Source organism: Candidatus Corynebacterium faecigallinarum (genome assembly GCF_052264515.1).
In the GTDB taxonomy this organism is placed as follows: Bacteria; Actinomycetota; Actinomycetes; order Mycobacteriales; family Mycobacteriaceae; genus Corynebacterium; species Corynebacterium faecigallinarum.
Window position 1 is genome coordinate 1 of record NZ_JBQQOC010000003.1, and the last position, 167119, is coordinate 167119.

Annotated in this window: 149 protein-coding genes, 9 tRNA genes and 2 pseudogenes; 54 read left to right on the forward strand and 106 right to left on the reverse strand. The window is 67.2% G+C overall.

Annotation, left to right across the window (positions count from 1 at the left end; translation table 11 throughout):
* Positions 1–332: 332 nt before the first annotated feature.
* The 4 genes from murA to ACTXPP_RS02020 form a co-directional block, all read right to left on the reverse strand.
* Positions 333–1589: a UDP-N-acetylglucosamine 1-carboxyvinyltransferase gene (murA, locus tag ACTXPP_RS02005; protein WP_301498873.1), complete on the reverse strand. Its 1257-nt coding sequence runs from the start codon at positions 1587–1589 to the stop codon at positions 333–335.
* A 20-nt stretch (positions 1590–1609) separates the two neighbouring features.
* On the reverse strand, positions 1610–2455 hold the full coding sequence (gene ramA / locus ACTXPP_RS02010; protein ID WP_301498871.1) for an acetate metabolism transcriptional regulator RamA: 846 nt from the start codon (positions 2453–2455) through the stop codon (positions 1610–1612).
* 416 nt (positions 2456–2871) lie between these two features.
* Positions 2872–3441: a DUF2505 family protein gene (locus ACTXPP_RS02015; RefSeq protein WP_443340634.1), complete on the reverse strand. Its 570-nt coding sequence runs from the start codon at positions 3439–3441 to the stop codon at positions 2872–2874.
* Between the two features lies 1 nt (position 3442).
* Positions 3443–4234, reverse strand: a complete 792-nt coding sequence (locus ACTXPP_RS02020; protein WP_301497489.1) for an enoyl-CoA hydratase-related protein — start codon at positions 4232–4234, stop codon at positions 3443–3445.
* Between the two features lie 178 nt (positions 4235–4412).
* Here ACTXPP_RS02020 and cysK point away from each other — a divergent pair, with 178 nt between their 5' ends.
* A complete protein-coding gene (gene cysK / locus ACTXPP_RS02025) occupies positions 4413–5348 on the forward strand; it encodes a cysteine synthase A (RefSeq protein WP_301497491.1) in 936 nt (311 codons plus the stop codon).
* Positions 5349–5536: 188 nt separating this feature from the next.
* Positions 5537–6121, forward strand: a complete 585-nt coding sequence (gene epsC, locus ACTXPP_RS02030; RefSeq protein ID WP_301497493.1) for a serine O-acetyltransferase EpsC — start codon at positions 5537–5539, stop codon at positions 6119–6121.
* 32 nt (positions 6122–6153) lie between these two features.
* Here epsC and ACTXPP_RS02035 read toward each other — a convergent pair whose 3' ends face one another.
* From ACTXPP_RS02035 to ACTXPP_RS02090, 12 genes are all read right to left on the reverse strand, one after another.
* A complete protein-coding gene (locus tag ACTXPP_RS02035) occupies positions 6154–6486 on the reverse strand; it encodes a GNAT family N-acetyltransferase (protein ID WP_301497495.1) in 333 nt (110 codons plus the stop codon).
* 134 nt (positions 6487–6620) lie between these two features.
* Positions 6621–6693: transfer RNA gene (locus ACTXPP_RS02040), tRNA-Phe, on the reverse strand.
* Between the two features lie 27 nt (positions 6694–6720).
* Positions 6721–6794, reverse strand: a tRNA-Asp gene (locus tag ACTXPP_RS02045).
* Positions 6795–6891: 97 nt separating this feature from the next.
* On the reverse strand, positions 6892–7878 hold the full coding sequence (locus ACTXPP_RS02050; RefSeq protein WP_443340635.1) for an MsnO8 family LLM class oxidoreductase: 987 nt from the start codon (positions 7876–7878) through the stop codon (positions 6892–6894).
* 72 nt (positions 7879–7950) lie between these two features.
* A tRNA-Asp gene (locus ACTXPP_RS02055) sits at positions 7951–8024 on the reverse strand.
* Positions 8025–8054: 30 nt separating this feature from the next.
* Positions 8055–8127: transfer RNA gene (locus ACTXPP_RS02060), tRNA-Glu, on the reverse strand.
* 136 nt (positions 8128–8263) lie between these two features.
* Positions 8264–8971, reverse strand: a complete 708-nt coding sequence (locus ACTXPP_RS02065) for a YggS family pyridoxal phosphate-dependent enzyme (RefSeq protein ID WP_443340636.1) — start codon at positions 8969–8971, stop codon at positions 8264–8266.
* 17 nt (positions 8972–8988) lie between these two features.
* A complete protein-coding gene (gene pabB, locus ACTXPP_RS02070; protein ID WP_443340639.1) occupies positions 8989–11262 on the reverse strand; it encodes an aminodeoxychorismate synthase component I in 2274 nt (757 codons plus the stop codon).
* Positions 11263–11343: 81 nt separating this feature from the next.
* Positions 11344–11610 (reverse strand): metal-sensitive transcriptional regulator, encoded by a 267-nt coding sequence (locus ACTXPP_RS02075; protein WP_301497752.1) that lies wholly within the window; start codon positions 11608–11610, stop codon positions 11344–11346.
* A 132-nt stretch (positions 11611–11742) separates the two neighbouring features.
* Positions 11743–14169 carry a phosphoenolpyruvate synthase gene (gene ppsA, locus ACTXPP_RS02080; protein WP_443340641.1) on the reverse strand — a complete coding sequence of 809 codons (2427 nt, stop codon included), beginning with the start codon at positions 14167–14169 and terminating at the stop codon, positions 11743–11745.
* 45 nt (positions 14170–14214) lie between these two features.
* Positions 14215–15027: a pyruvate, water dikinase regulatory protein gene (locus ACTXPP_RS02085; protein WP_443340643.1), complete on the reverse strand. Its 813-nt coding sequence runs from the start codon at positions 15025–15027 to the stop codon at positions 14215–14217.
* Between the two features lie 42 nt (positions 15028–15069).
* Positions 15070–16119, reverse strand: a complete 1050-nt coding sequence (locus ACTXPP_RS02090; RefSeq protein ID WP_443340645.1) for a bile acid:sodium symporter family protein — start codon at positions 16117–16119, stop codon at positions 15070–15072.
* A 364-nt stretch (positions 16120–16483) separates the two neighbouring features.
* On the opposite strand from ACTXPP_RS02090, the gene ACTXPP_RS02095 reads away from it, so the two are divergent.
* Entirely contained in the window at positions 16484–17047 is a 564-nt protein-coding gene (locus ACTXPP_RS02095; protein ID WP_443340646.1) for an LppP/LprE family lipoprotein, read from the forward strand.
* Between the two features lie 503 nt (positions 17048–17550).
* Here the strand turns inward: ACTXPP_RS02095 and ACTXPP_RS02100 are convergent.
* Positions 17551–17623 (reverse strand) — tRNA-Lys (locus ACTXPP_RS02100).
* 259 nt (positions 17624–17882) lie between these two features.
* Positions 17883–19385 carry a succinyl-CoA:acetate CoA-transferase ScpC gene (scpC, locus tag ACTXPP_RS02105; RefSeq protein WP_443340648.1) on the reverse strand — a complete coding sequence of 501 codons (1503 nt, stop codon included), beginning with the start codon at positions 19383–19385 and terminating at the stop codon, positions 17883–17885.
* A 262-nt stretch (positions 19386–19647) separates the two neighbouring features.
* Between scpC and dusB the strand changes: the two genes are divergently transcribed.
* Together dusB and phoU are read left to right on the forward strand one after the other, a co-directional pair.
* Positions 19648–20871 (forward strand): tRNA dihydrouridine synthase DusB, encoded by a 1224-nt coding sequence (gene dusB, locus ACTXPP_RS02110; protein ID WP_443340780.1) that lies wholly within the window; start codon positions 19648–19650, stop codon positions 20869–20871.
* A gap of 56 nt (positions 20872–20927) precedes the next feature.
* The gene (gene phoU, locus ACTXPP_RS02115) at positions 20928–21665 is read left to right on the forward strand and encodes a phosphate signaling complex protein PhoU (RefSeq protein ID WP_301496898.1); all 738 of its coding nucleotides are present in this window, start codon (positions 20928–20930) and stop codon (positions 21663–21665) included.
* A gap of 16 nt (positions 21666–21681) precedes the next feature.
* On the opposite strand, the gene ACTXPP_RS02120 is transcribed toward phoU, so the two are convergent.
* From ACTXPP_RS02120 to ACTXPP_RS02150, 7 genes are all read right to left on the reverse strand, one after another.
* A complete protein-coding gene (locus ACTXPP_RS02120; protein ID WP_301496896.1) occupies positions 21682–22218 on the reverse strand; it encodes a gluconokinase in 537 nt (178 codons plus the stop codon).
* 64 nt (positions 22219–22282) lie between these two features.
* Positions 22283–23059, reverse strand: coding sequence for a phosphate ABC transporter ATP-binding protein PstB (gene pstB, locus ACTXPP_RS02125; protein WP_301496894.1), 777 nt, complete (start codon positions 23057–23059; stop codon positions 22283–22285).
* Between the two features lie 43 nt (positions 23060–23102).
* Positions 23103–24032 carry a phosphate ABC transporter permease PstA gene (pstA, locus tag ACTXPP_RS02130; protein WP_443340652.1) on the reverse strand — a complete coding sequence of 310 codons (930 nt, stop codon included), beginning with the start codon at positions 24030–24032 and terminating at the stop codon, positions 23103–23105.
* A gap of 16 nt (positions 24033–24048) precedes the next feature.
* On the reverse strand, positions 24049–25170 hold the full coding sequence (gene pstC, locus ACTXPP_RS02135; protein WP_301496890.1) for a phosphate ABC transporter permease subunit PstC: 1122 nt from the start codon (positions 25168–25170) through the stop codon (positions 24049–24051).
* 73 nt (positions 25171–25243) lie between these two features.
* Positions 25244–26362 (reverse strand): phosphate ABC transporter substrate-binding protein PstS, encoded by a 1119-nt coding sequence (gene pstS, locus ACTXPP_RS02140; protein ID WP_443340654.1) that lies wholly within the window; start codon positions 26360–26362, stop codon positions 25244–25246.
* 146 nt (positions 26363–26508) lie between these two features.
* Positions 26509–27525, reverse strand: coding sequence for a mycothiol synthase (gene mshD, locus ACTXPP_RS02145; protein WP_443340656.1), 1017 nt, complete (start codon positions 27523–27525; stop codon positions 26509–26511).
* A 40-nt stretch (positions 27526–27565) separates the two neighbouring features.
* A complete protein-coding gene (locus ACTXPP_RS02150; protein ID WP_441583412.1) occupies positions 27566–28285 on the reverse strand; it encodes a winged helix-turn-helix transcriptional regulator in 720 nt (239 codons plus the stop codon).
* A 152-nt stretch (positions 28286–28437) separates the two neighbouring features.
* Here ACTXPP_RS02150 and ACTXPP_RS02155 point away from each other — a divergent pair, with 152 nt between their 5' ends.
* A complete protein-coding gene (locus ACTXPP_RS02155; protein WP_441583413.1) occupies positions 28438–29364 on the forward strand; it encodes an LmeA family phospholipid-binding protein in 927 nt (308 codons plus the stop codon).
* 19 nt (positions 29365–29383) lie between these two features.
* A complete protein-coding gene (locus ACTXPP_RS02160; protein WP_441583414.1) occupies positions 29384–30058 on the forward strand; it encodes a heme-binding beta-barrel domain-containing protein in 675 nt (224 codons plus the stop codon).
* Positions 30059–30106: 48 nt separating this feature from the next.
* On the opposite strand, the gene ACTXPP_RS02165 is transcribed toward ACTXPP_RS02160, so the two are convergent.
* Positions 30107–31003 (reverse strand): aminodeoxychorismate lyase, encoded by an 897-nt coding sequence (locus ACTXPP_RS02165; RefSeq protein ID WP_441583415.1) that lies wholly within the window; start codon positions 31001–31003, stop codon positions 30107–30109.
* A 64-nt stretch (positions 31004–31067) separates the two neighbouring features.
* On the opposite strand from ACTXPP_RS02165, the gene ygfZ reads away from it, so the two are divergent.
* Positions 31068–32300 (forward strand): CAF17-like 4Fe-4S cluster assembly/insertion protein YgfZ, encoded by a 1233-nt coding sequence (gene ygfZ / locus ACTXPP_RS02170; protein ID WP_441583416.1) that lies wholly within the window; start codon positions 31068–31070, stop codon positions 32298–32300.
* A gap of 176 nt (positions 32301–32476) precedes the next feature.
* Positions 32477–32656: a DUF3073 domain-containing protein gene (locus tag ACTXPP_RS02175; protein WP_301497015.1), complete on the forward strand. Its 180-nt coding sequence runs from the start codon at positions 32477–32479 to the stop codon at positions 32654–32656.
* Between the two features lie 175 nt (positions 32657–32831).
* On the opposite strand, the gene purM is transcribed toward ACTXPP_RS02175, so the two are convergent.
* The gene (purM, locus tag ACTXPP_RS02180) at positions 32832–33923 is read right to left on the reverse strand and encodes a phosphoribosylformylglycinamidine cyclo-ligase (RefSeq protein ID WP_443340782.1); all 1092 of its coding nucleotides are present in this window, start codon (positions 33921–33923) and stop codon (positions 32832–32834) included.
* A gap of 79 nt (positions 33924–34002) precedes the next feature.
* On the reverse strand, positions 34003–34404 hold the full coding sequence (locus ACTXPP_RS02185; protein WP_443340659.1) for a sterol carrier family protein: 402 nt from the start codon (positions 34402–34404) through the stop codon (positions 34003–34005).
* A 127-nt stretch (positions 34405–34531) separates the two neighbouring features.
* Between ACTXPP_RS02185 and ACTXPP_RS02190 the strand changes: the two genes are divergently transcribed.
* Positions 34532–35497, forward strand: coding sequence for an acyl-CoA thioesterase (locus ACTXPP_RS02190; RefSeq protein WP_443340661.1), 966 nt, complete (start codon positions 34532–34534; stop codon positions 35495–35497).
* Between the two features lies 1 nt (position 35498).
* Here the strand turns inward: ACTXPP_RS02190 and ACTXPP_RS02195 are convergent, their stop codons facing one another.
* From ACTXPP_RS02195 to ACTXPP_RS02225, 7 genes are all read right to left on the reverse strand, one after another.
* Positions 35499–36389 (reverse strand): hypothetical protein, encoded by an 891-nt coding sequence (locus ACTXPP_RS02195; RefSeq protein WP_443340663.1) that lies wholly within the window; start codon positions 36387–36389, stop codon positions 35499–35501.
* 15 nt (positions 36390–36404) lie between these two features.
* The gene (locus ACTXPP_RS02200) at positions 36405–37361 is read right to left on the reverse strand and encodes a hypothetical protein (RefSeq protein ID WP_443340665.1); all 957 of its coding nucleotides are present in this window, start codon (positions 37359–37361) and stop codon (positions 36405–36407) included.
* Between the two features lie 436 nt (positions 37362–37797).
* Positions 37798–40161 carry a phosphoribosylformylglycinamidine synthase subunit PurL gene (purL, locus tag ACTXPP_RS02205; protein ID WP_443340667.1) on the reverse strand — a complete coding sequence of 788 codons (2364 nt, stop codon included), beginning with the start codon at positions 40159–40161 and terminating at the stop codon, positions 37798–37800.
* A gap of 53 nt (positions 40162–40214) precedes the next feature.
* Positions 40215–40895 (reverse strand): phosphoribosylformylglycinamidine synthase subunit PurQ, encoded by a 681-nt coding sequence (gene purQ / locus ACTXPP_RS02210; RefSeq protein WP_301520537.1) that lies wholly within the window; start codon positions 40893–40895, stop codon positions 40215–40217.
* Positions 40895–41149 (reverse strand): phosphoribosylformylglycinamidine synthase subunit PurS, encoded by a 255-nt coding sequence (gene purS / locus ACTXPP_RS02215; RefSeq protein WP_301496806.1) that lies wholly within the window; start codon positions 41147–41149, stop codon positions 40895–40897. The genes purQ and purS overlap by 1 nt, the downstream gene beginning before the upstream one ends.
* Positions 41150–41377: 228 nt before the next feature.
* Positions 41378–43639: a S9 family peptidase gene (locus ACTXPP_RS02220; RefSeq protein WP_443340670.1), complete on the reverse strand. Its 2262-nt coding sequence runs from the start codon at positions 43637–43639 to the stop codon at positions 41378–41380.
* A gap of 82 nt (positions 43640–43721) precedes the next feature.
* Positions 43722–44630, reverse strand: coding sequence for a phosphoribosylaminoimidazolesuccinocarboxamide synthase (locus ACTXPP_RS02225; protein ID WP_441583419.1), 909 nt, complete (start codon positions 44628–44630; stop codon positions 43722–43724).
* A gap of 466 nt (positions 44631–45096) precedes the next feature.
* Here ACTXPP_RS02225 and prpD point away from each other — a divergent pair, with 466 nt between their 5' ends.
* From prpD to ACTXPP_RS02245, 4 genes are all read left to right on the forward strand, one after another.
* Positions 45097–46599, forward strand: a complete 1503-nt coding sequence (gene prpD, locus ACTXPP_RS02230; RefSeq protein WP_301496800.1) for a 2-methylcitrate dehydratase PrpD — start codon at positions 45097–45099, stop codon at positions 46597–46599.
* A 1-nt stretch (position 46600) separates the two neighbouring features.
* Positions 46601–47524, forward strand: a complete 924-nt coding sequence (gene prpB, locus ACTXPP_RS02235) for a methylisocitrate lyase (protein WP_301496798.1) — start codon at positions 46601–46603, stop codon at positions 47522–47524.
* A gap of 42 nt (positions 47525–47566) precedes the next feature.
* Entirely contained in the window at positions 47567–48724 is a 1158-nt protein-coding gene (locus ACTXPP_RS02240; protein ID WP_301496793.1) for a bifunctional 2-methylcitrate synthase/citrate synthase, read from the forward strand.
* 225 nt (positions 48725–48949) lie between these two features.
* The gene (locus tag ACTXPP_RS02245) at positions 48950–52390 is read left to right on the forward strand and encodes a pyruvate carboxylase (protein WP_301520540.1); all 3441 of its coding nucleotides are present in this window, start codon (positions 48950–48952) and stop codon (positions 52388–52390) included.
* A gap of 177 nt (positions 52391–52567) precedes the next feature.
* Here ACTXPP_RS02245 and ACTXPP_RS02250 read toward each other — a convergent pair whose 3' ends face one another.
* Positions 52568–52996 (reverse strand): Lrp/AsnC family transcriptional regulator, encoded by a 429-nt coding sequence (locus ACTXPP_RS02250; RefSeq protein WP_301496651.1) that lies wholly within the window; start codon positions 52994–52996, stop codon positions 52568–52570.
* Positions 52997–53079: 83 nt separating this feature from the next.
* Between ACTXPP_RS02250 and ACTXPP_RS02255 the strand changes: the two genes are divergently transcribed.
* Entirely contained in the window at positions 53080–53751 is a 672-nt protein-coding gene (locus tag ACTXPP_RS02255) for a LysE family translocator (protein ID WP_301496649.1), read from the forward strand.
* 99 nt (positions 53752–53850) lie between these two features.
* Here ACTXPP_RS02255 and ACTXPP_RS02260 read toward each other — a convergent pair whose 3' ends face one another.
* The 3 genes and pseudogenes from ACTXPP_RS02260 to purB all read right to left on the reverse strand — a co-directional run bounded on the left by ACTXPP_RS02260 (position 53851) and on the right by purB (position 56796).
* The gene (locus ACTXPP_RS02260) at positions 53851–54579 is read right to left on the reverse strand and encodes a VIT1/CCC1 transporter family protein (protein WP_443340673.1); all 729 of its coding nucleotides are present in this window, start codon (positions 54577–54579) and stop codon (positions 53851–53853) included.
* Positions 54580–54646: 67 nt separating this feature from the next.
* Positions 54647–55315: pseudogene (locus ACTXPP_RS02265) on the reverse strand (VIT1/CCC1 transporter family protein).
* A gap of 41 nt (positions 55316–55356) precedes the next feature.
* Positions 55357–56796 carry an adenylosuccinate lyase gene (gene purB / locus ACTXPP_RS02270; protein WP_443340784.1) on the reverse strand — a complete coding sequence of 480 codons (1440 nt, stop codon included), beginning with the start codon at positions 56794–56796 and terminating at the stop codon, positions 55357–55359.
* A 130-nt stretch (positions 56797–56926) separates the two neighbouring features.
* On the opposite strand from purB, the gene ACTXPP_RS02275 reads away from it, so the two are divergent.
* Positions 56927–58183, forward strand: coding sequence for a DUF418 domain-containing protein (locus tag ACTXPP_RS02275; protein ID WP_443340675.1), 1257 nt, complete (start codon positions 56927–56929; stop codon positions 58181–58183).
* A gap of 38 nt (positions 58184–58221) precedes the next feature.
* Complete coding sequence (locus ACTXPP_RS02280; protein ID WP_301496644.1) at positions 58222–58593, forward strand: hypothetical protein; 372 nt, start codon at positions 58222–58224, stop codon at positions 58591–58593.
* A 111-nt stretch (positions 58594–58704) separates the two neighbouring features.
* Here the strand turns inward: ACTXPP_RS02280 and ACTXPP_RS02285 are convergent, their stop codons facing one another.
* Genes ACTXPP_RS02285 through purD form a run of 6 tightly spaced genes read right to left on the reverse strand, consistent with a single transcriptional unit; the run spans position 58705 to position 63588 of the window.
* Complete coding sequence (locus ACTXPP_RS02285) at positions 58705–58965, reverse strand: Txe/YoeB family addiction module toxin (RefSeq protein ID WP_301520688.1); 261 nt, start codon at positions 58963–58965, stop codon at positions 58705–58707.
* Between the two features lie 2 nt (positions 58966–58967).
* Positions 58968–59309 carry a type II toxin-antitoxin system Phd/YefM family antitoxin gene (locus tag ACTXPP_RS02290; protein WP_443340677.1) on the reverse strand — a complete coding sequence of 114 codons (342 nt, stop codon included), beginning with the start codon at positions 59307–59309 and terminating at the stop codon, positions 58968–58970.
* A gap of 54 nt (positions 59310–59363) precedes the next feature.
* A complete protein-coding gene (locus tag ACTXPP_RS02295) occupies positions 59364–60170 on the reverse strand; it encodes an Fpg/Nei family DNA glycosylase (protein WP_443340679.1) in 807 nt (268 codons plus the stop codon).
* Positions 60163–61398 (reverse strand): YbjN domain-containing protein, encoded by a 1236-nt coding sequence (locus ACTXPP_RS02300; RefSeq protein WP_443340682.1) that lies wholly within the window; start codon positions 61396–61398, stop codon positions 60163–60165. Before ACTXPP_RS02300 ends, ACTXPP_RS02295 begins: the two co-directional genes overlap by 8 nt.
* Before the next feature lie 27 nt (positions 61399–61425).
* A complete protein-coding gene (locus ACTXPP_RS02305; RefSeq protein WP_443340684.1) occupies positions 61426–62277 on the reverse strand; it encodes a hypothetical protein in 852 nt (283 codons plus the stop codon).
* Positions 62278–62298: 21 nt separating this feature from the next.
* The gene (gene purD, locus ACTXPP_RS02310; RefSeq protein ID WP_443340685.1) at positions 62299–63588 is read right to left on the reverse strand and encodes a phosphoribosylamine--glycine ligase; all 1290 of its coding nucleotides are present in this window, start codon (positions 63586–63588) and stop codon (positions 62299–62301) included.
* Between the two features lie 32 nt (positions 63589–63620).
* Between purD and ACTXPP_RS02315 the strand changes: the two genes are divergently transcribed.
* The 6 genes from ACTXPP_RS02315 (at position 63621) to ACTXPP_RS02340 (ending at position 70700) form a co-directional block, all read left to right on the forward strand.
* On the forward strand, positions 63621–64118 hold the full coding sequence (locus ACTXPP_RS02315) for an HIT family protein (RefSeq protein WP_301498960.1): 498 nt from the start codon (positions 63621–63623) through the stop codon (positions 64116–64118).
* Complete coding sequence (locus ACTXPP_RS02320; protein WP_301498962.1) at positions 64045–65235, forward strand: esterase/lipase family protein; 1191 nt, start codon at positions 64045–64047, stop codon at positions 65233–65235. The genes ACTXPP_RS02315 and ACTXPP_RS02320 overlap by 74 nt, the downstream gene beginning before the upstream one ends.
* Positions 65236–65659: 424 nt before the next feature.
* The gene (locus tag ACTXPP_RS02325) at positions 65660–66304 is read left to right on the forward strand and encodes a PadR family transcriptional regulator (RefSeq protein ID WP_443340688.1); all 645 of its coding nucleotides are present in this window, start codon (positions 65660–65662) and stop codon (positions 66302–66304) included.
* Entirely contained in the window at positions 66301–67038 is a 738-nt protein-coding gene (locus tag ACTXPP_RS02330) for an ABC transporter ATP-binding protein (protein WP_301499017.1), read from the forward strand. The genes ACTXPP_RS02325 and ACTXPP_RS02330 overlap by 4 nt, the downstream gene beginning before the upstream one ends.
* Before the next feature lie 5 nt (positions 67039–67043).
* The gene (locus ACTXPP_RS02335; protein ID WP_443340690.1) at positions 67044–69752 is read left to right on the forward strand and encodes an ABC transporter permease; all 2709 of its coding nucleotides are present in this window, start codon (positions 67044–67046) and stop codon (positions 69750–69752) included.
* A 69-nt stretch (positions 69753–69821) separates the two neighbouring features.
* The gene (locus ACTXPP_RS02340; protein WP_301497449.1) at positions 69822–70700 is read left to right on the forward strand and encodes an alpha/beta hydrolase; all 879 of its coding nucleotides are present in this window, start codon (positions 69822–69824) and stop codon (positions 70698–70700) included.
* Between the two features lie 199 nt (positions 70701–70899).
* Here ACTXPP_RS02340 and ACTXPP_RS02345 read toward each other — a convergent pair whose 3' ends face one another.
* Positions 70900–72828 carry a sensor histidine kinase gene (locus ACTXPP_RS02345; protein ID WP_443340692.1) on the reverse strand — a complete coding sequence of 643 codons (1929 nt, stop codon included), beginning with the start codon at positions 72826–72828 and terminating at the stop codon, positions 70900–70902.
* Positions 72828–73556: a response regulator transcription factor gene (locus ACTXPP_RS02350; protein ID WP_443340694.1), complete on the reverse strand. Its 729-nt coding sequence runs from the start codon at positions 73554–73556 to the stop codon at positions 72828–72830. Before ACTXPP_RS02350 ends, ACTXPP_RS02345 begins: the two co-directional genes overlap by 1 nt.
* A gap of 185 nt (positions 73557–73741) precedes the next feature.
* Here ACTXPP_RS02350 and ACTXPP_RS02355 point away from each other — a divergent pair, with 185 nt between their 5' ends.
* Together ACTXPP_RS02355 and ACTXPP_RS02360 are read left to right on the forward strand one after the other, a co-directional pair.
* The gene (locus ACTXPP_RS02355; protein WP_301497456.1) at positions 73742–74521 is read left to right on the forward strand and encodes a L,D-transpeptidase; all 780 of its coding nucleotides are present in this window, start codon (positions 73742–73744) and stop codon (positions 74519–74521) included.
* 14 nt (positions 74522–74535) lie between these two features.
* Positions 74536–75111 (forward strand): GNAT family N-acetyltransferase, encoded by a 576-nt coding sequence (locus ACTXPP_RS02360; protein ID WP_443340696.1) that lies wholly within the window; start codon positions 74536–74538, stop codon positions 75109–75111.
* Here the strand turns inward: ACTXPP_RS02360 and crtI are convergent.
* The 10 genes from crtI to ACTXPP_RS02410 form a co-directional block, all read right to left on the reverse strand.
* A complete protein-coding gene (gene crtI / locus ACTXPP_RS02365; protein ID WP_443340698.1) occupies positions 75096–76700 on the reverse strand; it encodes a phytoene desaturase family protein in 1605 nt (534 codons plus the stop codon). The two genes, ACTXPP_RS02360 and crtI, sit on opposite strands and share 16 nt — an antisense overlap.
* Complete coding sequence (locus ACTXPP_RS02370) at positions 76697–77647, reverse strand: phytoene/squalene synthase family protein (protein WP_443340785.1); 951 nt, start codon at positions 77645–77647, stop codon at positions 76697–76699. Before ACTXPP_RS02370 ends, crtI begins: the two co-directional genes overlap by 4 nt.
* Positions 77634–78668: a hypothetical protein gene (locus tag ACTXPP_RS02375; RefSeq protein WP_443340700.1), complete on the reverse strand. Its 1035-nt coding sequence runs from the start codon at positions 78666–78668 to the stop codon at positions 77634–77636. Before ACTXPP_RS02375 ends, ACTXPP_RS02370 begins: the two co-directional genes overlap by 14 nt.
* 178 nt (positions 78669–78846) lie before the next feature.
* On the reverse strand, positions 78847–79515 hold the full coding sequence (locus ACTXPP_RS02380; protein ID WP_443340702.1) for a pyridoxamine 5'-phosphate oxidase family protein: 669 nt from the start codon (positions 79513–79515) through the stop codon (positions 78847–78849).
* 309 nt (positions 79516–79824) lie between these two features.
* Positions 79825–81024 carry a ThiF family adenylyltransferase gene (locus ACTXPP_RS02385; RefSeq protein WP_301521039.1) on the reverse strand — a complete coding sequence of 400 codons (1200 nt, stop codon included), beginning with the start codon at positions 81022–81024 and terminating at the stop codon, positions 79825–79827.
* On the reverse strand, positions 81021–81479 hold the full coding sequence (locus ACTXPP_RS02390) for a molybdenum cofactor biosynthesis protein MoaE (RefSeq protein ID WP_443340786.1): 459 nt from the start codon (positions 81477–81479) through the stop codon (positions 81021–81023). The genes ACTXPP_RS02385 and ACTXPP_RS02390 overlap by 4 nt, the downstream gene beginning before the upstream one ends.
* Positions 81480–81486: 7 nt before the next feature.
* Positions 81487–81984, reverse strand: a complete 498-nt coding sequence (locus tag ACTXPP_RS02395) for a MogA/MoaB family molybdenum cofactor biosynthesis protein (RefSeq protein WP_301521041.1) — start codon at positions 81982–81984, stop codon at positions 81487–81489.
* Entirely contained in the window at positions 81984–82568 is a 585-nt protein-coding gene (moaC, locus tag ACTXPP_RS02400; protein WP_301521042.1) for a cyclic pyranopterin monophosphate synthase MoaC, read from the reverse strand. Before moaC ends, ACTXPP_RS02395 begins: the two co-directional genes overlap by 1 nt.
* 11 nt (positions 82569–82579) lie before the next feature.
* Positions 82580–82867, reverse strand: a complete 288-nt coding sequence (locus tag ACTXPP_RS02405) for a HigA family addiction module antitoxin (protein WP_301524788.1) — start codon at positions 82865–82867, stop codon at positions 82580–82582.
* 91 nt (positions 82868–82958) lie between these two features.
* Positions 82959–83285 carry a GNAT family N-acetyltransferase gene (locus ACTXPP_RS02410; RefSeq protein ID WP_367618743.1) on the reverse strand — a complete coding sequence of 109 codons (327 nt, stop codon included), beginning with the start codon at positions 83283–83285 and terminating at the stop codon, positions 82959–82961.
* 235 nt (positions 83286–83520) lie between these two features.
* Between ACTXPP_RS02410 and ACTXPP_RS02415 the strand changes: the two genes are divergently transcribed.
* Together ACTXPP_RS02415 and ACTXPP_RS02420 are read left to right on the forward strand one after the other, a co-directional pair.
* The gene (locus ACTXPP_RS02415; RefSeq protein WP_301524787.1) at positions 83521–83793 is read left to right on the forward strand and encodes a MoaD/ThiS family protein; all 273 of its coding nucleotides are present in this window, start codon (positions 83521–83523) and stop codon (positions 83791–83793) included.
* 2 nt (positions 83794–83795) lie between these two features.
* Complete coding sequence (locus ACTXPP_RS02420; protein WP_443340707.1) at positions 83796–85649, forward strand: molybdopterin-binding protein; 1854 nt, start codon at positions 83796–83798, stop codon at positions 85647–85649.
* A 165-nt stretch (positions 85650–85814) separates the two neighbouring features.
* Here the strand turns inward: ACTXPP_RS02420 and ACTXPP_RS02425 are convergent, their stop codons facing one another.
* The 6 genes from ACTXPP_RS02425 to modA all read right to left on the reverse strand — a co-directional run bounded on the left by ACTXPP_RS02425 (position 85815) and on the right by modA (position 90906).
* On the reverse strand, positions 85815–86357 hold the full coding sequence (locus ACTXPP_RS02425; protein WP_301524786.1) for an HPP family protein: 543 nt from the start codon (positions 86355–86357) through the stop codon (positions 85815–85817).
* Complete coding sequence (locus ACTXPP_RS02430) at positions 86357–86599, reverse strand: hypothetical protein (RefSeq protein ID WP_443340709.1); 243 nt, start codon at positions 86597–86599, stop codon at positions 86357–86359. The genes ACTXPP_RS02425 and ACTXPP_RS02430 overlap by 1 nt, the downstream gene beginning before the upstream one ends.
* The gene (locus tag ACTXPP_RS02435; protein WP_443340711.1) at positions 86600–87382 is read right to left on the reverse strand and encodes a LysR family transcriptional regulator; all 783 of its coding nucleotides are present in this window, start codon (positions 87380–87382) and stop codon (positions 86600–86602) included.
* Between the two features lie 411 nt (positions 87383–87793).
* The gene (locus ACTXPP_RS02440) at positions 87794–89182 is read right to left on the reverse strand and encodes a molybdopterin molybdotransferase MoeA (protein WP_301520986.1); all 1389 of its coding nucleotides are present in this window, start codon (positions 89180–89182) and stop codon (positions 87794–87796) included.
* Complete coding sequence (locus tag ACTXPP_RS02445; protein ID WP_301520987.1) at positions 89130–90014, reverse strand: molybdate ABC transporter permease subunit; 885 nt, start codon at positions 90012–90014, stop codon at positions 89130–89132. Before ACTXPP_RS02445 ends, ACTXPP_RS02440 begins: the two co-directional genes overlap by 53 nt.
* 4 nt (positions 90015–90018) lie before the next feature.
* Positions 90019–90906: a molybdate ABC transporter substrate-binding protein gene (gene modA / locus ACTXPP_RS02450; RefSeq protein ID WP_301498186.1), complete on the reverse strand. Its 888-nt coding sequence runs from the start codon at positions 90904–90906 to the stop codon at positions 90019–90021.
* 305 nt (positions 90907–91211) lie between these two features.
* Here modA and moaA point away from each other — a divergent pair, with 305 nt between their 5' ends.
* Positions 91212–92378, forward strand: coding sequence for a GTP 3',8-cyclase MoaA (gene moaA, locus ACTXPP_RS02455; RefSeq protein ID WP_301498185.1), 1167 nt, complete (start codon positions 91212–91214; stop codon positions 92376–92378).
* A 30-nt stretch (positions 92379–92408) separates the two neighbouring features.
* Positions 92409–92693, forward strand: coding sequence for a hypothetical protein (locus tag ACTXPP_RS02460; RefSeq protein WP_301520989.1), 285 nt, complete (start codon positions 92409–92411; stop codon positions 92691–92693).
* 220 nt (positions 92694–92913) lie between these two features.
* Here ACTXPP_RS02460 and ACTXPP_RS02465 read toward each other — a convergent pair whose 3' ends face one another.
* Positions 92914–94368 carry an MFS transporter gene (locus ACTXPP_RS02465; RefSeq protein ID WP_301525390.1) on the reverse strand — a complete coding sequence of 485 codons (1455 nt, stop codon included), beginning with the start codon at positions 94366–94368 and terminating at the stop codon, positions 92914–92916.
* Positions 94369–94756: 388 nt separating this feature from the next.
* Here ACTXPP_RS02465 and ACTXPP_RS02470 point away from each other — a divergent pair.
* From ACTXPP_RS02470 to ACTXPP_RS02500, 7 genes and pseudogenes are all read left to right on the forward strand, one after another.
* Positions 94757–98621, forward strand: a pseudogene (locus ACTXPP_RS02470) (bifunctional nitrate reductase/sulfite reductase flavoprotein subunit alpha).
* 143 nt (positions 98622–98764) lie between these two features.
* Complete coding sequence (nirB, locus tag ACTXPP_RS02475) at positions 98765–101368, forward strand: nitrite reductase large subunit NirB (RefSeq protein ID WP_443340715.1); 2604 nt, start codon at positions 98765–98767, stop codon at positions 101366–101368.
* 64 nt (positions 101369–101432) lie between these two features.
* Positions 101433–101834, forward strand: coding sequence for a nitrite reductase (NAD(P)H) small subunit (locus ACTXPP_RS02480; RefSeq protein ID WP_301497246.1), 402 nt, complete (start codon positions 101433–101435; stop codon positions 101832–101834).
* 51 nt (positions 101835–101885) lie between these two features.
* Positions 101886–102848, forward strand: coding sequence for a formate/nitrite transporter family protein (locus tag ACTXPP_RS02485; RefSeq protein WP_301520854.1), 963 nt, complete (start codon positions 101886–101888; stop codon positions 102846–102848).
* A gap of 27 nt (positions 102849–102875) precedes the next feature.
* Positions 102876–103325: a cyanase gene (cynS, locus tag ACTXPP_RS02490; RefSeq protein WP_301497260.1), complete on the forward strand. Its 450-nt coding sequence runs from the start codon at positions 102876–102878 to the stop codon at positions 103323–103325.
* A gap of 205 nt (positions 103326–103530) precedes the next feature.
* A complete protein-coding gene (cobA, locus tag ACTXPP_RS02495) occupies positions 103531–104910 on the forward strand; it encodes a uroporphyrinogen-III C-methyltransferase (protein ID WP_443340718.1) in 1380 nt (459 codons plus the stop codon).
* Entirely contained in the window at positions 104907–106055 is a 1149-nt protein-coding gene (locus tag ACTXPP_RS02500) for a uroporphyrinogen-III synthase (RefSeq protein ID WP_301520852.1), read from the forward strand. The genes cobA and ACTXPP_RS02500 overlap by 4 nt, the downstream gene beginning before the upstream one ends.
* Positions 106056–106158: 103 nt before the next feature.
* On the opposite strand, the gene rplE is transcribed toward ACTXPP_RS02500, so the two are convergent.
* From rplE to rplN, 3 genes are read right to left on the reverse strand one after another with little or no spacing between them, the layout of a single operon-like run.
* Positions 106159–106731, reverse strand: coding sequence for a 50S ribosomal protein L5 (gene rplE / locus ACTXPP_RS02505; RefSeq protein ID WP_301520851.1), 573 nt, complete (start codon positions 106729–106731; stop codon positions 106159–106161).
* Positions 106732–107046, reverse strand: a complete 315-nt coding sequence (gene rplX, locus ACTXPP_RS02510; RefSeq protein ID WP_301497256.1) for a 50S ribosomal protein L24 — start codon at positions 107044–107046, stop codon at positions 106732–106734.
* Between the two features lie 3 nt (positions 107047–107049).
* The gene (rplN, locus tag ACTXPP_RS02515) at positions 107050–107424 is read right to left on the reverse strand and encodes a 50S ribosomal protein L14 (protein WP_301520850.1); all 375 of its coding nucleotides are present in this window, start codon (positions 107422–107424) and stop codon (positions 107050–107052) included.
* A 1082-nt stretch (positions 107425–108506) separates the two neighbouring features.
* On the opposite strand from rplN, the gene ACTXPP_RS02520 reads away from it, so the two are divergent.
* The 7 genes from ACTXPP_RS02520 (at position 108507) to ACTXPP_RS02550 (ending at position 114653) form a co-directional block, all read left to right on the forward strand.
* A complete protein-coding gene (locus ACTXPP_RS02520) occupies positions 108507–108950 on the forward strand; it encodes a hypothetical protein (protein ID WP_443340721.1) in 444 nt (147 codons plus the stop codon).
* A gap of 269 nt (positions 108951–109219) precedes the next feature.
* Positions 109220–109654 (forward strand): hypothetical protein, encoded by a 435-nt coding sequence (locus ACTXPP_RS02525; protein ID WP_443340723.1) that lies wholly within the window; start codon positions 109220–109222, stop codon positions 109652–109654.
* Between the two features lie 494 nt (positions 109655–110148).
* Positions 110149–110442, forward strand: a complete 294-nt coding sequence (locus ACTXPP_RS02530; RefSeq protein WP_301521066.1) for a hypothetical protein — start codon at positions 110149–110151, stop codon at positions 110440–110442.
* A gap of 152 nt (positions 110443–110594) precedes the next feature.
* On the forward strand, positions 110595–111710 hold the full coding sequence (locus tag ACTXPP_RS02535; protein ID WP_301521065.1) for a FecCD family ABC transporter permease: 1116 nt from the start codon (positions 110595–110597) through the stop codon (positions 111708–111710).
* A gap of 86 nt (positions 111711–111796) precedes the next feature.
* Positions 111797–112888: a FecCD family ABC transporter permease gene (locus ACTXPP_RS02540; RefSeq protein WP_443340788.1), complete on the forward strand. Its 1092-nt coding sequence runs from the start codon at positions 111797–111799 to the stop codon at positions 112886–112888.
* Positions 112885–113754: an ABC transporter ATP-binding protein gene (locus ACTXPP_RS02545; protein ID WP_443340726.1), complete on the forward strand. Its 870-nt coding sequence runs from the start codon at positions 112885–112887 to the stop codon at positions 113752–113754. The genes ACTXPP_RS02540 and ACTXPP_RS02545 overlap by 4 nt, the downstream gene beginning before the upstream one ends.
* 11 nt (positions 113755–113765) lie before the next feature.
* Positions 113766–114653, forward strand: coding sequence for a siderophore-interacting protein (locus ACTXPP_RS02550; RefSeq protein ID WP_443340728.1), 888 nt, complete (start codon positions 113766–113768; stop codon positions 114651–114653).
* Between the two features lie 69 nt (positions 114654–114722).
* Here ACTXPP_RS02550 and ACTXPP_RS02555 read toward each other — a convergent pair whose 3' ends face one another.
* The 3 genes from ACTXPP_RS02555 to ACTXPP_RS02565 all read right to left on the reverse strand — a co-directional run bounded on the left by ACTXPP_RS02555 (position 114723) and on the right by ACTXPP_RS02565 (position 119776).
* Positions 114723–116918: a YhgE/Pip domain-containing protein gene (locus ACTXPP_RS02555; protein WP_301497926.1), complete on the reverse strand. Its 2196-nt coding sequence runs from the start codon at positions 116916–116918 to the stop codon at positions 114723–114725.
* On the reverse strand, positions 116915–119542 hold the full coding sequence (locus ACTXPP_RS02560) for a YhgE/Pip domain-containing protein (protein WP_301520959.1): 2628 nt from the start codon (positions 119540–119542) through the stop codon (positions 116915–116917). The genes ACTXPP_RS02555 and ACTXPP_RS02560 overlap by 4 nt, the downstream gene beginning before the upstream one ends.
* 81 nt (positions 119543–119623) lie before the next feature.
* A complete protein-coding gene (locus ACTXPP_RS02565; protein ID WP_301497929.1) occupies positions 119624–119776 on the reverse strand; it encodes a hypothetical protein in 153 nt (50 codons plus the stop codon).
* Between the two features lie 162 nt (positions 119777–119938).
* Here ACTXPP_RS02565 and ACTXPP_RS02570 point away from each other — a divergent pair, with 162 nt between their 5' ends.
* Positions 119939–120748 carry an alpha/beta hydrolase gene (locus ACTXPP_RS02570; protein WP_301525870.1) on the forward strand — a complete coding sequence of 270 codons (810 nt, stop codon included), beginning with the start codon at positions 119939–119941 and terminating at the stop codon, positions 120746–120748.
* Here ACTXPP_RS02570 and ACTXPP_RS02575 read toward each other — a convergent pair.
* Complete coding sequence (locus tag ACTXPP_RS02575; protein ID WP_301498642.1) at positions 120742–122055, reverse strand: MFS transporter; 1314 nt, start codon at positions 122053–122055, stop codon at positions 120742–120744. The genes ACTXPP_RS02570 and ACTXPP_RS02575 overlap by 7 nt on opposite strands.
* Positions 122056–122233: 178 nt before the next feature.
* On the opposite strand from ACTXPP_RS02575, the gene ACTXPP_RS02580 reads away from it, so the two are divergent.
* Positions 122234–123622: a hypothetical protein gene (locus ACTXPP_RS02580; RefSeq protein ID WP_443340732.1), complete on the forward strand. Its 1389-nt coding sequence runs from the start codon at positions 122234–122236 to the stop codon at positions 123620–123622.
* 212 nt (positions 123623–123834) lie between these two features.
* A complete protein-coding gene (locus ACTXPP_RS02585; RefSeq protein WP_443340733.1) occupies positions 123835–124944 on the forward strand; it encodes an acyl-CoA dehydrogenase family protein in 1110 nt (369 codons plus the stop codon).
* Between the two features lie 243 nt (positions 124945–125187).
* Here ACTXPP_RS02585 and rpsQ read toward each other — a convergent pair whose 3' ends face one another.
* Genes rpsQ through rpsJ form a run of 11 tightly spaced genes read right to left on the reverse strand, consistent with a single transcriptional unit; the run spans position 125188 to position 130400 of the window.
* A complete protein-coding gene (gene rpsQ / locus ACTXPP_RS02590) occupies positions 125188–125469 on the reverse strand; it encodes a 30S ribosomal protein S17 (RefSeq protein WP_301520884.1) in 282 nt (93 codons plus the stop codon).
* Positions 125469–125702: a 50S ribosomal protein L29 gene (gene rpmC / locus ACTXPP_RS02595; RefSeq protein WP_443340734.1), complete on the reverse strand. Its 234-nt coding sequence runs from the start codon at positions 125700–125702 to the stop codon at positions 125469–125471. The genes rpsQ and rpmC overlap by 1 nt, the downstream gene beginning before the upstream one ends.
* Complete coding sequence (gene rplP, locus ACTXPP_RS02600) at positions 125702–126118, reverse strand: 50S ribosomal protein L16 (protein WP_301520882.1); 417 nt, start codon at positions 126116–126118, stop codon at positions 125702–125704. The genes rpmC and rplP overlap by 1 nt, the downstream gene beginning before the upstream one ends.
* A 3-nt stretch (positions 126119–126121) precedes the next feature.
* Positions 126122–126871, reverse strand: coding sequence for a 30S ribosomal protein S3 (gene rpsC, locus ACTXPP_RS02605; protein ID WP_443340736.1), 750 nt, complete (start codon positions 126869–126871; stop codon positions 126122–126124).
* Positions 126871–127236 carry a 50S ribosomal protein L22 gene (gene rplV, locus ACTXPP_RS02610; protein WP_301520880.1) on the reverse strand — a complete coding sequence of 122 codons (366 nt, stop codon included), beginning with the start codon at positions 127234–127236 and terminating at the stop codon, positions 126871–126873. The genes rpsC and rplV overlap by 1 nt, the downstream gene beginning before the upstream one ends.
* A 2-nt stretch (positions 127237–127238) precedes the next feature.
* Positions 127239–127517, reverse strand: coding sequence for a 30S ribosomal protein S19 (gene rpsS / locus ACTXPP_RS02615; protein WP_301520879.1), 279 nt, complete (start codon positions 127515–127517; stop codon positions 127239–127241).
* Positions 127518–127532: 15 nt separating this feature from the next.
* Positions 127533–128375 carry a 50S ribosomal protein L2 gene (gene rplB / locus ACTXPP_RS02620; RefSeq protein WP_301520878.1) on the reverse strand — a complete coding sequence of 281 codons (843 nt, stop codon included), beginning with the start codon at positions 128373–128375 and terminating at the stop codon, positions 127533–127535.
* A 37-nt stretch (positions 128376–128412) separates the two neighbouring features.
* The gene (rplW, locus tag ACTXPP_RS02625; RefSeq protein WP_301525435.1) at positions 128413–128715 is read right to left on the reverse strand and encodes a 50S ribosomal protein L23; all 303 of its coding nucleotides are present in this window, start codon (positions 128713–128715) and stop codon (positions 128413–128415) included.
* Entirely contained in the window at positions 128712–129383 is a 672-nt protein-coding gene (rplD, locus tag ACTXPP_RS02630) for a 50S ribosomal protein L4 (RefSeq protein ID WP_441596894.1), read from the reverse strand. The genes rplW and rplD overlap by 4 nt, the downstream gene beginning before the upstream one ends.
* Positions 129380–130036 (reverse strand): 50S ribosomal protein L3, encoded by a 657-nt coding sequence (gene rplC / locus ACTXPP_RS02635; RefSeq protein WP_301520876.1) that lies wholly within the window; start codon positions 130034–130036, stop codon positions 129380–129382. The genes rplD and rplC overlap by 4 nt, the downstream gene beginning before the upstream one ends.
* A gap of 58 nt (positions 130037–130094) precedes the next feature.
* Positions 130095–130400, reverse strand: coding sequence for a 30S ribosomal protein S10 (rpsJ, locus tag ACTXPP_RS02640; protein ID WP_010120790.1), 306 nt, complete (start codon positions 130398–130400; stop codon positions 130095–130097).
* A gap of 728 nt (positions 130401–131128) precedes the next feature.
* Here rpsJ and ACTXPP_RS02645 point away from each other — a divergent pair.
* The 6 genes from ACTXPP_RS02645 to ACTXPP_RS02670 all read left to right on the forward strand — a co-directional run bounded on the left by ACTXPP_RS02645 (position 131129) and on the right by ACTXPP_RS02670 (position 134715).
* Positions 131129–131656 carry an Asp23/Gls24 family envelope stress response protein gene (locus tag ACTXPP_RS02645; RefSeq protein ID WP_443340742.1) on the forward strand — a complete coding sequence of 176 codons (528 nt, stop codon included), beginning with the start codon at positions 131129–131131 and terminating at the stop codon, positions 131654–131656.
* 86 nt (positions 131657–131742) lie between these two features.
* Positions 131743–132192 carry a hypothetical protein gene (locus ACTXPP_RS02650; RefSeq protein WP_443340744.1) on the forward strand — a complete coding sequence of 150 codons (450 nt, stop codon included), beginning with the start codon at positions 131743–131745 and terminating at the stop codon, positions 132190–132192.
* 39 nt (positions 132193–132231) lie between these two features.
* Entirely contained in the window at positions 132232–132420 is a 189-nt protein-coding gene (locus ACTXPP_RS02655) for a hypothetical protein (protein WP_443340746.1), read from the forward strand.
* Positions 132417–133499 (forward strand): Asp23/Gls24 family envelope stress response protein, encoded by a 1083-nt coding sequence (locus ACTXPP_RS02660; protein ID WP_443340749.1) that lies wholly within the window; start codon positions 132417–132419, stop codon positions 133497–133499. Before ACTXPP_RS02655 ends, ACTXPP_RS02660 begins: the two co-directional genes overlap by 4 nt.
* On the forward strand, positions 133496–134152 hold the full coding sequence (locus ACTXPP_RS02665) for a DUF6286 domain-containing protein (protein ID WP_443340750.1): 657 nt from the start codon (positions 133496–133498) through the stop codon (positions 134150–134152). Before ACTXPP_RS02660 ends, ACTXPP_RS02665 begins: the two co-directional genes overlap by 4 nt.
* A complete protein-coding gene (locus tag ACTXPP_RS02670; RefSeq protein WP_301498831.1) occupies positions 134149–134715 on the forward strand; it encodes a hypothetical protein in 567 nt (188 codons plus the stop codon). The genes ACTXPP_RS02665 and ACTXPP_RS02670 overlap by 4 nt, the downstream gene beginning before the upstream one ends.
* Before the next feature lie 308 nt (positions 134716–135023).
* Here the strand turns inward: ACTXPP_RS02670 and tuf are convergent, their stop codons facing one another.
* The 9 genes from tuf to rplJ form a co-directional block, all read right to left on the reverse strand.
* Positions 135024–136214, reverse strand: a complete 1191-nt coding sequence (tuf, locus tag ACTXPP_RS02675; RefSeq protein WP_301520913.1) for an elongation factor Tu — start codon at positions 136212–136214, stop codon at positions 135024–135026.
* Positions 136215–136655: 441 nt separating this feature from the next.
* Positions 136656–138785 carry an elongation factor G gene (gene fusA / locus ACTXPP_RS02680; RefSeq protein WP_301498441.1) on the reverse strand — a complete coding sequence of 710 codons (2130 nt, stop codon included), beginning with the start codon at positions 138783–138785 and terminating at the stop codon, positions 136656–136658.
* 148 nt (positions 138786–138933) lie between these two features.
* Positions 138934–139404 carry a 30S ribosomal protein S7 gene (gene rpsG / locus ACTXPP_RS02685; protein WP_301498439.1) on the reverse strand — a complete coding sequence of 157 codons (471 nt, stop codon included), beginning with the start codon at positions 139402–139404 and terminating at the stop codon, positions 138934–138936.
* Positions 139405–139407: 3 nt separating this feature from the next.
* Entirely contained in the window at positions 139408–139779 is a 372-nt protein-coding gene (gene rpsL / locus ACTXPP_RS02690) for a 30S ribosomal protein S12 (RefSeq protein WP_301498437.1), read from the reverse strand.
* A 729-nt stretch (positions 139780–140508) separates the two neighbouring features.
* Positions 140509–144480 (reverse strand): DNA-directed RNA polymerase subunit beta', encoded by a 3972-nt coding sequence (locus ACTXPP_RS02695; RefSeq protein WP_443340753.1) that lies wholly within the window; start codon positions 144478–144480, stop codon positions 140509–140511.
* 82 nt (positions 144481–144562) lie between these two features.
* On the reverse strand, positions 144563–148099 hold the full coding sequence (rpoB, locus tag ACTXPP_RS02700; RefSeq protein ID WP_443340755.1) for a DNA-directed RNA polymerase subunit beta: 3537 nt from the start codon (positions 148097–148099) through the stop codon (positions 144563–144565).
* A 512-nt stretch (positions 148100–148611) separates the two neighbouring features.
* Positions 148612–149697: a PorA family protein gene (locus ACTXPP_RS02705; RefSeq protein ID WP_443340758.1), complete on the reverse strand. Its 1086-nt coding sequence runs from the start codon at positions 149695–149697 to the stop codon at positions 148612–148614.
* A 156-nt stretch (positions 149698–149853) separates the two neighbouring features.
* Entirely contained in the window at positions 149854–150237 is a 384-nt protein-coding gene (gene rplL, locus ACTXPP_RS02710; RefSeq protein ID WP_443340759.1) for a 50S ribosomal protein L7/L12, read from the reverse strand.
* A 116-nt stretch (positions 150238–150353) separates the two neighbouring features.
* Complete coding sequence (gene rplJ, locus ACTXPP_RS02715) at positions 150354–150869, reverse strand: 50S ribosomal protein L10 (RefSeq protein ID WP_301520489.1); 516 nt, start codon at positions 150867–150869, stop codon at positions 150354–150356.
* Between the two features lie 502 nt (positions 150870–151371).
* On the opposite strand from rplJ, the gene ACTXPP_RS02720 reads away from it, so the two are divergent.
* Positions 151372–152259 (forward strand): lipase family alpha/beta hydrolase, encoded by an 888-nt coding sequence (locus ACTXPP_RS02720; RefSeq protein ID WP_443340762.1) that lies wholly within the window; start codon positions 151372–151374, stop codon positions 152257–152259.
* A 231-nt stretch (positions 152260–152490) separates the two neighbouring features.
* On the opposite strand, the gene rplA is transcribed toward ACTXPP_RS02720, so the two are convergent.
* The 9 genes from rplA to ACTXPP_RS02765 all read right to left on the reverse strand — a co-directional run bounded on the left by rplA (position 152491) and on the right by ACTXPP_RS02765 (position 158072).
* Positions 152491–153204 carry a 50S ribosomal protein L1 gene (gene rplA / locus ACTXPP_RS02725; RefSeq protein ID WP_443340764.1) on the reverse strand — a complete coding sequence of 238 codons (714 nt, stop codon included), beginning with the start codon at positions 153202–153204 and terminating at the stop codon, positions 152491–152493.
* Between the two features lie 150 nt (positions 153205–153354).
* Positions 153355–153798: a 50S ribosomal protein L11 gene (gene rplK, locus ACTXPP_RS02730; protein WP_301498760.1), complete on the reverse strand. Its 444-nt coding sequence runs from the start codon at positions 153796–153798 to the stop codon at positions 153355–153357.
* 167 nt (positions 153799–153965) lie between these two features.
* On the reverse strand, positions 153966–154856 hold the full coding sequence (nusG, locus tag ACTXPP_RS02735; RefSeq protein ID WP_443340766.1) for a transcription termination/antitermination protein NusG: 891 nt from the start codon (positions 154854–154856) through the stop codon (positions 153966–153968).
* Positions 154857–155013: 157 nt separating this feature from the next.
* Positions 155014–155370, reverse strand: coding sequence for a preprotein translocase subunit SecE (secE, locus tag ACTXPP_RS02740; protein ID WP_301498764.1), 357 nt, complete (start codon positions 155368–155370; stop codon positions 155014–155016).
* An 85-nt stretch (positions 155371–155455) separates the two neighbouring features.
* Positions 155456–155528 (reverse strand) — tRNA-Trp (locus ACTXPP_RS02745).
* Positions 155529–155882: 354 nt separating this feature from the next.
* Positions 155883–155956: transfer RNA gene (locus tag ACTXPP_RS02750), tRNA-Met, on the reverse strand.
* A gap of 57 nt (positions 155957–156013) precedes the next feature.
* Positions 156014–156086 (reverse strand) — tRNA-Thr (locus tag ACTXPP_RS02755).
* Between the two features lie 501 nt (positions 156087–156587).
* Positions 156588–156669: transfer RNA gene (locus tag ACTXPP_RS02760), tRNA-Tyr, on the reverse strand.
* A 365-nt stretch (positions 156670–157034) separates the two neighbouring features.
* Positions 157035–158072, reverse strand: a complete 1038-nt coding sequence (locus ACTXPP_RS02765; RefSeq protein WP_443340769.1) for a polyprenyl synthetase family protein — start codon at positions 158070–158072, stop codon at positions 157035–157037.
* A gap of 189 nt (positions 158073–158261) precedes the next feature.
* Between ACTXPP_RS02765 and ACTXPP_RS02770 the strand changes: the two genes are divergently transcribed.
* Positions 158262–159731: an FAD-dependent monooxygenase gene (locus ACTXPP_RS02770; RefSeq protein ID WP_443340771.1), complete on the forward strand. Its 1470-nt coding sequence runs from the start codon at positions 158262–158264 to the stop codon at positions 159729–159731.
* 20 nt (positions 159732–159751) lie between these two features.
* Here ACTXPP_RS02770 and ACTXPP_RS02775 read toward each other — a convergent pair whose 3' ends face one another.
* The 6 genes from ACTXPP_RS02775 to ACTXPP_RS02800 all read right to left on the reverse strand — a co-directional run bounded on the left by ACTXPP_RS02775 (position 159752) and on the right by ACTXPP_RS02800 (position 166981).
* Positions 159752–160441 carry a demethylmenaquinone methyltransferase gene (locus ACTXPP_RS02775; protein WP_301497369.1) on the reverse strand — a complete coding sequence of 230 codons (690 nt, stop codon included), beginning with the start codon at positions 160439–160441 and terminating at the stop codon, positions 159752–159754.
* Positions 160442–160499: 58 nt separating this feature from the next.
* On the reverse strand, positions 160500–161669 hold the full coding sequence (locus ACTXPP_RS02780) for a glycosyltransferase family 4 protein (protein ID WP_443340773.1): 1170 nt from the start codon (positions 161667–161669) through the stop codon (positions 160500–160502).
* 4 nt (positions 161670–161673) lie between these two features.
* Positions 161674–162195, reverse strand: coding sequence for a DUF3592 domain-containing protein (locus tag ACTXPP_RS02785; protein WP_301497373.1), 522 nt, complete (start codon positions 162193–162195; stop codon positions 161674–161676).
* On the reverse strand, positions 162192–164090 hold the full coding sequence (gene menD / locus ACTXPP_RS02790; protein ID WP_443340775.1) for a 2-succinyl-5-enolpyruvyl-6-hydroxy-3-cyclohexene-1-carboxylic-acid synthase: 1899 nt from the start codon (positions 164088–164090) through the stop codon (positions 162192–162194). Before menD ends, ACTXPP_RS02785 begins: the two co-directional genes overlap by 4 nt.
* Positions 164091–164206: 116 nt before the next feature.
* Positions 164207–166663 (reverse strand): excinuclease ABC subunit UvrA, encoded by a 2457-nt coding sequence (locus ACTXPP_RS02795; protein WP_443340790.1) that lies wholly within the window; start codon positions 166661–166663, stop codon positions 164207–164209.
* A 180-nt stretch (positions 166664–166843) separates the two neighbouring features.
* On the reverse strand, positions 166844–166981 hold the full coding sequence (locus ACTXPP_RS02800) for a hypothetical protein (protein ID WP_443340777.1): 138 nt from the start codon (positions 166979–166981) through the stop codon (positions 166844–166846).
* Positions 166982–167119 lie beyond the last annotated feature (138 nt).

The window sequence follows — 167119 nt, forward strand, 5'->3', positions numbered from 1 at the left end:
AGCCAGACTTCGCACACCTCCCAACATGGAGGTGCGTCATCTCGGCAGAACATGAACCCTACGCACATCCCGGCTGATTAGCAAACCAGCTGGTCACGCTCACGATCGACGTAGTCGACCCGTCAAAGGATCATGCAGAATGTCACACAACGTCCGCCCCAGTAAGAACCTGAGTCCCGGCTGGCCGGTCGCTCTGACTCGGACTAATCTACACAGGGCCCCGATAAGCCACAACTCCCCATGTCACGAGGTTGATCGGGATCCCCGAGCCGTGCTCATCGCCGACCCAGCTCCACCGTCACTATTCGTTGCCGAAGGTGCCCGAACCCGGACTATTCGCTGACCCGCTCCACCGTCGCCCCGAGCTCCACGAGCTGCTCGACGAACCCCGGGTAACCCCGGTCGATGTGGTAGACGTCGTTGACCTGCGTCACTCCGTCAGCACACAGGCCGGCGAAGACCAGGCCCGCGCCGGCCCGGATGTCCGAGGACCACACCGGTGCAGAGCTCAACTGCTCCACGCCCCGCAGGCTGACATGGTGCCCGTCGATGTGGGTGTCCGCACCCAGGCGCGTCATCTCGTCGACGAAGCGGAACCGGGACTCGAAGATGTTCTCGGTGATCACACTCAGCCCCTCGCTCACCGCGCACAAAGCGATGGCCAGCGGCTGAAGGTCCGTGGGGAAGCCGGGGAAAGGCAGCGTCTGGTAATCCACCGCCGTGGCACGCTGCTCCTGGATCACCCGGAACCCGGTCGGATAGGTCTCCACCGATGCACCGGTCAGCTTCAACTTCTCCAGCACCAGGTGCAGGTGCTCCGGGTTGATACCACCGACGGTGATGTCACCCTGCGTCATCGCCGCAGCGTAGGCCCATGTGCCGGCGACGATCCGGTCACCGACGACCTCATGCTCCACCGGGTTGAGCTTCGGAACCCCGGTCACGGTGATGGTGTTGCTCCCCTCCCCCTCGAGGTTCGCCCCCATCACGCGGAGCATATTGCACAGGTCGACGATCTCGGGCTCCCGTGCCGCATTGTCCAGTACCGTCGTCCCCTCGGCGAGCACCGCGGCCATGAGGATGTTCTCCGTGGCGCCGACGGACGGGAAGTCCAGCATGATCGAGGCCCCGGTCAGTTCGTCCGCTTCGGCGACGACACAACCGTGCTCGATACGCGTCCGGGCGCCGAGCTTCTCCAGCCCTGACTGGTGCATGTCCAGCGGACGGCTGCCGATGGCGTCCCCACCCGGCAGAGCGACCACCGCATGGTGACAGCGTGCGGTGAGCGGACCGAGCACACAGACCGAGGCGCGGAACTGACGCACCGCGTCGATGTCGGCGTTCGAGGAGATCTCCGCCGGGGTGTGGATGGTCGCCGTGCCGTTGTCGAGTTCGACCTCGCAGCCGAGTCCGCGGAGCACGTCGGCCATATAGGGGACGTCGGCGATGTCGGGGCAGTTCCGCAGAACGGTGGTCCCCTCAGCGAGCAATGCCGCGGACATCAGTTTCAGGACACTGTTTTTTGCACCGTCGACCTTGACTGAGCCAACAAGCCGGGCTCCGCCGGTCACCAGGAAATGATCTTTCACGGGGGCCAGCCTACCGGCGATCAGGGCAGTGCGCCGATGCGACGGGCGGCATTGACCGCCTCGTAACGAGTGTGGGCCCCCAACTTGCGCATCACCGAACGGAGGTAGCTCTTCACGGTCTCCGCACCGATCCCCATCTCCTCGGCCGCCTCGACATTGGTGTGCCCCAGGGCCACGCACGCCAGCACGTCCAGTTCACGGGCGGAGAGCTTCGTCGTCTGCTTGACCCGCACCGGGCTGACCATCTGGTCGCAGAGGACCTCGAGATCACGGCGGATCTCCTCGTCAGCCACCCGGTTGGCCAACATCCGCAGCCGGGAGTGTGTTGCCCGGACCTGCTCCCATTCGGCACCGGACATGGAACGCACCGGCTTGGCCGCAGCGTCCCGGCTCGGCCCGTCCCCCCGACGGGTTGCCGCGTTCACCGCCAGATCCTGCTCGAGCACGCGGGCGGTCATGGTGACTTCCTCGAGTACCTTGTCCCCCATCCGCACCGGGGAGTGCACGCCGGCGTACAGGACGCCGCGCATGTCGCGGCCCACGATCACCGGAACGGCGACGATGGAGTGCAGGCCCTCATCCCGGATCGGACGGTCGTACTCGTGCGAGATCGACTTGGCACGGGCATAGTCCGAGACACCGACAGGGCGGCGGGTGGCCATGACTCGTCCACCGACACCCTGGCCGGATTCGACCACCAGGTTGTTCAGTGCCGGTGTGCGCAGCCCCACCCACTGGTTGATCACCATTCGGCCGTCTTGCTGACAGGTTCCGAACATCGTGACCGGGATTCCGGTCGCGTTCTTCAGGGCTGAAAGTGCTGATCGGATGGCATCTTCGTCATCGCGGTGACGTTGCTGCTCCACGGTGCACCTTTCTCTTGGCGATCTGTTCTCACCCCCGAAAAGGGAACACCCGAGTTCGGGGGAGGTGGGCTCTCTGGTGACGAGTATAGGGAACGGTCTCACTACCCCCAAAATCTGGTGGCCGGCGTCACAGCCCCAGCCCCGACGACTCCCCCGGGTGACCTATGCTGACCTGCGCTGACCTGCGGATCAATCTGATCAGCCGATATCGACCGGACGGACCGGACATCACCGGCGGAAAAACGGACCAGTCACCCTACCCCCCGCGCCCCGTCCTATTCCCCCCACGTCCCCCCTGCAGGTCAGGGGCGGCCGCAGACAACCTCCACACAACCGGACATTCATCTGCCCCGGTCCCACCCCTGACACCGCCCATACAGGGGCGGTGCCGACCCCACCGCATCACGGCATGGGACTCACAGCTCCCCGCTGAGCCGGTTCACCCGCCTGATCGCCTTGTCGACACTGTCCTCGGACTTCTCCAGCAGCTTGGCGGCGAGCTTCCCACCGAGCAGCGGGATCTTGACCTCGGCGGTGACGGTCGCATCGACGGCGGTGACTGCCGCAGCGTCGGACGCAGCGTCGGACGCAACGTCGGACACAGCGTCCTGACCGTCCGTGGAGTCCTGCCCGCCGCGGTACTCCAGGAGCAGTGTCATGGACCCCATCCCCTTCGGCAACGCCGTCACAGAGCTCACCGTGAACCGGCCGCCGACCAGCGGGGTGACCACAGTGGTCTGCTCCACGCTCATCGCCGGGATTGACGCGCCATCGTCAGAGGTGCTGGCCGGCTGGCTGGCCACGACGGCGGCATTGACCGTGCCGTCGGGCTCCACGGTGCGTTCCCCCGACTCGACCACCAGGTTCGACGACGACCCGTCCGACGTCTCGTCCACCGTCAGCAGGTAGGCCTCGGAGGTGACCACGGCGTGGGCGCGCGCTACCGGCAGGCCCACCGACTTGGTGTAGTTGACTGATTTCGCCATGTCAGCGGTGCTTCCACTCGGGCGTGCGCTTCTCGACGAAGGCGCTCATGCCCTCTTTCTGGTCCTCGGTGGCGAACAGGCCCCAGAACGCCTCGCGTTCCTGGCGCAGCCCCTCGTTCAGTGGGGTGTTCAGCGCCGCATCCACCGTCTCGGTCGCCGCGGCGAGCGCCACCGCCGAGTGGGACGCCACGGTCGACGCAACCTCGGCGACAGCGTCCAGGAACCCCTCGGCGGGCAGCACGCGCGACACCAGGCCGGCACGCTCGGCCTCCTCGGCACCCATGGTGCGTCCGGTGAGGATGAGGTCCATCGCCTTGTACTTGCCCACGGCGCGGGTCAGCCGCTGGGTGCCGCCCATGCCCGGGATCACGCCGAGGGTGATCTCCGGCTGACCGAACTTCGCCTTCTCGCTGGCCAGAATGATGTCACCCATCATCGCCACCTCGCAGCCGCCGCCGAGAGCGTAGCCGGACACCGCGGTGATGATCGGGGTCTGCACCAGGGCGACACGCTCCCACAGGGCGTAGAACCGCTTGAGTTTGATGTCGGGCCAGGTCTGGTCCTTCATCTGGGTGATGTCGGCACCGGCGGCGAAAGCCTTCTCACTACCGGTGATCACGATCGCCCGGACCGAGGTGTCGGCGTCGAACTCCTCCAGTGCGGCGACGACCTCCTCCATCACGGTCTGGTTCAGTGCGTTGAGCGCCTTTGGACGGTTGAGCGTGATGGTGGCGACCGCCGCGGTCGCGGACCCGGCCTCCCCTGTCTCGGTGATGATGGTCTCGTAAGCCATGGGTTGCTGGTGCCCTTTCAATTGAGGATCGTGTGTACCGTTCTGTATCCGCCTGTGGGGGCCATTGTCCCATAAGACCGTGGCGTCCGGGGGTGGCCTGATGTACACTGGGCACGGTATCCAGACAGACCGCTCGGTCTGTCCTAGCGAGGGACACGAAAGGACCACCGCAAGAGTCATGGCAAAGATCTACGACAACATCACAGACCTCATCGGCAACACCCCGCTGGTGAAGCTCAACAAGCTCACCGAGGGACTGCCCGGCAACGTGGTCGTCAAGCTTGAGTCCGCCAACCCGGCGAACTCCGTGAAGGACCGCATCGGTGTCGCCATCATCGACGCCGCCGAGAAGGACGGTTCCCTGAAGCCCGGCGGCACCATCGTCGAGGCCACCTCCGGCAACACCGGTATCGCCCTGGCCACCGTCGGTGCGGCCCGCGGCTACAAGGTCATCCTGACCATGCCCGAGTCGATGTCCCTCGAGCGTCGCATCCTGCTGCGCGCCCTCGGCGCCGAGCTCGTCCTGACCCCGCCGCCGGCCGGCATGCAGGGCGCGGTCGACAAGGCCAACGAGATCGTCGAGTCCACCGACAACGCCGTCCTGGCCCGCCAGTTCGCCAACCCGGCGAACCCCGAGGTCCACTACAAGACCACCGGCCCGGAGATCTGGGCCGACACCGACGGCGAGGTCGACGTCTTCATCGCCGGCATCGGCACCGGCGGCACCGTCTCCGGCGCCGGCAAGTACCTCAAGGAGCAGAGCTCCGACGTCAAGATCGTCGGCGTGGAGCCCAAGGACTCCCCGCTGCTGACCGAGGGACGCTTCGGCCCGCACAAGATCCAGGGCATCGGCACCAACTTCTTCCCGGACAACCTGGACAAGGACATCATCGACGAGGTGTACGACGCCACCATCGAGGATTCCGTGAAGTTCGCTCGCGAGATCGCCGCCAAGGAGGGCATCCTGGTCGGTATCTCCACCGGTGCCAACATCTGGGCCGCCGTCGAGGAGGCCAAGAAGCCGGAGAACGAGGGCAAGCTGATCGTCGCCGTCGTCGCCGACTTCGGTGAGCGTTACGTCTCCACCCTGCTGTTCGACGACCTGCGCGACTAGTCGTCCGGCACCCCACCGTCTACCCCGGCCGGCGTGAGCATCCGTAGACTCGACAGGTGAAGACCTGATCTGAGCTGATCTGCGGTCGTCACGGCGAGCCGGGGTTTTCGCATCCCGAACACCCCCCCCCCACAATCACCACATCCACCACTATCCCGACCCATTCCCTACCGAGGAGGACCGCCGCGGTGAGTCTGCTGCGCACCATCAAGGAAGACCTGGACAACGCCCGGACCCACGACCCTGCCGCCCGCGGTGACCTGGAGAACGCCGTCGTCTACTCCGGCCTGCACGCGATCTGGGCCCACCGGGTCTCGCACAAGTTGTGGACGTCCGGCGCGAAGGGCCCGGCCCGCATCCTCAGCCAGTTCAGCCGTTTCCTCACCGGCATCGAGATCCACCCCGGTGCCACGATCGGACGCCGGTTCTTCATCGACCACGGCATGGGCGTGGTCATCGGTGAGACCGCCGAGATCGGCGATGACGTGATGCTGTACCACGGGGTTACCCTGGGCGGCTCCGAGCTCGTGCAGCGCAAGCGCCACCCCACCATCGGCGACGGTGTCATGGTCGGCGCCGGGGCGAAGGTCCTGGGCCCGATCACCATCGGTGCCCGCTCGGCGATCGGCGCGAACTCCGTGGTCACCAAGGACGCCCCGGAGGACTCGATCCTCATCGGCGCCCCGGCGAAGGTCCGCCACCGCAAGGACACCGAGCGCACCCCGTTGGTCGACCCGGCCGGCTACGTCAACGACATGCAGAACAACATCTGATGTCCTGACATCGCAGCGTCCTGAAGGGAACCTCAGCGCACCAGATCGGTGTAGCTGGGGTTCTTTGCCATGAAGCCCTCCACCGCCGAGCAGGACGGCACAACGCCGTAGCCCTCGGCGCGGGTGGCGTCCAGCGCGGTGGCGATCAGTGGCGCCGATAGGCCACGTCCGCGGTAGGACGGGTCGATCACCGTGTGGTTGAAATCGCGGATGTCGCCGAGCTGGACGTAGTCCGCGTGCCCCGCCACCTCACCGTCCACCTCGAGGACGAAACTGCCGCGGTCGGTGTCGTGGATGACGGTGAGGTCCTCGTCGCGTCCTGTGGCCTCTGGACGGCGCGTGTCGCCTGTGTCGCCGGTACTCATGGCCCCCAGTCTAGGCGCGCTTCGCGGTGCATGGCGCGGCGTGTGCGGCCGGGCACGTCGCGGCATGGAACAACCACTCCCGGAATGCAGGAAACCCCCGGAGAGGTGAACTCTCCGGGGGATCGTGCTCACTGTGCCCAGACCAGGGATCGAACCAGGGACCTTACACTTTTCAGGCGTACGCTCTACCAACTGAGCTATCTGGGCATGAAAGCCAGGAATGAAGCTTTCCAGCGACCCTGACGAGACTTGAACTCGCGACCTCCGCCGTGACAGGGCGGCGCGCTAACCAACTGCGCCACAGGGCCAAACTCGTGTAGCCACCCGGGCCGACCCGGGCGCTGTGCACGAACGCATACTGTACACAGTGCTCTCGCGAAACGGCAAACCAACAGGTCACAGCACTTAACTGGCTCCGGTACCGACCAGCTCGGAAAGCAGCTCGTCGCTGTTGCATTGTCCCGCCACATCAGACATCCCACCGGTCACCAGGATCTCGGGGAAGCCCTGCGACTCGAGGCCGCCCAACACCGCCGCGACCTCCTCCTGCGTGCCGTAGATGGCGCGTTCCACCCCCTGCTGGATCCGCCGTCGCTGCTGGCCGGTCAACCGCCCCTCGTCAAGCTCCCCCACCGGCGACAGCGGCTCGAAGACACCGGTACTCCTGGACATCACCTGGGCCCACACCTCCGGCAGGACGAGGTCGCGGGCCGCCTCGCGGGACGCCGCGACCGCCACCGTCGCAGAGACGATCGGCGCCTCCGTGGTGGCGTCCGTCCCTGCGTCCTGCGTCCCCGGCCCGCCGAGGATCAACCCGAGGCCGCGCTCAGCGGCCGCCTGGACGGTTGAGGGCGACCCGCCACTGAGCAGGAACACGCCAGGCTTCTCCTGCGCCGCAGACACGTCAGGGCGCAATGTCACCTCTGCTGCCCCACGCAGGTACCCCAGGACCTCGTCGAGCGCCTCCAGGTAGCCCTCACGCGCCTGCGCGGCGTCCTCGTCCTGGCGCAGGGCCTTACGCACTGCGGGAGTGAACCCGACCGACGACCCGAATCCGATGTCCACCCTGCCGGGAAACAAGGCGGCGAGCACCGCCACCTGCTCGGCAACCACGAAAGGAACATGGTCCGGCAGCATGATGCCGGCGGTACCGATCCGGATCGTGGACGTCGCCTGGCCGACCGCCGCCGTCAGGACACTCGGCGCACTGCCGGCGATACCAGGCACGCCATGGTGCTCAGCGACGAGAAACCGGTGGTAACCGAGATCTTCGGCACGACGGGCCCGGTCGACGACTGCTCGCAGGGATGCGGCGTCGGAATGCTCAGCTCGCCGGGGGGCGCCGGTGCGTCCCGCGAGAGTGTTCGCCCGGTCCAGCAATGAGATACGCATATGCGCCATCGTATGCACAGACGACGACAGCGGGCGCACACCGTGATGGTGTGCGCCCGCTGTACGAATATGCGACCCTGACGAGACTTGAACTCGCGACCTCCGCCGTGACAGGGCGGCGCGCTAACCAACTGCGCCACAGGGCCATATTGAGTTGTGCGGGATTGCTCTCGCAGTACTCCCAACGGGATTCGAACCCGTGTTGCCGCCGTGAAAGGGCGGAGTCCTAGGCCACTAGACGATGGGAGCCCTACCTCTACCGGAACGACACGTGTTCGTTTCCGTTCGGCAGCGGTGTTAACAATAAAGCACGCAACCCCAAATCGCCAACACGGGGATAAAATTCCAGGTCACACTATGTATACCTCTGGCCTCAAGAGGGCTCTCAGGCGTAGTCCCGGGCTCCGAAAATTGCCGTCCCGACGCGCACGCAGGTCGCACCTTCGGCCACGGCGATCGCATAGTCCCCGGACATACCCATCGACAGCTCGGTGAGCAGTTCCGGGTCGACCACCGCGTCCTCCCGCGCAGCGTCCAGGATCCCTCGCAGCTGGGCGAAACAGCGTCGCACCTCCGCCTCATCGTCGGTATTGGTCGCCACGGTCATGAACCCGCGCACCCGCAGACGGTCGCAGGACGCCGCAACCTCCAGGATCTGCCCGACGTCGCCCGGCGAGGCACCGGTCTTCGCCTCCTCGCCGGAGGTGTTGACCTGGATCAGGACGTCCAGGTGCCGGTCGGCGGTCTCCAACCGGCGCTGCAGGGCCTGAGTCAGACGCACCGAGTCCAACGCCTGGAACTCATCGGCGTGCTCGGCGATGATCTTCGCCTTGTTCGTCTGTAGGTGGCCGATCGCCACCCACCGCACCGGGAGGTCAGCCATCTCGCCGGCCTTGCGTCCGACCTCCTGCGGCTTGTTCTCGGCCAGTTCGGTCAGGCCAGCCTCGACCGCCGGTCTCAGCCGGTCCACCGGCACAGTCTTGCTCACCGGCAACAGGCGGACCTCGGACGGGTCGCGCCCTGCTGCCCGGGCGGCCGCGTCCACCTCCGCGCGGACGGAGTCGTAGGCGGCACGGATGTCATCACCATTCATGCCTTCTGAGCCTAGCGTCACCGCAGCCGCAGCAGTGGGGTGGCCTTCACCACGGTCTCGTCGTACTCGGCGTCCGGGTCCGACTGGGTCACCACCGCCCCGCCGACGCCGTAGGTGAAGCGCGGTGAGTCACCTGTGCCATCGGTACCGCCTGTCTCAGCCACCCCGCCTGTCTCAGCCACAAGCGTGCGGATCACCACGGACAGGTCCACCGCACCGTCCAACGAGAAGTAGCCGACCGCCCCGCTGTAGACACCGCGCGGTCCGTCCTCCAACTCCTCCAGCAGGCGCATGGTGCGTTCCTTCGGCGCCCCGGTCATCGAGCCGGGCGGGAAGGCGGCGCGCACGGCGTCCACCCCGGTGGATTCCGCGTCGAGGGTGGCGGTGACGGTGCTGACCAGTTGGTGGACCGTCGCATAACTCTCCACACTGAACAGCTCCGGAACCGCGACACTGCCCGGCGCGGCGACCCGACCCAGGTCGTGCCGGACCAGGTCGACGATCATCAGGTTCTCGGCGCGGTCCTTTTCGCTGTTCTGCAGCTCGGCGCGGATGAGCTGGTCGGCGGCGGCGTCATCCCCGACCGGCCGGGTGCCCTTGATCGGTGAGGACGTCACCGTGCCGGCGGTGTCGACGCTCAGGAATCGTTCCGGTGAGGTCGACATCACCGTCGCCCCAGGCAGCCGGAGGTAGGACGCGAAGGGTGCGGGGTTGTCGCGGCGCAGCCGGCGGTACAGACCGAGAGTGTCGGGGCCGTCGGCAGCCGCAGGTGGGACAGCCTCCAGCGTGGTGGTCAGGCAGGCCTCGTAGGTCTCGCCCTCGCGGATCCACTGCTGGATCTGCCGGACTTTCGCGGTGTACTCCGCCCGGTCGTGCAGGGCGACCTGCAACCCGGTGCCGGACTCGCCGAACATTCCGGACGTAACAGGTTCGTCGGGTGTACCAGGAGCGTCGTCGCGCCCTTCGGCAGTGAGCAACCGCCGGATCAGCGCCGCAGTGCGTTCCCGCCAGGCGTCCTCCCCCGCCGCCGCCCATCGGGCAGTCTCCGGGTCTCGTGGATGATCGAGGGTCAGCAGATGTGCCTCACCGCGCTCGTGGTCGATCACCACCGCCCGGTCGAGGAAGACGAACCCGGCGTCCGGCGTCGTCGACGGATGCGTATTCGCCGCACCCTCACCACGGGAACACTGCGCCTTCACCCCGTAGCCCAGGTAACCCACCCACCCCAGTCGGAAGCCGCAGGACGTCGGCCGGTCCCCCTTCCCAGCCAGGTCCGCCAGGTCTGCCAGGTCTGCCAGGTCTGCCAGGTCTGCCAGGTCTTCCAGGTCGTCCGAGAGTCCTCCACCGCGGATGTTCCACCGCGCCAGATCGTCCTTCAACCAGGTCAGGACGTCCTGCTCGATCACCTCGGCGCCCTCGCGGCGGGTGACCGTCACCGTACCTGCGGCGACGTCGGCGGTCGCCACCGCCGCCGATGGTCCGGCATTGCGGCCGTCCGCCGCGCCCATCACGGTGAACCGGGCACGCGGATCCCCGGTGCGGTTGCCGTCGAGCCAGACGGCGTGGCGGGCGGCAGCGGAGGTGCCGTCTGCTTCGAAAAGACTGCGGAAGAGGTCCTCGGAGAACTCCCGGGTGTCAATCTCCTGCCGGTCCCCCAGGTCGAGGACGTGGTCGCGGACGTGACGCACCCGTCCGGAGTCGCGGGTGAGCTGGGCGAAGTTGGCCAGCAGTTCCCTGCCGTGGTTCGTCTTCACCGATTCGGGGTGGAACTGCACCCCCCACAGCAGTGCCCCGGGCACGCTGATACCCATGACCGTGCCGTCGGCGGTGGTCGCGTCGACGTGGACGGTCGCCGGGAGGTCACTGACGGCCAGGGAGTGGTAGCGGACCACCTCGAAAGGTGAGGGGATGCCGGCGAAGACCCCGGAGCCGTCGTGGGTGACCGGGAAGATCCGGCCGTGAACCGGTTCGGTGGCCGGGCCCACTGTGGCGCCGTACAGATGGGCGATGAGCTGGTGTCCGAGACAGATGCCCAGCACCGGGATGTGCTTCTCGACCGCGGCGGCGATGACCGCCGGGGCGATACCGACGTCGACGGGGTTGACCGGGGTGCCGGGGCCGGGAGAGATCACCACATTGTCGATGTGGTCGAGCAGGTCCGCGCCCTGTTCCCCCCACTGGTCCCAGTCGTTGGGGAGGACCACCGGGGCGACCCCGTTCACCCTGGTCAGGTCGTGGACGAGGTTCCAGGTGAAGGAGTCGTGGTTGTCGATGAGCAGCGTGCGGATCACAGGGTCCGATAGTAGCGGGCGGTGGAGACCCCACTGCAGGAGCCGTGGCTTGGGGGCTTCCACGACTCCACGACGCTGCTGTCAGGACAGGGAGAGGAAGAGCTTCTCCATCTGTTCCTGCCAGTCCTCCGGGACTTCCTCCGGCTCGGCGTGGGCGCAGTCGAGCATCCCACCGGAGATCGCCTTCACCCCGGCGCGGCCCACGGCACGGGACACGGCGGCGAGCTGGGTGACGATCTCATCGCACTCCCGGCCGTTCTCGATCATGGCGATGACGCCTTCGAGCTGCCCGCGGGCGCGTCGGAGTCGGACGGCTACTGCGTCTGAGGTTTCGTCGTTGAGCTTCATGGAAAGGTCCTCCTGGAGAGAGATCAATGTGAGGAGCTACCTGTGGCGACCGCCACAGGACCGTCCCATTCAGTATACGCATGGGCGTACCCGTGCGCGCGCCGGACCTCCCGGTTCGCCCCGTTGGGTTGCCTACTCCTCCCCTGCCAGCGACAGCCAGGTCTTCACCACGGTGTCCGGGGTCAGCGACATCGACTCGATGCCCTGCTCCACCAGCCACTGCGCCAGGTCCGGATGGTCCGACGGCCCCTGACCACAGATGCCGACGTACTTACCCAGTTCCACACAGGTCCGCACCACCGAGCCGATGACCTTCAGCACCGCGGGGTCGCGCTCGTCGAAGTCGTGGGCGACCAGGTCGGAGTCGCGGTCCACGCCCAGCACCAGCTGGGTCATGTCGTTGGAGCCGATGGAGAAGCCGTCCACGTGCTCGAGGAACTCCTCGGCCAGCAGATAATTCGACGGCACCTCGCACATCATCACCACCTGCAGGCCGTTCTTCCCCCGCTCCAGTCCGTGGGACGCCATGACCTCCAGGACGTCCTGCAGCTCCGGGATGGTGCGCACGAACGGCACCATGACCCGCACATTGGTCAGACCCATGTCGTCACGCACCCGGCGCAGAGCCTCACACTCCAGGGCGAAGCAGTCGCGGAACTCATCGGAGACGTACCGGGCGGCACCCCGGTAGCCGAGCATCGGGTTCTCCTCGTTCGGCTCGTATCGTTCACCGGCGATGAGGTTGGCGTATTCGTTGGTCTTGAAGTCCGACAGCCGCACGATCACCGGCTTGGGGTCGAACGCCGCCGCGATCGTCGACACGCCCTCGACCACGCGCTGGATGAAGAACTCTTCGGGACTCGGGTATGCCGCCCGGGCTGCGTCCACCTCGGCCTGCAGCTCCGGATCCAGTGAGTCGCGTTCCAGCAGCGCCTTGGGGTGCACACCGATCTGCCGGTTGATGATGAACTCCATGCGCGCCAGCCCCACACCACTGTTCGGCAGGTGGGAGAAGGCGAATGCCTGGTCCGGGGTGGCGACGTTCATCATCAGCTTCACCGGGATCTCCGGCATGGCGTCCAGCCGGGTCTCCTTCTCCTCGAAGTCGACCGCACCGCGGTAGACCCGTCCGGTGTCACCCTCGGCACAGGAGACGGTGACCTGCTCACTGTCGGGCAGCACCGAGGTGGCGTTGCCGGTGCCGACGATCGCCGGGACACCCAGTTCGCGGGCGATGATGGCGGCGTGGCAGGTACGTCCACCACGTTCGGTGATGATCGCCGAGGCACGCTTCATGATCGGTTCCCAGTCCGGGTCGGTGATCTCGGCGACCAGCACATCTCCGGTCTGCATGCGGTCCATGTCCTTGATCGAGCGCAGCACGCGCACCGGGCCGGCACCGATGCGCTGGCCGATGGAGCGGCCTTCGGCGAGCACCTCGGCGGCGTCGGCACCGGCCCGGTCGATCTCGAACCGGGTCAGCACCTGGCCCCCGTCCTCCCCGGCGCCGCGACGGAAGACCACGGTCTCCGGGCGGGCCTGCAGGATGTAGAGCTGGCCGTCGAGTCCGTCGCGTCCCCACTCGATATCCATCGGCCGGCCGTAGTGCTCCTCGATGGCCACGGCGTGGCGGGCCAGTTCGGTGACCTCCTCGTCGGTGATGGAGAACTTCGCACGGTCGTCCTCCCTGATGTCCTCCCACCGGGTGGCGGAGTCGACACCGGAGCCCTCGGCGTAGCGCATGGCGACGGCCTTGCCGCCGACGGTGCGCGACAGGATGGCGTCCCGACCTGTCCTGCCGTCTGCGATGGCGGGTTTGGAGACGTAGAACTCGTCCGGGTTCACAGCACCCTGCACCACGGCCTCGCCGAGGCCGTAGGCGGAGGTGATGAACACCGCCCGGTCGAAACCGGACTCGGTGTCCACGGTAAACATCACGCCGGACGCACCGATGTCGCTGCGCACCATGCGCTGCACGCCGGCGGACAGGGCGACCTCGTCGTGGGCGAAGCCGTGGTGGTCGCGGTAGGAGATCGCCCGGTCGTTGTAGAGGGAGGCGAAGACGTGGCGGACGGCCTCGAGCACATTGTCGATGCCGCCGATGTTGAGGTAGGTCTCCTGCTGGCCGGCGAAGGAGGCTTCCGGCAGGTCCTCGGCGGTCGCGGATGACCGGACCGCCCAGGTCACCTCCTCGGGGTGACTGTCGCCGGCGACGAGTGCGTCATAGGCGTCGCGGATGTCGCGCTCCAGAGACTGCGGGAAGGGCTGGTCCAGGATCCACTGACGGATCTGCGTACCGCGGACTGCGAGCTCCCGGACGTCCTGGAGGTCGAGGTCGGACAGGGTGTCCTTGATCTTCTCGTCGAGTCCGTTGACGGCGAGGAACTCCCGGTAGGCATCCGCGGTGGTGGCGAAACCGCCGGGGACGCGGACGCCGGCGTCAGCGAGGTTGACGACCATCTCACCCAGGGAGGCGTTCTTGCCGCCGACCTGGGGGACGTCGTCCATGCCGAGCTCGGTGAAGGGAATGACGGTGCGTTGGGAGTCAGGGGTGGACATGGGTGTGGTCCTTTCGCGCGGGGCGGTTTCTCTGGGGCGGTGGTTTCAGGTGTTTCGCAGGTTCATGGTGGCCAAAATGGTGCTGGCCATCTCCTCCACGCTCATGGCATGGGAGTCGACGTAGGGGATGCGGTGACGCCGGTAGAGGTTCTCGGCGTCCCGCAGTTCGTTCCGACAGCGAGCCAGGCTGGCGTAGCTGCTGCCTGGTCTTCGCTCGCTGCGGATCTGACTGAGCCGCTGGGCGCTGGTGGTGAGCCCGAAGAGACGCCCCTCGAGCCCGGTCAGCGCGCCCGGCAGCTGCCCGGGGGTGTCGTCCTCGGTGAGTGGGTAGTTGGCCACGCGCAGACCGTACTGCAGGGCCAGGTACATCGCGGTGGGGGTTTTACCGCAGCGCGACGGGGCGATGATGACCAGGTCGGCGATGTCGATGCGGCGCAGCGAGGCGGCGTCGTCATGCTCGATGGTGTATTCCACGGCGTTGATACGGTCGTGGTAGCGGTCCGGGTCCCCCACCCGGTGGTAGGCGGTGGAGTCGGCGGTGCGGCGGGTCCCGAGGACCTGCTCCAGCCGGGAGAGGTGGCCGACGAGCAGGTCGATGACCTCGCCGGGGGCGGCACCCATCTCGGCGGCGACATTGACGTCACCGACGGTGAGGAAGACGATCGGTTCGCGGTCTGCGACGGAGGCGATCTCCTCCACCGCCCGGCGGGCGAGGTCGACGCTGTCCACGAACGGCAGGACGCGCCGGCTGAACCGGGTGGCGGGGAACTGCGCCAGCAGGGCGTTCCCCAGGGTCTCCGCGGTGATTCCGGTGCTGTCGGAGACGAAGAACACCGGTCGTTCGGGTGTGGCCGTCATTGTCCCCACGCTAGCAGCGCGTCCGGACACGAGACGGCCGTTCTACACCTTAACGGGGGAGTCTTCCGCAGCGTCCCCGGAGGCGTCCGCGGCGGACTTGTCCTCCGGCAGCGCCCGGTTTCGGACGATCGCGGAGTACACCGCACCGGTGATGTTGTGGATCACCGCAGCAACCGCACCTGGCAGAGCGGCCTCGGGGCTGAAGAAGCGTCCGGCCATACCGGAGGCGAGACCGGCCGACTGGGTGCCGATCTCCACGGCCATGGTGCGGTTGGCCTTCTCCGGCAGGCGGAAGAGACGCCCGGCAAAGTAGCCCAGGACGTAGCCCAGGACGTTGTGCATCAGCACGGCAACGAAGACGATGAGGCCCACGCTGGCCAGCAGGTCGGCACTGTTGGCGACGGCAGGGAACACCACGCCGCCGATGCCCAGGATCGACAGCCACGGCAGGACAGGCATGATCGGGTCGAGGTACTTGTTGGCGACGACCGTCCTGATCACCAGGCCACCGATGACCGGCAGCAGCACGGTCTGGACCAGAGACACCGCCATCCCCCAGCCGTCGACGTCGGTGCGGGTGTCGGCGAGCAGCAGCATCAGGGCGGGAGCCATGATCGGCGAGATCAGGGTGGACACGCTGGTCATCGCCACCGACAGGGCGACATCGCCCTTCGACAGGAAGGTGATCACGTTGGAGGAGGTTCCGCCGGGGACCGAGCCGAGCATCAGCAGGCCGACCGCCAGCGCCGGGTTCAGACCCAGCACCCAGGCGACGAAGATCGCGAGGAGCGGCATGATCACGAACTGGGCGACCACGCCGATGATGACCGGGACGGGTCGCTTCGCGATCATCCTGAAGTCCGGGATGGTCAGCGTGAGCCCCATCGCGAACATGATGATCATCAGGAAGATGTTGATGTAGTCGGTCAGCGGCTGGAACGGCGCGGGGAAGAAGAAGGCGAGGACCGTGCCGGCCAGGATGAATACCGGGAAGGCGGTGACGGCGATGGCCGCCGAGCGGTCAGCCTCTTTCGCGGTCGGATGCTTCTTTTTCGTGGACTGTGCCGGCGTCTGCTCCGGGGAGTCGGTCATGTCTGCGTTCCTCTCATGAATAAGGCGTCCTCCTAGTTCTAGTGGTTCGACCACAGAAATCCCAATCGGCGGACGTTTGATTCTCACCAGACGGGACAATCCACACCCCCGTGGCCGCGTCCTGGGCGCACCGCATGACCCGACCGGGGGCCGACGCCACCCTCCGGGCCATCGCACAGCGGGTACTCCGCGTACCGCACTGCGGGAACGTCCCACCGAATCAGGCGACCACCGCAGAACCCTGCACAACCTGCATCCGACGTGTGAGATGTAACACTCTCCCGGGCGCACTCGGTCGCTAAGGGTGCAAGGCTCAACATCACAGACACCACTCGTCGACCTGTCGACGGAAAGGAGTCTCACCATGAACCCCCGCACCACCACACCACGGACGAAGAGCCACCGCTCGCGTGCCCTTGCACTGACCACCGCCACCCTGCTCGCCTTCGGCGGGGCAGGTGTCGCCGCCTCCACCAGTGCCGCAGACGTGGCCAGCCCGCCGAAGCAGGACACCTCCGAACCGGTCCGCTCCCCCGAGCAGGCCGCCTGGTACGCCGCCGCAGTGACCCCGGACCTCCCGGACCACAGTCCGTGGACCCACCTCGGCGCCGAGACCCGGGACTATGATTCTTCGAAGCCACTGTCGGCCATCACGCTGGACGTGACCGCCGCCACCGGTTCCTCACCGCGCCAGGTCGCGCTGTTCGCCGGTTCGAAGTACATCGGCACGACGACCCCGGAGGCCTACCCGTACCAGACCACGGAGCGGGTCGCGGATAACATGATCAAGGTCAACTACCGCTACCTGCTGCCCGGTGACTCGAATGCCGCCCCGAGTGGCGAGTCATCGTCGTACTACATCCTGATGCCACAGGGCATCGAGCGGGTCGGCTCGCTGCCGCCCCATGGCGGGGTTCCCCCGGCCTGATTCTCGAGCTCCGCATCGTCTCGTGAACACTCGCCGATCGAGAGGTGACGGGCGCCCCGGCCTGTTCCGACCGGGGCGTCCTTGTGCACCGTGGCGCCGAGTTCACTTTTCCGTCCTTCCGCGTCACGGATCGGGCAATGTGTGGACTCGGCGTAACAACCTGGGGTTAATGGTCAGAATGTGTGTCCGGGTTCCGCACTGCGCAGCAGATCACCCCGGCGAAAAGACAGGATAATAGCTCCCGGACGGCTATTCGCCCAGGGTACGTGACAAAACACCACCCGCATGCGTGCCCGACAGCCCTCCCGCCGCAGATGAGCGGGCGAGTATCACCGTGCCATCACCGACGATCCAGTGAAGTCCGCCGGGGTCCAGAGAGTGGGGGGTCGGCCGGTGACACGCCCGCAGTAGACACACATTCTGACCATTAACCCATAACCTGCGGCAGCGCAGCGAGATAGAGGCAACCCCCGGCACCGTGGACAGGTACCGGGGGTGACTTGTGGGCCCTGTGGGGCTCGAACCCACGACCTGCGGATTAAAAGTCCGTAGCTCTACCAACTGAGCTAAAGGCCCACATACTCACAGAAGGCGGGAAGCCATCCGGCGAGCACGGGGAGAATTCTATCCCACGCCCCCCAGACAACGGCAATACACCCTCCCATATCGGTCCCCAACCCGTCTCCGCCCGGGCTTTCGCACCTCCGCGAACCGCCCGCCACGGAGGAGCCTGAGTTTGCGCAGTTCAGAGAGTTTCCCCAAAAAAGATCAGCCCCGCCCAGGTGCGATAGACCGGGGCGGGGCCGCGTGTTGCTGGTTTAGGCCGACCAGCGACCTACTTGTGCATCGAGCCGGTCTCGAGGAACCGGGTGTGGAACTCGAAGGCCTTGGCCAGGTCGTGCGGGGTCTGGTGGAACTTACCCTTCGACGCGGCCTCGACGTACTCCTCCAGCAGCGGCTGGTAGGACGGGTGGGCGATGGAGATCATCTTCTTCACGCGGTCACGCGGCGCCAGGCCACGCAGGTCGGCGTAGCCGTTCTCGGTGATGACGACCATGGCGTCGTGCTCGTGGTGGTCGATGTGCGAGGCAAAGGGGACGACCGCGGAGATGTCGCCGCCCTTGGCCACCGAGGGGCTGATGAAGGAGGAGATGAAGGCGTTACGGGTGAAGTCACCCGAGCCACCGATACCGTTCATCACACGGGAGCCGGAGACGTTGGTGGAGTTGATGTTGCCGTAGATGTCGGCCTCGATCATGCCGTTGGTGGCGATCAGGCCGAGTCGACGGATGACCTCCGGGTGGTTGGAGACCTGCTGCGGACGCAGGATGATGCTATCGCGGTACTTGGCGGCCTCCGCGTTCATCTTCTCGGCGTACTCCGGGGACAGCGAGAAGGAGGTCGCCGAGGCGACGGTCATCTTGCCGGCGTCGATCAGGTCGACCATGCCGTCCTGGATGACCTCTGTGTAGGCCTGGATGTTCTCGAACTTGGAGTCCAGCAGGCCGGCCATCACGGCGTTCGGGACGTTACCGACACCGGACTGCATGATGTAGCCGTCGTAGGCCAGGCGACCGGCGGCGACCTCACCCTCGAGGAAGTCGAGGAAGTAGCCGGCGATCTTCTTGGAGGTCTCGTCGGCCGGGGTGAAGGGGGCGTTGCGGTCGGCGGCGTCGGTCTCGACGATCGCGACGATCTTCTCCGGGTCGATCTCCATCGCGGTGGAACCGATGCGGTCGCCGGGCTTGGTGATCTGGATCGGGGTGCGCTGTCCGATCGGCTCGATGTTGTAGAGGTCGTGCATGCCCTCGAGGTCGCGGGACTGCCACTCGTTGACCTCGATGATCACCTTGTCTGCGGCCTCGACGAACTCGAGGTTGCAGCCGACGGCGGAGGACGGGACGACGGATCCGTCCTCACGGATGCAGATGGCCTCGATGATGGCGACGTTGAACTTACCGAAGAAGCCCTCCTGGACCTGCTTGCCCAGGTGGGACAGGTGGATGTCCCAGTAACGCACCTCGCCGGCGTTGATCTTGTTACGCAGCACCGGATCGGAGTTGTACGGGGCGCGGAAGCTGATGGCGTCGGCCTCTGCCAGCACGCCGTCCTCGTCGACGGCGGTGGAGGCACCGGTGAACAGCTCGATCTGGAACTCGTCACCGCGGTCGTGGGCGGCCTTCGCCCGGTTCGCGATGGCAGTGGGAAGCGCCTTGGGGTAACCGGCGCCGGTGAAGCCGGAGGTACCGACCTTGTCGCCGTTGTTGACGAACTCGGCGGCCTCCTCGGCAGTCATGACCTTGGACTTCAGACCGCTGTGGGCGATGCGCTCAGACACTCTATCTCCTCTGTGATTCCCGGTGGTTCGGTGTTATGTCTGTAAATATCACAATTTGTTTCTTGTCCAAACGTGATCCCTGCCACCATTGATAGCACAGTGACCCTGCTACTGACATAGCCGGCGGCCCTTCGGGTGTGACCGCCCACACCCGAGTGTAGAGAGTCCGCTACAGATCACCTCCGTCTGGGTGTGCCATGTCTCTGACGCCCACGTTGTACTGCACCGTCCCGCAGTGTGAGAATCAGACACCGTGAGTACCATTTCCGCACCGGCCGCCATCCAGGGCAGCGCCCAGAACAGCGCCCAGAACAGCGCGCTGTCCATCGGGCGTTTCCACCTGGACTCCCCCGTCGTCCTCGCCCCGATGGCCGGGGTCACCAACGTCGCCTTCCGCACCCTGTGCCGGGAGCAGGAGCGCGAGCGCATGGGCAGCGTCGCCGGACTGTACGTCTGCGAGATGGTCACCGCCCGCGCCCTGGTCGAGCGCAACCCCAAGACGCTGCACATGACCACCTTCGCCGCCGACGAGGATCCGCGCAGCCTACAGCTTTACACCACCGACCCGGAGTACACCTACCGGGCGGCCCGGATGATCGCCGAGGAGGACCTCGCCGACCACATCGACATGAACTTCGGTTGCCCGGTGCCCAAGGTCACCCGCCGTGGGGGTGGTTCCGCCCTGCCGTTCAAGCGTCGGCTCTACTCCTCGATCGTCGCCGCGGCGGTCAAGGGTGTGGAGGATGCCGGACGCTCCGGCGGCGAGCGCGCCATCCCGGTCACCGTGAAGTTCCGCGTCGGCATCGACGACGAGCACCACACCCACCTCGATGCCGGACGCATCGCCGCTGCCGAGGGCGCGGCCGCCGTCGCCTGCCACGGGCGTACCGCCGCCCAGCGCTACTCCGGCACCGCCGACTGGGACCAGATCGCCCGCCTGGTGGAGCACATGGACGGCACCGGGGTGCCGGTACTGGGCAACGGTGACATCTTCAAGGCCTCGGACGCCGCGGCGATGATGGAGCACACCGGTTGCGACGGCGTGGTCGTCGGACGTGGCTGCCTGGGCCGCCCCTGGCTGTTCGCCGAGCTCTCCGCCCACCTGCGCGGCCTACCGGTCCCCGAGGAACCGACCCTGGCCGAGGTCTGCCGGATCATCATGCGCCACGCTGAACTGCTGTCCGCCCACGAGGGTGAGGAGTACGGCGTGCGGGAGATGCGCAAGCACATGGCGTGGTACATGCGTGGCTTCCCGGCCGGTGGGGAGATCCGCCGTCAGCTCAGCCAGATCACCGACCTCACCTCACTGCGCGCGGTCCTCGACCCGATGTGGGGGTCGGACGCCCGCGCCGTCGACGCCGACGGTGCCCGCGGCCGGCAGGGTTCCCCCGGCAAGGTGGCACTGCCGGACGGCTGGTTGGACGATCCCGAGGCCGACCTCGCCCACGTCCCGGAGACCGAGGACGCCGCCAACAACGGCGGCTGAGGAACTTCACGGAACTTATCGGGCGAAACCTTCGTGGGGGCCGTACACTTGCCCGCATGCGCACTGTGTACCAGGAACAGATGCGGATCTTCGCCCATGAACTGGCGCTCATGGCCGACACGGTCCGTCAGATGATGTCATCGGCCTGCGTTGCCCTGTTCGAGCAGGACATCGAAGTGGCCGAGAAAGTCCTCAGCTCCATCGACGAAGTCGAGGAGCTCCGTAAGCGGGCCGAGGCCCGCTCCTTCGAACTGCTGGCCCTCGAGGGCCCGGTGGCCCGTGATCTGCGCCAGGTCGTGTCCGGTACATACATCGTCGAGGACCTGGCCCGCATGGCCACCCTCGCGGTGCACATCGCGCGCACCTCACGCCGTCGCCACCCGGACTCGGCCGTCCCCGAGACCACCGAGCCCTACTTCCGTGAGATGGCCCGCCTGGTCGACGACATCGGCGAGAAACTGCACGACGTCCTGGTGACCTACGACCCGGAGAAGGCCATGGAGCTCGCCCTCGACGACGATGCCGTCGACGACCTCCACGAGCACATGTTCCACCTCACCGGGAAGAAGGAATGGCCTTACCCGGTCTCCGCCGCGGTGGATGTCACCCTGCTGTCCCGCTACTTCGAGCGCTACTCCGACCACGCCGTCAACATCGGTACCCGGGTGGTGTACCTGGCCACAGGTATGCAGCCTGCCGAGTACGAGGTCTCCCGCCGCAGCGAAGAGCAGCAGGAGACCATGCGCGAGCAGTTCGACGAGATTCGTCGCCGTTACGGGTCAGACTCGTTCTGATCCCCCGTCCGCGGCGCTAGTTGTCCGCGTCCGCGGCACCCCGCCGGGTGACCTCGAGCGACACCAGCGCCGCGTCCGCCAACACCTCGGGTGGCTGGGTGGCGTCGAGTCGGACGCCGTACTCATCGGCCCGCAGGCGTTCCAACTCAGCGTACTGGGCGCGCAGCACCTCCGGATCCGGTTCCTCACCGGTCCGTCGTAGGACACGTTCCCGGATGACGTCTTCGGTGCCGTGCACGTGCACGAAGAACACGAACCCTTCGGCCTCGCGGAAGATGTCCCGCGCCCGGCGCCCCAGCCCCAGGCTGACCACCACGGTCGACTCCCCCTTGGTCGCCGCGGCGTCCATCCAGTCCCGGATCGCCCAGGCCCACGGCAGGCGGTCCTCCGGTGTCAGGAAGCCCCCCTGCGCGATCTTATCGCGCACCTCCTCCGGCTGCAGGTCGGCGGCTGTTGCCGCGGTGTACCCGGTGCGCCGCTGCAGTTCCTCGGCGAGCGGCCCCTTGCCGCTGCCGCTCACCCCCATCAACACGATGTGTACGGGACTACCCATGTGGGACTCCTTTCTCCTGCCACCAGTGTGGCACGAAAACTGAGCGGGGGTGGGTGGTGGAACGTCAGCCGAAGCGTCCTGAAATGTAGTCCTCGGTCTCCTTGAGGGACGGCCTCTCGAAGATCTTCCTCGTGGGCCCGACCTCGACCAGCTGTCCGGGCCTGCCGGTGGCCTCCAGCGAGTAGAAGGCGGTCTGGTCGGAGACGCGCGCGGCCTGCTGCATGTTGTGGGTCACGATCACGATCGTGAACTCCTCCTTCAGCTCGTGGATCAGGTCCTCCACGGCCAGGGTCGAGATGGGGTCCAGCGCCGAACACGGCTCATCCATCAGCAACACCTCCGGTTCGACGGCGATCGCCCGGGCGATGCACAGACGCTGCTGCTGACCGCCGGACAGTCCACCACCGGGCTTGTCGAGACGGTCCTTGACCTCTTCCCAGAGGTTCGCCGAGCGCAGTGACTTTTCGGCCACCTCACGCAGCTTCTTCTTGTTCCTCTCCCCGGAGAGCTTCAGGCCGGCGATGACGTTCTCCTCGATCGACATCGTGGGGAACGGGTTGGCCTTCTGGAACACCATGCCGATGGTGTTGCGCACGGCGACGGGATCGACGTGGTGTCCGTAGATGTCCTCACCGTCCAGGAGGACCTGTCCCTTGACGTACGCACCAGGGATGACCTCGTGCATGCGGTTCAAGGTGCGCAGGACGGTGGACTTGCCGCAACCGGACGGACCGATGAAAGCAGTCACGGACCGGGGCGGGACCGCCAGGTTCACGTTCTGGACGGCGTGGAAGTCCCCGTAGAAGATGTCGACGTCTTTGAGGTCGAGTCGTTTGGCCATGGTTGTGATTCCTTATTCTGGCTCTAGTCAGCCCTAGACGGCCCTAGTCAGCCTTGACGGAGAACTTGGCGGAGATGAGTCGGGCACCGATGTTCAGCGCAGCGATGATGAGCACCAGGGTCAGCGCCGCACCCCACAGGCGGGCGAGCACCTCCGGGTTGGCCTGCAGCTTGTACATCTCCAGCATGAACAGAGGCAGTGAATTCTGGCTGCCGGAGAAGACATTCCAGTTGATCACCGGCGAGGCACCGACCAGGACGAGCACCGGGGCGGACTCACCCATGATGCGGGCCACGGCCAGCATCACACCGGTGACGATGCCGGACAGGGCGGTCGGCAGGACGATCCGCACGATCGTCTTCCATTTCGGTACGCCGAGGGCGTAGGCGGCCTCACGCAGATCCATGGGGACGATGCGCAACATCTCCTCGGTGTTGCGGACGATCACCGGGATCATCAGCAGCACCAGTGCCAGGGACACCGCGAGGCCGGAACGCTGGAACCCGAACATGCTGATCCACAGGGCGTAGACGAACAGTGCGGCGACGATCGAGGGGATACCGGTGAGGATGTCCACCATGAAGGTGGTGATGCGCCCCAGGAATCCACCGCGGGAGTACTCCACCAGGTAGATCGCGACGAGCACACCGATCGGCACCGAGATCAGGGTGGTGACCAACGCCTGGACCAGGGTTCCGATGATGGCGTGGCTGATGCCGCCGCCGGGGATGTTGGACAGCTGCCCGGCCATGTCGTACACCCACCAGTCGGCGGAGAGCATGACGGGCAGCCCCTTCTGGATGAGCACCCACAGCACCCACACCAGCGGTAGGACGGCGATGCCCATGGTCAGGTAGACCACCACGGTGGCGAGGCCGTTGCGCGCCTTGCGGGAGGTGGAGATGTCGCTGAAGCCGCTCTCGGCGAGTGCGGAGTGGGGACGATTCTCGAGATCGTGGGAGGTTGTCGTCATGATCCTGTCCGATCTCCTACTTCTTGTTTTTGACGACTGCGCGGGCTGCTGCGTTGACCAGGAAGGTCAGCAGGAACAGCACCAGGCCGGCGGCGATGTAGGCACCGGCCTTCGTGTCGTCGTTGAACTCGGGGGCGGCGTTGGCGATGGCGGTGGCGAAGGTGGTGCCACCGTCCATCAGGGATCCCCGGAACCCGGGTGAGGACGCGATGACCATGTAGAGCGCCATCGTCTCACCCAGTGCACGGCCGAGGCCGAGCATTGCACCGGAGATGTAGCCGGAGCGTCCGAAAGGAAGCACCGTCATCCGCACGACCTCCCAGCGGGTCGCGCCGAGGGCCAGCGCGGCCTCGATGTGGCCACGCGGGGTCTGGACGAAGACCTCACGGGTGGTCGCCGCGATGATCGGCAGGATCATGATCGCCAGGACGACGCCACCGGTGAAGATGTTGCGGCTGGTCGAGAACGCCGGTGAGGAACCCTGCTGCCAGTCGAAGAGGATGAAGCCTCCGCCCCAGCCCACCAGCCATTCGTAGAATCCGCCGAGGGCTGGGCCCAGGACCTGCATGCCCCAGATGCCGAAGACGATCGACGGGACGGCGGCGAGCAGGTCGACGATGAAGCCGAGCGGGCGCACCGCCCGCTTCGGGCAGTAGTTCGACAGGAAGATCGCGACACCCAGGGCGATGGGCATGGCGATGATCAGTGCCAGCAGCGACACCATGACGGTGGTGAAGAAGAGGTTCGGGATGCCGAACTGCATCCACCCACCGTCGTTGGAGGTGTAGTTGAGGTCCCAACGGCCGTCGTAGGTGAAGAAGCTCAGCAGACCGTCGCGCTGTCGGGACAGGGCCGGCACGGCGCGGATGACCAGGAAGAGGCCGATCGCGCCGATCAGCACCGTGATCAGGACGGCGGCACCGGTGGACAGGTACTCGAAGATCCGGTCCCCCGGGCGCTTCTTGACCCGGGTCTCGACCTGACTGTTTCCACCGGGGTCGGTGGCGGCAGGCGCACCGGGCCCGGGGGTACCGGTGCCACCGGTGTCATCGGTGCCGTTGATGCCACCACCCCCCGGGAGTCCGGCACGTGAGGCACCGGACTCCCCGGGGAGGTGACTGGCCGTGGAATGGGACATGTATGTGGGTTCCCTCTAACTGTGACGGTGAAAGGAAGGCTGCTGGGCAGGTGCGTGCAGGAGTGGGGAGGTTCTACTCCAGCTCGCCGATCGCGGTCTCGAGCTTCTCCTTGAACTCGCCGCTCAGCGGGATGTAACCGGACTCCTCGTAGTCCTCGTCCTGGCTGTCCAGGACGGTGTACATGAAGTCCTTGACGCGGGCGGCGGTCTCCTCGTCGTAGCCGGCCGAGCAGACGATCTCGTAGGTGGTCAACACCAGCGGGTAGGCGTCTTCCTCGTTCGTGGCGAACAGTGCCTCGGAGTCGACGACGAGGTCGTTGCCCTCACCGGAGAAGCTGACGTCGCCGAGGGCGTTGTTGACGGTCTCTGCGTTCAGCTCGGTCGGGCCGGAGCCGAAGTCGATGTTGGCGATGCCCAGGTCGTTGGCGGTGGCGAAACCGGACTCGACGTAGGTGATGGAGCCGTTGGTGGCCTTGACCTGGTCGGAGACTCCGGAGGAGCCCTGGGCACCGGAACCGACTTCGGTCGGGAAGGACTTGCCCTCGTTCTCCCACAGGCCGTCGGTGGCGGTGTTCAGGAACTTCTGGAAGTTGTCGGAGGTACCGGACTCCTCGGAGCGGTACAGCACGTCGATCGGCTGGTCCGGCAGGTCGACACCCTCGTTGTCGGCGGCGATGGCCTCGTCGTTCCAGTTGCGGATGTCCCCGTTGAAGATCTTCGCGATTGTGTCGACCGACAGGTTCAGGTCGTCCACACCGTCGAGGTTGAAGGCGACGGCGACCGGGCCGATGACCAGCGGCAGATGCCAGGCGTCGTTGCCCTCGCAACGGTTGGTGGCCTCGGCGGCCTGCTCCTCGTCCAACGGCGAGTCGGAGCCGGCGAAATCGACCTGGTTCGCGAGGAACTGGGTCTGACCGGAGCCGGAACCGCTGGCGTTGTAGGACAGCGTGGCACCGGGCACGGCGGAGGAGTAGGCGACACCGAACTGCTCGATGGCCTTCTGCTGGGAGCTGGCGCCTTCGCCGGTTAGCGTGCCCTCGGTGCCGCTGAGTTCGTAGTTGCCGCTGCCGCCTTCGGCCGAACCGTCGTTGGAGTTCGAGCAACCGGCGAGGATGAGGGAGCTCACCGCGACGGTCACTGCTGCGGTGGTGGCCGCGGTACGTCGCTGCGGTCGCTGGGTCTGGGTCTTCACTTGAGGCGTCCTTCGATGCTGGGTGTACAGAACATTCACGTGTCGTTGTGGATCCACCACATTCAACGGCCACGTACGTTATGCAGGCATGGTGGACACCAGGCACCGACCAGGTGAACGGAAAATGAACTCTGCGAAATGCCTGGTCAGAGAATGCCGCGGAAGACGACGTCGCGGTGCGCGACGGTGAATCCGAGCTTCTCGTAGGTGGCCACCGCCGGAACGTTGTCGCCCTCGACGTAGAGATCGATCGCCCGTGCCCCGTTGTCCAGGAGGTACCCCATCCCCAGCAGCGTCATCGGCGTACCCAACCCCTTGCCTCGGGCGGCGTCGGCGAGACAGACCACGTACACCTCGCCGTGCGGGTCACCGTCGGGACGCTTGGTCCAGTGGAAACCGACACACTCCTCGTCCTGCCACAACAGCAGCACACCGTTGGGGTCGAACCAGTCGACGTCCCGGGCGTCGAGGAGCTTCTCCATGTCCCAGCCGCCCTGCTCCGGATGCCAGGCGAAGGCCTCGTTGTTGACCCGCAGCCACTCTGCGTCGGTGACCCGACCGCCGAACTTCGCCGAGGATTCGACGTAGTCCAGGACGCGGTACCCGGCGTCCTGGATCTTGGCCAGCGACTTGTCGCGACTGTGCAGCAGGTCCGCCCGGCGCGCGGCGCTCTCCTCACGAGTGGGGTCGCAGTCCACCGTCATCTTCAGCAGTTCGCGGACCAAGCGGGACTGCCGGTGGTCGGCGAACTCCATCGCGCCCGGCAGAGCACCGTGGGACCAGACGCTGAGCTGCTGGTCACCGTCGAGACTGCGGCCGAGGATGCGCAGCAGTTCGGAACCGATCCCGCGACGCCGGTGGTCGGGGTGGACCGCGATCTCGCAGAGGTAGGAGGAGTTCATGGAGACCACGCCGAGCAGCTCATCGCCCTCCACGGCGACCATGTGGACGTAGCCGACACTGTCGGCGGACTCGGAGTCGAGGGCGCGGAGGAAGGCCTCCCCGTAGGCGGGGACACCGTCTGCCTTGCTGACCTCGTCGAGCAGGTGTCGTACCGCGGCCAACTCCTCACTCGACGACGCGTCAAGATCGCGGTAGACCACTGAGCGTGCGGAGGATACAGAGGCTGTGGTGGCTTTCTGGGGGTCAGTGTCGGTGTGCATGTCCGTCTCCAAGTCCGTAACTTCTCACGGTCGGCGTATGTCAGTGGCCTGACCGAGCGGCGGGCAGGGTGGGTTCGTTGTCGAAATCCACTGCCTTGTACCCCACGTTACGCACTGTGGCGATGACCTTGTCGTAGTCCTGGCCGAGTTTCGCCCGGAGTCGTCGAACGTGGACGTCCACCGTGCGGGTTCCTCCGAAGTAGTCGTAACCCCACACGTCCTTGAGCAGCTGTTCCCTGCTGAATACCCGGCCCGGGTGTCGCACCAGGAAGTACAGCAGCTCAAACTCCTTGTACGTCAGGTCGAGGGGGCGTCCCTCCACCCGGGCGACGTAGGTGACCTCGTCGACGACCAGGGCACCGATCGAGGCGACCTGGGTGTCCTCGGCCTCTTCCACCGGCACCGGACGTCGGGTCATCAGCATGCGCAGCCGGGCGTCCACCTCGGTGGGGCTCGCGGTGGGCAACAGGAAGTCGTCCACCGCCCAGGATCCGTCGAGGGCGATGACACTGCTCTCGGCCATGACCACGGCGACCGGGCGGGTCGGGTGGGCGGCGGCGACCGAACGACACAGGTCGCGGGCGGCGAGCAGGTTGGTTCCGGTGACGTCGACGATGACGATGTCCGCGGCGTCCACAACTCCGATGTCCTTGATCGACGACGCTGTCGGTGGCCACATGTCCACCTCGTGGGTCAGCAGCTCAAGAGACGGAAGCACCTCCTGGAGGTGCTGGTTGTCGGAGAGCAGGGTAAGTCGCACGGTGGGAATCCTTTCCGGTCGCGGTATCGTCTAGCTTACACCGCGCCGACCTGCACATTAGCCCGCCCGGGTCGGTGAAACACGACCGAAACATGACCGGTCCCGGGCCTCGCCGTTGTCACGCACCGACAGGCGCTTTGTATGCTGGGGCGGTGCACGACACCCCAGAGACGACCGAACCGGCCACCGCCCCGACACCTGAGACCCGGGGCGCCGACCGCACGCGCGGTCGGAACGGGAAGGATCGTGGGAAAGGACGCACGGGGGGACGCCGTGGCCTGCGCGTGCTGGTCATCATCCTGATCACCCTGTTTTCACTGGTTGCCGTCGGGATCGTCGTCGACAGCCTCGTGGCCGCCCGGGTGGAGAAGCAGATCTCCGACCGGATCTACCGGGACTCCCACCTCGCCGCCCCGCCGGAGGTTCTGGTCACCGGTATGCCCTACACCGCCGCGGTGCTGACCAACGAGGTTCCGTCGATCCACGTCGAGTCCCGGGACGTCGAGATCCCCGATTTCGGACGGGTGACCGTGGCGTCCTCTGCGAGGAAGATCACACTCGACCGGTCGGCGGTACTCACCGGTGACTTCCGCGACGCCCCTGCCGAAGAGGTGTTCACCCGGATCCAGATGGACACCGTGGAGCTCGGGGAGCATATGGGCATCAGCGACCTCACGCTGCGCAGCCAGGACAACTCCTCCCCGCAGGGCGGCTGGGAGACCGAGGCCTACCTCTCCGGCACCCCGGACGGTGAGGACGGGGCGTACGAGGTGAACCTGGACCTGCGGGTCTGGCAGGGCGATGTCATCCTCACACCGGTGGAGATCACCGACACCCCGGACGGCAGCTCCGCCGACGACATCAATGCCCTCGACGAGGCCACCCGGGACAAGGTGATGGACGCCTTCACCTTCGAGTTCACCAGGTCCTCCCTGCCGCTGAACAGCGCACCCCGTCGGGTCTACACCTCCGGCGGCAGCCTGTTCATCGAGGCCTCGGAGTACTTCACCAAGATCAGTGTCTCCGACCTCGCACCGCGGTCCGCCCCACTCGGGGAGGACGAACGCCCCGGACTGTAGGACCGGTAGGCTGTCCCCCATGACAACCGAGAACACTGGTACCAACGGCAACAGCGGCAGCGGTCTCAGCGGCAACGAGGCCGTCGCCCGGGCCGAGGAGCAGGCCAAGCAGACGTCAGGACGCAACCTCCCCACCCTGGGTGACCTCCCCGTCGCCGAGGACACCGCCAACCTCCGCGAGGGCCCGAACCTGCACGACGGCCTGCTGGCCCTGCTGCCGCTGGTCGGCGTGTGGCGCGGCGAGGGCCACGCCTCCCCCGTCGACGGCGGTGACGAGTACGCCTTCGGGCAGCAGCTGGTCTTCGCCCACGACGGCGAGAACTACCTGTCCTACAGCTCGCGGATCTGGCGACTGGACGACAACGGCGAGGCCACCGGCCAGGATCTCCGGGAGACCGGTTTCGTGCGGATCAGCGAGAAGGACGACATCGAGTTCCTCACGGTGCACAGCACCGGCGTGGTCGAGGTCATGTACGGCCGCCCCCGCACCGAGCGCGCCTGGGAGCTGGAGAGCGCCTCGACGCTGGCCACCGAGACCGGCCCGGCCGACTTCGGCCCCGGCAAGCGGCTCTACGGCCTGATGCCGAACAACAACCTTGGTTGGGTCGACGAGCGCCTCGCCGGCGGGGCCGGTGGGGCCGGCGGCGAGCTCACCCCCTGGATGTCCGCCGAGCTCACCCGGGTGATCGGCTAGCTTCTCGTCACCCCGGTGGGCCGTTCACAACCTCCCCGGGAAGTACAGCTAGCGGGTCGCGGCCTCCACGATGAGTGCCTCGACCTCGTCGGCCTGATCCGGGAGGGACTGGGGGGTCCCGTCGATCTCGGTGACCCGGGCGTGGATACGCACCGAGGACACCAACCACACCCCGTCGGCGGCCTTGAGGTCGTCCACGGTCAGCACCTCTTCCCCGGTCCCCCAGCCCTGTTCGGCGGCGAGCCGGAACAGGGTGGCCTGGGTGGTGCCGGGCAGCACGCCGACCTCCTGCACCGGGGTGACCATCCGGCGTCCGGTGACCGCCACCACCGTCGAGGTCGGCCCTTCCAGCACGCGGTCGCCGTCAGCGACGAAGATCACGTCGTCCAACCCCTGCGCCTTGGCGTGGCGCAGGGCCGCCATGTTCATCGCGTACGACAGGGTCTTGGCACCCACCAGCGCCCACGGCGAGTCGCTCTCGATGTTCAGCGAGAAGCCACGGTGGGCGGTCATCACGCGCACCCCGTTACTGCGCTGGTCGACCACCGAGGCGGACTCCGGGGAGATCGTCACCCAGCCGGTGACCTCGCCGGTAGACTCGCGGCCCCGCGAATACAGCCACCGTAACGAGGCCTCCTCTCCGCCTGCCTCGCACCAGGCGTCCAGCGCCGTGTCGACCGCGGCGAGCCAGCGTCCGGTGTCCGGGGTGGGCAGGTCGAGCAGGTCGGCGCCGCGCACGAAGCGGTCCAGGTGCCGCTCCAGGTTGCGGACCCGGCCGTCGCGGACCATGAGCGTCTCGAAGATTCCGTCGCCGCGGCGTGCGGCAAGGTCGTCGATGTGGATCACCGGCACCGTGCCGTCGACCAGGTGCGGGGCCGGTCCGCCGGCCGGGTGGACGTCGACGACAATCTCTGCAGGGCCTGCGGGCGGGGTGCTGGTGCTCATGGTCGACCAGTCTAAGCCGGTGTGTGCCTGACACGGGGTGCCGGGTGGTACTAGGGTGGGTGGGGTGAGCGTCACAGAGCACACGCCAGAGATCGTCAGTCCCCTCGTCGACCACGTCGCCGGGGCCAGTACCGAGGATGGTTCGGGCACCGACTTCCGCACCGCCCGGCACTACGGTGCCCCCTTGGTCGAGCAGACCCGGATCGACGAAGGCGACACCGGTGTCGTCGACGGGTGGGACGGTTCCGCCATCCTCGTCACCGGGCCGGAGGCCGCGAGCTGGCTCAACGGGTTCATCTCGCAGAAGATCGACGCGATTCCGGAGGGCTCCGCCACCCACGGCCTGCTGTTGGATGCCCAGGGGCGGGTGGAGCATCTCTTCGGTGTCGCCGCGGTCGCGCCCGACACGCTGCTGTTGGACGTCGGGAGTGGTACAGGTGCCGATGACACTGCCCTGCTGGACTTCCTGCGGAAAATGATCTTCTGGGCCCAGGTGAAGGTAGAGCCCGCCGACCTGGTCCGGGTCAGTGTGGTGAACCCCGGCCCTGACGTGGGTGCCGTGATTGACCCTGCCACCGGGCTTGCCCGTGCCGGGGCAGCCAGCCCCCTTCCCGCCGTCGCCGATGACCTGGTGGCCTACTGGTCCACCCGCACCTGTGGCGGGCGGCCGGTCGTCGACCTGTGGGTGGCACCCGACAACCAGATCCCGGTGTGGGACGCACTCGTCGCCGAGGGGGCCCGCCCCACCGGTGGCTGGGCACTCGATGCCCTGCGCGTGCGGGACCGGTGGCCGGAGCTCGGCGTGGACACCGATGAGCGGCTGATCCCCCACGAGGTCACCGCCTTCCTCGGTGCTGACGTCCTGGCCGCCGGCGAGGCCACCCGACTGGCCGAGGACACCGCCCTGCCCACTGACACCGCCGTGCACCTGAACAAGGGGTGTTACCGCGGCCAGGAGACGGTGTCGCGGGTGCACAACCTTGGTCGCCCGCCGCGTCAGTTGGTGGTGCTGCAGCTGGACGGCTCGGCGCAGCGCGCCCCGGAGACCGGTGCGCCGGTCACCGCCGGTGGCAGGACGGTCGGCCGGATAGGACGCACCGTCCAGGATGCCGATTTCGGCCCGGTGGCGTTGGCGCTGCTCAAGCGTCAGGTGATCGAGAAACTGGCGGCCGGTGCGGACGTGCCGCCGTTGAGCGTGGACGGCATCGATGCCTCGGTGGACCCCGATGATGTCCGGGTCGATACGTCCGCCCGGCCCGGCAAGGCGGCGGTCGACCGGCTGAAGGGAAGGGCGTGACCACCTCCACCTGCAACTGACCTGCGGGAACAGGCGGCACCTCAGCCCGACGGAGGGGTGTGTCTGACAACTGCGCCCACAACCGCTATTGTGGTGGCAGAAGAGATACACAGACACAGAGCGCGAATGGCCACAATTCCCCGGCCATTCGCCTGGACACCCGAGGGGGTCAGGCCATGGGTCGCGGCCGCGCGAAGGCAAAGCAAACCAAGGTTGCACGTCAGCTGAAGTACAGCTCTCCCGACATGGATTTGGAGAGCCTCCAGCGTGAGCTCTCCTCTGAGAATGAAGGCTCTCATGAGAGTGACTACGAGGAGTGGGACGACTGGGGTGCCGAGGAGTCCAACGACCGGTAGTGGTCGGGAACACGGCCGGTAACGGGACCGTACCCTCCCCCGGGAACACTCCCCGAGAGAACCGGTGCCGGTGCAGATGATCTGCGCCGGCACCGGTTCTCTGCATGCTGCCCCCCTCGACATATGACTCACCCCCGGGGATCACTGGTCCACCGGGGATGGGCGTCGTGCGGGGCTAGCTGTGGGAGTGTTCCCCGACCATCACGGCGTCGCCGGAGGCGTCCTCGCCGTCCTCTGCGAGACGCAGCTGACCGAGCTTCCAGCAGTCAACGTGGCGGGCGGTGAGCATCGCCAGGGCGCGCTCTGCATCGTCCTCGCCGACGACGGCGACCATGCCGACGCCCATGTTGAAGGTCTTCTCCATCTCCTCGCGGGAGACCTTGCCGAGACGCTCGATGAGCCGGAAGATCGGCAGCGGCTCCCAGGAGCCACGGTTCAGCTCGGCGACCAGGCCGTCCGGAATGACGCGGGCCAGGTTCGCGGCCAGACCGCCACCGGTGACGTGGGAGAAGGTGTGAACATCGCATTCGGCGGCCAGTGCAAGGCAGTCCAGCGCGTAGATACGGGTGGGTTCGAGCATCTCCTCGCCGAGGGTGCGTCCCAACTCCTCGCTGTATCCGTCGAGGTCGAGACCGGCGCGATCCAGGAGCACGTGGCGGGCCAGGCTGTAGCCGTTGGAGTGCAGGCCCGAGGCCGCCATGGCGATGACCACGTCACCGTTACGGACCCGGTCGGGGCCGAGCAGCTTGGCCTCCTCGACCACACCGACGGCGGTGGCGGAGACGTCGTAGTCGTCGACCTCCATCACACCGGGGTGCTCGGCGGTCTCGCCGCCCAGCAGGGCACAACCGGCGTCGACGCAGCCGGCGGCGATGCCGGACACGATCTCGGCGACCTTCTCGGGCACGACCTTACCGACGGCGATGTAGTCCTGCAGGAACAGCGGCTCAGCGCCGCAGACCACGAGGTCATCGACGACCATGGCGACCAGGTCACGTCCGATGGTGTCGTGCCTGTCCATCGCCTGGGCGACGGCGAGCTTGGTGCCCACCCCGTCCGATCCGGCGGCGAGAAGCGGCTTCTCGTACTCCCCCAGTGCAAAAAGTCCGGCGAAGCCGCCGAGACCTCCCCTGACCTCCGGTCGGGTGGCCTGCTTCGCCAGCGGGGCGAAGAGCTCCACCGCACGGTCGCCAGCTTCGATGTCGACACCGGCAGCGGCGTAACTCGCGCCGTCGGCGTTGTCGGACGTATCGGGGGTGTCGGTCAGGTCAGTCACAATCCCATGCTTTCATTTGCTCTCGTGCGCCCCGTTCCGCTCGATTCATGCGGAGCAGGCTGTCACAAGACTACCTTCCCGACCCGTCCTGCACTGCAACGACCGGCAACCAGTGGGCGATGTCGGTGGCGTGGGCCCCGGACACCTCTGCACCGGCGGCGATCGCCGCGTCCACGTCGAGCAGTCCCCCGGCCAGTCCCAGCCAGGTCAGCGCATCGCATTCGACGACATTCGGTGGGGTGCCACGCCGGTGCACCGAGCCGGCGACGCACTGCACCGCAGCAAAGGGAGGCACCCTGACCTCGACGCTGTGACCTGGGGCGTCCTGACCCAGTTGGGCGACGGTGAGGCGCACCGCGGCGGCGACTTTCGCCCGCGGTGGCCGCGGAGTACCCTCAGGTGCCGACACCCACGGCCAGACGTCAAGGAGGGCCGCGCGCACGGCGGCAGGATCTACTCTGCTGACTGTCATGCAGCCATCTTAGGGTCTGTACCATGGACTGCATCACCGATCTACCGAAAGGGAATCCGTGCCGGATACAGGAGCACAGGCAGCCGCCCAGGGACGAGAACTGCACTCCCAGACGACGCTCCGATTCATGGCTGCGCCCACCGACATCCTGATGCAAGGTGCTCTCGGCGTACACGGCGGCCGCGTACTGGAATGGATCGATAAGGGAGCCTACGCCTGTGCGGTCGGCTGGTCCGGCGCATACTGCGTGACTGCCTATGTGGGCCACATCCACTTCACACGCCCCATTCCCTCCGGCCACATCGTGGAGGTCCGCTCGCGCATCGTGGCCACCGGCCGCTCGTCGATGCACATCGTCAACGAGGTGCTGTCCGCCGACCCACGCGAGGGCGTATTCACCCGCGCCTGCGACTGCCTGGTGATCTTCGTGGCGATGACCGAGGACCGCAAGTCCATGCCGGTGCCGCCGTACGAGCCGAAGACCGAGGAGGAGATCCGGGTCCGGGACGCCGCGATGTCGCGCGTGCAGCTGCGCAAGGCGATCGAGGAGGAGATGCTCAAGCAGTCCTACTCCGATGATCCGGACGCCTCCACCGCACCCCGGATGACCCACCGCTTCATGGCCAAGCCCACCGACGTCAACTGGGGCGGCAACGTCCACGGTGGTACTGCCATGGAGTGGATCGACGAGGCTGCCTCGGCGTGCACCTCGGCATGGACCGGGGAGCGGACGGTGGCGGTGTACGCCGGCGGTTTCCGCTTCTACCGTCCTGTGCACATCGGCGACCTCGTCGAGGTCGAGGCCCGGGTGATCCGGACGGACGTGCGCAGCCTGTCGGTGTCGGTGCACCTTCGCGCCGGTGACCCGCGGGAAGGTACCGGCAACCTGCCGGTGGCGATCCACGCGTCGATGACCTACATCTCCACCGACATCGACGGCAATCCCCTACCGGCCCGCAAGTTCGTCCCCACCACCCCGGAGGACAAGCGCCTGGAGCAACACGCCGTCACGCTGCGTGAGCTGCGCACGAAGTACCGGCCGATGCCGCTGGTCGAGCCGTTGCGCAATGAGAGCCAGTACCCGATGAGCTAAATTAGTCCAGGGTCTCGACGGCGATGATCTGGAAATCGCCGTCCCGCTCGAGCATGCCCACAGCACCCCTGGGCTTGTCGTTCTTGTCGATGACGGCGATGAAGACCGTGCTGTCGATTTCTTCGCGGGTGTAGCCCTCGTCCTCAGCCCCCTCGTAGAAGTCCTTGCTGGAACTACCGAGGGACATCTTCAACTGTTCAGCGTCCAACACCCGGGTACCGGCGGAGAGGTCGCTGCCGCCGAACAGGGCGTCCATCCCGTTGAAGGAATCGTCACCGCTGAGCTTCAATGTGCTCATGACCTCGTCGCGGTCCTGGTGGGTGGAGTTGTCCTGGATCCAGGAACGAAGGTCATCGGAGTTGTTCTTGTCGAGCATCTCGTTGACCAGGCCCTTGGCGGCCTTGTCCTCGGTCTTACCGAACAGTCCCAGTGCCCAGCCGGCCACGCCGACGACCACTGCGGTCACCACGGCGGTGACGATGATCGCAAGACCCTTGGACTGTTTGAAGGAGTCCTGCACCTGGTGGGACGCCTCGGCGGTCTTCGTCCCGGCGGTGCGGGCGAACTGTCCGGCCTGCTGCTGGAACTGCTGCCCCTTACCCGACCCGGTGGAGGCAGCTGAGCCTCCGGACTGTCCCCCGAGGTTGAGGGAGGCGAGCTCCCGCAGGGAGTCGATGTCGATCTCAGCGGCGGAGGGGTCGTCCAACCGCTGATCGTAGAGACCGCGGCGGGTCTCGTCACCGAGAATGGAGCGGGCGACGGTCAGTTCTTCCCTCGCCCCGGCATCGCCCGGCCCGACGGCGGCGAGACGGTCGTCGATCTGCTGGGCAAGGTCCGTCGAGGACGCAAAACGCTCCAGTCCGAGCGACTGGTAGATGTCATAGTGAGCCATGATGGTGAACCTCTTCTACTCGTAGTCGCTGGCGGAATAGGACTTGGTGACGTCGATGATCTTGTAGTCGCCGTCCTTCTTCACCAAGGTGATCTCGCCCTTGTAGTTGTCGGAGCCGTCCTTGATCCCGATGATCACCATCGAGTCGACCTCGTCGCGGGAGAATCCCTCATCCTCGGCTTCCTCGTAGATCTCGTCCACGTCTGTGCCGAAGTAGATGGCCTGTTGCTCGAAGGACATACCGGCGCCAGCCTCCAGGCTGCTGGCGTCGAAGAAGGAGTCCATGCCGCTGAAGGAGTCGTAGGCGTCCTCGTCTGCCCCCATGGCGCGCAGGATGTCTTCACGGTTCTGGTGGGCGGTGTTGTCGTTCAGCCAGCTCCGCAGGTCATCGGCACTCTTCTGCTCGAGGAAGGTGTTGACGGTCTTCTGCGCGTCGGAGAAGTCGGGCTGGCCGTCGCCACCGAAGATCTTCCCGATGCCCCAGCCGCCGAGGAGCACGACCACGGCGGTCACCAGTGCGGTGATGCCGATGGCCAGCCCCTTGGACTGCATGAAGGAGTCCTGCACCTGGTGGGTGGCCTCGGCGGTCTTCGCCCCGGCGGTGCGGGCGAACTGTCCGGCCTGCTGCTGGAACTGCTGACCCCTGCCGGCGCCAGAGGCACCGGCGGCGCCGGCGGCGCCGGCGGCGCTGGCACCCGCCCCGGCACTCGCTGATCCGGCGACGTTCAGCGCTGCGAGCTCGTGCAGGGAGTCGATGTCGATCTCGGCCGCGTTCGGGTCGTCCAACCGCTGGTCGTACAGCCCGCGGCGGGTGTCATCACCGAGGATGGCGCGCGCGGTCGTCAGCTGGTCGATCATTCCGGCGTCGTCGGGGGCCGCGGAGGACAGCCGGTCGTCGAGGTCGCGGGCGAGATCCGCGGTCGACGCTTGTCGGTCCAGCCCCAGGGACTGGTACAGGTCATAGTGAGCCATTGGGCCTTCTTTTCTCTTGAAACGTCGGGTGCCGTCAGTTGCACCCCTATTGAAGACAAAGAGGAGATTAGCAAAAACTAGGTTTCTCGTTGTTCGCAGCGGGGAAATGTCCTCACTCACGGGTAGACACCGGGATTAGGCCCTTGTGCTGCTCGTTTCCGACACCCTTCCCTGCTGCCCGAAGTACCCCCAGCGGCCGCCTTGGGCGACCTGCGGCATCCTTGAGACGACCACAGGTGGCCGAGACCTGCCAAGATCAACCAAGAACGACCAAGAACGACCCGAACTGAGCATGGATCCCGCGAATCCTGGGATTCAGCGGATCTATGTTCAGTTCGGGTCGATTGTCAGGGCGACGCCCGCGGTAGGACGCTGCGGCGCACGGCCGCTGCCCCGGCCGATGGCGTCTGGCCGAGGCACCCGACCGCGGTGCGTCCTACTCCACGACGGAGTTAGCGCCCACGGCGTGGCTGAACAGGCGAGGCAGGGTGCCCTCCCACGCAGCGCGCGCCTCGGTGACGGGCAGAGTGAAGGCAGCGCCCTCGGTGGTCACCTCGATGACCTGGCCCCCGGAACCGGAGCCGGCCGCGGAGACGTCACCGGAGACGAGGGCGACACCCAGCCGCGACACCGGCACACCGTGGTTACCGAAGACGGTCTCGGCCTCGGCGACCTTGCCGGCCTCGACGGCGACGAGCACGCGGGTCGCGGTCTCGGATGCCAGGGCGGTGAACACGTCGGCGACGGCGTCACCGGTGGTCGCGGACTCGGACAGTGCAGCGACCGGGTCGACGGACACGGCGGCACCCGACTGCACGGCGAACTCCACCAGTGCCTGCGACAGGCCGCCCTCGGAGAGGTCATGTGCGGAGGCGACGACTCCGCGCAGCTCCGACAGGGCTGCACCCAGTTTCTGCTCGGCAGCCAGGTCGACCTGCGGCGGCAGGCCGGCGAGGGTGCCGTGGGCGACCTGCTGCCAGATCGATCCACCGAACTCATCGGCGGTCTCAGCACCGACCAGCAGCAGCTGGTACTCACCGGCGACCGGCTGGGCGGGGATGCGGGTGGCGACGTCGTCGATGGTGCCCAGCACGGCGATCACCGGGGTCGGCAGGATGGCCTCGGAGCCGGTCTGGTTGTAGAAAGAGACGTTACCGCCGGTGACCGGGATGCCCAGCTCAGCCGCACCGTCGGCCAGACCGTGGACGGCCTCACGGAACTGCCACATCACGCCGGCGTCCTCCGGGGAGCCGAAGTTCAGGCAGTTCGACAGCGCGACCGGGGTCGCACCGGTGACGGAGACGTTGCGGAAGGCCTCGGCCAGGGCCAGGCGCGCACCGGTGTTCGGGTCCAGCTTGGTGTACCGGCCGGAGGCGTCGGTGGCGACGGCGATGCCGCGTCCGGTCTCCTCGTCGATACGCAGGACGCCACCGTCGGCGTTCTTCGCCAGCACCGTGTTGCCGCGGACGTAGCGGTCGTACTGCTCGGTGATGTACGCACGCGAGCACAGCGCCGGGGAGGACGCCAGGTCCAGCACCGCCTGGCGCACGGCCTCGACGGTGGCCGGACGGGCCAGCTCCGGGGCGGTGTTCAGTGCGTCCTGGGTCTCCGGGCGGGCGTAGGGACGCTCGTAGACCGGGCCCTCGTCGGCCATGGTGGCGGCGTCGGCGTCGACGACGATCTCACCCTGGTGCTCGATAACCAGGTGGTCGCCGTCGGTGACCTCGCCCAGGTCGGAGGCGATGACCTCCCACTTGGCGCAGATCTCCATGAAGGCATCGACGTTGTCCGGGGTGACGACGGCCATCATGCGCTCCTGCGACTCCGAGGACAGGATGTCGGCGGCGGACATGTTCTCCGCGCGCAGGTGCACATTGTCGAGGTTGATGTGCATGCCACCGTCACCGGCGGCGGCCAGCTCGGAGGTCGCACAGGACAGGCCGGCTCCGCCGAGATCCTGGATGCCGACGACCACACCGGCGTCGTAGAGGTCCAGGCAGCACTCGATGAGCACCTTCTCGGCGAAGGGGTCGCCGACCTGGACGGCGGGCAACTTGCGCTCGGCCCCTTCCTCGAAGGTGTCGGAGGCGAGCACGGACACGCCGCCGATGCCGTCCAGTCCGGTGCGGGAGCCGAAGAGGATCACCCGGTTGCCGACACCGGAGGCGAAGGCGAGCTTGAGGTCATCGCTCTTGAGTGTTCCGACACACAGGGCGTTGACCAGCGGGTTACCGGCGTAGGACGCATCGAAGACGGTTTCGCCGCCGATGTTCGGCAGGCCCAGGCAGTTGCCGTAGCCGCCGACGCCGGCCACCACGCCGGGCAGCACGCGCTGGGTGTCGGGGGCATCCGCCGCACCGAAGCGAAGCTGGTCCATCACGGCGACCGGACGGGCACCCATGGCCATGATGTCGCGGACGATGCCGCCGACACCGGTGGCCGCACCCTGGTACGGCTCGACGTAGGACGGGTGGTTGTGGGACTCGACCTTGAAGGTGACGGCGTTGCCGTCGCCGATGTCGATCACACCGGCGTTCTCGCCGATCCCGGCGAGCATCTTGGACTGCATCTCCTCGGTGGTGGTCTCACCGAAGTAGCGCAGGTGCACCTTGGAGGACTTGTAAGAACAGTGCTCCGACCACATCACCGAGTACATGGCCAACTCGGCGGCGGTGGGGCGACGTCCGAGGATGTCGCGGATGCGCTGGTACTCGTCGGCCTTCAGGCCGAGCTCTGCCCAGGGCTGGTCCAGGTCGGGGGTGTCGGCTGCGTGGGCGACGGTGTCGTTGTGGACAGTCATTGATCTTCCTCTACAGACTTCGCTTCAGACTTCTCTACAGACGTCTCGTGGACTCAGGCAGCGCCCGCACCGACGGTGCCGACGGCGGACAGGAACAGTTCAAGACCGTCCAACGACGGGCCGGTGATCGTCTCGACGGCGTGCTCGGGGTGCGGCATCAGGCCAACGACCCGGCCGTTGGCCGAGGTGATGCCGGCGATGCCGTTGACCGAGCCGTTGAAGTTGTCGGTGTAGCGGAAGACCACACGACCCTCGCCCTCCAGCTCGGCGACGGTCTCGGCGGAGGCCTGAAAACGTCCCTCACCGTGCTTGGACGGGATGAAGATCTTCTGGCCCTCACTGAAGGTGGAGGTCCACGCGGTGGAGGTGTTGACGACCTCGAGGTAGGTGTCCACACAGTGGAAGTGCAGGCCCTGGTTGCGGGTCAGGGCACCGGGCAGCAGACCTGCCTCGGTGAGGATCTGGAAGCCGTTGCAGATTCCGAGCACGGGCAGACCCTCGCCCGCCTGCTCGACGACCGAGCGCATGACGGGGGCCTGGGCGGCGATGGCGCCGGAGCGCAGGTAGTCGCCGTAGGAGAAGCCGCCGGGGACGACGACGGCGTCGACGTCCTTCAGGTCGGCGTCGGCGTGCCAGAGGCTCACGGCCTCGGCCCCGGCGACGGTCACCGCGCGGGCGGCGTCGACGTCGTCGAGGGTTCCGGGGAAGGTGATGACACCGATGCGGGCCGTCATTACTTGTTCTCCCCGGCGATCTCCGCGGTGACGACCTCGTAGTCCTCGATCACGGTGTTGGCGAGCAGGGTGCTGGCGATGTGCTCGAGGTCCTCGGCGGTCACGGTGCCGTCCACCTCCAGCTCGAACCGCTTGCCCTGACGGACATCTGCGACACCCGAGACGCCGATTCGCCCCAGGGCTCGGACGACGGCCTGACCCTGGGGGTCCAGGATCTCCGCCTTGGGCATGACATTGACAACGACTCGAGCCACGGTGCTTCTCTCCATCAGTGAAGGGTTGGTGATCAGGGGTTGGCGATCGGGATCTTGAACAATCCCCAACCTTACCGGTTGGCCCGGAATCTGAAACTGCCGCCCCGTGTTGGTCGCGACGGGGTGTCACCACCACGGAACGGGAGTGAGGGGACAGCGGGGACGCGACAGAGACGCAGCGGGGACGCAGCGGTGGTGCAGCGTCAGGCGGCCGTCACCGCGCCTCCGTCAGATCCGCTCGGTCGCGCCCATCCGGTCGAGCTCCCAGGCGGTCTCGAAAGCGGACTGCCGCCACTTCTCGTAGCGTCCCGACACTCCCCCATGTCCGGAGGTCATGTCGGTCTTCAGCAGGAACTCACTGCCGCGCTGTTCCTGGGACACCCGGCCGGCGACCTCACGAAGTTTCGCGATCCACTTCGTCGGTTCCACGTACAGCACTCGGGTGTCGTTGAGCCCGCTGACCGCCAGGATCGGCGGGTAGGCCTGTTCGGTGACGTTCTCGTACGGCGAGTAGGTCGCCATGTAGTCGTAGACCGTGGGGTCGTGGTACGGGTCGCCCCACTCCTCCCACTCGGTCACCGTCAACGGCAGTTCCGGCATGAGAATCGAGGTCAGCGGGTCGACGAAGGGGACCACGGCCTCGATCCCGGCGAAACGGTCCGGTGCCAGGTTCGCCACCGCACCCATCAGCAGTCCCCCGGCGGAACCGCCCTCGGCGACCATCTTCTCCGGGGTGGTGTAGCCGTGGGCGATGAGGTCATCGGCCACGGCGACGAAGTCGGTGAAGGTGTTCATCTTCGACATCGCCTTGCCCTGTTCGTACCAGGCCCGGCCCATCTCGCCGCCGCCGCGCACGTGCGCCACGGCGTAGACCACACCGCGGTCCAGCATGGACAGGCGGAAGACGGAGAAGTACGGGTCCATGCTCGCCTCGTAGGAGCCGTAGCCGTAGAGCAGTACCGGGTTGACCTGCTCCAGGGGAACGTCGACCCGACGGATCAGCGAGACCGGGATCCGTGCCCCGTCGGAGGCGGTGGTCCAGTGACGCGAGGCGGTGTAGCGGGAGGCGTCGAACTCCTCACCGTCCGGTCCGGCCAGCACGGTCTGCTCCTTGCGCAGCACCCGCTCCCCGGTGGTCAGGTCGATCTCCCACACCTGCCCCGGGGTGACGTAGCTGGTGTAGCTGATCCGCAGCACCGGGGACCTCCACTCCGAATTGCCGACGGTGCCAGCGGAGTAGATCTCCTCGTCGAAGCTGATGCGCTCGAACTCTCCCCAGCCCTCGGAGAGGTCCATCAGGGCCAGCTTCTCCACCGCGTTCTCCCGGGTGGCCAGCACCAGGTGGTCGGCGAAGCAGTCCACCCCTTCGACACGCACGTCGTCACGGTGGGCCACGATGACCTCGTAGGACGCTTCCTCGTCGAAGGTGGCGATCGGCCCCACCGGCGCCCGTCCGACCTCACCGTTGGGCAGGCCGTCCAGCTCCTCGCGCACGACCAGCCAGGCGTCCTGACCGCCGACGACGACATGGTCGACGTCGTACTGGACGTCCTTCTCACGGGGACGCACGCAGGTCAGCCCACCCTCGGGGTCGGTGTCCAGGTCCAGGTACCAGGTCTCCGAGGTGGTCTTCGAGGCGGTGGAGACCAGTAGGAACCGTTCCGAACGGGTGACCCCCACCCCGGTCCAGTAGTGCTCGTCGTCCTCCCGGAAGACGCACACGTCCGCACTCTCCGGTGTGCCGATGCGGTGACGCCAGATCTCGTGGGGACGCCAGGCGTCGTCGACGCGCTGGTAGAAGAGGTGGTCGTCTCCGACCCAGGTGGCGCCGTAGGCGATGTCCTCGAGGCGGTCGTCCAGCAGGTCACCGGTGGTCAGATCCTTGACCTGCAGGGTGAAACGCTCATCGCCGACGTTGTCCACCGAGTAGGCCAACAGGGTGCCGTCGAGGGTCACGCTGGCCGCGCCCAGGCTGAAGAATTCCGCTCCCTCGGCCAGGGTGTTGCAGTCCAGGATGACCTCCTCGCCGGGGGCTGACTCGCCGGGGACGATCTCCGGCGGGGCCCACTGGGCGAGCTGGCTGGCACTGTCAGAGCCGTCGCCGGCCCCCTTGTCCACCGGGATCCGGCACATCTGGACGTAACTCTGCCCCTCCTGGGTCCGCGAGAAGTACCACCAGTCGCCGGAGCGTACCGGGACCGAGAGGTCGGTCTCCTGGATCCGCGACTTCACCTCGGTGAAGATGGCGTCCTCCAGCGGCTTGAGGTGGCTGGTGCGTGACTCGGTCCAGGCGTTCTCGGCCTCGAGGTGCGCCCGGACCTCCGGGTTCTCCTTGTCCCGCAGCCACTCATAGTCGTCCTGCAGGTCACGGCCGTGGAAAGACCGGGTGACGGGCAGCTTCGCCGCGACCGGCGGCAATGCCGACACGGTGACCGGGGCATCCCCCGGGGCAGCAGTGGATGAGTGGTCGGACGGGGTAGTGGGTTCCATGGCTCACGATGGTAGCCCCTACCCCGGACACGGTTTCTACGCGCGCCGCCTGCGGACCGCCCGGGCACCGTCTGGGCGCCGTTTACCGGTCGCTGCAGGTGCCGATCCAGTCGGCGAAGCGCATGCCGGAAATCCGCTCGTAGGCCTCCACGTAACGTTCCCGCGTGGCCTCGAGTACGGATCCGGGCAGCTCCGGCGGCGGGGTGCCGTCAGCGGGGTCCCAGCCGGACTTCGTGCCGGTCAGCCAGTTGCGCACGTACTGTTTGTCGAAGCTGGGCTGCACCTTGCCCACCTCGTAGGAGTCCAGCGGCCAGTACCGCGAGGAGTCCGGGGTGAGGACCTCGTCGGCCAGCACCAGGGTGCCCTCGGCGTCCAACCCGAACTCGAACTTCGTGTCCGCCAGGATGATGCCGTGCTCGGCGGCGATCTCGGCGGCGCGGGTGTAGATCTCGATGGACGCCCGGCGCAGTTCCTCGGCACGCTCGGCACCCAGGTCGTTGACGACGCGGGAGAAGGGGACGTTCTCGTCGTGGTCGCCGATCTCCGCCTTCGTCGCCGGGGTGAAGATGGGTTCCGGCAGTCTGGACGCCTCGGTCAGCCCCTCGGGCAGTTCCACGCCACACACCTCACCAGTGTTCCGGTACTCCTTCAGACCCGATCCGGTGAGGTAGCCGCGCACGACGCATTCGAAGGGCAGCATGTCCAGCTTGCGGCAGACCTGGGCCCGGCCGAGGACACTCTCGGGAATGCGCGGGTCATCCGCCGGTCCGGCGAGGTGGTTGGGGACGTCGAGGGCGGCGAAGAAGAAGTCGCTCATCGCGGTGAGGATGCGGCCCTTGTCCGGGATCGGGCTGTCCAGGATGAAGTCATAGGCCGAGATCCGGTCGGTGGCCACCATGAGCAGGGTGTCCTGGTCGATCTCGTAGATCTCGCGGACCTTCCCGGCCGAGAAGTGGGGGTAGTCGGAGAGGTCGGGGCGCGTCTGTTGCATGGCCTGCAGAGTGTAGTACCCACCCGGGAGAAAGGCCACGGGGCGGGGTCGGTATCCCCCGCTGTCCGGCAGTGGTGGCCACGATGGCCCGCGGCACTGCAGCAGTACCGGGCACCCCAGCACGAACGCCCGCAGTACCCCCGCTCCTTTCCTGGAACGGGAACTACACGGATGCCGATCGGGGGCATGCGCAGGACCGGCGGATCATACCGTCGCGTCCGACGAATGTACTGGCGGGACAAGGTCGGACCACATGTGGTGAACCGGGAACACCGTCGGTCCGCCATCTCCGGCCCCACCCCCGCCAGTTCACCCAGCAAACGGAATCTGGACGACCGGGTGGCATAGTAGGGGACATACCGTCGCTGTGTCGACGGTCACAGCACTTGTTCCGCAGTAGCGCCAGTCACCGGTCACGTCGACTGATGACTTTCGGCCCACCACGACATCAAGGAGACCCACAGCCGTGGAGAAACACTCAGTTCGCGTCCACCCGTCCGCAGAGGATTTCCCCCAGAAGGAGCACCTCGCCTGGAAGGTCGCCGAGGTCGCGGCCGACCCGGTGGCCGTTCCCGCCGACTCCGCCGACATGGCGGTCAACCGCATCATCGACAACGCCTCGGTCGCCGTCGCCTCCGTGCTGCGCCGCCCGCCGTCGACCGCTCGCTCCCAGGCCCTGAGCCACCCGTTCTCCCCGGGCGCCACCGTCTTCGGCGTCCCCGGCACCTACTCCCCGGAGTGGGCCGCCCTGGCCAACGGCACCGCCGTGCGCGAGCTGGACTTCCACGACACCTTCCTCGCCGCCGAGTACTCCCACCCCGGCGACAACATCCCCCCGATCCTGGCCACCGCCCAGCACAAGGGACTCAACGGCAGCGACCTGGTCCGCGGTATCGTCACCGGCTACGAGATCCAGGTCGACCTGGTCAAGGGCATCTGCCTGCACGAGCACAAGATCGACCACGTCGCCCACCTCGGCCCGTCGGTCGCCGCCGGTATCGGAACCCTGCTCAAGCTGGACACCGAGACCATCTACCAGGCCATCGGCCAGGCGCTGCACACCACCACCGCCACCCGTCAGTCCCGTAAGGGTCTGATCAGCTCCTGGAAGGCCTTCGCCCCCGCCTTCGCCGGCAAGATGGCCATCGAGTCCGTCGACCGCGCGATGCGCGGCGAGGGCGCCCCCGCCCCCATCTGGGAGGGCGAGGACGGCTTCATCGCCTGGATGCTCGACGGCAAGGACGCCAACTACACCGTCCCGCTGCCCGGCGCCGGCGAGGAGAAGCGCGGCATCCTGGACACCTACACCAAGGAGCACTCCGCGGAGTACCAGTCCCAGGCCCCGATCGACCTGGCCCGCCGCATGGGCAAGCAGATCAGCGACCTGTCGCAGGTCGAGTCCATCGTCCTGCACACCAGCCACCACACCCACTACGTCATCGGCACCGGTGCGAACGACCCGCAGAAGTTCGACCCGAACGCCTCCCGCGAGACCCTGGACCACTCGGTGATGTACATCTTCGCCGTGGCCCTGGAGGACGGCGAGTGGCACCATGAGCGCAGCTACTCCCCGGAGCGTGCGAACCGTCCGGAGACCATCGAGCTGTGGAACAAGATCTCCACCGTCGAGGACCCGGAGTGGACCCGCCGCTACCACTCCACCGACCCCAACGAGAAGGCCTTCGGCGCCAAGGCCGTCATCACCCTCAAGGACGGCACCGTCCTCGAGGACGAGCTGGCCGTCGCCGACGCCCACCCGCTGGGCGCGCACCCCTTCACCCGGGACCAGTACATCAACAAGTTCCGCACCCTGGCCGAGGGCCTGGTCGACGAGAAGGAGCAGGACCGCTTCCTCGAGGCCGCGCAGAACACCCTGTCCCTGGACGCCGGCGAGCTCAACCAGCTCACCGTCACCTTCTCCGAGGACGTGCTGGCCAAGGCCCCGAAGATCCACGAAGGGCTGTTCTAGGATGGCGGGCCTCTACTCCAGCAACATCAGCCCGACCGACCGTCGTAAGGCGTTCCGGGACAGCCTGGCCTCGGAGAAGATCACCCGCCTGCCGGGAGCCTTCTCCCCGCTGGTCGCCCGTGCGATCCAGGAGGCCGGTTTCGAGGGCGTCTACGTCTCCGGTGCCGTCGTCGCCGCCGACCTGGCACTGCCGGACATCGGTCTGACCACGCTCACCGAGGTCGCCGGACGCTCCCGGCAGATCGCGCGCTCCACCAACCTGCCGGTCCTGGTCGACGCCGACACCGGCTTCGGTGAGCCCATGTCCGCAGCCCGCACCGTCTCCGAGCTCGAGGACGCCGGCGTCGCCGGTTGCCACCTGGAGGACCAAGTCAACCCGAAGCGCTGCGGCCACCTCGACGGCAAGGAGGTCGTCCCCGCCGACGTCATGCTCCGCCGCATCGGTGCCGCGGTGAAGGAGCGTCGTGACGACCAGTTCGTCATCTGCGCCCGGACCGACGCCGCCGGTGTCGAAGGCATCGACTCCGCCATCGAGCGGGCCAAGGCCTACGCCGACGCCGGTGCCGACATGATCTTCACCGAGGCGCTGCACACCCCGGAGGACTTCGAGAAGTTCCGCGCCGCCGTGGACATCCCGCTGCTGGCGAACATGACCGAGTTCGGCAAGTCCGAGCTGCTGCCGGCGTCGCTGCTGGAGGAGATCGGCTTCAACGCCGTCATCTTCCCGGTCACCACGCTGCGCATCGCCATGGGCCAGGTCGAGGAGGCGCTCGGCGAGATCGCCTCCACCGGCACCCAGGCCGAGTGGCTGGACCGCATGCAGCACCGCTCGCGACTCTACGAGCTGCTGCGCTACGACGAGTACAACGAGTTCGACCAGGGAGTCTTCACCTACTCCCGCGAGAACTACGACCCCACCAGGTAGTCCCCCGCTACACACCACAACTCACACCGAGAGGAACCACTGATGAGCGATACCTCCCCCGAGATCCGCAAGGGCCTGAACGGCGTTGTCGTTGACGAGACCGCCGTGTCCAAGGTCAACCCGGAGACCAACTCCCTGACCTACCGCGGTTACCCCGTCCAGGAACTCGTCGAGCACTGCTCCTTCGAGGACGTCGCCTACCTGCTCTGGAACGGCGAGCTCCCCACCTGGCGCGAGGCCCAGGAGTTCGGCCAGCGTGAGCGCGCCATGCGCCCGCTGTCCCGCAGCCTCCTGGACGTCATCAACTCGATGCCCAAGACCGCCCACCCCATGGACGTGGTGCGTACCGCCATCAGCTGGCTCGGTGCCCAGGACGTCACCAACGAGGACAGCAGCTCTGACACCGTGCGCCGCACCGGTGTCAGCCTGCTGGCCAAGCTGCCCGGCATCGTCGCCTACGACCTGCGTCGTCGCCGCGACCTGGAGTACATCCCGCCGTCGCGTACCCGCGGCATCGCATCGAACTTCCTGTACATGTGCTTCGGCGACGGCCCGGACTCCCCGGCCAACATGATCGACGACGTCAAGGCCTTCGATGAGTCGCTGATCCTCTACGCCGAGCACTCCTTCAACGCCTCGACCTTCACCGGTCGCGTGATCACCTCCACCACCTCGGACGTCTACTCCGCGGTCACCGGTGCCGTCGGCGCCCTCAAGGGTGCCCTGCACGGTGGTGCCAACGAGGCCGTGATGCACAACTTCATCGAGGTCGACGACCCGGCGAAGGCCGAGGAGTGGGTCCTGAACAAGGCCGACAACAAAGAGAAGATCATGGGCTTCGGCCACCGCGTGTACAAGAAGGGTGACTCGCGCGTGCCGTCCATGGAGGCCGCCATGCGCCGCACCGCCGCCAATCACGACGGTGACAGGTGGGTCCAGATGTACGACAACATGCAGGCCGCCATGGAGAAGCGCACCGGCATCCTGCCGAACCTCGACTTCCCCGCGGGCCCGACCTACTACATGCTCGGCATCGACATCCCGTTCTTCACCCCGATCTTCGTGATCTCCCGCGTCGTCGGCTGGACCGCGCACATCGTGGAGCAGAACGAGTCCAACGCGCTGATCCGTCCGCTGAGCGCCTACAACGGTGTCCCCCAGCGTGTCGTCGCCGACGCCGTCAACAGCAGCAAGAACTAGGCCGTTTGTCACGCCGTCACCGGTATGACAGGCATGCCCCCACGGCACAGTAGCCACCTCAGGTCCGGTGAAGCACCGCAGTCGCGACGTGTATTGCCGGGCCTGTGGTGTTTGTGAACCCCATACAATTGCCGGATAGACCAGCCGGATAGACCAGCTGCAGAAATAGCCCCGGGACGCGTGGGACAACACCCCGCCCCCGCCCGACCGAAAGGACGCCACCACATGGCTCCCCTACCGTCATTCTCCAAGATCGTCGTCGCCAACCGCGGCGAGATCGCCGTCCGCGCCTTCCGCGCCGCCTACGAGACCGGTGCGTCCACCGTCGCGGTGTACCCCCGCGAGGACCGCAACTCCTTCCACCGCGCCTTCGCCGACGAAGCCGTGCGCATCGGCACCGAAGGTTCGCCGGTCAAGGCGTACCTCGACCCCGACGAGATCATCCGCGCCGCGGTGCAGACCGGGGCGGACGCCGTCTACCCCGGATACGGGTTCCTCTCCGAGAACGCGGCCCTGGCACGTAAGTGCGCCGAGAACGGACTGACCTTCATCGGGCCGTCGCCGGAGACTCTGGATCTGACCGGCGACAAGTCCGCGGCGGTGGAAGCCGCCCGCAAGGCCGGCCTGCCGATCCTGGACGACTCCGAGCCCAGCGAGGACCTCGACGAGCTGGTCTCCTATGCCGAGGGACGCGCCTACCCGCTGTTCGTCAAGGCCGTCGCCGGTGGTGGCGGACGAGGGATGCGCTTCGTCGGCTCCCCCGAGGAACTGCGCGCCAAGGCCGCCGAGGCATCCCGCGAGGCTGCCGCCGCCTTCGGTGACGGTCGGGTGTACATCGAACGTGCGGTGATCAACCCGCAGCACATCGAGGTCCAGATCCTCGGTGACACCCAGGGCAACATCATCCACCTGTACGAGCGTGACTGCTCCCTGCAGCGTCGCCACCAGAAGGTCGTGGAGATCGCCCCGGCACAGCACATCTCGGAAGAGTTGCGCGACCGGATCTGCGCGGACGCGGTGAAGTTCTGCGAGTCGATCAACTACTACGGCGCCGGCACCGTGGAGTTCCTCGTCGACGAGAACGAGAACCACGTCTTCATCGAGATGAACCCGCGTATCCAGGTCGAGCACACCGTCACCGAGGAGGTCACCTCCGTCGACCTGGTCAAGGCGCAGATGAACATCCTCGCCGGCGCATCGCTGGAGGACATGGGCCTGAGCCAGGACAGCATCCAGCTGCGCGGCGCGGCCCTGCAGACCCGCATCACCACCGAGGACCCGAACAACGGCTTCCGTCCGGACACCGGTGTCATCACCGCCTACCGTTCCCCGGGTGGCGCTGGCGTGCGTCTCGACGGGGCGGCGTCGCTCGGTGGCGAGATCACCGCACACTTCGACTCCATGCTGGTGAAGATGACCTGCCGTGGCGCGGACTTCAACCAGGCGGTCACCCGTGCCCAGCGTGCCCTCAACGAGTTCACCGTCTCCGGTGTCGCCACCAACATCGGCTTCCTGCGGGCCCTGCTGCGCGAGGAGGACTTCCAGACCAAGCGCATCGCCACGTCCTTCATCGCCGACCACCCGCACCTGCTGGCCGCCCCGCCGGCCGACGACGAGCCGGGCCGACTGCTCGACTTCCTCGCCGACGTGACCGTCAACCGGCCCAACGGCGACCGCCCGACCGATATCGTCCCCCGCCGCAAGCTGCCCTCGGTCGTCACCCCGCGCGACGCGAAGACCACCGGTGAAGGTGTCATGGCACCGCCGATGCCGCTCGGCACCCGCGACCGCCTGCTCGAGGTCGGCCCGGCGGAGTTCGCCCGACAGCTGCGCGCCCAGAAGGCGCTGGCCGTCACCGACACCACCTTCCGCGACGCCCACCAGTCGCTGCTGGCCACCCGGGTGCGCACCACCTCGCTGATCTCCGCGGCAGAAGCCGTCGGACGGCTCACCCCGGAACTGCTCTCCGTCGAGGCCTGGGGTGGCGCGACCTACGACGTCGCCCTGCAGTTCCTCCACGAGGACCCGTGGGAGCGCCTGGACCAGCTGCGCGAGGTGATGCCGAACACCAACATCCAGATGCTGCTGCGCGGCCGCAACACCGTCGGCTACACCCCCTACCCCGACATCGTGGCGAAGTCCTTCGTCACCGAGGCCGCGAAGTCCGGTGTGGACATCTTCCGCATCTTCGACGCCCTCAACGACATCGACCAGATGCGCACCGCCATCGACGCGGTCCTGGAGACCGGGACCGGAGTCGCCGAGGTCGCGATGGCCTACGCCGGTGACCTGTCGAACCCGGACGAGAAGCTCTACACCCTCGACTACTACCTGAAGCTCGCCGAGAAGATCGTCGAGTCCGGCGCCCACGTCCTGGCGATCAAGGACATGGCCGGACTGCTGCGTCCGGCCGCGGCGACCACACTGGTCACCGCTCTGCGCAAGAACTTCGACCTGCCGGTGCACGTCCACACCCACGACACCGCCGGTGGTCAGCTCGCCACCTACCTCGCCGCGGCGAACGCCGGGGCGGACGCGGTCGACGGTGCCTCGGCGTCGATGGCCGGGACGACCTCTCAGCCGTCGCTGTCGGCGATCGTCGCCGCCTTCGCCCACACCGAGCGTGACACCGGCATCTCGTTGGACGCCGTGAACTCCATGGAGCCCTACTGGGAGGCCGTGCGTTCGCTCTACAGCCCCTTCGAGTCCGGGCTGGCAGGGCCGACCGGCCGGGTGTACACCCACGAGATCCCCGGTGGTCAGCTGTCCAACCTGCGCACCCAGGCCGTGGCGCTGGGCCTCGGTGACCGCTTCGAGCTCATCGAGGACGCCTACGCCGGGGTCAACAACCTGCTGGGGCGGCCGACCAAGGTCACCCCGTCCTCCAAGGTCGTCGGAGACCTGGCGCTGCACCTCGTCGGCGCCGGAGTCTCGGTCGAGGAGTTCACCGCCGACCCGCAGAAGTACGACATCCCCGCGTCCGTGATCGCCTTCCTGCGCGGCGAGCTGGGCACCCCGCCCGGTGGCTGGCCGGAGCCGCTGCGCACCAAGGCCCTGGAGGGACGCGCATCCACCGCCTCGCGCGTCACCGAGGTCCCCGCCGAGGAGGAGGCTCACCTGGAGGGCGAGTCCAGCCAGGAGCGCCGGGACGCCCTGAGCCGCCTGCTGTTCCCGAAGGAGTCTGCCGGCTTCGAGGAGCATCTGCGCACCTTCGGCGACACCTCGGTGCTGTCTGACCGCCAGTTCTTCTACGGCCTGCAGGAGGGCGAGGAGACCGCGGTGCGGATCAAGAACAACCCGCCGATGGTGGTCCGCCTGGACGCCGTCGGTGAGCCCGACGAGAAGGGCATGCGTCAGGTCGTGATGAACGTCAACGGGCAGATCCGCCCGATGCGGGTGCGTGACCGGTCCGTCGAATCGGTCACCGCGGCCGCGGAGAAGGCTGATCCGGCTGTGGCCGGGCACGTCGCCGCCCCGTTCGCCGGTGCCGTCACGGTCACCGCGTCGGTCGGCGACGAGGTGAAGGCCGGCGATGCCGTGGCCGTGATCGAGGCCATGAAGATGGAGGCCACCATCACCGCCCCGGTCGACGGCAAGGTCGCCCGGGTCGTCATGACCAAGCCGACGAAGGTGGAGGGCGGCGACCTGCTCGTCGTGGTGGAGTAGCCCCGGCTGCTCTCCTCTTCCTGCCTTCTCCCCTTCCCCTTCTCCCTCTACCCTCCCTCCCCCTCTCCCTCGACCCTCGCCTCGCCTCGCCTCGCCTGATGTCAGAAGCGTGGGATGGATCGCTGGTTTTCCGTTCGGATCACAGCGATTCATCCCACGTTTCTGACATGGCCTGGTTCAGAGGCGCTTCATCACCATCGTGGAGGTCAACCGCTCGACCCCGGGGAGTGTGCCCAGCACCGTGTCGTAGAGCTCCTGGTATCCGGCCAGATCGTTGGTCAGGGTGCGAAGCATGTAGTCGGTCTCGCCGAACATGCGCTCGGCGGAGACGATGGCCTCCTGCTCAACCACCGCCTTCTCGAACGCGGCGATGGTGGACTGGTCCGTCCGCCCCATGGTCACCATGACCACCGCCTCGAAGGACAGCCCCAGCTTCGTCGGATCCACCTCCGCGCGGTAGCCGAGGATCACACCGCTGGACTCGAGTTCCTTCAGCCGTCGGTGACAGGTGGACACACTCAGGCGAACCCGGGCGGCGAGGTCGGTGACACTGATCCGCCCGTCCTCACGTAGCAGTGAAATTATTTGCCGATCAATCTTGTCCATCTGGTTAATTATTGCATAGATTCCAGTGTTAGCTCGAAAAGTTCGAAACACTTTGCCGGGATTCCGCAATAGACTTGTGACCTGTGGAAACAGCTCTCGTCCTGCAGTTCGCCGTCACCGCCGGCCTCTTCGCCCTCATGCCCGGAGCCGACTGGGCCTACGCCATCGGCGCCGGCCTGAAGTCGCCGTCCTCACGTGCCCTGGCCGCGCCGGTCCTCGGCCTGGCCAGTGGATACGTGATCATGGTCGGGGTCATCGCCGTCGGAATCGGCGCACTCGTCGCCGCCAACCCGGCCGCACTGACCCTGCTCACGGTGATCGGCTCCTGCTACATCATCTACCTGGGCATCAGCACCCTGGTCAGCCTGCGCCGCCCCGCCAGCGCACTGGTCTCTGCCGACGCCGTGTCCGCGACAGGAGGCGGCGCTGCCGGTGACGGATCAACAGACAACGGACTGCTGGGTTCCTACCTGCGTGGCATGGGCGTCAGCGGAATCAACCCGAAGGGCCTGATGCTGCTGCTGGCCCTGCTGCCCCAGTTCCTCACCCCCGGCGGGTGGGCGTCCGGCATCCAGATCACGTTGCTCGGCGGGATCTTCATCATCGAGGCACTGCTGGTCTACTCCGGTGTCGCGGTGCTGGCGCGTGCCCTGCTGCAGAGTCGACCTCGCCTGAACCTCGCGGTCAGTCTCGGCTCTGGAGTATTCCTCACCGTTTTCGGTGGCTGGCTGCTGGTGGACGCCCTGCTCGTCTGACGTCGGAACCCTGATGTCAGATTCGTGGGACGAATCGCCGTAGGTCCGGGCGAGAACCCAGCGATTCATCCCACTTTGCTGACATGGGTGTATCTGAAGCTAGACATCGAAAAGGGAACCGATGCCGTAGGTCAGGGCGAGCCCCAGCGCACCGCCGACCAACAGCCGCACCGTGGACCGCCGTACCGGGTTGCCCGCCAGCTTCGCCGACAGCGCGCCGGTGATCGCCAGCGTCCCGAGGGTGACCAGGATCAGGATCACCATGCCCCAGGCCTCGGTGCCGAGGAACACCGACAGGATCGGCAGCATCGCCCCAAGCACGAAGGCCGCCGCCGAGGTCCCCGCCGCAGCCCACGGGCTGGTCAGTTCCTCCGAGTCCAGGCCCAGCTCCAGCTGCAGGTGGGCGGCCAACGGGTCCTTGTCACTGATCTCCTGCGCCGCCCGGTCGGCGGTCTCCTTCCCGATGCCGTAGCCCTGCAGGATCTGCGACATCTCCTCGCGCTCCTCGTCCGGCATCTCCCTCAGCTCGCGCGTCTCCTGGGCGATCATGGTGCGCTCACTGTCCCGCTGGGCGGACACCGACACATACTCCCCCAGCGCCATCGACACCGCACCAGCCACCGTGGAGGCCACACCGGCGGTCATCACCGTCGTCGGTTCCGCCCCCGCAGCGATCATCGCCAGCATCATCGCCGAGATCGACACGATGCCGTCATTGGCCCCCAGCACCCCGGCACGGAGCATGTTCAGCTTCGATCCGACGGTCGTGCCGTGCGGTTCGCCGACATGTGGCGGCACCGGCGCGGTGTGGTTCTCCTGCGTAGCCATGTCCCCAGAATAGACCGAAGAAATACACCTTGACCAGCAAGGACAGCCACCCCATGGCAGTGTCAGGCTAACCGTTGAACAAGGTACCGATACCATAGGTGACCGCCAGGCCGACCGCACCACCGGTCAGCAGTCGCCCGGCTGAGCGGGCCACCGGGTTCCCCGCCAGCTTCGCCGACAGTGCCCCGGTCATCATCAGCGTCCCCAAGGTGACCAGGATCAGCGTCAGCACCGCCCACCCTTCCGGGGCGAAGACCGCCGCCAGCATCGGCAACGCCGCGCCGATCAGGAACGAGCCGGACGCCGTCCCCGCCGCCACCCACGGACTGTTCAGCTGTGTGGAGTCCAGCCCGTACTCCGACTGCAGGTGCGCGGGCAGCGGATCATTGGTCTAGATCTCCCGGGCCGCCTTGTCGGCGGTTTCCACGGAGATGCCGAAGTCCTGCAGCAGCTCTGACATCTCCTCCCGCTCCAGGTGCGGGGTCTACTGCAGTTCGGTGGACTCCTGGTCGATCGCGGTGCGCTGGGTGTCGCGCTGGGCGGAGACCGACACGTACTCCGCCACCCCGATCGACACCGCCCCTGCGGTGGTCGCAGCCACCCCGGCGGTCAGCACCGTCGTCGGTTCCGCCCCCGCGGCCACCATGCCCAGCAGCATCGCCGCGATCGAGACGATACCGTCATTGGACCCGTTCACTGCGGCGCGTAGGGCGTTGAGCCTGGCGCTCAGTGACATTCCCTCGGCCACAGTGTCTCTCCCTCTGTCCCGCTACGTCCCTACAGGATCTCGCCCGGGGTGTAGGACGCTGCCTCAGGATGGCGTCCGACAACCTCGTCGACCCGGGCGAGCACCCGGTCGACCTGGTCCTCGGCCGCGCCGATGAAGGCGTGGCGGTCGGCCAGGGAGGTGTTCAGGGCGTCCTCGTCCAACGGCAGCCGCTCGTCGGCGGCGAGGCGCTCGACGAGATCCTGACCGCCACCGTTCTCGCGCATGTTCAGCGCCACGGCCACGGCGTTCTCCTTGATGACCTCGTGTGCGGTCTCGCGGCCGACCCCGGCCCGCACCGCGGCCATGAGGATGCGGGTGGTGGCGAGGAACGGCAGGTAACGCTCCAGCTCACGGTCGATCATGGCGGGGAAGGCACCGAACTCGTCGAGGACGGTGAGGAAGGTCTCGCACATGCCGTCGAAGGCGAAGAAGGCGTCCGGCAGGGCGACACGGCGCACCACGGAGCAGAACACGTCGCCCTCGTTCCACTGGGATCCGGCGAGGTCGGAGGCCATGGTCATGTAGCCGCGCAGGATGATCTGCAGGCCGCCGACACGCTCGCAGGAGCGGGCGTTCATCTTGTGCGGCATCGCGGAGGAGCCGACCTGGCCCTCCTTGAAGCCCTCGGTGACGGTCTCGTTGCCGGCCATCAGGCGGATCGTCATCGACAGCGAGGACATCGACGCGCCGACCTCGACGAGGGCGGACAGGGCGTCGAAGTCGAGGGACCGGGGGTACACCTGGCCCACGGAGTCGAAGATGCGGGAGAAGCCGAGCTCGTCGGCGATGGTGCGCTCCAGGCCGGCGAGCTTCTCGGTGTCGCCACCGAGCAGGTCGAGCATGTCCTGGCTGGTGCCCATCGGGCCCTTGATGCCGCGCAGCGGGTAGCGGTCCAGCAGGTTCTCGATGCGCTCGATACCCAGCAGCAGTTCATCGGCGGCGGAGGCGAAGCGCTTGCCCAGCGTGGTGGCCTGCGCGGCGACGTTGTGGGAGCGTCCTGCCATGACCTGGGACTTGTAGTCGCTGGCGAGGCGGGCGATCTGGGCGAGCACGGCGACGGCCTTGTCGCGGGCGATGCTCAGCGACTGGTGGATCTGCAGCTGCTCGACGTTCTCGGTGAGGTCGCGACTGGTCATCCCCTTGTGGATGTCCTCGTGACCGGACAGGGCGTTGAACTCCTCGATGCGGGCCTTGACGTCGTGGCGGGTGACCTTCTCCCGCTCGGCGATGGAGGCCAGGTCGATCTGGTCGATGACCTTCTCGTAGTCGTCGACGGCACCCTCGGCGATGTCGACGCCCATCTCCTTCTGCGCCTTCATCACCGCGATCCACAGGCGTCGCTCGGCGAGGATCTTGTCCTCTGCGCTCCAGATGGCGGTCAGTTCGGGAGAGGCGTATCGGTTCGCCAGGACATTCGAGATCTTCTTCTTGTCAGCCACGTGCTCCAGTATCCCACATGTGTGCAGGTCCGCGTCCACCGCTGTGCACCCCCACATGGGACTACCTGACTTTCGGCACTGTCGGGCCCGCGACTGCCCGGCCCATCCTGGAAGTACACCACCCGAAAGGACAGGCATCATGACGACCACCGACACCCCGACGGTCCGTCCTACCGGTCTCACCGGCCGGGCGCCGGCACCGGACCTCGCCCGCGGGTTCATGCTGTTGTTCATCGCCCTGGCGAACACCCCCTTCTACCTCTACGGGCGGGAGCAGTCCGAGGCCGGCTTCCACCCGGTCGACGGCTCGGTGTCCGACAAGGTCGTCCAGGCATTCACCATCATCGTCGTCGATCTGCGGGCATACCCGATGTTCGCGGTGCTGTTCGGCTACGGCCTGGTGATGATCTACCGGCGCCAACAAGAGGCAGGACGCTCCGAGCGCGACGCGTTCCGGTTACTGCAGCGCCGTAAACTGTGGCTGCTCGTCTTCGGCGCGGTCCATGCACTGCTGCTCTCCGGCGGTGACGTCCTGGGCGCCTACGGGCTGTGCGGACTTCTGATGGTGTGGCTGTTCCTGCGTCGCTCCGACCGGGCGCTGAAGATCGTGATCTGGATCGGCACCGGACTCCTGGTTGCTCTCGCGGCCCTGACCGCGTTCTCGTTGCTCAGCTATCTGGCCGCAGACGATCCGGTGTCCACCGACGGCGGCGGGGCGCTGCCAGAGATCTTCTTCGAGGACGCGACCTCGGAGTGCTATCTCACCACGGCGCTGGTGCGGATCATGACCTGGCCCATGATGGTGCTCGTGATCCAGGGGCCGGTCACCCTGGTGGTGCCGGTGTCCATCCTCGTCAGTGTCCTTCTGGCCCGGCACCGGGTCCTCAAGGAGCCGGGACGTCATCGGCGCCTGCTGCGGACGCTCGCCGTCACCGGCATCGGCATCGCCTGGGTCGGCGCACTTCCGCACGCCCTGGCGCATATCGGTGTCATCGAGGGGTTGGACGACGTGATCGGGGTATTCGCCGCGATACAGCTGGCGACCGGCCTGGCCGGCGGCGTGGGCTATGCGGCCCTGTTCGGACTCATCGGCCACCGGGTGTCCGCACGATCGCAGGGCACGCTCGGCTCCGTCGGCTCCGTCGGCTCGGCGATCTCCGCGTTGGGGAAGCGGTCGATGACCGGTTACCTCGCCCAGTCGGTGATCTTCACGCCGCTGCTCGCCGCATGGGGTTTCGGTCTCGGCGCGTCGCTGACCAGCACCACCATGGCTCTCGTTGCCGTCGGCGGTTGGCTGGTGACCGTCGCTCTCGCCGTCGCCATGGAGCGACGAAACTACCGCGGACCTGCGGATACACTGATGCGACGGCTCGTCTACCGGCCGACGAAACAGTAGCGGGGCCCGCCTCGTCGAGGGTCGTCCAGGGTGGACTTATGCTTTCTCTCCACTCTCCTCAGAAACTCGTCGCCCTCGCGGTTCCCCTCACTGCCGCCGCCCTCATTCTCGGCGCCTGTTCCGCGAATGACTCGTCCGACAGCGACAACGACACCGTCCTCGGCGAGGTGGCCGAGGACGGTACCTGCGACCCGGACGTCATCTCACTGACGGATCCCCCGGCCCACCATCAGGAGGCTGTCAACGACAACCCGGACCAGGACCACCTGACCATTCAATACATGGGCGACAGCGATGCTCCCGACGCATACGTCGAAGCCGAAGCCATCAGCGACGTACCGGCGGACCCGGATGGCCCGCCCCGAGACAGCACGATCACTGCAGGGTTCCCACCCCGGGTGGAGAAGTGACCTTGAGCCTCGGAAACGCCACACTGTCAGAGATCTCCCACCTCGAGATCACCGCGACGCTCGACGACGGCGGCACCGAGACCTGCACCATCGACGTGGAGTAACGCTCACTCACCGACCGTAGTGGTACCGGCAGGACACGATCTGGACCTGCTTCTCCGTCACCCGGTAGACCAACTGATGTTCATCAGTGATCCGCCGTGACCCGAACCCCGAGAAGTCATCTTTCAGTGGTTCCGGCTTACCGATCCCCTCATTACCGTTCCTCATGACATCCGCGATCAGCGTGTTGATCCGTTTCAGTACCTTGCGGTCCTGTTTCTGCCACCACAGGTAGTCCTCCCACCCCGCCGTGGACCACACCAGCAGCATGCTCACTCCCCCGCGTACTCCTGTGCGTCCTGTGTGTTCTGTGTGTTCTGTGTGTTCTGTGTGTTCTGTGTGTTGCCGCTCGGATCCTCATCCGGCTCAAAAAGCTCGTGCGCAGTCCCCGCCCCTGCATCCAACTCATCCATGGCGTCGAGAATCCGCCGCGCATTGGCCGGCGACCGCATCAGGTAGGCGGTCTCACGAAGTGACTCGTAATCGTCCAGGGACACCATGACCACCGGTTCATGCCCCGCCCTGGCGATCACCACCGGATCCCTGTCCTCAGCCACCGAGTCCAGGATCTCCGCGTACCGCTTGCGGGATTCGGCGAAGTTCATCGTCCGCATCACAGCACCTCCTTCGTAGGTACAGAAAACTGTGCCTCTTGACGATCCCTCTGGCTACCCCGGCTGGCAGACCGGGCACCAGTAGATCTTGCGTGCTGCCATCTCCCCGGTCTCCACGGGCGTACCACACACGTGGCAGGGCAGACCGGCACGCCGGTAGACGTACACCTCGCCGCCGTGGTCGTCCTTGCGCGGCTCCCGCCCCATCGCCTCCGGGGTGTGCTCGGCACGCACCGTGTCGATGCGTCCGGTCTCCTCCCCTTCGGCCATCAGTTCCACCAGGTCATCCCAGATCGCGGTGAGTTCCTCCTCACTGAGGGACTTTCCCGGCAGCGTGGGGCCCAGCCCCAACCGGAACAGCACCTCGGTGCGGTAGATACTGCCGACCCCGGGGTACAGCGACTGGTCCATCAGCAGCGCGCCGATCGGCTTGGCGGAACGCCGGGTACGGGCGAACACCGCCTCAAGCTTCGCCGGATCCACAGGTCGCAGTGGGTCCGCGCCGAGCTTCGCCAGCGCAGCGTCCTGCTCCACCGGGTCAATCAGGACGCACCGTTGCGGCCCACGCAGGTCCGCGGCGACGTCGTCGGAGGCGATGCGCAACCGCACCTGGCCGCGCGGTTCGGACAGCGGTTCGAAGGTCAGCGTGCCGATCAGCCCGAGGTGGATGTGCACGATACCGGCCGGGAAGTGGATGAACAGGTGCTTTCCCCACGCCTCGGCCTCCTCCATGACACTGCCGTCGAGCATCGCCGCTTCCGTCGTCCAGCGTCCCTGCGGGGAGCTGACCTGGACTTCCTTACCGGCGAACTCTTTGTTGAGCATGCGGGCCAGCCGGTGGATGACATGGCCCTCAGGCATCAGTCACCTCACCGAGCTCGCCGCCGGTCGACCCGCCGGTGACCTCGGCGACCAGACCGTCGAAACGGGCGCCGACCTGTGCCCCGGCGGTGGCCAGCACCGCGGCCAGCTGAGCGTCGTGCATCCCGGCGCCGACCGGACGGTGCAGCGCGCTGGTCATGATGACGTCGCCGGAGTCGCCGGAGTCGCCGGAGTCGCCGGTGACCACGCTGACCACCCCGTCAGGGTCGGTGTTGACCTGACCGCACACCGCACGCAGCCAGTCCAGCGCCTCGGCCGGGACCTCACCAGCGTCACCAAACGCCGCGCCGGTGGTGACGGTGAGCGTGCCGTCGTGCAGGGCGATGTCGGGTGCGGCGGCACCGACGGTGCGGACGTAGCCGTTGCCGCGGCGTCCGGACGCCCCGTTCTCCTTGATGCTCACGGTCTCACCGGGGACCACGGCGGCGATGCGGTCGAGGGTCAGCGGCTCGCCGGCGACCAGGGCGGTGCTGCCCGCGGTATCAGGGGCGTCGGAGCCACCCGTGTCTGCGTCTGCGCCTGCGTCTGGGTCCTCTCCACCCTCCGCGTCCGCGTCCTCGGACGGTTCCTCGGCCGCGTCCTCCAGCTCGACCCGTGCCGCGTCCGGGAACTGCTCGTCCAGGAACTCGGTGACCTGCGACAACCCGGCCAGCGCCCGACGCACCCACTCGTCGACCTGCGCCGGGCTCACCCCGGCCGAGCAATCCATCACGGAATCGAGGTGGACGCGGGCATCACCGTCGACGTCGAGCACCGCCACCGCCCGCGGCACCGTGTGCCGGGCATTCCAGTCGTTCAGGACGCGACGATGCTCCTCGGCGTCCCCGTCCAACACACCGTCCCAGTCGGCACTGAGCACCAGGGACAGCGGCGAGCGACCCAGGAGCACCGCGGCATCCTTGTCCTCGACCTGCAGCAACAGCACCGCCCGGGTGTCTGCGTCAGTCACTGCGGCACCGTCAGCGCCTTCGGCCCCCTGCTGCGTGAAGTCGCACCCGACCCGGACCAACGCCCGACGCAGTTCTGCGGACACCTCCGCCGCATCGGTCAGCATCGCCACCGTTGAACTGGCGGTTCCGGCGGATCCGGCGGACACTGGAGCCCGGCCAGCCCGGCCAGCCCGTCCAGCCTCTCCGGCCCGACCAGCCTGCCCGGCCTGTGCCTTCTGTGCCGCCTGCGCGCGCTTGTCCCGCCGTCGTCCGAACATCTGCCCCGTCTCTCCTACCTGCTCCAGCTACTCGTCCGACTCATCTGACTCGTCCGCATCATCTGGATCACCGGTGACCTCGACAATCTGGTCCACCTGGCGGTCCACGATGTCCATCAGGATCCGCGGTTCCTCGATGCCACTGGCGGACACCCGGAACCCGATGTCGCCGACGGTGCCGACGACCAGGGACGTCGGTTCGTCCCCACCCGGGGCCTGAGAATCACCGACGATGGTGATGACCTGCACGCCCTCGGCACCGATCACCTCGGTCTCCTCGGCCGAGACCTGGTAGGTCGTCGCCGGGGTTCCCGGGTCCGCCTCATTTTCCTGTGTGAAGGACTCACACACCGACAGGTCGTCCGGCACCGCGAGCGCCTCCGGGTCGGTGGAGACCATGGCCTGCACCACCGCCGGATCGCGCTCGTCATGCGGCAGGAACTCCACCGCGGCAGTGGTGTCGGAATGCTCACGCAGATCCATCAGCACGCTGACCGCCGTCGGTGACAATGTGGCGCACTCGGCAGGGTCGGTCACCGTGGCATCGGCGATCTCGCGGAGTTCGTCGAACTGCTCGTCGTCGCCGAGGAGCTCGGCCACGTCATTCCAGCTGTAGCCGGCCGGTGAAGCCGAATCGGTGAGCATCAGGTCGGACGGTGCGGGTGCGCCGCCGGAACCACTGCCGCCGCCGCTACCTGTACCGCCACCAGCGGCACCGTCACCGTCGTCGTCACTGCCGCACGCGGCCAGTCCGCCACCAGCCACCAGGGCCAGTGCCAGCCCCAGGCCGGCACCTCTGCTGACCCGGTGCGTCCTGCCTGTCGCGTTCGACCTGTTCGTCGTACTCGCCGTACTCGTCCTACGCGTCCAGCTACGCATGGCCCACCTTTGTACCCGGGTTCACTCCGGGATGCTGATCCGGCCCTCGACCGCGGCCAGACCGATGTCGGATCGGTAGTGCCCACCGGGCAGGTCGATGTTCTCCAGCTCGGCATAGGCCGCGGCACGGGCCTCCTCCAACGTTTCGCCGTGGGCGATGACGTTCAGGACGCGACCGCCGGCCGACACCAGGCCGCCCTCACGCTCCGGGTCGTCGGCGACACCGGCAGCGCGGACGCCACGGGCCTCGTCGCCGGCAGCGGCACCGGAGATCGGCGCCCCGGTGACCGGGGACTCCGGGTAGCCCTCGGCGGCGAGCACCACGGTCACGGCGTAGCCGTCGCGCCAGACCAGCGACTCCAGCTGGTCCAGGGTGCCGGTGGCCACGGCGTTGAGCACCCCGCCCAGCGGGGTCTCCAGCAGGCCCAGCACCGCCTGGGTCTCCGGGTCACCGAAGCGGCAGTTGAACTCCACCACGGCCGGGCCTTCGGAACCCCACGCCAGACCGGCGTAGAGCAGGCCGGAGAACGGGCAACCCTCGGCGACCATCTGCTTGGCGACCGGCACGCAGACCTCGTCGACGATGCGCTGCACACCGTCGGCCGGCAGCCACGGCAGCGGGGTGTAGGCACCCATGCCGCCGGTGTTCGGGCCCTCGTCGTTGTCGCCGACGCGCTTGTGGTCCTGGGCGGGCAGCAGCGGGACGACGGTCTCGCCGTCGACCAGGCAGAACAGGGAGACCTCCGGGCCGTCCAGGAAGCTCTCCAGCAGCACCGGGTTACCACCGGCATGGACGTCGTGGACGTGCGCGATCGCGACGTCCCGGTCGGGGGTGACCACGACACCCTTGCCGCCGGCGAGGCCGTCGTCCTTCACCACCCAGGTGGGGCCGAAGCGGTCGATCGCGGCGGCGATGTCAGCGTCCGACGCCCCCGGGGTGATGGGCTCGGCGTGGGCCGTCCGTACCCCGGCGGTGGCCATGACCTCCTTTGCGAAAGCCTTGGAGCCCTCGATGCGGGCGGCGGCGGCCGAGGGGCCGAACACGGCGAAGCCCTCTGCGCGCAAGGCGTCGGCGACACCTGCGACCAGCGGGATCTCCGGACCGATGACCACCAGGTCAGCGGCGAGCTCGCGGGCCAGGGCCACGACAGCCTCGGCGTCATCACCCTTGATCCCCGGGTGCTGGGTGGCGACACCGGCGATGCCTGGATTGCCGGGGGCGACGTGCAGCTCGGTGACCTGCGGGTCGGTGGACAGTGAAAAGGCCAGGGCGTGTTCGCGGGCTCCATTGCCGATGACGAGTGTGCGCATGGTCACCGAGTTTAACCGCTACGATCAAGAGCATGTCTACCGCACCATCAGTGTTCAGCAAGATCATCTCCGGCGAGCTGCCCGGCCGCTTCGTCTACCGTGACGAGACCGTCGCCGCCTTCCTGACCATCGAACCGGTCACCTACGGCCACACCCTGGTCGTCCCGGTCGAGGAAGTCGACAAGTGGACCGACGCCGACCCGTCGCTGTGGGCGCACCTCAACGAGGTGGCGCAATACGTGGGCAAGGCCATCGTCGACGAGTTCGACGCCCCACGCGCCGGCTACCTCATCGCCGGTTTCGAGGTGCCGCACGCACACATCCACGTCTTCCCCGCCGCCGACATGTCCGGCTACAACCTGGCCAATGCGCTGGGGATGAACGACACCGACGCCGACGAGATGGACGCCGCCGCCGAGAAGATCCGCGCCGGCCTGCGTGCCCAGGGTGTGACCGGTGTCGCCGGTGGCTCTGCCGGCGACGCTGTCGGCGACGCTGTCGGCGACGCTGTCGGCGACCCTGGCGAGTGAGTCACCGATGAGCGGTAAGCAGAGTGAGAGTCCGAGGCGGCCCCACATCGCCGACGACCTGGTGGACCAGCTGGACGAATCCGTCCGTGAGCAGGTGGAGCTGTCCGGGGGCTTCCTCGACGACGAGACCATCGAGTCCATCACCCACGCCATCGCGGCGAACGCCGAGCTCCAGGAGCAGGCGAACAAGAAGGTGAAGGAGACCGTCGGCCCGGCGAAGGCCTTCCTTGAACAGCTCTCGAGCTTCACCGACGGGGTGCGCACCACCCTGGAGCTGCCGTCACGCCTGCTGCCGAAGACTCCGCAGTTGCCGGGGCGTCCTGAAGGAATCCCTATCGGTGCACGCGCCTACACCGTCGGTTGCGTCGACGACCTGTGGCATGCGAAACCGTCGCCGGAGCGTCCGTACCCGGTGGTGCTGATCCACGGCACGATCTCCTCGAAGAACGCCTGGCAGAACCTGGTTCTGACCCTCCGCGACCAGGGCTATGTCGTCTTCGCACCGGACTACGGGATGCACGGCACGCAGGACGTCCTGGATTCTGCGGCGGACATCGATGCCTACCTCACCCAGGTGCTGGCGGCGACCGGTGCCGAGAAGCTCGACATCGTGGCACATTCCCAGGGCGGACTGATCGCCCGGTACTGGATCAACGAGATGGGCGGGGCAGACAAGGTGCACCACCTGGTGACGCTGTCGGCCCCGCACCACGGCACCACGGTGCGCGGGCTGCTGGCTGAAGTGCTGACCGCCAATGAGACCACTGCCCGGGTGGCGGAGTCGGTGGTGACCCGGTTCATGGGGCCGGCCGGAATGCAGCAGGTCGTGGGGTCGCCGCTGATTGAGACGATGACGACCGGGCCGGAGACCCGCCCGGGCATCCGCTACTCGTGTCTGGCCACGCGCAACGACACCACGGTGGTGCCTTTCGAGACCGCGTTCCTGGAGGCTGACGCGGACGGGGGTGCCGACCCGGACACCGCTGCCCCGGCGCGGGTGTGGAACGCATTCGTGCAGGACCACAGGGTGGGACGCGTCCGCCACGACGAGATGCCGGCGAATGAGCAGGTCCAGGAGTTGGTCGCGAAGATCCTCGCGGAGGGCCTGAGCGACTGAGGTCACCCCTCGCCCACTCTCCCCTCCTCCCGCAGCCCCTCGGACTCCCACTCCCGCAGCCCTCGGACTCCCACTCCCGCCCCCGGGTGGTTCTGCCCCTTTCCGGCCACCTGGGAGCGGGAGTTTCAGCTCCGGTATCGCTCAGTGTCCCCATTTCGGTCGTCCCACGTGTAGTGAGATGACCGAAATGGGGACACTTAGCGTCTTAGCGCCTTAGCGCCCCCAAGGCCCAGCATCCCAGTACTCGCCGTCTTCCCGGAACTCGCCCGGCGAATCGGATCGTCGCCAGTCACTTGCAGCCCTACTGCTTACCGAGTAAGTTACCGGGTAACTTACCCGGTAAGTCGACCGCGAGACCTACTGACAGCCGGGTGACACCACTGAACCGAAGCCACCCGGAAACGGACGGAAACCCCGGTAGCCCATGTCCATCAAGTTCGCCCTCCTCAGCCTGCTGGCCGAGCAACCGGCCAGCGTCGGCCAACTCAAGAGCACCTTTGAACAGCGCACCCACGACACCTGGCCGGTGAATGTGGGGCAGGTGTACCAGACCGTCCAACGTCTCCTGCGCGACGGACTCGTGGAGATCACCACCGACAGCAGCGGCACCGCCCCCGGCTCCGGACCGTCCGGCCGCCAGCCAGGCCGCCACACCGAGGTCTTCGTCCCCACCGCCGACGGCCTGGCCGAACTCAACCACTGGTGGCGGGAACCCATCCTCCCCCCACCGAATGACCGCGACGATCTGGTCATCAAGACCGCCATGGCCGCAGCTACCACACCCGGCTCCCTGCCAGCTGGGCTGAGCTTCACTGACGTCCTCCACGAGCAACGCCTCGCCGTCCTCGGTGAACTGCGCGAGCTGACCATCCGCAAGGCCCAGATCCCGCCGAGCACCGCTGCCGACCGGCTGCAGCTGGAGCGACGCATCTTCGACCTGGAATCCCAGATCCGGTGGCTCGACCAGATCGAACAGTTCCCCGCCGCACCACCGACAGCGCCCTCCCCCTCCACGACCGACTCCCCCGTCACCTCGAACCCCACCGACCCGACCCAGGAGCCCTCATGAGCCGCCCGAACTCCTCCTCCCCTCTCTCCCCGCAGCGACTGGCCGGCACCGAACAGTCCACCGAAGCCGCAGCCCTGCACCTTGAACAGGTCAGCCGTTTCCATGAGGACGGCCCGACCGTGGTCACCGCCCTCGACCGCGTCACCCTGACCGTGGAGCCCGGTGAACTCGTCGCGGTGATGGGACCGTCCGGCTCCGGCAAGTCCACCCTGCTCAACGTCGCCGGCACACTCGACACCGCCAGCGACGGGCGCGTCCTGATCGGCGGGGTGGATGTCTCCCACCTCACCCCTAAGGCCCGTGCCGAGGTGCGCCGCACCCACGTCGGTTATGTCTTCCAGCACTACAACCTGATCCCCACCCTCACCGTCGCCGAGAACATCTCCCTGTCGCTGGAGCTCAACGGCACCTCGCGGCAGGACGCCCGCGCCACCGCCCTGGCCTCCCTCGAGGAGATCGACCTGGCGTCCATCGCCGACCGGTTCCCCTCCGAAATCTCCGGCGGCCAGCAGCAGCGCGTCGCCGTGGCCCGCGCCCTGGTCGGCGACCGCCACCTCATCCTCGCCGACGAACCCACCGGTGCCCTCGACTCGGTGACCGCTGAGTCGGTGATGGCACTGATCCGCTCCCGCGTGGACCAGGGTGCCGCCGGCCTGCTGGTCACCCACGAGCCCCGGTTCGCCGCCTGGGCCGACCGCACCGTGCACCTGCGGGACGGGAAGGTCGTGAAGTGAGCCCCGTGACATCGACACCCGAACCAACTCCGCAGTCAAACTCCCGATCCAGCGCCCGAACATCATCCCTCACCGCCAGACTGCGCCGCGCGCAGGTGGCGATGCGCCTGGCCCGTCGCGACCTGAGCCGCCACAAGATCCGCACCCTCGTCGGTGTACTGCTCTTCGCCCTGCCGGTGGCTCTGACCGTCGGATTCTTCTCCATGGTCGAGAGCTACGACAAAGGCCAGGCCAACGCGCCCTTGGACAACGCCGGCTACGTCAATTTCCACGTCGCCTCCCCCGAGGACGCCTCCTTCGAGGACGGTGCAGTCGACGACACCCGCTACGAGCGGGACGCCTCCGAGTGGCTCGACACGACCGGAACGGTCCTGCGTGACATCCTCGGCGACCAGACGGACGCCTTGTCCCCCGGCCTGTTCCACACCGGCGAGGCCTCCCACGGCGACCGGTCCGGCGAGATCAGCGTCATGAGCGTGACCGACCCCGCTGACGGTGGCGATCCGGTCGTTCCCGCCGGTGAGATCTTCCTCTCGAAGCAGGACGCCTACCTGCTCGACGTCTCCACCGGCGACACCGTCACCGTCGATGGTGCCGAGCTGACCGCAACGGTGACCCGCGCCTGGGGAACCTCGGCCGCCAACGCCGCCGACGTAGCGTCCGACGACATCACCGGCAGCATCCAGTGGTACTACCCGGCCGACCCGGACATCAGCCAGGACATCCACCAGGCGCTCTCCGGGTCGATATCGGAGTTGCGCGCCGACGGCTACGAGGCCTGGCCCCAGGAGCCTGTCGAACGCTCCCACCAGACGATCGACTATGGCCGCTGGACGAGCCTGGACGGAGGGCTGTCCGACAACGCCGAGATGATACTCACTGTGGTCAGCGTCGCGGTGCTGATGATCCTGCTGATCTCCGCGGTGATCTCCCCGGTCTTCGCCGTCGCCGCCCGGCGCCTGCGTCATGCGATGGGACTGCTCAGTGCCGGCGGTGCCGCACCGTCCGACCTGCGTCGAGTCATGCTGGCCCAGGGCGTGCTGGTCTCCGTCGCTGGCGCGGCACTCGGGCTGCTCGGCTCGGTCGGCGTCGGCGCCGCCCTCAACAGCATCATCACCCGGGGCGAGTTCACCTGGGCCTGGGACATCGCGATCCCGGTCGTCCTGGTCACCCTGGTCTGCGGCGTGACCTCCGCCCTGATCCCGGCGATCCGCGCCGGACGCGAGGACCCGGTGCAGGCGCTGGCTGACGGAGGCAGTGAACGCATGACCGGCTTCCGCAAGCGGATGCTGACCGGCATCCCCTTCCTGGTTCTCGGCGCGTTCTGCTGCCTGATCAAATATGACTTCCTGGTGCTCGGCGTCGCACTGCTGGGCATCGGTCTGATCGCAAGCGGCAGCCTGTTGGTCTGGGCGATGTCCTGGATCGGCGGTCGGCTGCCCACCACCGCCCGCCTGGCCGTCCGCGACGGCCAACGCAACCACCACCGGACCATCCCCGCCGTCGCCGCGGTTTCCGGGGTGACTTTCCTGGCCGCGTTGATGATCTCGGTGCCGATCGGCGACCCGGAACCCACCCAGTTCGGCAAGGACGTTGCGATCGTCACCGGCAGCGTCGGCGGGGACGAGACGACCTACGCCGCCGACATCGACACCGTCGCCGACAAGCTTGACGCCCGCGAGAAGACCGCGGTCTCCTCGGTCACGGGCGCGGAACGCAACGGCGAGCAGATGTACCCGTCGGCCCAGCGTCCCGACGGCTACCGAAACCCGGACGCCTACTACTACCCGGACTGGGACAACTTCGGCCCCTACACCCACGGGCTGTCCCTGCAGCAGGACGTCGCGGTGCACGATGGGTCAGCCTTCGCTGCCTTCAACCGCATCCCCACCAACGATGTCAACCGCGCCGAACAGGCCCTGGCCGATGGCAAGGCCGTGGTCGGCGACCCGGACCTGATCACCGACGGGTATGTCAGCATCGACCTGCTGGGAATGGCTTCCGTCGAGGCGTCCTCGTCGGCGTGGGCGGAGGACACCAGCCCGGACTCCGTCCATGACACCACCATCCGGGACCCGGAGGTGATGGACAGCCTGAAGGTCCCGGCGGTGGCCATCGAGTCCGTCGCCGGTGCGTTGGGATCCCCGTTCATCTCCATCTCCCCAGCCACCTCGGAGTCTCTGGACCTGGAGGTCACCTACGAGTCCACCGTGCTACTGATGGAGCACGATGTCTCGACACTGCAGGCCATACTGGTCAGCTCCGGCACCTGGCCGGTGGACCACGACTTCGTTGACGTGGAGACCCCCGGGGTCGACGGTGCACGCGCGGCATTCACCGCCACCCCGATCGTCCTGAGCTGGTTGCTGACCCTGGGCACGGTGCTGCTCGTCGTGCTGTTGGCCACCAACGAGTCGCGCCGCGACATGGCGACGATCACGGCGATGGGTGCGCCGCCCGGAACGCTGCGTCGCTTCTCCGCCACCCAGGCGGTCAGCGTGGCGGCGGTCGGGACGCTGGCCGGCGTGCTCACCGGCCTACTTCCTGCTGCCCTGTTGTGGCTGACCGGTGATCTGCCGGGCTTCCTGACTGCCCGGCAGTGGACCGGGGTCGGGCTGACCGTGCTGATCGGTCCGGTGCTGGCGTGGTTGGCCGGGCAGGCAATCGGGGCGGCGACATCGCGGGACGACCAGGTCGCCCAACGGCGGGGCTAGGGGTTTCTCGCCCAGCCGTGCCATACTCATGGGATGTACCAATCATCCCAACCGCCCATCCTCAGTCGAGTGCTGAGCAGACTCCAGGCGCCCTCGGCCCCGTGGGCGGACTCGGAGATGACCGACACCGCCGGACGCTACGGCGTCGCCGGAGCGTCCGACGTACCCGGCACGTCCGTTGCGCCCGCCTCGTCCGGCGCGTCCGGCACGTCCGACCACTCCCCGATCGTGCTGGTCCACGGCACCGCCGGTAGCCGGGCCAATTTCGAGGAGTCCGCCCCGGTCATCAAGACGTCCGGACGCCCGGTCCTCTCAGTCTCCTACGGCCACCGCGGAACGACCGATATCCGCTGGTCGCTGGAGGAGGTCATCGCCCAGCTGAGCATCCTGACGGACCGCTACGGCAGCATCGACCTGGTCGGACACTCCCAGGGCGGGCTGCTGTCGCTGGCGGCGTCCGGCATCCTCAACGAGGCGGCGTCAGCACCCCGGATCGACCACGTCGTCGGCCTGGCCGCGGATTTCCGCGGGGTGGCCCGCCCGTGGTTCCGTCCGCCGGAGTCCCCGCTGCTGCGCAGCATCGACCGGGCACTCTGCCCTGCCTTCGCCGACCAGCTCGTCGGTTCCGAGGCACTGGCTGAGGTGCTGCCACACACCGCGACATCACGTGTGCCGGTCACCCAGATCATCACCCGCTTCGACCGGATCGTGCCGGCCGGCCGGGCGGTGGCCTTCACCGCCTTCGATGAACTGTCCGGTGTGCCCGCCCACCAAGGCCCGACCCGCGTCGTCGAGGTACAGGACCACTTCCCGGACGCCCAGTTCGGCCACGCTGTCATGCCGCACCGCCCGGTCGTGGGCCAGTTGGTGGTGGACGCTCTGGCCGCCCCGCCCGTCGACCAGCGCACCGGTGTCCGTGCTGCGGTTGGCTCCGGGGTGACCGGCTGACCTATCCCCACCCCTGCGTGCTCGACCCGGCATGTCGGAAAGGTGGGATCATTTGCCGTTCTCAGGCCCTGAGAGCAGCAGATAGTCCCACCTATCTGAGATCGAGGATCGGGTCAGTGCGGGGTCGGGTCAGAGGCGAGTGCGAGAGCGGGGCGAAGCGGGGCCGGGCTGAGTCCTACGTGGAACCCGGGCCGGAGACTCAACGCCCCCAGGTGTTGGGGTTACGGCGGTCCGACCAGGGCTGCTTGTCCCCCGGCGCCGAATGCTTCGGTGTCGAGTGCTTCGGTGTCGAGTGCTTCGGTGCGGAAGGAGACTCCTGCGTTGAGGATGGGGAGGACGAGTCGGAGTCGGTGCCCTCAGTGTCCGCTGGGTCTTCACCAGCGATGTCTGCGGAGGCCGACCCGGAATTTGCGGAGTCTGACTCAGGGGCCTCGTCGACGTCCTGACCTCCGTAATCCTCGGTGAGGTCGCCATCCGGATCACTGTCGAGGTCGCCGTCAAGGTCGTCGTCGAGGTCATCATCGAGTCCCTCGTCCGGCCAGGGCGGAAGCAGGATATGGAAGGTGGTCCCCTTGCCCAGCTCGCTCTCCACGGTGATCGTGCCGTGGTGACGCTCGATCAGTCGCTGCACGATCGACAGGCCCAGTCCCGAGCCGCCCGATGCCCGGGAACGCGAGACATCCGCGCGGTAGAACCGCTCGAACAGGTGCGGCACATCCTCCGGCGAGATGCCGTCACCGTCGTCGCTGACATCCAGTGCGATCATGTCGGCACCAGCACCGCCACCGGCACCGTCCGAACCCGTACCGTCCGATCCAGCACCCTCAGGACCACCGTCACCAGTGCCAGCGCCGCTGACCCGGCTCAGCCGGATGTCCACCGTGGCGTCGTCACCGGCGTGGCGAAGCGCATTGGTCACCAGATTGCCCACGACCTGGTGCAGTCGGGCACTGTCACCCATGGTCACCGGCACCGACCGGGTGTCGTTGTGCACCCGCACGACCCGGCCCGGGAACCCGGCGCGGGCGTTCTCCGCCGCGGCCAGCGACAGCTCCAGCAGGTCCACCGGGTCCTCGCGCATCGGACGCCCCTCGTCCATACGCACCAGAGTCAGCAGGTCCTCGACGAGCAGGCTCATGCGTCCTGCCTCATCGGCGATCCGGTCCATGACCATGTCCGGGTCATCGGTGGCGCCGGAACGGTACAGGTCGGCATAGCCTCGCACGCTGGTCAGCGGGGTGCGCAGCTCGTGGGACGCGTCCCCGATGAAGCGTCGCATCGACGACTCGGCCTCACGCGCCTGCTTCTCCGACTCATTCACCGCGATGAACGCCCCCTGGATCTGGGCGAGCATCCGGTTCAGCGCCACCGAGAGCCGACCGACCTCGGTGCGCGGCGACCAGTTCGGGACACGCTGGTCCAGGTGACCGCGGGCGATGCGTCCGGCGGTCTGCTCCACCTGGTACAGCGGCTGCAACGCACGACGCACCAGGAACATCGACGCTCCGATGAGCACCGCGAGGATCAGCAGGCTGACCGTGACCAGCATGGTGGTCATCTGGTTCATGATCTTGGTCTCGCCGTCCATCGGCAAGGCGAAGACGGTCACCTCACCGTCGTCGTTGACCACCGCCGCGGCACGCCAGGGGCTCGACGACGCCGATTCCGACGTCGCCGGCACCGTCACCGGGCTGGTCGGTTCGTCCAACGCGGAAACGTCCGGCTGCGACTGGTTGATGTTGTTGGGGCTCAACTCCGCACACGGGTCCCCGACGACATGCCAGTACAGGTACGACGGCGGCTGCTGCTGGGTGAGGCGCTCGTAGAGGCCGCGCTGCGGGTCCTGCCGGTCGCACGTGGAGTCCGTTGCGTTGATCGCCCAACTCCGGGCGCTGAGCAGGTTCTCGTCCACCCGGTCGGTGAGGAAGCGTTGGGTCATACCGGTGATCACGGTGCCGGACACCGTCAACCCGAGGGCGGTGAGCACCGCGATGACCAGCACCAGGGACACCCGCAGCGGGTAGTGCGACAGGAACACTCCCGGGTATGGCTTCTCCCGGGCGGTCTTCTCGCGGCTCGCTTTCTCTCGGCCGATCTTCCAGGCCCTACCGTCGGACGGGGACGCCATCAGTTACGCGGCAGCCGCAGGACGTAGCCCACCCCGCGCACGGTGTGGATCAGCCGCGGCTCCTGGGTGTCGATCTTGCGTCGCAGGTAGGAGACGTAGGACTCCACGACGTTGCCGTCGCCACCGAAGTCGTACTCCCACACCGCGTCGAGGATCTTCGACTTCGGGACGACGACCTCCGAGTTGATCAGCAGGTAGCGCAGCAGCTTGAACTCGGTGGGCGACAGGTCGACGACCTTGCCGGCCTTGGTGACCTCGTGCATGTCGTCGTTGAGGGTGATGTCGGCGTAGGAGATCAGCGAGGTGTCCTCTTCCCCCGCCGGCTGGACGCGGCGCAGGATGACCCGCAGCCGGGTGATGACCTCCTCCAGCGCAAAAGGCTTGGTGACGTAGTCGTCCGCACCGATGGTCAGCCCGTGGATGCGGTCGTCGACACCGTCCTTGGCGGTGAGGAAGAGCACGGGCGCGTCATGGCCGTCCTCGCGCAGCTTGCCGAGCAGGGTGAAGCCGTCCATCCCGGGCATCATGACGTCGAGGATGAAGGCGTCGGGACGGAACGTCTTGGCGATCTCGCGGGCCGAGGCTCCGTCGGCGGCGGTACGCACCTCGAAGTCCTGGAACTCCAGACGCGCCTTGATCAGGTCGGCGATATTGGCTTCGTCGTCAACGACCAGAACCTTGACGGGGGCGGCGGAGCTGGTGGAGTGATTCGCGGTAGGCACGTTCATATCTCCCTAGTCTGGCCCGGAAATCCGGGGACTGCATGGATGTCACATCCAGAATACCTGTGACTTCGATGATTGTTCGGTGCCACAGCGCCCCAAAACGTGACTGCACCATTGCAGCCCCCCGTTACATGATTCGGGCATGTGCGTCTGGCTAATCAACTATCGCGCGGAGTAGGATAGCCCGAGTGAACATTCGTAAGGCACTCGCCGCTGTCGGCGCCACCATCATCGCGACCGCCGGAATCGCCTCCGTTGCGTCTCCTGCCGTCGCTGCCCCCGCAGACCCCTCCGCCGCCATCTCGGCGAAGGCTTCCGACCTGCGCACCACCGTCAAGAACACCGGTATCGAGCTGCCTTCCCCGGATGAGATCGACAAGCTCATCCGCGACGGCGCGCTGGACGCCCACGATGCCGCCCTGCTGCAGTCCGGCAACGTGCCCGCACAGTTCCGCGACGCCTACGAGCAGGGCGTCCGCGACCTGACCGACCTCGTCGCCCCGGGTGCCGTCCAACAGCGTGAGGACGCCCGCGCCGCCGAGCGCCGTGCCGCCGCTGAGCGCCAGGCTGCCGCGGAGCGTCGTGCCGCCGCTGAACGGCAGGCCGCCTCCACCCGTAACACCCCCTGCCCGGCGGACGCCCGCGTGTGCGTCGACATCAACGGCAAGCGCACCTGGCTGCAGCGTGGCGGCTCGGTCTCCCACGGCCCGGTCCCGATGTCCCCGGGCGCTCCCGGCCAGGACACCCCGCGCGGCACCTTCAGCGTCCAGTACAAGGTGAAGGACGAGGTCAGCCGCGAGTTCAACAACGCCCCGATGCCGTACGCGGTGTACTTCACCAACAACGGCCACGCCTTCCACCAGGGCACCCTGAACAACCTCTCGGCTGGTTGTGTGCGTCTGAACCAGCAGGACGCGATCACCTACTTCAACGCCCTGCAGCCGGGCGACAAGGTCTTCATCTACTGATAGCCTGGTCCGCCGTGACTGCTTCACCGCCACCACAGTTCCGCTACCGCCGCGCCACCGGCGACGACCGGGACATCCTGCGTGCCATGTACATCCTCACGGACCAGTGGGGCGACGAGTCCCGTCCGGTGAGCGAGGGGATCGACGAGGAACTCGCCGCCTACGTGGACGCCTGGACCCCGCAGCAGCCGGGGGTCATCCTCGAGCGGGTCCCGGGGGATGATTCCGCGGAGGATTCCGCTCCGGACTCTGCTGCGGACTCTGGCGACGTCCCCACCGCAGTGGGTGCCGCGTGGCTGCGTACCTTCACCTCTGAAGCACCCGGGGCAGGCTTCGTGTCAGACGACTACCCCGAGGTGGCCATCGCGTTGCACCCCGAGGTCTCCGGCCACGGCCGCGGCACCGCGCTGATGCAGGAAATGCTGCGCGTCGCCCGTGAGGAAGGTTTCCCCGGGGTCTCCCTGGCCGTTGACGTGGGCAATGACCGGGCCCGGCACGTCTACCGCAAACTGGACTACGTCGACAGCACCGTCAACGGCGGCTACGACCCGTCCGGCAGCTGCCACGTGATGGTCTACCGGTTCGACTGATTCACCGCTCCACCCGGGCGACGTGCCCTGTCCTCTATCGCGGTCAGGACGTTCTCCGCACTGATCAGGCACATCGGCACCCCCACTCCCGGAGTGGTCGTGGACCCTGCGTAGTACAGGTTCGACACCGCCCGGGAGTGGTTCGTCCCACGCATGAACGCCGACTGGGTCAGGGTGTGCGCCAGACCCAACGCCCAGCCATGCCAGGAGTTGTAGTCGGTGGCGAAGTCCTTCGGCCCCAGGGTGGAACGCGCGCAGATCCGCTCGGCCAGGTCGGGGATCCCGGCCCGCTCGGCCACCAGGTCGATCGTGGCATCGGCGATGGCCTCGACGTCGCGTTCGGTGATCGTCGGGTCGGCGGTGCAGGGCACCAGGATGAACAGGTTCTCGTGCTCCTCGGGGGCGACGTCCGGGTCGGTGGCCGAGGGGCGGCAAACGTACACCGAGGACGATGCAGAGGACGAGGCGCCCCCTCCCCCGAAGACGGCGGCGAAGTCGGGCGTCCAGTCATCGCTGAAGAGCAGCGTATGGTGCGCCAACTGCGGTAACTCGCCGCGCACCCCGAGCATCACCACCACCGCGCCGACGCCCGGGTTGATCCGCCGCCAGTGCGCCTCCGGATAGGTCTGCACCCCGCGGGCCAGCATCGCGGTCTCGGTGTGGTGCAGGTCAGCGGCACTGACCACCGCATCGGCGTCCAGTTCGGTGCCATCGGCCAAGACCACACCGGTGGTCCGTGCGGTGGCACCGGGCAGCCAGGACGTCAGACGTCCCAGCCCCGGCACCCGGCGCAGCGGGTTCACGCGGTCGGTGTCGGTGCGGATTCTCGCGACCGGGCAGGACGTCCTGACCTCCACGCCGTTGTCCACGGCGAGCCGGCGCAGCGACTCGACGACGGCGGCGAACCCGCCGAGCGGGTACTTCACGCCCTGCACCAGGTCGGTGTAGCTCATCAGCTGGTAGAGCGCCGGGGTCGTCGCCGGCGCCGAGGAGAGGAACACCGCCGGGTACGACAGGATCTGCCGGGTGCGCGTATCGGTGAAACGGTTGTTGACCAGGGACTGCAGCGAAACGGTGAGTAGCTTGGCCAGGCGTCCGGCGCGGGCGAGCACCTCCCGGCCCAGGAAGGGCACCGGGGAGGAGAAGGTGGTGTAGAGGAAACGGTCGACGGCGATGCGGTAGGTGTCGCCGGCCTCGGCGAGGTAGCGGCGGACCTTCTTACCGGCACCGGGCTCCAGGGACTCGAAGAGTTCCGCGACCTGCTCCGCACCGACCGGGACGTCCACCGGGTCACTGTCCCCGGAGAGCACCCGGTAGCCCGGGGCGAGGTCCACCAGGTCGAGCTGCTCGGCGGTGGACGTGCCCATCAGCTCGTAGAAGCGGTCGAAGGCCTCCGGCATCAGGTACCAGCTCGGCCCGGTGTCCCAGCGGAACGCGGGGTCGGCGCCGATCTGGGCACCGGACAGTGAGCCGGCACGTCCTCCGACGGTGTCATTGGATTCCAGCAGGGTGACCTGGTGGCCGGCGCGGGCGAGCAGACCGGCGGTGGCGAGCCCGGCGACACCGGCACCGATGACGATGATCCTCATGAGCTCCTCCGCCTGACCCGTGCCACGGCCTTGGCGGTGACCAGTGCTTTGCGTGGCCCCGACACGCGGATGCGGGTGGTGTCGAGAGTGTCCGGGTCGCTGGCGCGGATCTCAGCGGCGAGTTCGGCGTAGAGCGCGACGGCGGCTGCGACCCCGTCGCGGGCCCCGCCGGGCAGGTGGGCGATGCGCTCGCGGGCGGTGTCGAGGTCGGCCTCGATGTCGTCGAGGATTCGGTCGCGCGTGGGGCCGGTCAGCGGGCCGTCGGTGAGTTCGGGCAGGTAGATGCGTCCGAGTCCGTCCTGGTCGGCGCCGAGGTCGCGCAGGAAGTTGACCATCTGGAACGCCCGGCCGAGCGCGACGGCGCCGTCCGCGAGCCAGGCCCGGTCGGCGGACGTGTCCTCGTAGGCCAGGAAGATGTCGAGGCACATCAGGCCGATGACCTCGGCGGAGCCGTGGATGTAGGACGCCAGGCTGTCTGCGTCGTGCACGGTGACCTCCAGGTCAGCACGCATCGAGGCGAAAAAGGCGACCATGTGCTCCGGGTTGATGCCGCAGCGGGCGGCGGTGCCTGCCCAGGCGTGCAGGATCGGGTCGGTGAAGAACGGTGCAGCGGTGCGTCCTGTCGCGGTCGCCCCACCGTCCCCCGGCGCAGCCGTCCCGCCGTCCCCCGTCGCGGTGAGCACGCGGGCCTCGTAGTCGTCCAGAATCTCACGCACCTCGTCCGGCGACGCCCCGGCGTCCGACGCTGCCCCGTCGACGATCTCGTCGGCGATGCGTACCACCGCATACAGGTTGCGGATCTCGCGGCGGACCGGAGCGGCGAGCAGACGGGTGGCCAGGGAGAACGAGGTGGAGTAGCCGGCGATGACGTCGGCGGCGACCCGGTCGGCCAGTGCCGAGTACGGGTCGGAGGAGGTGCCACTGCGTGAGGCGTCAGGCCAGGTCATCACACAGGCAAGGGTACAGCGGGCGCCCGCGCGGGAGATAGCCGGACCGACCCTGCACAGGGGTGCGCTCACACCTTCGGGAACCAGAGCCACATCGGTGCATCGGTCGGGATCGCCTCGTCCTCCCTGCGGAAGCGGCGCAGATGCTGCAACTCGAAACGCACCGTGTCCGCCACCTCGTCCGAGACCAGTGCGGCGCGTGTTTGACTGCGGAATCCGGGTACCGCAGCAGCAGGTACCCCCACCGCGTGGCCTGATTCCCCTTGCACCGGCCCCTGGCGAAATCCATCCGCTTCGCCTTCGCCTCCCCGTGGTAGGCCCAGCTGTCGATCTCGATGAGCAGCCGCACCTCCGGGATCATGATGTCCCAGCAGTATCCCCGCACCATCGCGTTCGTCTCGATGGTGATCAGCCCCGCCTCCAGTTCAGGACGCAGCGCCGAGCGGATCAGCTGCACCGCCTGCGTCTCCAGGTTGCTCGCCGTCCCGATGATCGCCTTCGACCTGATCGCCGCGAGACGCCTGCGGCCGGTGCGTGACAGGTGTGCGGCGTCCTTCTCGAAGTTCTCCGTCCCGCGGAAGCCGGAGTAGCCGCGTTCCAGCACCCTGACCTGGTCGGCGGGGTTGTCCAGGTCCACCGCGGTCTGGGCTGCGGTGGTGGCGTCCACACCCCGGACGCTGGTGACGCTGCCGGCGCGGCCCGTGCCTGGTCGGCGGCGGCGGATGGTGATGAGGTCATCGTTGTGTCGCCGCGACGTGCGACACGCCGTCGCAGGCCACTCCATGGGGAGTGCATAGTGGAGGTACGCCGCCGTCCTGCCGGTGAAGACGATCCCGGGGTGGGCGAGGGCGAGCGCGCGCAGCACGACGTCCGTATCCATCGTCGTGGTGTAGACGCCACGCGCAACCCGGTGGAGTGTGTCTCCGAGCGCCCGGCGGGTCCTCGCCTCGCCCCAGCCTGCGTCCTTCAGTTCGGCGGTGGTCCAGATCTTCTTGTCCCCGTGCATTGTCCCTGTCCCCATTTGTCCCTTGCCCCTCGCCCCGGCGGCCCCCTGCCGCGCGGTTGGACGCCACACTACCGGAGGGTGTCGCCCAGTGCCCCCGATTCGCCCAGTGTCCCCGATTCGCTAAGTGTCCCCGATTCGGCTAGCCCGAGTGTAGTCGGGCGACCGATTTGGGGACACTTAGCCACTACCCACCTCAGCTGTGCGGCGCCTCCCCCAACCGCGCCTCGAGCTCGGCGATCCGGGCATCTCGCTCGGCGACCTTGTCCTTCAGCTCGGCGATGTCGGCCCGGTACAGGTCGAGTCGTTCGTCGACCTCCTCACGGGTCCAGCGCGGGATGATCTGCTTGGAGCAGTTCGCGTCCGAGGAGACGACGTCCACCACCACGGCGCGCTCGATGACACCCTTGATGAACTGCTTTCCCAGGTCACGCAGCTCGGCGATGAGCTCCGGGTCGTCCTCGGCGTCGACGGTGCGGGCGTGACCGAAGACCTTCACCCGGGAACGGGTGGCGAAGTCGATGAAGAACAGGCACACGCGGTCGTCCCGGTCGAGGTTGCCGGCGGTGACGAACTGCCGGTTGCCGGCGAAGTCGGGGAACATGATCTGCGAGCGTCCGGCGGTCGTCCTGACCTTCACGAATCCGGACGGCCCGCCCTTGTGCTGCACATAGGGCCAGCCGGTCCCGGTGACCGTCGACATGAAGAACATGCGGGTGTTGCGGATGAGCTTGGCGTCGCGGGCGTCGAGCTCCGCGCCGGACGCTCCGGTGGTGTCCACCCGGTTCGCCACCCCGCGGGCTTCCTGCCGGGCCTTCACGAAATCGTCGAAGGCGATGGACGCGTAGTTCGTCGGTTCATTCATGCCGTCATGCTCCACGCGGTTCATTGTCCCACCGGAGTTCAGGTCGCCACGGAGCGGGTGTGCGAAGTGGGAGCGCCGTCCGAAAGGACGGCCCCGCCGAGGAAGGGGCAACGTCCTACGACGGGTCCTGGAGAACTCGGTGGCCAGAATCATCGCGAACTATGTTCGAGATGGCATCGACTGGCTGTTGAATCTCTAAGGCCGAAGCGGGTGACCAGTCTGTACAGGGCAGGTCGCCCGCTTTCCATGTGGTGATGAGGGCGGCTCATCAACGTTCAGATTACGCGACCCCTACCTGCGAAGCCATGCTCATTGTCGCTCCAACCAGGCGTTGATGCCGCCGGGGAGATCGACGCCGCCGATGCCGGACGCCGCGAGAATCTCCAGCGCCTGCGCCGAGCGCACCCCGGCCGCACAGTAGACCACGAGGGGACGCCCGCTGTCGGACGCTTCGGCCGCCAGGTCGCGAGCCTCGTCCGGCAGGTCAGGGGTTGCCGGGTTGGACGCTGCGCGCAGCGCGGACAGCGGCACGTTCACCGCACCGGGGATGCGGACGGTGGCGAACTCATCGGGTTCACGGACGTCCATGAGCACGGCGTCGGTCAGGTCGGGCAGGTCGCTCAAGGCGGGACCAGCGGTGCCGGCAGCACCGTCAGCGCCGTCAGCGCCGGCGGAAGCTGCAGCACCGGCGGCGAGGTCAGGGCCGCCGTCCGAGGGTTCCACCGCGAGCTCCTCGGCGACCGGCGTCGCAGCGTTCCGAACGCGGGCGGCAACGGCGGGGTCGGCGGCCAGCGGAATGTACTCCCAGCGTCCGGACAGGCCGTCGAAGTAGCCGAGCTCCCCGGCGAGCGGCTGGCCGACACCGGTGAGCACTTTCACCGCCTCCAGCGCCATCGCGGTGCCGACGACGCCGACGACCGGCCCGAGCACCCCGGCGGCCGAGCAGGACGGCACGGTCCCGGCCGGCGGCGGCGTGGGGAAGACGTCCTCGTACACGGGGCCGGCCGAGCCGTCGGACAGCGTGGCTCCGAAGACCGAGAGCTGGGCATCGAAGCCCAGGATCGAGGCCCACACGTGCGGGATCCCCAGCACCGTGCAGCCGTGGGAGGCGTCGTAGCGGGCGGCGAAGTTGTCGGCGCCGTCGAGCACGACATCCGCACCGCGCAGCAGATCAACGGCATTGTCGGCGGTGAGTCGGTCGGTGACGGTGTACACGGTCATCCCCGGGTTGCGCGCCAGCATCTCCCGGCGTGCCGAGCTCACCTTGGTCTCCCCCACCGCGGCGTCGGTGTGGATGACCTGGCGGTGCAGGTTGGACGTCTCGACCGTGTCGTCGTCGATGACGGTCACCGTCCCCACCCCGCAGGCGGCGAGGTAGAGCAACGCCGGGGAGCCGAGGCCGCCGGCGCCGAGGACGGCGACGTGGGCATCGGCGAGGGCCTGCTGGGCATCCAGGCCGAAGCCGGCGAGGGTGATCTGGCGGCGGTAGCGTCCGATGTCGACACTCACAGGCCCACCCACCCGGTCGAGCCGTCGGTGTGTTCCTGTTCCTTCCAGATCGGTACATTCGCCTTGACCTGCGTGGCGAAGTCGGCGATGGCCTCGAAGGCCTCCCCGCGGTGGGCGGACGCGACGACGACGAGGAAGGCCATGTCGCCGATGGCCAGCGACCCGGTGCGGTGTTCGGCCCACAGTCTGACCTGCGGGTACTTTTGCACCGTGGCCTCAGCGATCTGGGCGAGGATGTCCGCCGCACTGGGGTGGTGGGTGTAGTCGAGGCTGGTGACCCCGGCGCCGTTGTCGTGGTCGCGGACAACGCCCTCGAAGGTGACGACGGCACCCATGGCGTCGGTCGCGGTGTCGGCCTTCGCCGCGGCGAGGTGGCCTTCCAGCGGCTCGGCGGAGATGGCGGTGTGCACGACCACGCCGGTCTGCTCGGCGACGTAGGCGGGGTCGGCGTTCACTGCAGCGTCACTCATGGTCGCCGGCTCCTTCCAGCTGGGCGATGAGGTGGTCGAGGACCGGGTCGAGCACGGCGATACCGTCCTTCACCCCACCGGAGGAACCGGGCAGCGTCATCACGAAGGAGCGTCCGACCACCCCGGCGACCCCGCCGGAGAGCAGTGCGGTGGGCACGCCGTTGTCCACGCCGCGCTGCTGGACGGCGGCGACGAGGCCGGGGAGTTCGTGCTCGAGCAGCGGCTTGACGGTGGCGACGGTCCGGTCGGTGGGGCTGATACCGGTGCCGCCGGTGGTCAGGACGATCCGGGGCAGCACCGGGTCGTCCAGCAGTTCCGGCAGGGCGGTGGGGATGTCGGCGTCGGCGATGACGGTGGCGTCGTCGACCTCGAGGCCGCGGCTGCGCAGCCAGTCGACGAGGACGGGGCCGGTGCGGTCGGTGTAGTCGCCGGACGCCGCGCGGGTCGAGGCGACGATGACCAGCGCGCGGGTGTGTTGTGTCTCAGTCATCAGCGCACATCCCAGTCGCCGGACTTGCCGCCGGATTTCGCGAGGACGCGGACGTCGTCGATGACGGCGTGTTTGTCGACGGCCTTGATCATGTCGTAGACGGTCAGGGCGGCACTGGTCACCGCGGTGAGGGCCTCCATCTCCACGCCGGTGACACCGCGGGTCTTCACTGAGGCCTCGATACGCACGGCACCACGGACGTCGGCGTCCGCAGCGTCCGCGGCGTAGGCGCCGGCAGCGTCCGCAGCGTCCTCCCGCGCGAAGTCGACGGTGATCTTGCCCAGCGGCAACGGGTGGCACAGCGGGATCATCTCCGGGGTCTTCTTCGCGCCCATGATCCCGGCGACGCGGGCGACCGGCAGGGCGTCGCCCTTCGGCAGACCCTCGTGCGCGCCGTCGGCGGGGGCGAAGATCATGTCGAGGACGTCCGGACGGGTGATGACCCGACCGGTGGCCACGGCGGTGCGGCTGGTCTCGTTCTTGGCGGTGACGTCGACCATGTGGGCCGAGCCGTCCTCCCGGACGTGGGTGAGGTGGGCGTTCCCTGCGGTGCCTGCGTTCCCTACGTTTTCAGCGCTGCTCATAGTTCCCCAGGTTACGCGGTGGCCAACGGATCGATGTCCGCCAGCCGGTCTCCTAGTGCCTGGTGCCCGATCCGCAGTTCGTAGTTGGACCGCAGGTCCATCCAGAACTCCTCGGAAGTTCCGAAATACCTGGCGAGCCGGATCGCGGTGTCCGCGCTGATACCCCGCTTGCCGTGCACGATCTCGTTGATCCGTCGCGGCGGAACCCCGATGGCGACAGCGACCTTGTGCTGGGTGATTCCGAACCCTTGGATGAAATCCCCCATGAGGATCTCGCCGGGATGGATCGGTTCGATCATGTCCTCGCCTCCTTCGCTCACTGTGACCACGTTGCCAACGCATAACGGACTCCGCCATTAACGCAATGCGTTGTATTCCTCCCATCCCGACCTACCCCGTCAGGTCCTTGAAGTACCGCGCCACCGGCCAGCGCTTGTACCCGTTGGCCCTGTAAACCGAACGGGCCGGTGCATGCCCGGGATCGTCACCGGTCTCCACCATCACCATCCGCATCCCCGCCTCCCGGATCCGCTGGTGCGACCGGTCCAGCAGCACCGAGGCGATCCCCTGCCGCTGCACCTCCGGGTCCACGACGATGACATGCACCTCCCCCCATCGAGTCCTCCGGATGGAGCCGGGTGACCACCCAGCCGACGACCCGACCGTCCAGAACCGCGACGTCCACCAACTCCGGGGCCCCGTCCACCACCTGCGCAAGGTCCGTCCGCTGCCGGGTCTCCCACCCGTCCGGCCAGAAATTGTCGTAGACGAATCGCGGCACGGTGTCCCGCAGCTGCCCGAACACCGGCGCCCAGGACTGCAACGCCAGCTCCAGCATCTCCTCCCGGTGGGCGTCGGAGTAGTCGACGACGGTCACCGCGGCACGCTCATCAGTCATGGTGTGAAGCCTAATGACGAATCCCCACCACCCGCGCCGCCTACACTGGTGCACATGGTTGAGATCCACTACTTCGCCGCCGCGCGGGCCGCCCGCGGCGTGGCCCAGGAGACGCTGCCGGACCCCGGGAGCACTCTTGCTGACCTGCTGGGATCCCTCGGCAGCGCGCACACCGACACCACCGCCGGCGGCATGACGCTGGCCGAGGTCTTCGGACGCTGCAGCTTCCTCGTCGACGGACGCACCGTCACCCACCCCGAGGCCGCCGCGACCGCCCTCGACGGGGTGCAGCGTGTGGACGTCCTCCCGCCGTTCGCAGGGGGATAACGGTGAGCATCCATTCCATCATCATCGCCGGTGGTGAGGGGTCCCGGCTGGCGGCCTCGGCGCCGGAGGACACCCCGGCCAAGCCGCTTCTCGCAGGACGCGACGGCGTGCGGTTGATCGACCGCGTGCTCGCCGCTTCTGCCGAGGTCGCCGGCGTCCGTGTCGTCGTCGCCGGGGAGATGGAACTCCCCGATGACGTGGTCCGCCTGCGCGAGGATCCCCCGTTGTCCGGACCCGCCGCGGCCATCGTCACCGGGGCCCGGGCACTGGCCGAGCGGGAGGACACCGGTGAAGAGGACCTCGTCCTTCTGCTCGCCGCCGACCTGGTGAACCCGGGTCCGGGGATCACCGCGCTGCTCGACGCGGCGTCCGACTCTCGGTCCGACACTGACCCCGACGGCGCCATCGCGACCGTCGACGGGCGCCTCCAGCCGCTGCTGTCGACCGTCCGCCTGGGCGCACTGCTCACCGCCATCGGCGACGACGACTTCCGCGACGCCTCCGTGATGCGACTGCTGCGCCGGATAACCCTGGTGGAGGTCGAGGTCCCGGCCGCCACCGCCGCCGACGTCGACACCTGGGACGACTGGACCGAACACCTCCGCCACCAGCCGGCGACCTGGCAGGACGCCCGGACCAGCATCGCCGACACGGTCGCCACCATCGTGGCGCGCACCGGACGCACCGAGGAGAAGACCGGAGCGTCCCGCACTCCGGCTCCCGGCGACGTGCTCGCCGCGGACGTCCTGTCCCCGATACCTGTGCCGCACTACACGTCCTCGGCGATGGACGGGTTCGCCGTCAGCGGCCCCGGACCGTGGACGCTGCTGGCCGCCACGCCGACCAATGCCCGCGGGCGGAACCTGCACCGCACCGGTGGGACGCTGGAGCCCGGTCAGGCCCTGCCGATCCTCACCGGGTCACTGATCCCCGAAGGCGCGACCGCCGTGGTGCGCTCAGAGAACGCGCAGGTCACCGATGATGTGGTGACGGCCGAGACCCCGGAGGAGGGCCGTGACATCCGCCCGGCCGGCCAGGAGTGGGACGCCGGGTCCGTCCTGGTGACCGCGGGGACCCGGCTGACCCCGCGGCATGTGGCGATGCTGTCAGCCTGCGGGGTCGACACCGTCGAGGTGCGCCAGGCACCACGGGTGGCCTGCGCATTCACCGGCAATGAGGTCATCAGCCACGGCGTGCCCGGCCCCGGCGAGGTCCGCGACGCCTTCAGCACCTCCTTCCCCGCCCTGCTGGGCGCGTGGGGTGCCGAGGTGACCGTCGCCGACCGGCTGCCGGACGACCCGGTCGCCGTGGAGGACTGGCTGCGTCGGCCGGACGTCCGGTCCAGCGACATCGTGGTGATGACCGGCGGGTCAGGACGCTCCACCCAGGACTTCGCGCGTCGTTTCATCAGTCGCGCGGCCGAAGAGGTGCTCGCCGAGGAGGTGGCCTGCCAGCCGGGGCATCCGACGCTGATCACCCGGCGCGCTGACCAGCTGATCATCGGGGTGCCGGGCAATCCGTTCGCCGCGCATGTGGCGCTGCATTCCTTCGTCGCCCCGGCGGTGGAGGTGTTCTGCGGTACGACCGTCGAGGACGCGGTGGCGACCCATCCGGCGACTGCATCCACCGGGGCGTCCGGACGGATCGGCGCGCTGCGTCGGGACCGGGTGCGGCTGATGCCCGCGACCTTGGATGAGCGCGCCGCTCACGACTCCACTCCGGCGCAGGTCACGGTGACTCCGGTGGCTGGTTCGCACTCCCACATGCTCAGCGGTTATGCCGCGGCGGATGTCCTGATCGTCGTCCCCCGCGACGGCCTCGAACCGGGCGACCTGGTGGAGTACCTGCCGTTGTAGACACCGGTAGGACCACCCCATCGCTCGCAGCACGGCCACCCCTGTCAGAAAGGTGGGATCATTTGATGGTTTTCCGGTCGGATCCCGACGATTCATCCCACCTTTCTGACATGCAGGGGAAGCCTTAAGCACTTTTATCTTCCGGGCCACCCTCAGTCGACGCTGCTACGCCCGCCAGACCCGCTTGCCCAGCACCAGCCGGTAGACCTCGGCAATCACCGTGATGACCGCCGCCCCGGCCATCACCGGCGTCAGCAGGAACATCCACCCCGGGTCGGTGAGCATCACCAGGATCGGCATCGCCGCCGCCGGCGGGTGCAGCACCCTCAGCCCGGTCATCAGCATCACCCCCACACCGGTCGCCAGTCCCATCGTCCACCACGACGCCGGGGCGATCTCCAGCATCGCCAGCCCGGCGGCCGTCGACACCAGGTGCCCGCCGAGCATGTTGATCGGACGCGACACCGGCGCCGACGGCAGCACGCAGATCAGTGCGCAGGACGCCCCGAAACTCGCGATGAGCAGGGGATGGCCGGTGAGTTCGGCAATCAGCCCCAACACACTGACCGCCACGATCACCCCGACCCCGGACAGCAGGATCGTCCCCAGCGACATGTGGGGCTGGGCGCGTCGGAACCTGTGCCACCAGCGGCTGTCGGTGTGCTTGTCGGCGCCCGTGTCAGTGCGTGAGTCAATAGCAGGAGTCACTACTGCGCACCTCCCTCGGACACATCAGTGTCGTTCCCAGCCGCCAGCATCACGGCGACCGCGTCGTCGAGCGCGGCAGACATCGCCGGCAGCGGACGAGACTCCAGCCGTGCCACCGCCAGTTCCAGGTACACCTCCGGTTCGACCAGCCGACGGGTCTCCCACCGGGAGGCGGGCGCGGTGTGCTCCGGCACCACAGCGAGCCAGCGTCCGGTGGCGGCCAGGGCCTTGAGCAGCTCCACCTACGAGGCCTCCACTCCGGGCGTCACCGACAGCCCGGCCCCTGCATGGCCGCGGTCGAACTCGCGGCGGGCCACGGTCCCGTGACGCAGCAGGGCCAGTGGGAGTTCGGCCAGTTCAGCGCCGGTGATTGTGGCGGTGCTCGAGGCGGCGCTCGAGGTGTTGATCGTGTCAACGTTCGCGGCAGCGTTCGCGGCGGTGCTCGTGGTGGCGCCGGAATCAGTGCCGGACGTCCCGAACACCTCCGGGTGCCCGCACACCGCCCAGCTGGTGCGTCCCAACCTGGCCTGGTGCAGCGCGCCAGCCTCCGTCGCTGCCCCTGATCCCGACGCCTCGGCCGGGTGGACGATACCGGCGTCCAGGTCATGGTTGAGGATCTGCGAGCTGATCTGTTCGCTGGTCAGCCCGCCGATGAGCTCCACCTTCACCCCGGGGTGCAGCTCGGACAGGTGCGCGATCAGCGTCGCGGCCTGCTCGGTACCCGCCGGGATGGTGCCGAAACGCAGCGTGCCCTCCAGCGTCCCGTGCCGACTGGCCATGTCCTGCTCCAGGGAGCGCTGTTCGGCGAGGATGCGTCGGGCGTAGTTGAGCACGACCTCGCCCTCCGCAGTGAGCCCCTGGTAGGACGCCCTGCCCCGGCGCACCAGCGGAAACCCGACCTCGGCCTCGAACTTCCGCATCGCCTGGGAGAGAGTGGAGGCAGAGACGAAGCACGCGTGGGCGGCGCGCCCGAAATGCTCTTCGCGGGCCAGCGCGTCGAAGTAGGTGAGGTGTATGAACTGCATGCCGACAGACGCTACCGTGCCACCCATCACCGCCACTACCTGCGGTGTGAGTTCACGGTGATTAATTCCGAACAACTGTGAGCCATGGGCTCATGCCCCAGGTGGACCCCGGCAGCACATGTCGGGCACCGTCGAGCCACCACCCTCACCCCTCCCCCGGTCTTCCCCGGTCTTCCCCGGACATCCCCCGGTCATCCCACACCCTCACCCACGCTGACGCCCATGCCGACTACCACGCCCTGGATGTAAGAAACGTGGGATCATTCGATGGGATCCGGCCGAAAAACCATCGATCTATCCCACGATTCTGACATCACCGGGGACGGGACAGCTGGGGTAGCGGCGGCGTCGGCGTACAGGATCGATCTACAGCGGCCCGATCTACAGCGGGATGAACAACCACCGGAGGATCTACAGCGGGATGATCTCCACCGGATCCCCGGTGACAAGGCCCACGCTGCCCTCGCTACCTTCGCTGCCTGCGACACCCCCGCTGCCCTCGCCTCCTTTGCTGTCCTCGCCCGCCGGGACGCGGAGCAGGCAGTCCGCCGCCACCGACTGGGCGAGCAGATGGGAGCCGGGCCCGCCGACCACGAAGCCGGTCAGCACCCCGTCGACGATCTCGGTGCGACCACGCAGGAAGCGGTCCTTTCCCGCTTGTCCCTGCATGGACTCGCCGGCGCGTCCGACCACAGGTTCAGCCACCTCGCCGAGCACCGGGGCGACGAACAGCCGGAAGCTCACCGCGGTGGACACCGGGTTGCCCGGCAGACAGATCACGGGCACACCGTTGAACGCGGCCAGTCCCTGCGGGCCGCCTGGCTGCTGGGCGACGTGGCTGAACCAGGCTGGGGTTCCTGCCTGAGTTCCAGCAGCACCCTCCAGCACCTGACGCACCACCTCGAAGCGTCCATGGCTGATCCCGCCGCTGGTCACCACCGCGTCCGGACCCGCCTGCTCGATCGCCTCGGCCAGCACCGCCCGGAACCCCGCCGGGTCATCGCTGGTTCGCACCGTCCCGGCGACCTCGATGCCGTGCCGGGCGCACAAGGCCTGCAGCATCGGCCCGTTGGCGTCGCGGATCATCGCCGCACCGTCTGTGCCATCACTGCCGATCTCATCACCACCGGTGCAGATCAGCACCCGGGCGGTCCGACGCACCGGCAGCTCGGCGATCCCCTGCGCGGCGACCGCACCCACCGTCCGGGGATTCACCACATGACCAGCCGACAACAGCTCTGCACCGGCGCGCAGGTCAGAGCCTGCGAGTCGGACGAAGCGTCCGGCTTCCCAGGGAGGAACGCTCACACCACCGGAACCTCCAGCCGTGCCAGCACCAGCGGCGGTCGCAGCCTCCGCAGCCTCGAAGTCGGGCGGATCGCACGCCTCCACCGGCACCACCGCCGCGGTCCCGGCCGGCAGCCGCGCCCCGGTCATCACCGGGATCACCGCGTCACGGATCCGGGAGGTGGGGTTGGTGACCGCGTCGAACAGGACGTCGCGAGGGTCGGCCCCGGCAGCCACCGTCGGCCCCACCGGGAAGCGTCCGCCGGCCAGGTGCGATTCAGCCAGGGCGTAGCCGTCCATCTGGGAGTTGTCGAAGCGTGGGGAGTCCTCGACGGCCACCACGCTGCGGGCCAAACGCCGCCCGACTGCCGCCGCGGCAGGGACGTCCACCATCTCGCGCTCCCCCGCCGGCCCTCCCTTCAGGTCCGCGACCAGCGCGCGCACGGCGGCGAGGTGCTCCTCAGGGCTCCGGGCGCGCTCGCCTGCGTGACTGTGCCCTGCCGTGCCTGTCATGTCCATTGATTCCCTTGTGTCCATTCGCCCCGCCAACACCCATCCGGATGACGGCGATCCCGCCGACGACCAGCACATACACCCCGATCAGCATGATGCACGCGCCCAGCGCCCGGTCCATGTCATTGGCGCTGAGCCCCAACTCGACCAGCAGCGGGATCGTCCTGGTTTCGCCCGCTACGTTACCGGCAAAGGTGAGGGTCGCGCCGTACTCTGACAGCGCCCGGGCGAAGCTCAGCACGCAACCGGTGGCGATCCCCGGCCAGGACAGCGGCACCAGCACTCGCATCATCGTCTGCCAGCGGGATGCCCCGTCCAACGCCGCAGCCTCCTGCAGCACCACCGGCACCCCCTGCAGCGCCGTGGTCGTCGTCGAAACGAAGAAAGGCATGGCCACGAACACCTGCACCACGATCACCGCCAGCGCGGTGTAGGCGACCTGCACCCCGGCGTCGTCCAGCCAGGAGCCGAGCACCCCGCGGCGTCCCCAGAAGAACACCAGCGCCAGCCCGGACACCACCGGGGACAGCACCAGCGGGGCGTACACGATCAGTTGCACGACCTGCCCCCAGCCCGGATGTCGGCGGGCGAACTCCACCAGCCACACCGACAGCGGCAGCCCCAGCACCACGCACAGCAACGTGGACACCAGCGCGGTAGACAGCGACAGGGTCAGTGACTGTACTGCGGCAGGCGCGGTGACCAGCTCGACCGCGCGGTCCCAGGGAATGTTCAGCAGCAGGGCCAGCAGCGGTCCGAGCAGCAGCAGGACCGCCGCCAGCCCGATGAGGGTGATGACGACGGGAACTGAGGTGACCGTCCGACTGCGCACCGTCCTATTGTGCCCCGTGTTCCTCGTCCGCGTCTTGTGCCCCGAAGCCGTACTTCTCGAGGATCTCGGCGGCCTCGTCGGTGGCGAGGAACTCGAGGAACGCCGCGGCAGTGCCGTTGTCCTGGCCCTCGACGGTCAGCGCCGCGGGGTACAGGTTCGGCTCGATGTCCACGGTCTCGGCGATGTCGATGACGGTGATCGCCTCGCCGTCAGAGCCGTCAGCACCGCCGGCGGCGTCCTGCAGTGCCTGGGCGTCGGTGGCGTAGATGAACCCGGCGTCGACCTCACCGGTGGCGATCTTCGTGGCCACATCCGAGACATTCGCCTCCTCGGTCGGACTGGACAGTGCGATGCCCTTCTCATCGAGCACCTGGTGGGCCAGGGTGCCGCAGGGCACGCCGTCGGCACATATGGCGATGCGGGCGTTCGCTGCGGAGCCGCCGGACGCCAGGTCGTCCAGCGACTCGATGCCGGCCGGGTTGCCGGGGGCGGTGGCGAGAACCAGCAGGTTGGTGGCGATGACCTGGGCGTCCGCACCGTCGAACTCAGGCAGGTCGAGGGCGGCGTCCATGTTCTGCTCGTCGGCGCTGATGAACAGGTCGGCGTCGGCGCCCTGCCCGATCTGCTGGACGAGCTTGGAGGACCCGGCGAAGTTGAAGACGATCTCGGTGTCGCCGGCGTTGGCGGCGTTGAAGGCGCCGGCGAGTTCCTCACCGACGTTGTTCAGCGAGGCGGCGGCGAAGACGTTCACGGTGCCGGATGCTGCGTTGGTCCCGGTCTCGCCGGAACCGTCACTGTCGCCGTCGGTGGAGCAGGCGGACAGGGCGAGGGACGCTCCGGCGCCGAGGGCGGACACGGCAAGAACACTGCGGGGAATGCGGGTGGTGGTCATGTGGTGTCCTCTTCTCGAAGGAGACAGCTGCGGCAGTTCTCGCCGCGACATGCTGCAGCGCTGCGGCTATCCTTGGGTACAAGACCGCACCTTAGTCGCCCAGTGTCGCGCACCCTGGACTGGCTGGTGCCGCACCTCCGGACGCCCGTGTGGAGATGCCGCACGCACCCGGTGTGGATAGATGACCCGTCACACGGTAGACCGGACGGTAACGGCGCAAAACTACCCAGACGATCCAAACGACACAGCCAACACAGCCAACACAGCCGACACAGCCGAGCCGCGCAGAAGGAGGTGGCCCACCAATGACCACGGTCCTGCCGATCCCCACGGTGCCAGGCACCGCCGCCGGTGCCGCGCGCAGCAACGCGGCGAGCGCAGCGTCCGACATGCCAACCACCACCGGCCCGCTGCGCCTGCGCGACCGGTGGGGACGCACCGCCGACGACCTGCGCATCTCCCTGATCGACAAGTGCAACCTGCGCTGCACCTACTGCATGCCCGCCGAGGGCCTGCCGTGGCTGCACAAGTCCTCGCTGCTGACGGCTGAGGAAGCGGTGCGTCTGGCGGACATCGGCGTGCGGATCCTGGGGGTCAAGGACATCCGGTTCACCGGTGGTGAGCCGCTGGTGCGTCATGACCTGGCCGACATCATCGCCGGGGTGCGCGAGCTGCACCCGGAGGTGCCGATCTCGATCACCACCAACGGTATCGGCCTGGACAAGAAGGTCGATGCCCTGGTGGACGCCGGGCTGACCCGGGTGAATGTCTCCCTGGACACCATCGACCCTCAGGCTTTCGCCGAACTGACCCGACGCGACCGTCTGCCGCAGGTCATGGCCGGTCTCGCCGCTGCGAAGGACGCCGGCCTGGAGCCGGTGAAGGTCAATGCGGTGATGATGCGCGGGGTCAACGACACCGGTGCCGCCGACCTGCTGGCCTGGTGTGTCGAGCGCGGCTACCAGCTGCGTTTCATCGAGCAGATGCCGTTGGACGCCGACCGGTCCTGGGCGCGCGACAACCTGGTCTCCGCCGCGGAGCTGCGCGAGCGTCTGTCGGAGCGGTTCGTGCTGCGCGAGGACCCGGCGCCGCGGGGCTCGGCGCCGGCGCAGTTGTGGGAGGTTTTCGACCGGGTGTCCCGAGTACAGGACGCAGCGCAGGATGCACCGCTCGCCGCCGATGCGACACCGCTGGGCAAGGTCGGCATCATCGCCTCGGTGACGGAGTCCTTCTGTTCGGCCTGTTCACGCACCCGCGTCACCGCCGACGGCAAGATCCGTAGCTGCCTGTTCTCCAATGAGGAGACGGACCTGATGTGGCTGCTGCGCGGCGGTGCGTCCGACGAGGACGTCGCACTGGGCTGGGCCCGGGCCATGTGGGGCAAGCCGCGGGCCTACGGCTCCGACGAGGTCACCCTCGACGACGAGGCCTACGTCCAACCCGAGCGCACGATGAGCGCCATCGGCGGCTAGAACGTCCCGCGTTTCTGCAACAATGGGTGCATGACTTCTCCCCTGCCTACGAATCTGCGCGGTATCGTCACCGACTACATCGACGCGACGACGACGTCCGCCGCCACGACGCAGGACGCCGCCCTCATCCTCGACGACGACGCCCACCTCATCGAAGCACACCTCACCGGCAAGTGGGACGAGGACGACCGGGAGCACGAGAAGAACGCACACCAGACCATCCGGACGCTGATCGACACCGCGTCCCCGGAGGATCTGGAAGGTGTACGCGCCGAGTTGTCGCAGTCCGCCGAGCACCTGCTCGGCGGCCTCTAGGCCTAGTCGACCCCCGCCTGCCTCTCCCCTCCCCGCGCTCACTGGCCGCACGTCTCCCCTCCCCGTCCCCAGCCTCCAGCGGCCCGGCTATCTATCACACCCCTCGCGATTTCCGCATCGTGAGACGCGCAGGTCAGGACGTTTTCCGCCCCCAAGGAAAAACGCCGGAGGTGTGACGGATGACGTCCATCGCCGCACGGACACCGCACGGACACCGCACCTACACGTTCGCGGCGGCGAAGCGGGTGCCGGGCCGGCGGTACACCACCCACACCACCGCAGCCATCACCACGTAGGCCCCGGCGAAGACCCAGAAGGCGGTGGCGAAACTGCCGGTCGTGCTCTGCGACAGGTTCAGCACCTGCGGGATGGCGAAGCCGCCGAAACCACCGATCGCGCCGATGTAGCCCAGCGCCGCGGCACTCTTGCGCTCATGGCCGACCGGGTCGTCGGCAGGCACGGAGAGCTCGAAGACGGTCGGGATCATGCGGTAGGTCGAGCCATTCGCCAGGCCGGTCAGGGTGAACAGCATGAGGAACAGCACCAGGTAGACCCCGAAGCTGATGCCGTCGAGCAGCATCACCATCGTCGCGGTCACCAGTGCCATGCACAGGAAGACCACGATGCTCACCCGGGCGCCGCCGATCCGGTCAGCCAGCTTGCCGCCGTAGGGACGGGCCAGGGATCCGACCAGCGGCCCCATGAACGCCAGGCTCAGTGCGGCACCCAGCACCGTGAAGGAGGAGAAGTCCGGGAACTGTGCCTTGATCAGCGTCGGGAATACCGAGCCGAAGCCCATGAAGGAGCCGAAGGCGCCGACGTAGAGGAAGGAGATGATCCAGAGGTGCTTCTCCTTCAGGGCAGACAGGGAGCCCTTGATGTCATTGGTCGCATTGGAGAGGTTGTGCATGTAGCGTCGTGCGCCCCAGGCGGCCAGCAGGATCAGCGGCACCCAGATCAGTCCGGCCACCGACAGGTTCGGTTCGAAGGCGCCGAAGGCGAAGACGGTCACGGCGATGGGGATGACCAGCTGTGCCACGGCCACGCCCAGGTTTCCCCCGGCGGCGTTGATGCCGAGGGCCGCACCCTTCTCCGCCTTGGGGTAGAAGAAGGTGATGTTCGACATGGAGCTGGCGAAGTTGCCGCCGCCCAGCCCTGCGGTCGCGGCGATGATGAAGAGGATCCACACCGGCGGGTTGTCGGCGGTGAGCATCAGCGCGGTGGCCAGCGTGGGGATCAGCAGCAGTAGCGCGGAGATCACCGTCCAGTTGCGTCCGCCGAATATCGGGACGGTGAAGCTGTAGGGGATCCTCGTGGCTGCACCGACCAGCGGAGGCAGGGACACCAGCCAGAACTGTTGGGACGACGTCAGGTCGATACCGGCCTGGGGCAGGAAGATCACCGTCACCGACCACATCTGCCAGACGGCGAAGCCGAGGAACTCGCAGAACACCGACCAGATGAGGTTCTGTCGGGCGACCTGGCGGCCGGGGCCGTTCCAGAATGCCGGGTCCTCGGCATCCCAGTTGGTGATCCACCGTCCTTCCGTCATCTCGATGCGGGGATCGCCAGAAGAGTGCGACGCAGACGTGTCGGACGGGCCGGCCTGGGCGGGGTTCTGGGCGGGAGGGGTCGTAGGAGAGTCGGGGGTCGTCGTGGTCCGTGTCGTGGTCACGCGGGATCCTGTTCGGGTCGTCGTTTCAATGGACTGCCTCCAAGCTGTAACCGTGCCCGGATGACCTCGACAGCCGGGAGAGAACCCGGAAACAGAAGCTTCACAGCAGGTAGGACGCAATTTCTGCCCAGTGACACAATGATGATCCCGCGGTGACGGAGTTCGCGCACTGCTGCCCCTCAATGTGTGAGCCGGAGGTCTTTTGACCGAAACGTGACCTAGACGCTGCGGCAACACCGGCGTCCTAACGTAGCGGCACATGAGTTCCACAGCAGCCGCCGCCAACACCCCGACCTCCGCTCCCTCCACTACGTCCCCCACCTCCCCCACCTCCTCGTCAACGACACCTGACCAGTCCCGCTCGGTCGACACCCGCTCGGTCGACACCATGTGCGGCTACTGCGGCGTCGGCTGCGGCCTCACGCTCACCGCCTCCCCAGATGGCACCCTCACCTCCCGCGGCACCCCGGACCACCCGGTCAACCGGGGCAGGTTGTGCACCAAGGGTTCCACCACCGCCGACCTGCTGGTCTCCGGTGGCCGCCAGACGACCGCCCTGGTCGACGGGGAGGCGTCCGAACCCACCGGCGCAGTCAACGAGGTCGCCCGCCGCTTCACCGCCCTGCGCGAGGAGCACGGGCACGATGCCGTGGCACTGTACGTCTCCGGCCAGATGACGCTGGAGGCCCAGTATGTGGCGAACAAGCTGGCCAAGGGCTACCTGCGCACCAACCTCATCGAGTCGAACTCGCGGCTGTGCATGGCCTCGGCATCTACCGGCTACAAGCAGGCTTTCGGCGCGGACGGCCCGCCCGGCTCCTACGACGACCTCGACCATGCGGACGTCTTCCTGGTCACCGGGGCAAATATGGCCGACTGCCACCCGATCCTTTTCCTGCGGATGATGGACCGGGTGAAGGCCGGGGCGAAGCTCATCGTCGTCGACCCGCGCCGCACCGCCACGGCGAAGAAGGCGGACCTGCACCTGCCGGTCGCCCCGGGCACGGACATGGCACTGCTCAACGGTCTGCTGCGGATGATCTGCGACAACGGCGACACCGACCCTGAGTTCATCGCGTCCTACACCGACAACTGGGAGGTCATGGAGGACCACCTCGCCGACTACCCGGTCGAGGAGGTCTCCCGGATCACCGGCATCGAGGAGGACGATTTGCGCACCGCCGCCGAATGGATCGGGTCCACCCGCAGGTTCGTGAGCCTGTGGACGATGGGGCTGAACCAGTCCGTCCACGGCACCTGGCACACCACCGCCCTGTGCAATCTGCACCTTGCCACCGGCGCATTGTGCACCACCGGCGCCGGCCCGTTCTCGTTGACAGGCCAGCCCAATGCGATGGGCGGCCGGGAGATGGGCTACATGGGTCCGGGTCTGCCCGGCCAGCGCAGTGTGCTCGACGACGCCCAGCGCGCCGAGGTCGAGGACATCTGGGAGGTACCGCCGGGCACGCTGCACACCGACCTCGGCGGCGGCACGGTGGACCTGTTCCGCGAGCTCGGCGACGAGGACTCGCCGGTTCGCGCGGTGTGGGTGATCTGCACCAACCCGGCGGCCACCGTGCCGAACTCCTCGCAGTTCATCAAGGGTCTCACCGGTGCGGACCTGGTGGTCGTGCAGGACGCCTACGCCGGTTCCGCCACCGCCGGGCACGCCGATATCGTGCTCCCGGCGGCGTTGTGGACGGAGTCGGACGGCGTGATGGTCAACTCTGAACGCACGATGACCCTGTCCTCTCCCCTGCTGGACGCCCCGGGCGAGGCCGCCCCGGACTGGGAGCTGATCTGCCGGGTCGCCCGGGCGATGGGTTTCCCCGGGTTCGATTTTGCCAGTGCCGCGGAGATCTTCGACGAGATCCGACGCTTCCACAATCCCCGCACCGGCTGGGACCTGCGCGGGGTGGACCATGCCCGGCTGAAGGACGGTCCGGTGCAGTGGCCGGTCGCACCGGGTGGTGACGCGCGCAACCCGGTGCGTTACCTCAACGACGGCATCAGCCAGTCCCGGCTGGTCACCGATGATGGTGAGGTGCCGCGCCTGGCCTTCCCCACCGACACCGGCCGGGCACAGTTCGTCGCCCGGCCGTGGTTGCCGCCGCACGAGCTGCCGGACGAGGACTTCCCGCTGACCCTGACCACCGGCCGGTTGCCGCACCAGTGGCACACGATGACGAAGACGGGTCGGGTGAAGAAGCTGATGAAGCTCAATCCGTCCGGCTTCGTGCAGGTCCACCCCACCGATGCCGAGCCCCTGGGCATCGGGGCAGGCGACATCGTGCGGGTCACCTCCCGGCGCGGCACGTTGGACGCCCCGGCGGTGGTCGACGAGGGCATTGTGCCCGGCACGTGTTTCATCCCCATGCATTTCGCCAATGTCCCGGTCAATGAGCTGACCACCGATGCGGTGGATCCGGAGTCCCTGCAGCCGGAGTTCAAGGCCTGTGCGGTGTCGCTGCTGCGGGTGGCTGCGGCACCGAAGACACCGGACGACATGGACGATGATGCTGACGGTGCAGACGGCGCCGATGATGCCGACACTGTTTCGGTCGTCTGGGCGTCACAGACCGGCACCGTCGAGGAGTACGTCCCCGGTCTTGTCTCCTCCTTGACCGCCGTCGGTGTTCCGGCCCGAGTCCGCTGCGCGGACTCCGTGGATGTCGGAAAGCTGCAGGGCACCGTCCTGTTCGTGGTCTCATCCACCGGCGACGGCGACGCCCCGGACATGGCCGCCTCGTTGTGGGAGGAACTGGAGGCACTGCAGAACAAGCAGGACAAGCAGGACGCATCGGGTGCCGCAGGTGCACCAGCTCTTGCTGGTCTTCGCTGTGCGGTGCTGGGCTTCGGCGACTCCTCCTACGCCGACTTCTGCGGCTTCGCCCGGAAACTGGAGGATCGCGTGAGCGCCTTGGGCGCCGAACTGTTGCTTCCCCGGGCGTCCTGCGAACCGGACTTCGCCGGGACTGCAGCGTCCTGGTTCGCTGCCGCAGCCGAGGCGCTGGGGGCTGATCCGGACGATATCGCCCGTGCCACCTCCTCCAGTGCAGCCTCGCAGGGTCCGGCGCGGGGTTCCCGGGCGAATCCGGTGACCGCCACCGTAGCCGCAGCGTCCAGGCTCACTGGTGGTGATCCGGGGGCCACTGGGCGGGAGGTCCGGCGTTACACCTTCACCTTGCCCTGCCTCCCCGCCGACGCGAACAGCACCACTGACGCCGACAGCGCCAGCGATGCCACCGCCTACAGCACCGGCGATGCTCTGGGCGTCCTTCCGCGCAACCGCGCCACCACCGTCGACGAGTTCCTCCACTTCACCGGTCTGGACCCGGCCGTACCCCACCCGGAGACCGGACAGCCACTACGCGAGACACTGACCCGGCTCGACATCACCTCCGTCACGCCCGCTCTGCTGGAGCTGGTGCACCGCCAGCACCCGGACGCCGGCATCGACGAGCTCACCGGCAGCGCCGGTAACACCGCAGATACCACCGCACTGCGCACCTTCGCCTACGGCCGCCACCTGTGCGACGTCCTGGCGTCCTACCCGGTGACGGCGGATCTCACGGAATGGCTGGAGGTTCTCACCGAGCTCCGCCCCCGGCTGTACTCCATCTCCTCCTCCCCGCTGGCGGACCCGAACCAGGTGGAGATCACCGTCTCCACGGTGGCGTTCACCAGCCCGCGCGGTGCATCGCGTCGTGGGGGTCAGCTCCGGTTTCCTCGCCGAGCTCGCCCCCGGCGACGAGGTCGAGGTGTTCATCAAGCCGAACCGTAGCTTCGGCCCGCCGGAGCGTCCGGACGCCCCGATGATCATGATCGGCCCCGGCACCGGTGTGGCCCCTTTCCGCGGGTTCCTGCAGGACCGGATGTGCTCGGGCGCCGCCGGCGACAACTGGTTGTTCTTCGGCGACCGTCACCGCGACACCGACTTCCTCTACGGCGAGGAGTTGTCCGGGATGCACCATCGCGGGATCCTCACCCGCTTCGACACCGCGTTCTCCCGCGACCAGGAGAAGAAGGTGTACGTCCAGGACCGGATGCTGCACCATGCCGCGGACCTGTGGGAGTGGATCGGACGCGGCGCGCACCTCTACGTCTGCGGCGACGCCGGGCGCATGGCCGCCGACGTCGACTCCGCGCTGTGCCGGATCGTCGCCGAGCAAGGACGCATGGACTCCGAGGACGCCCGCTCCTTCGTCACCGGGTTGGCCGCCGAACGTCGCTACGTCCGCGACGTGTACTGAATCACACGGCCTGAAACTTGCATGTTTCGCATGTTTCCTGCCCGTGTCCCCACACGCCCCGCTGCAGGTCACCGGTGAACCCGCTGTAAAACACTGCTCTCATCTGTACCTTCTGCGGTGGGAGACTTCTAGCGTCATCAGACATGACCCCACAACTGACTCCCTCCCAGACCCCGCACACTTCAGACGCGCCGCACACCGTCGTCGTCGGCTTCGGCATGGTCGGTCACCGCACCGTCACCGAGATCCTCGACCGCGACCCGAATGCCCATATCACCGTGATCTCCGGGGAGTCGTGCCACGCCTACGACCGGGTCGCACTCTCCAGCTACGTGTCCTCCTGGGACCGCACCGCCCTGGAGTTGGCCGACCTCCCGGACTCGGTGACCGTGGTGCACGCCAAGGCCACCGGCATCGACCGGGACAACCGCACCGTGACCTGTGAGGGTGACACCACCGTCGCCTACGACCACCTGGTGCTGGCCACCGGCTCCTACGCCTTCGTCCCGCCGGTGCCCGGCCATGACCTGCCGGGCTGCACCGTCTACCGCACCCTCGACGACCTCGACGACATCCGCACCCTCGTCGAGGACGCCCGGGCGGCGGGACGCTCCCCGGTCGGTGCGGTCATCGGCGGTGGCCTGCTCGGCCTGGAGGCCGCCAACGCCCTGAAACTGCTCGGTGCCGAGGCCCACATCATCGAACGCTCCCCCCGTCTGATGCCGATCCAGGTGGACGCCGACGGTGGCGTCCTGCTGGCGGACAAGGTCCGCGAACTCGACGTGCAAGTGCACGTCAACACCGGCACCGATGTCATCGCGCGCACCGACAGCGACTCCAGCAACCTGGCCCTCACCCTCTCCTCCCCCGTCCCCGCGCCCGGCGAGCCGGCCCCGGAGAACCCCACCATCAACCACCTCACCGTGGACCTGGTGATCTTCTCCACCGGTGTGCGTCCCCACGACGCCCTCGCCGATGCCGCCACCCCCGCCCCGCTGGACAAGGCCCCGCGCGGCGGCATCCTCACCGACCGACTGTGCCGGACGAATGACCCGGACATCAGCGCGGTCGGCGAGTGCGCCGCCGTCGACGGGGTCTGCTACGGCCTGGTCGCCCCGGGCTACACCACCGCGGAGATCGTCGCCGACCGGATCACCGGGCGAGAACCGACGTCCTTCGAGGACCCGGACATGTCCACCAAGCTGAAACTGCTGGGTGTCGACGTCGCCAGTTTCGGCGACGCCCACGGCACCACCGAGGGTGCCCGACCGCTGACCGTCAACGACCCCTTCGCCGGGACCTACGGCAAGATCGTCATGGACACCGACGGCAAGACCTTGCTCGGCGGGGTGCTCGTCGGGGATGCCAACGCCTATGCCATGCTGCGCCCCATGGTCGGCGCGGAGCTGACCAACCCGATGGCGTTCATCACCCCGTCCGCCGGGGACGACGCTGCTGCCGGTGCCGGTGTCGCCGCACTGCCGGACGCCGCCCAGATCTGTTCCTGCAACAACGTCACCAAGAAGGACGTCCGGGACGCCATCGGCGACGGCGCCTGCTCGGTGGCGGACCTGAAGACCTGCACCCGGGCCGGAACCAGCTGCGGGTCCTGCGTGGGCCTGCTCGGCCAGCTCCTCGACGCCGAGGGCATCGAGCAGTCCAAGGCTCTGTGCGAGCACTTCAGCCAGTCGCGTGCGGAACTGTTCCAGTGTGCCGCGGCCACCGTCATCCGCGACTTCCCCCGGTTCATCAAGCGGTTCGGCACCGGCCACGGCTGCGAGATCTGCAAGCCGACGATGGCGTCCATCTTCGCCACACTCAACACCGGCCACCACGTTCTGGACGACGGTCATGCCGCCCTGCAGGACACCAACGACCGCTTCCTGGCCAATATCCAGCGCAACGGCTCCTACTCCGTGGTGCCGCGGATGCCCGGTGGCCAGGTCACCGCCGAACAGCTCATCGTCGTCGGTGAGATCGCCCGCGACTTCGACCTGTACACCAAGGTCACCGGCGCCCAGCGCATCGACATGTTCGGTGCCCGGGTGGAGCAGCTGCCCGCCATCTGGCGTCGCCTGGTGGACGCCGGCATGGAGTCCGGCCAGGCCTACGGCAAGTCGCTGCGCGCGGTGAAGAGCTGTGTGGGCACCGACTGGTGCCGCTACGGCCAGCAGGATTCGGTGAAGATGGCCGTCGATCTGGAGTTGCGCTACCGGGGCTTGCGTAGTCCGCACAAGTTGAAGATGGGTGTCTCCGGCTGTGCCCGCGAGTGTGCCGAGGCCCGCGGCAAGGACGTCGGCGTGATCGCCACCGAGCACGGCTGGAACCTGTATGTCGGCGGCAACGGTGGCGCGACCCCGCGCCACGCCGAACTGCTCGCCGGCGACCTGGATGAGCCCACGCTGATCCGCTACATCGACCGCTTCATCGCCTTCTACGTGCGCACCGCCGACCGCCTGCAGCGCACCGCCGCCTGGGTTGAGGAGACCGAGGGCGGCCTGGACCACATCCGCGAGGTCGTCTGCGAGGACTCCCTGGGGATCGGCGACGACCTGGAGCAGTTCATCGCCCGCCACGTCGACGACTACACCGACGAGTGGAAGGCCGTCCTCGACGACCCGGAGAAGCTGCGCCGTTTCGTTTCCTTCGTCAACGCGCCCGGGTCACCCGACCCCACCGTCCAGTTCCAGAAGCAGGACGGCCGGACGGTCCCGCTGCCGATGCCGGGCCTGCGCAGCGCCGTATAACCACCAACTCCCCCCTGTCCCGCCTCACCTCCCGCCTTACCTCAACTCTGAAGGAGCCAAGACCATGACTGTCACCACCCACCCCGTGAGCATCTGCCTGTTCGACGAACTCGAGGACAACCTCGGTGCCGCTGTCCTGCTGCCCGACGGCACCCAGGTCGCCCTTTTCCGCGTCAGCGACAAGACCGGCACCGCCAGGACCAGCGCAGATCAGGCAAGCACTGACCAGTCGAGCACCGGCGTGTACGCGGTGTCCAACATCGACCCGTACATGGGCGCAGCCGTGATGAGCCGCGGCATCGTCGGCGATCACGACGGTGTCCCCACGGTCGCCTCCCCACTGCTCAAGCAGCGTTTCCGGCTGACCGACGGGGTCTCGTTGGAGGACGAGGACCACACCCTGCAGACCTTCCCCGTCCAGGTCATCGACGACCACGGTGAGCGTCGCGTCCTCCTGCATTACTGACGGTCCGAAGCTCCCCCCTCCACCGAACCTACCGATCACCCCAGGAGACCCATGTCTTACGTCCCACCGGCCGACGTCGCCACCGCGATGGTCGACGCCGGACAGAAGAAAACCGGGATGGCAACCCGTGAAACGCTGATCAAGGCGACGATGGCCGGAGCCATCCTCGCCCTCGCCGCGGCCCTCGCCACAACGATCACCGTCAACACCGGTGAACCACTGCTCGGCGCGATGATCTTCCCCGTCGGATTCATCCTTCTCTACTTGATGGGTTTCGACCTGGTCACCGGTGTCTTCACCCTCGTGCCGCTGGCCTGGATCGACAAGAGGCCCGGTGTGACCTGGCGAAGTCTGCTGCGCAACTGGGGCCTGGTGTTTCTCGGCAACATGGTCGGCGCGGTGTTGGTCGCACTGTTGATGTCCTTCATCACCACTTACGGCTTCTCCACCCCGCCGGATGCCATCGGCGAGCGCCTCGGCGAGATCGGTCACGACCGTACCGCCGGTTACGCCGAACACGGGGCAGCCGGCATGCTCACCCTGTTCCTGCGCGCGGTGATGTGCAACTGGATGGTCTCCACCGGCGTAGTCGCCTCAATGATGTCCCGCAGTGCTGGTGGCAAGGCCCTGCTGATGTGGATGCCGGTCATGCTGTTCTTCTACATGGGCTTCGAGCACTCCGTGGTCAACATGTTCCTCTTCCCGGCCGGGCTGATGCTCGGCGGTGACTTCTCCCTCGGCCAGTACCTGGTCTGGAACGAGATCCCCACCCTACTGGGCAATATCGTCGGTGGACTGTTGTTCGTGGGACTGCCGATGTACTACTCCTACGTCCGGACACCGAAGACACCGCAGACACCGCAGAACGGGGACGCCCAGGACGCGGACGATCCCCAACGACCACAGGGATCTCCGGTCGCCGGAGGTGCGCCGGAGCAGGTGGATACGCAGGGGCGCGCAATGACCGGGAAGCGTGTCCCTGTAGCGACGAGACAGCCCGGCCGCCCTGAGTAGAAGGAGAAGACCTACATGGAACCGACCATGGAACCGATCATGACTCGCGCAGAGGCGGCGAGGCATATTGAGGCGGCCCGGTTACGCACCGGCAGGACATGGGCGGGTATCGCCGAGGACCTGGGCACACCCCTGGTCTGGACGACCGCGGCCTTGTTGGGCCAGCACCCCATGACCACTGAACAGGCGGCCGCGGCGTGCGCATTACTGGGACTGGACGACAGCGTCGCCGAATCCCTCACGACCCAGCCGAACCGCGGGACCGACCCGGAAACCATGAGGGACCCGACCATCTACCGGTTCAGCGAGGCACTCGGCGTCTACGGGCCGGCGTTGAAGGCGTTGATTCACGAGGAGTTCGGCGACGGCATCATGAGCGCGATCAACTTCACCGTGGACATCGAGCGTCGGCCCGATCCGGACGGCGACCGTGTGATCGTCACCTTCGATGGGAAGTTTCTGGACTACCGGTGGTGACAAACGCGCCCTGAAATCTCACACAGCCGACCCCGGCCGTGTGAGTTTTTTGTCTCATTGCCGTAGCCGAAGGGCATATTGCGGGAAACAGCCACCTCCTAACCTCAATCAGTGATGGCACTTCCACGTGCCCCTGACTGAAACCGACTGCACGACCCGACTGCACCCCCTCGACTGCTCCCTTCCGTGACCTGGAGGAATACCCGTGACTTTCGTACTGACCGGACTGGATGTCCGGGACACCGAGATCGTCCTCATCGGCGGCGGCGATGTGACGGCCCGCCGCGCCGCAGCCCTGCACACCCAAGGTGCGATACTCCGTATCATCGCCCCGGAGCTCTCTCCACGGACCGAGGCCTTCCTCCGTTCGGCCACGGTATCCGACAACACCACCGCCGCCAACACCACCTCCGATAACTCCACGCCCCACACCACCATCCCACCAGTCTGGGAGCCGCGGCGTTACCGCCCCGAGGATCTGGACGACGCCTGGCTGGTCCACACCGCCACCGGCGACCCGGCGGTGGACTCCGCGGTCGCCGAGGAGTGCCGCGCCCGACGGATCTGGTGCATCAACGCCTCCTGCGCACCCCACGGGTCTGCCCGCATGCCGGCCCAGGCCCGACGTCGCGACACGGTCTTCGGCGCCCTGTCCACCGGCTCGCCCAATCCCAGGCGGTCCGCCGAGGTCGTCCGGGCCGTGGCACGCCAGGTCGACGAGACCCACCAGCTGGCCGCACGCCCCCAAACCACCACACAGCCCGCCACACCTTCCACCGGCACCGTCCACCTCATCGGCGGCGGCCCCGGCCCGACCGACCTGCTCACCGTCCGCGCCCACCGCCTCCTGGCAGCCGCCGACGTACTCGTCCACGACCGCCTGGGCCCCACCGACCTCGCACAGTTCTGCGACGAGAACACCGAGGTCATCGATGTCGGCAAGCGTCCCGGCCACCACCCCAGCCCCCAGGAGGAGATCAACGCGATCATCGTCGACCGGGCCCAGCGGGGACTCACCGTCGCCCGGTTGAAGGGTGGCGACCCGTTCGTGTTCGGACGCGGCGGCGAGGAGGTCATCGCCTGCCGTGCCGCCGGGGTGCCGGTCGAGGTCGTCCCCGGGATCAGCAGCGCGGTCGCCGCGCCGTCCTCCGCCGGAATCCCGGTCACCCACCGGGGTGTCGCCGATGCCGTGCACGTGGTCAACGGCCACCGCCGATGGGACGCCCGGACCAGGGCCGCGTTGCTGGACGATGCCACCACCGTCGTCATCCTGATGGGTGTCTCGACCTTGCGCGACATGGTCGCCACCGCGCTGGCCGACGGAGTTCCGGCGAACCGTCCGGTGGCGATCGTTGAGAACGCCCACCGACCCGGGCAGCGCTGTACCCGCGCTACTCTGGGCAGTGTGGTGACAGCAGCAGAAGTCAACGGGGTGCGCGCCCCGGCAGTGATCGTCGTCGGTGAGACGGCACGCGCCGGACTTCTCGATGCCGTCGCATCCCCGCAGGTCACTTCCCCTGCACACCCTGCACCTCCAGCACACCCTGCACACCTCGCCCACGTCCCGCAGGCGGTCATGGCATGACCCACGCACGTCAATTGTCTGAGACGCTGGCGGGATGTTCGATCCTACTTCCGGTGGACCGTCGTTCCGGCGAGTTCGCCACCGCCCTGCAGCGTCACGGCGCGGAGACCACGATCGCTCCCCCGTTGGCGATCACCTCGCATTTCGATGATGCGGAGCTGTTGGCGGAGACCCGCGCGCTGATCGCTGACCCGCCAGACATCGTGGTGGCGACCACCGGTGTGGGTTTCCGTGGGTGGATGGACGCCGCCGAGCAGGACGGTGTCCAGCAGGAGCTCGTCGAGGCGCTGGAGCAGGCCCGGATCCTGGTACGTGGTCCGAAGGCCCGTGGTGCTGTCCAGCAGGCCGGGTTGGAGATCGACTGGGTCGCCGAGACCGAGACATCCACCGAGATCATCGACTACCTGTTGGCCGGTGGGGTCCGCGGCAAGCGGATCGTGATCCAGCATCACGGTGCCGGAGACCCCCACATGGAGAAGAGTCTGGCGGATGCCGGTGCGCTGGCGCGTGGCCTGGTGATCTACCGGTGGGGTCCACCGCCGGATCCCGCTTTGGTCGGCAGGACGACCGGGATGGTCGCCTCCGGCCGGATCGACGCGGTGTTGTTCACCTCTGCCCCGGGTGCGAAAGCCTGGTTGCACAGCGCCGAGGAGCTGGGCACCCTGCCGGCGGTGTTGCGTGCGGCGAAGGAGCGCACCATGTTCGGCGCGGTCGGGCCGATCACCGCGGCCCCGTTGAGGGAGCATGGGATCGAGCCGATCGTGCCGGAGCGTTTCCGCCTCGGCGCTCTGGTGCGCGAGGTGGTGATGCACATGGCGGGGCCGTCCACTGCGGTACGCACCGATGTCGGTGAGCTGCATGTGCGCACCGGTGGGGCGTTGTTGGACGGCACGTTCCACCCCTTGGGACGTACCGGTGCCGAGCTGCTGCACATCCTGTGGTCGCGTCCGGGCCAGGTGTTGTCGCGGGCGGAGATCGCCGAGGAGTTGTCGGCGATGACCGGGGAGGACGCCACGGAGCGTGCGGTGGAGGTCGCGGTCGCCCGGGTGCGTAGTGCGATGGAGCAGCCTGAGTTGATCCAGACCGTCTACAAGCGGGGCTACCGGCTGGCGGTGCCGGATGAGTCGGTGCGCTACCTCGCGTGACTCCCTCGCGTGTCCCCTGGTCCTGGCACACGAAAACCACCGCCCACCGACCGGGGGTTGACCCCGGTGGTGAGCGGTGGTTAGCGGTGAAGCGTCGCCGGTGTTACTTGGCGGCGTTCTGGCCGGCCTCGAACGGGAAGCCCAGCTCGCGCAGAAGAGCGCGGCCTTCGTCGTCGTTGGTGGCGGTGGTCACCACGGTGATGTTCATACCGCGGGGACGGTCGATCTTGTCGACGTCGATCTCGTAGAACATGGACTGCTCGTTGAGACCGAAGGTGTAGTTGCCGTTGCCGTCGAACTGCTTGTCCGAGAGGCCGCGGAAGTCGCGGATTCGGGGCAGGGCCACGGTCAGCAGGCGGTCCAGGAACTCCCACATGCGGTCGCCGCGCATGGTCACGCGGGCACCGATGGGCATACCCTCGCGCAGCTTGAAGTTCGAGATCGACTTCTTGGCGACGCGGATCTGCGGCTTCTGGCCGGTGATCAGGGTCAGGTCGTGGATGGCGCCGTTGATCAGCTTGGAGTCGCGAGCAGCCTCGCCGACACCCATGTTGACGACGACCTTGGTCACGCCGGGGATCTGCATGACGTTGTCGTAGCTGAACTCGTTGTTCAGGGTCTCACGGATCTCACCGCGGTAGCGGGTCTTGAGCCGGGGAGTGTAGTTCTCGCTCATTTAGATGTCCTTCCCGGTGCGGCGCGAGATGCGGATCTTCTTGCCGTCCTCGTCGAAGCGGTAGCCGACGCGGGTGGGCTCACCGTCGGCGTCCAGGACCATCACGTTGGACACGTGGATGGGGGCTTCCTGGGTGACGATGCCCTCGGACTCTGCGCCACGCTCGGGTGCGGAGTTCACGACGTGCTTCTTGATGCGGTTGATGCCCTCGACCAGGACCTTGTCGCGGGTGGGGTAGGCCTCGATGACCCGGCCCTTCGCGCCCTTGTCCGGGCCAGAGATGACGAGGACGGTGTCGCCCTTACGAATCTTCATGGGTTAGAGCACCTCCGGAGCGAGAGAAACGATGCGCATGAAGCGCTTGTCGCGCAGCTCACGAGCAACCGGCCCGAAGATGCGGGTACCGCGGGGGTCGGTGTTGTCGGCGCCCTTGATGAGGACGGCGGCGTTCTCGTCGAACTTGATGTAGGAGCCGTCCGGACGACGGGTCTCCTTCTTGCTGCGGACGACAACGGCCTTGACGATGTCGCCGGCCTTGACGTTGCCACCGGGGGTGGCCTCCTTGACGGTGGCGACAACGACGTCGCCGATACCGCCGGAGCGTCGGGTGGATCCGCCGAGCACGCGGATGACCAGGATTTCCCGGGCACCGGTGTTATCGGCGACCCGCAGACGCGATTCCTGCTGAATCACTGGAGTCTCCTTGTAGACCTAGTAGTTCTGTTGCACGTAGGATTACCGTCCCTGACGTGCACGGTCGAGTTGGCCGCGGCGCTCATCACACCAGTCCAGGCGGGGAACGATGGAGAGCAGCACGCGGACAACCCGTGTATCTTCGCACACCTTTGACTCGGGTGACAACTTGGCACTGCGCACGGCCGACAGTTGGGAGTGCGAAGTGGAGAGGCCGGGACGTGAGGGAGGGGTGGGCCGCGAACGTCGGCGCGTTCACCTCACCGTTACACAGCGCCCAAACTTACCCCCGGTTTGGGGCACTTCCGAGAACTCGCCCCACCCAGGAAAGCAAGCCCACGCGAAGCTTCCTTCCGAACCTGTTCCCCCCACAACTCACAGCGGATTATTATGCATTTCAAGAAGAGCATCATCGCCGGCGGCTCCGCCGTCGCACTCGCCATCGCCGGCACCGGCGTCGCCGCTGCCGAGGAGACCGAGCTGCCCCCCCCACCGAGACCGTCGGCTCCGGTGCCGTCGACTCCGCCGCCCCGAGCGACCAGGCAGGTGCCCTGTACGGCTCCTTCGTCCCGAGCGAGGAAGAGGGCGCCGACCCGACCTTCCAGATCGCCGCAGCGGTCGCCGGACTGGTTGCCTTCGGCGCCGCCGGCAAGACCGTCGCCGACACCATCGCCGTTCCGGGCAAGGTCTACGCCTCCGTCAAGGACTTCCAGCAGTTCGTGGACGACTTCACCGAAGACTCCCGCAACTTCATCAACAGCATCACCCCGCAGTCCCTGCCGGTCGCCTCGCCGACCGTCCCACTACACCCCGGCACCCGACCCCTCTCGGCTCGGTGTCGTTTTTTATACCCCAGCCCCTATATTCCACATACCCCGCCCCGCATATTATATATACCCCGCACCGCATTGCTTGACAGTTCTTATACTTCTCAGTGTCATTCACTCACTTAAATACCCCTCGGGGAGTCTGAACTTAAGGTTAACTCGAAATAAATACACTTTGGTTCCCCTTGGTCCGTGTTAGCTTCGTCTGCGTACCCACCCCTAGTTTTGACGATTCCAAGAAGGAGCGACAACCCAATGAAGGTTCGCAAGTCCCTCATTTCCCTCGCCACCGTTTCCGCCGTGGCCATCTCCGGCACCAGCATCGCCGCCGCCCACGACGAGGAGCTGCCCGCTGAGGGCTCCGCCTCCAGCTCCAGCGAGGGCTCCAACGGTGAAGGTGAGGAGGGCGCCGACGGCTCCGCCATCCTGGGCAGCATCCAGGGCTCGACCTCCGACGGCGCCCTCGACCCGCAGGGCTCCGTCCAGGCCGGCGGCTTCTTCAACCAGATCTGGGAAGACGGCGAGACCGGCGTCGTCAGCCTGGCCGGTGTCGCTGCCGTCATCGCCGGCACCGCCGTCGTCGCTGCCAACGTCAAGGGCATCGCCGACGCCTACAGCGCCGTCATCGACGCCTCCGACACCTACCAGGGCGTTCTGGCCGATACCCGCGGCTTCCTGGAGTCCCAGGGCATCCTCTAAGCCTCGCTCCGGAAAAATACCCGTCCGCTTATATCGGGCGGGTTTTTTCATTCCCGATCCTGAAATTTCCCCTAAATACCCCCACAGGCATTTCCACAACACTCCCCGCGAGATTCACTTAACCCCTCCCGGGTAGAGAGAATAACCCCGAGGGGTATATGGATGAAACATTTCCATCGAATTCTGGGGTAGCAGCAATTGTCGAGCCATGTTAGCGTCGGCTCCGTACCTACCCCTCACATGTTGATCCCCCAAGGAGAACCGACTTCATGAAGACCCGTAAGTCTTTGATCACCCTCGCCGCCGCATCCGCTCTGGCCATCGGTGGCACCGGTGTCGCCGCAGCACAGAACGATGCCGAGAACGACACCCCGGCCAACGAGACCGGCAGCTCGCTGCCTGAACTGTCCTCGCAGGACGGCGACGACGCCGAAGAGGGCCAGGACGGTGAAGAGGGCGAGGACGCCGGCAGCGCCGAGGGCTCCACCGGCTCCGTCGCCGGCGACGAGGTCCTGGGCTCCTTCGACGAGGACGGCGCCTTCAACATCCAGGAGGCCGCCGCGGCCCTGGAGTTCATCGCCGACTTCGCCAGCCCGCTCGGCGACATCGCCGGCGCCTTCGAGTCCGTCGTCGACGCCTCCGACACCTTCCAGGGTGTCGTCCAGGACGTCCAGGGCTTCCTGGCATCCCAGGGTGCCGCATAAGCGACCCGCCACACCCGACAAGCCCCGCCCGGAAACCTCCCGGGCGGGGCTTCGCATGTCCGGCCACCTACGCCCATGTCAGTTATCCGGGTAGATACTCCTCGTCAAAAGTGCTGCACAGGACGCATTTGTGCAGTCCCCACATCGACTACCCCCGCCCATCGCAACGCCAGAGGGTCCGGCCACACGGGCACTCTCGCCGACGAGGACTGCGTGTCAGACACGTTCCAACCTGTCCCCACCTGTGCTTTCCTGTCCCGAATCTCCGTCAGGGCACCGCGTCCACAGCTCCCCCGCCCGTCCCCACGATCCCCCCGCGCACGCGTAGGTGACACGTCACAGGACCATCGTAGGCCTCGACGCTGCCCTCACCGTGGCGTACGATCAACGTCAGTGCGTCCTACCGCAGACCGGAAGGGGGCGACACCGTGATTCCGGACGTCGAGCCGCCACAACAGCGACACGACTGCCCCCTGACGTAAAGGACACCCCACATGGAGCTCAAGAAGAGCCTGCTCGCCGCCACCACCGCCACCGCCGTCGCCTTCGGCGGAGCCAGCATCGCCACCGCCCAGGACGGTTCCGACGTCTCCGCACTGTCCTCCGAGAGCAGCATCGGCGACGACAACAACATCCTGGGCTCCCTGGAAGACGAGGACGGCATCCTCGGCTCCTTCGTCGGCGACGACGCATTCGGCACCATCGGCAACATCACCACCGTCATCAGCCTCATCGTCGCCGGCTTCAACCTCTCCAACGTCATCACCCTGCCGAAGCTCCCCTTCTAGAGTTCCGGGGCGCCCCATGTAGTGAGGGGCAGCTGCATTGCGACTCGCGGATGTTCACCGTAAGGTGAACCTATCCTCGGGCGAGGTGCCGGGCTTTCCCCCGGTCGCCTCGCCCATTTTCGTCTTTCCTCGATCGAAAGGGGCTTTGGACCATGACGGCATCCACCGTCAGTCACACTGACCCGCCCGGGCCACCATCCAGGGCCAAGCGCAAGCACAAGAGTGCCGTCACCGTCACCTCGCAACTGCGACGCCGCCGCCTGCTCGGACTCGGTGGCCTGCTCGCACTCCTGGTCGTCGGTATCGGCCTGAGCCTGGCATTCGGCTCCCGCATCATCGAGGCCGACAGCCTGTTCTCCGCACTGCGCAACCTGCCGTCGGCGCTGCGTAATCCGGGGACCATCACCGACTCCGACCTCCAGGTCATCGCCGAACTGCGCGTCCCCCGCACACTGGTCGGCATCGCCGTCGGAGCCGCCCTCGGCGTGGCCGGAGCCCTGATCCAGGGCCATACCCGCAACCCCCTGGCCGACCCCGGCATCCTCGGCATCTCCTCCGGCGCCTCCCTCGCCGTCGTCGTCAGCTTCGCCTTCTTCAACGTCACCAGTACCGGCATGACCGCCGTTTGGGCCTTCGGTGGTGCCCTCGTCGCCACCGCCATCGTCTTCGGACTCGCCTCCGTCGGCGGCGGCAACGTCCACCCGCTGACCCTGATCCTCGGTGGCGCGGCGATGAACGCCGTCCTCCAGGCCATCATCAGTGCCCTGGTACTCACCGACGACAGCAACCTCGACCGGCTGCGATTCTGGACCGTCGGATCCGTCGCCGGCCGCGACATGGGAGTCTTCTGGGGCGTGCTACCGATCATCCTGTTCGGCCTGGTTCTGGCCTTCGCGACCGGCCCCCAACTCAACCTGCTCAACCTCGGCGACGACATCGCCCAGTCCCTCGGTGTCAACACCAAGCTCGCCCGACTGACCGGCATGGTCATCATCGCCCTGCTCGCCGCCGCGGCCACCGCCGCCGCCGGGCCCATCGCCTTCCTCGGCCTGGTCGTGCCCCACCTGGTGCGCTCGATGACCGGCCCGGACTACCGCTGGATCCTGCCCTACTGTGCCCTGGCCGGAGCCTGCCTGCTGATCTACGCCGACGTGGTGGGACGCCTCATCACCCGCCCCGGCGAGCTCCAGGTCGGTATCGTCATGGCCTTCGTCGGCGCCCCGCTGTTCATCGCCATGCTCGTGCGTAGGAAGGTGGTCCAGCTGTGACCGAGCGTCCACTCACCAACGCCACCGCCGTCGCCCCCGACGAGGCCGACGCGTCCGGCACCGGACGCTCCCGGCGTCCCCACGGCATCCGCCGCTACGTCTCCGACGGCACTGTGCCGGGGCGTCCGGCCTTCCGCATCGGCGTCTACTCCACCGTGTGGCGGCCCCGCCAGTTCCTCACCACCCTCAGCCTTATCGTCGCCGTGTTCGCCCTGTTCTGCGTGTCCATCGGCGTCGGCGACTACCCGATCAGCCCGTGGCGCGTCTTCGAGATCATCGGCACCGGAGCCGGCGAACGCATCGAGAACCTCGTGGTCTTCGACTGGCGCATGCCCCGGACCGTCACCGCCATCGTCGTCGGCGCGGCCCTGGGCCTCTCCGGTGCACTGACCCAGTCCGTGACCCGCAATGCCCTGGCCAGCCCGGACATCCTCGGCATCACCACCGGCGCCTCCGCCATGGCGGTGACCATCATCGTGCTCGGCGGTGGCGCGACCGGCGGCATGGTCGGCTGGCTCTCCGGCGTCGGCATCCCCGTCGCCGCACTGCTCGGCGGTCTGCTCACCGGCCTGGTCATCTGGCTGCTGGCCTACCAGCGCGGGATGGACCCGTTCCGCCTGGTGCTGTCCGGCATCATCATCTCTGCACTGCTGATGGCCTACATCAACTTCCTGATGACCCGGGCCGACCTGCGCGACGCCGCCACCGCCCAACTGTGGCTCTCCGGCTCCCTCAACGCCGCGGACTGGACCAAGGCCGCACCGGTGATGATCGCCGTACTCATCGGTGCCCCACTGTTCGCCTGGATCGCCTTCCAGCTGATGGCCAGCATCCTGGGCCCCGACATCGCCCGCTCGCTCGGCCAGAACGTCACCGGGGTGCAGATCGCCCTGCTGGTGTTCTCCGTCGCCCTGGCCGCCATGGCCGTCGCCGCCGCCGGGCCGATCGGCTTCGTCGCCTTCGTCTCCCCGCAGATCGCCCAACGCCTCTGCGGACGCTCCACCCCACCACTGATGGCCGCCGCCCTGTTCGGCGCCTGCCTGCTCGTCGCCGCCGACATCATCACCCAGACCCTGCTTCCGACGGAACTGCCCGTCGGCCTGCTGACCTCCGCCGTCGGCGGTATCTTCCTGATCTACCTGCTCGTCCAGAACAACCGGAGGGCCTCCACCGAATGAGCGACAACAGCATCCGCGCCACCGGTCTCACCGTCGGCTACGGCAACGACAAAGCAATCATCAACGACCTGGACCTGCAGGTCCCCGTCGGCAAGGTGACCACCGTCATCGGCCCCAACGGCTGCGGCAAGTCCACCCTGCTGCGCGCCATGTCCCGGCTGCTGCCGCCCCGGTCCGGTGAGATCCACCTCGGTACCACCGACATCGGGTCGATGAAACGCAAGGACCTCTCCAAGATCATCGGTGTGCTCCCCCAGTCGCCGGTCGCCCCGCCCGGGCTGATCGTCTCCGACCTCGTCGCCCGCGGACGCCACCCGCACCAGTCGTGGATCCGCCAGTGGTCCTCCACCGACGAGGAAGAGGTCATGGCCGCCCTCGAGATGACCTCGGTCGCCTCGCTGGCCGACCGTCCGGTCGACTCCCTGTCCGGTGGCCAGCGCCAGCGCGTGTGGATCTCCATGGTGCTGGCCCAGAACACCGACGTCCTCTTCCTCGACGAGCCCACCACCTACCTCGACCTCTCCCACTCCATCGAACTGCTCGACCTGGTGCGCCGGCTGAAGAAGCAGCTCGACCGCACCGTGGTGATGGTGCTGCACGACCTGAACCTGGCGGTCCGCTACTCCGACCACCTGGTCGTCATGCGCGAGGGCGAGGTCATGGTGACCGGCTCGCCCAGCGAGATCATCACCTCGGAGATGCTCAAGGACATCTTCAACCTCAATGCCGTGGTCATCGACGACCCGGTCACCGGTGGGCCGCTGATCGTGCCCTCGGCCCCACCGGAGGTCGGCGAGCACATCGCCGACGCTGATCCAGCGACCACCATCGAGACCCGACACACCGCCGACCACCCCACCAGCTAGGAGCCGCCTCCATGACCACCCGCCCCGCCACCGCGGTGACCAGCACCGAACTGCGCGAGCACCCGCAGCGCAACACACCGGAGGGGCCGGACGATCCGGGTCGGCTGCTCGCCGTCACCGTCACCGCCACCGAACAGCTCGCCCCCAACCTGCGCCGGCTGACACTCGCCGCCCCCGAACTGCGCGAGTTGACCCTCACCGGCCCCGATGAGTTCTTCGGCCTGCTGATGCCCCGTGACCGCGACGACTTCACCACCTTCGACACCGCCGGGAGCAACATCCGCGCCGCCGTCGCCGAGATCGACGAGTACGAACGCCCCGGCCTGCGCTGGTACACCGTCCGGCACTTCCGGCAGGACGCCGGGGAGATCGACGTGGACGTGGTCATGCACGACGACCACCCCGGCCCCGGCGCCACCTGGGTCGCCGCCGCCCAGCCCGGCGACACCGCCGGCATCTGGCTGTCCAACGCCATCTGGACCCGCCACAACGACGAGCGTCCCCTCTTCGTCGCCGACCCCTCCGCGGTCCCCGCCCTGCGCGCCGTCCTGGAGTTCACCGTCGACCACCACCCCGACGACCTCGCGTCCTACCACCTGGTGATCGTCACCGACGGTGGCAACGAACTGGAGGCCGGCTTCGCCGAGCAGTGGGCCGACAAGGTCGGCTCCCTCATTGTCCTGGACGCCACCCCGGAGCAGGCCACCGAGACCGTGCGCGCCCACTTCACCAAGGCCGCCGCAGCCGGACACCCGTCCACCCAGCCGAGCTACGTGTGGGCCAGTGGCGAGGTCGGACTGTCGAAGATGGTCCGCGGCCTGGCCGTCGACGAGTGGGGCCTGGACTCCGCACTCGTCAACTGGATCGCCTACTGGATCGAAGGCCGACCCCGGCCGTAACTCCCCCGGCAGGAACTCCCCTGCCGTCGTCCCCCCTACCCCGGTTCCCGTTCCCACGGGAGCCTGGGTTTAGAGCATCACCTTGGTCGAGTCGATCGCCTGCAGGGTCTTGCGGTTGTAACCGTCGAGGAAGCGACGCAGCAGCAGACCCAGGATCAGCGCCGGGATCAGGAAGATCAGCAGGCAGCCCAGGCTGATCCAGAAGTCACCCTTGTAGATCCCGGCGATCGCCGAACGCATCGCGTCCACGGCGTAGGTCGCCGGCAGGATCGGGTGCAACGCCTGGAACCAGCCCGGCAGCAGCGGCAACGGATAGGCACCGCCGGCACCGGCGACCTGTATCACCAGGATGATCACCGAGATCGCCTTACCCACACTGCCGAAGGACAGCACCAGTGTGTAGACGATCGTTATGAACACCATCGAGATGATCCAGGACGACAGCATCAGCAGGAACGGGTGCACCGGCTCGATCTCCACGAACACGATCAGCCCCAGTCCGGTCAACGTCGACTGCACGAAGCCGATCAGCTGGTACAGGCCGAGACGACCGAAGTAGGCCTCGGTGCGCGACACCGTCGCGTCCTCCGCCTCTGCGATCGGCGTGCTGCCCGCGACGTAGGGACGTACCAGGACCGAGGTCAGCAGGGCACCGACCCACAGGGCCAGCACCGCGTACAGTGGGGCCATGCCGGAACCGAAGGTGGCGACCGGGTACACGGCCTCGCGCTCCACGTTCACCGGCGCAGCGAGGTGCTGGGCCAGGGAATCCGGGTCGTTGCCGACCAGTTCCGCCAGCTTCGCGAAGTCACCGTCGTCACCGGCGCTACCCAGGGCTTCGGCGACCTCGGCGAAGGTCTCGGCATGCTCGTCGAGCTTGTCGGCGATGCTGTCCGTCGCGGTCGCCGCACGCGCCAGGGTGCTGCTCAGCGAACCGTCGCCGTCGGACAGCCCGGAGGTGATGTCCTGCAGGTCGGCCTTCACCGCGGCGACGCTGGTGCCGAGGCGGTCCATGGTGTCGCCCAGCTCGGAGAGCTGCGGCTTCAGGTCCTGACGGTAGGACGACACGGCCTCGTCGATCGCCGCACTGGCTCGGCTCAGCGAGCCCTCGATGTTCGACTTGGTCTCCTGTGCCGAGGCATTGCCCGCGCGGATGTCGCTGGCCGTACCGGCCAGGTCCTCCTGCAGGTCGGACGTCCGGTCGATTGTGGCGTCCAACGAGGACAGCACGCGCTCGTAGCCGGGCTTCGCGGCGTCCGGCAGGTTGTTGCCGATGTTGGTGTCCAGGGTGTTGCGCAGGCCCTCGAAGTAGTTGACCTGCTGCTGCACCCGGTCGGCCAGGGTGTCGAAGGTCGCCGCGGTGGTCCCGCTGGCGGAGTTCGCCGAGGCGAACAGGGAGTCCAGCTGGCCGCTGACCGCACCGAAACTCTCACTCGTCGCGCCGAGGGCACTCTCCAGGGAGCTGGTGGCCGTGTCCAGGGTGGAAAGCAGGTCATCGCTGGCCGCTGCGCCCTCGCCGGCCTCCTCCGGGTCGTCGAACTGGGCACCGGCGGCGCGGGCGATGTTGCCGGCACCGTCGACCAGCGGGGTGGTGGACTCCAGCAGGTTCGTCAGCGAACGGACGGTCGTCGCACCGGACTCCACCCGGGCACCGATGTTCTCCACCCGGGACTCCAGGCGCTGCATCGCGGCCTGGGTGTCCTCGTGCTCCAGGTAGTCCGACAGGCTCGACACCGCACCGAGGCCGACATTGGCGACGATCTCGGTGAAGGTCTCGTTGATCTGCGTGATCACACCGTCGGCACCCTGCTCGGTGATGAGCGTCGACAGCGCGTTCTTCTTCTCGTTGGTGTAGAGCTGCAGCGTCGTCGGCTCGGTGCCGGTGGCGTAGAAGGTCAGGATCGAGGTGCTGAAATCCTCCGGGAGCACGATCGCGGCGTAGTAGTCGCCGGACTTCGTGCCCTCGATGGCCTCGTCCTCGGTGGTGATGACCCAGTCGATCTGGTCGTTACGGGCTAGCTGCGAAAGCACCTGGTCACCCAGGTTCAGCTGCATCGGGGCGATGTCGCTCTCGTGGCCGGTGTCGGCGTTGGCGACGGCGATCTCCAGTTCCTCGGTGTTCTCGAAGGGTTTCCAGCTCGCGAGCACGTTGAACACGGCGAACACCATCGGGATGACCATGATGAAGAACACCATGATGGACGTGATCACGCTGCGACGGATGGAGCGCAGGTCATCGCGCACGATACTCAGGGACTTCTTCATGCCTGGCCACCCTTCGTCTCGTCCGCGCTGTCAGCGCGGTCCTCTGAATCGTCCGGGTCGTCCGGGTCGTCCTGGATCACCGAACTGCCGCCCACGCCGGCGCCGACGACGGCGCTCTGCAGCTCGCTCTCCGGGAGCTCCGAGAGCTCATGGGCACGGGCGAAACTCTGCTTCGCGTACTCCAGCATCAGGATGAACGCCACAACCAGCAGCATCCACAGGCACACGATGCCGAACACCAGGGCCTTCTGGCTGCTGGTGAACCGGGCGATGATGCCCAGTACCACCACACCGGCGACCCCCACGATCACCGAAACGCGCAGCAGGCGGTCGTAGTTCTCACGCAGCGGCTTCCACCGGTGGTCCATCTCCTCACGGAAGGCCTCACGGTCGCGCAGCGCGTGGATCACGTCGGTCAGACGGTAGCTCGTCCCCACGACCTCGACCCTCTCACTGACGATCAGGCCGGTGGACTCCAGCTCCTTGTTGACCTGCACGTTGACGTTCGACATCCACCGCCGCAGCAGCAGCCCGATCAGCAGCGCCGCCAACGCCATGAACAACAGTGTGCCCATGGCACGCCAGTAGTGGTCGCCGTAGAAACCACCGATGACCTCGCGGAGGGCGTCGATACCGTAGGTGAACGGCAGGAGTGGGTATATCGCCTGGAAGAAGGCAGGCGTCATCTCTATCGGGTACATGCCCGAGGCACCCGGGATCTGCAGGAACGCCAACACCACCGCGATGATGCGGCCGACATGGCCGAGTGCGGCGACCAGCGCATACATGATCGACAGGTACGACAGGCCGGCGAACACCGTGGTGGCGACGAAGGCGAAGTCGTTCTCGGTCTGCACGCCGAGCAGCAGGTTACCGATCGAGACGACCAGACCCTGGCCCACGCCGAGCACCGCCAGCAGTGCCAGTCGACCGCGGTAGGCCTGGCCGACGGTGAGCCGCTGGACGCCCTTCTTATCGACCTCCACGCGGAAGATCACCATCATCATGAATGCGCCGATCCACAGCGACAGGTTGGTGAACAGTGCGGCCATGCCCGAGCCGTAGGTCGCCACCGGGTACACCGCATTGCTCTCCACGGTCGCCGGGGAGGCGACGAAGCGGGAGACACCGTCGGAATCGAGACTGGTCACGGTGTCCAGCAGACCACCTTCGGACGCCGCATTCAGCGCCAGGATGTCGGCCTTCGCCGTCTCCAGCCCACTCTCGATACCGTCGACCTCCTCGGCGAAGTTGCTGATCACCTCGCCGGTGCCCTCGAGCTGGTCACTGACACCGTCCAGCAGGGAATTCGCCTCGCCCAGCATGGTCTGGGTGGACTTCAGGGCGCCGGCGAAGTTGCCGGCGGTGGCGTTGACCCGGCTGATCGCGGCCTGCAGCTGCGGCAGGGCGTCGCCGGTCGTCGACTGCAGGCCACCGGCGGAGTCGCGGCTGTCGTCGGTGGCGGCGGCGAGGGCGTCGGACGCCCCGGACACCGCATCGAGCGCACCCGAAGCGTCCGACTGCAGCCCCGTGAGGCTGTTGATCAGGTCGGAGTTCGCGTCGTTCTGGCTACGCAGGTCGTCCAGGGCGTCCTGCAGCGGGCCGGCGACGCCGTTCCCCAGGGCGGCACCGCCGAGCAGACGCTCCAGCTGCGCGATGGCGCGGTCGCTCTGGCGGGTGAACGCGGAGGCGTCACGCAACGCCGAGTCGATGCCCGTCCCGGCGCGCTCCAGCTCCCCGGTGACCGCGGAGATCGCGCCACGGGCTGCGGAGGTGCCCTCGGCCAGGGCGCCGGTGCTCTCCAGGTAGGCGGTGGTGGCCGCCTCGGAGAAGTTGTCGATCTGTGCCTGGACCCCGGTCATGATCGACTGCACCTGGGTCAGGGCGGTGTTCGCCTCGTCCAGGGCGCCGTCGACCGAGCGCAGGGCCCGTTGGGTGGACTCCACCGTGGGCTGGGCCTGATCCAGACGCTCCTGGATGCGGGTCAGCGACGCACTGGCCGAGGCCATGGTGTCGGCGGTTTCGTCGAAGGCGTTGGCCGCGCCGGACTGGGCGTTCGCCAGACGGTCCTCGAGATCCCCACCACTGTTGGACAGCTCGGTGGTGACCGCCTCGGCGATGCGCTCCTTGACCACCGAGCTGATCGTCGCGTCGAGGGTGGTGGCACCCTGGTCGGTGATCTTCGGGGAGATCGCGCTGGTCTTCTCGTTCACCTGGTACACCAGCGTCGGGGGCGAGTAGGTGCCCTCGAACATGCTGAGGATGTCGTCGGTGAAGGTCGAGGGCACCGTGATGGAGCCGTAGACGTCGCCCTTCCTCAGGGCGTCGTCGGCTTCCTCGGCGTCCATGAACTGCCAGCCGAGCTGGTCGTTCTCCTTGAGCTGGGAGACGACCTGTGCGCCGACGTCGATCGGGCCGGTCAGTTCCGAATCGCCGCCCTCGTCCTCGTTGACCACGGCGACACCGATCTCACCGGTGTTGGAGTAGGGGTCCCAGAAGGCGGCGATGTTCAGCCAGGCGTACAGGGCAGGGGTGATCATCAGACCGATGACGATCAGCCAGGCCTTGGGTGTCTTCCAGAGCCGTGACAGGTCTCTGGTGAAGACTTTGGCGCTTCCTCTCACTTTAAGACCGTAACACCCGGCGGGGCTTCACGCGCAATGGTCTGTGTTGGTTCACAGATTCAACACACCCTGACGGAAACGCTATGTCACCACCGCAGGCTTGACGTCGAGTTCCGGGAGCAACCGGGCCCGGAGATCGGCATGAACCGCCGGATCGGTGGGACTGGTGGTGTCGGCGGCGGCGCGGCCGCTGACCTGTCCGGCTACCGGATGGCTGCGCCTAGACTCGCGCAAACCCCCTCCCCTCGCCGGAAGGCACCGCCCATGGACGCCGACAAGCTCCACCCTCAACTGCGCACCACGTTCCGATTCCTCCCGACCGCACCCGTGGCGACACGGCTCGGGAGGGCCGTCATCCGCCGGGCCACACGGTTACTGCCCGCAGGTTCCCCGCCAGTGGGCGCCCAGAGCGGGACCGTCGATCTCGGCGGTGGCATTCCTCCGGTCCATGTCCTCAACCCCGTCGAGAATGCCAGCGGGGCTGCCCTGCTCTGGATCCACGGTGGAGGAATGGTGATCGGTTCCCCGGCACAGGACTACGCCAGGATGGCGTCCCTCTGCACCTCCCTCCGCATCACCGTGGTGATGGCCACCTACCGACTGTCCCTCGAGCACCCGTTCCCCACCCCCCCCCTTGACGACTGCGAAGCTGCGTGGAACTGGTTGGTCGATCATGCGGGGGAACGCGGGATCGACCCCTCACGAATCGCCATCGGCGGGGAAAGCGCCGGCGGCGGACTCACCGCCATGCTCACCAACCGGCTGCACGACAAGCGCGACAGCGGCGCTCTGCAGCCGGCGGCCCAATGGATGTTCTGCCCCATGTTCGATGACCGCACCGCGGCCGACCGCAGGCTGGACGACGAGCGGCACCCACTATGGAACAACCGGTCGAACCTTGTCGGCTGGAGGTCCTTCCTCGGCACGGAACCAGGTTCAGCGACCGTACCCGAGGGTTCCGTGCCGTCCCGCCGGGATGATCTGACCGGACTGGCCCCGGCGTGGATCGGTAGCGGGACAGTGGACCTGTTCTACGAGGAGGACGCAGCCTATGCCCGCGCGCTGGCCGATGCCGGGGTGAACGTCACCCTCGATGAGGTCCCCGGGGCACCGCACGCCTTCGAGGCAATCAGTCCGGCCCCCGTCGCGAAGGAGTACCTGGCCCGTTCCGAAGCATGGCTTGCCGGGAAGCTCGGGTGTCAGTGACCGGTGTACTCGCGCCAGTGCGGCGCGGTGAGCTCGTCGTCGATGATGGAGTTGCGTCCGGCTCTGACCCCGACGAGTCCCATGACGAGTGACAGCACCACCAGGGTCGACAGGATGACCGTCCAGCTGCCCGTGGCCTCGTAGACGAGCCCGATGGCGAACGGCCCGAGCCCGGCCAGGAAGTAGCCCATCGGCTGGACGAAGCCCGACAGCCGGGCGGTCACCAGCGGCGAGCGGCTGCGCGCCGGAATCAGCGCGATGGCCGTCGGGAAGCAGAACCCGCCGATACCCAGTAGGAACGCCCACAGCAGCGGTGTTGTCGTCGGCGCCAGCAGGATGCCAAGGTAGCCGGCCGCGGTGAGCACGGCGAAGACCAGCGGGAACGGTGCCAGGCTGCGAGCCCGGTCAATGATGGTGGGCATCAGCAGGCCGCCGAGGATGTTCAACGCGCCGACCAGGGACAGCGCCACGCTGGCGGTGTCGCGGGAGACCCCGGCGTCCACGTACATCTGCGGCATCCAGCCCATCTGCAGGTAGGCGTTCATCGACTGCAGTGCGAAGAACATGGTGAGGAACACCGCCGTCGGCGAGCGCCACAGCGACACCGAGGTCAAAGCGGCGCGCGTGGCGGCGGCGTCGCCGGACGCCGCGTCGCCGGACGCATCGGCGGAGGCCGGAGCGTCCGACCCCGGCTCCGCGGGAACCGGCTCGGGCTCCGGTGTGGACGGGAAGTCGAAACCGGTGCGCCACGCGACACCGAGCCATACCACGACCTGCACCGCGGCGAGGACACCCCAGACGAACAGGGCCCAGCGCCAGGCGTCGTCCCCCGAGAACCACAGTGCCGACAGTGGACCGAGCGCGCCGGACAGTCCGAGCAGGGCGCCGTAGGCGGTCATCATTGCCACGGTGCGGCGTCCGCCGTAACTCTTCACCCACGCCGGGATCAGCACGTTTCCCACCGCGATACCGGCGACGACCAGGCCACTGAGCAGGATGAACCAGGCGATCCCACCGACCCAGGGGCGTGCGGCCAGGCCGACGAGGGCCAGCACCATGCCGATCACGATCACCCGGCTCAGGCCCATGCGTCGGGCCAGCGGCACCGCGCACAGGCCCATGATGCCGAAGAGCACGCCGGGCATGGCGGTGATCAGTCCGGCGAGGGAACCGGACGCACCGAATGCGCCCAGGACGTCCGACAGCACCGGCCCGAGGGAGGCGATGCCGGCGCGCAGGTTCACCGCGGCGACGACCACGGCGACGAACGCGAGCCCGACGGGGATGACGACGTTCTTCCTCGACACGGTGATTCTCCTTACTTGTTCTCGGCCAAACCTTTGCCAACCTACTCGCAGGATAAGGTGCTTTCCATTCACCCCGTCGTGGGTCCTGTGCACAGATCCGGCGCCGATTCCGAAAGTTGTCCACATGTGCCCATCTCGTCCACACCTGGCGAGGGGCATGTGGGTAACGTTCATGACGATGCCTGATTCCATCCACACCTCCCCCGCGCCCGCCTCCGCCGCCGTGTGGGGCACGGTCGACACCGCCACCGACATCCCGGACACCCTGCTCTGCCACGTCGTGACCACCATGATGGCCACCCACGGCGCACTGCGCGCAGTGCTCACCGACGGCGAGGACGGCGCTGCCGGCACTGCGACGGTGACCATCCCCGGAGAGCCAGCGGTCGGAGCGTCCGACCTCATCGCCGAGGACCGCACCGGGCCCGGGGTGCTGGCCGCGGAGTTGTCCCCATCGGACGGGCTGGTGTGGAGAATCAGCCGGCTGTCGCCGACCAGGCTGCTGGTGTGTGTGCACCGCGGGGTCGTCGACAGTGCGAGTTGGGCGACGGTGATCAATGATGTCCGCACGCTGCTGGACGGCGGGACGCTGCCGCCCGCCGGGTCCTGGACGGACGCGGCCGCCACCGCACTGGCCGTTCCGGTCGCCGCCCCGATCCACGGCGGCGGCCCGGCGACCTACAAGACCTTCGACGTCAGCGACGCCGAGGCACTGCTGGAGCTGCTGCCCGCCCAGCTGGGCACCGGTGTGGAAGAGATCCTCGCCGCGGCGGTGGTGCTCGCCCGCGCCGCCGCCGGACAGCCTCTCGACTCCGTGGCGCTGCGCAGTCGCCGTCCGGCTGGCACCGGGGCCTCCACCGCAGACACCTTGCGCCGCACCGTCGGACGCCTCGACCAGCAGTTCACCGCGGCCGTCCCCCACCCGCACGCCGTGGCGTCCGACCTGCTCACCGGGGCCCCGGTCGTGCGGCAGACCGTGACGGACACCGCGGCACTGCTGGACGCCGCGGTCACTGCATCCGGCACAGCGACCGGCACGGCGACGGGTGCGTCAGAAGGGGCGGAGGTTCCCGGTGCCACCGTCGAGGTGAGCACGGCGAAGATCTCCGTGACCGGGCCGGTGCGTCCGGTCGACGGTGTGGCACACGTGATCCTCGGGACGCAGGCACTGGCGCGGATCTCCGTCGTCGACGAACGAGGCGGGGCCGACGGCGTACTGCTGTGGCGGTGGCTGGAACAGGCGCTGATCAGCCTCTCTGCCCTGGCCCGACTGATCGACGCCGGTGCGGACGCCACCCCGGACAACCCCGTGCCGGCCCGCAGCCGCAACCTCTTCGGTGCCGACCCGGCGGCCGGCCTCGCCGCGTCGGAGCGTCCTGAACGCACCGTGGACCTGCGTAACCTGCCCGAGGTCAACGGCTTCGAGGTCGCCCGACGCCTCACCGACAACCACCCCGGCGGCACCACCCTGGTGCTGCTGCCCGGGGTCACCGACCCGAAGGCCACCGGCGGACGCTCCGGCCGCGTCGGCAGCGGCGTCACCGCCCGCCTGATCACCGAGCGATAAACGCGGAGTCCTGCGGCAGCGTCCCGCGGCCCCCTTCCATTCACCCCTTTGGGGAACTCTGGCCGAGCAACAGACCGGGGGTCTACTCGTGGTCACGACACAGCTGCCACGACCAGGAGTACCCACCTTGACCTCTTCACTCGACGCACACACGAGCGCCCCGGCGCACCACGCAGCAGCCCTCTCCCCCACCAACTCCCCCGCCACCGTGCATGCCTGACGCCAGGCCCCTCGGCAGTCCGATGGAGCCGGCTGTCACCGAACTGAAACGCTCCGGACCGCTCGCCGCCACCGTCCCCGTACGGCTCGGCGGGCCGGGGCTTTCCCCGTCGCAGATCGCTTCACGGGTCGGCGCGCTCGCCGAACAGGACGGCTCCCTCGGCCAGGTTCCCCAGAGCCACCTCAGTTTCAGCCGGTGGCTGTTCAACGAGGCGGATCCGGCGAATACCCCGGAGGCGCGGCAGTACTGGGCCGATCGTCTGCTCGGCATCCAGCACCACAGCGGCAGCGGCAGTAGCAGCGACAGCAGCATCCTGTTCGCCAATGCGCAGATCGACAGCGCGGCCGCTACCGCCGGTGGCGGACCCGTGGTCCTGGACAACGGACGACTGAACGGCCGCAAAATCTTCTGCACCGGCTCGATCTACGCCGAGGTCATCGTGGTGGCTGCCCGTCGTCCCGGCGAGGACCGCCAGACCCTCGCCGCATTCCTGCCGGTCGACGCCCCGGGCCTCACCGTGGTGGACGACTGGTCCGCCCTGGGTCAGGAGTTCACCGGGTCAGGCACCGTGGTCTTCGAGGACGTGACCGTCCCGGAGGGCGCCCTGCGCTCCTTCGACGCAGCGCTGACTTTACCCGGCTACGGTGCCTTCGCCCAACTGTTGCACGCCGCGATCGACGTCGGCATCGCCACGTCCGCCCTCGACGCCGCCCTCGAGCTCACCCGCCAGGACGATCCTGATCCCCTCACCTCCCACCTCGTCGGTGAACTGGTCGCCCAACGGTTCGCCGCCGAGGCAGTGGTGGAGAAGGCCGGACGTACCCTGGACGAGCTGTGGGCGTCGGGCGGGACGGACACATCCGCCGAGGCGTCCCTCCAGGTTGCCGCGGCGAAGGTGACGACCGGGGCGCTGACGGTGGACCTCGCGTCCCGCATCTACGAGCTGACCGGGACGCGCGGCACCGCTGGCGGGTCGAACCTGGACCGCCACTGGCGCGAACTGCGCACCCACACCCTTCACGAGCGCCGACGCGACAAGCTGGCAACCCTGGGGTGTGCCGCCCTCACCGGCGAGAATCCCCCGGCCGGCCCGAAGTTCTGAGTGAGGACAGGCCGCCGGGAGCGGGGTGCAGCTAACCGTCCCCGATTCGGTCACCCGACCACACGTGAGATGACCGAATCGGGGACGCTTAGCGTCACCAACCACGACTGCCGGCCATTGACCGCAGCGTCCTGAAACACGAAACCCCCGTCCCCGCTCCTGAGGAGCGGGGACGGGGGTTCGGCAGGTCAGGTGAGTGCCCTCACCGATGGACCGGAAGATTCCGGGCCAGCGGGAAAAGGACTACTTGGCCTTCTCGATGATCTCGACGAGACGGAAGTGCTTGTCCTTGGACAGCGGCCGGGTCTCCTCGATGCGAACGAAGTCGCCGATGCCGGCGGTCTCGTTCTCGTCATGCGCCTTCACCTTGGTGTTGGCGCGCATGATCTTGCCGTAGAGGGCGTGCTTCTTGCGGTCCTCGAGCTCGACCACGATGGTCTTGCTCATCTTGTCGGACACGACGTATCCGGAGCGGACCTTGCGTGCGCCCTTGGTGTTCTCGTTGCTCACGTTTGCCTCGCTCATTATGCGTCCTCACCGCCGGGGATGACGGACAGCCCGAGCTCGCGCTCGCGCAGGACGGTGTGAATCCGGGCGATGTCGCGCTTCACGGTGCCCAGACGACGGTTGTTGGACAGCTGGCCGGTGGCGGACTGGAAGCGCAGGTTGAACAGCTCTTCCTTAGCCTCCGTGAGACGGGTGGCCAGTTCTTCGTTGTTGAGCTCGCGGAGCTCGTGAGCCGGGGTTCCGGTAGCCATCAGAACTGATCCTCCTTCTTCACGATGCGCACCTTGCAGGGCAGCTTGTTGCCGGCACGACGGAGAGCCTCCAGGGCGATCTCCTCGTTGGGGTAGGACATCTCGAAGAGGATGCGGCCGGGCTTGACGTTGGCCACCCACTTCTCCACGGGGCCCTTACCGGAACCCATACGCACGCCGAGCGGCTTCTGGGTCAGCGGACGATCCGGGAAGATGTTGATCCACACCTTGCCACCACGCTTGACGTGGCGGTTGATGGCGATACGGGCGGACTCGATCTGACGGTTGGTGATGTAGGTCGGCTCCAGGGCCTGCAGGCCGTAGTCGCCGAACGTCACGCGGTTGCCGCCCTTGGACACACCGGTGCGGTGAGGCCGGTGCTGGCGGCGGTACTTCGTGCGCTTGGGGATAAGCATGGGTTAACCCTCCTGCTTCTGCTCGGCGCGCTGACGGCGAGCTCCACCACGACGCGGACGCTCACGACGGTTGCCACCGCGGTTACCGCGGTCGTCACGGGCGTTCTGCAGGGACTCGCGGCGGCCGCCGACGACGTCGCCCTTGTAGATCCAGACCTTCACGCCGATACGGCCGAAGGTGGTGTGGGCCTCGTAGGTGCCGTAGTCGATCTCGGCACGCAGGGTGTGCAGCGGAACGCGACCCTCGTGGTAGCGCTCGGTGCGGCCCATCTCGGCACCGCCGAGACGACCGGAGCACACGACCTTGATGCCCTTGACCTCAGGCTGACGCATGGCCGACTGGATGGCCTTACGCATTGCGCGGCGGAATGCCACGCGGTTGCTGAGCTGCTCGGCGATGGACTGGGCCACCAGCTTCGCGTTGGCGTCAATGTTCTTGACTTCCAGGATGTTCAGCTGAACCTGCTTGCCGGTGAGCTTCTCCAGCTTGCCGCGGATGCGGTCAGCCTCGGAGCCGCGACGGCCGATGACGATACCCGGACGAGCGGTGTGGATGTCCACACGGACCCGGTCGCGGGTGCGCTCGATGACGACGTCGGCGATGCCGGCGCGGTCGAGGCCCTTCGACAGGAACTCGCGGATCTTGATGTCCTCGGCGAGGTAGTCAGCGTACTGCTTGTCGGCGTACCAGCGGGAGCGCCACTCGGAAGTGATACCCAGCCGGAGGCCGTGGGGGTGAATCTTCTGGCCCACTACTGAGCACTTCCCTTCTGGCTCTCGACAACCACGGTGATGTGGCTGGTGCGCTTGCGGATCTGGAAAGCCCGACCCTGTGCGCGGGGCTGGAACCGCTTGAGCGTCGGTCCCTCGTCGGCGAATGCCTCGGAGACGACGAGCGTGTTCGGGTCCAGGCCGAAGTTGTTCTCGGCATTCGCGGCGGCGGAGGCGACGACCTTGGCGATCGGCTCGGAAGCCGACTGCGGTGCGTACCGCAGGATTGCCAGGGCGTCCTCCACGGACTTGCCACGAATGGTGTCGATGACGCGGCGTGCCTTCATCGGGGTGACCCGGACGAACTTGGCGGTTGCGCGTGCGTTGTTGACAGCGGTGTCAGACATGGTTATCGCCGACCCTTCTTGTCATCCTTGATGTGTCCCTTGAAGGTCTTGGTCGGGGCGAACTCGCCCAGCTTGTGACCCACCATGGAATCATCGACGAACACCGGGACATGCTTGCGACCGTCGTGGACGGCGAAAGTGTGGCCGATGAAGTCGGGCAGAATGGTCGATCGACGGGACCAGGTCTTGATGACCTTCTTGGTGCCGGCGTCGTTCTGAACGTCCACCTTCGCGAGGAGGTGTTCGTCGACGAACGGGCCCTTCTTGAGGCTGCGTGGCATTCTCAACTACCTCCTTTAGCGCTTCTTGTTCTTGTTGGCACGGCGACGGCGGACGATCAGCTTGTCGCTCGGACGGTTGGGCTTGCGGGTACGGCCCTCAGGCTGGCCCCACGGGGAGACCGGGTGGCGACCACCGGAGGTCTTACCCTCACCACCACCGTGCGGGTGGTCGACCGGGTTCATGACGACACCGCGGACGGTCGGGCGGATGCCCTTCCAGCGCATACGGCCGGCCTTGCCCCAGCGGATGTTGATCTGGTCGACGTTGCCGACCTGACCGACGGTCGCGCGGCAGCGGATGTCGACGCGACGGATCTCGGTGGACGGCATACGCAGGATGGCGTACTTGCCTTCCTTACCCAGCAGCTGGATGGACGCACCAGCGGAGCGTGCCAGCTTGGCACCGCCGCCCGGCTTCAGCTCCACGTTGTGGATGGTGGTACCGGTCGGGATGTTGCGCAGCGGCAGGTTGTTGCCGGACTTGATGTCGGCAGCCGGACCGGACTCCACGACGGTGCCCTGCGTCAGACCACGCGGGGCGAGGATGTAACGCTTCTCACCGTCGGCGTAGTGCAGCAGCGCGATGTTCGCGGTGCGGTTCGGGTCGTACTCGATGTGTGCGACCTTGGCGGTGATGCCGTCCTTGTCATTACGACGGAAGTCGATGACACGGTAGCGCCGCTTGTGGCCGCCACCGATGTGGCGGGTCGTGATGTGGCCGTGGACGTTGCGGCCGCCGGTCTTGGACAGCGGGCGCAGCAGAGACTTCTCCGGGGTCGAACGAGTGATCTCGTTGAACTCGGACACGGAGCTCTGGCGGCGACCCGGCGTAGTCGGCTTGTACTTGCGAATAGCCATACTTCTGCTCTCTCTTTACCTGTCGGTATCGCGCGGCCTAGGCCGCGCCACCGAAGATGTCGATGGGATCGCTGCCGGCGACCAGGGTCACCATGGCGCGCTTGGTGGCCTTGCGCTGCCCGAAACCGGAGCGGGTGCGCTTACGCTTGCCCTCGCGGTTCAGGGTGTTGACGCTGGCGACCTTCACACCGAAGATCTGCTCGACGGCAATCTTGATCTGGGTCTTGTTGGAGTCCGGGTTCACCAGGAACGTGTAGACGTTCTGCTCCATGAGTCCGTAGGACTTCTCGGAGACGACGGGCGCGATGATGATGTCCCGGGGGTCAGCGATGGTGCTCACTTAGCTGCCTCCTTGGCTTCGTTTCCTGCTGCCTTGGAGTCAGCTGCGGCGATGAAGCCGTTCAGCGCCTCGACGGAGAACACGAGGTCATCCGCGTTCAGCACGTCGTAGGTGTTGAGCTGGTCGAAGGCCAGGGTGTGGACGTTCGGCAGGTTGTTGACCGACTTCCACGCGGCGACGTCCTCGCGGCCGAGGACAACCAGGACCGACTTGCGGTCGGTGAGGCGCTCGATGAACGCCTTGGCTGCCTTGGTCGAGGGGGTCTGGCCGGCGACGAGCTCCTCCACGAGGTGGATGCGCTCGTTACGGACGCGGTCGGTGAGGGCACCGCGCAGGGCGGCTGCCTTCATCTTCTTGGGGGTCCGCTGGTCGTAGTCACGCGGCTGCGGGCCGTGGACGATGCCACCGCCGGTGTAGTGCGGCGCGCGGATCGAGCCCTGGCGGGCGCGGCCGGTGCCCTTCTGACGGAAGGGCTTCTTGCCGCCGCCGGAGACCTGGCCACGAGTCTTCGTGGCGTGGGTGCCCTGGCGCTTCGCGGCGAGCTGGGCCACGACGACCTGGTGCATCAGCGGGACGGACGGCTCCACATCGAAGATCGATGCGGGAAGGTCGACCGAGCCGTTGGTGGCACCGTCGGCGGTCTGGACGTTGAGGGTCAAGTTGCTCATGCGTGTGCACCGCCCTTCACTGCGGTCTTGACGGTGACGATACCGCCGTTGGTTCCGGGGATGGCACCCTTGATCAGCAGCAGGTTGGACGCAGCGTCCACCTTTGCGACCTTCAGGTTCTGCAGGGTGACCTGCTCGTTGCCCATGCGGCCTGCCATACGCTTGCCCTTGAAGACACGACCCGGGGTAGCGCAGGCGCCGATGCCACCGACGCGGCGGTGAGCGGCCTGGTTACCGTGGGAGGCGCCCTGGCCGGCGAAGCCGTGGCGCTTCATGGCGCCGGCGAAGCCCTTACCCTTGGAGGTGCCGGTGACGTCAACGAAGAGAACCTCGTTGAACAGTTCGGCGGTGACGTCCTGGCCGACCTCGTAGGCGGAGGCGTCCTCGACGCGGATCTCCGTCACGTGGCGGCGCGGGGTGACACCGGCCTTCTTGAAGTGACCGGCCTGCGGCTGGTTGACCTTACGCGGGTCAATGTCGCCGTAGGCGATCTGGACGGCCTCGTAGCCGTCGATGTCCTTGGTGCGCACCTGGGTGACGACGCACGGCCCAGCCTCGACGACGGTGACCGGGACGACCCGGTTGTCCTCGTCGAAGATCTGGGTCATGCCGAGCTTCTTGCCCAGGATGCCCTTGATCTCGTTTTCACTCATAATTCGCTTCTCCGCTGCCTAATTCAGACTCAAGTCCACAATCTCGTCCAGAACGAGATCACTGGATGTTGACGTCGACGCTGGCCGGAAGATCGATGCGCATGAGAGCGTCAACGGTCTTCGGGGTCGGGTCGAGAATGTCGATCAGCCGCTTATGGGTGCGCATCTCGAAGTGCTCGCGAGAGTCCTTGTACTTGTGCGGCGAACGGATGACGCAGTACACGTTCTTCTCGGTGGGCAGAGGCACAGGGCCAACCACGCGGGCACCGGTACGGGTGACCGTCTCGACGATCTTCTTTGCAGAAGCGTCGATTGCCTCGTGATCGTAGGCCTTGAGCCTGATGCGGATCTTCTGTCCCGCCACGCTAGTCCTCTTCCTCGTGTCCCCCACCATCCCTGCGGCAGTCCCCGGTATCCGGGGCCGCAGCAATGGCGGTGGGTACTTCTTATTCATTGTCAACGCTTGACGGCACGGCAAATGTCACGCATGCATCCCGAGGAAGAGCCCCCGACTGGTGTGGTCGCATCAGGATCTTCGCTTGTTGAGCCTCTGTTTATTTGCCATGCCCCCTTGGTCCGGTACCCGCGGTCGGGCGTGTCATGGACACACCCGCGCGGCAGACCAATCGACAGGATGATCCTGACGATGATGGGTCATGCTCACTTCACCATCGGCGCCGTTGTCTGCCCGGTCCAAAGTGCCCTGCCACCGGTTCCGATCCGGCCTGGTGGCTGGTGCGTGACTCGGGCGCACGAACGCCATGTCAAAGCAACGTCGACCATTTAACCACGTCCGACCTATGGAGCCAAATCCCCCGCCCTACCCCCGCTGCGACTTCCTGCGCTGGTCGCCGGCAATGTCTGCAGCAGTGTCGGCAGCAGTAAAGCCCGAGGTCGGGCGCCGCGACGAAGCGGTGCCCGAACCGGAGCCGGCCCGGCGTCTGCCCGGCGCTGCCACAGCGGTCGAATCACAATCATGTGACTCACACCGCCCTCGACGCCCGGGCACAGCGGGCGTACTCCAGTACGATAGGGACCAGGCAGACTGACCAACACCTGCACCCGACCAACCCCATGTAGAGGACCTCTCAGATGAGCGACAGCACCTCCGCCAACGACTCCACCGAGAACACCACCGCACCGGCAGGCACCAGCGCATCCAGCACGTCCGACAACACCACCGGTGTCCCCGCGACCCGTCACTCCGGTCTGATGACCGAACACGGGCAGACCTCCGTCGCCGACGTCGTCGTCTCCAAGATCGCCGGCGTCGCCGCCCGTGAGGTCACCGGGGTCCACGGTCTCGGTGGCGGCACCACCCGCGCCATCGGCGCACTGCGTGAACGCATCCCCGGCGCCCGCGTCAACGTCCAGCAGGGCATCTCCGTGGAGGTGGGCGAGCGGCAGGCCGCGGTCGACATCTCCATCGTCGCCGAGTACGGGGTTGCGATCCACGAGCTCGCCGAGGCGATCCGTCGCAACATCATCCTCTCCGTCGAAGAGATGACCGGCCTGGAGGTCACCGAGGTCAACGTCCTCGTCCACGACATCCACCTGCCCGGGGACGACGACGATCCCGAGCAGGAGGGGACCGAGCAGCAGCCCACCCGCGTGCAGTAGCGCGTAACAACCAAGGAATCAGTGCGGTCGGAACCACAGCTAGAGGACACTGAAGACTTCGCAGACTACACAGCAGAGGAACAACGATGAGCGCCACCGGTAACCCCGGTACCTTCCGCGACGACCCGGAGTACGTACGGGCCCGCCGGGAGATCATCCGCGCCAACCACCCCGACCGGGGCGGCTCGGATGAGCAGCTCATCACGGCCCTGCGCGAACTCGACGACCAGTGGGAACGCCGCATCCGTGTGCGACGCAACGTTGAAAGCGTCCGGCTCCCGGGCTTCATCCCCGAGGACGTCGCCCGCCAGGCCACCGACTTCGCCGAACGAACCTCCGACGAGGTCCTGCGGCGTGCCGAGGATCTTCGGGCCAAAGGTGCGGTCATCGCGCACTCCCCGAAAACAAGGCAGTTCATCAAGGCTGCCGAGAGGGCCGCCCGCAACGCCGAACGCACCGTCCGGTCCCGGTTGCCACGCAACTTCCCGGGAGCACGGCGCTACACCGAAACGCGGACCCGCAGCGACGACGAGTAACAAACCACACGCAGCACCAGACCATGAAGTGAGGCAACAATGAAGTACGCGACGATCCTCGGTGTACTCTTCGGATTCCTGTTGGCCGTCGGGGCACTCTGGCAGGGCATCATCGGATTCCTGGTGGTCCTCGTGCTGTGCGGCGTCGGCGGGATCGTCGGTGCACACCTGGAAGGCCTGGTCGATCTGCGGCGGGTGGTCGGCACCAGTCAGCGCGGCAAGGGATGAGCACCGCAGTGGATTCCGACCGCAGCACCACCATCAGTCCGCGGGTCGTCGAGAAGATCGCCCTCCGGGCAGCCCGACAGGTCCCCGGGGTGATCGACCACTCCTCCGGGCTCGGTCAGTTCGCCGGACGTAGCTTCCCGCGCGTCTCCGTGCACCTGATCTCCGACGTACGCGGACAACGCGTCGCCGTCGACCTCGACGTGCAGATCGCCACCCGATGGCCCGCACCGACCGTTGCCGTCGCGCAACTCACCCGCGAAGTCGTCGCTGAATGGGTCGAGGCCTTCACCGGCATGACGGTTCACGCGGTCAACGTCGACGTTGGCGAGGTCGTCCCCCACCCCGAACTGCCCGACGAGCAGGCACGCATCACCCTCGGCGAGTTGGAGGCGACCCCACGCACCCCGCTGTTGACCAGGATCAGCGCGACGCCGCTGCGTGCCCACTCCCCCAAGACCGTCCGTGGCATCACTGAACCGGCCCACCCCCCGGTTCCGCCGGCGGCGGCGCTTGCCCCGGTCATCACCGCGCAACGCACGCCGGTACGACGGGTCGATGCGCCGACCGAGCCCACGCTCACCGCGAAGCATCCCGTCCCCCCGGACGCCCCCACGCTGGCGCCGGTGCCGCCGCCTCGCCGGGTCCCCGCCCACCACCCGATCGCCCCGGCGTACCCGACGGTGACACATCCGGTGGGTCCACAGCCTCGGCCAGTGGCACGTCCGGTATCGCCGCACAGTCACCTCAACCCACCGGTGACCAGCCGGGTGCACACCAACCACCGGCCCGTGGTCTCGCCGCCACCGCAGTACGGACTACCCCTTCTGGCCGACGTCCACACACCGGCCGGTCCCTTGCTTCGTGCCGTGCCCACCCCACGTGGCCTTCAGCCGCGTGCCGTGCCGACCCCGCAAGGCCTGCCGGTCACCATCCACCCGGAGGTGGACCGCCACGGGCTCCGGTCGGTGACGGTCAACCGACATCCGCGGATCACCCCCACCGCCCCGAGAGACCGTCAGCGCGACAACGACGGCCAGACGACCGACGACACCAACGAGACCGACAGGATGACACCGTGAGCGCCCCGGAACAGTACCGTCCCGATCCCTCGGGACGCTTCGCCATCGACCTGAGCGGTGGTACGCATGTATCAGAGCCGCTCGGTGACGCTCACGCACCCGCCTCCGATCCGACACCCGCACCCGTCGCCTCGCCCACCGCCTGTGGCTGGACAGTCATCCTCGGACTACTGATGATCGTCGCCTGCGGGGTCATCGTGCGCGACATCTTGCTGGTCACCGAAGTCATCGACGGACAGCAGCTGCTACCACCGGCCTTCGACTGGCTCGCCACCCTCAGCTACGACACCTGGATGCTCTGGGCCGGCGTCGGGTGCGCATTCATGGCCCTCATCCTGCTCATCTCCACGGTCCTGCCACGCACACGCACGCATATCGCCGTTGGTGCAGAACAGAGAGTCTTCGGGCGGCCGATCGACTTCGCCCGGATGTCGACCTCCACCGCCCGCCGGATCCCCGGTGTGGTCGACGCCCAGTCCGTGGTCACCCGGAAGAAGATCAAGGTCACCGTACAGTCCACAGCCACCCCGAACGACCAGGATGAGGTGCGCGGCAAGGTGCAGGAATCACTCGAGACCCTGGCGGGACGACTGACCCCGACCCCGGAAGTCACCGTGACAGTGACCCCGGCAACCTCACGGAGTGACTCATGAACCGCGGAAAAGCAGTCGTCGACCGGCTGGTGACGTTACTGCTCGCGGTGCTCTTCGGCGGTCTGGCCTTCTGGGGCATCGGACAGTACTTCGACGTAGCCGCTGCTCAACACATCAGCGAGGTCGCCGACCGGGACTTCTGGGCCGGACTCGCCGACCGGGAAAGCTACGTGACCATACTGGTGCTCGCCGCCGTCGTGCTCGGTGTCATCGGGCTCATCCTCGTCGGAATCAACACCGGACGCCGCAGACTGGGACGCATGGTCTCCCCCGCGTCGAACAGCCTCGGCGCGATCCGCACCACCCCCACAGACATCGCCTCGGCCGTGGCACAGTCGCTGGCGAGGTTGGACGACGTGACCGCGGCGTCGCACCGCACCACCCGGGACCGGGGAACCGACGTGATCGAGGTCAGGGTGCGGGTGCTCGCCGAGACGGACATGACCCTGGTTGAGGACGCGTGTTCCACCGCCGCGTCAGACATCGCCGCAGCGCTTCCGAACCAGGACGTCCGACCTCGGTTCCTCATCGAGACCGAACGCCCCGCGCGCCGCAACCGCTGAGAACCCGTCACGCTGTCGCGGCCGAAGCAACCACTCAGATGCTCGAGAATCCCGTGAACGCAGTTGTTCACGGGATTCTCGATCGTCTGGGTTGTCCTCCACCACTCGGTCGTGCTGCCTGCCCACTGGGAATCGGGCGTGATGCCTGCCCACCAGGACGCGGACAATAGCGGTGATCCGCCGGCGAAGACCGGCAGGCTGATCTCCAGGCCCGGCACAGACAAAAAGGAACCGCCCCCTCCCGGATGACTCCGGGTGGGGGCGGTTCCTGGTGTTCCCGCGGTATGCGGGAGACCGGTCAGATCAGCTTACTTGTTGATCTTGGTGACACGGCCGGCGCCGACGGTGCGGCCACCCTCACGGATGGCGAACCGCAGGCCCTCGTCCATGGCGACCGGCTGGATCAGGGTGACGGACATGTCGACGTTGTCGCCGGGCATGACCATCTCGGTGCCCTCCGGCAGCTTCACGACGCCGGTGACGTCGGTGGTGCGGAAGTAGAACTGCGGGCGGTAGTTGTCGAAGAACGGGGTGTGGCGGCCGCCCTCATCCTTGGACAGGATGTAGACGGAGCCCTCGAACTCGGTGTGCGGGGTGTAGGCGCCCGGCTTGGCGATAACCTGGCCACGCTCGACGTCCTCGCGCTTCAGACCACGCAGCAGCAGGGCGGCGTTGTCGCCGGCCTCAGCGGAGTCCAGCAGCTTGTTGAACATCTCGATGGAGGTGACGGTGGTCTTGGTCGACTTCTCGCGGATGCCGATGATCTCGATCTCGTCGTTGAGGTTCAGCTGGCCACGCTCGACACGGCCGGTGACGACGGTGCCGCGCCCGGTGATGGTGAAGATGTCCTCGACCGGCATCAGGAACGGCTTGTCGGTCTCGCGCTCCGGGTCCGGGATGGAGTCGTCGCAAGCCTGCATGAGCTCGACGACCTTCTCGGTCCACTTCGGGTCGCCCTCGAGCGCCTTCAGAGCGGAGATGTGGACGATCGGAGCCTCTTCGTCGTAGTCCTGCTCGGCCAGCAGTTCGCGGACCTCCATCTCGACGAGCTCGATCAGGTCCTCATCCTCGACCATGTCGCACTTGTTCAGGGCGACGAGGATGTAGGGGACGCCAACCTGGCGGGCCAGGAGGACGTGCTCACGGGTCTGCGGCATCGGGCCGTCGGTGGCGGCGACAACGAGGATCGCGCCGTCCATCTGGGCAGCACCGGTGATCATGTTCTTGATGTAGTCGGCGTGACCCGGGGCGTCCACGTGGGCGTAGTGGCGCTTCTCGGTCTGGTACTCCACGTGGGAGATGTTGATCGTGATGCCGCGCTCACGCTCTTCCGGCGCCTTATCGATGTTCTCGAAAGCGAAAGCCTGGTTGAGGTCGGGGTAGGTATCAGCCAGAACCTTGGTGATGGCAGCGGTCGTCGTGGTCTTACCGTGGTCGACGTGACCGATGGTGCCGATGTTAACGTGCGGCTTGGTACGCTCGAACTTAGCCTTCGCCACTGTGTGTCCTCCTGGACTTCTCGGTGGCTACGACTTTCGCAGCCACAGTGTTGGTGGTTTCCGGTACCGGGTCCGTCACTCTCGTGAAGCGGGCGGACCCACCGGAACTATTTCGTTTGTGCCGATGACAGCAACGTGAAGCGCGTTGGACGACCGAACACCCCCGCACCGAACGGCGGGACTGCATGGGTTTCCTGCCTACACGCAGGTGCTGGGTAACGGCCAGCACTCTGTATCCTACTGCACACCACCCGCCGAAAGAAAAATTGGGGGGTGACGGGGCGTGCGAGGATACCGGGTGCTGGCCCCTACCCTCCTGAAATGCCCCGATGTGACCAGTCAGGAACTGGCGGTCCGGGACGGTTTCCAGGGAGGTGGAGACCGTTGTTCCCACACATCCTGTTTACCAGGATGCGCAGGAAACTGTGGCGCTGTGGCGACCTAGGAGGCGGTGCCGGTGCGCTCGGCGATGATCTCCTGAGCCACGGAGGAGGGAACCTCACCGTAGGAGTCGAAGATCATGGTGTAGTTGGCGCGGCCCTGGGTCTTGGAACGCAGGTCGCCGACGTAGCCGAACATCTCGGACAGCGGGACCTTGCCCTTCACGACCTTGGCACCGGAGCGGTCCTCCATGGAGGCGATCTGACCACGGCGAGAGTTGATGTCGCCGATGACCTCACCCATGTACTCCTCGGGCGTGGTGACCTCGACGGCCATCAGCGGCTCGAGCAGGACGGGCTTCGCCTTGGCGACACCCTCCTTCAGAGCCTGGGAGCCGGCGATCTTGAAGGCCATCTCAGAGGAGTCGACGTCGTGGTAGGCACCATCGACCAGGATCGCCTTGACGTCCACCAGCGGGTAGCCGGCGAGGAAGCCGTACTGCATGGCGTCCTGGACACCAGCGTCGACGGAGGGGATGTACTCCTTCGGAATACGACCACCGGTGACGGCGTTCTCGAACTTGTAGTTCGGGTTCTCGCCTTCCTCCAGCTCCTCCGGGTCCGGGTTGTAGGGCTCGAAGGCCATGATGACCTTGGCGAACTGGCCGGAACCACCGGTCTGCTTCTTGTGGGTGAAATCGATCTTTTCCACAGCCTTGCGGATGGTCTCGCGGTACGCGACCTGCGGGTTACCGACGTTGGCCTCGACCTTGAATTCGCGCTTCATGCGGTCGACGAAGACGTCGAGGTGGAGCTCGCCCATGCCACCGATGATGGTCTGGCCGGTCTCGTCGTCGAGATTGACGGTGAAGGTCGGGTCCTCTTCGGTCAGACGCTGGATGGCGACACCCAGCTTCTCCTGGTCGGACTTGGTCTTCGGCTCGATGGAGACCTTGATGACCGGCTCCGGGAAGTCCATGGACTCCAGCAGGATCGGGTCGTTCAGGTCGCACAGGGTGTCACCGGTGGTGGTCTCCTTGAGACCGATGAAGGCGTAGATGTTACCGGCGTGAGCCTTCTCGACCGGGTTCTCCTTGTTGGCGTGCATCTGGAAGAGCTTGCCAACGCGCTCCTTCTTACCGGTGACGGCGTTGAGCACCTGCTGGCCCGGCTCGATGGAACCGGAGTAGACGCGCACGAAGGTCAGCTTGCCGAAGAACGGGTGGGCCGCGATCTTGAACGCCAGAGCGGCGAAGGGCTCCGAGTCGGACGGCTTGCGGACGAGAGCCTCATCCTCGTGGCCCGGCTTGTGGCCCTCGATGCCCTCGACATCCAGCGGGGACGGCAGGAAATCGACGACAGCGTCGAGGACCGGCTGGACGCCCTTGTTGTGGTACGCGGTGCCACAGAACACCGGGTAGATCTCGGAGTTCACGGTCATCTTGCGGATGGCGGCCTTGATCTCGTCGAGGGTGAGCTCCTCGCCGGCGAAGTACTTCTCCATGAGAGCTTCATCGGACTCTGCGACGGTCTCGAGCAGCTTCTCGCGGTACTCGGCGGCCTTGTCGGCGAGATCGGCGGGGATCTCCTCGATGACCGGGTCGGCACCCGGCTCGACCTTGCCGCGCCAGGTGCGGGCCTCCATGGTCAGCAGGTCGATGACGCCGTCGAACTTGTCCTCGGCACCGATCGGCAGCTGCATGACCAACGGCTTGGCACCGAGGCGGTCGATGATGGTCTGCACGGTGAAGTAGAAGTCCGCACCCAGCTTGTCCATCTTGTTGACGAAGCAGATACGCGGGACGTCGTACTTGTCGGCCTGACGCCAGACCTGCTCGGACTGGGGCTCAACGCCCTCCTTGCCGTCGAAGACAGCGACAGCACCGTCGAGCACGCGCAGGGAGCGCTCGACCTCGACGGTGAAGTCGACGTGACCCGGGGTGTCAATGATGTTGACCTGGTTGTCGCCCCAGAAACAGGTGACAGCGGCGGAGGTGATCGTGATGCCACGCTCCTTCTCCTGCTCCATCCAGTCGGTGGTGGATGCGCCGTCGTGGGTCTCGCCGACCTTGCGGTTGATGCCGGTGTAGAACAGGATGCGCTCGGTGGTCGTGGTCTTACCAGCATCGATGTGAGCCATGATGCCGATGTTGCGGACCTTGTTCAGGTCTTTCTGCACTTCTTGTGCCACAGTCTATTCCCTCAGTGTTGTCTACATGTTGTAGGTGGTGATAGGCGATTGTGCCATCGACCGGGCGACCACGCAGGTTCTACACCGGCCGAGGGTGTTCGTACGGTACCTGGTCTTGATCAGGACTTCAGTACGAACACCCAGTCGGTCACCAGCGGTAGTGGGCGAAGGCGCGGTTGGCCTCGGCCATCTTATGGGTGTCCTCGCGACGCTTGACGGAGGCGCCCAGACCGTTGGAGGCGTCCAGGATCTCGTTGGCCAGACGCTCGGTCATGGTGTTCTCGCGACGCTGGCGGGTGAAGGTGACGAGCCAGCGCAGTGCCAGGGTGGTGGAGCGGCCCGGGCGGACCTCAACCGGAACCTGGTAGGTGGCGCCACCGACACGGCGGGAGCGGACCTCGAGGGCGGGCTTGACGTTGTCCAGGCCCTTCTTCAGGGTCAGGACGGGGTCGGTGCCGGTCTTCTCGCGGCAGACCTCGAGTGCGCCGTAGACGATGCGCTCAGCGGTGGACTTCTTGCCGTCCAGCAGAACCTTGTTCACGAGCTGGGAGACGATGACGTCGCCGTAGACCGGATCCTCGACGACGGGACGTGCGGGTGCGGGACCTTTACGAGGCATTGTTTACTTCTCCTTCTTGACGCCGTAGCGCGAACGGGCCTGCTTACGGTCCTTGACACCCTGGGTGTCGAGGGAGCCACGGACGATCTTGTAACGGACACCCGGGAGGTCCTTCACGCCGCCACCGCGGACGAGAACCATGGAGTGCTCCTGGAGGTTGTGGCCCTCGCCGGGGATGTAGGCGGAGACCTCGATGCCGGAGGTCAGGCGCACACGCGCGACCTTACGGAGAGCGGAGTTCGGCTTCTTCGGGGTGGTGGTGTACACGCGGGTGCACACGCCACGACGCTGCGGCGAGCCCTTCAGGGCGGCCGCAGAAACCTTGCGGGTCTTGTCGTGGCGGCCCTTGCGGACCAGCTGCTGAATAGTAGGCATTAACCGACTTTCTACTTGTTCGTGTTCCGGTGCGGCCACGGCGATTACCGGGAGCATCTGGGGAGGTGCAACCAGCACGCGCGGCACATCATGGCCTCCGCGGAACCTTCTACGAGACCTTTCCCTGCCGTTCAGGGGCATCTTTGTTTTGAACGTGCCGAAACCCCTCAGCCGCTTTCGCTGGCCTACGGGGTAGAAGTTCAATCCTTGCTCACTGCCCTGAAGGGCGGCGGGTGATCCAGGGACCACACGGTCTCGCGACCGTCGGATGCGTCCTGACAAGTGGGACTGTTGCTTGACACTACCGGATCAGGCCCGGTGAACAAAATCCCGTAGTACTCGCCATTCCTGTACGGCTGTATCAGCCTCCAACCAGCGCAGACATTCAACCCCTCCCCGTCCACGCGCGCACTCCAGGATGATACGACCTCCCCCCCCCCTCCCGTCCACGCGCGCACTTCAGGGTGATACGACTGACTCACTGATGCTCCCCTGTATCCACGTTCTTCGGGTGTCACAATTCGCCTTTCCGTGCCACGGATCGGTCAAATATGAGACCCGGCCGAAGGACATGGCACCACCGGCCGGCGGGTACACATGACGAAAGCCCGGGCCCCGCGCAATGCGGGGCCCGGGCTCTGCTGGACGCGGCCCCGGCGGGCGCCTGGTCCTGCCGGAGGACCTTGGATCAGGTCAGATCAGGTCAACTCACGACCCGGGACGACTGACCTAGTTCAGGTCGAGGTCGTCCAGCGGCACGGCAGCGCCGGTGAACTCACCGTAGGAGTCGTCGCCGTAGAAACCGTCGCCGAAGGAGGACGGCAGCTGGTACGCAGCGGCACGGGCCTCCTCGGTCGGCTCGACCGTGATGTTGCGGTACTTGGAGATACCGGTACCAGCCGGGATCAGCTTACCGATGATCACGTTCTCCTTGAGGCCGATGAGCTTGTCGGAGCGCTTGTTGATCGCAGCGTCCGTCAGCACGCGGGTCGTCTCCTGGAAGGAGGCGGCCGACAGCCAGGAGTCGGTGGCCAGCGAGGCCTTGGTGATACCCATGATCTCGGCACGGACCTCCACCGGACGTCCACCGGTCTGCACAGCGGTCTTCGAGGCGGCCACGGCATCGGCGTGGTCCACCAGCGAGCCCGGCAGGTACTCGGTCGAACCGGAGTCGATGACGGTCACGCGGCGGAGCATCTGGCGCACGATGATCTCGATGTGCTTGTCGTGGATGGCCACACCCTGGTCGCGGTAGACCTTCTGCACCTCGTTGATCAGGTGCTGCTGAACGCCACGGCGGCCCATCACCCGGAGAACCTCGTGCGGGTCGGCGGCACCCTTGAGCAGCTGCTGACCACGGACGACCTTGTCGCCCTGCTTGATCTGACGCTCGTAGTCGCCGGACTTGATCAGGGCCAGGCCCTGACGCTTCGACAGCTTCTCGTAGACGACCTCGTCCGAGCCATCGGCCGGGACGATCGTCAGGGTGTAGAAGTTGTCGTCGTCCTCGATGCGGACCGTACCGTCGACTGAGGCAATCGGGGCCTTGGCCTTCGGCACGCGGGCCTCGAACAGCTCCTGGACACGCGGCAGACCACCGGTGATGTCGCCACCGACACCACCCTGGTGGAAGGTACGCATGGTCAGCTGGGTACCCGGCTCACCAATGGACTGCGCGGCGACGATACCCACGGCCTCGCCGATGTCGACCTTCTTACCGGTCGCCATGGAGCGCCCGTAGCAGGTCGCACAGACACCGGTGGAGGTGTCACAGGTCATCACGGAGCGGACCTTGATCTCGGCCACGCCGGCGGCGACCAGCATGTCGATCTCCGGCTCACCCAGGTCGATGCCGGCCTCGATGACCACGGAGCCGTCGGCACCGATGGCATCGGCAGCCAGGAAGCGGCCGGTCGCGGCGGTCTCGACGAACTCGGCGCGACGGTAGCTACCGGTCGGCTGACCCTGAGCGTCGAGGACAGCCTCGGCGAGCGGGATGGTGACACCCTTGGAGGTGCCACAGTCGTCCTCGCGAACGATGACATCCTGGGCGACATCCACCAGACGACGGGTCAGGTAACCCGAGTCGGCGGTACGCAGCGCGGTATCGGCCAGGCCCTTACGGGAACCGTGGGAGTTGTTGAAGTACTCCAGCACGGACAGACCCTCACGGAAGGAGGTCTTGATCGGACGGGTGATGTAGTCACCACGCGAGTTCGTGACCATGCCCTTCATGCCGGCCAGGGTCCAGATCTGACGCATGTTACCGGCGGCACCGGACTTCACGATCATCGGAATCGGGTTGTCGTCCGGGTACAGCTTCTCCACGGACTCACCGACGAAGTCGGTGGCTTCCTTCCACAGGTCGACCAGCGAGTTGTAACGCTCGGTCTGGTTGATCTTGCCTCGGGCCAGCTTCTTCTCGATGACGCGGGCACGCTGCTCGTAGCCGTCGAGGATCTCGTGCTTGTTCGGCAGAACCAGCACGTCGTGCATGGTGATGGTCACGCCGGAACGGGTCGCCCAGTAGAAACCGGCGTCCTTGAGCTTGTCCACGGTCTGCGCGACGGTGATCATCGGGTACTTCGCGGCGAGGTCGTTGATGACCGCGGCCTGCGGCTTCTTGCCCATGACACCGTTGACGAAGGGGTAGTTCCACGGCAGCAGCTCGTTGAACAGCACGCGGCCCAGCGTGGTGCTCGCCAGCCAGACCTGGCCCTTCTGCCAGCCGTCGGGGAAGTACTCGGCCTCGACGTCCTCCGGCGGGCGGAGGTGGTCGATGCGGACCTTGATCGGGGCCTGCAGCCCCAGGGCGTCACGGTCGTAGGCCATGATCGCCTCGGCGAGGGTGGAGTACACGCCCCGCTCCGGGCCGTTCTCGTCGGCCGGGGTGTAGCCACCCTGGCCGCCGATCTCGCCCTCGGTCTTCTCCAGGGTCAGGAAGTACAGGCCGGTCACCATGTCCAGACGCGGCATGGCCAGCGGCTTACCGGACGCCGGGGACAGGATGTTGTTGGACGCCAGCATCAGGATGCGGGCCTCGGCCTGGGCCTCGTCGGACAGCGGCAGGTGGACTGCCATCTGGTCACCGTCGAAGTCGGCGTTGAAGGCCTCACAGGCCAGCGGGTGCAGCTGGATGGCCTTACCCTCGACGAGCACCGGCTCGAAGGCCTGGATACCCAGGCGGTGCAGGGTGGGGGCACGGTTCAGCATCACCGGGTGCTCGGCGATGGCGTCCTCCAGAACGTCCCACACCTCGGGACGCTGGCGCTCGACCATGCGCTTGGCCGACTTGATGTTCTGCGCGTAGGACTTCTCGACCAGGCGCTTCATCACGAACGGCTTGAACAGCTCCAGGGCCATCTGCTTCGGCAGACCACACTGGTGCAGCTTCAGCTGCGGGCCGACGATGATCACCGAACGGCCGGAGTAGTCGACACGCTTACCCAGCAGGTTCTGGCGGAAGCGGCCCTGCTTGCCCTTGAGCAGGTCAGACAGGGACTTCAACGGACGGTTGCCCGGGCCGGTGACCGGACGGCCACGACGGCCGTTGTCGAACAGTGCGTCCACCGACTCCTGCAGCATGCGCTTCTCGTTGTTCACGATGATCTCGGGTGCGCCGAGGTCCAGCATGCGCTTGAGGCGGTTGTTGCGGTTGATGACACGACGGTAGAGGTCGTTGAGGTCGGAGGTCGCGAAGCGGCCACCGTCGAGCTGCACCATCGGGCGCAGCTCCGGCGGGATCACCGGGACAGCGTCGAGGACCATGCCGGCCGGGTCGTTACCGGAACGCAGGAACGCGGCGACGACCTTCAGGCGCTTGAGCGCGCGCAGCTTCTTCTGGCCCTTGCCGTCGCGGATGGTCTCGCGCAGCGACTCGGCCTCGGCCTCGAGGTCGAAGGAGCGGATCAGGGTCTGGATGGACTCCGCGCCCATGCCGCCGGTGAAGTAGTCCTCGTAGCGGTCGACGAGCTCGTTGTAGATGCCCTCGTCGACGATCATCTGTTTCGGGGCGAGCTTGACGAAGGTGCTCCAGATCTCGTCGAGACGCTCGACCTCACGCTCGGCGCGCTCACGGATGTGGCGCATCTCGCGCTCGGCGGCGGTCTGGATCTTGCGCTTGGCGTCGGCCTTGGCACCGGCGGCCTCGAGCTCGGCCAGGTCGGCCTCGAGCTTCTCGGAACGCTCCTGGAGGTCGGAGTCGCGGTCGTTCTCGACCTCCTTCTTCTCCAGCATCATCTCTGCCTCGAGGGTGGTCTGGTCGTTGTGACGACCCTCCTCGTCCACCGAGGTGATGATGTTGGCGGCGAAGTAGATGATCTTCTCGAGATCCTTCGGCGCCAGGTCCAGCAGGTAGCCGAGACGGGACGGCACGCCCTTGAAGTACCAGATGTGGGTGACCGGGGCGGCGAGCTCGAGGTGGCCCATGCGCTCACGGCGCACCTTGGACTTCGTCACCTCGACGCCACAGCGCTCACAGATGATGCCCTTGTAACGGACGCGCTTGTACTTGCCGCAGGCACACTCCCAGTCGCGGGTCGGCCCGAAGATGCGCTCGCAGAACAGGCCGTCCTTCTCCGGCTTCAGGGTGCGGTAGTTGATGGTCTCCGGCTTCTTGACCTCGCCAGTCGACCACCGACGGATGTCGTCGGCGGTGGCGAGACCGATACGCAGTTCGTCAAAGAAGTTGACGTCCAGCACGTGGACTCCCTTTCCCCTCCGCCTTCACGCGGAGGAGTGAGTAGTGGTGAAAATGTACAGAGTCGTATCTGGTGGTGGGAGACTATCCCACGTCGCTGTCGGCGTCCGGACGCTCATCGCGGGACAGGTTGATGCCCAGCGCGGCGTTCGCGTGGTCGAGCTCGTCGTCGTCGGTGGAGCTCAGCTCCATCGGCGTGCCGTCGGCTGCCAGGACCTGGACGTTGAGGCAGAGGGACTGCAGCTCCTTGAGCAGGACCTTGAAGGACTCCGGGATGCCCGGATCCGGGATGTTCTCGCCCTTGACGATCGCCTCGTACACCTTCACGCGGCCGACCACGTCGTCCGACTTGATGGTGAGCAGCTCCTGGAGGGTGTAGGCCGCGCCGTACGCCTGCATGGCCCACACCTCCATCTCGCCGAATCGCTGACCACCGAACTGGGCCTTACCACCGAGCGGCTGCTGGGTGATCATGGAGTACGGGCCGGTGGAACGGGCGTGGATCTTCTCGTCGACCAGGTGGTGCAGCTTCAGCATGTACATGTAGCCGACGGACACCGGGTAGGGGTAGGGCTCGCCGGAGCGGCCGTCGATGAGGTCGGCCTTGCCGAACTCGTCGGTGAGCTTGATGCCGTCGCGGTTCGGACGCACCGAACGCAGCAGCCCGGAAAGCTCCTCGTTGTTTGCACCGTCGAACACCGGGGTGGCGGTGAGCGAGTCGGCGGGGACGTCGTAGAGGTCCTCGGGCAGGGTCTCCAGCATCGCCTGGATCTTGGGGTCCTCGGAGTTGGTGTCGACCGACCAGCCGTTCTTGGCGAGCCAGCCGAGGTGGGTCTCCAGGACCTGTCCGATGTTCATACGACGCGGAACACCGTGGGTGTTCAGGATGATGTCGACCGGGGTGCCGTCCGGCAGGAACGGCATGTCCTCGGCGGGCAGGATCTTACCGACGACACCCTTGTTGCCGTGGCGGCCGGCGAGCTTGTCGCCGTCCTGGATCTTGCGCTTCTGGGCCACGTAGACCCGCACCATCTCGTTGACGCCCGGGGACAGGTCGTCGTCGTCCTCACGGGAGAACACGCGCACGCCGATGACCTTGCCGGTCTCGCCGTGGGGCACCTTCATGGAGGTGTCGCGGACCTCGCGGGCCTTCTCACCGAAGATGGCGCGCAGCAGGCGTTCCTCCGGGGTCAGCTCGGTCTCGCCCTTCGGGGTGACCTTACCGACGAGGATGTCGCCGTCGCGGACGTCAGCACCGATGCGGACGATACCGCGCTCGTCGAGGTCGGCCAGCACGTCGTCACCGACGTTCGGGATGTCCCGGGTGATCTCCTCCGGGCCGAGCTTGGTGTCGCGGGCGTCGATCTCGTGCTCCTCGATGTGGACCGAGGTGAGGATGTCCTCCTCAACCATGCGCTGGTTGAGGATGATGGCGTCCTCGTAGTTGTGGCCCTCCCACGGCATGAAGGCGACCAGCAGGTTGCGGCCCAGCGCCATCTCACCGTTGTCGGTGCCGGGGCCGTCGGCGATGGCCTGGCCGGCCTCGACGCGGTCACCCTGGCTGACCAGCGGCTTCTGGTTGTAGCAGGTGCCCTGGTTGGTGCGCTCGAACTTGCGGAGCATGTAGGTGTCGCGCACGCCGTCATCATCCATGATGGTGACGTAGTCGGCGGAGACGAACTCCACGGCACCGGCCTTGGGGGTCACGATGACGTCGCCGGCATCGTAGGCGGCACGCTGCTCCATACCGGTACCGACGAACGGTGCTTCGGCGCGCAGCAGCGGCACGGCCTGACGCTGCATGTTCGCACCCATCAGGGCACGGTTGGCGTCATCGTGCTCGAGGAACGGAATCATGGCGGTCGCCACCGACACCATCTGGCGCGGGGAGACGTCCATGTAGTCGACCTCGGCGGCCGGGACGACTTCCACGTCACCACCGCGGAGACGGACCTCGATCTGCTCCTCGGTGAACTTCTTGTCGCCGTCGAACGGGGTGTTCGCCTGGGCGATGATGTGGCGGTCCTCCTCGTCGGCGGTGAGGTAGTCGACCATGTCGGTGATCTGACCGTTCTCGACGCGACGGTAAGGGGTCTCGATGAAGCCGAAGGGGTTGACGCGGGCGTAGGACGCCAGCGAACCGATCAGACCGATGTTCGGCCCCTCAGGGGTCTCGATCGGGCACATACGGCCGTAGTGGGACGGGTGGACGTCGCGGACCTCGAGGCCGGCGCGCTCACGGGACAGACCACCGGGTCCCAGGGCGGACAGACGACGCTTGTTCGTCAGGCCGGACAGGGAGTTGTTCTGGTCCATGAACTGGGACATCTGCGAGGTACCGAAGAACTCACGGATGGCCGCGGAGACCGGGCGGACGTTGATCAGCGAGGTCGGGGTGATCGACTCGGCGTCCTGCGTGGTCATCCGCTCGCGGACGACACGCTCCATACGGGACAGACCGACCCGGATCTGGTTCTGGATCAGCTCACCGACGGTACGCACGCGACGGTTGCCGAAGTGGTCGATGTCGTCGGTACCCAGCGGGACCTCGACGCTGTCGGGGGAGAGCATGGACTTCTCACCGGAGTGCAGACGCACGAGGTACTCGATGGTGGTGAGGATGTCCTGCTCGGTCAGGGTCGTCGGGCCGTGGCCGTCGGTCCCCAGGCCCAGCTTGCGGTTGACCTTGTAACGGCCGACCTTGGCCAGGTCGTAGCGCTTGGCCTTGAAGAAGCTGTTCTCCAGCAGGGCCTGTGCGGAATCGCGGGTCGGCGACTCGCCCGGACGCTGCTTGCGGTAGATCTCCAGCAGAGCCTCGTCGGTGTTGGCCACACCGTCCTTCTCGAGGGTGGACATCATGATCTCGGAGAACCCGAAACGCTGGGTGATCTCCTCGGCGGTCAGGCCCAGTGCCTTCAGCAGGACAGTGACCGGCTGGCGGCGCTTGCGGTCGAAGCGTACACCGACGGTGTCGCGCTTGTCGACGTCGAACTCGAGCCATGCACCGCGGGACGGGATGACCTTGACCGCGTGCAGCGGACGCTCGGTGCCCGGGTCGATGGACTCGTCGAAGTACACGCCCGGGGAACGGACGAGCTGGGAGACAACGACACGCTCGGTGCCGTTGATGATGAAGGTGCCCTTGTCGGTCATCATCGGGAAGTCGCCGATGAAGACGGTCTGGCTCTTGATCTCGCCAGACATGGCGTTGGTGAACTCCGCAGTGACGTACAGCGGAGCCGAGTAGTTGATGTCCTTGTCCTTGCACTCGTCGACGGTGTTCTTCACCTCGTCGAATCGCGGCTCGGACAGGGTCAGGGACATGTTCTCGGAGTAGTCCTCGACCGGGGACAACTCGTCGAGGATGTCCTCCAGACCGGAGGTGATGCGGACACCCTCACCGGCCTCAGCCTGCTTGCGGGCACGCCACTGCGGCGTGCCGACGAGCCAGGCGAAAGAATCTCTCTGAATGTCGAGAAGACCCGGAACCTCGATCGGGGCATCGATCTTCGCGAACGAGTGTCGTTGCGAAGCACCGGGAATACCGGAGTCGAGGACTCCGGAGATTCCGGGGGTGGAACTGGTCTGGCGGGAGACTGCCAAGATGGGTCCTTCCAGCACCTTACGTGTCCAGTCGAACGTCGGGTCCGTCTCCGGCTCCCATGGGTGGGGTGCCGGACCCGGAGGGTCCCGACCTCGGCGGACGCGGTTGCTTTAAGCGTACGGTCAGCGGTGGTCTGTGGGGGATCGATGTCGGTGGTGTGCAGCGAGGGAACTGTCGTGGTGAGGCTCTGGTGAACCTTGCCCAGAAAACAGTTAATAGACCTTGTCAAGTTGCCGTCTGCCGGTCGATTCGGCGTGGTCGGTTACGGTGCTTCTCCACCGTGCCGTGACCATGTCGTTTCCTCCCGGGACGTCACTCATCAAGGTCGTATCCTGTTGGTACCGCAGCATCGCCAGACATCAATCCAGCGCAACGATCGACCTTATATCACCGGACACGCAATGTCCACCCCTATTGACACCCGTGCAAAGCTACCCCCGAGTGTGTCGTCGGTCACCACCGGGCGACCATCGATACCGCCGCGCCACCGACGCCATCGACGCTACCGATGTTACCTTTGCTGCCGACGTTACCGCGCATGTCGCGACTGCCTGCGCTGCGGCCGGAGAGCCACCACTGCGGAACCGAGTGCCACGATAGCACCTGTGACCGTCAACGCAAGACCCCACTGCCGGGTGGGCCGGTCACGTCCCAGCTCCACGGCCTGACCGAGCAGCTCCCCACGCACGTCATCCGGGGTGGATCCGGTGAAAGCGGAGAGCAGTTCAATCTCCTCGTCGCCGACGACGTAGGCATCTCGCAGATCCTCGGTCACCGAGACGATCATGCCGCTGGACGGCTCCACGCGGAACTCGCGGACGCCGGAGCGCACCAGCTGGGCGTCCTGCCCGTCGGTGGTGTCAGCCATCGTCACCGCGGGTGAATTACGCAGGTAGTCCGGGTTCCCCACGGCGACCGGCTCATTGTCGAACTCCTGGCGGAAGACGAAGACCTCCTCGCCGTCGACCTCCTCGGTCTGGACGAAGGCCGCCGGCAGGTCCCGGCGCAGCAGGTTGTCGAAGACCCGGTAGTCCTCCTGTCCGGTGCCCCGCGGGAACGACAACCATTGCCCGGTGACCTCGGTAGGTGCCGCCGGTGTTCCCGGCGTATCCGCCACCTTGGCCTCGCCGAGAGATTCACCGGTGTGGCGGTCGATCCGGTAGGACCAGACCTCGGCGTCCAGCAGCGCGTCCGGGTTCTGCGTGGTGGCGTCCGCGGCAGCCGGTGCGTCGGAGCTGCCGGCGTCAGCGCCAGCGCCCGCACGAGCGTCAGCCAGATCGTCCCGCACGGAGGTGACACCCACCGTGGCCGCCGCGGCATCATCGTCCGCGGGCTCGCCCAGCGACACCGCGTAGGTCTTGGTCACCGGCGCGGTGACCGACTGCGGCTGGTCCCCCTCCCCCTCCGCCTCTTCCCCGTCGGCGTCCGCACCGGCGAGGAGGTAGGACGGACCGATCTCGGCAGCATCGTCCTCCATCGTCAACTGGCGCTGCTCCAATGACAGCGGGACCGGACGCTCGGGCGGCACCAGCGTCGGCAAGGCCAGGCCCACGGCGATGAGGATGCAGCCCAACCCCAGGGAGAGGACAGCGACGACGCGGGACCTTGGAAGCATGCAGACCATTCTACCGACATATCCACATCCGTAGCGTTGACATCCCCGGCGACATCCCCGGCGACATGCCGACGATCATCCCCGGAACGACGAAAACCCCGCCGGACGCAGATGCGTCGGGCGGGGTAAGCCACGCGGTGTGAACCGCAGTGAAAACTACTTGAGGGCGACCTTGGCGCCGGCCTCTTCGAGCTTGGTCTTGGCAGCCTCGGCGTCGTCCTTGGAGGCAGCCTCCAGGATGGCCTTCGGGGCACCCTCGACGAGCTCCTTGGCCTCCTTCAGGCCCAGGCCGGAGACGATCTCGCGGACAACCTTGATCACGCCGATCTTCTTGGCGCCGGCATCCTCGAGGACGACGTCGAACTCGTCCTTCTCCTCCTCGGCGGGAGCAGCAGCGCCCGGAGCGGCAGCGGCGACGGCGGCCGGAGCGGCGGCGGTGACGTCGAAGGTGTCCTCGAAGAGCTTGACGAACTCAGAGAGCTCGATCAGGGTCATCTCCTTGAAAGCCTCGAGCAGTTCGTCGTTGGTGAACTTAGCCATGGTGGCGTCCTTTCTTTGTCCCGGTGACGGTCATCGCGTCGACGCGGGGTACAGGGGTAAAACGAATGGTGGTGGTGTGCACCGTCGGCGCACACCGGCAGTTGACCCGCGGAGGGTTACGCTGCCTTCTTCTCCTGGAGCGCGGCGGAAAGCCGTGCGACCTGGGATGCCGGGGCGTTGAAGAGAGCCGCAGCCTTGCTGAGGGAGCCCTGCATGGCGCCGGCCAGCTTGGCCAGGGTGGTCTCGCGGTTGTCCAGGTCGGCGATTGCCTGGACCTGGTCTGCGGACAGCGCATTGCCGTCCATGTTGCCGCCCTTGATCACGAGAGCCTTGTGATCCGCACCGAACTTCTTGAGCGCCTTGGCGGCGTCGACGGCCTCGCCCTGAATGAAGGCGACGGCAGTCGGTCCGGTCAGCAGATCATCGTCGAGCTCAACACCGGCCTGCTTAGCGGCCAGCTTGATCAAGGTGTTCTTGGCGACGGAGTAGGTGACCTCCGAACCCAGTGCCTGTCGCAGCTCGGTCGTCTCGGCGACGGACAGTCCACGGTACTCAGTGAGCACTGCGGCGCTGGCGTTCTCGAAACGAGCGGTGAGCTCCGCCACGGATGCGGTGTTCTTCGCGTTTGCCATACTCTCGCCTCCTTCCTGATGTCTGTCGGTGGTGCGACCGGTTCGGTGTGCGAAGCAGAATCAGACGTCTCCCCCTGACGACGATAACGCCCCGTGCCACAGGGCACGGGGCGTCAGTGGGCGGCTCGGTCCGTGTCAGCCTGGCTGACTCGGTGGCGCTCCTGGTGTCCCATGTTTCCCTGCGCAGGTCGCCATCTGCCAAGTGGTCAGCATGATGGTCCTTCGTCCGACACCCCCGGATGTCCAGGGATGACGTCGACCGACGGTCTCCGGTGAAACTTGAACGTTCGCGGGCATGCCGCGATCAAACTTCGTGTCACAGTCTAACCCCCGCACGCCACAGCACCAAATCGGTGCCGTGACTCTCACCGAAGCCAGTCCACCGGAGCGTCCTGCTTAGTACATTGGGGAAATGACTTCCGCGAGCTACACACCACCCTACACACCGAACCACCGGCACTTCCTGCCAGCATTCCTGCGCTCATTCGGGAGCACGGACAAGATGCCCAGCGGAGTCAATGACTGGGACTCCCCGCTCTCCGAGGAGCACCCTGTACCGGTCGTCCTCTTCCACGGCACCTGGATGAGCAGCTACGGGACCTGGTCGCTGATCGCCCCGGAGCTGGCCAACCACGGCTACCGGGTGTTCGCACTGAACTACGGCACCAACCCGGAGAGCTTCCTGGGACGCCGCAAGTGCTGCTTCGCCAACGGTCCCCTGTTGGAGAGCCAGGATGAGGTCGCCGCATTCATCGACCGCGTCCTGAAGGCCACCGGCGCAGAGCAGGTCGACGTCATCGGCCACTCCCAGGGCTCCGCGCAGACCCGCCTGCTGCTCAGCGAGCACGAGGGACGCTTCGCCGGCGGAGCGCCGAAGATCCGCAACGTCATCGGCATCGCCGGCGCCGGCCACGGCACCACCCTGATGGGCATCGGTTCGGGCCTGTCACGACTGCGCGACAAGCTGGAGGGCAAGTTCGACCTCTCCAAGCTGCTGCGCAAGACCCTCGGACAGTGCGCCGAGGACCAGGTCGTGGGGTCGGACGTCGTGGCGCACATCAACCGCAACGGCGACACCGTGCCCGGCGTGACCTACACGATGATCGGTTCGAAGTACGACGAGATCGTCACCCCATGGCGCATCCAGTTCCTCGAGGCCGGCGAAGGTGCGACGGCACACAACTTCAGCGTCCAGGACGACAACCCCACCGACATGAGCGACCACCTGTCCCTGCTGTACTCGCCGCGCACCCTGGACCACATCCTTGAGCGTCTCTCCGACAGCGACTCCGGGGAGGACGGCGCCTACCGCCGCGACCACCCGATGGTCACCGGCCGCGTCCTGCCACTGCTGGGCCTCATCGGTAAGGCCGGTCAGGTCGGGCGGTAGGGCCGACCTCAACCGAGACCACCCCCTCCGGGACCTGCGGCTGCAGCTAAGTGTCCCCATTTCGGTCGCTTCATGTGTAGTCAAGTGACCGAATCGGGGACGCTTAGCTACACCGGGGCCGCAACGTAGGACGGCGCGGCGGACGGCGCCGACGGCGCCGCCAGCCGGCGCGTCCTGAAACACAAGAAACCCCCGCTGCCCAGGCAGCGGGGGTTCGTCGTGCGGGAGGATCTACTCCTCTTCGCCGGTGAAGTTCTTCACCACGGTGGCGTCGACCTGGATGCCCGGGCCGGAGGTGGTGGCGATGGTCGCCTTCTTGATGTAACGGCCCTTGGCTGCGGACGGCTTGAGACGCTGCAGCTCATCGATCAGGGCACCGTAGTTCTCGGCGAGAGCCTTCTCGGAGAAGGAGGCCTTGCCGATGATGGCGTGCAGGTTACCGGCCTTGTCGACACGGAAGGAGATCTTGCCGCCCTTGATCTCCTGGACGGCCTTGGCGACGTCGGTGGTGACGGTGCCGGTCTTCGGGTTCGGCATCAGACCACGCGGGCCCAGCACGCGAGCGACGCGGCCGACCTTGGCCATCTGGTCCGGGGTGGCGATCGCGGCGTCGAAGTCGGTCCAGCCGTCCTGGATCTTCTCGATCAGCTCGGCGGTGCCGACAGCCTCGGCGCCGGCCTCTTCGGCGGCGGTGGCGTTCGGGCCCTCGGCGAAGACGATGACGCGGACGTCCTTACCGGTGCCGTTGGGCAGGGAGACGGTGCCGCGGACCAGCTGGTCAGCCTTGCGGGGGTCAACGCCCAGGCGGAGGGCCACGTCGACGGTCGCGTCGTGGTTCTTGGAGGAGGTTTCCTTGGCGAGGGCGACAGCCTCGATCGGGGAGTAGAGACGATCGGCGTCGATCTTCTCGGCGGCGGCGCGGTAGGCCTTGGAGTTCTTGCTCATGGTGGGGTTCCAATCAGGTTCTTGGATTGTGGTAGTCGGGCCGCAAGTGGCCCTGCCACGGTGTAACTGGTGACACTGCCTGGGGAGGCAGGACGATCTGGGGTTCCGGCACCGTGACGGTGCCGGAGGTCCGGTCAGTGAGGAGAAGTCCTACTGGGCCGGAGCGTCGACGACGTCGATGCCCATGGAGCGGGCGGTGCCGGCGATGATGCGGGCGCCGTTCTCCAGGTCGTTGGCGTTGATGTCCTCGAACTTGGTCTGGGCGATCTCGCGGCACTGGGCCCAGCTGACCTGACCGACCTTGTCGGTGTGGGGGACGCCGGAGCCCTTCTGGATACCGGCGGCCTTCAGCAGCAGCTTGGCTGCCGGCGGGGTCTTCAGCTTGAAGTCGAAGCTGCGGTCCTCGTAGACGGTGATCTCAACCGGGATCACGTTGCCACGCTGGGCCTCGGTGGCGGCGTTGTAGGCCTTGCAGAACTCCATGATGTTGACGCCGTGCGCACCGAGCGCCGGGCCGACGGGCGGAGCCGGGTTGGCGGCGCCAGCCTGGATCTGCAGCTTGATCAGGCCAGTGACCTTCTTCTTCTTTGCCATTGTCAATACCTCATTCACGTGGTACCAGGTGCGCGCCGATGGCTCAGCGGACACACCTGACCGGATGCCGGCCTTGATGCCGGCCACCGGGTGGGATGTTTTCCTTGCAGCTGGGCCGTACCGTCCGGACACGCCGGTCAGGTCATGGACACAGCAACGGTAAAACTCTAGTTGAGCTTCTCAACCTGGTCAAATGCCAGGTCGACCGGGGTCTCACGGCCGAAGATCGAGACCAGGGCCTTGAGCTTCGAGTTCGTGGCGTCGATCTCGGAGATGGTCGCCGAGACCGAGGCGAAGGGACCGGAGAGGACGGTGACGGACTCGCCGACCTCGAAGTCCACCTCGACCTGCTCGGCCGCCGGGGTCGGAGCCATGGCGACACCGGTGTCGCTGACGTCCACTCCACCGGTCGCGCTGTCGGTGTCCTCGGTGGATTCTTCTGCCTTGGCGGCCTCCGGCGGCAGCAGGAACTTGGCGACCTCACGGATCTTCACCGGGGTCGGCTGGCCCTCGTTGCCGACGAAGGAGGTGACGCCCGGGGTGTCACGGATGACCGACCAGGAGGCGTCGTCCAGCTCGATACGGACCAGGACGTAGCCCGGGAGCAGCTTGCGCTTGACGCGCTTACGCTTGCCGTCCTTGATCTCGGTGACCTCCTCGATCGGCACGACGACCTCGTGGATCTGCTGGTCGACACCGAGGGTGCGGGAACGGGTCTCGAGGTTGGTCTTCACCTTGTTCTCGTAGCCGGAGTAGCACTGGATGATGTACCACTCGCCGTCGAGCTTCTTCAGGGCGCGCATGAACTCCCGCAGGCGGGTCTTGTAGGCGTCCATGGCGGCGTCCTCGACGCTGGGGGCGGCGGCGTCAGCGGCGGCGTCGTCAGCGTTCTCGGCGGAGGCGTCGCCGAGGGCCTGTGCGGAGGCCTCCAGGGAGGCATCGGCGTTGGTGTCGGCGTTGGCGCCGGCGAGCTCGTTGACAGCCTGCTGGACGTCGTCCTGCGCGGCGGCGGCGAGGCCCTCCGCGGTCGTGGTGTCGTGGGTCGTGTCGTCACTCATGATGTGATCTTCTCCAAGGTGTACTAGAGGGTGTACTAGAGGATGTACTGGAAGGTTTCCAGGGGCCGGAGCAGTGGACGGACAAAGGGTGCTGCATGAAAAATCCGCCTCGCCGTGAGGCGGAGGCGGACATCATCTGGGGGCTAGTGTAGCACGCTCAGAGGCCGAACATGAACTCGATTCCCTCGCCGGCGAGGAGGTCCACACCGGTGCACAGGGCGGTGATGAAGATCAGGAAGACCAGGGTGACGATCGAGTAGGTGACCATCTCGCGGCCGGTCGGCCAGATGACCTTCTTCATCTCGGAGCCGACGGAGCGGGGGAACGCCAGGACGCGTGCGTCGGCGCCCTTGCCGGAGGTGGCGTCCTCGCGGGACACGGTGATGTCCGACCCGGCGGAGGACGCACCTGCGGGCGTCTCCTGGGAGTTGCTGACCTGACGCTTGCCGGACGGTCGCAACGGAGAACCGCCGACGTTGTCGTTACGGTCGGCGTTGTTCTTGTCGTCACTCACGAAATATCCGCTCCTGTGGGGGTTGTGCACCCCGGGGGCGACGGCGGTGATTTCACCGGCCAGCCGCACTCCCGGGGTGCGTCTGCAGGGGCGACAGGACTTGAACCTGCAACCTGCGGTTTTGGAGACCGCTGCTCTGCCAATTGAGCCACGCCCCTTTGCGATGCGCCCACCAGCTTACCCCAGCACCTCGGCAGAGGTGTGGTAACGCTGTGACACGCCACTTCGCGGCGCCGTCGTAACGGCACCGCAGCAGTGTATCAGTCGCCGGACCTGGCAGACAAAAGCCGTGGTCGCTCCGATGGTGGACGAGATCACGGTGCACCTGCGCGCAGGACGCGGGGGACGGCGGGGACGCCGCGATTGCGTGCCGCCGGGGACGCCGTGGACGCCGGGGATGCCGTGGACGCCGGCCCCTCCTCCGTGTCAGCGCAGCCACTCCATGCAGGTGGCGGCACAACGAAACAACCCCCGCGACATTGTGTCGCGGGGGTTGTTCTCGGGTTATTCTGTAGCGATGCCGGGGATCGAACCCGGGACCTCACGATTATGAGTCGTGCGCTCTAACCATCTGAGCTACACCGCCAGGGCCATTCGTACCGGCCGCAACCGGTCAACCCGGCGTGTGCCTCAAAATGACTTGAGCCCCCTGACAGAATCGAACTGTCGACCTTTTCCTTACCATGGAAACGCTCTGCCGACTGAGCTAAGGGGGCGTGCTCCACTGTTCGCACTTCCCAACATCTCTGTTGTTCCGTGCCCCAGCTCCTGAAGCCTGAAGTAGAATAACCAGAGGATGCTGCATTGCACAAATCTGCAGCTAGAACCCCAGAAATAGTGCCGTCTTGAGGTGCCTTCCCGCGTAGGTGCGCGCATCTCGCGGAGAACGGCCCTCCTACGCCCACTGTGAGCCCCTCCTGACAGGGCGGGCGCCTCGGGTCACCAACTCCAAGCCCAGATCGACCCGAAGTGAGCATGAATCCCGCGAATCCCGGCACTCAACGGATCCATGCTCAGTTCGGGTCGTTGACTGCGGGGCACCCTTCGCGAGATGGCCCTCGCGGGGCAGCAAACACCGAGAACCCTGTCCGGCCGGGCGGGATCCCCTCCCCTTCCGCCTGACGGGCCCCCTCCCCTTCCACGCCGCACCGTCCCCGGGGACACAGTGCCCGGACATGCAGAAAGCCCGTGGAGTGTTTCCACTCCACGGGCAGTTGTGCCAGGTAAAGGATTCGAACCTTTGAAGGCAATGCCGGCGGATTTACAGTCCGCTCCCTTTGGCCGCTCGGGCAACCTGGCGTGCGCTGCATACCCTACTACGAACAGACCATACTGCCGCAAATCGCCAGGTCACAGCTCTGTTACGGACGCTGTGTCTGTCGCAGTCGCCACGCCGGCCCTCTCAGCATACGATGTGGTGTGCGACGGTTCCCGACGGTGCGCGGCAGTGCGTGGCAGTGCGCGACGGTGCGCGACGGTGCGCGGCAGTGCGTGGCAGTGCGCGCCGGTCCCTGCACCGGTGATGTCAGAAACGTGGGACCAATCGTCGTGATCCGCGCCCGGGAACAGCAAACCGTCCCACCTTTCTGACAGAGGGGACGGTGGAGGGCGCACAGGGACGGGGAGCGGACAACGGGGGCCCGGCCAACCAACTCGGCAGAGAATCAGCCCAAGCGCTGCAGCGAGAACTCCATCAGCTGACGCAAGGCATCGGTCGCCGGAGCGTCCGGCAGTTTCGCCAGTTCGTCCTCGCCGTAGCCGCGGTAACGCTCCACGACCTCCTCGGCCCGCTGACGCCCCCCGGACGCCCGGATGAGCGTCAACGCTTCATCCACCAGGGCATCGTCGGCCACCGGGCCGGTGAGAAGCTCACGCAACCGCTCACCGCCGGCGTTGTCCTCGTTCATCGCGTAGAGCACCGGCAGGGTGAACACGCCCTCGCGCAGGTCGGTCCCGGGGATCTTGCCGGAGTCCTCCGGGTCGGACCAGATGTCGATGATGTCGTCGACGATCTGGAACACCTGACCCATGTGGCGACCGAACCGGAACAGCGCATCGCGGTGCTCCGCGGCCGCCCCGCTGTGCAGTGCGCCCAGGTAGCCGGCGGAGGCGATGAGCACACCGGTCTTCTCCTGGATGACCTGCAGGTAATGCTCGACGGCATCCGCCCCCTCGGTCGCCCCGACGGTCTCGCGCATCTGCCCGGTGACCAACTCACCGAAGGTGTCCGCGAAGTGCCGGACGGTATCGGTGCCCAGGTCGGCCATCAGCCGGGAGGCGACGGCGAAGATGTAGTCGCCCGCGAGGATGGCCACCGAGTTCGACCAGCGTGCGTTGGCGCTCGGCGCCCCGCGGCGACGGTCGGCCTCGTCCATCACGTCATCGTGGTAGAGGGTGGCCAGGTGGGTCAGTTCGACAACCACGGCGGCATCGATGACGGCGGCGTCCACCTCGGCGGCGTCGCGCTGCTCGCTGGGGGCATTCTTCCCGTACTCGGCGGCGAGCAGGGCGAACATCGGGCGGAAGCGCTTTCCGCCGGACAGGGCGAGGTGACTGATCTTGTCGGTGAGGAAGGTCTCCCCGGCCGACAGGACCTCACGGAGGCGTGCTTCGACGCGGTCCAGGCCGTCCGGAATGGCAACGTTGAGGGCCTCGTCCCCGAGGTCGAGTCCCGCACGTGCATCCGAGTTAGTGCTTGCCATGAGTTACGTCGCCCTTGTTCCTCTGATGTCCGTCTGAAAGTTCACGTCGTGCGCATCCCCGGCGGCTCTCCACGTGCCGGTTCGTTCACTCACGCTACTGTAGACCAGCGACACGGGGCCAACATAAGCGAATACCGCCCTGTGTACCGGACGTGCACTACGCGACAGAATGAACAGAATGAGCAGACGATGACTGAAACACCTGGGACGGCTCCCCTGCCTGGCCACGAGCACCGCCACGAACGCTGCGATGTCCTGGTCGTCGGCGCCGGTCCGGCCGGTGCCGCCGCCGCACACGCTGCCGCCCAGGCTGGGTGGGACGTCCTGCTGACCGACATGCAGTCCTTCCCCCGCGACAAGACCTGCGGTGACGGTCTGACGCCGCGGGCGGTCGGCGCGCTGGAGAAGATGGGGGCCGGGCACCTGTTGGACGAGGCGTCCAGCCCGGCGATCAGGGGTCTGAAGCTGCATGGTTTCGGCGGTTCGGTGGCCGCGCCGTGGCCGGAGCACCCGTCGTTCCCGCCCCGCGGTGCGGCGATCGCGCGGTCGTCGTTGGACAATTCCCTGGTGGAGTTCGCGGTGGCGTCCGGCGCCCGCCTGTTGACCGGGGTGAAGGCGGTCGACACCGAGCATGACCTGGTCGCGGGGGCCCGTCGGGTGCGTTCGGTGCGTTTCCGTTCGGCAGGACGCGCCGCCGGACGTACCGGCGCCACGTCAGGACGCTCCGGCAGTGCAGGACGCGGCGACGTCACCGTCGAGTGCCGGTTCCTGGTGCTCGCCGAGGGCGTGCGCAGTGGTCTGGCGAAGACGCTGGGTACCCGCTGGCATCGCGGACTGGTGCACGGCGTGGCCGCGCGGTCGTACTGCACCACCCCGTTCGGCGATGAGCCGTGGATCCACTCCCACCTGGAGTTGCGTGACGCTGAGGGGACCGCACAGCCGGGGTACGGCTGGATCTTCCCGCTGGGCAACGATGCCTGTACCAGCACCGCCGGCAGCGGCGGGGCCGGTAACAGCACCGCCGGCAATGGCGGTGGTGATGCCGACGCGACCTCCGGTTCCGTGAATATGGGCTGTGGTGCGCTGTCGACCGACAGCCGGCCGGCGAAAGTCAATGTGCGCAAGCTGCTGACGGGCTATGCCGACCAGTGCCGCGAGGAGTGGCAGCTCGGGCAGCCGCAGGACATCGCCAGTGCCCTGTTGCCGATGGGTGGGGCGGTGAGCCGGGTCGCCGGGGTGAACTGGGCGGCGATCGGCGACACCGCCGCGCTGGTGAACCCGCTCAACGGCGAGGGTATCGACTATGCGTTGGAGTCGGCGTCCGACCTGGTGGCGATGTTGGATGACGCCACCTTCTCCCCCGAGGGCCTGACCCACATGTGGCCGGCGCATCTGCGCGAGCACTACGGCGACGCCTTCTCGCTGGCCCGTCGGCTGGCGATGCTGCTGACCATGCCCGGACTGCTGTCGGCCATCGGCCCGATAGGCCTGCGCGGCCCGCTGGCGCCGGCGGTGATGGGGTCGGCGGCACGCCTGATGGGCAACCTGGTCACCCCGGACGACCGGGACCTCACTGCGCGCCTGTGGCTGGGTGCGGGACGGCTCAGCAACCACGTCGACCGGATCTTCCGGCAGGACGCCCGACCGCTGTTCGGGTAGCTACGCCGACCCAGACCGTCTTATACCGGCTTGGTGGCGCTGTGCAGCGCGGCGATGCCGAAGGTGAGGTTCTGCCAGCCGGCGCCCTCCCAACCACTGTCGTTGACCAGACGGGCCAGGCCCTCCTGGTCGGGCCAGGCGCGGATCGACTCGGCGAGGTACACGTAGGCCTCCGGGTTGGACGACACCGCCGTCGCCACCGCCGGCAGCGCCTTCATCAGGTACTCCATGTAGATCGTCCGGAACACCGGCACGATCGGGGTGGAGAACTCGCACACGGTCAGCTTGCCGCCGGGCTTGGTCACCCGGGCCATCTCGCGCAGTCCGGCCGCCGGGTCGACGATGTTGCGCAGCCCGAAGCTGATGGTGACGGCGTCGAAGGTGTTGTCGGGGAACGGCAGGTTCATACCGTCGCCGCAGACCTTCGGCACGTCACGGTGGGCACCGGCGGCCAGCATCCCCTTCGAGAAGTCGCAGGCCACACACCATGCTCCGGAGTCGCTGAGTTCGACGGTGGACACCGCGGTACCGGCGGCGAGGTCGAGGACCTTGTCACCGGGGGCGAGGTCGAGGCGGCGGCGGGTGCGCTTGCGCCACAACCGGTCCTGCCCGAAGGACAGGACGGTGTTGGTGATGTCGTAGTTCTTGCCGACGGCATCGAACATGCGGGCGACGTCGTTCGGGTTCTTCTCTAGGCTGGCGCGTGACACGGGAGTCAAGCCTAGCCGACCGGACGCACCGGGCGAACTGACCGCCGTTTCCGCAGCGTCAGCTCACCGGGACGTTCGGAGCGTCCTGCCGGTCGTGTCCGGTGTCGCCGGTCGCCTCACGGTAGTGCCCCAGCAAGGCATCGCACAGGCCCGGCCAGGTGCGTGGAAGCACGCCGGCCCGGGCACGCTCCCGGAAACTGTAGTGGTCCCCGCAGGTCAGCCGGTCGACCGCACCGGGAAGGTCGGCCTCGAAACGGGCGACCTCCAGCAGCTCCCCGTTGACACCGTGGTCGATGAGGTCCACCGGCCCTCCGGCGTTCGGGGCGATCGACGGCACCCCGCTGGCCAGCGCCTCCTGCAGCGACTGGCAGAAGGTCTCGAACTCGCCGGTGTGGACGAAGACATCCAGGCTGGCGTAGGCCTCCGCCAGCTCGATACCGTGCAATTCGCCGGTGAATACCGCGTCGGGCAAAACCCGTTGCAGTCTGGCCCGCTCCGGCCCGTCACCGACGACCACGAGTTGGATGTCGGGACTGTCCACCAGGGCACGCAGTCGTTCCACGTGCTTCTCGCTGGCGAGGCGTCCGACGTAGCCCACAACTCGCCGGTCAGCGGTGCCGTCGTAGCGTTCACCGAGCCAGGTACGACGCAACTTCTCATTGCGCCGGTCCGGGGTGAAACGTTCGGCGTCGACGCCGCGTCCCCAATGGCGGATGCGCTGCACACCGCGCGCCTCCAGCTCGGCGATGGTCGCCGAGGACGGTGCCAGGGTCAGTGCCGCACGGTTATGGATCATCCGCACCAACCCCCATGCTGCGCTGGTCAGCGGGGCCAGGTTGTAGCTGGCGGCGAAACCGGGCACGTCGGTCTGGTACACCGCGACAGTCGGTGTCCCCAGCTTCTTCGCGGCGACGGTACCGGCGGCACCCAGGACGAACGGGCTGGCCAGGTGGACCACGTCCGGTTGATAGTCGCGCATCACGGTCAGCACCTTGCGCGACGGCACACCCACCGGCAACGAGTTGACCACCGGCAGGGACAACGCCGGCACATGCACGACGGGAAATCCGGCGTACTCGTGGACCGACCCCTGCCCCTTCACGCCCGCCGGGGCGATGACCAGGGCATCGTCCCCGGTGGTACGCAGGTGCTCCAGCACGCGCAGGACGGAATTGACGACCCCGTTGACCACGGGCAGGAAGCTCTCGGCGACGATGAGGACACGCATGGGGCTACTCTGACATGGCCTGGTTGCCGGAGGATGGACGGGCAGTGAACTTCCCGCCGAACTTCTCACCGGTGCGTCTCACCCACCGCCAGCGGACCACCAGCAACAGCAGGACGGTCACCGCCGCACCGATGGCCCACACCGACAGTGCCGGCAGGATCGACAGGGTCCAGGAACGACCCATGACCTTGACGTTCTCAGTGTCGGAGCGCTGGTACTCCACCCACACCCGCTCGCGCTCGTTCAGGCCGGTGGGGTACTTCAGGCCGCGGTCCGGGGAGTGGTAGACCGCCTCGCTGTCGCGGTAACGCACCAGTACCTTGGACTGCTCGCCGAAGGTCCCGTTGCCGGGGTCGACGACCTCGGCGACGGCCACGCCACGGTCCCGGGAGATCTGCCAGTCACCCAGTGCGGCATTGGCGACGAGCATCCCGCTGACTGCGGTGACCAGGACGAACAGGCCGAGAATCAGCTGAATGGTTCGCCTGTACCACACCTTGACCGAGACCCCCAGGATGGTCGTCATCCAGCACTCCCGGGCGTGCCGCGTGAGTCGGTGGCGCCGAGGGTGGTCCGGGCGGCGAGTTCGGCATGGATCCGGGCCCGCGGTCCACGACTGACCACGGCTTCGATGACCAACATCCCGCCGGTACCCTCGGCGTGGTTCTCGAGCTCCAGACGCAGCTCTTCGAGAGTCTCGACCCGGTGGTGCTCCACACCGTAGCCCTCGCACAAAGCGCGCAGGTTCGCCGCGGTGGGGGTGGCGAAGACGCGGTCGAAGACGTCGGTGCCGTCGGCGAAGGTGCGCAGGGCGTCCCGTCCGGTCTCCAGCGTCTCGAAGATCGCCCCGCCGTCGTCGTTGGCGACGACGATGACCAGGTTGTCCGGGCGCGGTTCGGCGGGGCCGAACTCCAGTCCGTTGATGTCGTGCAGGAAGGTCAGGTCGCCAAGCAGTGCGACAGTGCGCGGGGCGCGGACGAGGTCGGGTTCGGCACTGGCGTGGGCCAGGGCCACACCGACGGCGGTGGAGACCGTGCCGTCGATGCCGGACGCCCCACGGTTGGCGATCGCGGTCACGCCCGGGAACGGCAGGCCGGCCAGCGAGGCGTCGCGGACCGGGGAGGACGCCCCGAGGACCAGTGCGTCCCCGTCGGCGAGGCTGTCGGTGACCGCGGCGGCGACGTGCAGGCCGGTGAAGGAGTTCGACGGTTCGGCGAGGAGGTCGCGCATGGTGTCGGTGGCGACCTCGCTGGCGGCAGCACAGACCTTGAGCCAGCCGCGGGGGTGTTCGCCGGTGACGCTGACCATCCGGCCGTCGCGCTGGTTGGAGTTGACTTGCGGGGCGTTGTCCCGGTCGGTGACGGCAAGGATGTCGATGGCGGGGTCGGACAGCAGCGCGGTGACCCCGCGGTGCAGTGTAGTGCGCCCGACGAGGACGATCTGTTCGGGACGCACCGTCGCCCGGTGGTCGTTGTGCGCCTGGTTGCCGCCGTGCCCGGCGGTGACGTCAGCAGTGACGCCGTCGGCGCTGGTGAGCAGTCCGGCTGCGGCCGGATGCACCGGGGTGTCCGGCGCAGATGCCAGAGGCTCGGCGATGGTGGGGACACCGGCCAGGGCATCGAAGATGCGGTCCGCCCACGCCCGGTCGCGGACCTCCCCGGCGATGACCAGGGTGCGGCGGGAGAGGTCGACGGTGAGGGTGGGCAGGTCGGTCCGGGTGGTGGCAAGATCGGCGTCCGGCGAGGACGCGGCGGTGGTGGTGGTCGTAGCGTCCTGCAGCGCTTCTTCCTGCGCGGCACGGGCGGCCAGCGTCACCTCGTCGGCGGTCTGCGGGACCAGCGGCGGGGCGAACGGGACGTCCACCTGCACTCCCCCGCGTGCCGTGGCGGCGACAGCCTCGGCCACCGCGCCCCGGACTGCCGTGTCGGCAGCGGCAGCGGTAGCAGCGACCGCAGCATCGATACCGATGGTCGCCACCGCGTGCGAGCCGAAGATCCCCTTCTGGTCGATGGTCTGGTTCGCACCGGTGCCGAGCATCTCCCACGGCCGGTTCGCCGACAGGACCATCAGCGGCACCCCACTGGCAGTGGCCTCCACCATCGCCGGCAGACAGTTCGCCACTGCAGTTCCGGAGGTCATCACGATCGGAACCGGCCGGTAGGAACGTCGCGCCAGGCCAAGGGCCAGGAAGGACCCCGAGCGTTCGTCGATGCGCACGTGCAGACGCAGCCGTCCGGTACGGGACGCCTCGGCCAGTGCCAGCGCCAGCGGAGCCGAACGGGAACCGGGGCAGACCACGGCATCTCGGACCCCGGCCTCGACCAGCGCATCGACGATGACAGCGGCGACCCGGGTCGCAGGGGCTACGGCGGAGTCGCCGGCGTCTCCGGAGTCGGAGCCAACGGTGGAGTCTTCATTCACCCCTCTGACGCTACCCGGCGCGGTGGTCAGACGAGGAACCATGCCGCCCCGGGGCGCGATTGTCCGGGGCGCGATAGTCCGGGGTGCGATTGTCCGGGGTGCGGGCCGAGGGATGGTCAGCCGGCGACGGCGGCGGCGAGGTAGTGCCCGGTCAGGCTCGACGGGGCCGCTGAGGACACGGGGTCGGCCCCGGCCCCTGCTTCAGCCTCGGACCAGACCTCGGACTGTGCCACCAGCTCGGCGGGAGTGCCGGTGAAAACAACTGTGCCGCCCTCGTGACCAGCACCCGGGCCGACGTCGATGATCTGGTCGGCCGCGGCGATCACCGCGAGATTGTGCTCGATGACGACCAGGCTGTGGCCGTCGTCCACCAGTGACTGCATCATCGTGACCAGCGTTCCGGTGTCCGCCAGGTGCAGACCCGAGGTCGGCTCGTCCAGCACGATGACCGAACCGTTCAGCCCCTCCCCGATCTTCGCGGCGAGCTTCAGACGCTGACGCTCACCACCGGACAGGGTGTTCAGCGGCTGGCCGAGCCGAAGGTAGTCCAGGCCGACCTGCACCAGCCGGTCGAGCACGGCAATCACCGCGCGGGTGGCGGCATTGCCTGCACTCTTGCTCTTGCCGCCGCCAGCACAGCCGGCCACCTCCTCGGCGAAGTACTCCCGGGCACCGCGCACGGTCATGTCGAGGACGTCGCTGACGGTGCGTCCGGCCAGGGTGAACTCCAGGACCTCGGGGCGGAACCGCTTGCCACCGCACTCCTCACAGGTCGCGGCGACCCCGGCCATGATCGCCAGGTCGGTGTAGACCACGCCGAGCCCGTTGCACATCGGGCAGGCGCCGGTGGAGTTCGGGCTGAAGTGCGCCGGGGTGGCACCGGCGTCCTTGTTGGCGCGGGCGAAGAGCTTGCGGATGTCATCGAGCATACCGGTGTAGGTCACGGGCGTGGAACGCCGGGAACCGCGGATGCCGGACTGGTCGACGACGGTGACGTCGGAGCGTCCTGCCAGGCCACCGTGGACCATCGAGGACTTGCCGGAACCGGCGACGCCGGTGACCACGGTGAGCACGCCGAGCGGGACATCGACGGCGACGTCCTGCAGGTTGTTGTCGTTGAGGTGCTCAAGGCTGATGTGCCCGGTGGGGGTGCGGACGCTCTCGCGCAGCGACAGGCCAGCCTCCAGGGAGCGGGCGGTGGTGCTGTCGGCACCCAGCAGTTCGGAGTAGCTGCCGGTGAAGACGACCTCGCCACCGGCCTCGCCGGAGCCCGGTCCGATGTCCACGACGTGGTCGGCGGCGGCGATGACCTCCGGCTTGTGCTCGACGACCAGCACGGTGTTGCCCTTGTCGCGGATGCGCTGGAGCAGCTCGTTCATCCGGGCGATGTCGTGCGGGTGCAGGCCGATCGTCGGCTCGTCGAAGACGTAGGTGACGTCGGAGAGTGAGGAGCCGAGGTGGCGGATCATCTTCACGCGCTGCGCCTCACCGCCGGAGAGCGTGCCGGCGGGGCGGTCGAGGCTGAGGTAGCCGAGGCCGACGTCGATGAGGTTGTCGAGCATGGCCAGCAGGTTGCTGCGGACCGGGCCGACGCTCGCGGCGTCGACGGTTACTTCGTGTTCCAGGCCCACGACGAGCTCGCGTAGCTCGGTGACCTGGGTGGAGTTCCACTCGGCGATGGTGCGTCCGGCGACGGTGGCGGTGCGGGACGCTTCCTTCAGTCGCGCGCCGCGGCAGTCGCGGCACGGGCCGGTGGTGCTGATCTTCTCGACGAAGTTGACGATCTGCTTCTGCTTCGGCGGGGTGTCGCGGTCGATCCACAGGCGGCGGATGCGGGTGACCAGGCCGTCGTAGGTGGTGGTGGAGAAACCGGAGTTGTCTTCTTTCGCGACCTTGAGCTTCTGGGTCGGGGCGTAGAGGAAGAACTCACGCTCCTCCTCGGTGAAGTCGCGGACTGGCTTATCCGGGTCGAGCCGGCCGTTGTGGGCGTAGGCGCTCCAGTACCAGTCGCCGACGTTGAACCCCGGCGCGTCGATCGCCCCCTCGTTGAGGGTCTTGTCCTCGTCGAGGAAGGTGGACAGGTCGATGTCGGCACCGGTGCCGGTGCCCTCGCAGGTGGGGCACCAGCCTTCGGGCAGGTTGAAGGAGAAGTGGCCGGACGCCCCGACGTACGGCGTGGACAGTCGGCTGAACAGGATGCGGACCAGGGAGGAGACGTCGGTGGCGGTGCCGACGGTGGAGCGGGAGTTCGCGCCCATGCGCTCCTGGTCGATGATGATCGCCGGGGAGAGGTTCTCGAGCACGTCGACGTCGGGACGCGGCAGGCTCGGCATAAAGCCCTGGACGAAGGCGCTGTAGGTTTCGTCGATCAGGCGGCGGGACTCGGCGGCCACAGTGCCGAAGACCAGGGAGGACTTGCCCGATCCGGAGACTCCGGTGAATACGGTGAGACGTCGTTTAGGGATGTCGACGTCGATGTTCTTCAGGTTGTTGGCGCGGGCACCACGGACGTGGATGGTGTCGTGGGAGTCGGGGGACGCAACGGACAAGTCGTGGGCGGGGTCAGCACTCATTCGTCCCGTTATACCGGACGGTGTTCCCTCGTTCGGGCGGTCGTGTGAGCCACTGTCGACGTCGATGTTCTTCAGGTTGTTGGCGCGGGCGCCGCGGACGTGGACGGTGTCGTGGCTGTCGGAGACGGAACCGTGGGAGGCTCGGCACACTTTCGGTCCGTCAAACCGGAAGCCAGGCGGCTATGAACCGTCCCACATGTCCAGGACGACCACCCCCTCGTCGTCGGGGGCTGGAGGGTTCGTGGGTGTGATCGCACTCCTGGGCACCTCGAACCTCGGGAGACCTGCCAGTGCGCGGTTCTCGTTGGTGGACCTCACGTACCGTCCTTCTAGGTCGGTCGTCCGTCCGGGTCGTCGTTGAGCGTGTCGAAGTTCCGCTGGAAATAGCTCGTCCAGTCGAGAATCTCCTGCGCCAGGTCACCGGTGATGCCGAAGTCCTCGGGTAGCACGTAGGGG

What these genes read in the sequence shown, in the direction of transcription:
- ACTXPP_RS02015 (WP_443340634.1), bottom strand. Translation starts at nt 3,441, where the DNA reads ATGGCGAAATCAGTCAACTACACCAAGTCGGTGGGCCTGCCGGTAGCG.
- ACTXPP_RS02020 (WP_301497489.1), bottom strand. Translation starts at nt 4,234, where the DNA reads ATGGCTTACGAGACCATCATCACCGAGACAGGGGAGGCCGGGTCCGCG.
- cysK (WP_301497491.1), top strand. Translation starts at nt 4,413, where the DNA reads ATGGCAAAGATCTACGACAACATCACAGACCTCATCGGCAACACCCCG.
- ACTXPP_RS02035 (WP_301497495.1), bottom strand. Translation starts at nt 6,486, where the DNA reads ATGAGTACCGGCGACACAGGCGACACGCGCCGTCCAGAGGCCACAGGA.
- ACTXPP_RS02050 (WP_443340635.1), bottom strand. Translation starts at nt 7,878, where the DNA reads ATGCGTATCTCATTGCTGGACCGGGCGAACACTCTCGCGGGACGCACC.
- ACTXPP_RS02065 (WP_443340636.1), bottom strand. Translation starts at nt 8,971, where the DNA reads ATGAATGGTGATGACATCCGTGCCGCCTACGACTCCGTCCGCGCGGAG.
- ACTXPP_RS02075 (WP_301497752.1), bottom strand. Translation starts at nt 11,610, where the DNA reads ATGAAGCTCAACGACGAAACCTCAGACGCAGTAGCCGTCCGACTCCGA.
- ppsA (WP_443340641.1), bottom strand. Translation starts at nt 14,169, where the DNA reads ATGTCCACCCCTGACTCCCAACGCACCGTCATTCCCTTCACCGAGCTC.
- ACTXPP_RS02085 (WP_443340643.1), bottom strand. Translation starts at nt 15,027, where the DNA reads ATGACGGCCACACCCGAACGACCGGTGTTCTTCGTCTCCGACAGCACC.
- ACTXPP_RS02090 (WP_443340645.1), bottom strand. Translation starts at nt 16,119, where the DNA reads ATGACCGACTCCCCGGAGCAGACGCCGGCACAGTCCACGAAAAAGAAG.
- ACTXPP_RS02095 (WP_443340646.1), top strand. Translation starts at nt 16,484, where the DNA reads ATGAACCCCCGCACCACCACACCACGGACGAAGAGCCACCGCTCGCGT.
- phoU (WP_301496898.1), top strand. Translation starts at nt 20,928, where the DNA reads ATGCGCACTGTGTACCAGGAACAGATGCGGATCTTCGCCCATGAACTG.
- ACTXPP_RS02120 (WP_301496896.1), bottom strand. Translation starts at nt 22,218, where the DNA reads ATGGGTAGTCCCGTACACATCGTGTTGATGGGGGTGAGCGGCAGCGGC.
- pstB (WP_301496894.1), bottom strand. Translation starts at nt 23,059, where the DNA reads ATGGCCAAACGACTCGACCTCAAAGACGTCGACATCTTCTACGGGGAC.
- pstA (WP_443340652.1), bottom strand. Translation starts at nt 24,032, where the DNA reads ATGACGACAACCTCCCACGATCTCGAGAATCGTCCCCACTCCGCACTC.
- pstC (WP_301496890.1), bottom strand. Translation starts at nt 25,170, where the DNA reads ATGTCCCATTCCACGGCCAGTCACCTCCCCGGGGAGTCCGGTGCCTCA.
- mshD (WP_443340656.1), bottom strand. Translation starts at nt 27,525, where the DNA reads ATGCACACCGACACTGACCCCCAGAAAGCCACCACAGCCTCTGTATCC.
- ACTXPP_RS02160 (WP_441583414.1), top strand. Translation starts at nt 29,384, where the DNA reads ATGACAACCGAGAACACTGGTACCAACGGCAACAGCGGCAGCGGTCTC.
- ACTXPP_RS02165 (WP_441583415.1), bottom strand. Translation starts at nt 31,003, where the DNA reads ATGAGCACCAGCACCCCGCCCGCAGGCCCTGCAGAGATTGTCGTCGAC.
- ACTXPP_RS02175 (WP_301497015.1), top strand. Translation starts at nt 32,477, where the DNA reads ATGGGTCGCGGCCGCGCGAAGGCAAAGCAAACCAAGGTTGCACGTCAG.
- ACTXPP_RS02185 (WP_443340659.1), bottom strand. Translation starts at nt 34,404, where the DNA reads ATGACAGTCAGCAGAGTAGATCCTGCCGCCGTGCGCGCGGCCCTCCTT.
- ACTXPP_RS02190 (WP_443340661.1), top strand. Translation starts at nt 34,532, where the DNA reads ATGGCTGCGCCCACCGACATCCTGATGCAAGGTGCTCTCGGCGTACAC.
- ACTXPP_RS02195 (WP_443340663.1), bottom strand. Translation starts at nt 36,389, where the DNA reads ATGGCTCACTATGACATCTACCAGTCGCTCGGACTGGAGCGTTTTGCG.
- ACTXPP_RS02200 (WP_443340665.1), bottom strand. Translation starts at nt 37,361, where the DNA reads ATGGCTCACTATGACCTGTACCAGTCCCTGGGGCTGGACCGACAAGCG.
- purL (WP_443340667.1), bottom strand. Translation starts at nt 40,161, where the DNA reads ATGACTGTCCACAACGACACCGTCGCCCACGCAGCCGACACCCCCGAC.
- purQ (WP_301520537.1), bottom strand. Translation starts at nt 40,895, where the DNA reads ATGACGGCCCGCATCGGTGTCATCACCTTCCCCGGAACCCTCGACGAC.
- ACTXPP_RS02220 (WP_443340670.1), bottom strand. Translation starts at nt 43,639, where the DNA reads ATGGAACCCACTACCCCGTCCGACCACTCATCCACTGCTGCCCCGGGG.
- ACTXPP_RS02225 (WP_441583419.1), bottom strand. Translation starts at nt 44,630, where the DNA reads ATGCAACAGACGCGCCCCGACCTCTCCGACTACCCCCACTTCTCGGCC.
- prpB (WP_301496798.1), top strand. Translation starts at nt 46,601, where the DNA reads ATGGCGGGCCTCTACTCCAGCAACATCAGCCCGACCGACCGTCGTAAG.
- ACTXPP_RS02240 (WP_301496793.1), top strand. Translation starts at nt 47,567, where the DNA reads ATGAGCGATACCTCCCCCGAGATCCGCAAGGGCCTGAACGGCGTTGTC.
- ACTXPP_RS02245 (WP_301520540.1), top strand. Translation starts at nt 48,950, where the DNA reads ATGGCTCCCCTACCGTCATTCTCCAAGATCGTCGTCGCCAACCGCGGC.
- ACTXPP_RS02250 (WP_301496651.1), bottom strand. Translation starts at nt 52,996, where the DNA reads ATGGACAAGATTGATCGGCAAATAATTTCACTGCTACGTGAGGACGGG.
- ACTXPP_RS02260 (WP_443340673.1), bottom strand. Translation starts at nt 54,579, where the DNA reads ATGGCTACGCAGGAGAACCACACCGCGCCGGTGCCGCCACATGTCGGC.
- ACTXPP_RS02275 (WP_443340675.1), top strand. Translation starts at nt 56,927, where the DNA reads ATGACGACCACCGACACCCCGACGGTCCGTCCTACCGGTCTCACCGGC.
- ACTXPP_RS02280 (WP_301496644.1), top strand. Translation starts at nt 58,222, where the DNA reads ATGCTTTCTCTCCACTCTCCTCAGAAACTCGTCGCCCTCGCGGTTCCC.
- ACTXPP_RS02285 (WP_301520688.1), bottom strand. Translation starts at nt 58,965, where the DNA reads ATGCTGCTGGTGTGGTCCACGGCGGGGTGGGAGGACTACCTGTGGTGG.
- ACTXPP_RS02290 (WP_443340677.1), bottom strand. Translation starts at nt 59,309, where the DNA reads ATGCGGACGATGAACTTCGCCGAATCCCGCAAGCGGTACGCGGAGATC.
- ACTXPP_RS02295 (WP_443340679.1), bottom strand. Translation starts at nt 60,170, where the DNA reads ATGCCTGAGGGCCATGTCATCCACCGGCTGGCCCGCATGCTCAACAAA.
- ACTXPP_RS02300 (WP_443340682.1), bottom strand. Translation starts at nt 61,398, where the DNA reads ATGTTCGGACGACGGCGGGACAAGCGCGCGCAGGCGGCACAGAAGGCA.
- ACTXPP_RS02305 (WP_443340684.1), bottom strand. Translation starts at nt 62,277, where the DNA reads ATGCGTAGCTGGACGCGTAGGACGAGTACGGCGAGTACGACGAACAGG.
- purD (WP_443340685.1), bottom strand. Translation starts at nt 63,588, where the DNA reads ATGCGCACACTCGTCATCGGCAATGGAGCCCGCGAACACGCCCTGGCC.
- ACTXPP_RS02315 (WP_301498960.1), top strand. Translation starts at nt 63,621, where the DNA reads ATGTCTACCGCACCATCAGTGTTCAGCAAGATCATCTCCGGCGAGCTG.
- ACTXPP_RS02325 (WP_443340688.1), top strand. Translation starts at nt 65,660, where the DNA reads ATGTCCATCAAGTTCGCCCTCCTCAGCCTGCTGGCCGAGCAACCGGCC.
- ACTXPP_RS02330 (WP_301499017.1), top strand. Translation starts at nt 66,301, where the DNA reads ATGAGCCGCCCGAACTCCTCCTCCCCTCTCTCCCCGCAGCGACTGGCC.
- ACTXPP_RS02345 (WP_443340692.1), bottom strand. Translation starts at nt 72,828, where the DNA reads ATGGCGTCCCCGTCCGACGGTAGGGCCTGGAAGATCGGCCGAGAGAAA.
- ACTXPP_RS02350 (WP_443340694.1), bottom strand. Translation starts at nt 73,556, where the DNA reads ATGAACGTGCCTACCGCGAATCACTCCACCAGCTCCGCCGCCCCCGTC.
- crtI (WP_443340698.1), bottom strand. Translation starts at nt 76,700, where the DNA reads ATGAGGATCATCGTCATCGGTGCCGGTGTCGCCGGGCTCGCCACCGCC.
- ACTXPP_RS02370 (WP_443340785.1), bottom strand. Translation starts at nt 77,647, where the DNA reads ATGACCTGGCCTGACGCCTCACGCAGTGGCACCTCCTCCGACCCGTAC.
- ACTXPP_RS02375 (WP_443340700.1), bottom strand. Translation starts at nt 78,668, where the DNA reads ATGGGGACAGGGACAATGCACGGGGACAAGAAGATCTGGACCACCGCC.
- ACTXPP_RS02380 (WP_443340702.1), bottom strand. Translation starts at nt 79,515, where the DNA reads ATGAATGAACCGACGAACTACGCGTCCATCGCCTTCGACGATTTCGTG.
- ACTXPP_RS02395 (WP_301521041.1), bottom strand. Translation starts at nt 81,984, where the DNA reads ATGACTGAGACACAACACACCCGCGCGCTGGTCATCGTCGCCTCGACC.
- moaC (WP_301521042.1), bottom strand. Translation starts at nt 82,568, where the DNA reads ATGAGCAGCGCTGAAAACGTAGGGAACGCAGGCACCGCAGGGAACGCC.
- ACTXPP_RS02405 (WP_301524788.1), bottom strand. Translation starts at nt 82,867, where the DNA reads ATGATCGAACCGATCCATCCCGGCGAGATCCTCATGGGGGATTTCATC.
- ACTXPP_RS02415 (WP_301524787.1), top strand. Translation starts at nt 83,521, where the DNA reads ATGGTTGAGATCCACTACTTCGCCGCCGCGCGGGCCGCCCGCGGCGTG.
- ACTXPP_RS02435 (WP_443340711.1), bottom strand. Translation starts at nt 87,382, where the DNA reads ATGCAGTTCATACACCTCACCTACTTCGACGCGCTGGCCCGCGAAGAG.
- ACTXPP_RS02440 (WP_301520986.1), bottom strand. Translation starts at nt 89,182, where the DNA reads ATGACAGGCACGGCAGGGCACAGTCACGCAGGCGAGCGCGCCCGGAGC.
- modA (WP_301498186.1), bottom strand. Translation starts at nt 90,906, where the DNA reads ATGACCACCACCCGCATTCCCCGCAGTGTTCTTGCCGTGTCCGCCCTC.
- moaA (WP_301498185.1), top strand. Translation starts at nt 91,212, where the DNA reads ATGACCACGGTCCTGCCGATCCCCACGGTGCCAGGCACCGCCGCCGGT.
- ACTXPP_RS02460 (WP_301520989.1), top strand. Translation starts at nt 92,409, where the DNA reads ATGACTTCTCCCCTGCCTACGAATCTGCGCGGTATCGTCACCGACTAC.
- nirB (WP_443340715.1), top strand. Translation starts at nt 98,765, where the DNA reads ATGACCCCACAACTGACTCCCTCCCAGACCCCGCACACTTCAGACGCG.
- ACTXPP_RS02480 (WP_301497246.1), top strand. Translation starts at nt 101,433, where the DNA reads ATGACTGTCACCACCCACCCCGTGAGCATCTGCCTGTTCGACGAACTC.
- ACTXPP_RS02485 (WP_301520854.1), top strand. Translation starts at nt 101,886, where the DNA reads ATGTCTTACGTCCCACCGGCCGACGTCGCCACCGCGATGGTCGACGCC.
- cynS (WP_301497260.1), top strand. Translation starts at nt 102,876, where the DNA reads ATGGAACCGATCATGACTCGCGCAGAGGCGGCGAGGCATATTGAGGCG.
- ACTXPP_RS02500 (WP_301520852.1), top strand. Translation starts at nt 104,907, where the DNA reads ATGACCCACGCACGTCAATTGTCTGAGACGCTGGCGGGATGTTCGATC.
- rplE (WP_301520851.1), bottom strand. Translation starts at nt 106,731, where the DNA reads ATGAGCGAGAACTACACTCCCCGGCTCAAGACCCGCTACCGCGGTGAG.
- rplX (WP_301497256.1), bottom strand. Translation starts at nt 107,046, where the DNA reads ATGAAGATTCGTAAGGGCGACACCGTCCTCGTCATCTCTGGCCCGGAC.
- ACTXPP_RS02520 (WP_443340721.1), top strand. Translation starts at nt 108,507, where the DNA reads ATGAAGGTTCGCAAGTCCCTCATTTCCCTCGCCACCGTTTCCGCCGTG.
- ACTXPP_RS02525 (WP_443340723.1), top strand. Translation starts at nt 109,220, where the DNA reads ATGAAGACCCGTAAGTCTTTGATCACCCTCGCCGCCGCATCCGCTCTG.
- ACTXPP_RS02530 (WP_301521066.1), top strand. Translation starts at nt 110,149, where the DNA reads ATGGAGCTCAAGAAGAGCCTGCTCGCCGCCACCACCGCCACCGCCGTC.
- ACTXPP_RS02535 (WP_301521065.1), top strand. Translation starts at nt 110,595, where the DNA reads ATGACGGCATCCACCGTCAGTCACACTGACCCGCCCGGGCCACCATCC.
- ACTXPP_RS02545 (WP_443340726.1), top strand. Translation starts at nt 112,885, where the DNA reads ATGAGCGACAACAGCATCCGCGCCACCGGTCTCACCGTCGGCTACGGC.
- ACTXPP_RS02550 (WP_443340728.1), top strand. Translation starts at nt 113,766, where the DNA reads ATGACCACCCGCCCCGCCACCGCGGTGACCAGCACCGAACTGCGCGAG.
- ACTXPP_RS02555 (WP_301497926.1), bottom strand. Translation starts at nt 116,918, where the DNA reads ATGAAGAAGTCCCTGAGTATCGTGCGCGATGACCTGCGCTCCATCCGT.
- ACTXPP_RS02580 (WP_443340732.1), top strand. Translation starts at nt 122,234, where the DNA reads ATGCCTGATTCCATCCACACCTCCCCCGCGCCCGCCTCCGCCGCCGTG.
- ACTXPP_RS02585 (WP_443340733.1), top strand. Translation starts at nt 123,835, where the DNA reads ATGCCTGACGCCAGGCCCCTCGGCAGTCCGATGGAGCCGGCTGTCACC.
- rpsQ (WP_301520884.1), bottom strand. Translation starts at nt 125,469, where the DNA reads ATGAGCGAGGCAAACGTGAGCAACGAGAACACCAAGGGCGCACGCAAG.
- rpmC (WP_443340734.1), bottom strand. Translation starts at nt 125,702, where the DNA reads ATGGCTACCGGAACCCCGGCTCACGAGCTCCGCGAGCTCAACAACGAA.
- rplP (WP_301520882.1), bottom strand. Translation starts at nt 126,118, where the DNA reads ATGCTTATCCCCAAGCGCACGAAGTACCGCCGCCAGCACCGGCCTCAC.
- rplV (WP_301520880.1), bottom strand. Translation starts at nt 127,236, where the DNA reads ATGTCTGACACCGCTGTCAACAACGCACGCGCAACCGCCAAGTTCGTC.
- rpsS (WP_301520879.1), bottom strand. Translation starts at nt 127,517, where the DNA reads ATGCCACGCAGCCTCAAGAAGGGCCCGTTCGTCGACGAACACCTCCTC.
- rplB (WP_301520878.1), bottom strand. Translation starts at nt 128,375, where the DNA reads ATGGCTATTCGCAAGTACAAGCCGACTACGCCGGGTCGCCGCCAGAGC.
- rplD (WP_441596894.1), bottom strand. Translation starts at nt 129,383, where the DNA reads ATGAGCAACTTGACCCTCAACGTCCAGACCGCCGACGGTGCCACCAAC.
- rplC (WP_301520876.1), bottom strand. Translation starts at nt 130,036, where the DNA reads ATGAGTGAAAACGAGATCAAGGGCATCCTGGGCAAGAAGCTCGGCATG.
- ACTXPP_RS02645 (WP_443340742.1), top strand. Translation starts at nt 131,129, where the DNA reads ATGAGCGACAGCACCTCCGCCAACGACTCCACCGAGAACACCACCGCA.
- ACTXPP_RS02650 (WP_443340744.1), top strand. Translation starts at nt 131,743, where the DNA reads ATGAGCGCCACCGGTAACCCCGGTACCTTCCGCGACGACCCGGAGTAC.
- ACTXPP_RS02655 (WP_443340746.1), top strand. Translation starts at nt 132,232, where the DNA reads ATGAAGTACGCGACGATCCTCGGTGTACTCTTCGGATTCCTGTTGGCC.
- ACTXPP_RS02660 (WP_443340749.1), top strand. Translation starts at nt 132,417, where the DNA reads ATGAGCACCGCAGTGGATTCCGACCGCAGCACCACCATCAGTCCGCGG.
- ACTXPP_RS02670 (WP_301498831.1), top strand. Translation starts at nt 134,149, where the DNA reads ATGAACCGCGGAAAAGCAGTCGTCGACCGGCTGGTGACGTTACTGCTC.
- rpsG (WP_301498439.1), bottom strand. Translation starts at nt 139,404, where the DNA reads ATGCCTCGTAAAGGTCCCGCACCCGCACGTCCCGTCGTCGAGGATCCG.
- rpsL (WP_301498437.1), bottom strand. Translation starts at nt 139,779, where the DNA reads ATGCCTACTATTCAGCAGCTGGTCCGCAAGGGCCGCCACGACAAGACC.
- ACTXPP_RS02705 (WP_443340758.1), bottom strand. Translation starts at nt 149,697, where the DNA reads ATGCTTCCAAGGTCCCGCGTCGTCGCTGTCCTCTCCCTGGGGTTGGGC.
- rplL (WP_443340759.1), bottom strand. Translation starts at nt 150,237, where the DNA reads ATGGCTAAGTTCACCAACGACGAACTGCTCGAGGCTTTCAAGGAGATG.
- rplJ (WP_301520489.1), bottom strand. Translation starts at nt 150,869, where the DNA reads ATGGCAAACGCGAAGAACACCGCATCCGTGGCGGAGCTCACCGCTCGT.
- ACTXPP_RS02720 (WP_443340762.1), top strand. Translation starts at nt 151,372, where the DNA reads ATGCCCAGCGGAGTCAATGACTGGGACTCCCCGCTCTCCGAGGAGCAC.
- rplA (WP_443340764.1), bottom strand. Translation starts at nt 153,204, where the DNA reads ATGAGCAAGAACTCCAAGGCCTACCGCGCCGCCGCCGAGAAGATCGAC.
- rplK (WP_301498760.1), bottom strand. Translation starts at nt 153,798, where the DNA reads ATGGCAAAGAAGAAGAAGGTCACTGGCCTGATCAAGCTGCAGATCCAG.
- nusG (WP_443340766.1), bottom strand. Translation starts at nt 154,856, where the DNA reads ATGAGTGACGACACGACCCACGACACCACGACCGCGGAGGGCCTCGCC.
- ACTXPP_RS02765 (WP_443340769.1), bottom strand. Translation starts at nt 158,072, where the DNA reads ATGGCAAGCACTAACTCGGATGCACGTGCGGGACTCGACCTCGGGGAC.
- ACTXPP_RS02770 (WP_443340771.1), top strand. Translation starts at nt 158,262, where the DNA reads ATGACTGAAACACCTGGGACGGCTCCCCTGCCTGGCCACGAGCACCGC.
- ACTXPP_RS02780 (WP_443340773.1), bottom strand. Translation starts at nt 161,669, where the DNA reads ATGCGTGTCCTCATCGTCGCCGAGAGCTTCCTGCCCGTGGTCAACGGG.
- ACTXPP_RS02785 (WP_301497373.1), bottom strand. Translation starts at nt 162,195, where the DNA reads ATGACGACCATCCTGGGGGTCTCGGTCAAGGTGTGGTACAGGCGAACC.
- ACTXPP_RS02795 (WP_443340790.1), bottom strand. Translation starts at nt 166,663, where the DNA reads ATGAGTGCTGACCCCGCCCACGACTTGTCCGTTGCGTCCCCCGACTCC.